This is a genomic window from Microbacterium sp. NPDC087591 (assembly GCF_044743625.1).
GTDB lineage: Bacteria > Actinomycetota > Actinomycetes > Actinomycetales > Microbacteriaceae > Microbacterium.
The window spans coordinates 508,939-739,624 of record NZ_JBIUWU010000001.1; the positions used below are offsets into that span (position 1 = coordinate 508,939).

Here is a 230,686-nt window from a genome sequence, read left to right on the forward strand (position 1 = left end):
CGATCGTGCGCAGCAGCGTCGACTTGCCGCAGGCGTTCGGGCCGATGATCGCGACGAAGGAGCCGCGGGCGATCGTGAGGTCGAGTCCCGTGGACACAGCCCGCCCGTGCGCGTAGCCGGCCGACAGGCCGCGGATGTCGAAGGTCGCGTCGGTCACAGCCCGTACCTCGTCAGCAGCTCATCGGCGAGGTCCCGCTGGGTCTCGTCGTCGTCGCCGTTCTCCCAGATCGCGGCCAGCTGTGCGGGCAGTTCTGCCTGCTGCTCGAACCTCTTCCCCCACCGCTCGGCGTCACGGCGCCAGTAGCCCATCGTCATGTACCGGTTCGTCGGCCAGCGGAGCTCGTGGCGCACGTGACGACGGATCTCCCGCATCGTCGTCGCCTCTCCCGAGAACCAGAGGTAGGTCGCATCCGGCCCGTCGGCGGTGGCGGCCAGAGTCTCGGCCACGATGTCCTCCGCCGCGACCCACGTCGCGCTGTCGCCGTCGCGGAAACGGAGATCCTGCTGATCACGGGGGTCGTCCACGGACAGGATCGCCCGCACGGGCGGATCGGATGCCGCACGCTCCTCGAGGATGCGCCCGATCGCGGGCAGCGCGGTGGCATCGCCGATGAGGAGCACGCGCGCCGTCCCCTCCGGCGCGTGGAAGTGTCCGCGGGGAAGGTCGAACGCCACCGTGTCGCCGAGGCGCGCGTCCCGGGCCCACTGTGTCGCCGAGCCCTCGGCATGCACGACGAAGTCGATGTCGAGCTCGTCGCTCTCGGGGCGCCACGCGCGCACCGAGTAGTACCGCTTGGCCTGCTCTCCATCTGCCGTCGTCAGCCACAGACCGAAGAACTCGTCCGGCCTGCCGCACGAGGCGAAGCGCTCGCCCGCGGCGGTGCGTGCACCGCGCAGCGTGATGCGCAGCATGTGCGGGGTCACGGTGCGACGAGCCGCCACCTCGGCGGTGTACACAGGGATGTCGGTGCGCATCAGCGCCTCCTTCGATTCGCGCCGGACAGCATCCAGGCGAGGTAGAGTCCGCCGATCCCGATCGTGACGAGACCGGTGGGCAGCATGGTCGGCGCGAACAGTCGCGCCGCGAGCAGGTCGCTGAACAGGAGCAGCACCGCGCCGGTCATGGCGGATGCGGCGAAGGGCATCGGACCGCTGCGCCAGACGCGGCGAGCGATCTGCGGGGCTGCGAGCGCGACGAACGCGATCGGCCCGGCCGCGGCGATCGTGACGGCCAGCAGCACCACGCCGATCAGCATGGCCGAGATGCGCAGCCGTACCGGTCGCACCCCGAGCGACGTCGCCCGGTCCTCCCCGAGCTCGTACAGCGTGAGCCCTGGCGCGAGCGCAGTGATCGCGAACCCTCCCAGCGCGAGCGTGACGAGGATGACCGGGATCCAGCGTCCGTCGATGCCGTTGAGGGAGCCGGCGCCCCAGATCGCGGCGGTGTGCGCCACCACATCGTCGGCGGCGAGCTCGATCATGGTGTTCACGGCGCCGAGCATCGCGGTCAGGGCGATGCCCACGATGATGAGCCTGGTTCCGCTGGCCCCGCGCCACGCGACGAGGACGAACACGAGCGCCGCCGCGGCGACGCCTCCGCCGACCGCCCCCGCAGTGAGGGCAGCCGTGCTCACCGAGCCGCCGATGATGACCAGGAGGGCACCGGTGTACGCGCCGGCCGAGAAGCCGAGGATGTCGGGGCTGCCGAGCGGGTTGCGGGTGATGACCTGGAACAGCGCTCCGGACAGCGCGAGCATCGCGCCGATCGCGGCGCCGAGCACCACACGCGGCAGCCTCCAGCCGACCACGACGAGCCGGGTGCCGGAGTCCCCCCGACCGAACAGGGCGGCGAACACATCGGGCACCGGGATGGCGGCATCCCCGAGGCTCAGGGCGGCCATCGCCAACGCCACGAGCACGAGGGCAGACGAGATCCAGATGATCCGGCGACGGCGTCGGGTCTTCGATGGGACGGCGACGACGGAGGGGGCACTCACGAGGGCGCCCCTTCCGCCTGCACCCGCCGCGAGAGCACCAGGGCGACCAGCACGGGCGCTCCGAGGAACGCGGTCATCACCCCGACCGGGATCGAACGCGGGGCGATCAGCACCCCACAGAGAACGTCGGCGAGCAGCAGCAGGATCGGGCCGGCCAGAGCGCTGTAGATCAGCAGCCGCCGGGTGTCGGGGCCGAACACCGCCCGCAGCGCGTGCGGCACCAGAAGTCCCACGAACGCGATCGGTCCTGCCGCCGCCGTCGCCGCGCCGCACAGCACCACGATGGCGAGGAATCCGCCCAGGCGTGCGATGCCGACCCGGCCTCCCAGAGCTCGGGCCGTGTCCTCCCCCAGTGCGAGCAGGCCCAGTCCTGGTGCGATCAGCACCACGAGGACGAGGCCGACGGCGACGACCACCAGCGTGAGCACGGCAGCGTCGAGCGAACGGCCGCCGAGAGCACCGGCGCCCCAGAGCCGCATGGACTGATAGGCGTACGGGTCGATCAGGCTGAGAGCAGCGGTCGCCGCCGACAGCACCGCGCCGATGGCCACGCCGGTGAGGGTCAGCCGCCCGATGGACGCACCGCGTCCCACCCCGCCGATCACGGCGACGAGGGCGCTCGCGACCGCGGCACCGAGGAATGCGAACCACATCGTCGCGCCGAAGTCCCCGATACGGAGCACGACGATCGCGATCGCCACGGCGAAAGAGGCACCGGCGTTGACCCCCAGCAGGCCAGGCTCCGCGAGCGGATTGCGGGTGAGGGTCTGCATGATCACACCGGCGACCGCGAGGGCGCTCCCCGCGGCGATGCCGATGAACGTGCGCGGCAGCCGCACATCCCGCACGATCAGATCCGTCTCCGTGCCGGTGGGTGCGGTCAGCGCGGCGAGCAGATCATCGAGGGTCAGGGTCCTCGGGCCGACGGCGATGCTCATCGCCACGGTCGCGACCAGGAGGAGCACCACGATCGGCAGGACGACCGCGTCGGGTGGGCGACGGAGCGTCCGGCGCCCACCCGCGGTGAGAGTCGTCACTGCGAGAGCGGCTCGAGCACCTTCGTGGCGAGCTCGTCGATCCACTCCTCGGCGGTGCGGTAGTCGGTGACGTTCGAGACGAGTCCGTACACCCGGTCCGTCTTCGCGATCTCCAGCTGCTGGAACAGGCTGCTGTCGATCACATCCTGGATCGCCGGCATCTTCGTGCCGTCGGGGTTCTCGTAGGTGAGACCGACCGTGACACCGTCGAGGACCGTGCCGATCTGCTCGAGGGGCAGCGACACGTAGCCGGCGCCGTCATCCGTGTCCTGCGGGATGCCGTCGCCGTAGGCGAGGCCCATCTCGTTCACGATCAGGTTGCCCGTCGACCCGCTGGGAAGCTGGATCGAGAACTGTCCCGCCTCGTTGCCCAGCGAGAAGTTCGCCCAGGTGTTCGCGGCGATGACCTCGGCGTACTGCTTCTTGACCTCGTCGCGACGCGCCTCGTACGAGGCCTTCGCCTCTTCCCAGGTATCGTGCGCCCCGAGCGCGGTGGCCAGATCCTCGGTGATGGACTGCCAGTCGCCGCGTTCGTCCCCGCCGATGATGACGGTCGGGGCGATCTCGCTGAGACGCGTGAACGTCGCCTCGTCGACCTCGTACGCGTCGCCGACGATGACGTCGGGAGCGGCGCCGGCGAGTGCCTCGAAGTTGACCTCGCCGTAGCTGCCGACCTTCGCCGCGTCGGCGATGTACGCCTGCTGGTCCTCGGTGTAGCCGTCGATCCACTGGGTGTAGTCGATCGCGGCCACGATGGGCAGGTCGAGCGACATGACCTGCCACGGGGTGTCGTACGAGATCGCCGCGACCCGCTCCGGGGCGGCGGGGACGGTCACCTCGCCGTACACGGAGTCGACGACGATCGTGTCGGCATCCGCCGCGCCGTCGTCGGAGGATGAGTCGGCATCGGGCGCACACGCGGTGGCCGTGAGGACGAGAGGGACGATGACGGCTGCGGCGAGCGCGGCTCGCAGGCGCGGGGAAGGGCGCAAGAGAATCTCCAATTAGGCAAGGGTTACCTAATTATGTCGCGCCTCTTCTGCCGGTTCGATGGTCTGAGTTGTGTTGATCGGTCGACTATGCGCGCGAATCGGTCACCGAACCGTGGTTGCGGGCGAAAGTGCGCGGCGACACCCCGGTGCGCCGCCGGAACGCCGCAGAGAACGCGGCGAGCGATTCGAAGCCCACGGCGCGGGCGGTTCGGCCGACCTCGGTCCCGTTCGCGAGCATCGACATCGCCATGCGCAGGCGCAGCTCCGCCCGCCAGCGTGAGAACGCCATACCCGTCTCCGTGGCGAACTGCCGGGTGAACGTGCGCACGCTCACCGCCGACTGCGCGGCCCACACCTCCACCGTGCGTCGATCGGCCGGAGCGGCGACCAGCGCATCGGTGACCGCGCGCAGCCACGGCGTCGACGGTGTCGGCAGTCCGACCTCGGAGTCGCCGGAGTCGCCGAGCAGATCCAGGGCGAAGGCTTCGGCCCGCGCGCGGCGCTCGGGTTCGGTGTAGCGCGAGAGCTGCGCGAGCACATCGTCCAGCAACGGCGGCACGGTGGTCACGACGACGCGGGAGCTCAGCTCCGCACCGGCATCCGGCTCGAACCAGGTGCATCGCATGCTGTTGCCCGGCGCTGCGGTGACCTCGTGGACGACACCGGCCGGGATCCAGATGCTCGTTCCGCGCGGCGCGATGTAGACGGCATCCGGGGTGACCACGGTCACGGTACGGGTGATCGCCGACAGCAGCTCGTGGTCGTCGTGGACATGGGCGGGCCAGTGCGCCCCTTCCGAGGTGGTGAGGATGTCGACGGAATCCAGGAGCGGATCGGGATCGATCGTCATGAGAGTGCTCCCGGGGCGGAGGCGGATCGTCGGAGGCCGAACACATACGGATGCGGATGCGGCGCCCCCAGTGTATGACCGGGCCGTGGGCGCAGGCTCCATCGACGACGACTCCCCGCCGTCGCGATGCTGCCGACCACCGGAAGGGTGTGGGATTCTGGTCGCATGAAGAACGGAATCATCCGGTTCGCCGCCCTGTACGTGTTCAACGTGGGCGTCCTGCTGCTCATCGGCCTGCTGTTCCCCGGAGTCTCCGTCGGCCTGCACGCGCTGTGGGCCGCAGTGATCCTGACGCTGGTGGCGCTGTTCGTGAAGCCGACCCTTGCCGCGGCGTTCCGCAAGTCCGCCGCGAAGTCGGCCGCCGAGCGCACCAAGGCCGGCGAGAAGGTCGTGCAGTACGTGCTGGTGTACCTGGTCGAACTCATCGTGTGGGTGCTCACGGTCTGGCTCAGCGGCGTGCGTGCATCCGGATTCTGGGGCTTCGCGCTGCCTCCCCTGTTCCTGCTCTTCGGCTGGGTGATCTACGACCAGGTCGATGACAAGCTGCGCGCGAAGGCCGCTCAGGTCTACGACGCCGTGCAGGGCAAGGTGCAGGCACGACGTGGGTCCGACGCCGCATCGCCGTCCGCCTCCGCTGCTCCTGCGGCGGAGGCCCCTGCGGCGGAGGCCCCGGAGACGGCCGCGGCCCGCGCAGAGCTGAAGGATGGCCTGACGCCCGAGCAGCGCCGAATGCTCGACGAGCTGGGCTGACGCCGCCGCATCCGCTCGTTCGCAGAAAGGCACCCCTCCGCGATGGAAGGGGTGCCTTTCTGCGACCGAAGTGGTCAGGCGGCGCGCTCGGCGGCCTCCACGACGTTGGTCATGAGCAGGGCGACGGTCATCGGCCCCACGCCGCCGGGGTTCGGGGACAGGAAGCCGGCGACCTCGGCCACGTCCGGGTGCACGTCGCCGAACACGAGGCTCTTGCCGGTCTCGGGGTCGGTCTCGCGCGTCACGCCGACGTCGAGCACGGCCGCGCCGGGCTTCACGTCTTCGGCGCGGATCAGGTGCTTCACGCCCGCCGCCGCGACGATGACGTCGGCCTCGCGCAGGTAGCGGGGCATGTCGACCGTGCCGGTGTGCGTGAGGGTGACCGTGGCGTTCAGGTCGCGGCGCGTGAGCAGCAGGCCGATCGAGCGGCCGATCGTGACCCCGCGGCCCACCACGACCACGTGCTTGCCCTTCAGGTCGTAGTCATTGCGCAGCAACAGCTCGATCACTCCGCGCGGCGTGCACGGCAGCGGGGTGTGGATCGGGCTGTTGACGTTGAGTACGAGCCGACCGAGGTTGGTCGGGTGCAGGCCGTCTGCGTCCTTCGCCGGGTCGATGCGCTCGAGGATCGCGTCGGTGTCGATGTGCTTCGGCAGCGGCAGCTGCACGATGTAGCCGTGGCAGGCCGGGTCGGCGTTGAGCTCGTCGATCAGCGCCTCGACATCGGCCTGGGTGGCATCGGCCGGGAGCTCCCGCTGGATCGAGTTCATCCCGATCGCCTCGGACTGCCGGTGCTTCATCCCGACGTAGAGCTGCGAGGCCGGGTCGGCGCCCACGAGCACCGTCGCGATGCCGGGGGTGATCCCCTTCGCCTTCAGCGCCGCGACGCGCTCGGTCAGCTCGGCGCGGATCGCGGCGGACGCCGCCTTCCCGTCAAGGATCTTCGCGGTCATGTGTGTTCATCCTTAGATCTTCGCCGAGTGCACGGCCTCCGCGCGAGTGCACGGCTTCGTCGCGTCGACGAGCCGTGCACTCGGCAGAAACCCGTGCACTCGTGTGAGGAGGGTGGGAGTGCTTACTGCTGCAGGTCCGGGTAGAGCGGGAAGGTGGCGGCCAGGGCGTCGACCCGGGCGCGCAGAGCCTCGACGTCGGCACCGGGGAGCAGCGCGAGGGCGATGATGTCGGCGACCTCGGTGAACTCGGCATCGCCGAATCCGCGCGTGGCGAGTGCGGGCGTGCCGATGCGCAGACCCGACGTGACCATCGGCGGGCGCGGGTCGTTCGGCACCGCGTTGCGGTTCACCGTGATGTGGATGTCGTGCAGCAGGTCTTCGGCCTGCTTGCCGTCGACCTCGGCGTCGCGCAGGTCGACCAGCACCAGGTGCACGTCGGTGCCGCCGGAGCGCACGGCGATGCCGGCATCCTTCACGTCCTGCTGCGAGAGACGCTCGGCGAGCAGAGCAGCGCCACGGAGCACGCGCTCCTGACGCTCCTTGAACTCCGGCGTGCCGGCGAGCTTGAACGCGGTCGCCTTCGCGGCGATCACGTGCATGAGCGGTCCGCCCTGCTGCCCGGGGAACACGGCCGTGTTTATCTTCTTGGCGATGTCGGCGTCGTTCGTGAGGATGAAGCCGGAGCGGGGGCCGCCGATGGTCTTGTGCACGGTCGAGGAGACCACGTCGGCGAAGGGCACCGGGTTCGGGTGCAGGCCGGCGGCGACCAGACCGGCGAAGTGCGCCATGTCGACCCAGAGCAGCGCGCCGACCTCGTCGGCGATCTCACGGAAGGCGGCGAAGTCGAGCGTGCGGGGGTAGGCCGACCAGCCGGCGATGATGACCTTGGGCTTGTGCTCGATCGCGAGGCGACGCACCTCGTCCATGTCGATCGTCGAGGTCTCGGGGTTCACGCCGTACGCGACGATGTTGTAGAGACGGCCGGAGAAGTTGATCTTCATGCCATGCGTGAGGTGGCCGCCCTGGTCGAGCGACAGGCCGAGCAGCGTGTCGCCGGGGCGGGCGATGGCGTGCAGCACGGCCGCGTTCGCCGATGCACCGGAGTGGGGCTGCACGTTCGCGAACTCGGCACCGAACAGGCTCTTGGCGCGCGAGATCGCGAGCTCCTCGGCGACGTCGACCTCTTCGCAGCCGCCGTAGTAGCGGCGACCGGGGTAGCCCTCGGCGTACTTGTTGGTGAGCACGGATCCCTGCGACTGCAGCACGGAGACCGGCACGAAGTTCTCGGAGGCGATCATCTCGAGGAAGGTCTGCTGACGCTTCAACTCGCGATCCAGGACCTCGGCGATCTCCGGGTCGACCTCGGAGAGGGGGGCGTTGAAATAACGGTCGGTCATGATGACTTGCTCCTCTGACAACGGATTCGAAGGGTGTTCTCATCGGCCCAGGCGCGCGGTCGAATTCCGTGGTCAGTCGCTCCCCGGTGGTAGTCCACCCAGACGCCAGTCGCGACGGTTACGAGCATAGCCGATGAGGGAGGCCACGCAGACTGACGCAGACCGGGAATCCGTCGCAGAATCGATTCGACCTCCGCCGTTCCGCTCGGCGACGCCGACGGGTAGGTTTTGTTCATGGTCCTTACTCACCCTCTTCCGCTCGTCCCCGCGCCCGTGTCCGCCGTCGCACGGGAGGGACGGATGCCGATCACCGCGACGACGCGCGTGCTCGGCTCCTCCTCCGTCGCCGCCCCACTGCTCGATGCGATCGAGCGCCGCACCGGCATCCGCCTCCGCACCGTCGACGCTGCTTCCGCCGAGGCTCCCGCCGAGATCGAGCTCCTCGTCGACGCCCGTTCCTCAGGACCGGAGGGATACACGCTCGAGGTCGGCGACCGCGCGATCGTCGTCGGCACTGACGAGGCCGGGCTCTTCTACGGCGTGCAGACGCTGCTGCAGCTGCTGCGACAGGACGACTCCGGCTGGGCGCTGCTCGGCGCAGACATCGCGGACGCGCCGCGCTTCCCGCACCGCGGCGTCATGCTCGACGTGGCGCGGCACTTCTTCGGCGTCGACGAGGTGAAGAGGTTCATCGACAGCACCAGCGCCCTCAAGCTCAACCACCTGCATCTGCATCTGAGCGACGATCAGGGGTGGCGTGTGCACATCGACTCCTGGCCGCTGCTGACCGAACGGGCGTCCGGCACCTCCGCGAACGGCGACCCCGGCGGCTTCTACACGAAGGACGACTATCGCGAGATCGTGGCCCACGCCGCGTCCCGCCACATGACCGTGATCCCCGAGATCGACCTGCCCGGCCACACCCACGCGATCGGGGTCGCCTACCCCGAGCTCGTCGAGGCGCCGGTGCTCAACGACGACCTCATCGCGGAGTCGGCGCGGCTCGGCCAGCCGTTGCCCGTCGCCGGCGAGACGTATCTCGGCTGGGGCGTCGGGCACTCGAGTGTCCGCATCCACGAGGAGCACACCTACGACTTCGTGCGCGACGTCGTGCGCGAACTGGCCGAGATGACCCCCGGTCCCTACATCCACATCGGCGGCGACGAGTCGCTCGGCACCGCGCAGGCCGACTTCGACCTGTTCGCCGAGCGCGCGACCGCGATCGTCGCAGACGCCGGTAAGATCCCCGTGGCCTGGCACGAGATGGGCTCAGCGGCCCACATCGCTGAGGGAACCGTCGGGCAGTACTGGGGCAAGACGACCCCCGAGGGCACGCACGGCGAGGAAGCAGGGCACTTCGTCGAGCGCGGCGGCGCCCTCATCATGTCGGCCGCCGACGTGACGTACCTCGACATGAAGTACTCCCCCGATTTCCCCCTCGGGCTGACGTGGGCCGGAATCATCGACGTCCGCACGGCGTACGAGTGGGAGCCGACGGCCGTGCTCGACGTGCCCGACTCCGCGATCCTCGGCGTCGAGGCGCCACTGTGGTCCGAGACGACCCGCACCTACCGCGACGTGGAGCAGCTGGTGTTCCCCCGCGCCGCAGCACAGGCCGAGATCGCCTGGTCGCCCGCGACCGGTCCGGAGCGCGTGTGGGAGTCGTTCCGCACGCGACTGGGGACGCTCGCGCCGCTGTGGAAGGCTGAGGGAGTCGAATTCCACGCCGCAGACGAGATCCCCTGGAGCGAACGATGAGTGTGCAGTCCTCGGCGAGCGGTTCGCTGCTCATCCACTCCGCGCGTCTCGTCGACCGCGGTGAGATCGTGGAGGACGCCTGGGTCCGGATCGAGCAGGGGCGCGTCTCCGCTCACGGCACCGGTGCGGACTGGGCTCCGGCCGACGAGATCGTGGATGCCGTGGCGACAGCGGGAGAGGGCGCGCTGCTCACCCCCGGCCTGATCGACATCCACGGGCACGGAGGTGCCGGCGCCTCGTTCGATGACGGCGTCGACGCGATCCGCACCGCGCGGGCGCTGCACCGCGCGCACGGCACCACACGCGCGGTGGTCTCCCTCGTCACCGCATCGCTCGACGACCTGGCCCGCAACGTGGCGCTGGTCGCCGACCTCATGCGCTCGGACGCCGACATCCTCGGCTCGCACCTCGAAGGCCCGTTCCTGGATCCGGCGCACCACGGCGCCCATGAGCCGACGCTGCTGCGCGCCCCGGCGGCGCACGACGTCGCCCGACTGCTGGAGGCCGGGCGCGGGACGGTGCGTCAGGTCACGATCGCGCCGGAGCTCCCGGGCGGACTCGACGCGATCCGCCAGATCGTCCAGGCGGGAGCGGCGGCGGCGGTCGGGCACACCAGCGCGGACGCGGGGGTCGCGGTGTCCGCCTTCGAGGCGGGGGCATCGATCCTCACGCACGCGTTCAACGCCATGCCGGGTATCCACCACCGCGCGCCGGGGCCGGTGCTCGCCGCCGCCGCTGATCACCGGGTGGTGCTCGAGGCCATCGCCGATGACGTGCATCTGGACCCGCACGTGATCAAGCTGCTGTTCGACACGGCACCGGGTCGGATCGCGCTGATCACGGATGCCATGGCCGCCGCGGGCAGCGCCGACGGGCACTACGACCTGGGCGCCGTGAGCGTCACGGTGTCCGACGGCATCGCGCGCGCCGATGACACGGGCTCGATCGCCGGCTCGACGCTCACGCAGGATGTCGCGCTGCAGCGGGCGGTAAGCGCCGGTGCTGCGCTGCCCGAGGCCGTCCGGGCTCTGACCGAGACACCGGCACGCGCGATCGGTCGCGACGCCGAGATCGGCGATCTGCGCCCCGGCCGCATCGGTGATGCGGTGCTGTGGGATGCAGAGCTGCGCGTCGTCCGCGTGTGGGTGGGAGACCACCTCAACGGGTAAGAGGTCCGCACGACGCGCGACGACGCGCAACTCTGCGTGCTCCGGTTCATCTTCGCGGGAGGGAGGCCACCGGTCCCCAGATCGGTGGCCTCGTTCCCGCTTCATAGAGAGGGGGGCCGGGAACTCCTCCCCCGAGGCTCCCGACCCGCCCTGCTGGTGCAGTTGCCCCTCGCACCAGCGCCCGAACCCCGCCCCCCGGAGGAGTTCGTATGGCTGTCTCTATGGGATGAGACGAAGGCAGGGCCGATTCATTACGCGGCTTCGCGATCTTTTTTCGAGATTCTTCGTCAGCGCGCACCGAACAGCCCTCCGAACTGGGGTTCTCTGCGTCAGAAGATTTGCAGGGAATTCCGTGAAGGGGTGGCCTTGCTGGGAAATTCGGGTGAGAATGAAGAAGACGCGTGATGAGGGCCGCCCTCCCGCGTCTCTCTTGTGAGGGCACACGAGTGCTCCGAGACAGATGGATGAAAGTGCACGAAGAAGAGAACGTTCCGCACGACGAACCGATCGCTGACGCCGATCTGATCCTCCGCACCCGTTCGGGTGACACGGAGGCGTTCGGAGAACTCTGGCGACGCCACTACCCGTCCGGCATCGCGGTCGCCCGCTCCGTCACCTCATCCATCGACCCCGACGACCTGGTGCAGGAGTCCTACACCCGCATCTACCAGGCGATCGTCAAGGGCGGCGGGCCCAACGGCTCCTTCCGCGCCTATCTCTTCACGAGCATCCGCAACACGGCAGCCGCCTGGGGTCGCTCCCGCCGCGAGTCGGCGATCGACGAGCTCGACTCCGTCGCCGACCCGGACAGCACCGATCAGGCCGCGAACGAGGCGCTCGACCGCAGCCTCACCGCGCAGGCATTCCGGAGTCTGCCCTCGCGCTGGCAGGAAGTGCTCTGGTACACCGAGATCGAGCAGATGAAGCCGCAGGATGTCGCGCCGCTGCTCGGCATGAAGTCCGGCGCCGTCTCGCAGCTCGCGTTCCGCGCCCGGGAAGGTCTGCGCGAGGCGTGGATCCAGGCTCACCTGCGCAGCGCGGCGCCCGGCTCCGACTGCCAGTGGACGATCGAGCACCTGGGGGCGTACTCGCGCGGCAACCTCAGCGCCCGCGACTACAAGCGCCTCGAGCTGCACCTCGACGAGTGCGCGCGCTGCATGATCGTCGCCGCCGAGGCGAAGGATGTCTCGAAGCGACTCGCTCTGGTCCTTCTCCCGCTCGTCCTCGGCATCACCGGCTCGGCCGGGTACCTGGCGACGCTGCAGGGCGGTGGCGCTCCGATCGTCGCCCTCGCCGCAGCCCCCTCGGGCATCCCCGGTGTCGTCGTGGCCGGCGATCCCGGCTCGGCGGTATCCGCCGGCACAGCCGCGAGTGGTGCAGGTTCGGGGAGCGGATCGGGCGGCGCGGCCGGTGGCAACACCGCAGCCGGCAGCAGCGCCGGATCAGCGGGCGGCGCGGCGAGCGGAGGCATGCTCACCGGCATGGGCGCTCTCGTGGGCGCGGGCTCCGCGGCGCTCGTCGTCGCCGGTGTCGTCGCGGCCGCGACGATCATCCCGGGTCTCACCGGGGCCCAGCCGGCAGCATCGCAGCCCAACGCGGGCGACAGCGACCCCTCGTCGATCGCAGCAGACGTCGGCCCCGACGCCTCGATGACGCTCGACGAGCCCGTCATCATCGAAGAGCCGGCACCCGAGCCGAAGGAGGACGCCGCTCCTCCCGCCCATGAGGCGCAGCCCGACGTGGTCGAGCCCTCCGGTCCGGTGACCGCTCCCCCCGTTCCCGTCGTTCCTGAGAAGCCGGTCACCCCCGTCGACCCGGTGGACCCGGTCGACCCGGTCGACCCGGTCGACCCGGTCGATCCCGTCGACCCGGTGGATCCGGTCGACCCCGCCGTCCCGGAGGGATCGCCCACGGTCGGACAGGCCGAAGCCTGGTTCGAGTGGATCGGCGAAGGGGAGGAGTTCTTCGTCACGCACTACGTCGTGCAGGTGTCCGGCGCCGCCTCAGCCACCGTCCGCGCACAGCTCGAGGGCAGCGGAGCCACGACGACACCTCTGGCTCCCGCCGTGGAAGGCGATGCGGTCGGTCATGGAACGGTCGCACTCACTGCGAGCCTGTCGCAGCTGTGCGGCAATGCCGCCGTCGACTTCGCCTACGTGAACGGCGACACGGTCGGCACGACGACCACGACGACGCTCTGGAGCCTCGCGCCCATCCCCGAGTGGTGGCTGCTGGTGTGTGCCATCACGCATGACGGCGCAGACCCGTCACTGGCCGATGTCGCGACGGTCGACGCCCTGGTCGCGGACGAGCCCGTGCCCGGCACCGAGGAGGCCACCGTGCCTCAGGAGTCGACGACTCCGGCCGGAGAGACGCCGGTCGAGGAGACGCCGGCCGCGCCCGCCGCTCCCGGAGAAGAGACCCCGGCCGCAGAGGCCCCGGCAACACCCGTCGCTCCCGTCGAAGAGTCGGCGCCCGCCGAAGAGCCGGCGCCCGTCGAGGAGTCGGCTCCTGTCGACGAGGCGGCAGCAGCCTCCGCGACCGCCGAGGACACCGCCAAGGTCGAGGCACCGGCAGACAGCGCGCCGACAGCGGCGGAGGAGCCGGCGAGCGCCGAATAGACTGGGACCATGCCCCAGGATTCCGTCCCCGTACCTGGCGTCGAGCGTCCGGTCATCACCGTCCTCGACGTCGTCCGCGCCATCGTCCTGGTCCTGGCCATCGCCTCGCTCGCGCTGTGGGGCTTCGCGACCTGGTCTCTCCCCTGGAACATCATCCTCGGCATCGGCACCCCGGTCGTGGTCCTGCTCGTGTGGGCGCTGTTCCTCTCTCCTCGTCCGGTGCTGCGCGTGCATCCGTTCCTCCGCGCCGCCGTCGAGCTGCTCATCTACGTCGGCGTCACGATCGCGTGGTGGTCGATGGACCAGGCGCTGATCGGAACGGCCTTCGGTCTGGTCGCGATCGCCGCCGGCGTGATCAGCGGACGCCGCGCACTGTCATGAGCGCCAGCGCATGAGCACCCTGCGCGTCCGACCCGTCTGGAGCGCTGCGGCATGAACGTCGTCGCGCAGCTGCAGAACGCGCTCGGCGATCTCGTGGAACTCGACGAGACCGCGCTCGAGGAGGCACGCGCAGACCGCTCTGGCCACGCCGCCACGGGTCGCCCGCTCGCGATCGTGCACGCCGAGACCGTCGCACATGTACAGGAGACCCTGCGCATCGCCACCGCGACGCGCACCCCCGTCGTCGTCCGCGGAGCCGGAACAGGCCTCGCCGGAGCGGCCAACGCCGGAACGGGCGAGATCGTGCTGTCGACTCGGCGCATGGACGCCGTCGTCGAGATCCGCCCAGATGACCTCCTCGCCGTGGTCGAACCCGGCATCCTGAACGCCGACCTCAACCGTCTGCTCTCCGCGCACGGGGTCTGGTGGGCGCCCGATCCCGCCAGCCGCGAGATCTCCACGGTCGGCGGCAACATCGCGACCGGCGCGGGCGGGCTGCTGTGCGCCAAATACGGCGTCGTGCGCGATGCGGTGCTCGGCGTCGATCTCGTCCTCGCCGACGGGCGCCTGCTGCACCTCGGACACCGCAGCGTCAAGGGCGTCACCGGGCTCGACCTGACCTCGCTCGTGATCGGCTCGGAGGGCACTCTCGGCGTCATCGTCGGGGCCACCCTCAAGCTGCGGCGCCTGGTCGAGGGTTCCACCTGCACGGTCACCGCGACCTTCCCCGATGTGCGGAGCGCGGCAGCGGCATCCGCGGCCGTGACGGCCACGGGCGTGCAGCCGGCGATCATGGAGCTGATGGACGCCGCGAGCCTCGCCGCCGTCCATGCCCTGCTCGGGCTCGCCACCCCTCCCCCGGGCGCAGCCCAGCTCACGATCCAGACCGACGGCCCTGCCGCGACCTCCGAAGCCGACACGATCGCCACGGTCCTGCGCGCCCATGACGGCGAGACCGTGGTGTCGCACGACCCCGACGAGGGCGAGCGGCTCCTGTCCATCCGGCGCTCCATGCACGCGGCGATGACCACGCTCGGGACCACGCTGATCGAAGACGTGTCCGTGCCGCGGAGCGCCATGCCCGAGATGTTCGACGAGATCGCCCGCATCGAACGCGATTTCGGCCTGACGATCCCCACCGTGGCGCACGCCGGCGACGGCAACCTGCATCCCAACTTCATCTTCGACGGGCCCGAGACCCCGCCCCACATCTGGGCCGCCGCGGACGAGCTGTTCCGTGCCGCCATCCGTCTGGGCGGCACGCTGACCGGAGAGCACGGCATCGGCGTGCTCAAGCGACGCTGGCTGGTCGATGAGCTCGGCTCCGATCAGTGGGAGCTGCAGCGACAGATCGTGCAGGTTTTCGACCCGCACGGCATCCTCAACCCCGGGAAGGTGTTCTCCGCCGATGCCTGACATCCATGTGAGCGCAGCCGTGATCGTCGACGAGGCCGATCGGGTGCTCGTCGTCCGCAAGCACGGCACGACCCGGTTCATGCAGCCGGGCGGCAAGCCCGAGGCCGGCGAGTCGGCCGCGGCGACCCTGATCCGCGAACTGCACGAGGAGCTGGGAGTGCTGCTCGTCGAGAGCGACCTGCGCCCCTTGGGCAGATTCATCTCGGCGGCTGCCAACGAGCCGGGTCACCGTGTGGTCGCCGATGCCTTCGCCGCCGCGATCGACCCCGGTGCCGTCTCGGTGCAGGCCGAACTCGCCGAGCTGCGTTGGATCACGCCCGATGACATGTCCACGCTCCCGCTCGCGCCTCTCAGCGTGGAGCACCTGCTGCCGCTGGCGTGGCCGGCGCTCGCCCGCTGAGCGGGCTCAGATGCCCTGCCAGGCCGGCTTGTTGGCGAAGGTGTAGCGGTAGTAGTCGGCGAGCTTCAGGCGCGAGGCTGCTGCTTCGTCCACGACGACGGTCGCGTGCGGGTGCAGCTGGATCGCCGAACCGGGCAGGAAGGCCGTGAGCGGCCCCTCGACGGCATCCGCCACCGCCTGAGCCTTGCCCTCGCCGAAGGCGAGCAGCACGAGGTGACGGGCCTTCAGGATGGTGCCGAGGCCCTGCGTGATGCAGTGCTTGGGCACGTCGTCGATCGAGTCGAAGAAGCGGGCGTTGTCCTCGCGGGTCTGCTCGGTGAGCGTCTTGACACGGGTGCGCGAGGCGAACGACGATCCGGGCTCGTTGAACCCGATGTGTCCGTCGGTGCCGATTCCGAGGATCTGCAGGTCGACTCCCCCTGCGGCCTCGATCGCGCTCTCGTAGTCGTCACCCGCGTGCTGGATGGTCGCGTGGGCACCGTTGGGCACATGGATGCGCTGCGGGTCGAGTCCCAGCGGCTCGATGACCTCGCGCGTGATCACGGATCGGTAGCTCTCCGGATGCGCGGGGTCGAGCCCGACGTACTCGTCCAACGCGAAGCCGCGCACCTGCGACAGGTCGCGCCCGGCGAGCTGCGTGCGCAACGCCTGGTACACCGGCAGCGGCGTCGACCCGGTGGCGAGTCCCAGCACGGCATCGGCGCGCTGCGCGATGAGCTCGACGATCTCGGTCGCGACCAGCGTTCCCGCGGCCTCCGCGTTCTCGACGATGACGACCTCAGCCATGGGACACGATCTCCTTCTCAGATGTGGATGCGCCGACGAGTGCGGCGCCGAACGCTGCGGCGGGAGAGCCGGCAGCCAGCAACTCGATTCTTTCATCGAGGTGCAGTGAACGCATGAAGGGCGAGGCCTCGGCTCCGGCCAGCAGGGCGCGCCGGATGCCGTTCTCCAGCCGCTCGCCGAGCGAGGTCAGACCCCCGCCGATGATGACGGTATCGACGTCGGCCGAGAGCACCAGCACGCGCACGGCGGCCGCTGCACCGCGGTACAGGTCGTCGCGCAGGGCGACGGCGTGCTCATCGCCCGCGTCGGCGGCATCGAGGATGTCCCGCACCGGCAGAACGCCAGGACGCCCCCAGGCTCTGGCGAGCGCCCCTCCCCCGCAGAACGTCTCGATGCAGCCGCGCTGACCGCAGCCGCAGAGTCGTCCGTTCGGGTCGACCGAGATGTGTCCGACCTCGCCGGCCGTGCCGCGCGCACCGCGCCAGATGCGGCCGTCCATCACGATGCCGGCCGCGACGCCCGTGCCGAGGTTCAGGTACGCCATCGACCCGCTGACCCCGCGCAGAGCGGCGGCGCCGAGGGCGGCGGCCTTCACGTCGTTCTCGACGCGGAACGGCACGCCGAGCGCACGCTCCGCCCGTACGGCGAGGTCGAGGGAGTCGACACCGAGGTTGACGGCGTGCAGCACGAGGCCCGAGTCCGCGTCGACCAGTCCGGGGATTCCGACGCCGACCGAACGGATGTCGGAGACGGAGATCCCGACCTGCTCGGCGAGGGTGCCGACGGCGAGCGCGATGTTCTCGAGGACCGCGTCCTCGCCCCAGCCGGTCGGACGACGGAGACGGCCGAGGATCTCACCGTCCGGGCCGACCGCGACCGCGTCGATCTTGGTACCGCCGACGTCCAGGCCCACACGAATCTGCCGACCGGAGCGGTCGGCGAGGTCGACACCCGTCATCGGATGTCGCTCCCGTGAGCCTGCGCGGCGGAGATCATGAGACACCCAGCTGTCCGGAGAGGACCATGACGGCCGCGCCCCGCAGGACGATGTCGTCCTGGTGGGTGAGGCGGATGAGTGCGTCCTCGAAGACGCCTTCCAGGGTCCGGGCGTGCAGCGTCTCGATCGCGGCATCGATCAGGATGCCGTCGAGCAGATCGGCGGGGCCGGAGAGCACGACTTCGGAGAGGTCGAGGGCGGCGACGATCGGCGCGATCGCGATCGCCATGCGCGTTCCGGCGTCACGCAGGATCTCATCGCGGGCCGCCGGATCGGCCGCGAGCGCCTCCCGCAGGCGCGTGACGCTGAGCCACGCCTCCAGGCAGCCGTCCTTGCCGCACGCGCAGCGCGGGCCGCCGTCGGTCCCGACGACCACGTGACCGATCTCCCCCGCGGCGAAGCGGCTGCCGAGCAGCGGCTGGCTGCCGGTGATGAGGCCGGCACCGACCCCTCGCCCGATCTTGATCAGCATGAAGTCTGCCTTGGCGTCACCGAAGGTGTACTCGGCGAGCACGGCGGCGTTCGCGTCGTTGCGCGCGAGCACGGGGAGGTCGAGATCGGCCCCGAGCTTCGCCTCGAGCCGGAAGTTCGTCCAGCCGAGGTTCGGGGAGCTCAGCACGACTCCGTCGGGGCGCACGACACCGGGGGTGCCGATACCGACGCCCAGGAGCGGCTGCGTGGAAGCAGCCACCAGCAGCCGGGCGAGCTCGAGGAGAGCACTGTAGGCGGCGTCGCCGTCGGCGGACTCGGGCCGTTCGACCTCGCGCCGCTCCAGCACATCGCCGTCGAGGCTGAGCACGGCGCCGACGAACGCGTTCGGACCGGAGAGATCCAGTCCGATGATCTGATGCCCCACCCGATCGATGTCGATCAGGATCGGGGGCTTGCCCGGCCCCACCGTCTCGCGGACACCCATCTCGATCACGATGCCATCGGCGATGAACTCGGCGACGAGGTCGGAGATGGTGACCCGCGTCAGCCCGGTCTCGCGGGAGAGGTCGGCACGCGACATCGCGCCCGCGTGATACAGCGTCTGCAGCACCAGAGCGCGGTTGTGTCCGCGCGCGTGCTCGGGGAGCACCTTCGAACGGGAGCGCAGGTGCCGCCCTGGCCCGAAGGCATGCGTGTTCCCACCGGCGTACTCTGACGACGGTGGCACACGCGGTTCATCCGACACGGACATGTTTGTTAGTAGACCTTACGAACAAAAATTACGCAACCTCTGCCCCGCGGTGCGCGGCGAGGGTTACCGAAACGTTACATTGGCGCGGGCGCCTCAGCGGCATCCGCGTTCGCCCTCTCCACGAGGCGCTCGACCAGACCGGCGACGATTTCCTCGCGTGCCTGAATCGTCAACGGCTTGCCGGGTACTCCAGGACGGCGTTGCTCAGGCGTCGGGCCGTCGAGTGGACGATACCGCACCCCCGCCGCCCTGAGGCGGAGCAGATGCGTGGGAAGTCGCCGTGCGAAGTCGGAGTACTCCCCCGGCTCACCTCCGTCCCACAGCCGCTCGGCGACCGCCGCCAGCCGAGGGAACATCGCGAAGTCGACTCGATCACGGGTCGGCAGGTGCTCGCTCCAGACGTTCGCCTGGCCGCCGGCGGCCCCCTCCTCGACCCGCAGCGTGTAGACGCGCTCGATCGGCAACGGCGGCCCCACGCGGATCGGTTCCTCGGCGGAATCCGACTGGGGGTAGTCGAGGTACACCTCGAGATCGGGGCAGGCGATGACCGGGATGCCGCGCCGCAGCGCCTCGCGCATGGCGACGGGGCCACGCCAGGCGAGGATGCTCACGCCCTCGGGCACGTCTGCCTCGAGCACCTCGTCCCAGGCGAGTGCGGTGCGTCCGCGACGGCGCACGTGCGCGGCGAAATGCGCGGTGAACCACGGCTGCACGTCGTGCGGGGTCGCCAGCCCGAGTTCTCGCATCCGCTCGTACGCTGCGACGCTCTGCGCCCATTCGGTGACCGGAACCTCGTCGCCGCCGATCCCGATCCACTCGGAGTCGAAGACGTCGCACAGCGCGTCGATCGCGGCCCGGCCGAACGCCAACGACTCCTCGGTGGGCGCGAGCGTGCGGGCGTTCACGCCGAAGCGCTCCCACGGCCCCGTCGCCGGCTCGCCGACGTCGAGGTTGCCGAGCTCGGGGTATGCGGCGAGCGCCGCCTGGATGTGACCGGGCAGCTCGACCTCCGGCACGAGCGTGACGAACCGCTCAGCCGCATAGGCCACCAGTGCACGCAGCTCGTCCGCCGTGTAGTACCCCTCGTGGATTCCCGGTTCGACGGTGGCGAGCGGGCCATGCCCGCGCTGCGTCGCCGTGCGGCGGGACCCGACCTCGGTCAGACGCGGATACCCCGGCACCTCGAAGCGCCACCCCTGGTCGTCCGAGAGATGCAGGTGCAGGATGTTCAGCTGGTGATCGGCGAGCAGGTCGACGAGACGGCGGAGGTCTTCCACGGGGCGGAAGTGCCGCGCGACATCGAGCATCACGCCCCGCCAGCCGTAGGCCGGGGATCCCCTCCACTCGCCCGAGGGCAGCACAGTGACTTCGTCGCCAGCACGTCGAAGCTGTCGCAGCGCCGTCGCGCCGCGGAAGACGCCGGCGGTCGTCGCACCCCTGATCTCGACGCGGTCGGCGGTGACGGAGATCCGGAAGGCCTCCGCACCGATCCGGCCGGCGGCGGAGGGGGCGACGCCGACCTCGGAGTCCTGCACCAGATGGATGGCGGGCGAAGCCTGCGCTTCTCCTCCGCCGCCGAGCCGGGCGACGGACGCGGCGAGTTCGGACGAAGCGACGACGGGGGTGTCCGCGCGCCACGTGAACGTCGGCGCTGCGGGGTCGATCAGGGACTCCACCCGCGGCACCGTCGCGCGGTGAGCGGGCGGCGGCATGCGCAGTGCCCGACCGGGCGTCGCTCCCGTGACCTCTCCCTCCGCGAGCACCGGCACCCCGGAGATCACCACCTCGATGAGGCCGGACGGTGGAACCAGCGGCGAGTCGAAGGTCGACCCGGCCGCGATCGTCTGCGGGTCGAACAACACCAGATCCGCCGCCGCGCCCACGCGGATCACCCCGCGAGGCAGGTCGGAGCGATCCAGCCCGAGGCGGATCGCCGGGGTGCCGGAGAGGTGCCGGACGGCCTCCTCGAGCGTGAGGACGCCGAGCTCTCGCACATAGTGCCCGAGATACCGCGGGAACGTGCCGCGTCCACGCGGATGCGGCCGGGCGCCGATCAGGATGCCGTCACTGCCGCCCGTGTGCCGAGGATGCCGCATGATCGCGCGGACGTTCTCCTCGTCGCCGATGTGCATGAGGATGCCGGTCGCGCCCGCGTCGGCGACGACGGTGTCGAGCACCACGTCGACCGGGCGGCGACCGGAGGCCGTGGCGATCTCGGCGACGGTCCGGCCGATGAGGCCGGCGAGAGCGGGGTTCGCGGTGCCGGAGATCTGGATCTGCGTCCAGTCGGCTCGTTCGCCGTGGAACCCGTCGCATCCCTCATCCTCGAGCTCGACGCGCACCCGCTCGCGTGCGGCGTCATCGAGTCCGGCGACCGTCCGCACCAGGTCCCCGCTCTCGGCTAGTCGGCTCGGCAGCAGCGCCGCGAGCGTCGTGGCGCCGGGGAGATAGGGATAGGTGTCGAGGGTGACGTCGACCCCGTCGGCGATGGCCTGATCGATCAGGGCGAGCAGTTCACCCGCTCGCCCACGGTTCGGGGCGAAGTTCATGGTCGCGTGCGTCAGATGGATGGCGCATCCGGTGCGGCGGCCGATGTCGAGCACCTCCCGGTACGCGTCCAGCGCCCCGCCGCCGTAACTGCGGGTGTGCGGAGCCCAGTAGCCGCCGCGTTCGGCGACGACGCGGCACAGCGCCTCCAGCTCCGCAGTGTCCGCATACATCCCCGGGGTGTAGGTGAGGCCACTCGACATCCCGAACGCGCCGGCGTCGAGGGCGACGCCCAGCAGCTCGGACATCTCCCGGACCTCTGCGGGCGTGGCCGCACGGTTCTCGTGCCCCACGACCATCATCCGCAGATTCCCCTGGGGCACCAGCACGGCGGCGTTGCCGACGGATGCCGCATCGATGTCGCGCAGCAGGTCATCCAGGTCCCGCCACGGAACGGCGGCGGGAAGACCGTTCCACCCGGCGATCTGCGCGGGGATCACGACGGCCGAGGCATCGTCGAGCGGGGCGTATCCCAGACCGTCCTGCCCGAGGACCTCGGTCGTGACCCCCTGTCGGATCTTCGCATCGTGCGCGCTGCCGGTCAGCACCGCGAGGTCGCTGTGCGCGTGCATGTCGATGAACCCCGGCGCCAGGACCAGATCGCGGGCGTCGACCTCGACCGCGCCCTCCGGCAGCTCGACCGGCACCTGCGCGCCCCCGGCCTCATCGGCGGGGGTGATCGCGACGACGCGCACGCCCTCCACAGCGACGTCGGCGACGTAGCGCGGGGCACCGGTGCCGTCGACGACCGTCGCGGATCGGTACACCCTCACCTGACCGGCGGCGGCCTTCTCGGCGCTCAGAAGCACGTCGCCACCGCCCCGATCACGCGGGGGTCGTCGGCATCCGGGTCATCGATCACGGCGACGACACGCCACTTGTCGAAGGCCGTGCACGGATGCGAGAGTCCGAGCCGGACGACGTCGCCGACTCTCGCGGTCTCACCGTCGGCGAGGCGCAGGAAGGCGTGCTGGTCGTTCAGGGCGGTGATCTCGCCCGCGACCGACTGCGGCACCGGCAGGTCCAGGTCGAACGGCACATCGCGTCGTCCGGCGTCGAGCAGGGCGAGCCCCTCCTGCGGCTGCGAGACGACGCGGGACCAGGCGTGCATCGCGGATCGCAGCCGCGCGGTGCCCGTGAGCGGTCCGAACGGCGACATGCGCGCGTAGAAGCCGTCGTCGTGTATCTGGAATGCACCGGAGCGCAGCACCACATCGGCGCTGTCGCGCTGCGGGGCCAGCACGGCAGCCGCCCGATCCGGGAAGGAGCTGCCGCCCGCGCTGAGCACCGGACGGATGCCGGAGGGATAGTCGAGACGCCCGTGCAGCTCGACGAGGGTCTGCAGGTAGACGTCCACCGCGGCGACCGACGCGGCGCTGCGGTCCGGACCGAACGGCCCTTCGTACCCGGCGACTCCCGCGAGTCGGAGCCCGGGGGCTGCGGCGACGGCCGCGGCGATCCGTTCCCCCTCCGCGACGGTCCGTGCGCCTGTGCGCCCGTCCGCTCCTCCGAGCTCGACCAGCACGTCCAGCGGCCGACGGGCGTCGAACGTGGCCGCGGCGAGGATGTCGACCGTGGCGACGGAATCCGCCCAGCACAGGATCCGCAGTGCGGGATCCGCGGCCAGCAGCTCGGCGAATCTCCGCGCTGCGGCGGGGTCCGTCACCGCATTGGCGATCAGCACGGTGCGCACGCCGGCATCGACGGCGACCTCGGCCTGCCAGGGCGTCGCCACCGAGATCGCCCAGGCGCCGGCATCCAGCAGCCGCTGCCACAGCGCAGGCGCCATGGTGGTCTTGCCGTGCGGAGCGAGCAGGACCCCCTGCTCCCGCGCCCACGCGAACGCGGTCGACTCGTTGTGGGAGAGAGCAGCCTCGTGCACCGTGAGCACCGGAGTGCTCAGGTCCGAGAGGCGCAGACCCGCTGCCGCGACCTCCGACAGACGCAGGCCGGCGGCACGTGCCGGGAATCCCTTCGCCCAGGCACCGAGTACGGGATCCGGAATTTGTAGAGGCATCTAACAAGGCTACTAGGCTGGCCTCATGACTGCGAAGACCCGCGTTTCCACCGATGCCGCCCCCGCTCCCGCCCACACCTTCTCCCAGGGCATCCGCAAGGGCCCGATCGTGCAGGTGTCCGGCCAGGGTCCCGTCGATCCGGTGACCAACGAGTACCTGTTCCCCGGCGACGTCGCGGCCCAGACCACCCGCACGCTCGAGAACGTGAAGGCGATCGTCGAGGCCGCCGGTGCGACGTTCGACGATGTCGTGATGCTGCGCGTGTATCTCACGAAGCGCGAGGACTTCCCGATCATGAACGAGGCGTACGGCGCCTTCGTCACCGCTCACACCACGAACGGCGTGCTGCCCGCGCGCACGACCGTCTTCACCGGCCTCCCGCGCGAGGAGATGCTGGTCGAGATCGACGGTCTCGCCGTCGTCGACTGAGTCGCTGCCGTGTCCGACGTCGCGAAGGTCGTCAGGCACCGTCCGCTGGGGCCGCAGCTCCGCGCCACGTCTCGATGGCCACTCGCGTCGAGGGTTCGACGTTCGATTCGCTGAACCAGAGATCGAGGTCCAAGTTCGCGTACATGTCACGGAACGCCGACTCTGCGGTATGCCCGAAGCGATCGAGGATCTGCTGTCGTTCTTCGACCTCGAAGGACCGTTCATGCAGCAGTGCCATGGCGCCGGCATTCGCGAAGGAGCCGAGGTAGTCGGCTACCGCGGCGTCTTCGGTGACATCGAGCGCGCGCAACAGGACCGCGGACACGAGGCCGGTGCGGTCCCATCCCGCCGAGCAGTGGAAGAGGATCGTCCCTTCGTCGGCCGCGGCGATCGCGTTCAGCACCAGCGCGAGCCGATGTGGCAGGGTCTGGAGGTGGGCGAGATAGTAGAGCGGCGTTCCCCACCGTCCATCTGCTTCATACTCCGCCCAGAAATCCGTCTCGTCAGCGCCGTCGAGGTCCACCTGAACGTGTGTGATCGATGGGGGGATCTGACCCGTGCGCTCATCGGGCCTCCGAAGATCGATCACTGTGCGCACCCCGTACGCGCGGAGGGCCCGCCACCCATCGGAATCGACCCGTTCCAGCCGTTCCGAGCGAACGAACACGCCCTCGGGTGAGAGGGTTCCGTCCCTGCGGTCGAGACCACCGAGATCGCGGGCGTTCGCGAGACCATCGATGCGGATCGTGCGTTTCATGGTGACCAGTCTTGCCGAAGACGTCCGGCCGTAGCGGGCGAGAATCCGCCGACTCGTGAGTTCCGACAGATCGTGTGAGTCCGGCGATCCCGAGGGGCGACGGCTGATCGGGCGACCGTTGCCTCCCCGTTACCTCCTATCCCGTACCATTGTCAAACAGGAAACGTGTGATTACCGGGGGGTGTGTGCGTGACCGATTTGATCTCAGCGCCGGGCGCTGTAACCGACGGGGTCGGCGACGACAAGACGCCGACGTCCGTTCTGGCGCCCGCTGACGCGCCCACCGACACGGTTCCGCCGATCACGGGCGAGACCCCTGTGGAGTGGGCGCCGATCGAACCGCGCCCCAAGAAGCGTCGCCTCGGCCTGTGGATCGGCCTCGGCCTCGGTGTCGTGGCGCTCGGAGCGGGCGCCGCCTCGATGATCCTGATCGCGCCGGGCACCACGGTCGCCGGCATCCCCGTGGGATTCATGACGCCCGGTGCGGCCGCAGAGGCGATCTCCTCGCACCTCGCTCAGACCGAGGTCACCCTGACCGGCGCCGGTGATGGCGCGGTCGTCAGCGGCGCCGATCTGGGCATCAGCATCGCGGCCACCGATCTCGCCGATCAGGCGTTCGCCGAGCATCCGCTCTGGAACCTCGGCGCCTGGATGGGCGACCCCATCCCCGCAGACATCACCCTCGACCCCGCGACAGCCACGAGCGCGCTGCGCGCCGCGGTGCCGTCGAGCTTCGACGATGCCGTCGACGCCGGAGTGGTGTTCGACGAGAAGACCGGCACGTACCTCACGACACCGGCTGCAGACGGCACCGGGATCGACGTGGCCGACCTCACCGCGGCGATCAGCACCGCGGTCGCCGCCGGAGGCACCTCTCTCGACTACCCCGGGGGCCCGGCCACCGCACCCCCTGCCGTCTCGGATGCCGATGCGGAGGCCACGGCGGCGTCACTCAACACGATGCTCGGCACCATCGGCTTCTACGTCGGCGAGGAGCGGACCGTTCCGGTCGCGCCTGCCGTCGCCGCCACGTGGTTGACCGTGGTCGACGATGACGGAGCGCTGCGCGTCGAGGCCGACCCGAAGGCGATCCAGGCGACCGTCGACGCTCTCCCGGCAGCGGTCGACCGTGCACCGGTGAACGCGACGAACATCGTCGATTCCGCCGGCACCGTGCTCCGCGAGGAGCAGGCGGGGGCGAACGGGCGCGCACTCGATGACACCTCCGGCGTCGCCGACGCGTTCGCTCAGCAGCTCGAAGCCGGCGACGGCGTCTTCGCCCTCTCCGTCAGCGAGACCCCTTTCGAGACGGTGAGCCTGTTCCGTCGCATCGAGATCAACCTCAGCACCCAGCACGCGTACCTGTTCGAGAACGGCAACGTCGTGCGGTCCTGGGCCGTCTCGACCGGTCTGCCGGGCACGCCGACGCCGACCGGCAACTTCAAGGTCTTCGCACACACCGCGATGCAGGACATGGGCTGCTACGAAGGCGCCCCCTACTGCACCGAGAACGTGCCGTGGATCACCTGGTTCACCACCAACATCGGCTTCCACGGGACGTACTGGCACAACAACTACGGCAACCGGATGAGCCACGGCTGCGTGAACCTTCCGATCGACCTCGCCAAGTTCGTCTACGACTGGTCGCCCGTCGGCCTTGAGGTCTCGGTCTACAACTGACGCGGCGCACCCGTCGACGGGTCTGCGTGCGCTGTGCGAGCGTAGGCGATTGCGCGAGCGTAGACGGATTCGGGCGATACCGTCCTACGCCGGTGCCATCGCCTCCCTTCGGGCGACCTCAGGATGCCGGGCGACAGCACAGAGGGGGCGGATGCCGCGGCATCCGCCCCCTCTGTGCTCCTGCTCTGCGGGTCAGCGCAGCGCGTCGACGATGCCGTTCAGCGTCGCGGACGGGCGCATGACCGCCTCGACCAGTGCATCGTCCGGACGGTAGTACCCGCCGATGTCCGCCGGCTTGCCCTGCACGGCGTTGAGCTCGGAGACGATCTTCTCCTCGTTCTCGGCGAGCGTGGCGGCGATCGGAGCGAAGGCCGCGGCGAGTTCCGCATCCTTCGACTGCGCTGCCAGCTCCTGCGCCCAGTAGAGCCCCAGGTAGAAGTGGCTGCCGCGGTTGTCGATCGTGCCGAGGGCACGGCCGGGCGAACGGTCGTTCTCCAGGAACGTGCCCGTCGCCGCATCCAGCGTCTGCGCGAGGACACGGGCCTTCTCGTTGCCCGTGCGGTCGGCGAAGTGCTCGAGCGAGGCTGCCAGCGCGAAGAACTCGCCCAGCGAGTCCCAGCGCAGGTAGTTCTCCTCGACCAGCTGCTGCACGTGCTTCGGGGCCGAACCACCCGCGCCGGTCTCGAACAGTCCTCCACCCGCGAGGAGCGGCACGATGGAGAGCATCTTGGCGCTCGTGCCGACCTCGAGGATCGGGAACAGGTCCGTCAGGTAGTCACGGAGCACGTTGCCGGTGACCGAGATCGTGTCGAGGCCGTGGCGCATGCGCGCGAGCGTGTAGCGGGTGGCCTCCTCGGGCGCGAGGATCGTGAGGGTGAGGCCGTGCGTGTCGAGCAGAGCCAGGCCCTGGTGCACCTTCGCGATGATCTGCGCGTCGTGCGAGCGGTTCGCGTCGAGCCAGAACACCGCGGGGTCACCGGTGGCACGAGCACGCGTGACCGCGAGCTTCACCCAGTCCATGACCGCGATGTGCTTGGTCTGCGTCGCGCGCCAGATGTCGCCGGCGCCGACCTCGTGCTCGATGAGCGCATTGCCGTCGCTGTCGAGCACCTGAACGACACCCGCCGAGGCGATCTCGAACGTCTTGTCGTGGCTGCCGTACTCCTCGGCCGCCTGCGCCATGAGGCCGACGTTGGGGACGGTGCCGATGGTCGCGGGGTCCAGCGGACCGTTCGCGATCACATCGTCCAGCACCGCCTGGTAGACACCTGCGTACGACGAGTCCGGGATGACGGCGATCGTGTCGTCCTCACCACCGTCCTTGCCCCAGAGCTTGCCGCCGTTGCGGATGAGCGCGGGCATGGACGCATCCACGATCACGTCGCTCGGCACGTGCAGGTTCGTGATGCCCTTGTCGGAGTTCACGTACGACAGGCGCGGACCCTCGGCGAGCGCCTTGTCGAACGCCGCGGCGATCTCAGGACCGGCGGCCAGGTCGCCGAGGCCGGCCAGGATCGAACCGAGGCCGTCGTTCGGCTTGAGTCCTGCCGCGGCGAGCTGGTCGCCGTACTTCGCGAAGACATCGGCGAAGAACGCCTTCACCACGTGACCGAAGATGATCGGGTCGCTGACCTTCATCATCGTGGCCTTGAGGTGCACCGAGTACAGCACGTCCTCGGACTTCGCCTGCTCCAGGGTCTCGGCGAGGAACGCGTCGAGAGCGGATGCCGACAGGAAGGTCGCGTCGATGATCTCGCGCGGCAGGACCTTGAGGCCCTCCTTGAGCACGGTCACGGTGCCGTCGGTGGCCGTGTGGCGGATCGTCAGCACGTCGTCGTGGGCGGCGACCCACGACTTCTCGTTCGACTTGAAGTCGTCGTGACCGAGCGTCGCGACGCGGGTCTTCGAGCCCTCGGCGAACGGCTTGTTGCGGTGCGGGTGCTTCTTCGCGTAGTTCTTCACGGCGAGCGGTGCCCGGCGGTCGCTGTTCCCCTCGCGCAGCACCGGGTTCACGGCGGAGCCCTTGATGCGGTCGTAGCGCGCGCGGATGTCCTTCTCCTCCAGCGACGAGGGGTCGTCGGGGAACGAGGGGATGTCGTAGCCCTGCTGCTGGAGCTCGGCGATGGCGCCCTTCAGCTGCGGGATGGATGCCGAGATGTTCGGCAGCTTGATGATGTTCGCCTCGGGGAGCGTGGCGAGGCCGCCCAGTTCGGCGAGCGCGTCGCCGACCTGCTGCTCCGGCGTGAGCTTCTGCGGGAAGGCTGCGAGGATGCGGCCGGCCAGCGAGATGTCACGGGTCTCGAACTCGATGCCCGCCTGGCCGCTGTAGGCCTGGATGATCGGCAGGAACGAGGCGGTGGCGAGGGCTGGCGCCTCGTCTGTGTAGGTATAGATGATGGCGTCGTCGGTCACCGGGAGGTTCTCCGCTCTTGAGGTCGATTTGTCTCGATACCAAGATACCTGAGCGGCTCTCGCGCTGCGTTCCGAGCGCTGTTCCTCGCGTCCTGGAGCGGGTCGACGGCGAGTCGCAACAGGAATGTTCGCCACGAAGCGTGTGCGGTCGCGCGCGAGGGGTTAGCCTGGGGGCATGTCCGAACTGCGTATGGTCGAACTCTCCGCTGCGACGATCGTCGCTGTGAACAACCTGTCGCTCAAGCCCGGACAGGAGCAGTTCCTCGCTCCGGTGTCCTACGGGATCGCGGCCACCGTCATCAACCCCCAGACCTCCTGGCAGCGCGTCGTGCTCGACGGCGACCAGGTCGTGGGCTTCGTCAGTGCGAACTTCGACGACGACGCACCGGAGGAGCACTTCCGCTCCGTGCTGTGGCGCATCAACGTCGACGCCGAGGGCCAGGGCCGCGGCGTCGGCCGCTTCGCCGTCGAGAGCCTCGTGGAGGAGGCGCGCAGACGCGGCATGGATCACGTCAACGTCATCTACGAGGCAGGCGACGACGGCCCTGAGGCCTTCTTCCTGCGCGTCGGCTTTACCCCGGTCGGCGAGACCGAGTACTCCGAAGTCATCGCGCAGATCAGAGTCGCCTCCTAGACCGGCGGCGGGGTCTCGAATCCCCTCCCCCATCGAGGCTCCGTCGCCCTCTCTGCGCTTGTGCCGCGGGAGCGCTCTCATCGCGCGACGGATCCATTTGTTGCCAGACACCACAAAAGTCTTGCGGTAAGACGTCGCGGGTGCCTATCATCTCTGAAGAGGCGCTAGCGAAGCGCTTCGATGATTCAGTGAAGCGACGATGGAGTCACGATGACGACGATCCACGAGGTGGCTGCGGCCGCCGGCGTATCGATCAGCACCGTGTCCTACGCACTGAGCGGCAAGCGCCCGGTATCCGAGAAGACCCGACGCCGCATCGAGGATGCCGCGCTCGCGCTCGGGTACCAGCCCGACGCCGGCGCGCGGATGCTCGCCGGACGACGCACCAACATCTTCGCCCTCACCGAGCCGCTGCGGGCCGACACCCACGCGCCGACCCACATGGCCTTCGTGCTCGCCACCGCCGTGGCCGCACGGCGCCGGGGCTACGACATCCTGCTCCTGACCGATGAGCAGACCTCGGAGGGCATGAACCGGGTCGCCGCGAGCAACCTGGTCGATGCGATCCTGGTGCTCGACGTCGCCCCCGACGATGAGCGCGTCGCCATCGCCCGCGCCGTGCGCACCCCCACGATCTTCATCGGCCTTCCCGACGACCAGCGCGATCTCACGTGCGTCGACCTCGACTTCGAGGCCGCAGGACACCTGGCCGTCGACCGCCTGGCCGACGCCGGCTACGACCGCGTGCTGCTGCTCGGACAGACCGAGGTCTCGTACCGCAAGTCGAACTTCCCCCGCCGCCTGCTCCGCGGCGTGCAGGAGCGCAGCGCCTCCCGCGGCGTCGACCTCTCCTGGACGGCGACCGGATCCGTCATCACTGACATGGCGGCCGTGCGCGCGTCCGCGGAGGCAGCGCTCGACGACGGCATCCGCGCCTTCATCGTGCATGCCGTGAACGATGTGCACGAAGCCCTCCTCGCCGTCCTCGCCGACCGCGACCTCCGGGTCGGCGTCGACGTCGCGATCGTCTCGGCCGCCGCCTCCTTCGACACCGGGTCGCTTCCCGTCGCCGTCGACACGATTCCTCTCGTCCCGCAGGACTCCTGCGAGCTCGCCGTCGAGATCGCCGTACAGAGACTCGAGGATCCGCGGCTCCCCCCGCGCATCCACCTCATCCCGCCCACCTACCGCGCCGCCGGCTCCGTCCCGCCTCGCCGCGAGTGACCACCGGCGCGCACCGCGCCTTCTTCCATCGCCGCAGTCGAAACGCTTCGATGATTGCGATCACCACAACTGAACATCCCGACCCAGTGAAGTGTCCGGCCCATGGGGCCACCGAGAAAGGAGTGCCGACGATGGCACGGAACATCCGCAGGACGAAGACCTTGGCCATGCTGGCCGCCCTCACCGCGACAGGCGTGGTGCTGAGCGGCTGCACCGCAGGTGGCGACGGCGACAGCGGCGGCGGCGACACCCTCAAGCTCTGGCACTACGAGGGTGCGGACAGCGCGATGGGCAAGGCCTGGGCAGAAGCCATCACGATCTTCGAAGAGGAGACCGGCGCCACGGTCGAGTTCGAGGAGAAGTCCTTCGAGCAGATCCAGAAGACCGCCAGCCAGGTGCTCGACACCGACGCGGCCCCCGACCTGATGGAGTTCAACAAGGGCAACGCCACGGCCGGCTTCCTGGCCTCCACCGGGCTCATCAGCGACATCTCCGACGCCGTCGACGAGTACGGCTGGGACGAGAAGCTCGCGCCGTCGCTGCAGACGACCGCGAAGTACACCGAAGACGGCGTCATGGGAGGCGACACCTGGTTCGGCATCCCGAACTACGGCGAGTTCGTCGGCGTGTACTACAACAAGGACGCGTTCGCGGCCGCAGGGCTCGAGATCCCGACGACCTATGACGAGTTCGTCGACGTCCTCGACGCCTTCGTCGCGCAGGGCGTCACCCCGCTCGCCGAGGCCGGCGCCGAGTACCCGCTCGGACAGCTCTGGTACCAGCTCGCGCTGCTCGAGGGCGATCGCGGCTTCGTCGACGACTACCAGCTCTACAAGAACCCGGTCGACTGGCAGGGTCCGGAGATCACCTCCGCGACCGAGACGCTGAAGGAGTACGTCGACAAGGGCTACATCGCCTCCGACGTGTCGTCGGTCAAGGCCGAGGACGCCGGAGTCTCGTTCATCAACGGGACCTCACCGATCTTCGTGTCCGGCTCGTGGTGGTTCGGACGCTTCGTCTCCGAGGCGACCGGCTTCGACTGGACCATGACCGCGTTCCCCGGCGCCGACCTCTCGCTCGGCTCCTCGGGCAACCTGTGGGTCGTTCCCGAGAACGCCGCGAACAAGGACCTCGCCTACCAGTTCATCGACATCACGATGCGTCCGGAGATCCAGGCGATCATCGGCAACAACGGCGGTCTCCCGGTCGCCGCCGACTCGGCCGACATCACCGACGAGAAGAGCGCGGAGCTCATCGCGACGTTCAACGGCGTCCTCGACGCCGACGGCCTCTCGTTCTACCCGGACTGGCCCGCCCCCGGCTTCTACGACGTGATCGTGCAGGAGCTGCAGGGCCTGGTCACCGGTGTGCAGGACGTGAAGACCACCAACGCCAACCTCGGCGAACAGTACGACGAAGGCACCGCGGAATTCCGCTGATCCACATCCGTGGGGGCGGCGCTGACGGCGCCGCCCCCGCATCCTCCTGGAGTTGAACATGTCTCTCGCCACCCGTGAGCGCCGCACGGCGCTCCCCCCGGAAGAACCGTCGATCCCACAGCGCAGCGGTGGAACCGGCGGGTACTGGCTCTACCTGCTCCCCGGCTTCGTGCTGCTGCTGGTCATCGTCATCGTGCCGCTCATCTGGAACGTGTACCTGACCTTCACGAAGTGGAAGGGCGTGCGCGCCCCCGAGTTCATCGGTCTCGGGAACTGGCAGAAGATCCTGACCGACAGCGACTTCTGGACATCGTTCACGAACTCCGTGTGGATGATCCTCGCGATGGTGGTCGTGCCGACGATCGTCGGACTGATCGTCGCCGCGCTCCTGTTCGACGTCGTGGGGCGCAAGTTCGGCGGCAAGGTCGGCGCCTTCCTGCGGGCGACCTACTACCTCCCGCAGATCCTGCCGATCGCCGTCGCCGGCATCGTGATCGGCTGGATCGTACGCCCGGGCGGTGACGGCGCGCTCAACCAGATCCTCGGCGCGTTCGGCGTCCCCGCCTACGACTGGCTGGGGCAGATGCCGTCGGCGCTGATCGTACTGATGCTCGTGATGGTCTGGGTGCAGCTGGGGTATCCAGTCGTCGTGTTCATGGCAGCCCTCCAGCGCGTGGACCCCGAGCTCTACGAGGCAGCCGAGCTCGACGGCGCCAACTGGCTGCAGCGTTTCACCGCCATCACCATGAGCATCATCCGTCCGGAGATCTTCGTGGTCACCCTGACCTGCACGATCGCGGCGCTCAAGGTCTTCGGCCCGGTCTACATCATCACCCGCGGCGGACCCGCCGGCGCCACCCTGGTGCCCGCGTACTACGCCTACCAGGAGTTCTTCACCAAGCGGAACGTCGGCTACGGCGCCACCATCGCCACCGTGCTCACGATCGTCGTGGTCATCGTGTCGATCATCTTCATCCGCGTGCAGAACTCCCTCGAACGCAAGGAAAGGGCGGGCCTGTGATGCACGCCACGACTGCCATCGTGACCGGAAAACCGGGCAAGAGCCGCCCCCGCGGGGGCATGACCAAGAAGCGCCCGGTGGACTGGCTGCTCCTGGCGCTCGTCATCGTCGGCGCTCTCCTGGTGATCGCGCCGTTCTACCTCGTGCTGGTGAACTCGTTCAAGTCACCCGTCGATTACGCGACGTCCGGGCCGCTCGCCTTCCCCGAGACGCTCGACTTCGGCGGCATCACCAAGTTCTGGGAGCGCGTCAACTTCCCCGAGAAGGTGTGGAACTCGATCTTCATCTCCGGGATCGTCGCGGTGCTCGCCGTCGTGATCTCGATGCTCAACGCCTTCGCGATCGGCATCGGACGCGTCCGCGGCCGCTCGTGGATCGTGCTGCTCTTCCTGCTCGCGAACCTGCTCCCGCAGGAGGCGCTGCTCTACCCGCTGTACTACATGTTCAAATCCGTCGGACTCTACGACAACGTGTGGGCGGTGATCATCGTGTTCACGGTGATCCAGGCGGCCTTCGGCACCTACCTGCTCTCGTCGGTCTACGGCACCTTCCCCAAGGAGATCCTCGAGGCGGCATCGCTCGACGGGGCGACCCGCTGGCAGATCCTCTGGCGCGTGGTCTTCCCGATCAGCCGCCCGACGCTGTCGGTGCTGCTCATCTTCTTCTTCATCTGGACGTGGAACGAGTTCCTGATCCCGCTGACCTTCCTGGCCTCGAACGCCAACCAGACCGTCCCGGTGGCGATCAGTGTGCTGCAGGGTGATCGGCTCATGGACGTCACCACGACCAGCGCCTCGGCGCTGCTGGGCATCATCCCCACGCTCATCTTCTTCCTCATCTTCCAGCGCACGCTGACGCGTGGCATCACGGCAGGAGCAGTCAAGTAATGAAGTTCACCGACGGGTTCTGGCAGCTGCGCCCCGGCGTCACGGCGCTCTACGCGCAGGAGGCCTACGACATCGCCGAGACCGCAGACACCCCCGACGGCCCCGGCCTCGTCGTCACCGCCCCCACCATGGTGATCGGCAAGCGCGGAGACGTGCTCAACCGGCCGGTGCTGACGACCACGCTGTCGTCGCCCGCCGAGGGCGTCATCCGCGTGCGCATCGCGCATCACACCGGTGGGCGCTGGCACGGCGGGTTCCCCCTTCCCGGCGCCGGTGCCTCGACAGCGACGACGTCGCTCACCGAAAGCGGCGGAGTCCTCGACGCCGGCGGTCTCGTGGCGAAGGTCTCCCCCGGCGCTCCCTGGGACCTCTCCTTCGAGGTCGACGGACGACGGGTCACCGGTAGCGGCAGCAAGGCCCAGGGCTACGTGCAGCTGACCGCGGACGCGCAGGTCGACCCCGGCATCGTCAGCAACGCACGACAGGGCGGGGGAACCCCCGCGGCCACCACCTTCGTGCACGAGCAGCTCGATCTCGGCGTCGGAGAGCTGATCTACGGGCTCGGCGAGCGCTTCGGCCCCCTGGTCAAGAACGGTCAGTCGGTGGAGGTGTGGAACGCCGACGGCGGCACCTCCTCGGAGCAGGCGTACAAGAACGTGCCGTTCCATCTGTCCAACCGCGGCTACGGCGTGCTGGTCAACGATGCGGGCCACGTCTCCTACGAGATCGGTTCCGAGGCCGTCGAGCGCGTGCAGTTCTCGGTGTCGGGCGAACAGCTCGAGTACTTCGTGATCGCGGGCCCCACGCCCAAGGATGTGCTCGGGCGCTACACCGCGCTCACCGGTCGTCCGCCGGTCGTGCCCGCCTGGTCGTACGGCCTGTGGCTGTCGACGAGCTTCACCACCGACTACGACGAGCAGACCGTGAACTCCTTCATCGACGAGATGGCGGCACGTGAACTGCCGGTGTCGGTGTTCCACTTCGACTGTTTCTGGATGCGCGAGTTCAACTGGTGCGACTTCGAGTGGGATCCGCGGGTCTTCCCCGACCCCGACGGGATGCTCTCGCGCCTGCACGAGAAGGATCTGCGCGTCTGTGTCTGGATCAACCCGTACATCGCACAGCGCTCCCCGCTGTTCCGGGAGGCCGCGGATCAGGGCTTCCTGGTGCAGCGCGCCGACGGCTCGGTGTGGCAGTGGGACCTGTGGCAGGCCGGCATGGGCCTGGTCGACTTCACGAACCCCGACGCGGCCGCCTGGTACCAGGGGCATCTGCGGCGCCTGGTCGCTCAGGGCGTCGACTGCTTCAAGACCGACTTCGGCGAGCGCATCCCCACCGACGTCGTCTGGGCGGATGGCGCGGACCCGGAGCGCATGCACAACCGCTACACCGACCTCTACAACCGTGCGGTGTTCGACGTGCTCACGGATGCGCGTGGTGAGGGCGACGCCGTGCTGTTCGCGCGGTCGGCGACGGCCGGAGGACAGAGCATGCCGGTGCACTGGGGCGGCGACTCCACCTCGACCTACACGTCGATGGCGGAGACCCTGCGCGGCGGTCTCTCGCTCGCGCTGAGCGGCTTCGCGTTCTGGAGCCACGACATCGGCGGCTTCGAGGGCACACCGGATGCGGGTGTCTTCAAGCGCTGGACCGCATTCGGACTGCTGGGCTCGCACTCCCGGTTCCACGGCTCGAGCTCCTACCGCGTGCCGTGGGCCTTCGACGACGAGGCCGTGGAGGTCACCCGCCGCTTCACGCACCTGAAGATGCGGCTGATGCCATACCTCTACCAGCACGGGCTCGACGCCGCGCGCACGGGTGTGCCGTTGATGCGGCCGATGGCGCTCGAGTTCCCCGACGATCCCGCAGCCGGCTACCTGGATCGGCAGTACATGCTCGGATCGAGCCTGCTCGTCGCTCCGGTGTTTTCTGCCGACGGCGAGGTGGAGTTCTACCTGCCCGCCGGGGAGTGGACCTCGCTGTTGACGGGAGAGCGGCTGACCGGTGGCACGTGGCGACGGGAGACGCACGGCTACGACTCCCTGCCGCTGTACGTGCGCCCCGGCACCGTTCTGCCCTGGGGCGCCCGTGTGGACGGCCCGGAGTACGACTACCATGACGGACTGCAGCTGCGTGTCTTCGCGGGCGGCACGGGAACCGCCTCGGTGACCGTGACCGATCCCTCAGGTCGCGCCGAGACCTACACCGTCGACCTCGAGGAGATCACCGAATGACCACGCCGCTCATCCCGCGAGACGACTACCGCGGCTCCGGCCTCGTGTTCCCCGAGGGCTTCACGTTCGGCTCCGCGACCGCGTCATACCAGATCGAAGGCGCCGCGGCCGAGGACGGTCGCACTCCCTCGATCTGGGACACGTTCAGCCGGACGCCGGGGAAGGTCTGGAACGGCGACACGGGCGACGTGGCGTGCGACCACTACCACCGCGTCGACGAAGACCTCGACCTGATGGCGGACCTCGGTCTGCAGGCGTACCGCTTCTCGATCGCGTGGCCGCGCATCGTCCCCACCGCCGCAGGCGACGTCAACCAGGCGGGGATCGACTTCTACTCGCGCCTGGTCGACGGACTGCTCGCACGCGGCATCCGCCCGGTCGCGACGCTGTATCACTGGGACCTCCCCCAGTACCTGGAGGATGCCGGCGGCTGGACGTCGCGCGCCACGACCGACGCCTTCGAGCGCTACGCCGAGATCATGGGCACGGCCCTGGGTGATCGCGTGCACACCTGGACCACGCTCAACGAGCCCTGGTGCTCCGCCTACCTCGGCTACGGCCAGGGCGGCCACGCGCCGGGGCGTCACGAACCGGCATCCGCGCTCTCCGCCGTGCACCATCTGAACCTCGCGCACGGACGCGCGGTTCAGGCGCTGCGCGCGACCTCGACCGGCGATCCCGACTACTCCGTGACCCTGAACTTCCACGTGCTCCGAGGGCAGGGCGAGGGATCGGCCGAGGCCGTCCGTCGCATCGACGCCCTCGCGAACCGCGCGTTCACCGGCCCGATGCTGCGCGGCGAGTACCCGGCAGACCTGCTCGCCGACACCGCGGAGGTCACGGACTGGAGCTTCGTCGCGGACGACGATCTCGCGACGATCAACCAGCCGATCGACGTGCTGGGCGTGAACTACTACTCCACCGCGACCGTGCGGCTGTGGGACGGCGTCTCTGAGCAGCAGCAGAACGACGGCCACAAGGGCACCACCGGCGGCACCGCCTGGCCGGGCAGCGACCGGATCGTGGAGTTCGTCGAGCAGCCGGGGCCGTACACGGCGATGGGCTGGAACATCGCGCCGGAGGGACTGGAAGAGCTGCTGGTGTCGCTGTCGGAGCAGTTCCCCGCGCAGCCGCTCATGGTCACCGAGAACGGTGCCGCGTTCGATGACGAGGTCGCCGACGACGGCTCCGTGCCCGACCCCGAGCGCACGGACTACCTGCGGCGCCACTTCACGGCGGCGCACCGGGCTCTCGATCGCGGCGTGGATCTGCGCGGCTACTTCGTGTGGTCGCTGCTGGACAACTTCGAGTGGGGCTACGGCTACGCCAAGCGCTTCGGCATCGTGCGCGTCGACTTCGACTCGCTCGAACGCACGGTCAAGGACTCGGGCCACTGGTACCGGAAGCTGGTGCGCACCCGGACGGTCGGGGCGTAGCGCGGGATCAGGCGTCGTCGCGCGGGGGGCGCGGAGGCTTGCGTCCCCGCGCGGTCCACGCGGTGAAGGCCGTCGCCGCGGCTTCGGCGGCCCGGTCGATGGCCTCGGCGGAGCGGCTGATGGCATCCTGCGCCGCGTCCTGCCACGCGGGCGCTGCGGAGCGCTCGCCTGCCGCGACACGAGCGGCGTGCTCGGCGATCTCGAACGCCCGCGCGAGCTGCGCCACACCGTCGCGGTAGGCCGCGAACTCCGTGGGTGTCGGCCGATCGCCGGCCTCGCGGCGAAGATCGGTCGCGCGACCGGCCGCCCGGAGGTACGCGGCCGTCGCCGGCTGCTTCACGTCGGTCATGGCGGGATACGCGATCTGACGCGCCGGATCGGTCTCGTACTGCATCCACTGCACCACGATCGCGTCGTGGTCGGACCGCAGCCGATCAAGGGGCCGGGGTGCGGACGCGGCGGGGATGGCCGCACGGGCCGCCTGCAGCCGCGCCTGCCTGGCTTTGATGTCGGCTGCTGCGGCTTTCACGTCGCGCTCGGCGTCGCGCAGCATCCGCTTGGCACTGGCGACCTGCTCCGGCGTCGCGCGGCGCGCAGCGCGTTCGGCGGACACGTGTGCCACGTCGGCCCTGGCGACCTTCACCGCAGCCTTCTTCTCGACGATCGCCGTCTGTGCGATCTTCAGATCATGACGGGCCGCGTCGACCGCGAGACGTCGGCCGCTCGAGCGGGAACGACGGCGCATGCCGATCGCCCCCGCAGTGACCCCGCCGGCCGCGACGGGCGCGATCCACCACCACTCGGCGACGAGCATCAACGGGTCCATTCTTCGATGCTACCCAGTGCCCCTCCGGTCGCAGACTGCCTCGGCGCTGTTGAGGGGCGAGTCTCAGCCCAGGTTCTACGGCCTCGCGCAGGTTCTGCGGCCGCATGCCCCACCTCCGGCCGCAGAACCTGCATCCCTCCGTCATTCCGGTCGCCGCGAGCTCGGCCCCACCGGCACCCACTGACTCTGCACATCGGCATCCCGTGCATACCTGTGCGCAGACACCGCGCAGACCGTCATCGGGGCGAGCCTCCGGACATGATGCTGTCGGGATGGACCTGAGGACCTGGGTGACGACTCGAGGCGGCATCGTGCACCGTGAGGATGCGCGGGAGCACGGGTATCCACCGTCTCGGATCAGAGCGGCGATCCGCCGTGGTGAGGTGGAGCGCATCCGTGCGAAGTGGATCGCCACCACGGCTGCACCGCAGGATCTCCGCGCGGCCGCCGCCGCATCCGCCAGGCTCACGTGCCTCTCGCTCGCCCGGCGAAGGGATTGGTGGATTCCCGAGGATGCGCCGGCCGGAACCCACCTGCACGTCGGGGCGAACGCGCATCGCCACACCGGTGACGCGGTGCTGCACTGGTCCGAGCCTCTGGTCGATGTCGGCCCCAGAGCTCTGGTGGCGTCCATCGAGGATGCTCTGGCCCACGTCGCGCGATGCTTCGACTACGAGGACGCGATGACGATCTGGGAATCGGCGATGAAGCGGGAGTCCCTCGACGTCGCATCCCTGCGGGCGGTGCGCTGGCGCGATCGCGCGTCACGCGAACTCGCGCACGCCGTCCGCGGAAGGTCGGATTCGGGCCTGGAGACCGTCTTCGTCGTCCGTCTGAGCGGCTGGGGCATCCCGATCCGCCAGCAGGTGCGCCTCGCCGGACATGATGTGGATGTCGTGCTCGGGAGCCACCTGGTGATCCAGCTCGACGGCTTCGCTCATCATTCGCGCTCTGCCGACCGCGGCCGGGATGTCGCGCACGACGCCGAACTCCGCTTGCGCGGGTACACCGTGATCCGATTCACCTACGCGCAGATCCTGCACGACTGGGCAGGCGTCGAACGCACGGTCGCTGCGGCCATCGCGCGCGGCCTGCATCTCCCTCCGGCGACGCGCAGACGGTGACCGGCGCCGACACTTCTGCGGCCGGATGCACGTTCGGCGGCCACATCCGCACGATGTGGCCGCCGAACTTCACAAAGGCCGCGGAACCTGCGCGCTAGGCCTAGACCAGGGTCTCCTGCCACGCCGCGTGCAGCTGCGCGAACTTGCCGGTGCCGCCGATCAGGGCTGCGGGGGTGTCATCCTCGATGATCTCGCCGTGCTCCATCACCAGCACCCGGTCGGCGATCGCGACCGTCGAGAGACGGTGCGCGATGATGATCGCGGTGCGATCCTTGAGCAGCGTCTGCAGGGCATCCTGGATCAGCCGCTCGGACGGGATGTCGAGAGATGCCGTGGCCTCGTCGAGGATCAGCACCGCCGGGTCGGCGAGGAACGCCCTGGCGAACGAGATCAGCTGGCGCTGACCCGCCGACACCCGGCCACCACGCTTGTTCACGTCGGTGCCGTAGCCGTCTGGCAGAGACGAGATGAACTCGTCGGCGCCGACCGCGCGGGCTGCCGCCCTGATCTCGTCCAGCGTCGCGTCGGGCTTGCCGAGCGCGATGTTGTCCGCCACGGTGCCGCTGAACAGGTAGGCCTCCTGCGTCACCATCACGATGGCGCGACGCAGATCCTTCGGGTGCAGCGAACGCAGGTCGATGCCGTCGAGCGTCACGCGCCCCAGCGAGGGGTCGTAGAAGCGCGAGATCAGCTTCGCCAGCGTGGACTTGCCCGCACCGGTCGTGCCCACCAGCGCGATCGTCTGGCCCGCTGGGATGTCGAGCGAGAAGTTCGGGAGGATCGTCTTCTCGCCGTTGTAGCCGAAGGTCACCTCGTCGAACTCGATGTGTCCGCGGGACTCCCACAGGTCGACCGGCTTCTCGGGGTCCGGAACGGTCGGCACCTCCTCGAGCACTCCGGACACCTTCTCCAGCGCCGCGGTGGCGGACTGGTAGGAGTTCAGGAACATCGCGATCTCCTGCATGGGCGCGAAGAAGTTGCGCACGTACAGCACGGCGGACAGCAGCACACCGACCGTGAGCACCCCCTCGGAGACGCGGATGCCGCCCCACAGCACGACGATGCCGAGCACGAGCGCGGCCACTCCCATGAGCCCCGGCTCGAACGTGCCGAACAGCAGCATCGAGCGGCGGTTGACATCGCGGTAGTCCCCCGCGACCTCCTGGAACGCCACGTCATTGCGCGGCTCCTTGCGGAACGCCTTCACGGCGCGGATACCGGTCATGGTCTCCACGAACTGCACGATCACCTTCGCGCTGATGACGCGCGACTCCCGGTAGACGAGCTGCGAGCGCGAGTAGAACCAGCGCATCAGGAAGAACAGCGGCACGCCGCCGATCGCGAGGATCAGTCCGGACTGCCAGTCCCAGAAGCACAGGGCGATGAACGTGAAGAGTCCGAAGAGCACGCCGGAGACGAGCTCGTTCAGGCCGCCGTCGAGGAGCTCCTTGATCGAGTCGAGGTCGCTGGTCTGCCGCGAGATGATGCGGCCGGACGTGTACGACTCGTGGAACTCCAGGCTGAGGCGCTGGGTGTGCAGGAAGATCCGCTTGCGCAGATCCAGCAGCACCGCCTGGGTCAGCTTGGCGGCGATGATGACGTACCAGGCGATCAGGACAGCGGCGAGGGCACCCGCCAGCAGATAGATGCCGCCGATCATGAACGTCGGCATCCAGTCGGCCTGTTCGATCGCCGCGGGCAGCGCGCGGTCGAGGCCGATGCTGATGAGGATCGGACCGGCGACCTGCAGCGCGGTCGAGATCACGAGCACGACGGCGGCGAGGACGATCCGCAGCTTCAACGGGCTGACCAGGGATCCGAGCAGCCGGAGCGACCGACGACGGATCGCCGCGCTCTCCTCGCGCGTGTACCGCGAGCGGTCCTCGTCCTGGGTTCCGGTGATGGCGGAGCTCATCGCTGCACCTCCTTGTCGGTGATCGACGCATCGTCGGCGGACGCCGCTCCCAGGCCCTCGCGGACCTCATCGGCGATCTCGGTCTGTTCATCGCGGACCACCGGGATCGCCCCGGTGCGTGCCGCTTCCTCGGCCTCCAGGCTGGAGATGACGTGCCGGTAGTGGCGGCTCGTCTTCAGCAGCTCGGAGTGGGTGCCCACCGCCGTGACGCGTCCTGCCTCGAGCAGCGCGACGCGGTCGGCGAGTGCGACGGTCGACGGCCGGTGGGCCACGATCATGGCCGTGGTCTCGGCGAGCACGTGGCGCAGAGCCTCCTCCACGAGCGCCTCGGTGTCGACGTCGAGCGCCGACAGCGGGTCGTCCAGCACGAGGACTTTCGGGTTCGCCGCCACCGCCCTGGCGAGGGCGAGTCGCTGACGCTGACCTCCCGAGAGGCTGAGCCCCTCCTCGCCGATCACGGTCTCCACACCGTCGGGCAGCGAGTCCACGAAGCCGGCCTGAGCCACCTGCAGCGCTTCACGCATCACGCGCTCGCCCTCTTCGCTGTGCACGTCGAGCTCGGCGCGCCCGAGCAGCACGTTCTCTCGAACGGTCGCCGAGAACAACGTGGCGTCTTCGAAGGCCATGGCGATGTGCTGTCGGAGCTCCGACAGCGGGAGGTCGCGCACGTCGACACCGTCGAGCGTGACCCTGCCGCCGGTCACGTCGTACAGACGCGTGGGGAGGGTCGTGAGCGTGGTCTTGCCACTGCCGGTGAGTCCCACCAGCGCCATCGTCTCGCCGGGACGCAGCACCAGGTCGATGCCGTCGAGCAGATCGCGCTCGTGCGCACCGGCGTCCTGATAGCGGAAGTGCGCGTTCTCGAAGGCGAGCTCTCCGCGCGGGCTCGCGATGTGCACGGGGTTCTCCGGGTCGGTGATGGTGTTGGTCTCGGAGAAGATGTCGAACACGCGGTCGGTGGCCGTGCGGGCGTCGAGCATGAACGAGAACAGGAAGCCGATCGACTCGATGGGCCAGCGCAGCACCACGGCCATCGCGAAGAACGCGAACAGCTGGGCCTCGCCGATCTGCCCCTGCGAGATCAGCCAGATACCCGACATCAGGCTGAGGCCGAAGGCGATCTGCGGCATGAGGTCGAGCCAGAACCAGATCGACGCGATCGCGCGAGCCTTGCTCATCTCCGTCTCGCGCAGGGTCTCGGCCTGGCGGCTGAAGCGGCTGAGCGCGTGCTTCCCGCGACCGAACGCCTTCAGCACGCGGATGCCGTGCACGCTCTCCTCGACGCTGGTGGCGAGGTCACCGGCCTGGTCCTGGCTGCGCCGGGTGAGCGCGCCGTAGCGCTTCTCGAACAGGTAGCCGCGGATCCACAGCGGGATCGCCGTGACGAGGAAGATCGTGCCGAGCAGCCAGTGCCAGCGGAACAGCAGCACCGAGCCGATGATGATCGTGAGGATGTTGACCACGAGCAGCACGAGTCCGAACGCGAGCCAGCGGCGGATGAGACCGATGTCCTGCATCATGCGGCTGAGCAGCTGGCCGGAGCCCCACCGGTCGTGGAACGACACCGGCAGGGTCTGCAGACGCGAGTAGAGCTCGGTGCGCATCTTGTACTCGACCTCGGTGGCCGGGTTCAGCACGAACTGGCGTCGCAGCCAGACCATGAGGGCCTCGCCGAGAGCGAGCGCGAAGACCGCGAGAGCTCCCCAGATGATCGCGCTGATCTCACCGTCGCGGACGGGTCCGCTGATGATCTGCTCGAGCACGATGGGGATCATGAGGGCGATGACGGCCGCGATGAGGGCGCTGGCAGCACCCCCGGCGAGCCGCCAGATGACGGGCTTCACGAAGGGTTTCAGCCGCCACAGCGCGGCGGGAGTGGACAGGGAAGACGCGGTGGTCTGCGAAGAAGGCGAGGAAGACATGTCTCTCAGAGAGTTTCGAGCGAAGAGCGGGTGAGGAAGGAGAGGCGGATGCGAGAGCAGGCCCTGGAGGCCCGGCATCCGATGCGGCTGGCCCTGATCGGGCGCGCGATGCGGCTCTAACCGAGCGGACGCACCGGGGTCGAGCCGAGAGCTGCGATCTGCGTGACGAAGATCGTGGTCATGGTGTCCTCCTCAGGGGCTCGGCGATGTCGTCCGGTCGGCGCGACAGCCCACCAGCCTATTCCTGTGAACCAGCTGAGCGCAAGAGTCATTCCCGCGGCGAGGCGAACTCCTCGGCTCAGCGCCCGATCGACTCACGCGCCAGCAGGCTCTCCTTGACGTCGATCCCCCAGGCGAAGCCGCCGAGCGTGCCGTCCGTGCGCAGCACCCGGTGGCACGGGACGAACAGCGCCGGTGCATTGCGAGCGCAGATGGATGCCGCCGCGCGCACCGCCCGCGGGTTGTCCAACCGTGCGGCGAAGCCCGTGTAGGTCAGCGGCTCCCCCGGCGCGATGGCGCGGAGCTGCGACCAGCCGGTGAGCTGCAGAACCGTGCCGGACTGCTTCACCGCCACGGCGTCGATCGCGGAGAGGTCGCCGGCGTAGTAGGCCAGCGCGGCGTCAGCGGCATCCGTCTCGCCTTCGCGGACCTGCGCGGGCCTGGCAGCGGCGGACAGGCGCCCGAGGATGGCCTCGACGTCGGTGGTCCACCCGGACGAGAGCACACGCTGGCGGTCGTCGGCGAGGATCGTGAAGGCACCGTCGGGGGTGTCGATGGTCTGGATGATCGCGGTCATGATGTCTCCTTGGAGGTCGTGTCTTCGACGCGGATCGACGGGCGCGCGGATGCGGTCCGCCGGGCCGCCGGTTGCCGTACGGGGGCCGCGCGCCAGAGGTGCGCGCTGAGGTAGCTGCGCCAGGGAGCCGTGCGCTCGGCCCACGCCGTGAGCGGGCGCGGGTCGCCGGGAAGGCCGGAGGCCGCGGCCCCGGCCCGCAGCGCCACGTCGCCGGGGAGCAGCACGTCGGGGTCGCCGAGCACGCGCATGCGCACGTAGTCGGCCGTCCACGGTCCGATGCCCGGCATCGCCAGCAGTGCCGCGCGCTGCGTGGGACCGTCGTCTCCCACGGTGAGTGCGAGCGACCCGTCGGCGAGCGCGGCGGCGGCGCCGGTGATGGCGCGGATGCGGGCGGCAGGGCCGCGCAGCACCTCGGCGCCGTGCTCGGCGATCGCCGACATGGTGGGGAACAGCAGCCCGTTCTCGGTGCGCTCTCCCAGCGCCTCGGTGAGCGCCGTGAGCGCGGTGCGTGCGGCCACCACCGTGATCTGCTGCCCGATCATCGCGCGGATGAGCATCTCGTGCGGGTCGGCCGATCCGGGCACCCGGATGCCGGGGGTGCGGGCCACCAGCGGCGCCAACTCGGCGTGCGCGGAGAGCGCCTCGTCGATCGCGAGCGGATCGGCGTCGAGGTCGAAGATCCGCCGCACGGTCGATACGAGGGGCGCGAGATCACCCAGACGAGCGACACGAGCGCGCAGATGCAGACGCGCCGACTCATCCTGACGCACCTCGAACCACGCCGGACCTCCGTCCATGCGCAGGTGGCGGGAGAACGAGTTCTCTCCCGCCTCCTCGACCCCCGCGACCGCGCGCGCCGACATCCAGGCGAAGATCCCGCTCGCGTCGAGCGGGCCGCGGTAGGGCAGCACGAGGTCGATGGCTCCGGGGACGGCGGACGCCGGCAGGCGCCGTCGCGCCCGCAGCTCCCCCGGGGTGAGGCCGAACACCTCGCGGATCGTGTCGTTGCACTGCCGGATGCTGGCGAAGCCCGCCGAGAAGGCGACGTCGGAGACGGCCATGTCGGTGCCGACCAGCAGCATCCGTGCGGTGTGCGCCCGATGCGCGCGCGCGAGCGCCAGCGGCCCGGCGCCGAGCTCGGTCGTGAGGAGCCGGGTGAGGTGCCTGCTCGAGTATCCGAGACGCGCGGCCAGGCCGGGCACCCCCTCGCGCTCCACGACGCCGGAGGCGATCAGGCGCATGGCGCGCGCCGCCGTGTCGCCGCGGACATCCCATGCCGGAGACCCGGGCGCCGCCTCGGGAAGGCAGCGCTTGCACGCGCGGTAGCCCGCTTCGTGGGCGGCCGCGCTGGTCGGATAGAACGTCACGTTCTGCGGCTTCGGGGTGCGGGCGGGGCAGCTCGGACGGCAGTAGATGCCGGTCGAACTCACGGCCGTCACGAACTGCCCGTCGAAGCGGGTGTCGCGTGCGCTGATGGCACGATACCGCTCGTCGAAGTCGGTCAGGGGAAGGCTCATGCCCCCACTCTGTCACGCGCCCCCGACACGCACTGGCGGAAATCGGACACGACGGTGGGGGTGCTCCGACCCGATGTCTCAGCCGCGCAGGTAGACCGTCGCCGTCTCCGTGAAGAACTCCCTGGCCGCCGCCCCCTGCTCCTTCGGGCCGAGCGCGCTCGCCCCGCTGCCGCCGAACGGCACGTGCAGATCGGCCCCGGCCGAGGCGGAGTTGATGTGCACGACACCGACCCTGATGTCCTCGATCGCGCTGAGCGCCTCGGCCAGGCCCGTGGTGAACACCGCGGTGGAGAGCCCGTACTCGCTGTCGTTCACCAGTGCGATGCCGGCCTCCGTGCTGGGGACCCTGCGCACACCGACGACGGGGCCGAAGAGCTCCTCGGTCCACAGCTCGCCGGGCGCGTCCTCGTGCAGCTCGAACACGGACGGCGGGATGAAGTAGCCCTCGGCCAGGGCACCGGACGAGTACGGCGCCGGGGCGACGACCGGTGTCGCCGTGGTCCTGGCCCGCACCAGGGCAGCGGCGACGCGGTCGCGAGCCGCGACGTCGACGACGGGTCCGACCTCGACGCCCTCGTCCTGCGCATCGCCCACGACCATCCGCTCGGTGCGGATCGCGAGGCGGCGGAGGAACTCGTCGGCCACGGCCTCGTGCACGATCACGCGCGACGTCGCCGTGCACTTCTGCCCTGCCGCGCGGAACGCGCCGATCGCCACCTGCTCCACCGCGACGTCGAGGTCGGCATCCGCGAGCACCAGCGCGGCGTTCTTGCCGCCCATCTCGCCCTGGAACGGGATGCCGCGGGCGGCCAGCTGCGCGGCGATGAGCCGTCCGACCTTCGTGGAGCCGGTGAAGGTCACGGCGTCCACATCCGGATGCGACACGATCGCCTCGCCGACGGCTGCCGTGCCGTTGACCAGGTTCAGCACACCGTGGGGCAGTCCCGCCTGCTCCAGCGCCTCGGCGAAGCGCATCGCGAGCACGGGGACGAACGTGGCCGGCTTCCAGACCACCGTGTTGCCCCACACCAGTGCCGGCGCGAGCTTCCACGCCGGGATCGAGATCGGGAAGTTGAAGGGGGTGATCGCCCCGATCACGCCGACGGCGCGGCGGATCACGAGGATCCGCTCCCCCGGGCTCGGCGACTCGAAGACGCCGCCGCTCTGCCGCTCGACCTCCTGCGCATGGAAGCGCAGGATGTTCGCGGAGTGACCGGTCTCGGCGATCGCCTCGGCGACCGTCTTGCCCTCTTCGCGGGCCAGCTCGCGCCCCCATTCGTCGCGGTGCGCGTCGATGATGTCGGCCGCACGCAGCAGGATCGCCGCCCGCGCCCGAGCAGGCGTCCGCCGCCAGCCGTCGAACGCCGCCCTGGCGGCGCTGTAGGCCCGGTCGACGTCGGTCTCGGAGGCCCCCGGCCCTTCCGCGACGATGTCACTCGGACGGCTCGGGTTCACATCGACGAGAGCTTCGCCGGCCCCCTCGATCCAGGCACCGTCGATGAAGTGGCGCAGGGCGATGACGGTCATGATGCTCCCTCGATGGTGGTGTTGCGGAACGCCGGGATGCCCGTGATGTGCGCGCCGAGCACGAGCGTGTGGATCTCGTCCGTCCCCTCGTAGGTGCGCACGGATTCCAGGTTCGCGGCATGGCGCAGCGGCGAATACTCGCCCGAGACGCCGTTGCCGCCGAGGATCGTCCTCGCCTCTCGGGCGATCGCGATCGCGGCCCGCGTGTTGCTGAGCTTCGCGACCGAGATCTGGTGCGGGGCGAGAGAGCCGGCATCCTTGAGACGACCGAGTCGCAGCGCGAGCAGCTGCGCCTTCTCGATCTCGACGGCCATGTCGACGAGCTTCTGCTGGGTGAGCTGGAACGAGGCGATGGGCTGGTTGAACTGCATGCGCGTGAGCGAGTACGATAACGCCGTGGCATAGCTGTCGCGCGCGGCGCCGATGACGCCCCACCCGATGCCGTAGCGGGCTTCGTTCAGACAAGAGAACGGGGCACGCAGGCCCCGCGCCTCGGGGAGCTGCGCCTCGGCGGGCAGCCGCACATCGGTGAGCGTGATGTCGCACTGGATCGATGCGCGCATCGACAGCTTCGGGGCGATGGGCGTCGCGACGAAGCCCTCGGAGTCCGTGGGGACGATGAACCCCCGGATGCCGTCGTCGGTCTGCGCCCAGATGATGGCGACCTGGGCGATCGAGGCGAGACCGATCCAGCGCTTGGCTCCGTTGATCACCCATCCGTCGCCGTCGCGGCGCGCGAAGGTCGTCATGCTGGACGGGTCCGATCCGGAGTTCGGCTCGGTGAGCCCGAAGCAGCCGATGACCTCGCCCCGCGCCATCCGCGGGAGCCACTCCTGCTTCTGCTCCTCGCTGCCGTGCTTGTGGATCGCGCTCATCGCCAGCGACCCCTGCACCGACACGAAGGTGCGCAGCCCGGAGTCGCCCGCCTCGAGCTCCATCGCCGCCAGCCCGTACTCCACGGCGCTGCGACCGGCGCAGCCGTAGCCGCTCAGATGCATGCCGAGCACTCCGAGGTCGGCCAGCTCCGGCACGAGCTCGGTGGGGAAGATCGCCTCGTCGTACCAGCCGGCGATGTGCGGGCGCACGCGCGCATCGACGAACGCCCGCACGCGGTCGCGCGTCGCGCGCTCCTCGGCGGAGAGCATCTCGTCGAAGTCGAGAAGGTCGGGAACGGTGGTCATGCGGCTGCCTCCTCGGCGGCGATGGAGCGGATGGATGCGACGAGGATCTCGAGCCCCGCCTCGAGCACGGCGTCGTCGATGACCAGCGGGGGAAGCAGGCGGATGACGTTGCCGAAGGTGCCGCAGGTCAGCGTGATGACGCCGGCCGCGTGGCACGCCGCCGAGATGCGCTGGGCGAGGTCGGGCCGCGGATCGAGCGTTCCGGGGTCGGCGAACTCGATCGCCATCATCGCCCCGCGCCCCCGCACCTGTGCGACCTGGTCGAGCTCGATCAGGAGCGGTTCGAGGTGGCGGCGGATGCGCTGTTCGATGCCGGCCACGCGTGGGAGCAGGTCCGGCTCCGCGAGCGCCTCGAACACGGCGAGCGCGGCGGCGCAGGCCAGCGGGTTGCCCGCGTAGGTGCCACCCAGGCCGCCCGTGTGCGCGGCGTCCATGATGTCGGCACGGCCGGTGACGGCGCTCAGGGGCAGCCCGCCGCCGAGTGCCTTCGCGGTCAGCGTGATGTCGCCGGCGATCGCCTCGTGCTCGCTCGCGAACAGACGGCCCGTGCGGCCGAGGCCGGTCTGGATCTCATCGATGACCAGGATGATGCCGTAGGCGTCTGCGATGCGACGAAGACCGGCGAGGAACCCCTCAGCGGGAACGATGAACCCACCCTCGCCCTGGATCGGTTCGACGACGAGGGCCGCGAAGTACTCGGCGCCGTGCGCGAGGATGAGGCGCTCGATCTCGGCGAGGGCCTCGTCCGGTCCGGCGCCGCGGAGGGGATTCGCGTTGGGCCCGCGCACGACGTCGCCGGGGAACGGGCCGAACGAGGTCTTGTACGGGTGCTCCTTGGCCGTCATGGCCATGGTCAGCAGCGACCGGCCGTGGTACGCCTCGTCGATCACCAGGATCCCCGGTCGACCGGAGTGGGCGCGGGCGATCTTCACCGCGTTCTCGACCGCCTCCGCGCCGGTGCTGAACAGGCCGGTCTTCTTCTCGAAGTCGCCGGGCGCATGATTGTTGAGCCATTCGGCGACACGGACGAAGCCCTCGTACTCGGTCACCATGAAGCAGGTGTGGGTGAAGCGGTCGAGCTGCGCCGCGACGTTCTGCCGCACGCGGGGGTTGGCGGCGCCGACGCTGGTGACGGCGATGCCGGATGCGAGGTCGATGAGCGTGTTGCCGTCGACGTCCTCGAGGGTCGAGTCGCCAGCGCTGGCGATGAACACGGGCAGCGTGACGCCGAATCCGGAGGCGACGGCGGCATCGCGCTGCGCGTGGAGCGCACGCGATCGCGGCCCGGGGATCTCGGTGAGCAGGTGGGGAACGGAGGTCATGAGGTCGACGCTAGGGCGAAGCGCATCCGTCCATGCGCACACTTCGCCCAGTCTTTACGAGAACGCTGTGCATCACGCACAATGAGGGCATGGTGTCCCTCGGAGAGCTCGTCAGCCTGGCCGGCAGTTCCCTGCGTCCACTGGCCCCCTTCGACGCCGCACGCACCATCACCGGGGTCCACGTCTCGGAGCTCGAGGATCCAGGACGCTATCTCGACGGCGGCGAACTCCTGCTCACGACCGGCATCCCGCTACGCGCCGCGACGGCGGACGCGTACGTCGACCGCCTCGCCGCGCAGGGGATCGGCGCGATCGGGATCGGACTCGGCGAGGGCTGGGAGCACGCACCACCCGCTCTGGTCGAACGCTGCAGATCCGCGGGGATCCCGGTCTTCGAGGTCCCGGACGGGGCGCCCTTCCTCGACGTCTCGCGGGCGTTCTGGTCGGTCGCCGGACGCGGTGGCCAGGAGGAGGCGGTCCGCACGGCTCACGCCCACACCCGACTGGTGCAGGCCGCAGCCGGACCCGACCCGGTCGCGGCCGTGGTCCGGGTGATGGCGCAGGCGATCGGCGGATGGGTGGCCTGGCTGCCGCTCGGTCGCACCACCGCTCCGGCGTTGCTGCACCCGCGCTCGCTGGAGGGCATGCTGCCCTCCGTGCGCGCCGATGTCGAGCGGTCGCTGCTGCGCTCGGGAGTCGAAGCGGCATCCTTCGTGTCGCACGGCTCGACCGTCGTCGCGCATGCGGTCACCGACGGCGAGCGCACCCGCGGCGCCCTTGCCCTGGGGGCGGGGAGGCCGTTCGGCGGCTCCGACCGTCAGCTCGCGCTCACCGCCACCGCGCTCCTGCGCCTGCTGACCGCCGGAGAGAAGGCCGGAGCGACGCCTCCCGAGGACTGGATCACCGCGCTCGCCCTCCGCGGGGAGGCCGCGGCCGCCCGCGCGCTGGCCGCCGCATCGGGCATGGAGCTGCCGATGCTGTTCCGCGTGCTGGCGAGCGCAGAGCCCGCCCTGGGCTCTCTCGGACGTGCCGTCGACGTCGAGGGAGCGCACGTCACGCTGTGGCCCGCCGACTCCGCGCCGACCGCGGGCTCCGGCATCCTCAGCGGCGAGGTCGCCCTGGAGGACGTCGCCGCGACCGCCGCGCGCATCGTCGCGCAGCACCGCTCGTCCGGCGATGACGACCTCCGGATCGACCCGGACGCGCGGGCCCGCCGCTGGGCGGCCGCACTCGCGGAGACGGATCCGGACCTGCGCCTGACCGTGGTGGCCTATCTGCGCAACCGCCAGCAGGCCGAACGCACCGCCCGCGCACTGGGCGTGCATCGGAACACCATCCGTCCGCGCGTCCTGGCCGCGGAGAAGCTGCTGGGCGTCTCGCTCGAGGATCCGGATGTGGCCGCCGAGCTCTGGATCGCGCTCCGCGACCTCCCGCTCTAGCCGTCCGCGTCCAGCCAGGCGCGGACCTGAGCGTCGTGCTCACCGAGCAGGGGCGGCGCCGCTGCGGACACCGGGATCTCCGGGGTCCAGGTCAACGGCGACCGGATCTGCCGCGAACGGCGCCCGTCGCCCCCGACGGCCTCCCACACGGGATCGAGCCCGAGCCGATCGGCGAGAGCGATCCCGTCGCCGATCGAGTTGACGACACCCGCGGCGACTCCGATCCGGTTCAGCCGGTCCGCCCAGGTCGCTGCGGTGTCGTGCGCGAGCGCGGACTCGAGCTCGGCGGCGAGGGCATCCCGATGCGCGACGCGATCGGGGTTGCGCAGGAAGCGGGGGTCGTCGGCGAGTTCCGGTCGCCCGAGTTCGCGGGTCATCCGGGCGAACTGGGCATCATTGCCGCACGCTACCGCGATGGGCGCATCAGCGCAGCGCAGCGACTCGTAGGGCGCGATGGAGGGGTGTCGGTTGCCGAGCCGGCCAGGCTCCGAGCCTGCTCCCAGATGCGCCGACACCTGGTTCACCAGAGCCGCCTGAAGACTCGACAGCAGGTTGACCTCGATCCGGGAACCACGCCCGGTGCGCTCGCGTCGCCGCAGGGCGGCGAGGATGCCGATCACCGCGTCCTTGCCGGTGAGCACGTCGACCAGCGCGACACCCGCCTTCATCGCATCGCCGTCGGCGTCGCCGGTGATGTGCATCAGACCACCCACCGCCTGCGCGACGAAGTCGTATCCCGGCAGTTCCGCACCGGGTCCGAGACCGAAGCCGCTGACCGACACCGAGACGAGCCCCGGATGGGCGGCCGACAGCGCTTCCCAGTCGAACCCGAGCTTCGCGAACAGGCCGGGGCGGAAGTTCTCGATCACCACATCGCTGCGCGCGATGAGCTCGTGCGCTCGTGCGACGTCGGCCGGGTCGGTGAGATCCAGCGTCACCGACTCCTTGCCGCGGTTGGCGGACTCGAAGTACGTCGTGATGCCGGACGCGGCGTACGGCGGACCCCAGGCGCGGGTGTCGTCACCGGTTCCCGGCCGTTCGACCTTGATCACCCTGGCGCCGAGGTCGGCGAGCGTCATCGTGGCGAGGGGTCCGGCGAGCACACGCGAGAAGTCCGCGACCACGATGCCGTCGAGCGGCGCGCTCACCGGCGCACCCGCAGCGCCTGGGCGGTGGATTCCCGCGCCACCACGGCGATCGGGAACTCCACGTCGGTGCCCGATGCCGCCCGCCCGTCGAGCAGGTCGATGAGAAGTTCGGCACAGGCGACTCCCGAGTCGCGCGGACGCAGATCGATCGAGGTGATCGACGGGGTCAGGAACGGGAGCGACGGATGGTCGACGCAGGAGACCACGGTGATGTCATCGCCGATCGTGCGGCCCATCCGCCCGAGCACGGCCACGGCCTCGATCGCGCTCGAGTCAGGACCGCAGATGATCACGTCCGTCTCCGGATGTGTCTGCAGCAGCTTCTCGGTCGTCTCGCGGACGGCGTGCCACGGCGCCTCGAACGAGATCGGGGCGATCACCGGGTCGAGGTCGCGCGCCGCGCAGCCCTTGCGGTACCCGGAGACGAGCTGACGGGACCAGTCGGTCGCGTCCGGCGCCACCAGGAGGGCGGGATGGCGAGCCTTCGTCACATCGATCTCCTCGAACAGCCGCAGCATCCCCGCCTCGTGCGACGACCAGAGCACGCCGTCCGGCGTACCGGCGATGTCATCCGGCAGATGCTCCTGAGTCACGATCGGGATCCCCGACGACATCAGGGCGGGCAGCGCCGCATCGCCGGAGAGCGGGTCGCCGATGATGAGTCCGTCGGCGCGGATCGGTCGCGAGCGGCCGGACGAGACCGAGGGGCTGACGATCGTGACGTCGATGTCGTGCGCGGCGGCACTGGTGACGATGCCGAACGTGAACGCCATGTAGTACGACGAGCGCGACACGACCTCCGGGAGGACGATCCCGATGGTGCCGATGGCGCCGCCGCGCAGGTGCCGCGCCGCTGTGTTCACCGAATAGCCGAGTTCTGCAGCGGCCGCCAGCACCGCCTCGCGTGTGGCCGACGAGACGCGTCCGCCACCGCTGAGCGCATCGGACGCCGTGGTCTTGCCGACACCTGCGCGCCGAGCGACATCGATCAATCGGGCGCGCCGTGGCTCTTGCATGCGGCCGAGTCTAACCACACCGGAGCAGTCGTAATCCACTCGAAACACATCGGGTCTTGCGCCGTAACACGCTTTTCGCATACTTTTGCCGGAACGTTCCGGCACGCAGACGTTCCGGTACCGACTTCCGACGGAGACTCCATGAACTGCAGCTGTTCCACGTCCGACCACGTCCAGCACTCTCGCCGTCTCGGCGACGGATCCGGTGCGCCGTACGCCACGCTCTCCGCGGACGAGTTGCAGCGCGCCGCCGAGATCCTCCGGGCCAACGGCGCGCTCGACGACTCCCACCGCATCGCCTACATCGGACTCGACGAACCCGACCGCGCCGAGGTCATCGCCGGCCGCAGCGTCCCCCGCCGGGCGCGCGTGCAGCTCCTCGACGTCGACAGCGGACGCGCACGGGCGCTCTCGGTCGACCTCGGCAGTGGGACGCTCGCGAAGGACGTCGACATCGATCCCGATCGCGACGGACAGGTGCCGCTGCTGCAGGAGGAGCACGGGATCATCCGCGAGCTGATCGGTGCCGACGAGCGGTGGGCGACCGCCCTGTCCGCGCGAGGCATCGACGACCCGAGCACCGTCGCCCTGGCCGGTCTCTCCGCGGGCCGCTACCCGATCGAGGGCGAACGCGGTCGCCGACTGGCCCGCGTGCTCGGCCACCACCAGCCGACGCCGCAGACCATGCCGTGGGCGCATCCGATCGACGGCCTCGTCGCCTATGTCGACCTGGCGAGCCGCACCGTCGTCGACGTGATCGACACCGGCGTGATGCCGATCCCGCAGGAGACCGGCGACTACCACGTCCCCGGCACGTTCGGCCCCGAGCGCACGACGCAGAAGCCGATCGTGATCCAGCAGCCCGATGGCCCCAGCTTCTCGTTCGACGGCGATGTCATCTCGTGGGAGAAGTGGTCGCTGCGCATCGGCTACGACATGCGCGAGGGGCTCGTGCTGCACGGCATCGGCTTCGAGGACGACGGGCGCGTGCGCCCGATCGTGCACCGCGCCTCGATCGCCGAGATGCTGGTCCCCTACGGCGACCCCGGGCCTGTGCGCTTCTGGCAGAACTACTTCGACACCGGCGAGTACCTGCTCGGCCGCCTCGTGAACTCCCTCGAACTCGGCTGCGACTGCGTCGGCGACATCACGTATCTCGACGTGCCGATCGCCGATGCGCGGGGCGACGTGAAGGTGCTTCCGAACGCGATCTGCATCCACGAGGAGGATGCAGGGGTGCTGTGGAAGCACACCGAGCAGTTCACCGGCACGAGCGACGTCCGCCGCCAGCGACGGCTCGTCATCTCGTTCTTCGTCACGGTCGGCAACTACGACTACGGGTTCTACTGGTACCTCTACCTCGACGGCAAGATCGAGTTCGAGGCCAAGGCGACAGGGCTCGTGTTCACCGCAGCCTACGACGAACGCACCAGCCGGTTCGCCAGCGAGCTCGCACCGGGGCTGGCCGCTCCGTATCACCAGCACCTGTTCTGCGCACGGCTGGACATGGCGGTCGACGACGGGCCCGCCGTGATCGACGAGGTGGATGTCGGAGCTCTCCCGATCGACGACGACAACCTGCACGGCAGCGCGATCGGCTTCACGAAGACCCGTCTGCGCAGCGAGCAGGAGGGGCGGCGCCGGGCCAACGCGACCGTCGATCGGACGTGGCGCATCAGCAGCGCGACCGCGAAGAACCGCCTCGGCCGTCCGACCTCCTACGTGCTGACGCCGGAGGGCAAGCCGGTGCTCCTCGCGCAGCCCGAATCGGTGATCGCGTCCCGAGCCCGCTTCGCGACCTCCGACCTCTGGGTCACCGCATACGACCCCGAAGAGCGCTACCCCGCGGGCGACGTGGTCAACCAGAGCGCCCCGGAGCAGGGGCTGCCCGCCTTCGTGGCCGACGACGCCTCACTCGACGGCGCCGACCTGGTCCTCTGGCACACGTTCGGCCTCACGCACTTCCCCCGCACGGAGGACTGGCCGATCATGCCCGTCGACACCTGCGGCTTCACTCTGAAACCCCACGACTTCTTCGACCGGAACCCGACCCTCGACGTCCCGGCCTCCCCCACCGCATGCGCCTGTGCTCACGAGGACACCGGCGCTGCACGCACCGAGCACCACCTGCATCACCTCTCTGTCCGCCCGTCGTCGCACCACGGCTGATCCGCCGTCGTCCGACATCCCGAAGGGAAACACCGACATGCACTCTGCAGCTCGCGCGGGGGTGGCGTTCACCGCCGTCGCCGTCCTCGCCCTCACCGGATGCGCCGCCGGCGCCTCACCCGATACCGAACCCACCCAGGACGAGGTCGCCCCCGGCTTCCTCGCCGTGTCCGACGACGCCTTCGACGGCGGCGGCGACCTCGTCGTCCAGGTGGACTACGACACCGCCGAGGCCAGCGGCCTGGATCCGCAGGGAGCGGCGACTGCGCGCTCCTGGATGCTGGAGGGGCTCTCGTACGAGACGCTCACCACCATCGACGAGAACCTCGACGTCGCCCCTTCGCTCGCCACCTCGTGGGAGACGCCGAGCGACACCGAGTACGTCTTCACGCTCGCCGACGACGCCGTGTTCTCGAACGGACGCGCGATGACGGCGGACGACGTGGTCGGCAGCCTCCAGCGTCTCCTCGACACCCCGACGACCTGGACCGGCCAGCTCGGCCCCATCGCGTCGATCGAGGCGACCGGTGACCTCGAGGTCACCGTCACGCTCTCCGAGCCGTACGCCCCCTTCCTCGCTGCACTCGCCAACACACCGGCCGCCGTGCTGCCGATGGCCGAGATCGAATCGGGTGAGGTCGACATCACGACCGAGATGGTCGGCACGGGCCCGCTTGTGGCGACCGCGCACCGGCAGGACGAGGAGTGGACCTTCGAGCCGAACGAACACCACCCCGACGCCGCATCCCTCGGATTCTCGACGTTGACGATCGACATCGTCGGCGACGAAGCCACCAGGGCGGCAGCGCTCAGAGACGGCTCCGCGGACTTCGCGGTGCTCAACTCGATCGACTCCGCCGAACTCCTCGCGAATGCGAAGGACGTGACGGTCGTCGGCCAGCGCAATACCGACTTCCACTATCTGATGATCAACTCGCTCACCGGCGATGAGGCTCTGCAGGATCAGGACGTGCGGTTCGCGATCAACAGCGCGATCGACCGTAACGCGATCAACGAGCTGGCGTTCGGCGGCTCGACGGCCGCGACCGGCGTCACTCCGGCCGGACTCCCCGACGCCTGCGTCGCCACGGACCTTCCCTCCGCCGCACGCGACGTGGCGGCGGCGAAGGCCGTGATCGATGAGATCGGCGGTCTCGAACTGGACCTGGTCGTGTACACCGACGAGCCGGTGCTCGCCCAGATCGCGCAGGTCATGCAGCAGAACCTCGCCGAGATCGGCGTGACCGTCGAGATCCAGCAGGTCGACTACGCCACCTACTCCGCCGCCGTCTACGGCAGCCCTGCCGACTTCGACCTGGCGCTGAGCTGGTTCGCCGGCTATGCGGACCCGGCCATGGTCACGACGTGGTGGAACCCCGAGGTCGCCGGCTTCTCGGCCGTCTTCATGAAGGGCTCCGACGAGCTCGACGGACTCATCGCCGACGGATACTCGACCGCACCGGGCGCCGACCGCGCCGCGGTGTTCGAGAACCTGTGCGCCCTCGCCGACGAGCAGAGCGAGATGGTGCCGCTGGTGCTGCGCCCCTCCACCCTCGGATGGAACACCGCCTCGCTGTCCCCGACGCTGAGCAGCGACGAGGGCTACGGCAACTTCCTCCGGTACATCACGCAGTTCCGCGCCAGCTGACATGGCCGTCGCTCTGTGGTCGCTCCGGCGCATCGGCGCCGCACTGCTGACGCTGGTCGTCGTCTCGGTGTTGATCTTCACGTCCGTGCGCCTCATGCCGGGCGACTACATCGACCTCGTCCTGGGTCCGCTCGCCACCGAGGCGCAGCGGGCCCAGGCGGTGGCCGACTCCGGACTCGACGACCCGGTGGTCACCCAGTACTTCCACTGGCTGTTCGGCGTCCTCACCGGTGACCTCGGCTACTCGTTCGTCTCGAACGTGTCAGTGTCGGAGGAGTTCGCCGCCCGTCTCCCGGTCACGGCGACGATCGCTCTGCTCACCATCGTGGTGACCCTCCTGGTCGGAATCCCGCTCGGCTTCGTCGCCGCGCTCCGCTCAGAGGGGTCGGCCGGGGCGGTCGGACGTATCGTCAGCGCCCTCGGCATCAGCATCCCCGAGTTCCTGCTCGCCGGGGTGGTGGTCTTCACGGTCTCGACGCTCGGGCTCGGGGTCTCGGTCGGGCGGTTCGCGTCGTTCGCCGTCGACCCGGCCCGGTTCTTCGGCGCCCTCGTGCTCCCGGTGACGGTGCTCGCGGTCGGCTGCGTCGCCGTCGTCGCCCGCAACACGAGGGATGCGGTGATGAACGTGCTCGTGGAACCGCACGTGCAGGCGGCGGTGGCGCGTGGCGAGACGCCCTGGTTCATCGTGCGGCATCACGTGCTGCGCAACGCCGCCGCACCGATCCTCACGATCGTCGGCGCGCTGGTCGCCGTGCTGCTGGGCGGCACCGTGATCGTGGAGTTCGTGTTCGACATCCCCGGCATGGGGTCGTACCTGCAGACGGCGCTCGGCCGCCGCGACTACGCGATCGTGCAGAGCGCCGTGCTGCTCGCCGCGATCGTCTTCATCGTCGCGAGCCTGCTGGTCGACCTCATCGCCAACGCGCTGGATCCGCGCCTGCGCCTGACCGGAGGGAGCCGCCGATGAGCGTCGCACCCACAGCCACCTACCGCGTCCGCGCGGCGAGCCAGGCCACGCGCGGTGCCTGGCGTCGTAGCGACGCCGTGCTGCGCACCGCGATCATCGTGCTCGGCGTGATCGTGATCGTGACGGTGATCGCGGTGCTCACCGGCATCACCGGATCGACGAGCGCCACCGTCGGCGGGCGCCTCGAGGGCCCGTCCGCGCTCGCACCGATCGGCACCGACAACCTCGGCCGCTCGCTGCTGCCCCGACTGTTCCAGGGCACGGCGACGACCCTGGTGGTCTCGATCGTCGCCGTCGTGTGCTCCGCCGTCGTCAGCACCCTGCTCGGCATGTTGGCCGGCTACTACGGCGGCGCGGCGAACGAGGTGATCATGCGCGTCGCCGACGTGCTCTACGCGTTCCCCGCTCTGGTGCTGGCGATCCTCGTCTCCGCGCTGCTGGGACCGGGACGCCCCGCGGCGATCATCAGCATCGTCGTGATCACGATCCCCCTCATGACCAGGGTCGTGCGCATCGCCACCCGCGGGGTGGCCGAGCGCGACTTCATCATCTCCGCCCGCATCAGCGGCGTGCGCACCCCGGTGATCTTCGCCCGCCGCCTGCTACCGAACATCTCGGGCACCATCGCCGTGCAGGCGAGCTACGCGCTCTCCGTCGCGATCCTGGTCGAGGGCGGGCTGAGCTTCCTCGGCTTCGGGGTGCAGGTGCCGGAAGCCTCTCTCGGGCTCCTCATCCAGCAGGGGATGCTCTACATGACCCAGGCCCCGCAGCTCGTCATCATCCCCGGCGTCGTGCTGGTGATCTCGATCCTGTGCATCAACATCATCGGCGACGGCCTCCGCGACCGATTCGAACCGCGAGAGACGAGGTCCCTCCGATGACCGCCGTGCACATCAGCGACCTGGCCCTGGACTTCTCCGGCGCCACCACGGTCCGCGCCCTCGACGGGGTGGATCTCGACGTCGCCGACGGCAGCTCCGTCGCGATCGTCGGGGAGTCCGGTTCCGGGAAGTCCACGCTCGCCGCGGTCATCGGACGACTGCAGCCGCGTTCGGCGCGCATCGTCCGCGGCGCGCTCGACGTCGACGGCATCGACGTGCTCGGCCTCGATGACGATGCGCTCCGTGCGTACCGCCGCGATACCCTCGCCTACATCGCGCAGGACCCGATCGGCTCGCTCGACCCGACGATGCGCATCGGCGCCCAGCTGAAGCTCGTGCTCCGCGCCGTCGGCGACGACGGGTCTCCCCGCCGCCAGGTGGAGCTGCTCGAGTCGATGCTGATCACCGATCCCGCCCGTGTCGTGCGCCTGTTCCCGCATCAGATCTCCGGAGGCATGGCGCAGCGCGTCGCGATCGCCATGGCGATGTGCCGGCGCCCGAAGCTCCTCATCGCCGACGAGCCCACGGCGGCGCTCGACAGCCAGGTGCGCGAGGAGGTCATGCGGCTGCTGTTCGCGCAGGCCCGCGAACAGGGCACCACGATCCTCTGGCTCAGCCACGACCTCCCCGCCGTCGCGCGCTGGTGCGACGAGGTCGCTGTCATGTATGCCGGGCGCGTCGTGGAGCGCGGCCCTGCGTCCGCCGTGCTCGGCAGCCCCGTGCACCCGTACGCACGAGCACTCGCGGCGACCGATCCGTCGCGGGCGAAGCGTGGCGAGCGGCTGTCGAGCATTCCGGGATCGCCGCCGGTGCTGCACGGCGAATCGGAGGGATGCGCCTTCGCCGCGCGCTGCGCCCACCGCATCGACGCGTGCGAGGTCGTGCGGCCCGAACCCCTCGGCCCGCGCCACAGCCTCTGCATCCGTGCGGCGGAGTTCGTCGACGCCGATCAGCGCGCGGGGCTGCGCCCCGGAGAGGAGGTGTCCGCATGAGCACCGCGCCCTCCGCGTCGACCGCGGCACCCACCATCGAGCTCGACGACGTCAGCGTCGCCTTCACGTCCGGCATCGGCGCGCACCGACGCGAGGTCAGGGCCATGTCGCACGTGTCGTTCGCGGTCGCCCCCGGCGAGACCCTCGGCCTGGTCGGCGAGTCCGGATCGGGCAAGACCACGACCGGCTCCGTCGTGCTCGGGCTGCAGCGCCCCGACTCCGGCGCGGTGCGGTTCCAGGGCGCTCCGCTCGCGCGCAGCCTGCGGTCCCGCGCCGGCCGGATGCAGGCGGTGCTGCAGCATCCCCGATGGGCGCTCGACCCCCGCTCGACCGTGCTGTCGTCGGTGTTGGAGCCGCTGCTCGTGCACGAGCGACGCAGCTCGGCCGCAGACGAGCGCGCCGTGTCGATGCTCGAGCGGGTCGGACTGCCGGCGTCGTTCGCCGCTCGTCGCCCGCACCAGCTCTCCGGAGGGCAGCTCCAGCGCGTGAGCGTGGCCCGCGCCCTCGTCACGCATCCGGCGTTCATCGTGTTCGACGAGGCCGTCAGCGCGCTCGACGTCTCGGTGCAGGCGCAGATCCTCAACCTCATCCAGGATCTGCAGGCCGAACACGGCTTCGCGGCCCTGTTCATCTCCCACGATCTCGCCGCCGTGCGCTACATCTCCCATCACCTGGCGGTGATGCGCGCCGGCGAGATCGTCGAGCACGCCCCCGCCGAGGTGTTCTACGACCTGCCCAGCCATCCCTATTCGCGTCAACTGTTCCAGGAGCTCTCATCGTGACCGACATCCACCGTCTCGCCCCCGTCCTCCCCGCCGGTCCCCGTCGCTCCAACGGCGACTACGCCCTCACCCCCGTGCACGGCACGGACCGCGGACAGGTCGAGTACGACTTCCCCGGTGTGCTCCTGGGCACCGCCGAGTACGCCGAGGGTCCGACCGGGGCGACGGTGCTGTCGATCCCCGCCGGGGCCAGGACCTTCACCGACCGCCGCGGTGGCGCGGTGGGGGCGAGCGGGCTCTACGGCTACAACCACGCGATCTGCCTCGCCGGCGGATCCGTGTACGGGCTCTCCGCCGTCGCCGGTGTCTCCGAGGCGCTGTTCGAACGAGCGGAGCACCGCTCCGGGTTCGATCAGCTCCAGCTCGTCTCCGGCGCGATCATCTACGACTACTCGGTGCGCGACAACTCGGTCTTTCCCGACACCGCGCTCGGCAAGGCCGCACTGCAGGCCGCGCGCGAGGGCGTCATCGAGGTCGGACGCGTGGGCGGCGGGGCTTCGGCGTCGTCCGGAAAGGTGGACCCGGCGCGCGTCGAGTTCACGGGGCAGGGCGCCGCGTTCCGCCAGGTGGGCGATGTCAAGGTGCTCGTGGTCACGGTGCTCAACCCCTACGGCGTGATCCTCGACCGCGCGGGCAGGATCATCCGCGGCAACTTCGACGCGACCACCGGCGAGCGCCGCCATCCCGCGCTCGACTACGAAGAGGCGATCGGGGAGTCGCGGCTGGTCGACTCGATGTCGGGCAACACCACGATCACCGCCGTGATCACCAATGTGCAGCTGTCCGACGTCGAGCTGAAGCAGTTCGGTCTGCAGGTGCACAGCTCCATGCACCGCGGCATCCAGCCGTTCCACACCCCGCTCGACGGCGACACCCTGTTCGCCCTCACGACCGATGAGGTCGCGCTGCCCGAGGATCCTGGTACCTCGCGCGGCAGGCTGTCACTGAACTCCACCGCGGTGGCCACCCTCGCCGGTGAGACCGCGTGGGACGCCATCCTCTGCGCGGCGGGCTGATCATGTACGAATTCGAGAAGTACCTCGCCCCCTCGCAGCACGAGGTGAACGAACTCGTGCGGCGCCATCCGTTCGCCCTCATCGTCTCGAGCGGCGGCGGAGCGGAGGGCGCGCCCACTGTCACGCACACGCCCGTCATCATCGAACGGATGGCGCCGGACGGCGGCTTCGTCGGCGGCGAGCTGCTCGGTCACATCGCGCGCAAGAACCCGCAGTGGCAGCAGATCGCGGACGGCGACTCCGTGCTCCTGGTGTTCTCGGGGCCTCATGACTACGTCTCCCCCACCACATACGCCGACGACCCGAACGTGCCCACCTGGGACTACGCGGCTGTGCATCTCACGGCCAGGGTCACGGTGCTCGAGGATGCCGCCGACGGGATGCACGTCGTGACGCGCACGGTCGAGGAGCTCGAATCGCTCGAACCGACGGCCTGGGATATGACGAGCTCGCTGCCCACGTTCGAGCGGATCGTCGGAGGCATCGTGTCGTTCCGGTTCGAGATCATCGAGCAGCGCGCGGTGTTCAAGGTCAGCCAGGACAAGCCGCGCGAGGTGCGGCAGCGGGTGGCCGCCGCCTCGCGCGCCAGAGGATGCCCCTACGGAGACGTCGCCGAGCTGGTCGAACGCGTCGGAGGCGACGAATGATCGTGCACGAGTGGTTCTCGGATGCGGATGCTCCGCACGACGAGGGCGTCCGGTTCGGCACACAGTGGTCGCCCCAGCTGCGCGGCGCACGGGACTCGTACCTGCGGCTGTTCGCGCAGTCCGGCGTGAGCGCCGACAGCGCCAGGGCGGTCGCGGACGACTGCCGCGCGGCCACCGAGTCCGCTGCGCCCGAGATCGCCGCGGAGTTCGCCGGTATCGCCGAAGGGAGCGGGTTGCCGCTCACCGATGTGCATCTGCTCACGGCGCGCACCGAGATCCTCGCGCGGATGACTCCGTCGATGGAGTGCTCGACCGTCGTGCACGTGCCCGACGATGCGACGCCGCCCCGCACGCTGCAGACCTGGGACTGGCACGAGACGCTCTCGAACGAGACCGTGGTGCGACGACTGCGGTCGGCGTCCGGGGCGCGTGTCGTGACGTTCTGCGAGTTCGGCCAACCCGCCAAGATCGGTGTGAACGACCGCGGCATCGGTGTGCACTTCAACATCCTGCATCACCGGTCGGACGGGTCGCAGCCCGGGGTGCCGGTACACGTGCTCGCCCGGATGATCCTCGACCGCGCCGGCACGCTCGCTGAGGCCGTCGAACTGGCCCGCTCCGTCCCCCTCGCCGCGTCGAGCGTGCTCACGGTCGCGGCGTTCGACGGCCGGACGCCCTCGGCTGCTGCCGTGGAGGTCTCCCCGGCCGGAGTCGCGGTGCTCCCCGCCCCGCGCGGACAGACCCTGGCGCACACGAACCACTTCCTCGATGCCGAGCTCGCCGCGGGCGAGTACTCGCCGTACGAGACCACGAGCGTGCCCCGCTACCAGTGTCTGACCGACGCGGCCGACCTCGCCGCCATCGTCGACGATCGGGAGCGGGCACTCGCGTTCGGGGCGATCCCCGATGCGCCGATCTCGGTGCGCGCGCGGGCCGACCAGCCGGAGCACCTGCGCTGGGAGACGAAGCTCACGGTCGCGCTGGACGTCGAAGCGGGAGCGATCGCGTTCGCGGCTGCCGCGCCGGCCGATGTGTCCGCCGCCGCCTGGCGCCGGGTGTCGGTGCGTGACGACGCGCCGACCGCGTCGTCACGATGAGCGACCTCCTGCACGTCTTCGCCCTGGCGGCGGCGCTGGTCGGTGCGGGATCGCTCGCGCTCATGCGACGAGGTGTCGGTCATCCCGAGATCGCCGCCGCTGCGCTCATGGTCATCGGCATGGCCGATGCGATGACGCTCGCACTGCTGCCGCCGATCGTGTGGTTCGCCGTGATGCTCCCCGCCGCCCTCGCTCTCGCCGCACGCTGCCGGTCCCCGCGCGCGAGCGGGGCGAGGGCGGGGTCGGCCGCGCTGACCGGTCATCTCGCCCTCGGGCTCGTCTCCACGGCCGCGCTGATCCTCCTCATGACGACGATGGCGCCGGACGCCGTGCCTGCGCCGGACGCCGTTCCCCCGCCGGACGCACACGGGCACGGCGGGGGCGCGATGATGCCGCAGCTGATGGCCGGCGCATTCGGCCTGGGCGCCGTCCTCCTGGGTGCGATCGCGCTGCGCAGGGAACGCTCCTGGGCGCACCGGCTGCACCACGCCACCATGGCGGCATCCACGGTGGCGATGTCGGCGATCGTGATCCTCTGAGCCGTCGGTCTCGGCACCGGAGAACGCCGAAACCCCCTCGTGCAGACGTCTGCACGAGGGGGTTTCGATGATGGTGATGGGTCTCGATGGGGCGAGGAAGCCGCCGCCCCCGAGACACCGGCTCAGTGGAAGAAGTGGCGCTCTCCGGTGAAGAACATCGTGACGCCGGCCTTGCGGGCGGCATCGACGACCTCCTCGTCGCGCACCGATCCACCGGGCTGCACGATCGCCGTGACACCGGCGTCGATCAGCACCTGGGCGCCGTCGGCGAACGGGAAGAACGCATCGGACGCCGCGACCGAACCGGCCGCCCGCTCCCCTGCGCGCTCGACCGCGAGGCGGCACGAGTCGACGCGGTTGACCTGGCCCATGCCGACACCGACCGTGGCGTTGTCCTTGGCGAGCACGATCGCGTTCGACTTCACCGCGCGGCACGCCTTCCACGCGAAGATGAGGTTCTCCATCTCCTCGTCGCTCGGGCGCTCACCGGACACGAGCTCCCAGTTCTTCGCAACCGAGACGATGTCGTCGGGGAAGCGGTCGGCGTCCTGCAACAGCAGTCCGCCGGAGACGAGGCGCACGTCCATGCGCTCCTGCTGCCAGTCTTCCGGCAGCTGCAGCAGACGCAGGTTCTTCTTCGCCTTGAACACCTCGAGCGCTGCCGGCTCGAACGACGGGGCGACGATGACCTCGGTGAAGATGTCCTTGAGGTTCTCCGCCATCTTGAGCGTGACGGTGCCGTTCGCAGCGATCACTCCGCCGTACGCCGAGACCGGGTCGCACTCGTGTGCGCGCAGGTGCGCGCTGGCGATCGGGTCGAGAGCGTTCGGAGCCGTGGTCGCGATGCCGCAGGGGTTGGCGTGCTTGATGATCGCCACAGCGGGCTTGATCATGTCGTAGGCGGCGCGCAGGGCGGCGTCGGCATCGACGTAGTTGTTGTACGACATCTCCTTGCCCTGCAGCTGCGTGGCCTGAGCGATGCCGTGACCGCCGGAGCGGGTGTAGATCGCGCCGCGCTGGTGCGAGTTCTCGCCGTAGCGGAGGGTGGCGAGGCGCTCGGCCTGGATCGTGAGGTGCGCGGGCAGGTCGCCCTCGGCGTTCAGCGTGCCCTCGGCGAACCAGGAGGCGACGGCCGTGTCGTACGCCGCGGTGTGCGCGAAGGCGCGGGCGGCGAGCTCGCGGCGCTGCGACAGCGACGTGCCGCCTTCCGCGATCGCGGCGACGACGGCGGGATACGACTGCGGCGACACGACGATCGCGACGTTCGCATGGTTCTTCGCGGCGGCGCGCACCATGGCGGGACCGCCGATGTCGATCTGCTCGACCACGTCGTCGCCGGCCGCACCGGAGGCGACGGTCTCGACGAACGGGTACAGGTTGACCACGACGAGGTCGAAGGGCGTGATCTCGAGCTCGTCGAGCTGGCGCTCGTGGTCCTCCAGGCGCAGGTCGGCCAGCAGACCGCCGTGGATCTTCGGGTGCAGCGTCTTCACCCGCCCGTCGAGCATCTCGGCGACGCCGGTGACCGCGGCGACGTCGGTGACCTCGAATCCTGCCTCGCGGATCGTGGCGGCCGTGGAGCCGGTCGAGACGATCTCGGCTCCGACCTCGGCGAGTGCGGCGGCGAGCGTCAGCAGACCGCTCTTGTCGCTGACCGAGATGAGCGCGCGCCGGATCGGCACCGTATCGCGATCGCGGTAGAGCGAGGGGTCGTGGCGGGGGCCGGCCATGATGGGCTCCTTCGTGCGTGAGGGACGTGCGTCGGTGGGAGGAGGGAGGTCAGGAAGCGGAGGTCAGCGCGATCTCGCCGGTGGCGATGCCGCGGACCACGTCGATCAGGAGCCGTCGTTCGACCGGCTTGATGCGCTCGTGCAGAGTGTGCTCGGTGTCACCGGAGAGGATCGGCACCCGCTCCTGCGCCAGGATCGGGCCGGTGTCGACGCCGTCGTCGACGACGATCACGCTCGCCCCCGTCTGGGTGACCCCGGCCGCGAGCGCATCGCGCACGCCGTGCGCACCGGGGAACTCCGGGAGGAACGCCGGATGCGTGTTGATCAGGGCCGGCGAGAACTCCGCCACCAGTGCCGACGGCAGCAGCCGCATGAGGCCGGAGAGCACGACCAGATCGGGAGTCCAGACGCGCAGCTGTCGGGCGAGCTCCTCGCCCCAGGCCTCACGGCTGTCGTGCTCGTGCCACGGCACAGTGAAGCTGGGGATGCCGAACTCTTCGGCATGGGCCAGGCCGTCGGCTTCGCGGTCGGCGCCGACGACGACCACCCGAGCAGGGAAGTCGGGATGACGAGCGGCCTCGAGGAGGGCGCGAAGATTCGAGCCGGTGCCCGAGATGAGAACGGCGACCGTGAGCACGCGCCCAGTCTACCGGGGCGCGCGGCCCGCTCCTGCCGGGCGTCCGCTCTGCGGCGGCCGTCAGTCGCGCTGGTCGCTCGGATCCTGGACCGTGAACCTGCCGAGGTCGTCGAGCGGCGCCGTGTCGTCGGTCGAGCCCGCGGCATCCGTCTGCGCGATCTCGGGCGCCCGGTCGATCGTGGCCCAGTCCACCGTCGGGACACCCGCCATCTCGGCGTTCCAGCGATCGGTGCGCTCCTCGGCCAGCTCGTCGCGATGGCGCGGCGAGAGCAGCAGGATCGCCGCGCCGAGCAGCACCTCTCCCCCGAGCGCAAGGGCGAACGGCACGGGGGCCGGCCCGATCTCCACCAGCCGCCCCGGCCCCATCGACCCGTGGACCAGCACGGCGGCGACCGCAGCGACACCCGCGACGACCACACCGATGCCCACGGCGATGACCGCGCGCGGCAGCGTGGTCAGCGGTGTTCCTTCCCAGACCAGTCGCGAGCGGACGGCCCATCCGGCGACGGCACCGGCGGCGATCGGGATCAGCACGACGATGAGCATCCAGATCGAGCTGTTCTCGGGGAGCAGCCCGAGGATCGGGATGCCGGGCACGACGCCGAGCTGAGTGCCGGCGGGAGAGACGGCCGTGCCGACGCCGACCGCGAATCCGGGCCCCGCGATCCATGACGCGGCCCACACGATGAGCGTCGGGAGATACGCGAACTGTCCGAGGGTCATCACTGTCGCGCCGAGAGCATCCACCCGCGACGCCTGGAACAGCGCCACCACCTCACCGCCGCGGAACAGCGTCATGAGCGCGACGGCAGCGGCGGCAGCGGCGGTCACCCCCATCACCGCGAAGGCCGTGCCGCGCACGATCGCGGCGGGCACAGGGGTCCAGTCGCCCCAGGTATCGACGATGTCGTGCACCCGATCGAGCAGGCCGCCGTCTCCGTCCTCCCAGGCGATCCTGACCGCACCGCACACGGCGCCGGTCAGGTACACGGCGCTGGGCAGGATGATCGCCAGCGGCAGCGACGTCTGCACCGCTTCCAACCGCGAGGAGAGCGCGACGCCCGCAGCGATGATCGCGAACACCGCAGAGCCGGAGAGCGAGCCGAGCAGCCAGGCGCCGGCCTTCGCGGCACGTGCGCCGGAGCGTGCCGCGAACAGCACCGTGAACAACAGGAACGCCAGCGGTGTCACCGACACGATGAAGTTCGCGGCCGCCGAGGGGATCGCGAGAGCGACCAGCAGTTCCGACGGGATGGTCACGTCGAGCGGCACGCCGTGCCCGAACCCCCAGAGCGTTCCGGTGAGCGGCCAGAGCGCGCCCCAGTCCGCCGTCGCCCCGAATGCGAGGGTCCACAGCAGGGTCAGCGGCGCGAGCAGCACGGCGAGGCCGACCGCGGCGGCGATGACGGCGTCGAAGGCGGCGAGGAGCGCGACGAGGAGGCGTTGCATAGCGATTCGAGACTACGACGAGAACCCCGCAGGCTCCTGGGGGCGCGCGCGGGCGCGGGCGACACGATATCGTCTCCTGCGGAGGTTCCCCCGATGACAACTGCCCCGTCCCCTGCCCCCGCGACTGCCGAACCGAAGAACGCGCTCGACCGCTTCTTCGAGATCAGCAAGCGCGGCTCCACCGTCGGCACCGAGATCCGAGGTGGCCTGGTGACGTTCGTCACGATGGCGTACATCGTGATCCTCAACCCGATCATCCTCACCGGCGCCGCCGATGTCGACGGCACCACGCTGAACTTCAGCGCCGTCGGTGCCGCCACCGCGCTCACCGCCGGCATCATGACGATCCTGTTCGGCCTCGTCACCCGCCTGCCGTTCGGCTTCGCCGCCGGCCTCGGCATCAACGCGTTCGTCGCATTCTCGGTCGTCGGCCAGGTCACCTGGGCCGAGGCCATGGCGCTCGTGATGATCAACGGCACCGTGATCGTGCTGCTGGCCGCGACCGGTCTGCGCAAGCTGATCTTCGACGCCGTGCCCTTCCAGCTCAAGATCGCCATCACGGTCGGTATCGGCTTCTTCATCGCGTTCATCGGCTTCGTCAACTCGGGCTTCGTCACCGCGACCGGCGCGGCATCCCCGCCGGTCGGCCTCGGCATCGGCGGCTCGATCGCGACCGTGCCGACCGTGCTGTTCGTGGCGACCCTGATCCTCACCGGCATCCTCGTCGCCCGCAAGGTCAAGGGCGGCCTGCTGATCGGACTCGTCTCCGGCACCGTGCTGGCCGTGATCGTCGAGGCGATCTGGCACCTCGGCCCGCAGATCGGTGCGGACGGCGCCGTCAACCCCGGCGGCTGGAGCCTCACGGTCCCCGCGCTCACCGGCTCGCCCGTCAGCCTCCCCGACCTGAGCCTGATCGGGGCCGTGGACTTCGGGTTCGACTTCAACAAGGTCAGCCTCGTCGCCCTCGTCATGATCGTGTTCACCCTGGTGTTCTCGAACTTCTTCGACGCCATGGGCACCATGACCGGCCTCGCGAAGGAAGCCGGCCTGGCCGACGAGAAGGGCGACTTCCCCCGCATCAAGTCGGCGCTGATCGTCGAGGGCGTCGGCGCCATCGCCGGTGGAGCCACCTCCTCGTCGTCGAGCACCGTGTTCATCGAGTCCGGCGCCGGCATCGGCGAGGGCGCACGCACGGGCCTGGCGAACGTGGTGACGGGTGGGATCTTCCTCCTGGCGATGTTCCTGACCCCGCTCACCTCGATCGTCCCGACCGAGATCGCCGCGGCCGCGCTGATCATCGTCGGTGCCATGATGATGGCGCAGATCAAGTACATCGATCTGAGCGACTTCAGCGTGCTGCTGCCGGTGTTCCTCACCGTGACCGTGATGCCGCTGACCTACTCGATCGCCAACGGCATCGGCGCCGGCTTCGTGAGCTGGGTGCTCGTGCAGTCGCTGTCGGGCAAGGCCAAGAGGATCAGCCCGCTGCTCTGGGCGGTCGCCGCCGGGTTCGTGCTGTTCTTCGCGCGCGGTCCCATCGAGGCGCTGTTCGGCGTCGGGATCTGACCGCACACCACGAAAGGGCGGATGCTGCGGCATCCGCCCTTTTTCGCGCCCTCGACACGCGTCTGCTGCCCGACGCCGTCAACTTCGGCGGCCAATCCCAACTTCGGCGGCCACTCACGCCCGTTCAGGCCGCAGAAGTTCAGACGGGCCGTAATACCGGGCCACTCCCAACTTCGGCGGCCACCCCCAACTTCGGCGGCCACTCACGCCCGTTCAGGCCGCAGAAGTTCAGACGGGCCGTAATACCGGGCCACTCCCAACTTCGGCGGCCAATCCCAACTTCGGCGGCCACTCCCAACTTCGGCGGCCTCTCCCAACTTCGGCGGCCTCTCACGCACGCTCAGGCCGCAGAAGTTCAGACCGACCGCAATACCGGGGCTGCTCCCGGGCATGAAAGAAGGCCCCAGAGTGGAGTCCGGGGCCTTCTTTTCAAGCGTAGCTCAGATCAGAGCGCTTCGATACTTCGACTCGTCGCTTCGCTCCTCGCTCAGCAACCAGTCGGAGTCGCTCAGCGACTAGAGCGCTTCGACGATCGCGCGCATCAGGTCAGCCGTCTCGGACGGCGTCTTGCCGACCTTGACCCCGGCGGCCTCGAGGGCCTCCTTCTTGGCCTGAGCGGTACCCGCCGAGCCCGAGACGATAGCGCCGGCGTGGCCCATCGTCTTGCCCTCGGGGGCGGTGAAGCCCGCAACGTAGCCGACGACCGGCTTCGTGACGTGCGCCTTGATGTAGTCAGCCGCGCGCTCTTCAGCGTCGCCGCCGATCTCGCCGATCATGACGATCGCCTTGGTCTCGGGGTCCGCCTCGAATGCGGCCAGCGCGTCGATGTGCGTGGTGCCGATGACCGGGTCGCCGCCGATGCCGATGGCGGTCGAGAAGCCCAGGTCGCGCAGCTCGAACATCATCTGGTAGGTCAGGGTGCCCGACTTCGACACGAGGCCGATCGGTCCCTTGCCGGTGATGTTCGCCGGCGTGATGCCGACGAGCGCCTCGCCCGGCGTGATGATGCCGGGGCAGTTCGGGCCGATGATGCGGGTCTTGTTGCCCTTGCTCTGCGCGTAGGCCCAGGCCTCGGCGGAGTCGCCGACGGGAACGCCCTCGGTGATCACGACGAGCAGCGGGATCTCGGCATCGATGGCCTCGACCATCGCGTCTTTCGTGAAGGCGCCGGGGACGAAGGCGATCGACACGTCGGCGCCGGTCTCCTTCATGGCCTCGGCGACCGAGGCGAAGACGGGGAGCTCGACGGCGTTGCCGTCCTTGTCGGTGTGCGCGACCGTGGTGCCGGCCTTGCGGGCGTTGACGCCGCCGACGACCTGGGTGCCGGCCTTGAGCATGAGCGCCGTATGCTTGGTGCCCTCGCCGCCGGTGATGCCCTGGACGATGACCTTGGAGTCCTTGTTGAGGTAGATCGACATTCTTCTAGTCCTTCAGTCTCAGGCGTTGGCGAGCTCGGCGGCCTTGTCGGCGCCCTCGTCCATCGTGGCGGCCAGGGTGACGAGCGGGTGCGCGTACTCGGCGAGGATCGCGCGACCCTCGTCGACGCGGTTGCCGTCGAGACGGACGACCAGCGGCTTGGATGCCGTGGCGCCGAGCGTCTCGAGTGCGCCCTTGATGCCGTTGGCGACCGCGTCGCACGCCGTGATGCCGCCGAAGACGTTCACGAACACGCTCTTGACCTGCGGGTCGCCGAGGATGACGTCGAGGCCGGCGGCCATGACCTCGGCCGAGGCTCCGCCGCCGATGTCGAGGAAGTTGGCCGGCTTGACGCCGTTGTGGTTCTCGCCCGCGTAGGCGACCACGTCGAGCGTCGACATGACGAGCCCTGCGCCGTTGCCGATGATGCCGACCTCGCCGTCGAGCTTCACGTAGTTCAGGCCGCTCTTCTTGGCCTTGGCCTCGAGCGGATCTGCGGCGTCCTTGTCCTCGAGCGCCTCGTGCTCGGGGTGACGGATCTCGGAGGCGTTGTCATCGAGCGTGACCTTGCCGTCGAGTGCGATGATGTCGCCCTCTTCGGTGCGGACCAGCGGGTTGACCTCGACGAGCGTCGCGTCCTCGCCCTTGTAGACGTCGAAGAGCTTGACGAAGACGTCGGAGACCTTCTCGACGAGGTCCTCGGGGAAGTTCGCCGCGCGGGCGATCTCGACGGCCTTCGCCTTGTCGATGCCCGTCAGCGGGTTGACCTCGACGCGAGCGAGCGCCTCCGGGCGCTCGACGGCGAGCTCCTCGATCTCCATGCCGCCCTCGACCGAGCAGAGGCTCAGGTAGGAGCGGTTGGCGCGGTCGAGCAGCACGGAGAAGTAGAACTCCTCTGCGATGCGGGCGCCCTGGGCGACCATGACGCGCTTGACGACGTGGCCCTTGATGTCGAGTCCGAGAATGGCCTTGGCCGCCTCGTACGCCTCGTCGGGGGTCTTGGCGACCTTGACGCCGCCCGCCTTTCCACGGCCGCCGGTCTTGACCTGAGCCTTGACGACGACCACTCCACCGATCTTCTCGGCAGCCGCCCTCACCTCTTCAGGGGTGTCCGCGACGATGCCGGCGAGAACCGGCACTCCGTACTTTTCGAAAACGTCTCGTGCCTGGTACTCGTACAGATCCACTGTGGTTCCTTCACTGGGCTGCTGTCTGGTAATTCTCTCGATGTCGAGACATCGACCAGTCCCCCAGCCTACTACCTCGGTCTGAGCGCCCCCTGCCCGCACCGACGCTTCCGCACGCATCGGAGGGCGGTGACCTAGCATCAGAGGATGAGCGAAACCTCTTCCGCCGCCGCGAACGCGACGCGCGTCGTCGCCGCCGCACTCGACCTGTTCGCCGAACACGGTTTCGAGCAGACCTCGGTCGAGCAGATCGCCAAGGCCGCAGGAGTATCGCGCTCGACCTTCTTCCGGCAGTTCGGCGGCAAGGATGACGTCGTCTTCGCCGATCACGAGCTGCTGCTCGACGTGCTGCGCGAGCACTTCTCCGTCTCCGAGGGCGACCCCTGGTCGACCGTCGCCGACGGCGCGATGCTCGTCTTCCGGCACTTCGCCGCCGAGCCCGATGTCGCCAGACGACGCTACGAGCTCGTGCGACAGATCCCCGCGCTGCGCGAACGGGAGATCGTGGCGGTGTTCCGCTACGAGCGCCTGTTCGACGAGTACCTGCGCGAGTCGCTTCCCGACCTCGATCCGCTCGACGCCGTCAGCTACGCCGCCGTCATCACGGCCGTGCACAACCACGTGCTGCGCCAGATGCTGCGCGGCAAGCGCGTGCCGGCGTCGACGCTGCGCCAGGCGCTCGATGTCGCGATGCGGCGCTTCGGCGTGCAGCAGGATGCCGCGGCCGACGCCTCGGCGGACGACCTGGTCGTGGCCGTCTTCCCCCGGTCGATGCCGATCGCGGAGGTCACCCGGCGCGTGCGCGCCGAGCTGGGCTGACGCCGGCAGCGCGCTCCCCACGACGTCCTGTCGTGAAACCGAGTTTCGGCGAGTACGATACTTGGTGCCACGAAGGAGTCATCATGAGCACCGAAGCTTCCGCGTTCCCCGGCGAGCGCGTCTCGTCGTACGACGTCACCGCACGCCAGGACAGCGACTACTACGCCGTGTTCTCCGACATCCCCGCCGCGGACCGTGCCGCATGGGACCGCGCCAAGGCGTACGTCGACGAGATCGCCCCGCAGATGGCCGACGCCTGGGACCGCGCGGAGTACCCGCTCGACGCCGCCCGGCGGATGGGCGAGATGGACCTCGTGGTCGACGGCATCGAGCATCCTGCCCTCACCCAGCTCTCGCCGCTGGCGGCCGGGCTCGTGAACATGGAGATCTCGCGCGGCGACGGCTCTCTCGGCACGATCCTCGCGGTGCAGGGCGGACTCGCCCTGCGCACCCTGGCGCTGTTCGGCTCCGAGGCTCAGCAGGACCGGTGGCTCACGGCTCTCGCAGACGGCTCCGTGCTCGGCTCCTTCGCACTGACCGAACCCGACCACGGCTCCGACTCCGTCTCGCTCGAGACGGTGGCGCGACGCGACGGCGACAGCTGGGTGCTCCGCGGCACGAAGAAGTGGATCGGCAACGGCGCCTCCGGCGGCATCACCTTCGTGTGGGCTCGCGTCGATGACGACACAGCAGCGGAGCACGGCGCCGTGCGCTGCTTCCTGGTCGAGCAGGACACCCCCGGCTACACCGGATCCGTCATCCGTGGCAAAGCATCATTGCGCGCCATCCACCAGGCGCATATCGAGCTCGACGACGTGCGCCTACCGCTCGACGCCGTGCTGCCCGGCACGACGAGCTTCAAGGACGCCTCCGTGGTTCTCTACGCGACGCGCTCCGGCGTCGCCTGGTCGGCGCTCGGTCACGCCACTGCCTGCTACGAGGCTGCGCTCGCATACGCCACGCAGCGGGTGCAGTTCGGCAAGCCGCTGGCGAAGTTCCAGATGGTGCAGGAGCGGCTGACCCACATGCTCGAGGACGTCACGGCGATGCAGCTGTACTGCCGTCGCCTCGCCGATCTCGAGACCGCGGGCGAGCTGCGCCCGACCCAGGCCTCGCTCGCGAAGTTCCACAACACCCGGGCCGCCCGCCGCGTCGCCGCTGTCGCCCGCGATCTGCTCGGCGGCAACGGCATCCTGCTCGAGAACGGCGTGATGCAGCACATGGCCGACATCGAGGCGATCCACACCTACGAGGGAACCGAGAGCGTGCAGGCGCTGCTGCTCGGTCGCGACATCACCGGGATGAGCGCGTTCGTCTGAGCAGCAGCCCGCGTCGACGGCTCGACCGCTCAGGAGCGCACGTGGCGCTCTCGGCTCGCCGCAGCGCCCATCACGGCCTGGACCCCGAGCAGCACGACGAGCGCCGCCACAGGAGCGGTCCATCCGCCGACGACGGCGTGCAGCAGGCCGAGTCCGATCGGCCCGAGTCCGGCCAGCAGATATCCGATCCCCTGCGCCATGGTCGACAGGTGCGCGGTGCGCCTCGCGTCGGGCGCGCGGAGCACGATGTACGTCAACGACAGCGCGATGGCGGCGCCCTGACCGAAGCCGAGCAGCGTCATCCACACCCACGCCGCGGCGCCGGCCGGCGCCACGAGCAGACCGGTGAGTCCTGCCGCGCACAGCAACGCTGAGGCCACGACCGGGAACCACGTCGGCCGGATATGACGCAGCATCGTCGGCACCAGCAGCGCCGCCGCGATCCCCGGCAGACTCGAATACGACAGCAGCAGTCCGGCCTCGGACGCCGGAACCCCGGCGTCGTGCAGCAGGGTGGGGACCCAGGTCAGGGCCGCGTAATAGCTCAAGCTCTGCAAACCCATGAATCCGGTGACCGCCCACGCGACCGGATCGCGCAGCAGCATCGCGAGGCGCGGCTCGTCTGGAGACTCCGTGATCGCATCGCCGGGCGCTCCCGCCACCATCGGCGAGTCGGCGACGCTGCGGATCGCCCGCGGAGTCCAGATCAGCAGGGCGAGCACCGCCGGGATCGCCCAGAGCCCCAGGGCACCCCGCCAGGATCCGTCGAGCGCGACCATGAACGGCACGGTGAGGGCGGCAGCCGCGGCTGCGCCGAGGAACAGCGCCGTGGAGTACAGACCCATCATCAGCCCGAGGCGGTGCGCGAAGTCCTGCTTGATCACTGCAGGCATGCACACGTTCGCCACCGCGATCCCCGCGCCCACCAGCACCGTGCCGCCGAAGAGCGCCAGCGGAGACGGAAGGAGGCGGATGCCGATGCCGACCGCCACGACGACCATCGTGAGCGCGAGCAGCCGGTGCAGCCCGATCCAGCGCGTCAACGCCGGAGTGAGGAACGCGAAGGCCCCGAAGGCGAACACCGGGATCGTGGTCAGCAGTCCGGCCGCTGCTGCGGGGATGCCGAGCTCCTGCTCGATCGCAGGGAGCACCGGCCCGACCGACGCGACACCCATGCGGAGGTTCAGGGCGATCATGAGGAGCCCCACCCCCACGTAGATCCCGGTGAGCACCGCGCCGCGTCGGACGGATGGCGCGGTCGCCGGGATCGGAGCGGTGTCGAACGGTTCCTGCATCGTGGTCATGCCTCGAGTCCAGCACTCGCTCCCCCTGTCAGGAAACACGTAAACTGCATCGTGATGTCGAATACCCGCCAATCTCCTCGACTCGTCGATCTGCACCTCGTCGACTTCGATTCCCCCGCGGCGCTGCCGATGGAGGGCGCCTACCGGTTCGCGCACGCCGAGACGTCACCCCGTCACGCCCATCCTCTGGGGCACCTCGTGCATGCCGCATCCGGCGTGCTGTCGCTGCTCACCGACGACGGCGCCTGGATCGCGCCATCGACCCGGATGGCGTGGGTGCCCGCCGGCGCCGAGCACCGTCATCGCGCGCACGGGCGCACGGACATGCGCATCGTCCACCTCGGCGATGAGCTCGCGGCCCTGCTTCCGGCCGCGCCAGCGGTTCTCGTCGCGACACCGCTCGCCCGCGAGGCGGTGCTGGCGATGACATCCGACCGCTCCCGCAGCGCCGACGCGCTAGACCACCTGCGTCGCGTCATCGTGGATGAGGCGGTCACCGCGCCCGAGCAGCCGCTGCATCTGCCGGAACCGCATGATCCGCGCCTGCGCGAGGCGGCGCGCATCGTCGAGGAGGACCTCGCGGTGCCGGTGTCGCTCGGCGGGATCAGCGCACGCACGGGCACAGCCGAGCGCACGTTGAGCCGCCTGTTCCAGCAGGAGACGGGCATGGGGTACCGGCAGTGGCGACTTCAGCTGCGTGTGCATCGCGCACTCGTCCTGCTCGCCGACGGCACCTCGGTGACCGACACGGCCGCGGCGTGCGGATGGGCGACGACCAGTCAGTGCATCGAGCAGTTCACGCCGCTCGTCGGGATGACCCCCGGTCGGTATCGCCTGTCGCAGCTCGCGGGCTGAGCCGACGGCCGTGCGGAGCACGTCCGTCGGCTCGAGCGATCAGTTGCAGCCGCAGCCGCCAGCCGGGGTCTTCACCATGAAGCAGACATCGCACACGCCGTAGTCGCGCTCCTCGACCGGCTTCGACGCACGCTCCCGGGGAGCGGCGGCGACGCGCGGGGTCGTCGTGCGCTTGGCCGCGCGAGGCGGCGTCAGCGGGATGAACTCGCTCGGGTGGCTCACGTAGAACAGCGGCGCGCGGCCCTCGCTCGGCTGCAGCCGCAGAGCGGTCGAGCCGACGACGATGCGCTCGTCCTCCGTGAAGCCGTTCGTGTAGGTCTTGCCGATGTGAAGGGAAGCGCCCTCTCCGCGGCGGATGGCCTCGATGTAGCGGCCGCGGTCGATGTACGAGCTGATGCCGACGGCATCCATGATGCCGGTGATGAACTCGTGGTTCGACGGGTCGATGCGGTGCGCACGCAATGCTTCGGGCAGCGAGCGATATGGACGGGAGGTGCCTGCGGGGGTCGGCCCCTGAACTTCTTTCATCACTCTCCAGGATCGCACGTCTGAGCGCGTCCGCCGACCGATTCTCGAACCGATGTCCCCGCACCGGGGACGCACTGCGCGCGCACCCGCATGCGAGACTGGCGTGATGTCACGGGCAACGATCGTCGGGTCAGGGCCGAACGGTCTCGCCGCCGCGGTCGCGCTCGCCCGCGCCGGGTACCGGGTGCGGGTGCTCGAAGCCGCGGAGACGATCGGCGGCGGCGTGCGCACGCTCGAATCCACGCTCCCCGGGTTCCGGCACGACGTCTGCTCCGCCGTGCACCCCGCCGCCCTCGCCTCGCCGTTCTTCCGCGCGTTCGGGCTGGCCGAGCGGATCGACTGGATCCGCCCCGAGATCTCCTACGCGCACCCCCTCGACGGCGCACGAGCGGGAATCGCCTGGCGCGACATCGACCGCACGGCACGCGGGCTGGGCGTCGACGGCGCCGCCTGGACCAGAAGACTGAGACCGCTCGCCCGCCACATCGACGGCCTCGGAGACTTCACCGGGAACGCCCTGCTGCGCATCCCCCACGACCCGGTCACGGCAGCACGGTACGTCGCGCGGATGATCGACCAGAGCGCCCTGTTCTCACGGCGCGCGTTCCGCACGGAGGAGGCCGCGGCGCTCATGGCGGGCGTGGTCGCCCATGCGAACACGCGGTTGCCGTCGCTCGCCGGCGCCGCGGCGGGCCTGCTGCTGGCCGCTCACGGACACGCCGGCGGGTGGATGTACCCGCGCGGCGGGGCACAGCGCATCGCCGATGCCCTGGTGTCCGACCTCGTCGCGCACGGCGGCACCGTCGAGACGGGGGCGCACATCACCGACCTGCGCACTCTCGACTGGGGCGACCCGGCGCGCGGAGATCTGCTGCTGCTGAACAGCTCGCCGCGCCTGGCACTGACCCACCCCGCCATCCCCTCGCGCTACGCGAGAGCGCTCACCGCGTACCGCTACGGACCAGGGGCCGCGAAGGTCGACTTCGCGCTGGACGGTCCGGTCCCGTGGGCCCACGGCGAGGTCGCGCAGGCGCCGACCGTGCACATCGGTGGCACGCGCGACGAGATCTGGGCGAGCGAGAACGCCGTGGCGCAGGGACGCGTGAGCGACCGGCCCTACGTGCTCGCCGTGCAGCCCTCGGTCTTCGATCCGTCGCGGGCACCCGCCGGTCGCTCGGTGTTCTGGGCGTACATCCACGTACCCGCCGGGTCCGACCTCGATCCGACCGCGCTCATCACGGCCCAGGTCGAGCGGTTCGCCCCGGGGTTCCGCGATCGCATCCTCGCCCACCACGCCGTGCCGGCCTCCTCCCGCGAGGCCATCGATCCGGCCGAGATCGGCGGCGACATCTCCGGCGGCGTCTTCAGCCTCGTGCAGGCAGTACGGCGGCCCACGTTGTCTCCGACTCCCTGGCGCACTCCGATGCGCGGCGTCTACCTCGCCTCGTCCGCGACCCCTCCGGGTCCGGGGGTGAACGGCATGGCCGGCTGGCATGCCGCCCGCACGGCCCTCGCCGATGCCGGACTCCCCCACGGGCTGGCCGACCTCTTCGGCTGACGCGTCCCCGACTCAGGACGCTCCGCACCCAGCCCCTGGGCGAGCCGCCGGATTCTGCGACTCGTCCCCACCCCTGCGACGTTCATCCTGAGTTGCGAAGACGCCTCGCGTGCTCTTCCGCCACGGCGACCGCGGGGCCAGGATGGAGCCATGCGCTACGAGATCCCCGCGCCGATGCTCGCCAAGGCCGCAGCGGCCATCCCCGACCCGGCCAAGACCCCCGGCGGGCTGCTGTACGAGCCCAAGTGGGACGGCTTCCGCGGGCTCATCTCGTGGGATGGCGAGACCGTCGAGATCGGCTCGCGCGGTGCGAAGCCACTGACGCGGTACTTCCCCGAACTGGTCGAAGCCATCCCGACGCTCCTGCCCGGCCCGTGCCTGCTCGACGGCGAGATCGTGGTCGCCACCGGCACCGAGGGCGCCCAGCGCCTCGACTGGGAGGCCCTCAGTCAGCGCATCCATCCCGCGGCATCCCGCGTGGCCCGGTTGGCCGCCGAGACCCCGGCGATGTTCGTCGCCTTCGACCTGCTCGCCGAGGGTGACGACGACCTGCTCGCGATACCGTTCGCGGAACGGCGGCAGCGCCTCGAACGGCTCCTGGCCGATGTGCCGCACCCGCTCCACCTCACGCGCACCACCCGTGACCGGGACGCCGCGGTCCGGTGGCTGGCGGAGTTCGAAGGGGCAGGACTCGACGGCGTCGTCGCCAAACCTCTCGACCAGCCCTACGCCCCCGGCAAGCGCACGCTGATCAAGATCAAACACGCGCGCACCGCCGATGTGGTGGCGCTCGGCTATCGCATCCACAAGTCGGGGTCGGGGGTCGGCTCTTTGCTGGTCGGGCTCTACGGCGACGACGGCACCCTGCGCCAGGTCGGCGGGGTGGCGGCGTGGAGCGACATACGCCGCCAGGAGCTGGTGACGGAGCTGGCGCCGCTGGTGGAACGCGACGAGGCCGGCGACGCGGTCACCGGAGAGGGCGAGCGCTCGCGCTTCAGCGGATCGAAGGACGTGTCGTTCGTGCGGCTGCGCCCCGAGCGGGTGCTCGAGGTGCGCTACGACCAGCTCGAAGGAGCGCGGTTCCGGCACACGGTGCAGTTCGAGCGCTGGCGCCCCGACCGGGACGCTCGATCGTGCACCTACGACCAGCTCGACACGGTCGCCGGCTACGACCTCGCCGACGTGCTGGCCTGAGCGCCGTCAGCTCTTCTCGGCCGGTGTGCCGTCGTCGTCCCAGTTCGCCGCGACCTTCTTGCTGGGCTGCACGCGCGGCGGCTCTCCCGGCATCTTGGGGAACTCCGGCGGGAACGACAACTCCCCCAGTCCGTTCTCGACGTCACGCGCCCACCACTCCAGCAGGGTGTCGATGCGTCCGGGTGCGTCCTGCATCGCCGCCCACGGGTCCCCCACCTCCTCGAGCCGCTGCGGGATGCTGCGCACCGTGAAGCGCGTGGGGTCGAGGCCGTCCAGCTCCTCCCAGTGCACGGGAGTCGACACCGTCGCCGAGGGAAGGGCGCGAGGGCTGTAGGCGCCCGCCATGGTGCGGTCGCGGTTGGCCTGGTTGAAGTCGACGAAGATCCGCTCGCCGCGCTCCTCCTTCCACCAGTTCATCGTCACCTGCTCGGGCATCCGCCGCTCCAGCTCACGCCCCGCGGCGATCACCGCGTGACGCACGTCGAGGAACTCGTGAGTCGGTTCGATGGGCGCGAAGACGTGCAGCCCACGGTTGCCGCTGGTCTTCCCGAACGCCTCCAGTCCCGCCTCCTGCAGCACCTCTCGCAGCACATGCGCGGCGCGCACGGCGTCGCCGAAGTCCGTACCGGGCTGGGGGTCCAGGTCGATCCGCAGCTCGATCGGGTTGTCGGCGTCGGCCGCGAGCGATGCCCACGGATGGAACACGATCGTGTTCATCTGCACGGCCCACACGACGGCGCTCGCGCGGTTCAGCACGATCTGCGGATGCTGGCGCCCGCTGTTGTACGTCACCGTGACGGCGTCGACGTAGTCGGGTGTGCCCTTGGGCGGGTTCTTGGAGAAGAAGCCGTCACTGCCGATCCCGTCGCGGAACCGTTCGAGGGAGACCGGTCGCCCGCCGTTCGCCGAGAGGAACGGCCCGGAGACCCGCTGCACGTACTCCGCGAGCTCCGCCTTGGTGATGCCGACGTCCGGCCACACGACCCGGTTCGGGCTGGAGAGCACGACATCGCGCTCTCCGTCGGTGTCGGCGACGGTCACGGTCACACGTTCGGAGGCCATGCTCCGACACTAGGACGCAGGCGTTCCCGGCGGAACCCCCGGAGAGGACGGTCGTCCCGCGGCGTCAGTCGCCGAGGTCGGCCGCGAGCACGAGCACCGGTGCGAGCGCGTCCCGTTCGACGATCATCGACGGCCCTGCCGAATCGATGATGACGCCGGCCATCTCGGTGTGACTGGAGAGCACCTTCGCGAGCTGATCCGGAGTGAAGGGCAGCGGGCGGTCACCGCGACCGAGCGCGATCACCTCGAGCGGATGCGTGAACAGCTGCAGGAACCGCTTGCCATCCGTGGTCTGCGCCTCGGCGATGCCGACCTGTCCCGTGCCGGTGCCGTCGTTCACGGCCACCCACATGCGCGTGGTGGCGAGGGCTTCCCCGACCTTGGTGGCCGAATCCTGGGCCCGCGGCGTCGCGAGGATCGTCTTGACCTTCATGTCGACGTCGGCCTGCTCGAGGGTCTTCTGCAGCAGCTCTGTGGGGAACACGACCCGGTGCGGGGCCGACGCGTTGTCGACGATCAGGCCGGCGAAGTCGCCGGCGACGACCTGCTGCAGCACCGAGGTGACCGGCTGTGCGACCGCGGAGGTCGCTGCGGGATCCTGCTCGAGCTGCACGGAGTCGCGCACGGCGGCGGCCGAGCTGAACGCGAGCATGAACTGGCGCTCCTCATCGCGCACGACGGCCACGGCCAGCGGCTTGCCCTCGGCGATCTGCGCACGGGCATCGCCGTTCACGCGGATGTAGAGGTGTCCCTGCAGCGCCTGGCGCATGACGCCGAGCAGTTGCTCGTTGGTGGCGCCGGCTTCGATCTCCTTCAGCGCCTCGCGCAGCAGGACGTTGTCCTTCATCCCCGCGACCGTCTCGGTCTGCTCCGGCGGCATCGCCGGGGCGAGGGGCAGACGGCGCTCCACAGGCTCGGCGGGGCGGGGCGGGTCCGCCGTCGCGGTGGTCTGGGCAGCGCGGGGCGTGGAGTCACCGGAGCCGCCCGGCTGCTCCTGCTGGTCGGGCAGCGCCACCGCGGGGCCGGCCGCTTCTCCGACACCGCGGAACGCCTGCACCGAGATGCCGATGCTGGGGGCGGCGACCTCCGGCTCTGCGGCCTGGTCTGCGAGCTGCGCGTCGACCGGGGCAGACACCTCGGGCTCGGAGACGTCGGATGCGGGGGCGACGACATCGTCACCGGACTTCTTGCGGCGAGAGAACAGGGCCATATCAGTCAGCCTAACCCGCCACGAGCGACGCGCGACGCGGACTAGATCTTCTCGATCGGGGCGACCTTGATGAGCAGCTTCTTCTGGCCGGACGTGTCGAACCGCACATGCGCGATGCGCTTCGCGCCCTCTCCGGTGACCGCATCCACCCGGCCCTCGCCGAAGTCAGTGTGCCGGATGCGGTCGCCCGGCGTGAGTTCCAGGTCGCCGTTGTCGCGCACCTTGGCGGTGACCCGGTTCGGGAACCGATCCATCGCGGTCGACAGCGGCTTGAGCGAGTCCCTGCCGGGGAGGGCCTTCACGCCGAAGCGATCGCCGGATCCCGAGCTCGACGAGCCGAAACCGCCGGAGCGGCGGGCGTTGAGGGCACGCGACTGCATGCCGCCGCGCGAGTTCACGTCACCGGGCGACTGGCGCCAGTCGATCAACGCCGCGGGGATCTCCTGCAGGAAGCGGCTCGGCATCGCGACCGTGACCTCGCCGAACTGCGCGCGGGTCATGGCGAGCGAGAGGTGCAGACGCTTGCGCGCACGCGTGATGCCGACGTAGAACAGCCGGCGCTCCTCCTGGGGGCCGCCCGGCTCACCCGCCGAGATGCGGTGCGGGATGAGGTCCTCCTCGACACCCGTGACGAAGACCGCGTCGTACTCGAGCCCCTTGGCGGTGTGCATCGTCATGAGCGACACCGTGCCCGACTCGTCTTCCAGGTCGTCAGCGTCGGAGACCAGCGCCACCTCCGTCAGGAAGTCGACGATCGTGCCCTCGGGGTTGTTGCGGGCGAAGTCGCGCGTGACGGCGACGAACTCGTCGAGGTTCTCGACCCGCGCCTCGTCCTGCGGGTCGCGGCTGGCACGGAGCGCGTCGAGGTAGCCGCTCTTCGAGAGCAGCAGGCTGAGTCCCTCGGCCACGGTGGTGGGCGGCGGGAGCTCCCCCGACGCGGGGAGCATGATCGCGGTCGCCTCCGCGAGCACGGCATCGAGCTGGGCGATCGCCGCCTGGATCTTGGGCCCAAAGCCGAGCTGCGTCGGGTGCGCCAGGGCATCGCGGAAGCTCATGTCGTGCTCTTCGGCGAATCGAGCGATCGCCGTCTCCGTGACGTCGCCGATGCCGCGGCGGGGCTTGTTCAGGATGCGGCGGACCGACATGTCGTCGGCCGGGTTCGCGACCGCGATCAGGTAGGCCAGCGCATCCTTGATCTCGGCGCGATCGTAGAACTTCGTGCCGCCCATGACCTTGTAGGGCACGGCCGACCGGATGAAGATCTCCTCCAGCGCACGCGACTGCGAGTTCGTGCGGTAGAAGACCGCCATCTCGGAGTACGGCATGCCGGCACGATGCAGCGCCTCGACCTCGTCGGCGACGAACTGGGCCTCGTCGTGCTGCGAGTACCCGGTGAAGCCGATGATCGCGTCGCCGTCGCCCTTGTCGCTCCAGAGCTTCTTGTCCTTTCGGTCGAAGTTGTTGCCGATCACCGCGTTCGCCGCCGAGAGGATGTTCTGCGTCGACCGGTAGTTCTGCTCGAGCAGCACCACCTGTGCGCCGGGGAAATCGCGCTCGAACTCGCTGATGTTGCGGATGTCTGCACCTCGGAAGGCGTAGATCGACTGGTCGGAGTCACCGACCACCGTGAGCGATGCTCCGCCTTCGGGGACGTCGGGGTTCGCCGCCGGCTCGGGCTCGAAGATCATCATGCCGTTCGAGGCATACGGATCAGGGGCGGCCGCGGCGGAGGCCGGGCGGGTGAGCTCGTGGATCAGCGCGTACTGCGCGTGGTTGGTGTCCTGGTACTCGTCGACCAGGATGTGCCGGAAGCGTCGACGATAGGTGTCGGCGACCTGGGGGAAGGCGCGGAACAGATACACCGTCTGGCCGATGAGATCGTCGAAGTCGAAGGCGTTCGCCTTGCGCAGCTGGCGCTGATAGTCCGCGAACAGCTCGACGAAGATGCGCTCCGCCGGGTCCGACATGTTCGCGTCGCGGGCGTAGGACTCGGCATCAGACAGCTCGTTCTTGAGCTTGGAGATGCGCGACTGCACGGCCGCAGGCGTCAGCCCGTAGGCGTCGGCCTCGTGCTCCTTGACCAGGCGTTTGAGGAGCGCACGGGAATCACCCGAGTCGTAGATCGTGAAGGTCTTGGTGAAGCCGAACTGCTCGGCCTCGCGTCGCAGGATGCGCACGCAGGCCGAGTGGAAGGTGGAGATCCACATGCCGCGGGCCACGTCGCCGACCAGCCCGGCGACGCGCTCGCGCATCTCTCCTGCGGCCTTGTTGGTGAAGGTGATCGCGAGGATCTGGCTCGGCCACGCCTCGCGGCTGCGCAGCAGCGACGCGATGCGCCGGGTGAGCACGCTGGTCTTTCCCGAACCGGCTCCGGCGACGATGAGCAGGGCCGGGCCGCGATAGGTCACCGCTTCGAGCTGCTGCGGGTTGAGGCCGGCGAGGAGGTCGTCCTGACCCTGCGGGCCGGCGGTTCCGGGAACGATGAGAGGAGCTTCGGTCATGGCCTTATGAGTCTAGGCCGCGGCACCGACACGGCGGCACGGGATCGGAGCGGTCGAAGGGGTGACGGAAGCGTTCCGTCACCCCTCCGCCCCTCAGGCCGTGCGGCGGCGTCGCGCCAGCATGACGCCGCCCGCCGACAGCAGCAGCAGCGCGAGTACCGTTGCCGCCACCGGGAGCGCGCCGCCGGTGTTCGCGAGGCCGCCGTCGCCTGCGCCCGCGCCGCCGTCGGTTGCCCCACCCGACGCCGCGGTGACCTGCAGGTCGCCCCAGCCGATCAGGTCGCCCTCCACGTCGTACACCGCGATCCGATGCGCACCGGCCGCCGCGTCCGCAGGGATGGTCACGGTGATGCGACCGGAGGCGTCCAGCACCCCCGAGGCCAGCCGCTGCGGGTCGGAGTACATCCAGACGGCGATTTCGGTTCCCGCCTGCGCGTCGCCGACCGTCACGACGACCTGCTGTCCCGCCGCGGCGGCGGAGGGGTTGATCGTGACGCCGTTGCGGTTGTCGTCGTTCAGCGCGGAGCCGGGCAGCGGCGGCTTCGTGCCCGGCGTCTCGTCGTCGCCACCCGGCAGGGTGCCGGTGCGCAGCGACTGCGAGGCGAAGCCGTCGGCGAACCACCAGACCGGTCGCTGACCGTCGACCGACAGCGAGGCCGGAGCCGTCGCGAACCCCTCGTTGTTGATATCGGGCATCCCGGCAGGACGCGCATGGTGCGCGAGGCCCGGCTTCGCGGTGCCGTTCAGCGTGATCTCGGCCGAGCGCCCCTGGCATCCGTCGTCGCACACGGCCCAGAGCACGTCGCGGACGCTGTCGTAGTCCAGCGCCATGACGCCGGTCAGGCCGGGCGCGATCTCCGAGACGAGGGTCGCGCCCCCGTCCGCGGCGAGCGCGAAGGCGTACACGTGCCCGTTGTCCTCGACCGCGACGAAGAAGAGCCCCGAGCCGTGTCCCGCGTAGTCCGCGGGGTCATAGGCCGCACCTGTGTTGTCGTCGAACAGCTTCCCGGCGAGCGCGGCATCCGGCACCCACTGCACCGCCTCCATGCCGAGGTTCGCACCGACGGCGGGGAGCAGAGCCGTGAGGTCCCACTGCTGCTGGGCCACCAGGTCACCCGCCGCCGCATCGGGATCGACCTTCAGCACGATGTTCTGGTTGACGCCCTTCGCGCCGTTGTCGCGCTCCGAGGCCACGTACACGAAGCCGTCGCCGTCGACCGTGATGCCCTCGGTGTCGGGGCCGGCGGCAGCGGGGTCCGCGGCATCCTTCTGGAACCGCACGCGCTTGCCGTCCGTCCAGCCGTCGACCTTCTCCACCGAGCCGTCGGCGTGCGCCTCGAGCTTCCAGATGCGGCCCTCGCCGTTGTCCACCGCCCAGAGGAACGCGCCGTCTGCGGTCTCCTGCACATCCAGACCAGAGGAGTCCTCGAGGAAGGTCGGCACGTCATCGAGCACCCGCACCTCGGCGGAACCGGGCCACGGGGTCACCGCGATCTCGCCCGCACACACGTTGGCGGTGCCCTTGGTCGACTTCTCCGTGACACCGAACGCGCCGGTGGTGTCGGGGCAGCGTCCCCACGTGGTGGCGGCGTGTCCCTCACCCCAGGTCGTGCTGTCGATGAGCAGGTCGCCGTCGAACAGGCGCACGGCGTCACCACCGCCGAGTCCGAAGCCCAGCGCCTCGCGCTCGATCACCAGGTAGTCGCCCGCGGCGATCGTGGTGCCGGCGGGCACCGTGAAGGCGTGCGCGTCGTCGTCGTCCTTCACGACCACGCCCGACACGTCGAGCGCGCTGTCGGTCGGGTTGACCAGCTCGATCCAGTCGTCCGGAGATCCTCCGTCGGACTCGACCTCGTTGATTCGCACGGGGTTGCCGCACGCGTTGCGCATCCCCTTGGTCGACACCGCGATGTCGACGAACTCCCCGGTTCCATCGGCGCAGCGGGCCAGCACACCCGCGGCGTGGGCGGTGTAGACGTGCTCGTCAACCGTGTTGCCGGTGGTGTCGCGGAGGGTGACAGTGTCGCCGTTGCCGAGGCCGAAGACGAAGTTCGCCGGCTGGTCGAAGACGAAGTACGCACCGGGCGCGAGCAGCGTGCCCGCCGGGAGCGGGGTCGTCTGGTCGGCGTGACCGTTCGGGTCGTTGTCCATGACGGTCCACCCGGACACGTCGACGGCGGTGCTGCCGGTGTTGAGCACCTCGACCCAGTCGGTGGCATCGCCGTTGGACTCGATCTCGTTGATGACGACGTCCGGCACGACGCACGAGTTCGCGGCGCCCGGGGTCGGGTGGGCGAGCAGGAAGGCCCCTGCACCGTCGGGGCAGCGGGCGAGCGTGGCCGCCGCGGCGTCGCCGTCGATAGCGGCGTGACCGCTCCAGGGCAGCGTGTCATCGATCAGCGCACCGGTGGCGTCGAAGAGGCGGATGCGGTCGGCGCTGCCGATGCCGATCGGATCGCGGAATGCGGTCTCGACACCGGACACCATCCCGATCGTGCCCTCCTCGACCACCAGGTATGCACCGGCGCCGATCGTGGTGCCCGGCCGGAACTGCCAGCGGTGGTCATCGGAGTTGTCGCGGATCTCGTAGCCCGAGATGTCGAGGGCCGCCGTGCCGGGGTTGTAGAACTCCACCCAGTCCGCCGGCTGCGAGTCGACCTCGTTGATCACGATCGAACCGTCCACCGGGGCGACGGAGCAGTCGTTCGCGCTGCCCGGCGTCGCCGCGGTCGCGTGCGCCCACTCCCCTGAGCCGTCAGGGCAGCGGGCCCAGACCACGATCGGCGCGGTGTTGGCGTAGGCGTAGGCGTCGACCTCGGCGCCGCTCGGATCGTAGAGCACGACCTCATCGCCCTTGCCGAGGCCGAAGGGGAAGTCGATGTCCTTCACGAGCACCAGGAACTCCCCCGGTGCCAGGGTGGTGCCCTCGGGCGCCTGACCGAACGCGTCGCGCTTCTCGTCCGAGATCTTCCAGCCGTCGAGGGAGACTGTCGTCTCTCCGGCGTTGTAGATCTCGACCTGATCGGCGAGCCCCGTCTGGGCCGCGTCGTAGACGATCTCGTTCAGCACCAGGCCGGGTGCCGCCTCCGCCTCCTGGATCGCGATGGGTGTGGTGTCGGACGTGGCGCCGATGGCGGCGGCGGCGGGGGCGGCGAGCAGGGCGGCAGCGCTGAGAGCGCCGACCACCGAGACTGCGACCCCGCGAAGCAGGCGGGACATGGGACTCCTGTGTCGGGTGCGCGAACGGGTACCCGACCACCCCACCGATGTCGCGTGGCCACCGCACGACCCGCGGATGTACGCCGCGTGAACGCAGGGTTGCAGTTCCGCGCCGACCGCGGCCGAACGTCAGGCGATACGCGTTCCCGGCGGCAGACGGCGCGCGGGGGTGCGTGTGCGCGCCCAGGCTCCGGCGAACAGGGAACCGGCGAGCACGACCTGCACCCCCAGCCCCACGAACCAGCTCGGCACGGTCGAGTCGATCGTCTCCCGTGGCGTCGGGTAGTTCCCCTCGATGTCGCAGTCGTCCCAGCGCTGCTCGAGCGGCGACAACTGCGCCGTCCGCACGCCCAGCTTGATCTGGCCGAACAGATCGACCGGATAGCCGTCCTTCGAGAACTCGGTCGGCGTCGCATCGGCGAGCACCACGAACGGGTTCGCGGCGAGCGCCCACCAGACGAGGTCGAACCGCGGCACCTCGTAGGTGTAGGTCTCCCAGTTCTCGCAGTCGACATTGCCCGCGGAATCGTAGGGCCGGGAGTACGTCGTCGACTCGCTGCGCACCGCGAGACCGCCGAGCGCGAAGGTGATGAGGGTGCCGATCACGAGCCCGGCCACGACCAGATAGGTCGTGGCGACCGAGAACAGCGGGCGCGCGATGAGTCCGCTCAGACCCACGCCGATCGCCGCGACGACGACGATCTCGACGATCAGCACGAGCAGCGACACCAGCAGCACGCTCAGATCGGCGCCACCGCCGATCAGCGAGACCGCCAGGAAGGGCACGGCCACCACGAGGAACGCGCCGCCGGTCGCGACGGCCGCGAGGAGCTTGCCGATCATGATGTCGCCGGTGGACGCCGCCGTCACCTGGACCGCCGCGAGCGTGGCGGCATCGCGGTCGCCGTTGATCGTGTTGCCGCTGAGAGTCGGCGAGACCAGCACGACCAGCAGCAGCACCATGTTCACGACGATCGAGAAGACGCCGGCCCCGCCGAAATCGTTCCAGGAGTACACCGCGTAGGCCAGGATCGTGACGCCGAGCAGCACGACGGCGAACACGCCGAGCAGGATGTACCACCCGACGCTGCGCAGTCTCTGCGTCAGCTCGAGCCGGGCGATCGTGATGATGTGCGAGATGCTCATGCGCCGGCCTCCGTCGAGGTGGGGTGGGTGGGAGGGGCCGGGGCAGGAGGAGGTGGCGGTGACGCCGGCGCCTGATGCGCCTCCTGCTCCCTGAGCGCCAGGAAGGTGTGCTCGAGCGCGCTCTGGGCCGGCGCGAATTCCGATACCGGCAGTCCCGCTTCGACCAGGCGCCGCAGGGCGTCGGCGGCGGCTTCCTCGCTCGGCAGACCGAGAAGCACCGCGCCCCGATCGGCGCCGAGCGACTCGGGCGCCACGCCCAGTGTCGAGGCGACCTGCCATGAGTCCGCATTCAGCCGTTCGGCCGAGGCTCCGGCGAGTCGGATCCGCCACGCACGAGCGCTCGCCTGGGCCGGGGCGGCATCGACGACCGCACCGGCGACCAGGAACACGGCGTCGTCCACGACCTCTTCGAGCTCGGAGAGGACGTGGCTGGAGATGAGCACCGTGCGGCCTTCGGCGGCGAGACGCCGCAGCAGCACCCGCAGCTGCACGCGAGCCTCGGGGTCCAGGCCCGACGCCGGTTCGTCGAGCAGCAGCACCTGCGGATCGTGCACGAGGGCCCTCGCCAGTCCGAGCTTCTGCTTCTGTCCGCGGGAGAGCACCTTGGCAGGAGAGTCGGCGAGTTCGGCGAGTCCGACGAGGTCGAGCAGCTCGGTGGCGCGAGGAGCCGCGTCGGACCGGGAGATGCCGTACAGCCGCGCTGTGGTGACGATCGTCTCGCGCGCGGTGAGCGAGGGCCACGCCCCCAGTGCGTCGGGCATCCACCCCAGCAGACGCCGGGCGGCCAGCGGGTCCGATGCCGGATCCACACCCCCGATCCTGATGCTGCCGGAGTCGGGGGCGAGCAACGATGCGAGCATCAGCAGCAGCGTGGTCTTGCCGGCGCCGTTGGGCCCGACGAGTCCGGTCACCCGCCCTTCCTCGGCGCGGAGGGTCGCGCCGCGCACGGCCCTGACCGATCCGAATGATCTGCTGACGGCGTCGACGACGATTCCACTCATCCGGTCAGTCTGGCATCCGGATGCCCTGCGGTCGGGGAGCTCGGGGCGGATGCTCAGGAGGAGACGATCACAGGTGACATGATCGGAGGATGCGCACGATCCTCAACATCATCTGGGTCATCCTGGCCGGGTGGGCCCTGTTCCTCGGGTACGTGCTCGCCGGCGTGCTGCTGTGCATCCCGATCATCACGATCCCGTGGGCGATCGCCTCGTTCCGCATCGCCCGCTACGCGATCTGGCCCTTCGGCCGCGAGGTCGTGAACAGGCCCACCGCGGGTGTCGGATCGCTCCTCGGCAACGTGCTCTGGGTCATCCTGGCCGGCTGGTGGCTGGCGATCGGCCACATCATCTCGGGCCTCGCGCTGTGCATCACGATCATCGGCATCCCGATGGGCATCGCCGACTTCAAGATGGTCCCGATCTCGCTCATGCCGCTCGGCAAGGAGATCGTCTCCACCCGCAAGGGCGCGTTCGACCGCACCCTGTGACGCCGACACCTCCGCGCCTAGACTCGTGCGGATGGATGCCGACCGCCTGCACGCCTGGGATCAGGAGCTGCGCGCCGCTCACGCCCGACTGCGCGCGGCGCTCACGGCGACGCGGGAGGCGCTCGACAGCGGCACGGCCGCACCGGACGCCGCCTCGGAGCTGACCCTGTTCTGCATCGGGTTCTGCGCGGCACTCGACGGGCATCACACGAGCGAGGACCGCACGCTGTTCCCCGCACTTCGGGCGGAGCATCCGGAACTCGACGGCGTGATCGACAAGCTCATGCAGGATCACGCGATGCTCTCGCACCTGCTGAGTGCGCTGCGCACGGCCGCCGAGCGCGACGAGGACGCGGCGTCGATCGCGCGTCACCTCGACGGCATCGGCGCGATCATGGAGTCGCACTTCCGCTTCGAGGAGCGCGAGATCCTCGCGCCCCTGCGCGCACTGTCGCTCGATCGCGACGTGACGGACGTGCTCGGACCGTTCTGACGGCGGCGGTGACGGCGCCTCAGCTGCGGAAGAACCCCACGCCAAGATCAGGGTGGTCGACGAAGACGCCGTCGACGCCGGTACGCGCGATCACTCCCCACTCCGCCTCGTAGTCGCCGTACGCCGCGCGGCCCCCGGAACCGCGGAACTCCGGAGAGAGGAATCCGTTCTCGGGCCGACAGGTCCAGGTGAAGACCGTGAGGCCTCTGGCGTGGGCATCCGGGACGATCGTGTTGCCGCGGGCGAGCAGCATCTTCTTGTCGACGCTGATGCCGTCGACGCGGCCGACGAGGTCGTCCAGGCCCTGAGGCGTCACGGCGGCCTTGTAGGTGGACGCCTGCTTGCCGTGAGCGGCCACAAGGTCGTAGGGACGGCCCGAGGCCTCGATCAGGTAGATGTAGGAGGCGGGGATGCCGCGCTCCCGCAACTGCCCGAGCACCGTCGACTCGAAGCTCTCGACGATCAGCGGCAGCTCGCCGTCGGCCCATCCGGCCGCGCGCAGGTCGCGTTCGATGAGAGGTGCAAGCTCCATGCCGATGCTCGCGAAGTACGTCGCGTGCTTGACCTCCAGGACCACGCCGATCTCCCGGCCATGCTCGACGGAACCTTCGCGCACGATGTCGAGCACGTCCACCAGCCGCAGGATCGCCTGCGAGCCGTCGAAGCTCGCGCTCGAGAGCCGCACCTCGGGCAGTCGTTCGCGCACCCGCAGGGTCGACAGCTCCGCCCACGTGAAGTCCTCCGTGAACCAGCCGGTCAGCGCCTGCCCGTCGACGCGCTTCGTCGTCTTCCGATCCGCGAACTCCGGATGGTCGGCGACGTCGGTGGTGCCGGATATCTCGTTCTCGTGCCGCACCACCAGCACGCCGTCCTTGGTGGCGACGACATCCGGTTCCACGGCATCGACGCCCAGCGCGAGCGCGAGCTCGTACGACGAGCGGCTATGTTCCGGACGGTAGCCGGGCGCACCGCGGTGCCCGATGACGAGGGGAGATTTCCTGGGCACGCTCTCAGCGTAGAACACCCCACCCGTGGCACCTCCCGGGTATCTTAGAAGGAAGCGACCTACGACACCCTTTTGGAGTGAGGCCCACCAATGAGCAACTTCGCATTCAACAACCCTGCGTTCAAGCAGCAGGATCCGCGCAACGTCGCGACCTACCCGGGCGGACCGCAGGCTGCTCAAGGTGCGCAGAACGCCTCCTTCCAGCACGCCGGAATCGACGCGGCGACCAACGCCCAGCTCGAGGGCATGTACGCCGCTCCTCCGGCGGGCGCCATCGAGACCGACCGCATGTCGGTCGAGGACACGGTGTGGAAGACCGCGGGCCTGTTCGCGATCCTGCTGGTCACCGCTGCGATCGGCTGGGTGTGGACGCTCGGTGGCGTCGCCGCCCCCGCATACAACCCGAACAGCGGCTTCCAGCCGAACATGCTGCCGTGGATCGTCGGCGCGCTCGCCGGCTTCGTCCTCGCGATGGTCATCACGTTCACCTCGCGCAAGAAGGTGCGTCCGGCACTGATCTTCGCCTATGCAGCCTTCGAGGGGCTCTTCATCGGTGGCATCTCAGCGTTCTTCGAGGTCCTGTACCCGGGAATCGTCTTCCAGGCCACCCTCGCGACCGTCTCCGTCGTCGGTGTGACCCTGGCCCTCTTCGCCAGCGGCAAGATCCGCGCATCGAAGAAGGCGACCAAGATCTTCATGATCGCGATGATCGGCTACCTCGTCTTCTCGCTGCTGAACGTGGTCCTGATGTGGACCGGCGTGCTGCCCCAGGACCAGGCGTTCGGCATGCTCAGCGCCAGCATCATGGGCATCCCGCTCGGACTCATCATCGGCGTCCTCGTCGTGATCATGGCCGCATACTCGCTGGTGCTGGACTTCGACCAGATCCAGCAGGGCGTGCGCAACGGCGCTCCGCGCCAGTACGGCTGGCTGGGAGCCTTCGGCATCATGGTCACCGTCGTCTGGCTCTACGTCGAGATCCTGCGCATCATCGCGATCGTGCGCGGCAGCAACTGACGCTGACACACGCAAGAGGCCCGTCTCCGCGAGGAGGCGGGCCTCTTCGCATACCCGGGTGGTGCGGCGCAAGGGGATGGCTCCGCGCTCGATGTGCGGCCAGAGTGAGCGGCACGAGCCCTGGTACCCCGGGACTCACGAAACATAGGAGCTGACCATGAGCTTTCTCGGATTCCTTCTTCTCGGCCTCATCGCCGGAGCCATCGCGAAGCTGATCCTGCCCGGCAAGCAGGGCGGCGGATGGTTCATCACCCTGCTGCTCGGCGTCGTCGGCGCCATCCTGGGCGGATGGCTCGGCAGCCTGATCCTGAACCGCCCGCTCACCGAGTTCTGGGACCTGGGCACCTGGCTCCTCGCCATCGGCGGCTCGATCATCGTGCTGCTGATCTACGGTCTGATCGCCGGACGCGGCCAGAAGGTGCGCGACTGACCGCATCGCGGTGACCAGAACCGCCCCGATCGTCGGCCTTGCTGACGATCGGGGCGGTTCTTCGTGTGCGCGCCGTCAGCGCCCCGCGGCCTTGGCCTCGAGGAGCGCCCGCTCCCGGTCGTTGCCGGCGAGCGCGGCGGCGACGGCGAACTCGCCGCGGGCCTCCTGCTCGCGCCCGAGGCGCAGCAAGAGCTCGGCTCTGGTCGCAGGGAGCAGGTGATATCCGGCCAGGACGCCGGAGGCGGCGAGGTGGTCGATGATCCGCAGAGCGGATGCCGGTCCCGTCGCCATGGCCACGGCGGCCGCGCGGTTGAGCTCGACCACGGGGGACGGTGCGATGCGGCCGAGCGCCTCGTACAGCAGGACGACGCGGTCCCAGTCGGTCTCCTCCACGGACGGGGCGACCGCGTGGCACTCGGCGATCGCCGCCTGCAGGCCGTACGAGCCACGGCCTGAACCGAGCGCATCCGCCATGGCCAGCGCGGCACGACCGCGGGCGATCCTCCCCCGGTCCCAGCGTGCACGATCCTGGTCCGCCAGCAGCACCGGGTCACCGTGCGCGTCAAGACGTGCGGGGAATCGCGCAGCGGTCAGCTCCATGAGGGCGACGAGGCTGTGCACGTCGCGCTCGCGCGGCATCAGCGCCGCCAGCACACGCGCGAGCCGGATGGCCTCGTCGCTCAACTCCGGGCGCATCCAGTCGGAGCCGCTGCTCGCGGAATGACCCTCGTTGAAGATCAGGTACAGCACCCCGAGGATCGCTCCGAGCCGTGCCGGGTGCTCCTCGCGGGGCGGCATCTCGAAGGGCACGTGCGCCGCAGCGAGGGTCTTCTTCGCCCGCACGATCCGCTGCTGCACGGTCGCCGTGGGCACCAGGAACGCCCGTGCGATCTGCTCGCTCGACAGACCGGCCACGACACGCAGGGTGAGCGCCACCTGCGCCTCGCGCGACAGCACGGGGTGGCACGAGATGAAGATCAGCCGCAGCACGTCGTCATCGACCGCATCCGGATCCCACGGCGCATCCGGCGCCTCGGCCTGCTCCCGATACAGATCGTGGGCGATCACGGCGATGCGGTCGTCGAGCCGCTCCTGGCGACGCCAGCCGTCGATCGCCTTGCGCTTCGCGACCGCGGTGAGCCAGGCGGCAGGATTGCGGGGCACTCCCTCGAGCGGCCACTGCCGGAGGGCGTCGAGCAGCGCCTCCTGTGCCAGGTCCTCGGCGAGCCCGAAGTCGCCGACGAGTCTCGTGAGCGTTCCGACGATGCGGGCGGATTCGATGCGCCACACCGCGGCGACGGCGCGCTCCGTCGACCCGGAGCCGGGGGCGGAGCGCGCCGTCGCGCTGTCAGGAGGGGTGTCGCTCATCTCACTGCTGAGCGCGACGCGCTTCCTCTTCTTCGCGCCAGCCCGCTTCCTTCTGGATCCACTCGTTGTCCGCCGGGAAGTCCGACATGTCGGTCACGCGACGCACCTCGAGGAACGATCCGGGTCCGAGCGGGGCACGACTCGCCCACTCCGCCGCCTCCTCGCGGCTGGACACCTCGAGGATCCAGAAACCGTTGAACAGCTCCTTGGTCTCGCCGTAGGGGCCGTCCGTGATCAGGGGCGTCTCGGCACTGAAGTCGACGACGAATCCCTCGGCGGCGTCGGTCAGACCTTCACCGGCGGCCAGGACACCGGCCTTGATCATGGACTCGTTGTACTTGCCCATGGCCTCGATGACCTGCTCGAACGGGAGCTCCTTGTAGGCGGCGACGGCTTCATCGGTCGAGCGCATGATCAGCATGTACTTCATGAGGTTTCTCCTTGGTCTCTGGGCCGTCTGTCGACCCTCTCACTAAAGACGTCGAACGGAAACGACCGGGATCGACATCCCTCAGAAGTTTTTCCGAAGATTCTCTTCCGAGCCGGCCTCCGGTCGCAAAGAGTGCGCTCCGCGGGTCCAGGAGCGCACGGAGCCAGGGAGACCGATCAGGCGCGACGCGAGGGGCGCTGAACGACGTCGGCGATCACGGCGGTGAGGGCGGCGAGCGAGCGCTCGGGACTCCACGCCGCAGCGACGGCGGGACCCTCCGCGCTCAACCGGGCGCGGAGCTCGTCGTCCGTGAGCACACGTCGCAGGGCTTCCCCGAGCGCTTCCACGTCGCCACCGGGCACCAGCACGCCGCCACCCTGCTGCAGCACGTCGCGGATGCCGTAACGCGCGTCGTACGAGACGACCGGCGCCCCGTGCAGCAGCGCCTCGACGATCGACAGCGGTTGTCCTTCGAAGGCCGTCGCCGTCACCACCAGCGCGGCACGATCGAGCACGCGACCGGGGTCATCGGTGTACCCCGAGAGCACGACGCGGTCGGAGACGCCGAGCTCGTCGATCAGGCCGGCGAGGCGGTCCTGCTCCGGACCCCCGCCCCAGATCTCCATGCGCGTCCCCGCCACATCCGCCGCCAGGAACGCGCGGATCGCCTGGTCCACCCTCTTGCCCGGTGCCAGCCGACCGAGCACGACGACGAGGCCGTCCTCACGCAGGTCATCGCGCCGCGTGACGGCGGGGATCGGATTCGGGACGACCGCGTGGTGGGCGCTCGCGCCGAAGCGGGCCACGACGTCGTCGCGCTGGGTGGCCGTCGGCCAGACGACCGCGTCGAAGCGATCGGCAAGACCCAGCCAGCGGGTCCAGAGCGTGTTCATCGGGGCGTCTGCCGTGTACGGCGCCTCGAGGTGGATCGTGTGGATCGTGTGGACGATGCGCACGCGCGGGTCCGCCCACGAGGCGATGAGCTCGCCGAGCTGACGCGACTCGCAGATCACCACGATCGGTCGCTCGCCCAGCCCGGCCGCGATGTGCTGCAGCCACGCCAGGTACAGCCCGCCGAAGCCGGCCACTCCCCCGATCACAGCACCGTCGGCGTCGTGGATCTGCACGGCCTCGCGGCTCAGGTGCCAGTCGGGGTCGCCCGAGATGACAGGAAGTGCGACGAACGGCCGCCCCGCCTCATCGGCGATGGTGCGGTACTCGACGCCGTCGCGCGCGGTGCGAGCGGGGTCCGCCGCCGCGCGCAGCCATGCGGCCGCGCCGCCGTGGTCGTCCCGTGCCTCGTCGAACAGGTTGCGCATCCGCGAGGTGTCGGTGAGCGCGCCGCTCTGGTGGAACGTCGCACGGTGCTCGGCATGAGCCTCGAGCGTTCCCGGGTCGAACGTCAGCAGCTGCGGACCGGCACCCTCGGCGACACCGGCGCCGGCGAGCTGCCGGGCGCGCGCGAGCGTCGCGATCGTGTACCCGCCGTCGAGCCCCGGGATCAGGCGGCTCGACAGCACGAGGTACTCGGCGTCGGGGAGAACCGGCGCCGCATCGAGGAGCATCGCGCTCCCTATTCCCACTCGATCGTTCCCGGCGGCTTCGACGTGACGTCGAGCACGACGCGGTTGACGTCGCGCACCCCGTTGGTGATGCGGTTGGAGATCTTCGACAGCACGTCGTACGGCAGACGCGTCCAGTCGGCGGTCATGGCGTCTTCGCTCGACACCGGGCGCAGCACGATCGGGTGGCCGTAGGTGCGGCCGTCGCCCTGCACGCCCACCGAGCGCACGTCGGCGAGGAGCACGACGGGACACTGCCAGATCTCCTGGTCGAGGCCGGCCTTGGTGAGCTCCTCGCGCGCGATCGCGTCGGCCTCGCGCAGGATCTCGAGACGGTCCTGCGTGACCTCGCCGATGATGCGGATGCCGAGGCCGGGGCCGGGGAACGGCTGGCGTCCGACGATGGCCTCGGGGATGCCGAGCTCGCGGCCGATCGCGCGCACCTCGTCCTTGAACAGCGCACGCAGCGGCTCGATCAGCTCGAAGTCGAGGTCGTCCGGCAGCCCGCCCACGTTGTGGTGCGACTTGATGTTCGCCGTGCCCGCACCGCCGCCGGACTCGACGACATCGGGGTACAGCGTGCCCTGCACGAGGAACTTGACCGGGGCGCCACCCGAAGCCTTCGCCTCGGCGACGAGGTCGAGCTGCACTTTCTCGAACGCGCGGATGAACTCGCGGCCGATGATCTTGCGCTTCTCTTCCGGGTCGGTCACGCCTTTCAGGTGTCCGAGGAAGGTGTCGGCCGCGTCGACCGTGATCAGCCGCACACCGGTGGACTCGACGTAGTCCTTCTCGACCTGCTCACGCTCGCCCTTGCGGAGGAGGCCGTGGTCGACGAAGACCGCGGTGAGCTGGTCGCCGATCGCCTTGTGCACGAGCGCCGTGGAGACCGCGGAGTCGACTCCGCCGGAGAGGGCCGAGATCACGCGCGCGTCGCCGACCTGCTCGCGGATGCGCTCGATCTGCTCGGCGATCACGTTGCCGCTGTTCCAGTCGGAGGCGAGACCCGCCCCCTTGTGCAGGAAGTTCTCGATCACGCGCTGACCGTGGTCGGAGTGCTTGACCTCGGGGTGCCACTGCACACCGTAGAAACCGCGCTCCTCGTTCGCGAAGGCCGCGACCTTGGTCGCATCCGTCGTCGCGAGCACGTCGAAGCCCTCGGGGGCCGTGGCGACCTGGTCGCCGTGGCTCATCCACACGTTCTGCTCGACGGGCTGTCCGCCCAGCAGGGTTCCGCCGTCACCCGTGATGACGGCATCCGTCGCGCCGTACTCGCGCAGACCGGTGTTCGCGACCTCGCCGCCGAGGGTCTGAGCCATGTACTGGAATCCGTAGCAGATGCCGAGCGTGGGCACGCCGAGGTCGAAGACCGCAGGGTCCAGGCGCGGGGCGCCCTCCTCGTACACCGACGAGGGCCCACCGGAGAGGATGATGGCCACCGGGTTCTTCGCCGCGATCTCCTCCGCCGTGGCGGTGTGCGGGACGATCTCGCTGTAGACGCCCGCTTCGCGGACACGGCGGGCGATCAGCTGCGCGTACTGCGCGCCGAAGTCGACGACGAGCGCGGGGCGCTGCTGGGTCTCGGACTGCTCGGTCAACGGACACCTTCCGGGGCGGTTCTCGGGTCGGTCGCCGCGCCTGTCGATGCGGCGGCGGCCTCCCTGGTGGCGAGGTAGGACTTGACGTCGCGAGCGACGATCGCCTCCATGATGAAGGACAGCAGCGGGATGACGCCACCGAGCGCGAGCAGGATGAAGCGCAGGAACGGCCAGCGCATGAGGCTCCACATCCGGAAGCACGCGAAGAGGTACACGACGTAGAACCAGCCGTGGGCCACGAGGATGAACAGCGACAGGTTGAGACCGTCGCCCGTCGACTCGAGTCCCTCGGGGCCTTCCACGACCGGAGCGAACCAGAGCGGCCCGCCCGATCCTCCGGCGAAGAGCTCGAGGTGGATCGGCGTGTACTTCAGCACCATCTCGGCGACCAGCAGGAGCAGCATGACTCCGGTGATGATCGACGCGATCTGGTAGAACTTCAGCGCACCGCGGATCGCCGGAAAGCTGGCGACTTTCGGTTCGGGCATGGGTCCAGTCTAGCCGCCGCCGATCGACGCTCGATCCGTCGTCCGGCGGCGCTCGGGCCCCGGCCGCCGCTCAGGGCGCGGGAGGGCGGGCGATCAGCAGTTCGGCATCGCCGCTCACCTGCATGCGCCCCGCGGCGGCGGGGACGAGCACTGTCGACCCCGCGGCGAGCGCGACACCGTCGAGGTCGGCGACGCCCCTGACAACGACCACGACCGAGAAGCCGGGTTCGATCACGGCGGCACCGTGAACGGGCAGCCGCTCGAGGCGGAAGTACTCCTCCGCTGCCCGGGGCAGCACCGACCCGGAGGGGGGTGCGGCGTGCACGAGCACCCCCATGTCCGCAGCGCTGCGCGCGGTGGTCGTCACGGCGGTGAGCGCGAGGTCGAAGCCCAATCCGAGGTGCCCCTCCCCCGGTCCGTCGATCGCGAAGCCTTCCCATTCGAGCAGGATCGACAGGTCCTCCGGCTGCTGCAGCTCGAGCAGCACCACGCCGGCGCCGATGGCGTGCAGCTCGCCGGCGGGCACCCACACCACATCGCCGGGCTGCACGGGGATCTCGTGCAGGAGCCCGAGGAGAGCGTCGACGTCCTGGCGGGAGACGAGGTCGGCGAGGACATCCTGCGAGACCTCCTCGCGCAGACCGATGTGCACGGGGCCGCCCTCGAGGATGTACCAGGCCTCGGCCTTGCCGTGCGCGCGTCCGAGATGGGACGCGGCGAAGTCGTCATGCGGGTGCGCGTGCACCGGCAGCCGCTGACCCGCGTCCAGGAGCTTCACGAGCAGCCGGACGTCCGCGCCCCAGCGCCGGGCATGGGCGTCGCCCAGCCAGCCGGTCGGGTCCTCCTGGATCGCATCGCGCAGCACGCGCCCGTCGGGGAGCGTGCTCAGGCCGAGCGATTCCTCACCGCGGACGGTCGTGGTCGATGCGACCCAGTCCTCGGGCTCGCGCGCCGGGCTGGCGGACTCGCCGCGGAAGGCCGAGAGCGCCGCTCCCCCGCGGTAGAAGCGGTCCGCAGGGCGGTTCGATGAGAGGACGATCGGATTCACGGCTGTTCTCCCTCCCGAGCGTGCGCGGCGAGGAATCCGCCGACGAAGGTGTCTCCGAGGCCGATGGTCGTGGGCGTCTCGACGTCGAGCGAGAACGCCGGTACGCCGACGGCGTCCGGTACGTCACGCTCGACGGCAGCGACGAGCGCCGCTCCTCCGCGATGCCGAGCCATGCCCTCGGTCTCCACGGCGTCCGCGGCGGTGAACCCGTCTCCGAGACGGTAGCGCGTCGCGGACACGCGCACCGCGCTCTCCAGCGCCGCCCGGTGTTCGGCGGCGTCCGGACCCACCGCGAGCGCCCAGTACCGGGTGTGCACGACGAGAGCGGGGACGGGGATGATCGCGCGGATCTCGGCGAGCGCGCTGGTCACATCGACGGGATCGAGCAGGTCGACCGCGCGGCCGAGGTACTCCTGCAGCTCGTCCTCGTTCATGCCGTACACGTCGATGCGCGCCAGCAGCTGCGCCCGGACGGTCTCCGAGAAGGCGCGGGTGTAGAAGCCGGCATCCTCGTAGTAGACGAGCGCGTCGGCGGGCAGCGCACGCATGGCCTGCTGCAGCTCATCCAGCCGCTGCGCGAGCAGTGCGTGGTCCTGCATCGTGTTGAAGCCCGACACCAGGAACACCCCGGCCGTCCCGAGCACCTCGCCCAGCGCGGGGGCCAGACGCATCTCGCGATTCGGGGGGTCGTTCGCGAAGATCAGCCGGTTCGCGCTGGGCGAGATGATGTCACCGTCCAGCAGCCGCACCCGGGCGCCGACGGGATACTGCACGATCAGGTGCGGGTCGAGGGTGTCCTCCGTGGCGGATGAGACGAAGGACACCCCCGGCGGCAGCAGCCGGCGCACGTTGTCGTCGATGCTCACCAGATGCTGCACGCTGGGGATGCCGAGGCTGTCGAGCACGAGACCGGCCCGCACTCCGGTCCCGCCCAGGGTCACCGCGTACTCGAAGTGGGAGGAGAACGCCTCGACCACCTCCGACGACGCGACGAACCTCTCCGCCCCCGTCCCCGCCGCGACGAGGGCGAGGACGGCGACCAGGAGCGAACGCTCATCGACGATCGGCGCCGACGCGGTCAGCTCGTGCCGCCGTACACGGTGCTCGAACGCCAGCCGATCGAACACCGCGGAGTCCCACCGCAGTTCGTAGTCGACTGTTCCGCCGAGCCCGAGCACGAGCTGCCTGTCCACGACTTCGATCATCCGTCGATCGCCCTCACCCTCGAAACGCGCGTACCGGTCAGTACAGGTCGGCCTTGCCGTCTGCGCCGAACAGTCTGATCTTCTCAGCCGCAGTGACCTTCATGGCGGCGATCGGCTCGGGCTGGATCGCGTTCGGCTCACGCAGACGCTCATCGGTGCCGAGGATCTCGCGCATGCGGTTGTGGTACGAGACCTTGATGTCGCTCGAGATGTTGATCTTGTTCACGCCGAGCTCGACCGCGCGACGCAGTTCCGCGTCGGGGTTCGAGGATCCGCCGTGCAGCACGAGCGGGATGCCGACCGCTGCCTTGATCTGCTCGAGCAGGTCGTGACGCAGCTCCGGGTTCTTCTCCGCGGGGTACAGTCCGTGCGAGGTGCCGATCGCGATGGCGAGGCTGTCGACGCCGGTCTCCTGCACGAAGCGCACCGCGTCATCCGGGTTCGTGTAGATGATCTCGGCGGCGCCGGACTCCCCGTAGCTGTCGTTCGCGCCGATGGTTCCGAGCTCGCCCTCGACCTGGATGCCGACGGCGTGCGCGGCTTCGACGACCTTGCGCGTGAGGGCGACGTTCTCATCGAAGGGGAGCAGCGAGGCGTCGATCATGACGGAGGTGAATCCGGCCTTGATCGCCGTGATCATCTGCTCGTACGTGCCGCCGTGATCCCAGTGGATCGCGACGGGGACGCTGGCGCGGTGGGCGCGGGAGTGCATGGCGGCGATCAGATCGGTCGTGATGTGCGAGACCTCGTCCGGGTGGATCGCGATGATGACCGGTGCGGACAGCTCCTCGCTGATGTCGATGATGCCGTTGAACATCGCCCAGTCGCTGATGTTGAACGCCGGGATGGCGAAGTTGTTCTCATTCGCGACGTCGAGGATGGATTTGCCGGTGTAGAGCACTTGATTTCTCCTGTTTCGTGGTGGTCGGAGCCCGGGACGGGACGTTGTCAGCTCTTCACGGATCCGGCGGTGAGGCCGCTGATGAAGTACCGCTGGAAGAAGAGGAAGAGGATGAGCACGGGGATGGAGCCGAGCACGCTCATGGCCATGATCTGGTTCCACTCGTAGGAGTGCTGCCCCATGAGGAGCTGGATGCCGATCGGCACCGTGCGCATGTCGATCGTGCGCGTCAGCGTCAGCGCGAACAGGTACTCGTTCCACGCGATCATGAACGTGTAGATGCCGACCGAGACGATGCCGGGCACCGAGATCGGCACGAGGATCCGCCAGAGCGCTGTCATGGATCCGGCGCCGTCCACCCGGACGGCCTCGTCGAGCTCCTTCGGAAGGGTGTTGAAGTAGCCGGTCATCATGATGATCGCGTAGGGCAGCGTGAACACCATGTAGGTGAGGATCAGCCCGGCGTAGGAGTTGTACAGCCCCAGCGCGACCATGAGCCCGAAGTACGGGATCAGCAGGGTGATGGGCGGGACGGCCTGCACGCTGACGATCACCACGTTCAGGATGCGCTTGCCCCGGAACTCGAAGCGGCTGAAGGCGTACGCCGCCTGGATCGCCACGATCAGGGTGAGGATGGTGACCGAGCCGGCGACGATGTAGCTGTTCAGGAAGAACCGCATCGTCTCGGGGTTGGTGAAGATCGCCACGTACGCGTCGAACGAGAAGGTGTCGGTCACCAGCCTCGGCGGGAGCTCGAAGATCTGCGTGTTCGACTTGAAGGAGCTCGAGAGCATCCACAGCACGGGACCGGCCGCGAAGACCGCGCCGATGATGAGGCCGATCGTGAGAGCGGCCTTGGACGCCCTCAGCTGGTTCTTGACGGTGAGAGCCATGGTCAGTCCCTCGCTTTCTGGTGACGGACGTAGAACACGGCGAGCACCATCGACATCAGCAGCACGAGGACGGCCGAGGTCGCGGCGAGCGAGAAGTCGTACTTGGCGAAGGCCAGCTTGTAGGTGAACGTGCTGAGCACCTCGGTGACGTCGATCGGGCCACCGCCCGTCGTCATCCAGATGAGGGCGAACTGCTGGGAGGTCCAGATCAGGTCGAGCAGCACCAGGCTCACGATGATCGGACGCAGCTGCGGGATGGTGACGTTCCAGAACCGCTGCACGCTGCTGGCTCCGTCGACCGTCGCCGCCTCATGCAGCTCTGCGGGCACACCCTGCAGGCCGGCGAGCAGGCTCACCATGAAGAACGGGTATCCCGCCCAGATGTTGATGAAGATGATGGTCCCCAGCGCGAGCTGCGGGGAGGCCAGCCATTCGATGTCGGTGTTGAGCAGGAAGTTGACGACGCCGTTCGGTGCGAGCAACATGCGCCAGAGGACCGCGATGACCGCGACCGTGAACAGCCACGGAAGGATGTAGAGGGCCCGGAAGATCGACCGCGAGAAGCGCCCGAGCAGCGGGCTGTTGAGCATCATCGCGAAGCCGAGCCCGAGGATCAGGTGCGCCACCACGCTCGCCACCGTGAAGAGGATCGTGTTGCCGGTCGCCTTCCAGAAGCGCGGGTCGGAGAGGATCTCGACGTAGTTGGTGATCCCGACGAACTCGGGCGACTTGTTCAGGATGACGTTGTCCTGGAACGAGTACCCGATCACCATGACGATCGGCACGATCATCAGCACGAAGAGCAGGATCATCGTGGGAGAGAGGAAGGCGTAGGACTCTGCGGTCTTGCGCAGCTGCCGGCGTCGGCGCGACGGTGCCACTCCGGTGACGATCACCTCGGTGTCGTCGGTCGTTCTCATGGTCATGGGAACTCGGGCTCCTTGGTTGGTGGGTGCCGCACCGCACTGGCGATGCGGCACCCGGTTCATGCGGGCGGAGGAGAGCTAGCTCAGAACTCCGCTTCCCAGGACGCTTGCGCCTTCTTGAGAGCGTCGGGGATGGTCTGCTGTCCGTCGAATGCGGACTGCAGCTGCTCTCCGAGCTGGCGCATGAGCTCCTCGGCGACGGGGAGACCGGTGAACTCGTTCGCCGGGTATCCCGCCTGGTAGATGTCGAACGCCGTCTTGAACAGCTCGTCGTCGTTCACGAAGTCCGGCACGGACTTCGAGTTCCCCGGGAAGGCCTTCGCCATCGTCGAGAGCTCGGAGTTCGTCTGCTCGCTCATCAGGAACGACACCAGCTTGAAGGCGGCTTCCTTGTGCTCGGAGTTCTCGGCGACGCCGATGCCCCACGAGGCGTAGGGGATGCCGCGTTCGCCGTCATAGCCGTCCTCGGCGGGGATCGCCGAGATCGAGAACTTCAGGTCGGGGTTGGTCTCGCGGATCAGGTTGATGTGCGCGAGCGAGTCGATCATCATGCCGGCGCGGCCGTTGGTGAACTCCTCGACCTTGTCCTGCTCCTTCATCGTGAAGGAGCCGGAGGCGATGACGCCGTCGTCCCACAGACCGCCGATGTACTCCACCGCGGAGGTGACGTCGTCGTTGGTGAGGTCGGGCTGGCCGTCCTTGAGCATCGATCCCCCGGAGGCCCACACCCACGACATGACGTCGTTCTGCACGCCGTTCGGCGCCTCGAGCGACAGCGGGAGCACCCAGCCGGAGACGTCGCCGCCGAGGGCGGTGACCTTCGCCGCGGCATCCGCGAACTCGCTGCGCGTGGCCGGAGGGGCATCGACGCCTGCCTGCGCCAGCAGATCGTCGTTGGTGAACATCGGGTAGACGAAGTTCACGACCGGGATCATGTAGGTGCTGCCGTCGACCTGGATCTGGCTGGCCAGCTCGCTGTCGTCGTAGTCGTACTCCTTCATGAGCGCGCTGAGGTCGGCGATCGTCCCCTGCGACGCGAAGTCGTTGACCCAGGCGCCGTCGAGGCCGACGACATCGGGCATGGTGCCGGACGCTGCGCCGGCGAAGAGCTGTTCCTTGGTCGATGCGTATGGACCACTGACCAGCTTGACGGTGATGCCCGGGTTGGCATCCTCGAACTCGTCGATGAGCGCACGGAACTCGCCGTCAGGCAGCTCGGGCTCCCACCACTGTGCGAACTCGATGGTGACGTCTCCGCCATCGGATCCATCGGTTCCGCTGCCGCCGGCCGAGCACCCCGCCACTGCCAGGACTGTCACGGCTGCTGTCGCTGCGCCGGCGAGCTTCAGAATGCGTCGCCCTCGCCCCACTGTGATCATCACTTCTCCTCTTCGAGATCGTGCCGCATCACGCGCTTCAATGCTTGTTCATGCGGTTTTGAGCCATGTTATGCCGACATCTGCGGAAACGTCAAGTGCGTCTTGGGTCGTTGTTCGTGGCGACAGGCCCGAAAAGACGGGGATTTCGTGCAGTCGTGGCCGAACTGTGACCAAGATGCGGTTTTCTGCGCATGTATGCCGCGTTTGTCGCGATGATGTGCTAAATATGACTGCATGGATGCTCCAGGACCGGCACAACGACGTCGCCTCCCTGCGGGAAGGAAGGCAGATCTCGCCACCTACGTCGAACAGACGGGACAGGTGACGGTGAGCGACCTCGCCGAGCACTTCGGGGTCTCGATCGACACGATCCGCAGGGACCTCGACCAGCTCGATCGCGAAGGCGTGCTCGTGCGCACGCACGGCGGCGCGGTCAGCGCGGCGAGCGGTCCCCTCAAAGACCGCGGCCTCGACGTGCGCATGCGCGTGCAGACCGAGGAGAAGGAGAGGATCGCCCGCATCGCGGCCGGTCTCGTGGAGGACGGCTCCGTCATCATGATGAACGCGGGCACCACGACTCTCGCTGTGACCCGCGCTCTGCGCAATCACCAAGACCTGACGATCGCGACCAACAACCTCCGCATCCCGGCGGAGATCGCCCCCTCGGCGTTCCGCGACCTGTATGTCTTCGGCGGTGCCGTGCGCTCCATCACCCAGGCCACGACGGGACCCGTGACGTTCACCATGACGCCCGGCGGCCCCGAGGTCGACATCCGCTGCGACCTCGCGCTGATCGCAGTCGGGGCGGTCGACGAGGCCGGGTACTCGGCGTCGAACCTCGGCGATGCCGCGATGATGTCGGAGATGATGCAGCGCGCCGAGCGTACCGCGATCCTCGCCGACTCCTCGAAGCTCGGTCGGCGCTTCTTCGCCCAGATCGCGCACCTCGACCGCGCGGACTACCTCATCACCGATGCTCCCCCGCCCCCGCGCATCGCCGCCGCGCTCACGCAGGCCGACGTGCAGGTGCTCACGCCGTAGCGGGGCCACTGGATTCTCGGAGATCTGCAGCATCCAGGACCGGATGCGCAGATCCGGTCCGAGAACTCGCAGATCTCCGTCCCCTCGCACACGGCAGAGGCCGCCGGGGGCATTCCCCCGGCGGCCTCTGGCTGACTCAGCTGGTCAGAACCATCGGGTCAGCAGATCCCAGAGCCAGTCGAGGATCGCACCGAGGATGCCGCCGGCGCGGTTCACGGTGACCGTGGCGGTCGCCGCGTCCCCATCGGCCTGAGCCGCCGAGACGGTGTACTTGCCGGAGGGAGCGCTCTTCGGCACGGTCACCGAGGTCGAGAACTTCCCATCCGCACCCACCTGAACCGTGCCGATCTCGACCGGCTTGCCCTTCTTGGGCTGCAGCTCGAGCGTCACGGTCTCTCCCGGCACGTAGCCCTCGCCGGTGATCTGCAGCTTCTTGCCCGCGGTCACCTTCGTGGAGCCGAGCTCGATCGTGCCCGCGAAGGCCTCTTCGCCGGCGATCGTGAAGGGCACCTGCACCGTGGTCCCGGTACCGGCGACCGCGACGGTGAGCTGCTGCTCGCCGAAGACGCCCGAAGGCACCGTGAACGTCAGGCTCGCGCGCCCGCCTTCATCCGTGGTGTCGACCACGGCAGGGTCGACCGTTCCGGTGGCGAGCTGCGTGTCGCCCAGCGAGAGCGTCACGGCTCCCGGAGCCGGCTCCCCCGCGCTGAACGCCAGCGAGGAGAGGGCGACCGTCACCTGGTCGCCGGCGCTGTAGCCGTCGGCATCCGCCGGGCTGACCGTCACACCGACCGCGCGCTGGGCGTAGTCGGGAGCAGCGGTCTTGTTCGCGTCGAACCAGTCGACCATCGACTGCAGATCGATCTTCCCGGTGTCGCGCTTGCCCGTGCCCTCCTTGAAGGTGAAGAAGTTGTCTCCACCGGCGGCGAGGAACGAGTTGGCTGCGACCGTGTAGTTCGCCGCCGGCTCTATCGCCGTGCCGTCCAGAGTGATCGAGGTGATGCGCGAGCCCTGCGCCGCCGTGGGGTCGTACGTGTACACCAGGCCCTTCGAGACGCCGAGCTTGAGGAACGGACGTGCGGAGCCCGCCGGCTGCCACTGCTCCTCCAGCACACCCTTCAGCTGCGCACCCGTGAGTGTCAGCGTCACCAGCGTGTTGGCGAAGGGCTGCACCGTGGCGGCCTCGCGGTAGGTCACGTTGCCGTCGGGGTCGGATGCTCCGGCCGAGGCGTACGTGAGATTGGCGCGGATGCCGCCGGGGTTCATCAGGGCGATGTCCGCCCCGGTGGACCACTGCTGCACGTCCGCCACGAAGTTGCCGATCGTGGACTCGCCACCGCGGTTCTCCGTCTTGCCGTCGCTCTGACGAGCGCGGTTGAAGTCAGCCGAGATGTCGCCGACCTTGATCGCGCCGAGCACGTCGGCCTCGGCCTTCGCCTTCGCGACGATGTCCGCGACCTCCGGCAGTGCGGGATACAGCGGCTTGCCTGCGGCCGTGAGGGGCTTGATCTCGTTGGTGATCGAGATCAGGTCCTTCGTCTTCGGGTCGACCTGGAGGTTCATCAGACCCAGGTTCTCGCCGTACTGGCCCGCCGAGACGACCGGGCGGCCGTCGATGACGTGGTTGTACGCGAGGTGGGTGTGCGCCGACACGATCGCGTCGACGTCCTGGTCCACGCCGTAGACGATCTCGCCCAGCGGGGAGTCCTCCGTGATGCTCGACAGCTCGACGCTCGACGCGCCCTCGTGCACGAGCAGGATGATGACATCCGCCTCGCCGTTGGACTCGTCGCCGTCGCGCAGGTCATCGGCCACCGCGTTCACGGAATCGGCGATGCTGCGCACCTCGAGATCGGCGATGCCCTCCGGGGACACCAGCGAGTCGAGGTCCTCCGTCACGGCCCCGATGAAGCCGACCTTCACGCCGTCGAGCTCCTTGACCCAGGCCGGCGCGAGCGCAGGCTCTCCGGTCTCGGTGAGGAACACGTTCGAGGAGATGTACTCCCAGTCCGCGCGATCCTGGACGCGGTCGCGCAGGTCCTCCCAGCCCTGGTCGAACTCGTGGTTGCCCGCCGCGCTCACATCAAGCCCGGCCGCGTTCAGCGCGTCGATCGTGGGGTTGTCGTCGTTGATGAACGAGGTGAACGTGGAGGCGCCGATCAGGTCGCCGGCCCCGGCGAAGATCGTGTTCGGGTTCTCCTCACGGAACTGCTTGACCGCTCCGGCCACGACAGCCGCTCCGGCAGCGGCGCCATCCGCCTCGATCCGACCGTGGAAGTCGTTGATCGTGACGACGTCGATGCTCACCGGCGGGATCTCCGAGGAGACGCCGACGATGATCGGGTCGTGGTCGCTGGAGCGGAACGGCGTCCCGGCCTCCGTGGCGCCGAACGCGTAGCCGCGGTCGCTCCACTCGGGCGAGTTGATGGTCCACACACCCGCTCCGGTGATCGACGACGCCAGCGAGGGCGAGGCGATCACGTGGTCGAGCGAGCCGAGCTCACCGTCGAACGAGTAGGTGTACTGGCCGTCGGTCTTGTCGGCGACGAGGTCGCTCCAGCCGTTCGAGGTGAAGACGTCGATCGGGTCTTCCTCGCTGTACGCGTTGAAGTCGCCGATGAGCAGGGTGTCGCTGGAACCCGAGGTCTCTTCCAGTTCCTCGGTGAACGCGAGGATGGCCTCGGCCTGCGCGACGCGGTCGGCGTTGAAGAAGCCCTGCCCGTCGGCCGGCTCGGCGCCGGCACCGGTGGGCGGCGACTTGGACTTCAGGTGATTCGCGACCACGTTCACGACGCGGCCGTCGATGTCGAACGCCTGGGCGATCGGCTCGCGGGCGTTGCCCCAGACCGTCTCATCCGTGACCGTCGCGCTCTCGCCGACCGGTGAGACCGCGTCCTTCTTGTAGATGATCGCGTTGGTGATGTAGTCGGTGGTCGCCGCATCGTTCAGCGCAGCTGGAGTGGGCACATAGGCCCAGACCTCGCTGCCTGCCGCATCGTTCAAGCCGTCGACCAGATCCGCGAGCGCGGTGTCGATCGGCTTGCCGAGCTTGACGGAGTTCTCGATCTCCATGAGCGAGACGATCTCGGCGTCGAGTCCGTTGATCGCCGCGACGATCTTCGACTTCTGGATCGCGAACTGCGCCGCATCGGCCGCGCCACGGGCATTCGAGTTCTCGGACTTCAGGGTCGTGAAGTAGTTGTAGACGTTGAACGACGCGACCTGCGCGTCGCCGCCGACCTCCGGTGCGGACTCGGTGCGCGGGTTGGTCGCCTCGAATCCGGCCTTCAGGTCCGCGGAGGAGGAGTCGTCGATCGGCACGATCGGCTGCAGCCGCCAGTCGTCGAAGCCCCACTGCAGGATGTAGCCGCTGTCGCTGAAGTCGACGACGTCGCCGTTACGGACCACCGCGTCCTTCGTGAAGTACGGCTGCTCGCCGGTGTGGGCGTTGTTGTTGATCTGCACGGACCAGCCGTCGTCGAGGAAGATGCGGTTCGCGCGGTTGGCCGCAGCGATCGCCGCCGCATCGTCGCCGGGGCGCGTGGTCTCGGTGCTCTTGACGTTGAGGTCATCTCCGGCGTTCAGCCAGAGCGTGCCGAAGTTGTAGAGCTGGTGACTCGACGCGAGCCGGTAGGTGCCGGCGGGGGCGACGAGCATGTTCTCGTACTGCTCGCGGTCGGTGCCGACCACGGTGTCGGGCAGAGGCGTCACCTCGGGAACGCCCGCACCTGCGGTCACCACCGAGATGCCGCTGAGCGCGGAGGGGGTGATCTGCGTCTGCCCGAAGTACTCGCTCACGGTGCCGGTGACCGAGACGAGGTCGCCGATCTCGAGCGTCGGAGCGAGGGTGTTCAGGAACACGAAGATGCCGTCGGAGGCACCGGGGGTCGCGTCGGTGGCGCCACCGGAGCCCTGAGTCTGGATCGAGATGCCTTTGTAGCCGCCGGTGCGGTAGTCGCCGGTGACGACGCCCTGCACGGTGACGGTCTTGCCGTCGAACGGCGACACGTCAGTCGTCCCCTGCACCTCGGCGATCGTCGCGGTCGTCGGCTCGGTGCCGGGGTCCGTGCCGGGGTCGGTGCCGCCGGAGTTCTGCGGGGTGATCGTGGCCGACAGGGAGAAGTCCGCCCTGTTGTCATCGGTGTCCGCGCCGTTCGTGCGGTTCAGCGACTTGACATCGGTGTTCCCGGTCGGAGCGGTGGCCGCTGCCCCCTCGAAGGTGTTCGAGGTGCCGTAGCCGAGCAGGTCGACAACGCCGTCTGCGCCGGCCACCGACCCCGGCGTGAGAGCGACCGCCGTGGTGCCCTCGACCAGGGCGAGAGTGCCGTTCGTGCCACTCGGCGTGAGGGTGGTGACCGCATCCGGCGTGGGCAGAGCAGCCCCGTTGGTGCCGTTGCTGTTGCCCTGCACCAGGTAATAGCCCCCGGCGGGGACGACGCCCGTGAGAGCGGCGACGCCGTTGAAGTTGCCGGTTCCGGTGGCCGATCGGTACTGCAACGACATGCCGTCGAGCGTGATCGGGGCTGCCGTCGGGTTGTACAGTTCGACGAACTTGTTCGTGAACGCGGCGCCGGCGCTTCCGCCGGACAGGTAGGCCTCGTTGATCACGAGGCCGGAGCCCGAAGGATCGGCGAAGGCGGGGACGGCGGTCAGCGAGCCGAAGCTCAGCGCGGCGACGCACGTCACGGCGAGAGCGCCGATGCGCCCCCTGTGCGTGCGGTGCAGGACGGGAACCGTGCGGTTCTCATCGAGTGGGGCGGACATCATCGGTGCTGTCTCCTCGATCGGTTGTGTGACTTCTCTGGGGAATCCGTCACGACTCTGGGGAATCTGTCACGCCACGCAGGGAAGTCTCCCAGCGCGCGCACATGTTGCGAGCATACGGAGGGGATCCGACATCCTCAATGGTGTTTGCCGATTGGTCACCGAGTGCTCACCGGGACGGCGCATGCGCAGAGCGCGAGAAATCCACCGCAGATCAGCGAGGAAATCCGTCAGGCGGATGCGGCCTGGGCGTCCTCGAACTCCTCGACCTCACGCTCCCAGGCGTCCTTGGCCAGGCGATACCAGAGGTAGAACGCGAAGCCGGCGAAGATGGCCCACTCGACCGCGTAGAAGACGTTCAGCCAGTTGACCGGCGACAGCTCTTCGGGGGCGGGCGAGTCGATGTCGTCGAGACCCGCGAGAGCGGTCGAGGAGGCCAGGTACGGCCGGTAGACGTCGAGCTGATCGATGTCGTGCCAGCGGCTGAGCAGCGCCGCCGTCGACATCCGGTCCATGCGCTCCGGCTCCGCGTGCGGGGGCACCCCCGGCCCCTCATCGGAGATGATCCGGCCGCTGATGTTCACCTCTGCGCCGTCCGCCTGCTCGTTCAGCGTCGCGGCCGCCTCATCAGCGGCTGCGCGGTCGGCCGTCCAGCCGATGGCCACGGCGATCGACGTGCGCTCCGCGACGCGCAGCTGACCGGTGACCCAGTAGCCCTCGACGCCGTCGTTGAACCGGTGCGAGACCACGAGGAAGTCATCCGCGACCCAGGATCCCGCGGTCTCCACCCGCTGACCGACCAACGGCTCCGGCAGGTACTCCCCCGGCTCGAGCACATCGGTGAGCGGTTGCACCTGCTCCGTCACTCCGGCGGGCGGCGGATCGGTCTCGATCGCCCGTTCGAGCTGCCACTGTCCGAGCCACGCGAACACACCGGCCACCACGAGGCACAGCAGCAGCATCCCGATCCAGCGGCTGCGCAGCATCACCTCACGCAGGGTGGGCGGGAACATCGAAGGGGATGTCACGGTGTCTGATGCAGCCTTCAGGCCTCGTACGGAGCCAGCACGACCTCGACCCGCTGGAACTCCTTGAGGTCCGAGTAGCCGGTGGTCGCCATGGACTTGCGCAGCGCGCCGATCAGGTTCGCCGTGCCGTCCGCGACGGGCGCGGGACCGTACAGGATCTCTTCGAGCGTGCCGATGCCGCCGACATGCACGCGGTGTCCGCGGGGCAGCTTGGGGTGGTGCGCCTCGGGGCCCCAGTGGAATCCGCGACCAGGAGCATCGGTGGCGCGGGCGAGCGCGACGCCGAGCATGACGGCGTCCGCACCCATCGCGAGCGCCTTGACGATGTCGCCGGACGTGCCGACGCCGCCGTCGGCGATCACGTGCACGTAGCGTCCACCGGACTCGTCGAGGTAGTCGCGACGGGCGGCCGCGACGTCGGAGACCGCGGTGGCCATCGGGGCGTGGATGCCGAGGGTCGCGCGCGTCGTCGACGCCGCTCCCCCGCCGAAGCCGACGAGCACTCCGGCCGCTCCCGTGCGCATCAGGTGCAGAGCGGCGGTGTAGGTCGCAGCACCGCCCACGATGACGGGAACGTCGAGGTCGTAGATGAACTTCTTCAGGTTGAGGGGCTCGGCCACGCTGGACACGTGCTCGGCCGACACCGTGGTGCCGCGGATGACGAACAGGTCGACCCCGGCGGCGGCGACGGTGTCGTAGTACTCCTGGGTGCGCTGCGGCGTGAGGGAGCCGGCGACCGTGACACCGGCCTCACGGATCTCGGCGAGACGGCGCGTGATGAGCTCGGGCTTGATCGGCTCCGAGTACAGCTCCTGCATCCGCACGGTCGCAAGCGCATCGTCGAGCCCGGCGATCTCCGCGAGAAGCGGCTCCGGGTTCTCGTAGCGCGTCCACAGCCCTTCGAGGTCGAGCACACCGAGACCGCCGAGCTGTCCCAGCATGATCGCGGTCTGCGGGCTCACGACAGAGTCCATCGGCGCTCCCAGCACGGGGATCTCGAAGCCGAAGGCGTCGATCGTCCATGCGGTCGACACGTCCTCCGGGTTGCGCGTGCGCCGCGATGGCACCACCGCGATGTCGTCGAACGTGTACGCGCGACGCGCGCGCTTTCCTCGGCCGAGCTCGATCTCCATGGTCACCCGTCCAGCCTACCCGGGAGCCGAGCCGTGCGATGGCTGGGAGACTGGATCCGACATCGGGAGGCAGGCATGAGGACGGATGCGGTGGACGTCGCCGTGGTCGGCAGCGGCGTGATGGGGCTCGCGACGGCCTGGGAGCTGACCAGGCGCGGGCGTCGCCCCGTCGTGCTGGAGCGCTTCGCCCGCAGCCACCGGGAGGGGGCGTCGCACGGCGCGACCCGCAACTTCAACAACGCCTACGATCAGGACCACTACCTCGACCTGCTGGTGCGCGCCAGGGCCGGATGGGACGCACTGGGCGACGTCGACGGCGCACCGCTGCTGCGGCTGCACGGCCTCGTGACGCACGGGGATGTCGACGTCGCAGCCGTGCGTGACGGTCTCGCCGCCCGCGGCATCCCGTCCGAGCTGATCTCCGCCGCCGAAGCGACCGGTCGCTGGCCAGGGATGCGGTTCGAGGGCGACGTGCTCTGGTCATCCGACGCCGGGGTGGTGCGGGCAGCGGATGCCCTGCGCGAGCTGGAGCGGCGGATCCTGGCCGCCGGCGGCGAGGTGCGCTGGAGCACTCCGGTCGCCCACATCGGCGAGACGCCGGACGGCGCCGTGGTGGAGCTCGCCGACGGCAGCCGCCTGCACGCCGACACGGTGGTCGTCACCGCCGGCGCCTGGACGCAGAAGCTCCTGTCGCGGATCGGCCTGCCCGCGCTGACGGTGACCGAGGAGACGCCGGCGCACTTCGCGCCGCGCACCGATGCGGCGTGGCCGTCGTTCAACCACTACACCGATCCGTCCGCTTACCCGGCGACCGTGTACGGCATGCCGACGCCCGGCGAGGGCGTCAAAGTGGGCTTCCACCTGGCCGGCGACGAGGTCGACCCCGATGCCCGTCCGCACATCCCGACGCACCAGGCGGCACTCGCGGCGTACGTGCGGGAGTGGATGCCGGGGCTGGACCCCGACAGCGCTGTGCCGATCAGCTGCACCTACACCTCGACAGCGGACGGGACGTTCGTGCTCGATCGCCGGGGCCATGTCGTGGTCGGCGCCGGATTCTCGGGGCACGGGTTCAAGTTCGCCACCGGCATCGGCGCCGTGCTGGCCGACCTCGCACTCGACCCCTCCGCCCGCGCCGCCGAACCGTTCCGCCTCGCTCCCTGAGGTGAGGGCATCAGCGAGCACGCACCACGCGGCGCTCGTCCCACACCGGCTCGCCGGACTCGTAGACCGCACCGTCGGAGCCGAACACCAGGAACCGATCGAAGGAGCGCGCGAACCAGCGGTCGTGCGTGACCGCGAGCACTGTGCCCTCGAAGCGCTCGAGCGCCTGCTCCAACGCCTCGGCCGACTCGATGTCGAGGTTGTCGGTCGGCTCGTCGAGCAGCAGCAGCGTCGCGCCGGACAGCTCGAGCAGCAGCACCTGGAACCGCGCCTGCTGTCCACCCGACAACGACTCGAAGGTCTGCTGCGCCTGGCGCACTAGTCCGTACCGGTCGAGGGCCGAGCTGGCGGCGTCACGCGGCATCCCCGCACGACGGTCGTCGCCGCGATGCAGGATCTCCAGCAGCGTGCGACCGACGAACTCCGGATGCGCGTGCGTCTGGGCGAACAGCCCCGGCACCACACGCGCACCCAGCACCGCCCGCCCGGTGTGCGCGACCTCGCTCAGCTGCTCCCCCGTCGATGTCACGTGACCGAGCGACGGATCGGGATCGGTGCCGCCACGGGCGAGCAGCCGGAGGAAGTGCGACTTGCCGGAACCGTTCGAGCCGAGCACGGCCACGCGGTCGCCGTACCAGACCTCCGCGTCGAACGGCCTCATGAGGCCGCTCAACTCCAGCTGATGCGCCACGACCGCGCGCTTGCCCGTGCGCGCTCCGCGCAGGCGCATATCGAAGTCCTGCGCCGGCGGACGCTCCTCGGGCGGACCCGCCTCCTCGAACTTGCGGAGTCTGGTCTGAGCGGCCTGATACCGCGAGGCGAAGCCGTCGTTCGCCGAGGCCTTGACCTTGAGGTTCGCCACCAGGACCCGCAGCTTCTCATGCTGCTCGTCCCACCGCCGACGCATCTCGTCGAGCCGGTCCATCCGGTCGCTGCGCGCCTGGTGGTACGTGCCGAAGCCGCCGCCGTGCACCCACGCGGTGGCCCCCGCTCCGCCGGGTTCGAGCGTGATGAGTCGATCCGCGGCACGGGCAAGGAGCTCGCGATCGTGCGAGACCAGGAGCACGGTCTTGGCGGTCTGCCGCAGTTGTTCCTCGAGCCAACGCTTCGCCGGCACATCGAGATAGTTGTCCGGCTCGTCGAGCAGCAGCACCTGATCCGGTCCGCGCAACAGCGCCTCGAGCGCCAGCCGCTTCTGCTCGCCGCCCGAGAGCGTGGTCAGCTCGCGGTAGCGGGCGCGCTCGAACGGCACGCCCAGGGCGGCCACCGTGCACTGATCCCACACGGTCTCGTGCTCGTAGCCGCCGGCATCCGCATACTCCGCGATGGCCGAGGCGTAGGCCATCTGGGTGTCGTGCTCATCGCGCTCGATCAGGGCGTTCTCCGCCGCCTCGAGAGCCTGAGCCGCCGCGCGGATGCGCCGAGGCGCGACGCGGACGAGCAGCTCGTGCACGGTCTGACCCGGCTCCCCGTGGCCGACGAACTGATCCATGACGCCGAGTCCGCCGTCGATCGTCACGACGCCGTCATCGGCGACCTGATCCCCGCGGATGATCCGCAGCAGCGTGGTCTTGCCCGCGCCGTTCGGTCCGATCAGCGCACTGGTCGATCCCTGCCCGACCCGGAAGGTCGCGTCGTCGAGAAGAGGTCTGCCGTCCGGCAGTGTGAGTGAAATACCTGAGACATCGATGTAGCCCACCGTGCGAGGCCGTCCTTCCGCCCGCAACTGTCGAGCCGACCAGGCTATCAGCTGACCGGCGAGACCGCCGTCACCGGCGAGGTCGTCACTCCGCGATGCTGAGCGTCGTCAGCACCTCGGTGCGCGGCGCGGCCGGGAGCGTGAACCGGAACTCGGTTCCGACGCCCTCCTCGCTCTCGACGTCCATCACTCCTCCGTGGGCGATCACGATCGCCCGGGTGATGGTGAGCCCCAGACCGACCCCTGGCACGGCGTTCTGCGTGGCGGTCGATGCGCGGAAGAAGCGGGTGAACAGCATCCCCTGCTCGTCCTCGGGGATGCCGACGCCGGTGTCGCGCACCGAGATCTGCACGCCGCCATCCACCAGGATCAGGCGCGCCGTCACACTGCCGCCTGCCGATGTGAACTTGATCGCATTCGAGAGCAGGTTGTCGATCGCCTGACCGATCCGGCCCGGATCGACCAGTGCGCGCACCGGCGCATCCGGTACATCGGCCGTGAGGGTGATGCCCTCGCGCTGGGCGTGCGGACCCGCCGAGACCACGGCCGAACGCACGAGCTCTGCAAGGTCGGCATCGGTGCGGTCGAGCGGGAACCGGCCCGATTCGACCTGGGCGCTGAACAGCAGATCTCCGACGAGGTTGAGCAGGCGCTGCGCGTTGCGCTCGATGATGCCGACGAACTCCTGCTGATCGTCGGTGAGCGGCTGCCCTGGGTCGTTCTGCAACAGGTCGAGGAAGCCGATGATGGCGCTCAACGGCGTGCGCAGCTCGTGGGAGATCATCCCGACGAACTCGTCCTTCATGCGCGCGACCTCGACCGCCCTGCTCTCGTCCGTCACGACGAACAGGTAGCCCTGCTGGGCCCCGTCCCCGTCCCTGTGCGGCGTGATGGTCACACGGGCGGGAACCGTCGTCCCTCCGGCCGTGGTCACCGCCAGGTCGCCGTCGACGATCTGCTCGTCGTCGACGCGGGCGAACAGCGCCTGCACGCCGTGGGCGAGCTCGGGGGTCTCTCGCGGCTCCGTCCCTGCGGGGCAGTCCTGAGCCAGCATCGTGAGGACGGCATCCGGGAAGAAGCGGTCGACGCGCACATCCTGCATCGCCTCGGCGTAGGTGATGCCGAGGAGCCGCTCCGCACCGGGGTTCCAGGCTGTGATGCGTCCCGCGTCATCGGTTCCGATGACGGCCTGCACGGTGATCGAGGACCACAGCCCCTCGTAGGAGTCGACAAGGACCTGGTTCTGCAGCTCCTTCTCGCGCAGCTGCACGAGCATCGCGACGTTGTCGGTCAGTGCCGCCGTGCGCTCGGCCACCAGCCGCTCCGCCTGCTCGGCGCGCACCCGTTGCTGGCGCGACAGCTCGTTCACGACCGCGGCCATCGCCGAGAAGACCAGCGGTCCGATGACACCGCGCAGCCACTCGATGGAGGTGTCCGGCGGGCTGGCGAAGTACGGCATGAGCAGGGCGAGGGAGGTGAGGCCTCCGACGACGAACACGTAGCGGATGCCGGGCGCCGCCGCGATCCACACCACGGGCAGCAGCACGAGCGATCCGAAGATCGACGAGGCGCCGCCCGTGCCGGCCCGGAAGAGTCCGAGTCCGAGGATGTCGATCATCGGGATGATCAGCACCACCCAGCCCTCGTACACGCGCAGTGCGCTGAGGATGGCGGCGTGCACGGTGGCGAGCAGCACGATGGCGATGCCGGCGAGAGCGGCGAACCCCTGCTCGAACGCGAGATCGGGGTTGAGCCAGGCCACCAGGGCGGCGACGATGATCGCGATCGTCGTCGGCGACTGCTTCAGCAACGGGCTCGGGTTGTCGAACAGCCGGTACCAGCTGTGCTCGGCGCGGTCCCGAGGCGTCGCAGCGTTCACCGCTGCACCCGCCTCAGGATCTCGTGCATGTCGGCTCCGACGATCGGCTTGGGCAGTGCGGCATCCGCGGGCGGATAGTCCGCGGCGTCGAGGACCGAGCTGATCACGAGGAAGCACGCGGGGAAGCGTTCGCGCACCAGCGCCGCGCATTCCTGCCCGGAGATCCCCGGCAGCAGCAGATCGAGCACCGCGACGACGGGGTCGATGTCGGAGAACGCGGCGATCGCGGCCTCCGCATCTGCCGCGGCGAAGACGTCGAAGCCCTCGCGGTCGAGGTAGCGGCGCAGCAGCGCGGTCTGATCAGCGCTGTCCTCCACGACGAGCGCGAGCGGCCGACCGGTCACCGGAGGAACATCTCTCGCACGATCACGACGACGACCACGATCGCCAGGGCGAGCAGGGCCTGCGGAACGAGGCGGAACTCGCGGCGACGGTCCTCCTCGATCTCCTCGGCTTCCGAGTTCTGCGGGGGTGTCTGGGTCATGAGTCGACCCTTCCGATCTTCTCGGTCTTGATCCATGAGGCGTCGGCACGACGCCACTCCTTGATGTACGAGTCCACGGTGATGGCGCACAGCAGTGAGCCGTACCCGCAGATGTAGAGCAGCAGTCCGGCGAAGAAGCGGCCGCCGGGGAGACGCTCGACGGCACGCGCGAGCCAGATCCCCAGCATGGAGATCGGCCCCCACAGGTAGAAGATCACGGCCCAGGTGAAGCGGGTCCGATCGGTGAGCGCCATACCGAGGTCGGCCAGCCCCCGCTCGAACAGCCAGGGGAACAGCGCGATCGCCATCAGGAGGAGTGCGCCGAGTCCGGGGAACATCAGCGCCTCCCGCCACGACTGCCGCCCGATCCGAGGATCGAGTTGCACCGAGTACAGCATCGAGAACAGGTAGATGCAGGCCGCGGAGATCCACATGAAGCGGAAGACGAAGTCGGCTATCTCGCTGTGCAGGATGAGCAGCGTGAGCATGGCGGCCGCTGCCAGGATCATGAACGCCGGCAGCAGCAGGATCGTGAACCATGCGAGCCCGAACGGGATGCTCCCGAGATTGTGCGCGCGGCTGGGACGGAACCACAGCTTGCGGTAGATCGAGGTGAGCTGCACGTTGCCGCGCGCCCAGCGCAGACGCTGCTTCCACAGGCTGTCGACCGTACGCGGCTCCTCCGCGTAGACGACGGCGTGCGGCTCGAAGACCATCCGGCGGCCCTTGAGCTGGCTCTCGAAGGTCGTCATGGTGTCTTCAGCGAGCGTCCCGGTGGGGATCCGCCCCCCGATCGCCTCCAGGTTGGCACGCGAATGCAGCTGCGCTCCTCCGGCGAGGCACGCGATCGCGCCTCCGACGTTCTGGGTACGCCGGGCGGAGAGCTGCCCGATGACGTACTCGATGGCGATGAAGCGGGTGAGGTAGTTGCGGTCCCTGCTGCCCTCGGCGATGTAGGCGGTGACGGCGCCGACCTTCTCGTCGGCGAGGTGCCTGGTGAGCTTGCGGAGGGAGTCCCTGGCGAAGATGACGTCGGCGTCCATGATGAGCACGGCTTCGGTCCACTCGTCCGCGAGCACGATGTCGAGCCCGTGGTTCAGCGTGTGCGCCTTGCCCTCGCCGCCGACCTCGCGGCGCAGATGCACGACGCGGCCGGGGTAGGCGGCCGCCTTGGCGTTGACGATGTCCGGGGTGTCATCCGTCGAAGCATCGTCGACGACGAAGACGCGCAGACGGTCGGCGGGGTACTCGAGCTGGAGCAGCCGCTCGATCGCGGGGCCGATGACCAGACCCTCGTTCCACGCCGGGATCAGCACCGCCACGTTGGGATGGTACGGCGCGGCCTTCGCGTAGTGATTGCGGAACGCGTGCAGCGGCAGCGACAGGAACTGCAGTCCGGTGTTGATCACGGGCAGGGTGCCCACCAACACGCAGATCAGCAGGAAGATGACGAAGACCGTCTCGAGCCAGGTGAGATCCGCCATCAGGAATCCGAGAACTCTGCCAGCAGGGCGCTGACGCGACTGTAGCGTCCGACATCCGAGGCGACGTGACTGTCTGTGGAGGCCACGATCTCGACCCCGGCGGCGCGCAGAGCCGCGAGTGTCGGGGCTTCGGGGCATCCCCACTTCTCGTTGACCTCGACCAGCGTTCCGGTCTGGGCCGCGGCGCGCGCCCATGCCTCCACCCGCTCCGCGCCCAGGTCGCTCTCGGCGAGCCCGATCTTGGGCAGGAGCGAGAAGCAGTGCGCGAGCTGGTTGCCCGGATACCGCTGCATCGCCGAGATGAACGCCGAGACGAACTGGTCGAGCACGTCGGCCTCCGCCCACCCGTCCGCGATGAGTTCGCGCACGGCGGTGGGCCCGAGGGGGCCATCGACGCCGGGGAACTGATGATCGGCGATCAGGATGCGGTCGATCCCGGCGGGGAGGGCGGGGATGTCGAGGTCACCGGCGGCGTTGAGGATCTTCGCCTCCACGCCGGTGAGGACCGTCAGCCCTTCCGGGACCTCGAGCGCGTGCACGGCCGTGAGGTACTCGGGCACCCACGTCGTGCTCTGGCGCACGTGGTCCACCAGCCGCAGCGTGGTGAGCCCGATGGCCGCGGCCGCGGCGACGTTCTCGGCGAGGGTGGAGACCGCGTCGTCCGAGAACGTGGAGTGCACGTGGTGGTCACCGCGCAGCGCCGCGTGGCTCACGATTCCTCCTGATGCCCGGCATGCGCCGAGACCAGCACGTCCTCCACCTCGACGATGATGTCCTCCAGGAAGCGCACCGAGGCGACCTCGCGGAACGGCACCAGCGCCGGCAGCTCGCGCCCGAGGAACAGATCGACGACGAGCGACGGGATGTCGACGCCCGCCGCGATGGTCAGCGGCAGCGCGCCGGGGAAGCGCGGGTTGATCTCCAGCAGCACCGCGCGGCCCGACCGATCGCGTCGCAGCTGCACGTTGGCGACGCCGACGAGGCCGATCGCCCGCGCGAGGGCGGCGGCCGTCTCCTCGAGCTCCGGGTCGCGCACCGTGCGGCCGGCGATCGCGACGCCCGAGTCCACCCGCGCACGCGTCCGCGGCACCGCGGCGACGATGTTGCCGTCGGCGTCGGCGATCACGTCGACCGAGTACTCCTCGCCCGGCAGGAAGTCCTGCACGATGAGGCCCTCGTCCAGAGGCAGCGCGTCGAGCGCGGCGCGATCCGGGACCAGGCGCACACCGCGACTGCCCGCCCCCTGGCGGGGCTTGGCGAAGACCGGGAACTCCCAGTCCACGCTCTGCGCGTCGGGGCCGGCGAGAACCGTGCGGGGTGCGAACCCCGTCGGTGCGCACCGCTCGGCGAGCGAGAGCTTGTCGAGCGCGATGTCCAACGTCTCCGCTGAGGGAGCTGCCAGCACGGCCGGGGCCAGCTCCTCGCGGCGAGCGGCGACCGCCACGAGCTCCACGTCGACGGTGGAGATCACGAGGTCGAGCGCGTCCTCCGCCACGAACCGCGCGAGTGCGGGCACGAAGTCCTCGTCACGCCCCGGGGGCAGCAGTCGACGCTGCTCGGCCGGCACCAGGTACAGGCCGCTCGCCCAGCCGTCCATGTCTGCGGCGAACACGGTCAGGTCGGAGCGGCGCAGCAGAGACCTGATCACGGCGACTCCGGCGGGTCCCCCGGCTCCGGTCACCAGTACTCGCGTGGTCATCAGCTCTCCCGTCGTGAGAGTTCGTGCGCTCCGACGAACTCGGCTGTCTCGCGGACGACCTCGAGCGGTTCGACCGCGATCCCCCCGCCGAAGCGGGACCAGTAGCGTGCTGTGGCGCTGACGAAGTCGGGGTCGAGGTAGTCACGGCTCGCGGTCTGCGACTGGAAGCACTCCAGCAGTCGCAGCTTCTGCGGCAGGTACTTGTCGATCCGCACGAACCGCGTCGGCCGGAAGTCGATCGTCGACGACGGGCTCTGGTAGCACGCGACGGTGCCCACGCGACGGGTCGCGACGATCGTGGCCTCGCTCACCGCCCGGTGGTCCTGGTGGCGATCGTTCTGCGAGTGCGTGTAGACGATGGTCGGTTGGATCTCGCGAACGACCTCCTCGATCAGGCGCACGGTCGCACCGCCGCCGGAGATCTCGGTGTCGATCAGGTCCTTGAGGAAGAGCCGGGCGCCGAGGATCTCTGCGGCGGCGAGGGACTCGTTCTGCCTGCTGTCCGCATCGCCCCCGCGCGCACCGCGCGAGAGGGTGAGGATCGTGAGATCGTCTCCGGCCTGCGCATGCGCTGCCAGGAGGCCGCCGACGCCGATCTCGACGTCGTCGGGGTGCGCGCCGATCGCGAGCACCACGTCCTTCGGCCGGCTCGCTTCCTTGCGGCGCCGCCCCTCTTCGATCAGGCGTCCGACGGTCTCCACGAGGCGCACGTTGTCGAGCGGCTTGGTGAGGAACTCGTCGGCCTGGGCGCGCAGAGCCGAGACCGCGTAATCGACGGAGACGTGCGCGGTCATCACCACGACGGGGACGGTCGGGATCAGGCGACGCAGCTCGGCGAGCAGCTCGAGCCCGTTCAGCCCTGGCATCTCGATGTCGGTGATGACGAGGTCAGGACGCACGGCGCCGACGCGTTCGATCGCGGCTCGACCGTCCGCGGCGAGGTCGACGACACAGCCGGCGCGCCTCTCCAGCACGGTCTTCACGAGCAGGGCGACGTCCGGGTCGTCATCGACGACGAGAACGCGGGGTGCATCCTCAGGCATATATACAGCTCTCCTTGGGGAGATTCCCTGTCGGTGATCAAGCCGACGGCGAATTCTCGGTGCCCTTCAACACCGGAAACTCAGCGGGAAAGTCGAGCGGGGTTTTGAGTCGATTCTGGCATAGGCGTGATCGCGCGGCGCGCGGCGCTCCGTCACGACTTTCCCCGCGCGACCAGGCGTCTCGTGCGCAGCGCGACGCGAGGCAGGGCATCGGAGAGCGCACTTCAACTCAGGATGCCGTCGCGCGCGCGGCGCGCTTCTCCTGCTGATAGACACGGATGGCTTCGTACCGCTCGGCCGACCGGGCCCGACGCTTCGCAGCCTCGTCCTCGCGCTTCTTCGGCGGGGCCGCGGTCACGAGGCTGTCCACGAGCTGGCGTGTGGCGCGCGCGATCTGCTCGACCGCTTCGTCGAACGCGGCCTGGTTGGCTCTGGACGGCTTGGTGGTTCCCGAGATCTTGCGCACGAACTGCAGTGCGGCGTCGTGACATTCGTCGTCGGTCGCGGCGGGCTCGAAGTTGTTCAGGGGAACGATGTTGCGGCACATGCCTGCCAGGGTAGGCCGATCACGGCTCGAGCCCAAGAGCTGTCCTGGCGCGAGCCGTGATCCGGCGACGTGCTCCTACTTCTTGTAGTTGGGAGCCTCGACGACGATCTGCACGTCGTGCGGGTGGGACTCCTTGAGCCCGGCCGAGGTGATACGCACGAATTTGCCGCGCTGCTTGAGCTCCTCGATCGTGCGGGCGCCGACGTAGAACATCGACTGACGCAACCCGCCGACGAGCTGGTAGGCGACGGCTCCGAGCGGGCCGCGGTAGGGCACCTGCCCCTCGATGCCCTCGGGGATGAGCTTGTCGTCACTGGGCACGTCGGCCTGGAAGTAGCGGTCCTTCGAGTACGAGGTCTGCTTGCCGCGAGTCTGCATCGCGCCGAGCGAGCCCATGCCCCGGTACTGCTTGAACTGCTTGCCGGACTGGAAGACGATCTCACCCGGCGACTCGTCGGTTCCGGCGAGGAGCGAACCGAGCATGACCGCATCGGCGCCTGCGACCAGCGCCTTGGCGATGTCGCCGGAGTACTGCAGGCCGCCGTCCGCGATCACCGGGACCCCGGCGGGGCGTGCGGCGAGCGAGGCCTCGTAGACCGCCGTGACCTGGGGGACTCCGACGCCGGCGACCACGCGGGTGGTGCAGATGGATCCGGGTCCGACGCCGACCTTCACGGCGTCGACTCCCGCGTCGATGAGCGCCTGGGCACCCTCGCGCGTGGCGACGTTGCCGCCGATGACGTCGATGTGGGCGAACGACTCGTCCGCCTTCAGACGGCGGACGAGGTCGATGACGCCCTGGGACTGACCGTTGGCGGTGTCGACCACGAGCACGTCGACTCCGGCATCGCGCAGCGCCTCCGCGCGCTCCCACGCGTCACCGAAGAATCCGATGGCCGCGCCGACGCGCAGGCGTCCCTGGTCGTCCTTGGTGGCGAGCGGGTACTTCTCGCTCTTGTCGAAGTCCTTGATGGTGATGAGGCCGGCGAGCTTGCCGTCGTCGTCGATCAGGGGCAGCTTCTCGACGCGGTGCTTCGCGAACAGCGCGATGACCTCGCCGGCGGCGACGCCGACGGGAGCGGTGACGAGTCCCTCGGACGTCATGACGTCCTTGACGAAGGTGGTCTGGCGCTCGAAGCCCGACACGAAGCGCATGTCGCGGTTCGTGATGATGCCCACCAGGGTGCCGTCGGCGTTGACCACGGGAAGACCGGAGATGCGGTACTTGGCGCACAGCGCGTCGACCTCTTCGACGGTCGCGTCCTCTGTCGTGGTGATCGGGTCGGTGATCATGCCGGACTCGCTGCGCTTGACGCGGTCGACGTGCGCGGCCTGGTCGGCGATGGAGAGGTTGCGGTGCAGGATGCCGATGCCGCCCTCGCGTGCCATCGCGATCGCCATGCGCGACTCGGTGACCGTGTCCATCGCACTCGAGAGCAGCGGCGTCGCGACCGAGATGCGGCGTGTGATCCGCGAGGAGGTGTCCGCCTCGCTGGGGATCACGTCGGTGTGCCCTGGCAGCAGCAGCACGTCGTCGTACGTCAGTCCGACGAAACCGAAGGGATCGTGCTGTTCCATGGGGGCTCCTCCTGCGCTGATCGCGCGAATCCGAGTGAGTGTGGGGGCGGTCGACGTCGTCCGACACGGGTGCGAACCCGTATGAAGATTCTAAGCGAGACGCGCCCGAGAACATTCCCGATGTCAGGGCTGCTGACCCTCGTCAGGGGGATATCTGTACTCGGTCCAGAGGGATGTGTAGGTGAATCGGGGATCGCGCACTACGCTCAAATGCACCGTCCAGGTCTGCGGTGCACACCCGATGCCGCAGACAGAGCACTCACAGTGGAGGTTGCGTGGGACCCACAACATTCGCCGTGCAGAGAAGGCGCCCCTGGGTCGTCGCTTTCCTCGGCATCCTGATCGCTCTGTCCGCATTCCTGTTGCAACCTCCCGCCTCCGCATCGGCCGAGACGACGGATGACGGCCAGGAGGTCACGGAGTTCTACTTCGCCGGCGTCATCACCTTCGACGACGCCCCCGTCGAGGGCGTCGTCATGTCGATCGAGGGCAAAGGATTCAAGGGCGAGACCGAGACGGACGCCGAGGGCAAGTGGCGTCTGTACGTCCCCGAGAAGGAGAAGTACACCCTGACCGTCGACGAGTCGACGCTCCCCGACGGGGTCATCGTCGATGCGAGCCTGCTGCCCCCTGGGACGCAGCCGATCGCCGGGACGACGGCATCGTTCGAGGTCGAGTTCGGTCTCACCGGCACGAAGATCATGAACCTGTTCCTCGGCGAGGGCGAACGGATCACGGTCTCCTTCATCGACCAGCTGCTCTCCCGCCTGGTGGGCGGCCTGAACTTCGGTCTCCTGCTGGCACTGGCATCGATGGGTGCCGCGCTGATCTACGGCACGACCCGGCTGTCGAACTTCGCGCACGCCGAGATGGTGACCTGGGGCGGCCTGGTCGCCCTGGTCACGACCACCTTCTGGCACCTCCCGCTCTGGCTCGGCATCGCCGCAGCCGTGATCGGCGGCGGTCTGTTCGGCTGGGCGCTCGACGCCGGGCTCTGGCGTCCTCTGCGACGGCGCGGACTCGGCGTCGTCCAGCTGATGATCGTCAGCATCGGTCTCTCGCTCGCACTGCGCTATGCGTTCCAGTATCTGATCGGCGGCGGCACCCGGCAGCTTCCCGGCGCCAGCCCCACGCCGATCCAGTTCGGGCCCATCTCGCTCTCCTACATCGATCTGATCGCGATGGGCGTGAGCATCATCGTGATCCTCGGGGTGGCGTTCTTCCTGACCCGCACCCGCATCGGCAAGGCCACACGCGCCATCTCCGACAATCCACAGCTCGCCGCCGCATCCGGTATCGACGTCGACAAGGTCGTCCGGTACGTCTGGATCCTCTCCGGCACGCTGGCCGCGATCTCCGGCATCCTGTGGGCGTACTTCCGCCCCGGCGTGAAGTGGGACATGGGCATGCAAATGCTGCTCCTCATCTTCGCCGCGATCACCCTGGGCGGTCTCGGCACGGCGTTCGGCGCGCTCGTCGGTTCGCTCATCGTCGGCATCGCGGTCGAGGTCTCGACGCTGTGGATCCCGTCCGACCTGAAGTACGCGAGTGCGCTGGTCGTGCTGATCGTGATCCTGCTCGTCAGACCACAAGGGCTTTTGGGACGCAGGGAAAGGTTGGGCTGATCACCATGGACTTCGGAAGCATCTTCTCCAACACCGCCGTCTACCTCTTCAGCCCGGTCACGCTGGCCTATGCCCTGGCGGCTACCGGACTCGCCGTGCACTTCGGCTACGCCGGACTGCTCAACTTCGGCATGGCGGCCTTCATGGCCATCGGCGGCTACGGCTACGCCATCTCCGTGCTGAGCTTCGGTCTGCCCTGGTGGATCGGCATGCTGATCGGCCTGATCGGCGGCGCCCTGTTCGCCGTGCTGCTCGGCATCCCGACGCTGCGACTGCGCGCCGACTATCTGGCCATCGCGACCATCGCCGCCGGGGAGATCGTCCGTCTGCTGTTCACGACGCAGGTCTTCGACGAGTTCACCAACTCGGCGGACGGACTCGCGCAGTACAACGGCGGCTTCCGCGACGCGAACCCGTTCCCCCCTGGCACCTACGGCTTCGGCCCGTGGACCTACAGCGCGAACGACCTGTGGAACCGCGTGTTCGGACTCATCGTGCTGCTCGTCGCGATCCTGCTGGTGTGGTCGCTCATGCGCAGCCCCTGGGGCCGCGTGCTCAAGGGCATCCGCGAGGATGAGGACGCCGTGCGCTCGCTCGGCAAGAACGTCTTCGCCTACAAGATGCAGGCGCTCGTCGTCGGTGGCGTGATCGGAGCGGCCGGCGGGATCGTGTTCGTCCTCCCCTCCGCCGTCGTCCCCGGCAGCTACTCGACCTCGCTGACCTTCTTCCTGTGGACGGTCCTGCTCCTCGGCGGCGCCGCCACCGTGTTCGGTCCGACGCTGGGCGCGATCCTCTTCTGGGTCGTGTTCGCGTTCATGGCGAACCTGCTCCCGTCGATGGCCAAGGCAGGGCTACTTCCGATGTCCGACAGCCAGGCATCGACGCTGGTGTTCATCTTCGTCGGCGTCGCGCTCATGCTGCTCGTGATCTTCCGCCCCCAGGGCATCCTCGGAGACAAGAGGGAGATGACCTTTGTCAAATGAACTGAATCCCGAATCGGTCCCCGCCTCCGCAGAGGGGGCGCCGGACGGCGCACCCACGACAGGAAGCATCCGTCGTCCGAAGACCACCGGACTGACCAAGGGCGAGGTCAAGCCGGGCGTCGCCAAGGTCGATCCGATCCTGATCGTCGATTCCGTGCAGCGGCGCTTCGGAGGTCTGACCGCCGTCGACGTCGATCACCTCGAGATCCCGCGCGGAGCGATCACGGCGCTGATCGGCCCGAACGGTGCCGGCAAGACCACCCTGTTCAACCTGCTCTGCGGATTCGACAAGCCCAACAGCGGCACGTGGTCGTTCGACGGCACGAACCTCTCGGGCGTCCCGTCGTTCAAGGTCGCCCGCATGGGCCAGGTGCGCACGTTCCAGCTCACCAAGTCGTTGTCGCTGCTCACCGTGCTCGAGAACATGAAGCTCGGAGCTCCCCACCAGCGCGGTGAGAAGTTCTGGTCGAGCCTGTTCCCCTTCCTGTGGCGCACGCAGGACACCGACATCGAGGGGAAGGCGCGCGAGCTGCTCGCCCGCTTCAAGCTCGACGCCAAGGAGAAGGACTTCGCCGCCTCGCTGTCCGGCGGTCAGCGCAAGCTGCTCGAGATGGCGAGGGCGCTCATGAGCGATCCGACCCTGGTGATGCTCGACGAGCCGATGGCCGGCGTCAACCCGGCGCTCACCCAGTCGCTGCTCGACCACATCCTGGACCTCAAGGGCCTGGGAATGACGGTGCTGTTCGTCGAGCACGACATGCACATGGTCCGCCACATCGCGGACTGGGTCGTGGTGATGGCGGAGGGCCGCGTCGTCGCGGAGGGACCGCCCGACGAGGTCATGGAGGACCCCGCGGTCATCGACGCCTATCTCGGCGCCCACCAGGACGTCGACCTCGGCGCCGTGACCGGTCGCATCCCCGTGATCGAGAACGACGACGCCCGCCGACTCCGCGAGAAGATCGAAGCAGAGGCCGAGGCGGAGCTCGAAGCGACGAGCGCCGTCGGCCCCGACGAGAAGGGCAACGCATGAGTGCGGACACACCGGCCCCCGCAGCCGACGACATCGTCGTCGAGCTGAAAGACGTCCACGCCGGGTACCTCCCCGGCGTCAACATCCTCAACGGCGCGAACCTGGTCGCCCGCCAGGGCGAGCTGATCGGCATCATCGGACCGAACGGCGCGGGCAAGTCGACGCTGCTCAAGTCGATCTTCGGGCTCGTGAACGTGCGCAGCGGCGATATCACCGTGAACGGCGAGAGCATCGTCGGGCTGAAGGCCGACAAGCTCGTGAAGCGCGGTGTCGCCTTCGTCCCTCAGACGAACAACGTCTTCCCGTCGCTCTCCATCGAGGAGAACCTGCAGATGGGGCTCTACCAGAACCCCAAGATCTACACGGAGCGCCTGGAGTTCGTGACGGGGATCTTCGCCGAACTCGGTAAGCGTCTGAAGCAGCGCGCGGGCTCGTTGTCCGGTGGCGAGCGGCAGATGGTGGCCATGTCTCGCGCGCTCATGATGGATCCGTCCGTGCTGCTCCTGGACGAGCCATCGGCCGGCCTCTCCCCCGTGCGGCAGGATGACGCCTTCATCCGCGTCTCCGACATCAACAAGGCCGGGGTGACGACCATCATGGTCGAACAGAACGCGCGACGTTGCCTTCAGATCTGCGACCGCGGTTATGTGCTCGATCAGGGCAAGGACGCCTACGAGGGCACCGGACGCGATCTGCTGAACGATCCCAAGGTCATCGGTCTGTACCTCGGCACGTTGGGCACGGACGCCGCCTGAGCGATTCTCGCAGAGGGGCGGATGCTGCGGCGTCCGCCCCTCTGCCGTGTCCGGGCGCTTCGACAGGCTCAGCGCCCCATCAGGGTGGAGCACCCACGGCTCTCAGCCCCGACCCGCCCTGGGGCCCCTGGCCCGTCGAAGGGCCCGCACACGACGAAGGCCCCGGATGTTGCATCCGGGGCCTTCGCTTGTGATCGGATCAGACGATCGGATCGTGTGATCAGTTGGTGCGGGAGATCATGTTGTCCGCGCCGTACTTGTAGATGCCGATCGTGGCACCCTGCGGGTCGCCGTTCTCGTCGAAGGTGACCTCGCCGGAGTAGCCGTCGTAATCGGCCGTGCCGCCATCGTTGATGATCTTGGCGCAGTCGGCGAAGCTGGTGCACTTCTCACCGTCTCCGGAACCACCCGAGATCTCCTGCATCTTGGCCGCGATGTCGGCGCCCTCGGTCGAGCCGGCAGCGAGAGATGCCAGGGCGACCAGCACGACGGCGTCGTATGCCTCAGCCGCGTACGTGAAGTCCTTGACCTCGGCGTTGCCCTCACCCGTCCAGTACGCCTGGAGGCGGTCGGTGAAGTCGTCCTCGAGCACGGGGCCCGCCTTGGTGCCCTGTGCGCCCTCGAGCGAGACCGGGATCTCGTCGCCGTAGTCGGACAGGTTTCCGTCGACCATGTAGAACTTGTCGGCCGAGATGCCGGCGTTCACCAGCAGCGGCGCGATGGTCTTGAACTGGTCGAACGAGACGATCGCGACCGCGTCGGGGTTCTGCGCCTTGATGGTCTCGACCTGTGCGTCGAACTGCGCGTCTCCGACGTTGAACGATGCATCCGCGACGACCTCGCCGCCGGTGCCTTCGAACGTCGTCTTGATGGCGTCGAACAGGCCGGTGCCGTAGGCGTCGTTCTGGTAGATGATGCCGAGCGTCTTGGCGCCGTCCTCGGCGATCAGGTTGCCGAGCACCTCACCCTGCAGCAGGTCGCTGGGGGCGGTGCGGAAGTACAGTCCGTCATCGTCCCACGTGGTGAAGTCCGGCGACGTGTTCGAGGCCGAGATCTGGAGGATCCCCGCGCTCACGTTGCCGTCGAGGATCAGCTTGGAGACACCGGATGCGGCAGCGCCGACGATCGCGGAGACACCGGCGCCCTGCAGCTTGGTGATCGACGTCTCGTAGGCCTTGGTGTCGGTGTCGCCTTCGTCTTCGGCGGTCAGTTCGATCGTGACGCCGGCCTTCGCCTCGTTGACCTCCTGCACGGCCAGGCCGACGCCGGACTCCATGGGCGGTCCGAGGAATGCCAGCGACCCCGTCTGGGGCAGCAGCGAGCCGAGCTTGAGAGTGAGGTCGGCGGCCGGCTTCCCGCTATCCGTGCCTCCGTCGGATGGTGTGCTGCTACAGCCAGCGACGACAACGGCGGACGCGCTGAGCAGCGCGATTCCTGCGAAGACCTTCGCGGTACGCGAACCCTTCAATGCGTTCATTGGTGCTCCCTTGCGTAACTGAACGTGGATCGAGACCACGGTCGGGTGCTCTAACCCTAGGCTGTGGGACGCGCGCACAGGGGTCGCAAGTATCTCGGTGCGTTAACGATCCGGCACCGCGTTCCCCTCCCGCTGCGACCCGGGATCAGACGGGTGCTGCCTGCGCGATCCGGCGACCGCGACGGGCGGCGAGCAGCAGGTCGACGACGAAGACCGTGATGGCGATCCACACGATGATGAACCCCGCCCAGCGCTCCGCCGGCATCGGCTCGTGCAGCACGGCGACCCCGATGATGAACTGCATCACCGGGGTGATGAACTGGATCATCCCGATCACGGTGAGGTTCACGCGCCGTGTGCCAGCGGCGAAGAGCAGCAGCGGCACCGCCGTGGCCACACCCGCCAGCGCGAGCAGGATCGCATGCCATCCGCCCTGCGTGCCCATCGTCAGGCCTTCGGGAGTCTGGGCCACGATGATCAGCTGCACGATCGCGATCGGGATCAGCCAGAACGACTCGAGGGTGAGCCCGCTGACCGCATCGACCGCGGGGCCGATCTTCTTCTTGATGAGACCGTAGATGCCGAACGATGCCGTGAGCGAGAGGGCGATCCACGGGAAGGATCCGTGGGCGATCATGATCACCGCGACGGCGACGGCGGCGATCCCGATGGCGGCCCACTGGAGGCGGCGGATGCGCTCCTTCAGCACGAACACTCCGAGCAGCACCGTGGTGATCGGGTTGATGAAGTAGCCCAGGCTGGTCTCGACGACGTTGCCGGTCAGCGTGCCGATGAGGAACACCTGCCAGTTGACGTAGATCAGGAGTCCTGCCAGCGCGGTCCAGCCCAGGAGCTTCGGCTGGCGGATGATGGCACGGAACGCACCCCACCCGCGCATCACAGTGAGCAGCAGGAGGCAGAACACGAACGAGAGGAGTACCCGCCATGCCACGACCTCCCACGGCCCTGTGGGCTTGAGGAGGACGAAGTAGAGCGGAAGCACGCCCCAGAGGAGGTAGGCGGCTCCGGCGAATCCGACCCCGGCCGTCTGCGTCGCACGGTTGGTCGTATCGGGAGTCACCGCACAACCCTATGCCCGCCAGGATCCCCTCAGCGGCGCAGGGCGACGGGCGCCGAGAGTTTGGCAGGAAACGGATGGCGCCTGACCGAGCGCGCGCTGTCCGGCACCGTCCGGACACGCAGAAGGGGCCCGGGTGCCGTAGCACCCGAGCCCCTTCGAGGAACGCTGGTTCAGCGGACGACGACGGCGAGGACGTCGCGAGCCGACAGGACGAGGAACTCGTCTGCGCCGAACTTCACCTCGGTGCCGCCGTACTTGCTGTAGAGCACGCGGTCGCCCACGGCGACGTCGAGCGGAACACGGTTGCCGTTGTCATCGATGCGACCGGGGCCGACCGCCACGACCTCGCCCTCCTGGGGCTTCTCCTTGGCGGTGTCGGGGATGACCAGGCCACTCGCGGTGGTCTGCTCGGCCTCGACCTGCTTGATGACGATGCGGTCCTCGAGCGGCTTGATGGAAACCGACACGGTCTACCTCTTCTTTCTTGACGCTGACACGAAAGACTTGTTCGCACTCTCAACCCGAGAGTGCTAATCCAGTCTATGCGCTCCGCTGGCACTCATGCAATGCGAGTGCCAATCGGTGTCATGCGGAGCACCTGCGCCGTGCTGCCTGCACCCTAGGCTGGGCAGGTGGAGATGTCCGAACTGCAGGCCCTGCTGACCCCCGATGGTCTGGAGCTGCTCGATGCGCTCGGCCCCATCGACTCCACCGCCGAGGTCGCCCGCGCCGTGTCTCGGCTGCGCGCCGCCGGCCACTCCCCCGACCTGGTGTCGGCTGTCGTCGGTCAGGCACATCTGCGTGCGAAGGCGACCACGAAGTTCGGCGCGTTCGCGGCGCGGATGCTGTTCACCCGCGCAGGGCTCGAGCAGGCCACCCGCCTGCCCGTCGCGGTGCGTCACGCGCAGCGCATCCGCCGCGCAGGGATCACGAGCGTCGCCGACCTCGGCTGCGGCATCGGCGGCGACGCGCTCGCGTTCACGGGCGCGGGCCTCGACGTGCTCGCCGTCGACGCGGACGAGGTCACCGCCGCGATCGCCGCCTACAACCTCGCCCCCTTCGGTCCTCACGACGGCGAGGACTCCGGAGCCGTCGTGAGGCACAGCACCGCCGAAGACGCCGACCTGTCGCGCAGCGGCGCGGTATGGATGGACCCGGCACGCCGCACCTCGGGGCACAGCGAGACGCGCCGTGTCTCGGCCGACGACTACTCCCCCTCGCTGGACTGGGCGTTCGACCTGGCCAGCCGCCTGCCGACAGGGATCAAGCTGGGCCCCGCGCACGACCGCGATGCTCTCCCCGACGACGCAGAAGCACAATGGGTGAGCGCCGACGGCAGCGTCGTGGAGCTCGTGGTCTGGACCGGAGCACTGGCACGCCCCGGCGTCCGACGTGCGGCGTTGGTCATGCGCGGTGACCAGTCCCATGAGCTCACCGCCGACGCGGACGCGGAGGACGCTCCGGCGCGCGCACTCGGCGCCTTCCTCCATGAGCCGGACGGCGCCGTGATCCGCGCCCGGCTGATCGGCGACGTGGCGCGGAGCCTGGACGCCGGAATGCTCGACCCGCGGATCGCCTATCTCACGTCGGACACCGCGGTCACCAGTCCGTTCGTGCAGACCTTCCGGGTGCGCGAGACCATGGCGGCGAACCCGAAGGCGATCAGTGCAGTGCTGAAAGCCGAGCGCATCGGCACTCTGGAGATCAAGAAGCGCGGCGTGGACATCGACCCCGCCGCGTTCCGCAGGAAGCTCACTCTGCGCGGGGATCGCAGCGCCACGCTGATCCTCACCAGGATCGGCGACCAGCGCCGCGCCATCCTCGCCGACCGGGTGCCACCGGCCGCATAGGGCGGCTGCTCAACCTTTCGCGTCGGTGGACGGCGGGACGACGTCGATCGAGTCGCCGTCGTCGCCGCCACCGAGCTGCGAGCCGTCGAACCACATCTCACCGTCCGTGGACACCGAGATCGATTCCGGATCGCGGATGATCGTGAGGTACGGCGTCTGGTTCGGCGTGTAGTCGACCTCCAGACTCCAGATCGTGGAGGCGTCGATCTCCTGACCGGGCACGACCTCGTCATCCGACACGTACACGGCGATGCCGTCGGAGAGGGCATCCTCGCTCGGGCGGCAGGTCGATTGACCCGCCGCGCCGTCGACGATGAGGCAGGTCTCCGAGCCGCCGCCACTCCAGCGGTCGATGAGCCAGACCGGCGCGTCGCGGAAGTACCCGACGATGGCGAGGTTCATAGCCTGCTCTCCGTCGACCAGCTCCTCTGCGCGCTCCCGCTCCTCGCCCGCGAACTGCGCGAGGAAGAGACCGGAGTCGTCCCAGCGCTGGATGCTCACGAGCGGGACGCCCGAGGTGGAGTACATCAGGTACGCCATGACGGTGGTCGACGACGACTCTCCCTCGCCTGGGATCGTCGCCACGGCCGATAGCCCGAAGACACCCGTGCTCAGGTCGTCACTGCGCTGACAGGACTGGCCGGTCTCCGCGCCGACGTCGAGCACGAGGCACACGTTCTCGCCGTCGTTGCGGGTGCCATACCAGACCAGTGCGTCATCGTCCTGACCGATGGCACGCACCGAGCCTTCGTCGTACCCACCCTTCTCGTAGAGCTCCCCCTTGCGCTGCTGCTGCTCGCCGGTCAGGGGGATGTCGTCGCTCCGGGTTCCGAACAGCGCCCACCCCGCACCGACGCCGATCGCGAGCAGCACGACAGCGGCGACGGTGACGACGTGCCACTGTGCCCGCAGGAGCGCGCGGATGCCGGAAGCGCCGCCGTGGGGCCCGGCAGTGCTGTGATCGGCTGCCGCCGGAATGCCGTCCACCGCCGCAGCCGCAGACTCCGCGAGGATCCCCTGGTCGGAGGCGCCGACCAGGAACGCCACTGCCTCGTCGTCCGCGAGCATTTGTTCGGAGGCAGGAGCCCCGTCGGCGTCCATCGCCGTGGCCTGAGGCGCCGGGGGCGCAGCAGCCGCCCGCTCCAGTTCCCGCAGCCGACGCGCCTCCGCATCCGTCAGCCCGCCGTCGCGACCATAGGCTTTCCGCTGCAGTTCGCGCAGCTCCGTCCGCTCACTCTCCGGCGGCGCCACGATCGAGCCCGCTCTCCCGTGTGATCACGAGGTTGGCACCGTAATTCGAGGTGAGCTGCCACTCGACGCGCGTCGTCTGCGCCGTCGCCGGATCGACATGCTCGACCCAGAGCCCATCGCCCGAGGCTGGGTCCGCGCAATGCACGTCCCCGAACACCTCGGACGCACCGTAGATCAGGCACTGTGCCGATTCCTCGGGGCGCGCGGCCGTCCAGATCGGGGTCTCACCGTCGTAGCCGACGACGCTGATGCTGCGCGCATCGTATCCGGCGGTGACGAGCGTCTCGGCGAAGCGCTCCTCCTCTTCGGTGGCGTATGTGCTCATCATCGCCTCGGGGTCGTATTCGTAGCTGCTCGAGGCCACCGCCGGCTCACCCCCGGCGGTCAGCAGCATCTGGGCCGAGACCTCCGTCTGCCCCTCGCCCCGCTCGACCATGAGGGTTCCGTAGAGTCCGCTCTCGCGCACGGCCTTGGTGGTGTCACATTCCGAGGTCGTGCGAGAGCCGTCCCCCAGCAGGAGGCAGGTGAAGTCGCCGTCCTTCTTCGTCGCGACCCAGAGCACGACGCCCGCCTCGACCGCCACGGCACGGAGGGATCCCTGGTCGTAGGTCGCCTCGCCGATGATCTCACGCTGCCACTCCTGCTGAGCGGCCGTGAGAGCCACCGCGTCGGCACCGCCTCGACCGAACAGGAACCAGCCGACACCGACGCCGACGACGAGTGCCGCGGCGATCCCGATCAGCAGCGGACGCCACCGGTCGAGCGGCGGAGCGCTATGCGAAGACCGGAGGGCGTCGCCCCCGGATGCCGGGGGTGCCGGAAGTGCAGGGGGCTCGGATGCCGGGAGCGGGGACGCTGCCGGCTCCCGGTCAGGACGGCCGACGTCGTCCGGCACGCCGGAGATCATCTGCGGCGGAGCTGCCGCGCCCGAGGGCGCACCCTCCACGGCCTGCGCGGCCGGGCGTCGCGTCAGCCGATCCAGCCGCTCGGCCTCCGCCGCGGTCAGCCCACCGCCGCGCCCGTACGCGCGTTCCTGCAGGGCCCGCAGTTCGATGACCTCATCGTCATCCGGCATCCGCCTATCCCAGTCTCTCGAACTGCATGCCCGCCCACACCAGCCATCCCAGGCTGTAGACGGTGGCGCACAGACTCAGGACGAGCGCCCATCGCGCGATCGCGCGGCTCTCGACTGGACGACGCAGAGACATGACCGACGCGATCACGGCCACGATCGCGAGCGGCACCCCCCAGCCGACGAAGAACGATGCCACGAGGGCCACGATCGCCGCGAGCAGCGCCCACGGCGCCAACCTCGCATCGTCGACGCCGAGCGCGCCGGTAGACGGCTCCCACGAGGTGTCCGGATCGGCGTCGATCACCGGCCCCGTGGCCACGACGGGCTCGATCCCGACCGGCCCCGTCGGGAGCCTGGTGTAGCCGTCACGCCGTGCGCCCGGCAGCCGGGCGGCGCCGGCTGGGCGCTCGACCTCGTCACTCGGACGATCGATGCTCGTGGGAGTGGAGGCGGCATCCGCCACGGGATCCCGCTGGGGGTCTGCGTGCGGATCGGTCATGCGCGCACCGCCTCGCCGACCTGGATCTCGGTCACCGGGAGCGTCGAGTCCGCGCCGAACGCGAGCGTGGACGGCCGCCGTCCCGCCGAGATCAGCTCTGCGGCGAGCGCTGCGATCATCGCGCCGTTGTCGGTGCAGAGCGAGAGCGGCGGGATGCGCACCGTCACACCCGCGGCTGCGGCGCGCTCCAGGGCGACATCGCGCAGGCGTCGGTTGGCGATCACGCCGCCGCCGAGGAGCAGGCGCGGAACTCCGAGGTCGGCGCAGGCCGCGAGCGCCTTGGTCACGAGAACGTCGACCACCGCTTCGCGGAAGCTGGCGGCGACATCGGCGACAGGCACCTCGACGCCGTCTGCCTCGCACCGTTCCACCCATCGCGCGACAGCGGTCTTGAGGCCGGAGAACGAGAAGTCGTAGCGGTGCTTAGCCAGATCTGACGCCCGCGAGAGTCCGCGCGGGAACCGGATGGCGTCCGGGTCTCCGTCGAGCGCCGCGCGGTCGATCTCCGGGCCGCCGGGGTACGGAAGAGAGAGCAGACGCGCGACCTTGTCGAACGCCTCGCCGGCGGCGTCGTCCATGGTCTCGCCGAGCAGTTCGACATCGGTGGTCAGGTCGCGCACGTGCAGCAACGACGTGTGACCGCCCGATACCAGAAGCGCGATCGTCGGGTACTCGAGGGGCTCGGAGTCGGCGGTGAGGATGTCGGCCGCGATGTGGCCGACCAGGTGGTTCACGGCGTACAGCGGCTTGCCGAGCGAGACGGCGAGGCCCTTCGCGGCGCCGACCCCGACCATGAGCGCTCCCGCGAGGCCGGGACCGCTGGTCACGGCCACGGCGTCGAGATCGTCGAGACCCACACCCGCCTCGGCGAGCGCGGCGTCGATCGACGGCTGCAGCGCTTCCAGATGCGCGCGAGCCGCGACCTCCGGCACGACGCCGCCGTAGCGGGCATGCTCGTCCATGCTCGAGGCGATCGTGTTGGACAGCAGCGTCCGGCCGCGGACGATGCCGATCCCGGTCTCGTCGCAGCTCGTCTCGATCCCGAGCACCAGCGGCTCACTCATGCGTTCGCCTCCTCGATCGGCGCGGTCGACGCCGCCGGGCGACGTCGGAGGTCGACGCGCATGATGATCGCGTCGACGTCATCCGGCTGATAGTAGTGCGGGCGCCGTCCGATCTCCTGGAATCCCTCCGAGAGGTAGAGCCCTTCCGCCGTCGGGTTGTCGGCGCGGACCTCGAGGAACACCTCGCGTGCGCCGCGCTCCGCCGCCTCATCCAGGAGCGCACGCAGCAGGGCGCGACCCCGGCCAGCGCCGCGGTGGTCCGCATCGAGCGCGATGGTCTGGATGTCGGCGTCAGCGCTCCCCCGCAGTGCGCGCACTCCGCCGTATCCGATGACGACCCCGTCATGCTCGTCCACGAGGTAGCGGCCGTGCGGACTGGCGAGCTCGGCCGCCATGCTGTCGGCGCTCCACGCGTCGGTCGGGAAGGAGCGGTTCTCGATGACCATGATCGCGTCGAGGTCGGCCGGCGTCGCCGTCCGCAGAGTCATGACCCCACCCGCTTCGGCACGCCGGGAACGCGCACGTCCGGCTGACGCAGATACAGCGGCTCCGAATCGCCGAGGCCGCGCCCCGCGGCCACGGCCCTGGCGCCGACCCTCGCGAGGTCGAGTGCCGACAGCGTGGAGACATCGACCCGGCGGATGCCGCCGAGATGCGCATCGGCCTCCGCCTGCGGCACGAGCGTCGTCGCGGTGATGAGGTTCGGGATGCCGTCGGCATCCGTCCCGTCGAAGACCGTGATCGCGACCTCACGCCGTCGCGCGTCGGTCACGATCGCGAAGGAGCCTTCGACCCCGTCGGACTCGATCGCGGTGAGGGCGGCCGCGTAGTGGCTGGGCACGGGGACCACCGGGATGCCCCGTCCGAGCGCGAAGGCGCGGGCGGCGGCGATGCCGATGCGCAGGCCGGTGAACGGGCCGGGTCCCATGCCGGCGACGACGTGACTGATGTGCGCGGACCCCGCGTCGTCCAGCGCGCGCACGAGCAGGTCGCCGATGACCTCGGCGTGGCCGAGCGGATCGACCGCGGCGGCTTCGGAGCGTGAAGAGCCGTCGGGATCGACGACAGCGACGGCTGTTCCCAGGGAGGTGTCGACGGCGAGGATCACCTCTCCAGGGTAGTCGGCGTTCACAACCCGGGACGTCGGTCTCGTGCGGCCGCGCGGCTCTCCGGAACCCGAGCCGGGGCGTCGCTCGTCACGTCGGGGGCGTTCCGGTCGGTCTACGGTGGATGCGATGGTCGAGTTCGAGCGAGGAGGGCGGCACCGATGAGTTTCGTTCCGATGAAGTCCCGGTCCCGTGACCTTCACGTGTGGTTCCGAGCCCATCCGGATCTGTTCGTTGCTGAGCGCTCCGGCCGTCAGCTGCTGTTCTGGTCGATCGTCGCGAGCGCGATGGTCGCGAGCGCCCTCCTGGTGTACCTGAACCCGGAGGAGACCGTGGAGCTGCTGGGCGGCCGGGTGAGATCGGGACTCGCGATCGCCGCGGTGTTCGCGCTGCCCCCGGTGATCTTCGTGGTCAGCGTCGTGATGATCCTGCGCCGCGCGCAGCGGTGGCGGATCCGCGGCGGGGACGTGCTGACGAACCCTCTCGTGGTCGGCATCGACAAGGAGTTCCCTGTCGACACACTGGTGTCCGCGATCCGCGACGGCGGCGAAGAGACGATCGTCTCGGCGCTGACGGCCGCGCACAGGCGCCCGGCGGACGACAGGATCGTCACCGTCTTCGCGTCGGCTGCGGACCGGGTGCTCTACATCGCGGTGCTGCGGGTCGACGGTGAGATCGTGTGGATCGACGAGGAACCCCTGCGGGCCGGCGATCGCTTCGTGGACCTGAAGAAGCTCGACAGCGCTGCGCGGCTCAACGCACGCCGCGTGTGATGGTGACGATCCGCGGGGCGTCGGCATCCAGCTCCGAGGGGTCGATGTCGTCGCCGGCCGCGCCGACCGGACGCTCCAGCTCGACGTCCCACCACGACTCCGCGAGATCCTCGGCCATGCCACGACCCCACTCGATCACGACGACGGACCGCGCGAGGTCGAGGTCGAGGTCGTCGAGCTCCGCCCCGGTCCCCAGCCGATAGGCGTCGACATGCACCAGCGGTGCTCGTCCGACCAGCGACGGATGTGTGCGCGCGATCACGAAGGTCGGGCTCTGCACCGGTCCCCGCACGCCGAGGCCCTCCGCCAGACCGCGGGTGAAGGTCGTCTTGCCTGCCCCGAGCGGCCCGGTAAGGATCAACAGGTCACCGGCCTCCAGCTGCGCGCCGATACGCCGACCGAGCTGCTCCATGGCGTCGGAGGTCGCGACCTCCGAGCGGCCGAGGAACGTCTCGTCCAGGCTCACGAGGACTTCCGGGGCACTCGTGCGCCGATGCGCGTGACGATCTCGTAGTTGATGGTGCTCGCCGCCTGTGCCCAGTCCGCCGCCGAGGGCACACCCAGCGTGGGGTCGCCGAACAGCACGACCTCATCGCCGATCGAGACCGGGGTGTCGCCGACGTCGACGACGAACTGGTCCATCGCGATGCGTCCCACGTTCGTGAAGCGGCGTCCGGCGACGCTCACCGGCAGTCGCCCCGACGCGTGGCGGGGAATGCCGTCGGCGTATCCCAGAGGCACGAGCACGAGCGTGGTGTCGCGGTCGGTGCGGTGGTCGTAGCCGTAGGAGACCCCGGTACCGGCAGGCACTCGGCGCACGGCCGCGACCGCGCCGCGCAGCGTCATCGCCGGACGCAGTCCGAGTTCGGCGGAGGTGCGGTCGTCGAAGGGCGAGAGGCCGTAGATCCCGACGCCGACACGGACGGCGTCGAGCCGCATCTCTGGTCGGTCGATCGCAGCGGCGGTGGCTGCGATGTGGCGGATCTCCGGCCGGATGCCGAACGACGCGGCCGCGGCCACGCCCTCCTCGAACTTCGCCAGCGCCGCGCGGTCGTCGTCGAGCGAGGTGTTGGAGAGGTGGCTGAAGAGACCGACGACGCGGAGTCGTCCGATCCGCTCCAGGCGCGCGGCCTCCGCGAGCACTCGGCCCCAGTCCGCCGGTGCGATGCCGTTGCGCGAGAGACCGGTCTCGAACTTGAGGTGCACGCCGACGGGACGGTCGACGCTCGCGACCCGAGCGGCGGCTTCGAGCTGGTCGAACGAGGAGATGCCGAGTTCGATGTTCTCTGCGGTTGCGTGTTCGAACCTCTCGCCCGGTGCGTGCAGCCACGCCACGATCGGGGCGGTGATCCCCTGACGGCGCAGATCGAGCGCTTCGGGGATCTCGGCCACGCCGAGACGTGCGGCTCCCCCGGAGAGGGCCGCGACGGCCGCCGCCGCCGCACCGTGCCCGTACGCGTTGGCCTTGACGACGGCGATCACGTCGACGCCGGTGAGGCGCCGGAAGTGGCGCACGTTGTCGGCGATCGCATCCAGGTCGATCGTGGCCTCGCGGAACGGGACGGTCACAGCGGTGCTCCTTCGGCGACGACGAACGCGGTGGCGAGCCCCGCATCGTGGGACATGGTCAGGTGCAGCCGGGTGATGCCGCGTTCCTCGATCACCGCTGCGGTCGACCCGGAGAGCACGAAGTGCGGGCGGCCCGACGGTTCCGAGGCGATCTCGATCTCGGTCCAGTGCACGCCGTCCGAGCCGCCGAGCGTCTTGATCAGCGCTTCCTTCGCGGCGTACCGGGCAGCGAGTGAGGGGAGTCGAAGGCCACGTTCGGAGGGGGCGAAGAGCCGCTCCAGAAGGCGCGGAGTCCGCTCGAGCGTCCGCTCGAACCGCGGGATGTCCACGAGGTCGATGCCGGTCCCGATGATCACCCGTTCAGCCTACCCGCGCCCCGCTCCGCGGCTGCCGCGCCGGGTGGCCGCGCCGAGAGACGGCGTCGAGTGCACGGGATGCTGTCGAGTGCACGGCATCTTCGCGGGAGGATGCCGTGCACTCGGCACGTCGTCGTGCACTCGACGATCGCGAGCGGGAGCCTTACTCGACTGTGACGGACTTCGCGAGGTTGCGCGGCTGGTCGACGTCGAGCCCCTTGGCGGTGGCGAGAGCCATCGCGAAGATCTGCAGCGGGACGACCGCCAGGAGCGGCTCGAACATCGCACCGGCGAGCGGGATACGGATGACCTCGTCGGCGAACGGCAGCACCGCGGCGTCACCTTCTTCGGCGATCACGATCACCCGGGCGCCGCGGGCGCGGATCTCCTGGATGTTCGAGACGACCTTGGAGTGCACCAGTGCGGAGTGACGCGGCGAGGGCACGAGCACGAAGACCGGCTGCCCCGGCTCGATGAGCGCGATCGGACCGTGCTTGAGCTCGCCAGCGGCGAAGCCTTCGGCGTGGATGTACGAGATCTCCTTGAGCTTGAGCGCGCCCTCGAGTGCGATCGGATAGCCGACGTGACGACCGAGGAAGAGCACGGAGCGGGTGTCGGCCATCCAGCCGGCGAGCTGCGTGACGTGCTCCTGCTCGCTCTCGAGCACCTTGGCGATCTTCTCCGGCAGTGCGGCGAGCTCGGCGATGTCGACCGAGGCGTCGGCGACGGCACCGCGCACCCGGCCCATGTGCAGACCCAGCAGCAGCAGCGCGGTGATCTGCGCCGAGAACGCCTTGGTCGATGCGACGGCGACCTCCGGACCGGCGTGCGTGTAGACGACGGCATCCGACTCACGAGGGATGGTGGCGCCCTGCGTGTTGCAGACCGAGAGCGTGCGGGCGCCCCGTTCACGGGCGTACTTGACCGCCATGAGCGTGTCCATGGTCTCGCCGGACTGGCTGATCGAGACGACGAGCGTGTCGGCGCCGATCACCGGGTCGCGATAGCGGAACTCGTGCGCCAGCTCGACGTCGACCGCCACGCGTGCCCACTGCTCGATCGCGTACTTGCCGACCAGCGCGGCGTAGGAGGCCGTGCCGCAGGCGGTGATGATGACGCGGTTGATGCCCACGAAGAGCTCGTCGAGGCCGTCGAGCTCGGGGATGACGACCTGGCCGTCGTGGATGCGGCCGCGGATGGTGTTCGCGACGGCCTCGGGCTGCTCGGCGACCTCCTTGGCCATGAAGCTCGACCATCCGCCCTTCTCGGCGGCGGCGGCATCCCAGGAGACCTCGAACGGCTCGGGCTGGACCGAGGTACCGGCGAAGTCGGTGACGGTGACGGCATCGGGCGTGATCGAGACGATCTGGTCCTGGCCGATCGCGAGCGCCTTGCGCGTGTGCTCGACGAAGGCCGCGACGTCGGAGCCGAGGAAGTTCTCGCCCTCGCCCAACCCGATCACCAGCGGAGAGTTACGGCGAGCGCCCACCACGAGGCCCGGGTGGTCCTGGTGCATCGCGAGCAGCGTGAATGCGCCCTCGAGCTGGTTCACGATGCTGCGGAAGGCGAGCTGGAGGTCTCCGCCGTTCTCGGCGTACGCGCGACCCAGCAGCGCCGCAGCGACCTCGGTGTCCGTCTCGCTGCGGAACTCGACGCCGTCGGCGAGGAGATCTGCGCGCAGGGCCGAGAAGTTCTCGATGATGCCGTTGTGGATCACGGCGAGCTTGTCGCCGTCGGCGAGATGCGGGTGCGCGTTGACATCGGTGGGACCGCCGTGCGTCGCCCAGCGGGTGTGGCCGATGCCGGTGCTGCCGTCGGCGAGCGGTGCATCCGCGAGCGACTCGCGCAGCACGGCGAGCTTGCCGGCCTTCTTCCGCATGCCGAGCGTGCCATCACCATCGATCACGGCGACACCGGCGGAGTCGTAGCCGCGGTATTCGAGGCGGGCGAGCCCGGCGAGAAGGATGTCCTGGCTGGGGCGCGGGCCCACGTATCCGACGATTCCACACATGCGGACAAGGGTACGGCGATTTTTTTGCGAGTCGCCCGAACAATATCCTCCGGATCGGCGGAGTATCAGAGCTTGCGCAGCAGCACGCTCTCCACGTCGTGATCGATCCCCTTGCGGAGCACCAGACGCGCGCGGTGCTTGGTCGGCATCACGTTCTCGACGAGATTGGGCATGTTGATCTCGTTCCAGTACCCGAGCGCCGTCGTGATCGCCTCCTCGTCCGTGAGGTGCGCGAAGACGTTGAAGTAGGAGGAAGGATTGCTGAACGCCCCCTGACGCAGCGCGAGGAAGCGGTCCACGTACCACTTCTCGATGTGCGCGGTGTCGGCGTCGACGAAGATCGAGAAGTCGAACAGATCGCTCACGGCCACGTCGTTCGGCGCGGGTGGCGGCTGCAGCACGTTCAGACCCTCGACGATCACGACGTCGGGACGACGCACCACGACGTGGGCGTCGGGAACGATGTCGTACCGCATGTGGGAGTAGAAGGGGGCGCGCACCTCTGCGGCACCGCTCTTCACCTCCGTCAGGAACTCGAGCAGCGCACGGCGGTCGTAGGACTCCGGGAAGCCCTTGCGCTCCATGAGCCCTCGGCGCTCGAGCTCGGCGTTGGAGTACAGGAAGCCGTCGGTGGTGACGAGCTCGACCCGAGGCGTTCCGGGCCAGCGGCTCATCAGCTCACGCAGCAGACGGGCGATCGTGGACTTGCCCACCGCGACCGATCCGGCGACCCCGACGACGAACGGGGTCGTCGTGTCGTCTTCCTGGAGGAAAGCGCTCGTCGCCGCCCCCAGCCGCTTGGTCGACGTGGCATACAGGCTCAGCAGCCGACTCAGCGGGAGGTAGACCTCGCGGACCTCGGTCAAGCTCAACCGATCGCCGATGCCGCGGACCTCGACGACCTCGGTCTCGCTCAGGGGCTGATCCAGGTCGGCCGCCAGACGCGCCCACTCCGCTCGACCGATCTCCCGGTACGGAGACAGCGGCAGCGTGGGGTCGGCGGTGGTCACCGGTACATCGTATCGGGGACGAGTAGTGTCATTCCGTGCGCTTGGGAGTCCTCGACATCGGATCGAACACCGTCCATATGCTCGCCGCCGATGTCCGCCCCGGCGGCCGGCCGCTGGCGACGACGAGCGATCGGACGGTGCTGCGCCTGATGCGCTACCTGACACCCGACGGCGCGATCTCGGAAGAGGGCGTCCAGGCGCTAGAGGCCGCCGTCGCACAGGCTCGTCGGGTGGCAGAAGAGGAGCGCGTGGATGCGCTCCTCGCCACCGCCACGAGTGCTGTGCGCGACGCCCGCAACGGCGCCGAGGTGATCGCCCGCATCGAGGCCGCACTCGGGCAGCCGCTACAGGTGCTCGACGGCGAGACCGAGGCGGAGCTGACCTTCCTCGCCGTACGGCGCTGGTTCGGCTGGTCGGCCGGCCGCCTGCTGCTGCTGGACATCGGCGGCGGCTCGCTGGAGATCGCCGCCGGCGGCGAGGAGTTGCCGGATGCCGCCGCGTCGGTGCCGCTGGGCGCGGGCCGGATGACCGTGCAGTTCCTCCCCCACGACCCGCCGGGAGAGGACGACGTCGAGCGGCTGCGCGCGCACGCCGCCGCGACCCTCGCCGAGGTGCTGCCGCAGTTCACCGTTCTTCCCCGCCCCGATCACGTCGTGGGTTCGTCGAAGGCGATCCGTTCCCTCGCCCGACTCGTCGGCTACCCGGCCCCCGGCTGGTCGGGCACAGAGCGGATGCTCCTCCCCCGCGCATCGCTCGGCTCGTGGATCCCCCGGCTGGCGAGGCTGCCCGCCTCCGCCCGCCAGGAACTCCCCGGCATCACCCCCGACCGCACGTTCCAGATCGTCGCCGCGGCGGTGTCGTTGCACGCGGCGATGACCGCGTTGCGCGTGGACGAGCTCGAGGTGTCGCCCTGGGCTCTGCGTGAGGGCGTGCTGCTGCGCTACATCGAGCAGTTGAACTGGAGCGGCGCTCAGGCCTGACCGGACCCCGGAGGCGGCATCTGGCCTGATCGAATGCTCAGAATCGCCCCCCTAGGCTCGGACCATGCCCGCGCCTCGCACCTCCACGCTCGAGATGCTCGCTCGCACGCTGCTCGTGCCGTACGCGCTCGGGGTCGCCCTGATCGTGTGGCTGCCGGCCTCCATCGCCGGGCGCGTGACCGGGCTCGCCTTCCGCCTTGCACGGTTCGTGTCGGACAACTTCGGGATCGCTCTGTCGACCAGTTACACGGTGTTCGAGTTCCTCGCCAACATCGCCCTCTTCGTCCCTTTCGGGTTGCTGCTTGCGGCCGCATGGCCCCGCACGAGCCCGTGGCTGATCATCCTCATCGGCTACGCCTCGAGCGCCACGATCGAGCTGGTGCAGACGCTGCTTCCGAGCCGTTACCCCACGATCTCGGACGTCATCGCGAACACGCTGGGAACCGTGATCGGGTGCCTCGCTGTGCATGCCGTGCTCACGATGAGCGTCGCCGGCCGACGGTTGCGAACCTCTACGGTGGAGGCATGAGCTTCCCCACCGACGACGGACCTCCCCCCGGCGTGAGTCGCCGCGAATGGCGAGACCGGAACAGCACCTCGTCGTCTCCGGTGCCGTCTCCCGCCGCGCCGGAGTCACTCGCCGACCTTCTCGGCGGCACGGCATCCGCCCCCGTCACGAGCGCGCCGCCCACGATCCTCACGGTGTGCACGGGCAACATCTGCCGCTCCCCGCTGGCCGAGGTTCTGCTGCGCGCGCGGCTCGAGCCGCTGGGCGTGCGCGTGCACAGTGCAGGCACGCATGCGATGGTGGGCCATGGCATGACCGAGCAGGCGCAGGAGATCGCGGTGCGGTCGGGGGCTGACCCCGCGACTGCGGCGGAGCACACGGCACGGTACCTGGTCGAGCCCATGCTCGCCGAGTCGGATCTGGTGCTCACGATGGCACGCGAGCATCGTTCGCACGCCGTGCAGATGATGCCGAGTCGGCTGCGACAGACCTTCACCGCGCGCGAGTTCGCACGTCTGGCGGCGACTCTGACCGACGATATGGTGCGCGCCGTGGCCGATGCCGCCGGTTCCGACCCGCGAGCCCGACTCGCCGCCGCACTGCGGGTACTCGGAGACCAGCGCGGCCTCACACTCGCTGCCGCCGAGGACGACGACGTGATCGACCCCTACCGCCGCTCGCAGGCGACGTACGAGGCCTCGGCAGCGCAGTTGCTCCCCGGCATCGACGAAGTGGAGCGCATCGTCAGGGCCGCTCTCGTCTGACGACGCGGGGCGTATCGCGCACTCGGGCGCGACCCCGGCCCCGTATGCTCTTTCTCAATGCCTTCCCGTGCGTGAGTCCTCGGGAGATGTGAGGGGAATCACAGGTGGAACTGAGCGACTACTTCCGGATACTTCGCGCGCACTGGGTCGTGATCCTGGTGGCGACCGTGCTGGGCGCGGGCGCCGCGTTCGGCTGGAGCGCGCTCCAGCCGCGCGTCTACGCGGCTGACACGACCGGCATCGTCACGGCGGTGGGCGGGGACGGAACCTCCGGTAGCGCGCTCGTCGGCAACCAGCTCGCGCAGAGCCGGGTGAAGTCCTATCTGAACCTCGGATCCTGGCGCGCGGTGGCCGAGCATGCGATCGACGACCTCGGCCTCGATGCCACCCCGGAATCTCTCGTGGCTCGGGTCACCGTGACCAACCCGACCGACACGACGGCGCTGAAGGTCACCGCGACCGGCGCGACACCGCAGTCCGCCCAAGATCTCGCAGAGGCGTGGATGCGCGGCATGGCCGTCGAGATCGAGAAGCTCGAGGGCGGCACCGACTCGACACCCGCGGCGGTGAGCCTGATCGTGGGCGATTCCGCACGGCTCCCCACGAGCCCGTCCTCGCCCAACACGCGGCTGAACCTGATCATCGGCGCTCTCGCCGGTCTGGCGCTGGGACTCATCTACGCGTTCGTCCGTCACACGGTGGACCGTCGCATCCGCCATCCGCGCGACATCGAGCGCGAGACCGGAGTCTCGGTCATCGGCACGCTCCCGCTGGAGAAGACGATGGACGGCGAGCGTCAGGTGATCGACTTCTCGCTCGACGCGCAGCACGGCGTCTCGCACCACACGATCGAGTCGATGCGCGAGCTGCGCACGAACCTGCAGTTTATCGACGTCGACAACCCCCCGCGCGTCATCGTGGTCACCAGCTCGGTCCCCGGAGACGGCAAGTCGACCGTGGCCGTCAACCTCGCCTCCAGCCTCGCCGCCGCCGGCCAGTGGGCGATCCTGATCGACTGCGACCTCCGACGTCCCGTGATCGCCGACATCTTCGGCATCTCCCGCGACGTGGGCCTGACCGACATCCTCGCCGGGCGAGCCGAGCTGCAGGACGTCGCGCATCGCCCCAACGGCGACGTGCCGCTGGCCGTGCTCGGTGCAGGACGCATCCCGCCGAACCCGAGCGAGCTGCTCGGTTCGCACCGTATGCGCGACTTCCTCGCCGACATCAGCAAATCGGCGATCGTGATCCTCGACTCTCCTCCGGTGCTTCCGGTGACGGATGCCGCCGTGCTCGCCGCCGGCGCGGACGGCGTGCTCGTGGTCGTGTCGTCGGGCAAGACCACGTTCGACATGCTCCAGCGCGCGATCGACAGCATCACCCGCACCACCGGCCGCGTCCTGGGCGTCGTGCTCAACAAGGTCCCTCGCAAGGGTGCCGAATCGGCCTACTACGGCCGGGAGTACTACGGAGCGTACGAACGCTACGGCCAGGAGCCCGACAAGGAGACCCCCGCGACCGCCGACACCCAGCCCGGGGTGCGCCGCCGGGGAACTCAGGCCTGAGCCTGGATCCGCTCCAGCAGTCCGTCGTCGACCAACTGCTGCGCCGCGGAGGCGACCGCCTGCGTCGCGTCGATACCGTCCGGCGCGCCGTGTACGTCGAGAACGGCGCGCACGATGTCATCGAGCTCGCTCGGATTCGCCGCAGCCCAGATGGCCGGACCGATGCCGTCGAGGATGCTGACGCGCCCTCCTCCGCGCGCGTGTTGGAGCACCGCCAAGCGACCGTCGCCCAGCTCCAGCGCATCGACCGCCTCCGCGCGCGCGAAAGCCCGCGCGCGCGCATCAATCGCGGGCGCGGTGCTGACCGCGGCCGCTGTCGGGATCGGGGAGACCGCGGCGGGCTCGGTCGCGACCAGCGCGCCGATGACGGCATCCAGGGTCGTGACCTCCCGATAGCGCAGGCGTACCGCGCCACCGGTCGCCGCGAGAATCGCGTCGATCAGCTGCAGCGGTGCGGGCACGTGGCCCAGGTAGCTGGTCTGCGGTGCCAGCAGCGCGAGCGCGGTCGCGACGTCGAGGTCCTCCAGCTCCGGCTCGAGCGGACCGTCGGGGCTCCGGTCCAGCACCACGATCTTCGCGACCCTGAGGTCACCGGCCAGCGGGTGGCCGCCATCGATGCTCGACAGCGCCGTCTGGACCTTGTGCACGGCGTCAGGCTCGATGATCGACAGCGGCTTGCGGTACGGCAGCACGACGCCGGAACCGTCGATCGCTATCGTCTCGTCGCTCACATACGCGTAGGTCCGCGAGAGGTGGCGCGCCGCCGTGGTCTTCCCCGTGCCTGACGCCGCGCTCAGCACGACGACCCGGCCTGACTGGTCGGCGAGGCCGGCCGCGTGAAGCATCCAGAGCTGATCGCCCTGCCGGTGCGCGAGCGCGGCCAGTGTGATGTCGGTCGACAGCAGCGACAATGCCTCCTCGTCGCTGACGGTGCCGCGCACGACGACCGTCGCGTCCGCAACGCCCTCTCCGTCGACCAGCGCATCGCTCCATGCCGCTCTCGCGCGCCGTTGGAAGGAGCCGTCGCGTGAGGCGGTGTCGACGGCGATCACCGCGCCGACCGCGCTGACGAGGAAGCGATCAGACATGCCCCTCAGCCTAGCCAGCAACCATCGCGCTCTCCGTCGACGCGCTCCGTCGCACCCAGGAGTCAGGGCACAATGCGCGCAGATTTCACGCACAGAGCGCGCTGTTTCTCCGTTCGATTCACATCGCCACGACGACCGCCCTAACGTGAGCCGCAGGTGGAGCTCCTGGGGGATGCAGACGGATTCGTGTCGTTTCACCACGACAGATCGACCCTGCAGAACAGAGCGACCGGGAGAATGCGGAATGACGGAAACGCCCCCGATACACCCGCGCATCGCGCGTCTCGGAAGGCCCGGACCCCGCTTTTCCGGCGTCATCAGGCGCGATGATCGGCACCCCTCAGCGCCCCACTCGAAGGCCGCCCCCGTCGGGGAATTCACTGACTACGCACCCATGCGACGCCCGGCGGCATCGGCGTTGACAGCCTCCCCCATCCGCCTCAGAATCAGAACTGAATCGGCATTCAATCCAGCACGCGAGCCGTGGGAGCGCTCACGTGCGACGGGCGATGAGACTGCTCGGTTCCACCATCGGCGCCTCGCGCCGATGCCGCGCGTCGACACCTTGAGGGAGAGGGCTACGTGGATCACTCAGATGCTCGGCTGATCGACGACAGCGAGCTGTCCCGACATGGCATCCGTCGGATCGGCGACCGACCGGGGCTCCGCTCGCGAGAACGGACGTCCGGAGGGGTGCTCCTGCTCGGCATCAACGGCTCCACGGCCGAGCTGCACGTCGACACCGCCGCCGCGTACCCCGAGCACTCGGTGTTCGCGTTCGTGGAAGCGCAGGCGCTCTGGTCGAAACTCGGCGACGAGCCCTGGGTCGAGACCGAAGGCGGTCTGGTCATCGCCCCACAGGGGCTGACCCGCCGGCTGCGCTGGTCCGGCCCGTGGCGGTTCATCGCCGCACTCGTCCCCCGCAGTGCGATCGCGTCGTTCGTCCCCGCGCTGCCGCCCGAGGTGTCCACGTACCCCGACCGACGACTTCTCGATTCGTCCATGCAGAGATTCATCGGCAGCCTGCTGGACGTGGAGAACCGGGCATCCGCCATCGAGCAGTACGCCATCGAACAGCTCGTGATGGAGATGAGTGGCGCCGTTCTGCTCGACCGCATCGGCGCCACAAAGGGACAGGGCTCCCCGCACACGGTGTTGCGGGAGCGTGCCATCGCCGTGATCGCGCAGCAGTGCGGCGATCCCAGCCTCACCCCGTCGCGCGTCGCACACGAGGTGCAATCCTCACTGCGGCAGCTGCAACTGGTGTTCTCCGAGTCGGGGAACAGCGTCGCCGGGGAGATCCGCCGCCAGCGGGCGCGCCTGGCGCATTCGCTCCTCGTGGACAGCCGCTTCGACGTGCTCAGCATCGAGCAGATCGCGCAGCGCGCCGGATTCAACTCTCCGATGAGTCTGCGCAGGGCGCTCGACGAGGCGTACGAGACGACCCCGCGCGCCCTTCGGGCCGCGCGTCGCGCGTAAGCGAGCACCGCCAAAACGCACAGTGCGCGCAGGTTGAGCGCACACTGCGCTGAGTTCCTCAAAACGATGTTCTCGTCCCTTTTCTCCGCCCTAGCTTGAGGTCACGGAGAGGCTCCTGGGGGATGCAGACGAACGTGTCGCCTCTTCATGACACAGCGGGACACCGCATCTGCATCTAGAGGGAGAGCACTCGAATGACCGAAGAAATCCAGAAGGAAAAGGGCTTCTCGCGCCGCACCGTCGTGAAGGGCGCGGCCTGGTCTGTCCCCGTCATCGCCGCCGCCGTCGCGACGCCGCTCGCGGCTGCGTCCACGGCCGATGTCGGAGCCTTCACCACCGCCGGTACGTGTGGCATCCTCGGTGTCCTCGGGCCCGGCTTCACGCTCACCGCGAGCGCCACCGCGCCGCTGCCCGTCGGCACCACGATCACCATCACCGGTAGCGGCGTCGCCAACATCGGCGTGTTCAGCGTCACCGGCGGCACCGCCAGCGTCTCGGTTCTCTCGGGCACCAGCCGTCTGATCACGCTGACGTCTGAGCTGCCTGCCGGAGCCACGATCGCCTTCCGCACCACGCTGTCGATCTCCGTGGCGTTCACGCTCAACGAGGTCGTCACCCTTCCGACGGGCTACGTCGGCACCGGCGCGAAGACCACGGGTTCCGTCAGCTCGACGCTGGTCCTCTGCTCCGCGTCCTGATCCACCCGCACGACCTGCGCCCACGGGCCAGCAGAGCGGCCGCGCCCCTCGGGGCTCGGCCGCTCTCGCCATCCAGGATGATGATGACATGAGCGCGTTCCTCCTCCCTGCGGCGGTGTTCCTCGCCGTGGTCTTCGCCATGAGCGCGATCGGCAAGCTCCGCGCTCCCGACCGCGGCCGTGCCGCCTTCGACGCGCTGCGGATCCCCGTGGCCCGCCCGGAGGCCGCGTCGACCGCGCTCATCCTTCTCGAAGCCCTCGTGGCGGTCTCGCTGGTGGTGACGACCGGCTGGCTCTTCGTCGCCGCCGCGGGCGCGGCCCTGCTCCTCACAACCGGCCTCCTGATCGTCGTGATCCGCGCGTACCGCCTGGGCGCCACGGACGACTGCGGATGCTTCGGCGAGTGGCTTCCCGCGGCGATCGGGCCACGTCTGATCTTCCGCAACGCCGTTCTGGCGGCGTTGGCATTCCTCCTCTTCACACCGGCGCTCCTCTTCCTCGCCATCACCGGCCGCTCCACGGGAGTCCCTCTTCTGCTGGGCTCCGGGTCGGCGGCGAACGGCTCGTTCGGGGCTCTCGCCGCTGCCATCCTGATCGCGCTGGGCGTGTGGTCGATCGCCCGAGCGACGTCGGCCGCTCCCGTGCCGTCCGCGTCGATCGCCCGCGGCACGGGAGCCGTCCTCGTCCCGGCCACCTCCGAGATCGTCGACATCCTCGCCCCAGGCGCCCGCGCGCGCCTGGTCCTGTTCGTCTCCGCGGGGTGTCACGCCTGCGCGACGGCACTGGACACGCTCATCCACGCCCAGGACGCCGTCGGGTCCCTGGTCGAGATCTACGTCGTCCAGCGCGCCTCCAGCGGCCCCACGACGACAGCTCCGACGCACGCTCTGCCATCGGCGGCTCACTTCGCGCTCGACATCGGAGGCTCGCTGGGAGGCGCACTGGAGCTCGGTGCCGCGCGCCCGGTGGCCGCGCTCATCGGCACGGACGGCGCGCAGGCGGGACCGCTCGCGCGCGGATCCGACGAGATCGCTCAGCTGATCGACAGCATCGTCGCGGTGACGGACGAGGCGACGGCCTGATCGACCCCGGCTATGCGGTGCGACGCACCGGCTTCGGGCGACCCGTGATCCACCCCATGACCCATTCGACCGGCCCGGTGCCGACGAAGCGCCACCACAGCCATCCCACCAGGATCATCCCGGGGACGATCACGAGCCACCCTGGGTAGATGTTCTCCGTCGGGCGCCCATAGGCGTTGCCCCACAGCGCGATCAGGCCGACGTGGAGCACGTAGAGCGACAGCGCCACCTGCCCGCAGGCGCGCAGCGGCACGAAGACGGCGTCCCAGAAGCGCGCGGCACGGCCGGGCTTGGCGGTCGCGGCGAGCACGACGAGGACGTATGTCGCGAAGACCAGACCGATGTCGCGCGCGGTATCCGTGTAGTTGCCCGACTGCGTGGGCGCCAGATTCGTGTACGCCGCGATGCCCCACGCGAGATAGGCGACAGGCGCGATCCCTGCCATCGTCCACAGCAGCGCGTCCCTGCGGAAGCCGTGCCGCACCAGGAGAGCCCCGAGCAGGAAGAACGGCAGCAGGTTCACCACCCGGTATTGCGGGCCGAGGAAGATCCAGGTCATCAGCTCGCGGATCGGCTCAGGGGCCGTGTAGATCCAGATCCAGGTGCGTGCCGCCGCCACCAGCGGCTGACTGACGAGGAGCACCACGGCCGCGATCGCGATCACCACCGGCGTCCGCGCGAGCAGCAGCGGCGCGCCGATGATGATCAGCACGCCGAGGTACGCGAGGATGACCGCCACCCAGGATCCCCAGGTGGCCATCCACACGCCGAGCGCGATCAGGAACAGTCCGCGCAGTGTCTGCTGGAGGAGAGTCGCTCCCACGCGGGGACGCCGGTTCCAGACCAGCTGAGCCGACAACCCCATCACCAGGGCGAACAGCGGGGACGCCATCTCGCTGAACATCGACGTGACGAAAGAGAGTGCCCCCGGACGCGAGGGCACGAACGGGGCGGCGTGGGCGATCACCATCGCCACGATCGCGATCCCGCGGAGCACGTCGGGGACCAGCAGTCTGGCTCCGGACGACGAGGCGACAGCGGCCGAGTCGGAACGCTGCATCTCGACATCGGCTTCTCGACCCATTCTTTGACACTATTGGGTGTACCCCCGACTGCGCGACCGGAGAACGTCATGATGACCACCCCCGCGGAACCTCGACGGCGCCGCACCCCGTTCCGGAGCGTGTGGCTCCATGTCGGGCTCGCGCTCGCGCTCACGCTGCTGGTGGTCGCGTTCATCGGTCAGCCGTCGTCCGGTTCCATGGCGCCGACGCTGCAGCAGGGCGACCGGCTGATCGTGAACCGGCTGGCCTACGTCGCCGCCGACCCCGCCCCCGGCGACATCGTGGTCTTCCGTCCGGACGCGAGCTGGGGCGAGAAGCCCGCCGCGAGCGGCAATCCCGTCTCCGCAGTCCTGCGCTGGCTCGGCGAGACCACGGGGATCCGTCCCTACGTGCTCGTCAAGCGCGTGATCGCAGGGCCGGGGCAGACCGTCTCGTGCTGCGATGCGAACGGCTCGCTCCTGGTCGACGGCGAGCCGCTCGACGAGACCTACGTGGTCCAGGATCTGCCGTTCGTGCCCGGCGAGCTGGATTGCGACACCACGCCGATCTCGGCCCGCTGCTTCCCCGCCGTCACCGTGCCGGAGCACTCGTATCTCGTGCTCGGCGACAACCGGGCGAACTCCGCGGATTCCGTCTTCCCCTGCCGAGGGAACCCGACGGCGGAAGACAGCTGCTTCCGCTGGATGACCCGCGACGACGTGTTCGGCAAGGCAGGGGCTATCCTCTGGCCGATCAGCCGCTGGGGCGGGCCGTAGCCCCGGCTCACCCCAGCCTCCCTTCGTCCGCCGTGACAGAACCAGCGACCGCGGCGCACCACCCGCTCGATCGCATGAGCCATGCGGTCGAGCGGCATCCCCCGAATCCCGGAGTGTGGCGTCGACGCGGCGATCTCGCCCACCGCTTCCGTCGGAACCGTCGGCACGGTGAGCGGAACGGGAATCCACTCACCAGGCCCGTGTACGTTCATTCACGCACCACTGCGCATCCGGAACCGCGCACGTCCGTATCCTAGGATTCAGGGGTGACGAAACGCGAATGGCTCGGCCCGGCTTCTCTCGCGCTTCTGACGTGCGTCGGCCAGCTCAAGGAGAATCCACTGCTCCAGTGGGTGCCCGTCGACCTCACCCTCCTGGTGTTCGGGCTGGTGCTCATCATGGTCATCCGCGCCCGTCTCATCCACGGCCCCACAACAGGGAGAGTCCTGATTCCGTGGGCACTGTGGGGCGCCTTCATCCCGGCCGTCGCTCTCTCGGACTTCGACAGCTACTCGACGACGAAGATCACGACGCTGTTCACCGTCACGCTGATACTCGCCATCGCTCCCTTCTATCTGCTGCGCGAACCCTCACAACGCGTGGCATTCCTTCGTGCGCTGGCGGTCGTCGCGGTCATCATCGCAGTTCTGGCGCTCCTGAATCCCTCGACTTCCGCCTCCTACACCAACCGTCTGACGCTCGAGGGGGCTGACACGATCGGCACGGCACGCGTGAGCATGGCGGGCGCCGTGATCCTCACCCTCACGGCATTCCAAAGAGGGATCAAGCCGATCTGGAGGATCGGGATGGTGCTCCTGGCAGGCATGACCGCGATGCTCGGCGTCCTCTCCGGTTCGCGAGGTCCCGTGATCGCCGGCGTCGCGGCGATCGTGGTGGTCATCGCCATCGCACCTGCCATGAAGCGGTACCGCGGTCGTGCCCTGATCAGCGCCGGTCTCCTCGGGATCGTCGTGGTTTGGATAGCGATCCAGAACGAGTCCGATGGATTGAACAGAATCGCGTCGATCCTCACCGGAGAGCCGAGCACCTCGTCCAACATTCGATCCAGTCTCTGGGAGACCGGACTCGATCGGCTCATCGTCACACCGTTGGGGGCCGGTTGGGGAGGCTACGAGAGCGCTGGGTCCATCTACAGGTACCCGCACAACCTTCTGATCGAGGTCGGGATCGAGGGGGGCTGGTTGCTCCTCCTTGTGGTGACCGTGCTCATCATCGCGACACTGATCCGCGGAGTCATGGTGGCCAAGAACACGTCCGGGGTGATCTTCCTCGGCCTCTTCATCTTCTCGATCATCAATGTGATGGTCTCCGGGGACATCAACGGGACTCGCTTGTTCTGGCCGGTCCTGTTCGTGATGTGGGTCATCCCGGCAAGCGACTCGGAACCGTGGTTCTACTCCTCGTCGGCCCGACGTGCGCGGGAAGCGTACGCCGTGCGCGTCCCGATCACGAACGGCGGCGCGGCGTAGAGGTACCGCAGAACGGGCACGCCCCTGACCGCCTGAGCAAGGAGCAGGGTCAACGGGACGACGAGGAAAACCGTCAGCACAGGCAGGGCGAAGCCCAAGATCTCGTTCTCCGAGTCCGAGGACAGCCTCGTCACGAGCCTGTAGAGCACGGCGATCAAGACGACGTGCGTCACGTAGATCGGCAGCGTGCTGCGCCCGACATAGGCGAGTGGTCGGCGCAACGGCGTGTTCGCGATCAGAACAGCGGCCATGCACCCGAAGACGACGCCGAGGGCGCCCAACCACGTCGCGATCCCCGGAACCCGGAGAAAGCCGGAGTGTGCGCTGAGGAGCATCAGTCCTGCGTACCCGGCCCCGACGGCGAACGTCAGGAACGGACGTGGTCGTGCGTTCCCGATCAGGACTCGCTCGCGGAGATAGAGGCCCGCGAGGAAGAAGACGAAGTAGCGTGCCATCCCGTTGTAGCTGAGACTCCCCGTCGTGAGCGTCGAGAAGAAGAGAGCCGAGAGCAGCGTCGCACCGGCGAGCTGAATCCACGCAGGCACGCGCCGCATGAGCTTTGCGAGCACCAGGAAGACGATCAGAGCGTGGAGGAACCAGAGCCCGGTGGTCGGCCGCACCGGCGAGAGGATCAGAGCGAAGACATCGGTCTCGGCCGGACGAGTCTCCATGGGAGCGAGGGAGAAGTAGGCGAACCTGAGCACGGTCCACAGCAGGAACACCCATACGAGAACGCCCACTCGCCCCGACCACACGGCAGCCCACGGACGACGGATCACCGGCTCAGCGAAGAGGCCGGCGGCGAAGAAGAAGAGAGGCATCCGGACCCACGAGACGGCGGCGTTGACATCTGCCCAGATCGGCGCGCCCAGCCCCTCGGGAACCCCGATCACGACGGCGTGGTAGAACACCACCAGGAAGATCGCGATCCCCTTCGCGACGTCGACCCAATCTACGCGTCCTGCGTGTGACATGCGCAAGAACCTAGCCGGATGCAGAGGATGCCTACGCGGACCGACGGCAGGGACCGAGCGGAGGGAATCGCGGCGCTCGGCATCGAGCGCCGCGCCTCAGCTGCCGCGCAGAAGCCTCACCAGCCCCTCCCCGAGGCGCTTCAGCCGCACGATGGCGAGGTGCTGCGACGGCGCACCGGCCGCCGCCCGTACCCGCTTCGATGCATCGCTCTCCGGCCAGACGAGCCGGAACAGCACACGCGCGCGCTGCCGCAGGGGCAGCAGCCGCAACGCCGCCAATTGCCTCCGAGGCACGGACACGATCGATCGCCAGCCCCAGTCGGACGGGACTTGCGTCTCCAACTGCGAGAGATCGGCACCGGGGAAGCACCCCGCCAGCGCGTCCTGCAGAACGAACCCGGCCCCGAGACTTGTTGTCGCGTCGACCACCGTGATCCCGGCGCTCGCGAGTGCGTGAACCGCGCGTTGCATCTGTTCTTCGGTGTGACGGGCCCCCGACACGGGGCGGAGCTCGTGGAGCGCGTAGATCACCGCATGAACGGCTCGTGACGGAACGCGCACATCGGTCCCGGCGAAAGTCTGGTTCACGGAGGATGCGAGCACCAGATCGAACGCTGCTGTCGCATCCACGGTCATCCCGGGGAAACGTGTGTGCACATCTATCTCGCACCCCCATGCCCCCGGTCTCAAGGCCTGGGAATGTGCGATCACGGTACCGTCGAATGCGGTGCGCGCGGCTCGCCACCCCCACTGCTGCATAGCCTCGATGAGGATCTTCTCGTCGCCGGGCCTGACCCAGCAGTCGACGTCGCCGGAGTGCACCTTCAGTCGCAGGCCTTGCGCGTGGAGCACCGGCCCCTTGATGAAGATGATGTCGATCCCGGCCTGCTTCGCTGCGTTGCTCAGCAACGCATAGACGAGCTCATGCTGGAATGAGACGAGCCACGGGCTGCTGACTGCTGCTCGTGGCTGAACCGCTGAGTCCGCTCTCCTCAGGACGCCGAGGCCCTCCAACTGGCGCAACGTCTCGCTGGTCGGCTCATCCAGCACCGAGTCATCGATGACGGATTCGAGCGCGTCGCACCAGAGCGCTGCCCCGTCACCCCAGAGGAACTGAGGTGGTGCGGGATGGATCGGAGTGATGACGTACTCGTAGCCGTCCGCGGAGAGTTCGTGATCGCGCACGTCCAACGCCCCGAAGCTCGCGGCCACCCAATACGACATCTACCCCTCCGTGCGGAATGCTACCGCGAGATGAACGGCGGCTCAGGCGCACCGCTCCTGCCGTGTCATCGGCAACCAGGGGAATCGATGTCGACTGCCGTCTCTCGCACCATCGGTGTGTGCTTCACCGCCACCGGGCCGTAAGGCGACGCCTTGGAGGCCGCTGGACCCTTCATGACGACGTGGAGCGTGGCGGCCTTGCCGGGCTGCAGCACGATATTGACGCGGATGGCGTCGCGTCCGAGATGGCTCGTATGCGCAAGCTCACCATACGGCTCGCCGTTCACGGTCCAACTCTCGATCGTCGCACCGATCGGCGCATAGACGATGTAGTCGGTGCCGATGTCCCCCGGCGCGAAGTACGGTCCGGTCACGTAGCGCGGCAGAGTGTTCGCCTCGTCCCGGGTGATGCCGTTCTGAAGCGTCACATCCGTGGTCCAGGTCGTTGTTCCCAGCGCCGTGCACTGGTCGGTCTTCACGGCCACCGACGCGTCGACGTAGTAGTCCATCTTCGATCCGGTCGTGTCGTTGAAGTACACACCGATCGCCGTCTGGTCCACGTTGTCTGTCGGCAGTGTTCCCGCGACGGGAGAACCGGCGATGATGTCCATCGCGTCGGCATCCGGGACCCAGACCTGAAGGCGTCCTTCCGCAGCCGACCTGCCGCCGGCATCGATGAGCCTCACCGGTGAGGCGCCGCCCGAGAGCAGACCGTTGAAGACCGACACCGCGGCGGCGGAGAAGAACGCGTTCGAATCCCTGCCATCGGGATACATGAAATACGCCTGGTTCATGAGAAGGTCGACCGCATTCTCGCTGCTGAGCACGGCGCCGGTCTCGAGCGTGAGTGGCCCGGTGGCTTCGAGGAAGTAGCTCAGGGCGACGGGGTCGACCGAGATGACACCGTCGATCTGATCGTCGAATTTCGTGGCCCACCAGCCCTGCAGAAGCGCGGCGGTCGTCGGAAAGTCCGGCGTCGATGTCATGTTGGCTGTCCAGCGGCCGACGATGTCCGAGTACAGCGCCGTCGTCTGCTCATCCAGCGGGATCACGGATTCGGCGAGCGCGAACGGGAACTCGGTCGACGCGACATCGCGCTCGAAGGTGATCACTCCCTGATCAGCGCGTAGCAAGACGAAAGAGCCGGGGCTGCCGCCGCTGGCTCGCGCCTCGGCGTTCCCCTGGAACATCAGGAGATAGTTCTTCGCCCCGTCGCCACCGAGAAGCCCGGGCAGGAAGCCGAGGATGTCCTCCGCGGGCCCGACGACTCCCTTCACCTGAGCTACCGCGTCGCTGACCTGCGTCACCCCCGTACCGACCTGTTCGATCAACGCCGCACGATCGATCGTGGCAAGCTGCGCTTCGACGCCGTCGACCGCCTCCCCTATCCTCGCGACGGTGCTCCGGACCGCCTCGAGCCCGGCCACGTCCACACGTCCGCCGGTGGGGGTGATCGGGGCGAGGTCGATCGATGACGCCGGAACGAGGATCCCTGTTCCGACCTCCTCCGCGACGTCGGCGACAGTGTGCACAGCTCGAAGATTCTCGAAGACCGGAAGCGGGATCTGCTCGAGCAGGCCCCACACAGGGCCGTCGAGCGCTGTCCCCGCCGCTGTGGCTTCCGCCACGTATGCGCGCGCGGCGCGGTCTGCGGCTTCGCTGTCGTTCGCGAGCATCGCTGACTTGACCTGATCGACGTACGGCATCGCTGCGGTGAGATGCTCCCGCGCCGTCATCGCCTGCTCGTACACGCGCACACCCGCGTACACGCCACCGACCCCGAGAGCCACGATCACTGCGGCGACGATGGCCCAGATCCAAGCCCGCCTGCGACGCCTGCCCCGTCGCCGACCATGCCCCCGCCGGGAGGACGTGGACGAGGAGGAGCCCGTTCGCGCCCCCGACCGCGCACGGTCCGGGCTCATGCCGAGATCGTCGCTCATGCTGAGGTCGTCTCCGCTGCGGGATGCCGACGTCTCGTCGTCGTCACGGGGCGTCGAGAAGAGCGCCTCCATGCTCTCGTCCGGCTCTCGACGAGAGCGGTCCCGCCGAAGGGCAGGCGGCTGATCCCCGAAGTCGCTCATTGTTAGATTCAAGCACAGCGCGGCTGGACGACTGGCGAGGTGCAGGCCTCCCAGACGTGGCATTCCGCACGGCTCGGGTGACGAACCGTGACGTCCGACCGGCGCGCGATACGTGGTTCGATAGACTTCAGACGCTCGCTCAGAGCATGCTTCCGCGCGCCACTCGCTGCAGATCACGGCGTGTTGCCCCCACTCCGTTCGAAAGGTCTCATGTCCACGCCGCAGAAGGTCGTAGTCATCGGTCAGGGATACGTCGGGCTTCCCGTCGCCATGCGAGCCGTCGAAGCCGGATTCTCGGTGGTGGGGCTCGACATCGATGAACGCAGAGTGCGCGCGCTCTCACAGGGAGAGTCTTTCGTCGAGGACATCAGCGGGGCGGAGTTGACCGGCGCTCTCGAATCAGGGCGGTACCTGCCGACCACGCGATACGAGGATTCCGACGGCTTCGACATCGCCGTCATCAGCGTTCCGACGCCCCTTCGCGAGTCGCTGCCGGACTTGACGTTCATCGAGGAGGCCGGCCGCTCGCTCGGCGCCCACCTGACGGCCGGCGCGACGGTCATCCTCGAATCGACCACCTATCCCGGCACGACGGAGGAGCTCCTCGTTCCGATCCTGGAAGCAGCAAGCGGCTTGCGCGCGGGGGATGACTTCTACGTCGGCTACTCACCAGAGCGGATCGATCCGGGAAACCGGGCGTGGAATCTGCAGACCACTCCGAAGGTCGTCTCGGGGATCGACCCCACCTCGCTTCAGCGCGTGCAGGCGTTCTTCGACACGATCGTCGATCGGACCGTCGCGGTTTCTGGAACCCGCGAGGCCGAGCTCACCAAGCTTCTGGAGAACACTTTCCGTCACGTCAACATCGCGCTCGTCAATGAACTCGCGGTCTTCGCGAACCAGTTGGGCGTGGACGTGTGGGAGTCCATCGATGCCGCCGCCACGAAACCATTCGGCTTCATGAAGTTCACACCGGGCCCAGGCGTCGGCGGACATTGCCTGCCTGTGGACCCCAGCTATCTGTCGTGGCAGGTGCGCCGCGAACTGGGCAAGTCGTTCCGGTTCGTCGAACTCGCCAACGACGTCAACGAGCACATGCCCAGCTACGTCGTCGAACGCACCATCGACCTCCTGAACACGCACAAGAAGGCTGTCAACGGCTCGAAGATCGTGATCGTCGGACTTTCATACAAGAAGAACACCGGCGATGTCCGAGAAGCACCGTCGAGACGGATCATCGAGCTGCTCACTCAGCTCGGCGCAGAGGTCTCGGCTGCCGACCCGCATGTGTCGGAGCACCACTGGCCGGACGCTGTCGCTCGCATCGACCTCAACCGGGACGGCATCGACTCCTTTGATCTCGCGATCGTCGTCACTGATCATGACGCGTTCGATGCGCAGATTCTCGTCAACTCGGCGACACCGGTGCTCGACACGCGAAACGCTCTCCGGGGCGACAACATCACCAGGCTCTGAGCCATCGCGATATGCGAATCGCCTATCTTCACCAGTACTTCAACACGCCGGAGCAGTCGGGGAGCACCCGCTCGTACGAGTTCGCCCGTCGGCTCGCGGCACGAGGACATGAGGTGCATGTCGTCACATCGGACCGCGATCCGGACTCGCGCGGTTCGGGATGGACACACGCATCGGTTGCTGGCTTCCAGGTGCACCGGAAAGCCGTGTCCTACAGCAATGCCATGAACCCGATCCAGCGGATCCGTGCTTTCGCGGCCTTCGCTCTTTCGTCCGCGCGGTTCACGCGCCAGCTGCGCGCCGACGTCATCTTCGCCACCAGCACGCCGCTGACGATCTTCCTTCCGGCCTGGTTCGCCTCGGCGTGGCGGAAGACTCCGATCGTGTTCGAAGTCCGCGACTCCTGGCCGACCGTTCCGATCGCATTGGGGTACCTTCCCAACCCGACAGCCCAGCGGCTGGCACGCGCCCTCGAGCGCAAGGCCTATCGCCGATCCGCGCACATCGTGGCGCTCTCCCCCGGGATGGCGGAGGATGCTGTCGCGCACGGCGCGGATCCGCACAGCATCACCGTCATCCCGAACGCCGCCGATGTCGAGCTGTTCGACGTAGATCCGTCCCGTGGGCGGGAATGGCGACGGTCGAACGGCATCGCCGAAGACGCACCCCTGATCGTCTACACCGGCACATTCGGCGCCGCGAACGACGTCGAGTATCTCGTCGACGTGGCCGAAGCCGCCGTGAAGATCGATCCCCGGGTGACCTTCGCGCTGATCGGCGAGGGAGCGCGCCTCTCTGCTGTCCGAGAGCGCGCGCGAGACCTCGGTCTCCTGGGTGGCACGGTCCGCATCCTGTCCCCGGTCCCGAAATCAGACGTCCCGGCGGTTCTCTCGGCAGCTGACATCTCGACGTCGGTCGTCACCGACAACCCGGCGATGAACGCGAACAGCGCGAACAAGTTCTTCGATTCGCTCGCCGCGGGACGCGCGATCGCCATCAACCACGAGGGCTGGCAGGCCGATCTCATCCGAGATCGTGAGATCGGACTCGTGCTCGACCGCACCGATGTATCGGCTGCCGCCGCACAGCTCCTCCGACTGGCAACGGACCGCACATGGCGAGAGTCGGCTCACCGCAACGCGCGTCTCCTCGCCCTCGAGCAGTTCTCGCGAGATGACCTTGCCGCGCTACTGGTGGAGACGCTCGAGAGGGCCGCCCAGACGGACTGATCCGATGCCGAGCGTCTGATGACGCTACGGAGCCGGGCGCGCACGGCGTCGGCGTCGGCGTCGGACCACCCTTCTCGTCAGCAACAGCAAGATCAGCAGCAGCCCTGCAGACAGGATCGCCCCGTACAAGGGAACCACCCAGGACGCGGCGAGCAGCAGCCCACAGGCGAATATGCTCAGCGCGATCAGCGCGCAGAGAGCGAGCGGAGCCAGCCTGCGCAGGGCGACCAGCGTGCGGGTCACACCGACAAGCGCTTTCCACGCAGTGATCCCGAGACAGACGATCAGGAGATCCCCGCTCTGGGCGGTCACCAGCACGATGGCAGCGGAACCGACGGCGTCCACCAGGCTGAACCCGGTGGCGTGCCACCATTCCCGAGCGGATTGCTGCCTCGCCTCCAGCACGGGAGACAGAATCCTCAGCGGCAGACCCGCGAGCAGGATGAGCGCGAACGGAACGGCGTGCTGCCAAAGCGGCGGGACGTAGGCGGTGAGCATCACGAGCCCCAGCCCGATAGCGGCAGAGAGCCACGTGACCGTGCCGACGACGCGGATGCCGAGTCCGAGCGCGAGCGTCTCCCGCTCCTCATCCGTCGCCCTGGAGAACGCGGAGAGCGCAACCCTGTTGAGCGGGACGCTGATGAGGCTGCTCAGGGCGAGCGTCACCTGCATGGCGATGTAGAGGACTCCGAGGTCGGTGGGAGTGAGGAACAGCTGCCCTGCGATGAACACCGCCTGGATCGGCAGACTCATGGCATACGAGTTCACGGCCCAGGAGAAACGGGCCATTGATCTGGGCTGCTCCGTGCCGATCGGTTCGTTCGCGGTCGATGTCCGCGCTCTCCGAGAGATCAGGAGACTTAGCACGATGTAGTAGCCAACGGTCGAGATCGCGATCGCGACGGCCGAATGGGTGATCACCGCGATCAGCAGACCGAGACCGAACTTCGCGACAGCGGCGGCAGCTTGCGAAGTGACGATGGAAGCGTAGCCGTCGTGGCGAGTCACCGCAGCGATCTTCACGTCGGCATCGCCGCTCAGGGGTATCGCCAATGCGAGAACGAGGCAGTACAGCGCGATCTCGGGTTTTCCCCACAGCAGGTACAACCCGGCGATGAGGAGCCCCCCGAGCACCAACAGGAGGTTCGAGCGGAATGCGCGCCGACGGGTCGCTCGATATCCCACGCCCTGCCCGGAGAGGTACCCGGAGATCTCGCCGAAATTCGTCAACGCGGTCACCAGCGTCATCGCGGAGACAGCCGAAGCCCAGAGTCCGAACTCTGAGGGAGCGAGCCATGCGGCCAGAACCAGCTGCGATCCGGCGGAGACCGCTTGCACGATGAACGTGCCCATCGAGAGACCGAGGACCCCTCGCGTGGCCCGGGATACGCTATTCGTCATCGACGGCGTTGACGAGCGTGATGTTGGGGAGAGCGCTCAACGACCGCTGATACACGCCCGTGAGCTTGTGGTAGCCGGCTTCGACCAGGAAGACCCGCTTGCCGAGTATCGCGGCAGGAAGAGCCACATGAAGCCGATCCGTCACCACCAGGGAGGCCCCCCGCACGAGGCGCTTGTACTGGCGGTAGGAGACGAGGTGCTTCGCACTGGCGTCGAGTGCCCGCACCCGCCCGGAGGCCGACTGCAGCTCCGATCGCAAAGCCGCCGGAAGCCGGGCGACGAGCGCAGAGCTGGCTGCCGCCGATCGATTCCTGTTGTACGCACGGAACCCGAATCGGCGCAACGGTCCCGGATCGGTCCTGGTGAGAAGTCGCGCGACGGAACGCTTGAGGCGCGACGGCGCCCCGACCGCGCCTCGCGCCGACTTGACCATGGGTCTGCCGGTGGGCGCCTCGGCATCGATACGGGCCGCGATGAGAACGTGGCTCTCGCTGACCGGGGAGCCCATCAACTCGTGGACGTACCGATTGCCACCGGCGACGACATCGTGGTCGAGCACGAGCTGCACGTGCACATCATCGAGCTGATCTTCCCATCGCTCGCGGATGTGATCGAACGAGTAGCGTTCGCGGAACACCCAGACGGTAGGCGCCGTACGTCCCGCGAAAATACGAGACGGATCCTCAGAAGGGAACAATGCAGAGGAGGGGAAGATCACGAGCGGCAGATCAGGGAGCTGTCGCAGCTGCTCAGCCAGCAGGTCAGGGAACGCGTAGATCTCGAGGAGCGCTCCGTTGGGACGCACGACCAGCACTTCCGCTTCCTCCGGGCGGCTGACCCACGTGATCCCGGCCTCTTGGGCGATCTTCAGGAACACATCGAACATGAGGGCGTCGCCGTGGTTGCCGATCTGCTTCCCGCTGCCGTGCACGGCGTCTATGAGATAGCCGCGACGACCTCGGAACTCTGACAAATGGTCGAGCAATGTCGACGTGCTCGGCAACCCGACGGCAGGCACACTGTTCCCCTCTTGAACGAATGGACTGGCATGGGGAGCCGCCGCAGCCGTTCTGCGTATCTCAACGCTTCCAGACTATCGCGGCCCATGCGGGCAGCGCGGTCACCATCGGGGCCGATGGATCGGCAGATAGGCTGAGAAGCAGTGCCCACGAGCCACGACGAGAGAGACGCATGCTCGATCCGCGATCACGCAGGGAGTGCAGATGACATCCGAGACGGTCCCCACCATCGGATTTTTCGTGCCCTCGGGCGTCGGTATCGGCTACACGGGTCCTGGTGTCTTCCTCAAGAGGCTGATCGGGCCGCTCGGCGATGTCGTCGAAGCGCGCGTCTACGCAGGCGAGCGCCCGGGGCACCAGACGGACCCGCAGCTGGTTCCGACACGTTCCATGAGGGTGGGCGAGAGCGGTCCCCTCCGTCAGCTCGCCTGGGCTCTCACCGCGACCGCGTGGATCGTGCGCGACCGCAAGCGGCTCGACGCCGTGCATTTTCACGGCACCTACCTCTACAAGATCATCCCTGCAGTCGCCTGCGCCTTCTTCCGGATCCCCTACGTGCTCGTCCCCTTGGCAGCGCACGCGGACTTCTCGTTGCGGGGGCGCGCCACCAGAATCCCCGGCGTACGTCCCCTGCTCCGCTTCATCGGTCGCAACGCGGCGGGTGGATTCGCGCTGGGTGCCGAGATCGCGGCCGAGTTGCTCGAAGGCGGGGTCCCCGAACAGCACATCCACACGATCATGAACCCTGTCTCGACGGGGTTCTTCGGCGAGCCCGCAGCCAACCGGCGCGACATGCTCACTGTGCTCTTCGTCGGTGTCATCGGGAAGCGGAAGCGGCCGACGCTCGTCCTCGACGCGTTGGGCATTCTTCGCGACAAGCACGGTATCGACAGTCGAGCCATCTTCCTCGGCCCCTTCGCGACCAGCACAGATCGAGTTGCCTTCGCGTCGAGAGTCTCCGAGCTCCACCTCGAGCACGTGGTGGAGCATGTCGAATTCAGCGACGATGTCTCCGGCTACATGTTGAACAGCAGCTCCATCTTCGTCCTGCTCTCTGAGACCGAGGGCATCCCCGGCGCATTGGTCGAGGCGATGGCCGCAGGCCTCCCCAGCGTCGTCACCGACGCCGGGGCGATGCGGGACATCATCACCGAATCTGATGCAGGAGTCGTCGTGGCAGCCGATTCCGAGGACGCCGCACACGCGATGAGTCGCCTCGCCACCGACGGTCACCTGTGGCACGCATACTCATCGCGAGCCCGAGCCTATGCCGAGAAGCACTTCCGAGCGGAGTCCATCGCCGACACCTATCTCGCGCAGCTTCGCTCCGCGGTGAGCACCGGCTCCCGAGTCAGCTCGTGAGGATGTGCTTCACGACGCGGGCGACGGCCACCGCATGAGCCTCCGCCGTGTACCGCTCTTCCACAAGCGCCTTCGCCGCCGCCGAGTATGAGGCGTAGGTCTCATCGGGGAGCGAGGCCAGCGCCACGATCTTCTCGGTCAGCGCTTCGCCAGCCCCCTTCGCAGGGTAGAGGACGCCGGTGACCCCGTCGAGGACGGCTTCGATCTCCGGCCCGCTCTGCGGGTCTCCTGAAGCGGCGATGACCGGCACGGCGAATCCCAGTGCCTGAATGACGTTGAGTCCGGTCGCGCCAGGGGAGACAGCGAAGTCCGCGTCCTCGTAGAGCTCGCGGAGCCGGTCCAGATCGTACACGGCGCCGAGCATCACGATCGCGTCAGAACCACGCGACAGCTCTTCCGCACGCTCACGCTCAGGCCCATCTCCGACGATCGTCAACCGCACGTCGTGGCCCCGCTCATTCGCCGCGATCACGGAGACGATCGCCTGATCGACCTGATGACGCGCCGTCAACCGACCCGAGTAGAGCAAGGACAGCGCCCCCTGCGTCCTGGTCGGACGGCGTGTGCGCGGAGGCTCCGAGGCGAGCTCCCGCCGAGAATAGATGCTGTTGTAGACCGGCACGAAGGTGCGTGCATCCAGTCCGACGGAGGCAGCGAAGGCGGGGGCCCAGTCGCCATAGGTCAGGTGACCGTCGGCGAGCCGGTAGAACGCCTTTCGCAGTCGCAGTTTCGCGCCCGACTCAGGCCGTTTCCAGGCGTGTCCCCAGAAGATGACCTTCCGCCTCCGTATTCGGGCGACGGCGATCGCGATCCAGTTCGACACTCCGTACACGTTGCCCTCGAGGACGATCGCCCCGGCAGTTGTCCGGAGCACCTTCGTCACGAGTCCGCGGTCCCAGTACAGGGCCTTCAACAGCCCGATCCGTCGCAGCTCTCCGACCCGGGCGAGGATCTCTTCCGACGCCGCAGCAGGGTCACCGGTAGAACCCATCGCGCGATTGACCCGACCGACGAGCTCGAACTCGATGTCGTCCTGCGCGATGAGTGCTCTGAGGAAAGGAGCGCGGTAGTGGCTTACCGAGGGCTGAACGACGACGAGCACCCGTATCGGCATCGACCTCCCCATCCTCACTCCCCCACCGCGTCCGTCGATGCGGTGCGCCGCGCCGGCACACCCACGACCGTCGTCCCCGCCGCGACGTCCTTCGTCACGCAGGCCGCGGCGCCCACGGTGGCTCCCGCGCCCACCGTGAGCCCCTGCAGCACGACGGACCCGGCGCCCAGCAGCGTTCCGCTCTCGACGGTGACGTTGCCTGACACGATCGCTCCGGGGTTCACCGAGACGAAGTCCGCGAGGGTCGCGTCATGGCCGATGATGCTCGCCGGGTTCAGGTGCACGTGGTCGCCGATCGAGACGTTCGTCGACACCTGCACGCCCGAGGTGATCACGACGCCCGCGCCGATGCGCGGTTGCGAACCGATCACGGCGCCGGGGTGGATCACGGTCGCCGCGCGCAGGCCGGCGGCGGCGAACCGCTCAGCGACCTTCGAGCGGACGCGCGGGGATCCGACCGCCGCGACGAAGCGCTCATCCCCGGTCGAGGTCGGCAGCCACTCCTCCTCGGTGCCGAGGTACGCGATGCCGCGGGCTCCCAAGCGTTCGAGATCCTCCTGGCGCGGTCCCGCATCGACGACTCCGACGACCTGCAACGGCTCGCCCGCGGCGATCAGCGCGTCGATGACATCGAGCGTCTCGCGCCCGAATCCGCCGGCGCCGATCACGACGATCTGCTCAGTCATCCGATTCTCCGAACTTCCGCATCGTGGCGTGCCCTTCGGCGCTGATCCCCTCACGGACGACGACGGAGCGGACCGTGCCGACCAGGATGCGCGCATCGAGGGCGAGACTACGGGAGTCGACGTATCGGACGTCGAGCGCGAAGCGCTGATCCCAGTCCACCGTATTACGCCCGTTGACCTGCGCGAGTCCCGTGATCCCCGGACGCACCTCGTGTCGACGCGCCTGCTCCGGCGTATAGCGCGGCAGGTACTCCACGAGCAGAGGGCGCGGACCGACGACGCTCATGTCGCCGCGGAGCACGTTCCACAGCGACGGCAGCTCGTCGAGGCTCGTCGACCGCAGCACCCGCCCGAAGCGCGTCAGGCGCTGCTCGTCGGTGATCCAGCCCCGCGCTGCATCGACGGCGCGCATCGAACGGAACTTGTACAGCCGGAAGACGCGCCCGCCACGGCCGGGGCGCGGCTGGCTGAAGAGCACAGGACTCCCCAGGTTCGCGCGCACGGCGATCGCCGTGACCAGCATGACCGGGCTGAGCACGACGAGACCGACCGCGGCCGTCACGACGTCGAGCGCACGCTTGACGACGTCGTACGGCCGGGCCGTGCGCTGCGCCATGTCAACGCTCATCGAGGAAGGCGACGAGCGCGGAGTGGACCCGCTCCCGCTGCTCCGTCGACAGCGCCGAGCCGCTGGGCAGCGTCAGACCGCGCTCGAACAGCGATTCGGAGACGCCGTTGATGATGCCGCGGCTGCCCGCGAAGACCGGTTGCAGGTGCATCGGCTTCCACAGGGGACGGCTCTCGATGTCACTCTTCGCCAGTTCTGCGGCGAGCTCCTGCGGCTGCCACCCGGTCACCGACGCGTCGACCAGGATGGAGGTGAGCCAGACGTTGTCGTCGTGGTCGCCGGCCGCACCGAAGACCTCGACCCCGGCCACCGGGGCGAACAGCTCCTTGTAGCTCTCCCGCATCTCGCGCCGCCGCGCGATCATGCTGTCGAGACGCGTGAGCTGCGCGCGGCCGAGCGCCGCCAGCAGATTGCTCATGCGGTAGTTGTAGCCGATGTCGGTGTGCTCGTAGTGCACGACGGGCTGCCGCGCCTGCGTGGCGAGGTAGCGCACGCGCTGGGCGATCTCCGGTTCGTCGGTGAGCAGCATCCCGCCGCCGGACGTGGTCATGATCTTGTTGCCGTTGAACGACACGATCGAGGCGCGTCCGAAGCTGCCCGCAGCGCGTCCGCGGTGTGTCGCGCCCAGCGACTCGGCGGCGTCGCACAGCACGGGAACGTCGTAGTCGGCCGCCGCTTCGAGGATCGCGGTGTAGTCGACCGTCTTGCCGAGCAGATCGACGGGGACGATCGCCGCCACCGTCTCCCCCGCGGCGTGAAGGGTCTGCAACGCTTCGCGCAGCAGAGCGGGATCCATGTTGCCGGTCACGGGATCGGCATCGATGAAGTACGGCTCTGCCCCGGTGTAGACGATGGCGTTCGTCGTCGCCGCGAACGTCATGGTCGATGTGAGCACGATGTCGCCGGGCTGGATCCCCAGCGTGAGGAGACCGAGATGCAGGGCCGCGGTGCCGGAGCTGAGCGCCACCGCATGCGCGACACCCACCCGGTCGGCGAGGTCGCGTTCGAAGCCGTCGACGTCGGGGCCGAGCGGAGCGATCCATCCCGACCGCATCGCCGCGACGACCGCGTCCTCTTCGAGCTGCCCGACATCGGGCGAGGACATGTAGATGCGTTCGGTCACTTCAGGTTCTCCGGGATGTCGAGTCGGATCGGCTCGATGATGGCGGTGTCGTTGTTGCGGGGGACGGACAGCATCCGCGCTTCCCACCCTGCCTTGTCGAGGCGGTCGGGTGAGATCGAATCGGCACGAGTGTGCGAGACCTTCGGGTGGAACGGGCGCTCCAGGTTCTCCTGCGTGCCCACCAGGACCTCGTGGAGCTTCTCGCCGTGACGGAGACCGGTGAAGACGATCTCGATCTTCTTGCCCGACATCGCGATCATGCGCTTGGCGACCTCGAGGATCGACACGGGCTCCCCCATGTCGAGGATCAGGACCTCTCCTGCGCGTCCGATCCCGCCGGCCTGGATCACGAGCTGGCACGCCTCGGGGATGGTCATGAAGTACCGGGTCACGTCGGGATGCGTAACGGTGATCGGTCCGCCGGCCTCGATCAGTGTCTGGAACGTGGGCAGCATCGAACCGCGGCTGCCGATCACGTTGCCGAAGCGCACCGAGAGGTAGCGCATGCCGGTCTCCTCACCGGCCCAGGCGGTGAGCTTCTCCGCCACGCGCTTGGAGTGCCCGAGCACGCTGGTGGGATTGGCCGCCTTGTCGGTCGAGATGTTGACGAAGGTGTCCACGCCCACGGACCGCGCGGCGTTGAGCACGTTCAAGGTGCCGAGGACGTTCGTCTTCCATGCCTCATCCGGATACTGCTCCAGCATCGGCAGGTGCTTGAGCGCTGCCGCGTGGAACACGACCTCGGGACGCCGTTCGACGAAGATGTCGCGCAGCGTGTCATCCTCTCGGATGTCGGCGAGGACGACGTCCTTCGAGTCGAGCAGACCGTGACCGGAGGTTCCGAGCTGTGCCATCTGCAGCCCGGTCTCGTCGCGATCGAGCATGATGAGCTCGCTGGGGCCGTACTTGGCGAGTTGTCGGCAGAGCTCGGATCCGATCGACCCGCCGGCGCCGGTCACGAGGACGCGACGTCCGGTCACGTACCCGGCGATGAGATCGACGTTGGTGTCGACCGGATGGCGACCGATCAGGTCTTCGATGCTGATGTCGCGCAGATCGGCCGGAGACTGCTCGCCCGACATCATGTTGGTCAGCGTCGGAGTGATCGTGACGCGCAGACCCGCCTTCGCGGCGTCGTCCGTGAGGCGACGAAGGAGGCGGCTGTCGGCTCCGCCGATCGCGATGACGAGAGTGGTCGCCCCGGTGTCCTCCGCGGCGGCGACGATCTCGGAGGTGCGTCCGATCACCGGAACGCCGCGCAGGCGCAGGTTCTTCTTCGCGGGATCATCGTCGAGGATGCCGACCGGACGCAGCGGCGACGTGGGGTCGGTCATCATCTGGTGCAGCAGGAGATCACCGACGTAGCCCGCACCGACGACGAGCGTCGGCTCTGCCTCGTCTCCTGGCTTGCGACGGCGTTCGATCACGAGCCGGGCGCTGTAGCGCACCCCGAACATCAACAGGAGCACGAACGGGAAGGCGAGGATGACGGTGCCGCGGGGCAATCCGATCACCGGGCCGAGGATCATGACGATCGCGGAGAGCACAGAGGCCTGCACGATCACGGCGAGTCCGAGCGCGCGCACCTCGTCGAAGGAGCCGTAGGTGAAGCGTCCCCGGTAGAGGGCGAGGTAGTACCCGACCGCGATCTGGCTCACGGCGGCGAGGAGGGCGAGCACCACCATCGAGATCCACCCGCCGACGGTCGGCTCGAACTCGAATCGGAGCACGACGGCGATCACGATGCCGACGATCCACGCGGCGCTGTCGACGATCGCGGCGGCGAGCCTTCGCCGCTTCTGTTCGGCGGAGACCGCCTCATTCAGTTCGGAACCCGATGGCACTGCGTATCCCCCCGAGCGCATGAAGGCGCTGATCCTCTCGCCCTGGTCTGGGGCCTGACGAGAGGCGTCATTCGTGCACTGTTGACCGATGTATTGGTTCCATCGTGACACAGGACCGACCCGACGAAATGCGTCAGGACCAAGATCGCACGAGATCAGTTTGAACAAGAGATCAATCTACGACAGAAACCGACACAATCCGCGCCGGCCGGCGAGGATCAAGCGGCCGGATCGGTCTCCGGATCGGTCGGTTCCGGGTCCGTGGGGCCGGGATCGGTCGGACCAGGATCGGTGGGGGCGGGGTTTCCGGTGCCGGGGTCGCTCTCGCCGGGGGTCGTCGGCGCGGTGGGGTCCGTCGGAGTCGGCGACGGGTTCTGGCTGCCGGAGTTCCACGTCCTGTTCCGGGAGGACCGCTCCTCGAACTCGATCGCGATGCGCAGCTGCTCGGCCCGCAACGCCCGCACGCTGTCACGGTACGCGCTCAACGCGGCGGCGCCTTCCGGCGACGTGAGATCGGTCGCGATGACCCGCGCGCTCGCGGCCTGCACGGCATCACGCCATGCCTGTTGCGGATCAGGCGAGGCGTCGAGTTCGGCCGGGAGTCCGCTTCCGAACGCGGCGGCGAACGTGTCGAGTGCGCCGGCAAAGCTCTCGTCCGCGTCCTCGACGGCAGCACGCACCGGGCGCACCTCCGCCATCGCCGCGTCGACCAGATCGGAGCGCTCCTGCACGGCGTCGAGGGCGGCCGCCACGCTCGCCAGGGAGTTCTCGTCGGTCTCCACGGGCTTCCGCACCGGCAGCGCGTCCGGGAGCACAGCCGCGTCGAGAGCGGCCTGATACGACGCGACCGCCGCCGACAGCGCAGCGAGAGCGTCCGCGCCGACGAACGGCGTCTCCTCGGCGTCCGGCGTCAAGGCCGCCAGATTCGCCTGGAGCGTCGCGGCGCGCTGCTGCCCGGACTCGATCTGCTGCTCGACGCGGGCACGAGAGAACGAGAGCGACTGCTCCGCCGAGGCGAGCTCCTCCTCATCCGACTCGAGCAGCACCAGGGCATCTCCGACCGGGCTCGCCGTCGCGATCTGCACGGCCGTGAGCGTCGACGCGACCGCGACAGCGACCACCGCCAGGCCGCCGGCCACCACGGTCATCCAATCGATGCGCCGAGGGGCGCGCCGCGCGACCACCGGTTCAGGCGAGACGGCCGTCGGCACCCGGTCGGCCGCCGCGGCATGCACCATCGCCACGAGGCGGGGCACATCCTGACCGGCACCCGCGCTGATCCGAGCGCGCCGTCGACGTCCGACCACCGCGTCGAGTTCCCCGGCCAGCGTCGTCGCATCGGGCTCGCGCAGCAGCGAACGGTCGCGCGTCTTGTCGAGGTCGAAGATCTCATCGAACGCCATGGTGTCCCCCCGCACCCGCCGCTGCATGAGACGTTTCGCGACTGAAGGTCGAACGTGCGACAGGTATTGTCTAAAGAGGATACGGCGAACGCCGGAGTATCCGAACCCGTGGGGGGCCATGAACGTCCAGTCGTCGTTGCGCGCGCTGCGACGCCACGCCGTGCTCCTCATCTCCCTCACCCTCATCGGCCTCTCGGCCGGCGTGCTCTACGGACTCACGGCTCCGACGCGCTATTCGACGACGGCGGAGCTGATGGTGATCGGCCAGGCGCAGAGCGTCGACGGCACCGCCACGACCACCGAGCTGAACCTCGCGCGCAGCTACGCCCTCCAGGCCGTCGGCAGCTACGTCACGATCATCCCGAGCTCGATCGTGCTGCAGCCCGTGATCGACGAGCTCGGCCTGCCGGAGACCACGGCCGAGCTCGCCGGCCTCGTCTCGGTCTCGGCGACGCCCGCGTCCACCACGATCTCCATCACCGTCACCGACGGCAAGCCCGGCCGCGCAGCGCGCATCGCCAACGCCGTGTCCGAGAGTTTCGCCACCGTCGTCTCGGAACAGCTCGAGAGACCATCGGACACCCGCAGGAGCATCGTGCGGATCGACGTCATCCAGCCGGCCGTCGTGCCGACCGCTCCGGCCGCCCCGAATCGCGCCGTCGCCCTGATCGGCGGCGGCCTGCTGGGCCTCGCAGCCGGAATCGTCATCGTCGTGCTCCGCACCGTTCTCGATGCGCGTGTGCGCACGATCGACGACGCGGCCGAAGCCACAGGCGCGCCGGTCCTCGGCACGACCCCGTTCGACGTGTCCACCAGCGAGCAGCCGTTGGTCGTGACCGGCACGACGACGGGTCCGCGCCCCGAGTCCTACCGGTCGCTCCGCACAAGCGTGCAGTTCCTCTCGCCTGCCGGTGAGACGCCCTCTTATGTGGTCACGAGTGCGGGCCCAGGAGAAGGCAAGTCGACCACCATCGCGAACCTCGCGCTGGCCTTCGCCGAGGCGGGCGCCACGGTCGCCCTCATCGACGCCGATCTTCGTCTGCCCCGCATCGCCGAGTACTTCGGCATCGAGGGAGGGGTCGGACTGACCGAGGTGCTGGCCGGGCGTCTCTCCGTCGTCGATGCACTGCAGCGGTGGGGACGCGGCACACTCTTCGTGCTCCCCTCCGGAACGGTGCCGCCGAATCCCGCCGAGCTCCTCGGGTCGACGGAGATGGCCCGCCTCCTCGACGACCTGCGCGAGGCGTTCGACATCATCCTGATCGATGCCCCGCCCGTCGTGCTCGTGACGGACGCCGCAGTGATCGCTCGACGCACGTCCGGCGCGATCCTGGTCACGGCCGTAGGCAAGTCCGTGATCCCCCGGATCCGCGACGCCGTGACCAACATCGAGAACGTCGGCGCCAAGGTGCTCGGGACCGTGGTCACCATGATGCCCACCCGCGGACCCGACAGGACTCTCGTCGGCGCCTACGGATACGGCGACGGCGCGGTGATCCGCGGCAGCACACCGTCGCACCGAACCCGCTGAAGACCGCCACAAGCGACACTCATAAGACCGAAGGAACGACCACGTGGAACTCCGCGACTACATCCGCATCCTGCAGAAGAACTGGATCGCGATACTCGTCCTGCTCCTCGTCGGCCTCGCCGGCGGCGGCGCGTACGCGTATCTGCAGGCGCCGAAGTACGTCACGTCCACCCAGCTCTACGTCTCGGTGCGCACGGAAGGGGCCGCGACCGGCGACCTCGTACAGGGGACCACCTTCGCGCGCCAGATGGTCACCAGCTACGTGGACACGATCGGCACGGCGCTCGTGCTCGACCCGGTGATCGAGGAGCTCGGGCTCGACATGACGGCGCGTCAACTCGCGGGGAGGATCTCGGCGAGCACCCCGCTGAACACCGTCATGATCAACATCTCCGTCACCGACACCGATCCGAAGCGGGCTGCTGCCATCGCGGACCAGACGGCGATCAGCTTCACCGACGCCGTGCAGAACACGCTCGAGCGTCCGGCCGTCGAGGGCGGCGTGAGCCCCGTGCACGTGACGGTGACCAATCCGGCGGCGGTCCCGACCACACCCTCCAGCCCGAACATCCCGCTGCTGATCGTGATCGGCGGCCTCCTCGGCCTCGCCGTCGGTGTCGGCTTCGCGGTTCTGCGGACCGTGCTCGATACCCGCATCCACACCCTCCACGACCTCGAGTCCCTCACCGACCGTCCTCTGCTCGGCGGCATCGCCTTCGACCCCGATGCCCCGAAGCGTCCGCTGATCGTGCACGCCGATCCGCGGAGCCCGCGCGCCGAGTCGTTCCGCACGCTCCGCACCAACCTGCAGTTCCTCGACGTCGACGCGGACTCCCGCACGTTCGTCGTGTCGAGCTCGGGCCCTGGCGAGGGCAAGTCGACCACGACGGCGAATCTCGCCATCGCGCTGGCCGAGACCGGTGCCCGTGTCGCCCTGATCGACGGCGACCTTCGTCTCCCGCGCATCGCCGACTACATGGCCATGGAGGGCGGCGTCGGCCTCACCAACGTGCTGATCGGCCAGGTGCCGCTGTCGGAGGCGCTGCGCAAGTGGGGAACGCATGAGCTCTACGTGCTGCCGAGCGGACCGGTCCCGCCGAACCCGAGCGAGCTCCTCGGCTCCGCGGCGATGGACACCGTGCTCTCGACGCTCGACGAGTACTTCGACTACATCCTGATCGATGCGCCCCCGCTCCTGCTCGTCACCGACGCCGCTGTGATCGGCAAGAAGACCCGCGGCATCATCCTCGCCGCCGCGTCGGGCAAGACCCGCAAGCCGGAGCTGCAGGGAGCCATCCGCACCCTGGAGACCGCGGGCGTCGACCTGCTCGGCGTCGTGATCACGATGCTGCCGACGAAGGGCCCGGACAGCTACGGCTACGGCGCCTACACGTATGGCTCGACGCACGAGCTCGGCAGCGCCGCCGGCACCAGAGCCGCGCGCAAGGCCGCGAGACGACGCGCGTCCGACGCGTGAGGGCGTGGTGGTGTCAGCGCTGCGCGGGAGAGCGGAAGACGATCGAGTGGTAGAGCGCGAAGCGCAGCACCACGACGATCACGATGCTCACGAGATTGACCGCGTTGACGGCGATGGCTCCGGGCGTCCGACCGAGGATGCCGGCCGCCATCTCGACGCCCAACCAGACCAGCCCGGCGCCGATCGCGGTGCACAGCGCGTTCGTGAGGAGGAAGAGCAGCAGCTCGTTCATGCGTCCGCGCCGGTCGCGGTGGCGGAAGGTCCATTCGCGATTGCCGAAGTAGGCGTTGACCAGCGCGACCAGCGACGCGACGACCTTCGCGGCGACGACATCCCAACCCCACACGAAGACGAGCAGGTTGAAGACGCCGATCTCGATCAGGGTGCTCAGTCCCCCGACGATGAGGAAGCGGCTGCCCAGGCTGGCGAGTCGCCGCAATCGGGAGGTGGGTTTCATGGCTCGACTAGGCTACTTGGTGCGCGCGCCCTCTCCGAACGCGGCCGCTCGGAGGATCCCGTGACCATCGCCCATCTCGCCATCGTCATGCCCGCCTACAACGAGGCGGAAGGCATCGGCGGATTCGTCGACGAGATCAGGGACGCGGTCGCGCCAATGGTGGGACGCGTCACCTTCCACGTCGCGGATGACCGGTCGACGGACGGCACGGCCGCGGCCTTCGACGGTGTTCAGGACGTTCGGGTCGAAGTGCAGCCGATGAACCGCGGTCATGGTCCCACCGCCCTCGCCGCGTATCGCTCCGGACTGGCAGCCGAGCCGGACGCGATCGTGCATGTCGACGGCGACGGCCAGTTCCTCGGCGAGGACTTCCCGCGTCTCCTCTCCGCATTGGTGACCCAGCAGGCAGACGTCGTGCACGGGATCCGCGACGGGAGAACCGACCCGTGGTACCGCCGCGTGCTCACCGCCGCGGTCGGTGTGCTGGTGGCCGGCGCTGCCGGACGTCGGATCCCGGACGTCAACACCCCGCTGCGCGCCTACCGCCCCGAGGCTCTGCGCATTCTGCTCGACGCGGTCCCCGCCGACGCCTCGGTCCCCCACGTGCACTTCTCGCTCGCCGAAGCCCGCGCCGGCTTCACGGTCCGCTACCTCCGAGTGGCGAGCATCCCGCGGCGCGGAGAATCGACCACCGGAACCATGTGGGGTCGCGGAGCGGGCATCGCCCTTCCCCCCAAACGGCTCCGCCAGTTCGCGCGCTCGGCGCTCGGCGAGGTCTGGACACTGTCGCTGCGCCCCTCTGCCCCGTTACGCGAGCTGCGCCGTGTGGAGCCCGTCGGCCGATGAACCGGGCACGCACCGTCCTCTTCTGGGTGCTGGCGGCCGCCCTGTTGATCGGCCATGTCATCGTGGCCTGGCACAGTCTGGTCGTGTGGCGCTTCTGGGAGGACGAGGCGTTCAACCTCACCGTGCCCAGAAACCTCCTGGCAGGGCTCGGCTACTCCAGCGACGGTGCGCTCTCCGGTTCCACGATCACTCCGTTCGACCCGCGTATCTCCACCGGGCCCGTCGTGCTGCTGCCCGTCGCCGCAATGCTCGCCACGGGCATCGACATGGTGATCGGTGCGCGGCTCATCCCGCTCGCCTACTGGATCCTGCTGCTGGCCGGGCTGGCCGTCATCGGTCGGCGTATCGGAGGCCGCTGGGCCGCGCTCCTCGCCGTCGCCGTCCCCCTGGCGTTCACGACCTCGGCGGGAGTCTCGCCGATCCAGGGGCCGGCCGACCTGCTCGGGGAGATCCCGGCGGCCGCGCTGCTGGTCTGGGCTCTGATCGTGCTGCCCCGTCGCGCGTGGCTGTCCGGGCTCCTCGTGGGCCTCGCCGTGCAGGCCAAGCTCATCGCACTGCTGGCGCTTCCGGCCTTCGCGCTCGCCCTGTGGATGCTCGCCGACGGCCACGGCGTCGCGCGGCTGCGTGACCTTCTGCGCCGGTCCTGGCGTCCGCTCCTGCTCGTCGCCGTGCCCACGCTGCTCGTCGAGCTGTCCGCGCTCGTCTCGCTCGGACCTGCCGGGTTCCTGCAGCACCTGCGCGCGCTGGCCGGGTTCGTGCGCAGCGGCGGCCAGGGCGCCGCCACGACGATCTCCGAGAAGCTGGTCACCCTGAGCGGCTCCTGGTCGCTTCCCGGCTTCATCGTGGCCTCGGCGGCTGTCATCCTCGTCGTTCTGATCGCATGCGGGTGGCGTGCCGCGCATCGCTCCCTCGCGGCCGGCGACCGACTGGTGCGCGCTTACACTGCTGCCGCGCTGCTGGGCGCCGTCACCTTCCTCGCCTGGTGGATCACGGCGTCGCATCTGCCCCTGTGGGTGCGCCACCCCGCCCCGGGCATCTTCGCCTTCGTACCGATCCTCGCGGCGGTCGCGGTGTGGTCGGCGCAACGCCTCTCCGCGCCGTCCGCGCGCCGCACCGCGCTCGCGTTCGCCACGCTGCTCGGAGCCGTCGTCGCGACGGGAGCGGCGCTCCACGTGATCGACAGCTTCACTCCGCGGCCGCTGACTCTGGCCGACCAGCGGTCCGCCGTGGCACCGATCGCCGCGTGGGTCGACGACACCGGCACGGAGTGGCTGGCCGCTGAACCCTGGGGAGTGGCCATCGCGCCGATCGTCCTGAGCGGTGCGCACGTGGGCCTCTTCGATGCTCCGGCGATGACCGACGTGCCACGACTGACGAGTTTCGACTGCACGACCGAGGTTCTGCTCGACGCGGGTCCCTACCGCATCTGCGCCGCACCCTGAACGCGGGGTACACGACGGAGGGAGCCGGCCACCTGCCCCGGAGGGCGGGTGGCCGGCTCTCGTCGTTCACGGCGGGTCAGAGCGCGAGTCGCTCCCGCACGACCGTGGCGAGGCTCTCGGCGTAACTCTGCACCGACTCCGCATCCGCGGCTTCTACCATGACCCGGACGAGGGGTTCTGTTCCCGACTTGCGCAGGAGCACACGGCCGGTATCGCCGAGCTCCTCCTCGACCTTGCGGACGGCGGCCTGCACGACCTCGTCGGCGGTGACCCGTTCCTTGTCGACGTCGCGCACGTTGATGAGCACCTGCGGGTACACGGTCATGACCGCGGCCAGCTCGGCGATCGTCTTCTTCTGACGGGCCATCTCCGCGACCAGGTGGAGTCCGGTGAGAAGGCCGTCGCCGGTCGTCGCGAATTCGCTCATGATGACGTGGCCGGACTGCTCACCTCCCAGGGCATAGCCGCCGCGGTTCATGTCCTCGAGCACGTAGCGGTCGCCCACAGCGGTCTGGCGGACGGTGATGCCGTGCTCGCGCATCGCGACGTGCAGACCGAGGTTGCTCATGACGGTCGCCACGAGCGTGTCATCGGTGAGGTGTCCGCGCTGCTTCATCGCGACGGCGAGGATCGCCATGATCTGATCGCCATCGATGTGGGAGCCCTGCGCGTCGACCGCGAGGCAGCGGTCGGCGTCGCCGTCGTGAGCGATGCCGATGTCGGCACCGAGACGCACGACGGCCTCCGCGAGGTTGTCGAGGTGGGTCGAACCGACGCCGTCGTTGATGTTGAGGCCGTCCGGGTCGGCGCCGATCACCGTCACCTCGGCACCGGCGTCGCGGAACGTCTCAGGAGAGACCCCGGAGGCGGCGCCGTGCGCGCAGTCCAGCACGACGTGGATGCCCTCGAGACGGTTCGGGAGCGAGCCGAGCAGGTGCACGACGTAGCGGTCCTCCGCGTCGGCGAAGCGGTCGATGCGTCCGACGCCGGCCCCGGTGGGGCGCAGCATCTCTCCGGACATCGCTTCTTCGATGCGCAGTTCGACCTCGTCGGGGAGCTTCACGCCTCCCCGGGCGAAGATCTTGATTCCGTTGTCGGGTGCGGCGTTGTGCGACGCCGAGATCATGACACCGAAGTCGGCATCGCGATCAGCGACGAGGAAGGCCAGCGCGGGCGTGGGGATGACCCCGGCCTCGAGCACATCGACGCCCGATGAGGCGAGTCCCGCCGAGACAGCGGCGGTCAAGAAGTGTCCGGAGACCCGCGGGTCCCGGGCGACCACTGCGGTGAGTCGCTTGCCTTCGGCTTTGCGAGCCTCCGCAGTACGGCCCTGGCCCAGGACGACAGCAGTCGCCTGGGCCAGGGTGAGCGCCAAGTCGGCGGTGAGGATGCCATTGGCAAGTCCCCGCACGCCGTCCGTGCCAAAGATCGGCATCGGAACAGTGGGCCTTAACGCTTCGAGTACTGAGGCGCCTTGCGGGCCTTCTTGAGTCCGGCCTTCTTGCGCTCCTTGACGCGAGCGTCGCGCGAGAGGAAGCCGGCCTTCTTCAGGGTCGGACGGTTGTTCTCCTCGTCGATGCCGTTCAGCGAACGGGCGATGCCGAGGCGAAGCGCACCGGCCTGGCCCGAGGGGCCACCACCGGAGATGCGCGCGATGACGTCGTATGCACCGGCGAGGTTCAGCACGGTGAACGGGTCGTTGATCAGCTGCTGGTGCAGCTTGTTCGGGAAGTAGTCCTCGATCGTACGGCCGTTGACCGTGATCGTGCCGGAGCCGGGGACGATGCGCACGCGGGCGATGGCCTGCTTGCGACGGCCGACTGCGGCGCCCGGGACGCTGAGCACGGGGCGGGGAGCCGCCTCGACCGCGTCGGTCTCGGGAGTCGAGGTCGAGTAGTTCTGAGCTTCGGTGGTGTCCTGGATGTCAGCCACGAGTATGTCCTTAAGTCTTTACGGCGCTTACTGGGCGACCTGGTCGAGGGTGTACGGCGTCGGCTGCTGCGCGGCGTGCGGGTGCTCGGCACCGACGTACACCTTGAGCTTCGACAGCTGCTGGCGGCCGATGCTGTTCTTGGGGAGCATGCCACGGATGGCCTTCTCCACAGCGCGGACCGGGTTCTTCTCGAGGAGCTCGGCGTAGGTGACCGACTTCAGGCCGCCCGGGTAACCGGAGTGGCGGTAGGCCAGCTTCTTCTGGAGCTTCTGACCCGTGAGCGCCACCTTCTCGGCGTTCACGATGATGACGAAGTCACCCGAGTCGATGTGGTTGGCGAAGGTGGGCTTGTGCTTGCCACGCAGGAGCGTAGCGGCGTGCGAAGCCAGTCGGCCGAGAACGACGTCGGTGGCGTCGATGACGACCCAGTCACGCTGGACCTCGCCGGCCTTCGGGGTGTAAGTGCGCGTCACGATAGTGCTGCTTTCTTGTGTCGAACGGAGAAGTTCGTGAATCCCACTCCGGGGTGGTTCTTCCTCGCGATCTCATCGGGAGGGGAACACGCCAGTGGAGGGCTCACGTTCGGATGGCCGCCGTTCTCCGAGCACGGGGAACGGCACCAAAGAGACAGCATACGCCACCCGGGCGTGTTACCTCAAACCGGGCGCTGCGCTCAGTCGGCCCGACGCTGAAGCCAGACGTCGCACATGGTCGCTTCGTCCCACATTCTCCGGCACTTCGCGACCTCTCCCTTCCCACAGCGGGCGCGAAGTGCCGCCATCCGGACGCGGAGGCGACCGGATGCGACCTGTGCGGCCGAAGCATCGTCGCACCGCCCCTCAGGACTCGCCCTCCACGATCGCCACCGTGGATGACCTGCACCCACCCTGCGCGCATGGGACGTGATCTGCGGGCTCGAGCGACACAAGCTGCGGGATGCTGGCCGGATGCCCCGCACGCCGCACCCACTTCCCCCGGGACTCGGCATGCACTTCTCGGTCGCGCAGGCCACCGAAGCCGGGGCCACTCCGCGCCGGTTGAGGGCGAAGGACCTTTCTTCTCCGTTCCACGGCGCTCGTCGGGTGACCCAGGTCGATGCGCACCAGGAAGAGGATGACAGCACGCCGTTCGCGCGGGACCGCAGAGTCCGAACCGCTGTGCACGAGGCCGCGCGCGCCTATGCGACAGTGATGCCGCCCGGCAGTTTCTTCTGCGGACGTACGGCCGCGGTGCTCGTCGGTGCGCCACTCCCGCATGGCGAGGTTCTCGAGGTCGCGGTACTCGCTCCGCGCCGAGCGCCGCGCGGGAAAGGCATCCGGGGGCGCACGGTCGCTCCGCACCTCGTCGAGGTGAGGCGCGAAGGCGGACTGCTCGTCTCCACCCCCGCCACGACCTGGGCGATGTTGGGCCGGGATCTCGACGAGCGGCAACTGATCGTCCTCGGGGATGCTCTCGTGAGAGTCCCTCGGGATCGGGCCGGCGACTCGCACCGCGAGCTGGCGCTCACCTCTCCGGCAGAGCTCCAGTCCGCGCTCGATCTCGGCCCGCGCCCCCGGGCCGGTCGCCGACTCGTTGCCGCGCTCGATCGGATTCGGGTGGGAAGCGCATCGCCCCTGGAGACCGAGTACCGGTTGGACGCCGAGAGCCAGGGCCTCCCCGACCCCGTGCTCGACATGCCGATCCTCGACGGTCGCGGTCGGCGCCTCGGCATCTCGGAGGTCGTGTATCCGCGGTTTCGCACCGTCGCCGAGATCGAGGGCGACCACCATCGCGTCTCGCAACAGCAGTGGGACCGCGACATCGCGAAGTACCGCTCCTACGCGGAAGCAGGATGGCATGTCGTCCGTCTCACAGCTCGGAACATTCGCGGAAGCAGGCCGGATGCCGTGGCGCTCGTGCGCCGCGCGCTCCTCATGCGTGGCTGGGACGGCGCACCCCCACGAGATCTCCGAGCCTTCTGACGAACACGCGCCGCATCGCCGACTTCGCGCCGCACCGCGCTCCTCGGCGTGCCGCTTCAGTACGAGAGCCCCGTACTGACACCCGCCGCGCCGCCGTCATGGGGGCGACGCCACACCGAGATCGCACTGACACCTCAGGCTCGCGACCCCGCGCCTGCGCGACCCCCGCGGTGTCGCCGGCGCGGAGACGTCGCAACTGGTCGTATCCCGCCCCTGGAAGCAGCACGATGCGACCACCCTGCATCAGCACAGGTCGCGAATGGTCGCGTCAAGCCCTCTGATGCGACCATTCGCGACCACACGCTGCGCCTCGCGACCCCATGCCCCGCCAAGACAGCCACCTGGGCGACTAGTCCGGGTGCACCGTCACCAGGATCGGACGGTGATCGCTCGACCCCTGCGGCAGCGTGGTGATCGCGTCGACCTCGAATCCGACGGATGTCGCGAAGTCGTAGTGGCCGCGGAACACCCGGTAGCGCGTGTAGGTGTGGTCGTCGCTGAGCGTGAGGGCGTAGCCCTGGTTGCGCACGGCCTGGCCGAGATTCTCCTTGAAGACCGGGTAGTTGTAGTCCCCGACCATCAACTGCGGCAGTCCCTCGCCCAGCTCGGCGAGTGCAGACAGCGCCGCGCGGATCTGGTGACGCCGCAGCGAGTTGAGGGCCGTGAGCGGGGCGGCGTGGAAGGAAGCGACGATCAGCTCGCGCCCGTCGTCGATGTCGAGGAGCCGGGCACCGAGAACGCGCTCGTGGGCCGGCTTGAGCATGCGGTCGTGCAGCGACTTCTTCAGCTCGATCGCGCGGATCTTCTGCAGGTGGAACGTGCTGGTCCGGTAGTAGAGCGCGAGGCCGAGGCGGTTCCCCTGGGTCGCGTCCGCGAGCACCAGGTCGCCGATCCGGTTGGGCAGACCCTGCACATCGCACTCCTGCAGGCAGAGGATGTCGGGGTCGTGCTGGCCGACCAGCGCCACGAGCTCCGTGGCGGCTCGGTGCTTGCGCAGGTTGTAGGAGATGACCTTCATCGCCTCTCACGCTAGCCCGTCCGGCTTGGAGTCGGGTGGCAAACACGTATCCGGTCGATGAATGCTCCTCCCCCGCGCCGCCGCTATCGCCGCAGGACCCGCTGCGCGAGCCAGTTGCCGAAGATCTGACCGACCTGCACGATCACGATGATGATCGCCACGGTGACCCACGTGGCCTCCTGGTTGAACTGCTGGTAGCCGTAGATGATCGCGAAGTTGCCGAGGCCGCCGCCGCCGATGTACCCCGCCATCGCCGACATGTCGACCACCGCGATGAACATGAACGTGTAGCCGAGGATCAGCGGGGCGAGCGCTTCGGGGATGACCAGCCCGAACAGGATCGCGAAACGCTTGGCCCCGATCGCCAGCGCGGCCTCGACGATGCCCGGATCGACCGCGACGAGGTTCTGTTCGACCACCCGGCCGATCACGACCGCGGCCATGATCGTCATCGGGACGATCGCTGCCTGCGTGCCGAGCGTCGTGCCGGCGATGGCCTTGGTGACCGGCCCCACCGCGGTGAGGAAGATGATGAACGGGATCGGCCGGATCACGTTGATCGCCAGGTTCATGACGGTGAAGACGACCCGGTTCGCGAACAGGTTCCCCGGTCGTGTGGCGTACAGGACGGCGCCGATGAGCAGCCCGGCGACGCCGCCGATCAGCAGCGTCACGACCACCATGTAGATGGTCTCCTGGATCGACTGCAGCAGCACGGGGGTCAGGCTTCCCCAGTCGGTCGCGGTGTGGATGATGGTCATGACGCCACCTCCGATCGCTGCTCGGAAGCTGCCGGGCCCGGTCGCAGGATCTGCGCTCTGGTGTGCTCCTGAAGCTCCGTGACGACGGCGGTGAGCACTCCCGCCTCCGCATGCACCCGGTAGGTGAGCGTGCCGAGCTGACGTCCACGGATGTCGGTGACACCGCCGAAGACGACGGTGTGCCGCACGCCGTGACGGTCGAAGACCTGGGCGACGTGCTCGCTCGTGAACTCGTTGACGTCGGCGCTGATGAGGTCTCCCCCGCCGACGAGCAGCGCGTCGAGGGTGTCACCGGCCGGCACGCCCTGTGTCACAGCCGCGACGAAGCGCTCGGTCAGCGCCGCACGCGGATGCGCGAACACGCGGTACGTGTCACCGCTGTCGACCACCTTGCCGCCGTCCATCACGATCACCTGGTTGCACAGCTCGTGCACCACGGAGATCTGGTGCGTGATGACCACGATGGTGATGCCGAGCGTGCGGTTGATCTCCTTCAGCAGCGCGAGCACCTCGCCGGTGGTCTGCGGATCGAGCGCGCTGGTGGCCTCATCCGCGAGCAACAGCTCGGGGTTCGCGGCGATCGCCCTGGCGATGCCGACCCGCTGCTTCTGCCCACCCGACAGCGCGCGCGGATAGCTGTGCGCCTTGTCGCCGATGCCGACGAAGTCGAGCAGCTCTGCGACCCGCGGGCCGATGTCCTGCTTCTTCCATCCGGCGACCTTGAGCGGATACGCGACGTTCCCGCGCACGGTGCGCGAGGTGAAGAGGTTGAACTGCTGGAAGATCATGCCGATCCGTCCGCGCAGACTCCGGAGGTCGTTGGCGGATGCCTTTCCGACGTCGACGCCCAGCACTTCCACGGTGCCGTCCGTCGGCTTCTCCAGCCCGTTCACCAGTCGGACCAGAGTGGACTTGCCCGCCCCCGAGTAGCCGATCACGCCGACGATGGAGCCGCGCTCCACCTGCAGATCGACCTCCTCGAGGGCGGAGACGGCGGACCCCCGCCGGGTGGCCGGAAACCCTTTGGAAACCCGGTTGAACGTGATGATCGTCATAGGTCCGCCGCCGTGCGAGGTCACTGCGTCGCGCGCAGCTGCTCTTCGAGGTCTGCCAGCTCGGCCTGCAGGTCCTCTGCGGTCCAGTCGGCCTTGAACTGCAGGTTCCCCTGGTTCAGCTCGGTCACCGACGCCTCGACCTCCGGGCTGTGGTACGCCTCGAGCAGCTTCGTCCAGCGGGGGTCGTCCTTCCGATCCTCCCGCACGACGAAGGCGTTGATGTACGGGGCGAGCTCCGGATCGTCCAGGTCTTCCTTGAAGATGATCAGGTCGTCGCCGAGGCCGCCCTTCTGCGCCTGCGTGTTGTTGACGATCGCTGCCTGGGCGCTGCCGTCCTTGTGCGCGGTGACGGTCTGGTTGGCGTCGACGGGAAGCACCTCGACCGTGCTCGACACGATGTCGTCCGGCGTCGAGAGGCTGTTGCCGCCGTCCTTCAGCTCCACGAGCCCCGCGCGCTGCAGGTTGAGCAGGGCGCGGGCGAGGTTGGTCGGATTGTTCGGAACCGCGACGGTCGCGCCCTCCGGGAGGTCTTCCACCGCGGAGTACTTCTCCGAGTAGATCGCGAGGGGGTAGACCGCGGTGGCGCCGATCGGCACCAGAGTTCCGCCGTTGTTCACGTTGAACTGCGACAGGAAGATCAGGTGCTGGAACAGGTTCACGTCGAGTTCGCCGTCCTGCACACCCTGGTTCAGCTGCACGCCGTCGCTGATGGTGCGCACCTCGAGCTCGATGCCCTCTTCAGCCAGCTTGTCCTTGAGGATCGTCCAGTGCGCCTCGGTGCCGTCATCCGCACCGAGCACGATCTTGCTGCTCTCGGTGGCGCCGCCGTCGCTTCCGGAGGCGGATTCGTCACCCCCCGAGCACGCCGCCATCGACAGGGTCAGCGCGCCCGCTGCCAGCAGGCCGATCACGGACAGGATCTTCTTCTTCACACGGGAATCAGTCACAACACGAGAGTGAAGCACGCCTGCTGGCGAGCGTCCGGCGCCGCGGTAACCCCGCGTAACGAGTGTCATGCTGCGTAACGCGACGGCGTCATCACGGCCGACCTGACTGCGGTGGCGGGGTGACGAACACCGTGGCACGAGTCGAGCGATCGGGGCAGGGCGTCCTCCGACGAGGCGTGCGACGCCGCGAACGTGTCCTCCCTCTCGCGCCGCCCCACTCGATGGGGAGTTGTCCCCATCGACGGTCTCGCCGGGTTGTCCGTAGGCTGGTCTCAGCCGGGCCGGAGGGGTCCGTTCCAAACGATTTTCGGAGGTGTGGACGATGGCCGATTTCGGTGCGTCTTATGCAGAGATGGAGCAGGTGGCGTCGTCGCTGTCGCAGGCTCGTGATGACATTCAGGGTCAGCTGGACACGCTGAAGGGTCAGGTCGACACCCTTCTGGGTGAGGACTTCAAGACGCAGCACGCGTCGGGCAAGTTCGGTGAGGGCTACACCGAGCTGACCACGGGTCTGAAGACCGCGGTCGACGGCATCAACGACATGTCCGAGTCGCTGCTCGGCATGATGCGCGCAATCCAGGACCTGGACCAGCAGCTCGCCGGCAGCTGACAACGCGGCAGCGTTTCGAGCGGGCGGGTCGGTGACATGCACCGCCCCGCCCGCTCTGCTCTGCCCGGGCTCCGGCCCATCATTCTGACCCTCACAGCGGAAGAACTCTGACCGTGAACGCCTCCGCGATGCTCGCGACACGCTGAAGACTGCGAAGGCCGACTAACGGCACCCCGGTCTACTGCTCTTTCGGCCGACCGTAGACTGACACCGTGCCGTTCTCGACACAGCCCATCTTCGGACTCAATCGCGGCTGGCTGCCCCTGCGACTCGGCGTCCTACGATTGATCGCCATCCTCGCTACGATCGCGACATTGGCGCAGTGGATCGTGCCTGTCGGCGCCCGCCTCATCCTCAACTGCGGTCGGGTCTATTACTCCAACGAGTGCTTGAGCTTCGGAGATTCTCTGCTGCCGTGGCCGGTGCTGAGCGTGCCCGCGTGGCTCACGATCACGACCGGGCTGATCGCGATCGGCTGCGCCTCCGCCTACCTGCTGCTCGGCGGGCTCGAGATCGCCGACGACATCGCCTACATGACGTTCGTGCCTCTGCTGGCCGGGTATATGACGATCTTCGTGGCCGCGTTCGAGAAGGACCCGACGGGGGCGCTCTGGACACCGGGCGCTGATGGCTACCCGATCGGCTGGCATTGGCTCGTCGCCCCGTTCAGTCTCGTGCTCATCGCCTCGGGGATCATCGCTGCCGTGCGCATGAGGCGTCTGCACGCGGAGCGTCGGAGACGGAGAGCACGGCGTGTCACTGAAGGATGAAATCCTCGGTCGCGTCGAGCCGACTCCGCGGGGCGACACGCTGCTCGTCCCGCCGGATTGAGGGCGGTTCGTCGCGGATGATACGGGCCGTGACGAACCCGCCGGCCCGCTGCGTCTCCATGATGCTGCGCGCCCAGCGCCGGGACGGCGAACGCACGCCGGTCGCCGACGGGATCGACGCGGCTCCGGTGCTCGGGCTCATCCTCGATGACATGATCTCGCTCGTCGGCGGCACGCCTCCCGCCGACGATCGCTCTTCTGTCCCGAGCTGAGGCCGGGCAACGGATCGACCCGCTACTCGCTGTCGCGGCGAGCGCGCGTCTGCTCTGCGCGCGCTGCGAGCAGGTCGTCGGCCGGGTAGCCGACTTCCATCAGGGTCAGACCGCGCGCGGCCAGCACCTTGAATGCGCTCGTCCGGGTCACCGCGTCTCGCAGCACCACGAGATCGGCGACATCGAGACGCCCCTCCCCGACAGCCACACAGCCGCCGACGAGCGCACGCACCATGCTGTGGCAGAAGGCATCCGCCTTGACCTCGGCGATCAGCACGCCGTCGGTGTCACGGTTCCAGCGGTAGTCGAGCAGGGTACGGATGGTGGTCGCCTCGTCACGCGGCTTGCAGTACGACGCGAAGTCGTGGAGTCCGATCAGGCTCTGCGCTGCGGCATCCATCGCCTGCTCGTCCAACCGCCCGCGCACCACGGTGGTGTCGTGGCGACGCAGCGGATCGAAGCCGGCGGACTGGTCAGCCAGGCGGTACCGGTACCGCCGCCACACGGCGGAGAAACGGGCATCGAACCCCTCGGGCGCCAGTGAGGACCGCGTCACCGTGACATCGGAGTACGCGCCCAGCACACCGCGCATGCGCCCGGCGATCGACCCGGCGGGGTCTTGGGGAGCACGCCCCTGACGAGCCTCGATGCGCGCCCACTGCCTGTCGTCCAGGTCGACATGCGCGACCTGGCCCAACGCGTGAACGCCGGCATCCGTGCGCCCGGCGACGACGAATCGGACGTCCGAGCCGACGATACGCGCCAGCGCTGCCTCGAGCGTGCCCTGCACGGTGCGGAGCGTCGGCTGTCGCGCCCACCCGCGGAAGTGGGTGCCGTCGTAAGCGATGTCGAGCCGGATGCGCACGACAGCAAGCTTAGGTCGACGGCACCCCGATCAGATTCCGCCGTCGATCGAGCGGATGAAGTCGCCGGGCTCGTCGGGCACCATCACCTCGGTGTCGCGGTTGAGGCTCTCGCCGCGGAAGAACCGCTTCGACCGCGGGAAGAGGTACCAGACGAACATCAGCACGAGGCCGAACGCGAGGGAGCCGATGCCGATCACGAAGGTGCCGCCGATGCCGAACAGCACCGTGTAGCCGTAGTCCACGTCCCACATGTCGATCGCGGACTGCACGAATGCCGCGGTGAGCATGAGTCCGCCCAGCAGCGGGAACAGCCCCTTGAAGAAGAATTCGCGCGGAGAGCGGAAGACATCGGCACGGAAGTACCAGACGCACGCGAAGCCCGTGATGGCGTAATAGAAGGCGATCGCGAGGCCGAGCGAGAGGATCGAGTCCTGCAGGATGTTGTCGCTGATCAGCGTCATCCCGACGTAGTAGACCGAGGCCACGACGCCCATCACGATGGTCGAGAACGACGGTGTCTTGTAGGTCGGGTGCACGTCCTTGAACTTCGCGGGAAGCGCGCGGTACACGCCCATCGCGAGCGTGCCGCGGGCGGTCGGCAGGATCGTGGTCTGCGTCGACGAGATCGCCGAGATGATCACCGCGACCACGAGCACCCAGCCGAACGGACCGAGCAGGCCGTCCTTGATCGCGAGGAAGAAGTCGTCGGCGTTGGCCTCGTTGCCCAGGCCCGTGCCGGTCTCGCCGAGACCCGCGTACATCATCGCCGCGATCGTGACCGTGACGTAGGTGAAGAGCAGGATGACGGTGGTCAGCAGCGCCGCGCGGCCGGGGATGCGCTTGGGGTCCTTGGTCTCCTCGTTCAGCGCCAGGCAGGTATCCCAGCCCCAGTAGATGAAGAGCGCGAGCAGGATGGCCTCGGTGAACCCCGACCAATCGGTGAAGGCGAACGGGTTCATCCAGTTCCAGTCGAACGCGGTCGCGCCGGGAGCGCTGCCGGAGAAGAACTGCCACAGTGCGGTCACCACGAAGATCGTGAGGGCGAGGTACTGGATCCCGAGCAGAATGTTCTGGATCCGTTCACCGATCTCCACGCCGCGCCAGCTGACCCAGGTCATCGCTGCGATGAAGGCGACGGCGAGCACGACGACACGCCAGTCGTTGTTCTCCAGATCCTGACCGATCAATGACCAGAAGTAGACGGAAGCGATCTGCGCCAGGTTCGCGAGCACGACCATTCCCGCGACGGCGACGCCCCATCCGCCCATCCAGCCCACCCACGGCCCGAAGGCCTTGGTGCCCCACGTGAAGGTGGTGCCGCAGTCGGGAACGGCGTTGTTGAGCTCTCGGTAGGCGAAGGCGATGAGCAGCATCGGCACGAAGGCGATGACGAAGGCGATCGGCGCCTGTGCACCGACGGCGATGACCACGAACCCGAGCGAGGCGACCAGCGAGTACACGGGAGCCGTGGAAGCCAGTCCGATGACGGTGGATCCCCAGAGCCCCAGTGTGCCGGCCGCCAGTCCTTTGCCGTCGGGTCGTTCCAGGTGGATTGGCGTTGTCGACATGGTGTGAACATAGGGCCGCGGGAGAGGCCCGGTCAAGGGTCAGCGCGTGCGTTCGCCGTGGTTCCCGGACCTACTCGCATGAGATGGTCGGATTCGACAGAGCGATGTCGTCGTTGGCTCCGAGCGCATCGCCGCGTGGCCGAGGCGGTATGAGGAAACGGTAGGTCAAAGTGATGGTCGTCGTCCCCGCGGGTACCAGGTAGTTGAAACCGATCGTCTGCGGTCCGAGGCTCGGAAGCAGATTGGTACGGGTATCGCCCTGCCACTGCACGACACCGTCGATGTTGATCTGCACCTGCTGGAACCGCGTGTTCGCGTTGTTCGCCCCGTTCCCCCACCGCCCTACCCCCTGCACAGCGAAGGTATAAGTTTCACCTGGCGTGACGGGGATGACGACATCGGTGATGACGTAGGCGAGGGGCGTGTTCGACGCGGGCGCGACAGCGACGCTGTCCTGCGTGGACACGAAGCCAGACACCCCGGACATCGCACGGAACCACCCGTTCGTTCCGTTCGCACCGCCGGGGTCGACCAGTCCCTGGCCTTGATTCACCCAACCACCCCAGTCCCCTTCCGTGATGACCGGGCACACGGGGATCACGCTTGCGGCCTGAAGGGGTGATGCGATCACGGTTGCGATGAGAGGAAGCGCCCACGCCGCTCCCACGACCACCTGTCGACGATCAGGCGATCTCGGCTCGTCGGATGAACGGTCCATCAGGCTCCTTGCCAGTGGTGGAGCGGCCGCCCGCGAGGAGAAGCGTTCACCGGTCGCCGGCCGCAGAAGCCTTTAGCCAAACACTTCGCCCGCACGGGTACCACCCCTACAACTGGTGGTTTCTTCGCCCGATCACTCCGAGCGGCGGAGCATCCCGTCGGCGTTGTCGGCCACCCACTCGACGAGCGGGAGCATCCGTTCCATCAGATCCCGCCCGAGCGGGGTGAGGCTGTACTCCACATGCGGGGGCACCGTGGGGAACGACTCCCGGTGCACGAGGCCGTCATCGGTGAGCGTGCGCAGCGTGGATGCGAGCATCTTCTCGCTGATGCCGTCGACCTCGCGTCGAAGCTCACCCCAGCGCCTGGTCCCTTCGGAGAGGGAGGACAGCACCAGCACTCCCCACTTGCTCATGATGTGGTCGAGGATGACGCGTGTGCCGCAGCCCTGCTCGAAGAGCATGGGAGCCGTTTCCTTTATCTGCGCAAAACTCACCGTCATGTAGGTACCTTACTTCAAAGTGGGTACCCGCAGATCGGAAGGTTTACCTCGAGACAACGGTTGTCGGAGGTGTCACTTACGAAAGGACCCTCATGACCATTCTCGTCACCGGCGCCACCGGCAACCTCGGCCGCCTCATCATCGAAAGCCTCCTGGAGCGCGGCGCCTCGCCGCAGTCGATCGTCGCCGGCGTACGCGATGTCGCCAAGGCCGCAGATCTGAGCGCCCTCGGAGTCGCCGTAGCCGTCCTCGACTACGACCAGCCCGCAACCGTCGCCGCCGCTCTCGAGGGCGTCGATGCCGTCGCGCTCGTCTCCGGCTCCGAGGTGGGGCGTCGCGTGCCCCAGCACAAGGCGGTCATCGATGCGGCGAAGGCCGCAGGCGTGACGAAGTTCGTCTACACGAGCGCCCCGAAGGCTCCCACCAGCGACCTGGTGCTCGCCCCCGAGCACAAGGCGACCGAGGAGCTCATCGCGGCCGCGGGCCTCCCCGCGGTGATCCTGCGCAACAACTGGTACACCGAGAACTACGCCGCCGACCTCGCGCGCGCCGCCGAGACGGGAGTGCTCGCGGCGGGCGCCGGCGAGGGACGAGTCGCCTCGGCCAGCCGCAAGGACTTCGCGGAGGCCGTCGCGGTCGTGCTGCTCGAAGACGGCCACATCGGCCAGGCCTATGAGCTCGGCGGCGACGTCGCCTGGAACTACGCCGAGCTCGCCGCTGCGATCGCCGAGGTCACCGGCCGCCCGGTCGAGTACCACGCGCTCACGCCGGAGGAGCAGTCCGCTGCTCTCGAGGCCGCGGGGCTCGACGCCGGTACCGTCGGCTTCGTCGTCGCCCTCGACGGCGGCATCCGCGACGGTGCCCTCGGTGACACCGACGGCACGCTGGCCCGCCTGATCGGCCGTCCGACCACGCCCCTCGTCGACGGGCTGCGCGCGATCGCCTGATCCATCGCCCGTGGATGTCGAGAAGCGCCGCTCGCGGAGGGGGGAGCGGCGCTTCTCCTACGGCCGGGGCCGGCCGTAGCTCAGGACGCCTCGCGCGAATGCACGTAGACGACCGTGAGTGTGATGGCTGTGGCATGCAGCCCGCGTTCATCGAGCAGAGCGGTGATGGCGTTCCGGACGGCCGCCAGCGTCGCCGGAGCACCGACGGCGGAGTCGACGCCGACAGACGCCTCCATCCGCACGCCGTCGTCATCCGCGACCACCGAGACGAGCGGTTCGTCTGCGCCACGCACGCCGAGCGCGGCTGCGCCCGCGCCCACCAGATTCGAGATCAGGGAGCCGGAGCGGTAGATGTTGTCCACTCCCGGGGTCGCCCGCACCACCGCATCGATCGCGGATGCCAGCTCCAGCTGCTCCGTCATCATCGGCTCCTCTCGGCCCAGGCAGACACATCGTAGACGTCGCGGATCCTCACATCGATCGAGACGATGTTGAGTTCGGTGTGCGCACGCAGCCGCTGCTCGGCCTCCGCCCGCAGTCGTTCGGCCATGCGGGGGATCGACTCCCCGAATCGGGCACTGGCCTCGATGTCGATGCGGATCGGCGAACCGGGCACCGTCACATCGCCGTCCAGCCGGCACCGTCCGACGAGCACGCCCGGTACCGCGTTCTCCGCCGAGCGGATGAGTCCGCGCACGGCTCCCTCGGTGATCCCGAGGTCGACAGAGGGATCCGGCGCTTCGAAGGGGATCCGACGCCCCGCACGCGCGTCCAGGGCGATGCCGCTGAGAATGCGGTCGACCCAGCTCGCGTCGACATCCGGCGACGCGGCGGCATCGGCGTCGATGAGCTGCCCGCCGAGGCCCTGCAGCCGCTCGAGCGCGTCCAGCGCCAGCTGGCATCCCGGAGAGCCGTCGATCGTCGGATCGGACGGCTGCCGGCCCGCATCGAGGTAGTCGGAGAGTTCTTCGAGCGTATGGCCGTCGAGGTCGTCCGGCTCCAGGCCGAGGTGACGCAGCTCGGGGATCTCGTGGTCGTCAGTCATCGCCACTCCTCCATCCGTACGATCATGTATTTCCTGGCACGAGCCAGCAGGCCGCGTGCGGTGCTCGTGGAGATGCCGAGCTCATCGGAGATCTCGTCATACGAGTACCCGCCGATCTCCCGCAGCACCCAGCACTCGCGTTGCGCATCGGGGAGCTCGCGGAGCGCAGCGCCGAGGGCCGCGACCCCCGCCCGCGCCTCGGCCACCCGCGGCGGCGACGCGTGCGACGGCGCCTCCTGCTCGACGTCGTCGACATCGACCAGGGGACGCAGACTGCGGATGCGGTCCACGGCCTTCCGGCTCACGATCCGCATCAGCCAGGTCTTGACCTTCGCGGGATCCTCGAGTTCGGAGAACCGCTGCCAGGCGGTGACGAAGGCCTCCTGCACGATGTCGTCCACGTCCGAGGAGGCATTCAGCATCCGTTGCGTGTAGGCCCTCATCAGAGGCGTGTATCGGCGGACGAGTACCGCGAAGGCTGCGACGTCACCGTCGATGGCACGGCCGGCGACGATTGCGTCGTCCGCCTCCTCCAGTGCGCTGTGAAAGCGTTCCCCAACCATCTACTCACTCCCTCGTTCGGATCCCTGAGGAGATTCGGAGCGGCCGTGACATCGGATCGGGTTCTCGACCCGACGTCACCTGCATGCCGCTTCATTGCGTACGCTTTCTCACGCCCGAGAGCGACGGCCGGTGATCGCACCGTAGATGAGCAGTACCACGAGCGAGCCGCCGATGGCCAGCGCCCAGGTCGACAGGGAGAAGAACGAGTCCAGGCCGACGTTGAAAAGCAGGCCGCCGAGCCAGCCGCCGAGCATCGCTCCGACGACGCCGAGCAGCAGGGTGACGAACCAGCCGCCGCTCTGCTTGCCCGGGAGGATCAGTTTCGCGATCGCGCCGGCAAGAAGTCCGAGAATCAGGAAGGCGAAGAAGCCCATTGCTGTGTCCTTTCGAGGAGGGATGGGGAGGGGCGCACAGGCCCCTCCCCGACGGTCCGCTTACTTCTTGAACGCGTCCTTCACGTTCTCGGCAGCATCACGGACGTTGCCCTTGGTCTGCTCGGCCTTGCCCTCGGCGACGAGCTTGTCGTCGTTGGTGACGTTGCCGACGACCTCCTTGGCCTTGCCGGAGATCTTCTCTGCAGCGGCCTTGATCTTGTCTTCAGCGCTCATGTCTCTTCCTTCCTCCGTTCGGCCCCGGATCTCGGTTCCGAATACTCTCCCGCGGACGATGCCGCGGGAAGTCCGTTGTCGTGAATGCGTGTCGCGGGTGCGTCAGACGCGCGACGACGCCGCATCGTCGTCGTCATCCGCGGGGATGTGCACGTCGTTGATGGTCACGTTGATCTCGACGACATCCATGCCGACCAGTTCGACCATCACGCCGTGGATGGCCGCCCGCACATCATCAGCCACCTTCTGCAGCGCCACGGGGTACTCGGCGACGATCGTCACATCGACCGCGACCTGGGTCTCGCCGACCTCGACGGTGATGCCCTGCGAGAGATCGGTGGTGTTCAGGGCGTCTCGGATGGCGCCGACCACACGCGCTGCTCCCCCGCCGAGGGCGTAGACGCCGGGCACGTCACGCGCAGCGATGCCGGCGATCTTGGCGACGACGCCGTCTTCGATCGTGGTCTTCCCGGTCGCAGGACCCTGCGTCGCCTGGACCTGAATACCGCCTGCCGCGTTCGCCATGCTGATCTCCTTCGTCTGTGCGCCACCACCGGTGTGGAGTGCGGGTCGTTGTGGATCGACACCCCTAAGACGTGTCGGACGCGGAATTCGTCACAGATCCGTTCGAAGTTTTTCCGCACACCCGATCTCGACCACTCACAGTGCACTCTTAGAATCAGAGTGCACAATTGCACTCTATGAACGACAGTGCAGAATCATTGCGCGAGCAGCGCAAACGCGAGACCTCACGCGCCCTCACGACGACCGCACGCGCGCTCACCTCGGAACACGGTTTCGCCGGCTTCACGATCGAGGAGCTGTGCGCCTCGGTCGGAGTCTCCCGCCGCACCTTCTTCAACTACTTCGAGAGCAAGGAGAACGCGGTCTTCGGCTTCGCCGTGATCGACTCCCGCCAGGAGGAGCTCGAAGCCGCGTTCTGCGCACAGAGCGGTGATCTGCTCGACGACTTCATCGAGCTCACGATCCATCGCTTCGAGCTCTTCAATCCGCTGGACGACGCCCCCGCGCTCTTCGCCGTGATCGAGCAGGAACCGCGCCTGCTCAAGGCGGCCTTCGAGCAGCTCGCCAAGAACGAGCGACGCGATATGGGCCTGATCGTCCAGCGGCCGGACAGTGGACCCGACGCGGATCTCCGCGCCGAGGTCATCGTCCACACCGTCGGCGCCCTCGTGCGCCTCTGCATGGATCAGCTCCTTCACCATCAATCCACCGAGCCCTTCGCCGACCTGCTGGCTCGACGCCTCGCCATCGCCCGCTCCGCCTACGCACTGTCACAGAAAGACCGCTGAATGTCCGCCACCGCCACCAAGGATGCGCCCTTCCTGCTCACCAAGCGCCGCATCTGGATCATCTTCAGCGCCCTCATCGCGGGCATGCTGCTCTCCAGCCTCGACCAGACCATCGTCTCGACGGCCATGCCCACGATCGTCGGCCAGCTCGGCGGCGTCGATCACCAGGTGTGGATCACCACCGCCTATCTGCTCGCCACCACGATCGTGATGCCCATCTACGGCAAGTTCGGCGACGTGCTGGGACGGCGCAACCTCTTCCTGATCGCGATCGCGCTGTTCACGCTTGCCTCCGTCGGCTGCGCGTTCGCGACCGACTTCTGGATGTTCGTGGTGTTCCGCGCCCTGCAGGGCCTGGGCGGTGGTGGACTCATGATCCTCTCCCAGGCGATCATCGCCGACATCGTGCCGGCCAACGAGCGCGGCAAGTACATGGGCCCGCTCGGCGCCGTCTTCGGTCTCTCGGCCGTCGCCGGTCCACTGCTGGGCGGTTTCTTCGTCGCCCATCTGACGTGGCAGTGGGCCTTCTACATCAACATCCCGGTCGGCATCGCGGCGTTCATCATCGCGCTGGTCGCCCTGAGGCTGCCGAGCAAGAAGGCCCAGAAGCCGATCGACATCTTCGGCGTGATCTTCCTCTCCATCGCGACGACCTGCCTCATCTTCTTCACCGACTTCGGCGGCGACAAGGAGTTCGGCTGGGGTTCGCTCGCCACCTGGGCCTGGGGCGCCGGTCTCGTCGTCGCAGCCACGGCGTTCGTGATCACGGAATCGCGGGTGCAGGATCCGATCATCCCGCTCAGCCTGTTCCGCAACCCGATCTTCATCAACGCCACGGCGATCGGCCTCGTGCTCGGCATCGGCATGTTCGCCGCGATCGGCTTCGTGCCGACGTTCCTGCAGATGTCATCGGGCACCTCGGCCGCGGCATCCGGCTTGCTGATGATCCCGATGATGGTCGGTCTGATCGGCACGTCGATCTTCTCGGGCATCGCGATCTCGAAGACCGGGAAGTACAAGATCTACCCGATCGTCGGCACGATCCTCACGGGTATCGCGATGGTCTCGATGACCACCCTGTCGGCGGCGACACCGATCTGGCTGATCTGCGTGTTCCTGTTCGTGTTCGGCGCCGGTCTCGGCCTGATCATGCAGGTCGTGGTCCTGGTCGTGCAGAACGCGGTCCCCTCGAACGAGATCGGTACCGCGACCAGCACGAACAACTACTTCCGCGAGGTGGGAGCTTCTCTGGGGACCGCCGTGTTCGGCACGATCTTCACCACGCGCCTGACCGAGAACCTGCTCGGCGTGTTCGCGGATGCCGGGGCTTCTCCGGATGCCGCATCGCAGGCCGCATCCACGATCGATCCGTCGACGCTCAGCTCGCTGCCCGACGAGGTGCGCGAGGGCATCGTCACCGCCTATGCCGACGCGCTGGCACCCGTGTTCTGGTACCTCGTGCCGTTCATCGTGCTCGCACTCGTGCTGTCGCTGTTCCTCAAGCAGATCCCGCTGTCGGATCAGGCGGGACTCGTGGCCCGCGGTGAGGCCATCAGCGGCGAGGAGGCGGAGCGCATGGAAGCCGAGATGCGCGGCCAGGGAGCGAGCGCGCAGGCCGGCACTGCCGCCCCGGACGGTGACAAGCGCGACACCGGGAGCATCCCGACGTCACGCTGAACGCACGAAGCCCCGGCCGATGCGGCCGGGGCTTTCTGCGTCCGTCGAAGGGGAGCTCGCGCTCAGGACAGGCGGCGCTGATCGTGCGCGAGCCGCGCCCGCAGACCCGTGTGGATCGAGATGTAGGTCTCGGTCTCGCGACCGGTCAGGGTGGCGAGGTTGGCGAGCAGGAGATCCACGTGATCGGCGAGCATCCGCGGGTCCGTGTTCTGGCGCGGGGTGACCGCGACGTGCAGCACCGGCTCCCGGCGGATGTCGTTCGCCGTCACGTGTGTCGAGAGGATCTCGTCTCGCGTGTCGAGCGAGTTCTTCACGGCATCCGACACGAACGACTCGGTGACGGTGACACGGCCGAGGGGGTTTTGCGCGCCAGAGGAGCGGAAGATCGTCTTCGACCGATGCCCTGCCACGCTGGTGAGCGCGAGGATCAGCAGGATGATGACCACGACGATCGCCGCGACGCCGCCCACGGCGATCCAGGTGATCTGGCTGCCGGCGATCTGCGTCGACGCGAACGCCTGGTCGAGCCAGGATTGCGCACCTTTGCCGCCGGCCTTCCACACGTCTGCGGCGGTGGGCCACGTCATGATCGCGATTCCGATCGCGCCCAGACCGAGGAACAGCAGTCCGATGATCAGCAACAGGGTGCGGTTCAGCGCACGGTTCGTGTTGTTCACAGCTCGTCTTCCTTCTCGGTGGGGCGCTCGATGCGCACGCGGGTGCGAACAGGGCGTGTCAGTCGATAGGTGCCGAGTTCGGCCTCTGCCGCCGCCTGCACGTCGCTCTTGTCGAGCGGGATGCCCGCGCCGGGCCTCACCGTGACATCGACGCTGCGATGGCCGACGCCGACGGTGATGTTCTCGCGCGCGATGCCGATCTCCTCGGAGAGGTGCTGGGCGAGCGCACTCGCGATCACACCGTTGTCGACGACGACAGCGCGACCTCCGGCCTCGAGGGTGTGCTTCGACAGCCTTCCCGGCATGACCGCCAGCCAGACGAAGATCAGACCGATCACGGCCAGAACGACACTGCCGGCGATGACAAGACCCGCGGGCTGCGCTGTCGGCAGGCCGACCAGCCATCCCCATCCGGCGACGGGATCAGCCAGGAGTGCCGGCTGTGCGGCGAGGTACAGCACGATCTCCAGCCCGATGTACGCGAGGGCCAGGATGAGGACGATGACGGCGACGAACACCGCGACGGTCCGGGGCGAATGCGTCTCGCGTCGCACGACGCGGCGCAGCACGGGCGTACTCATAGCACTCGTCTCCTTACCGGCGTCGTGGCGCCGGTGATGGTGAGGTTGATCCGATGGACGTCTCTGCCGAGCAGAGACGTCAGGCGCTGCTGCAACTGCTCCTGCAGCTCGCGGGCCTGATCGAGCACCGGCACGGTCTGCGCGATCGCGGCGGTGTCGTCCAGGTCGGGGATGGGAAGAGGGGTGGCGATGCGGACGGCGATGCCGCCCGGATGCTCGGTGACATCGACCTTCACGTCACCACGAGGCACACCGATCAACGTCGCTGACGCCTGTTCGGTGACCGTACGGTACACGCGCTCTTTCACGTCGATGCGGCCGGGAACGGTGACCCCGCCGGTGGTGACCCCGGAAGGGCCACCACCGGCGATGATGTGCTGGTCGGCGCGCATCAGGAGGTACGCCGCCCGGTGAAGGCATCAGCGAGACCGCGCACGTCGATCTTGCCCGAGGCGATGCGGCCGACGAGCGCTCCGATGCCTGCGAACAGGGCCATGAGGAGGAATCCCCAGAACCCGAACAGCAGTGCCGCCAGAGCGAGGAGGGCGCCGATCAGGGCGCCGGTGGTGGTGGGGCTCATGAGACTCGCGACTCCTCTTCGGTGTCGCTGTCGTCGCCGGGGACGTGCACGTCGTTGACCTCGACGTTGACCTCGACGACCTCGAGTCCGACCAGACGGCTGATGGCACCGGCGACCGCGGCGCGCACGTTGCCGGCGACTTCCTGCACGGGAGCCGGGTACTCGACCACGATGGTCAGGTCAGCCGCGGCCTGGGTCTCGCCGACCTCGACCTTGACGCCCTGCGCGAGGTCGGTGGCGTTGATGACGTCGCGGATCGCGCCGAAAGCGCGTGCTCCGCCACCACCGAGCGCGTAGACGCCCGGAACCTCACGGGCGGCGATACCGGCGATCTTGGCGACCACTCCGTCGGCGATGACCGTCTTTCCGGCGGCGTTCTCGTCTGCGGGGACCCGCGACGTGGAGAACGTGCTCGAACGGTCGACGCGCGATGCCGCAGCGGACTTCGGCGCGGCCGTCTTCGGCGTGGCCTGAGCGAGCTCCGACTCCGCGGGAGTGGTGGGGGTGTTCTGGTCCTGGGTTGCCATGACGAGTCCTGTCTCGATGAGTGTCCGACCTCGCCGTTGGGGCTTCGGTCAGGAGCGAGGTGGTCGCTCATCATTAAGACGGTCGGAGCGGGTGATTCGTCACAAATCAGTTCTCGCTGTCGCTGAGATGGCTGTGTCTTCCCGGGCTCACACCAACGGTGAGTCGAGCCCCGTCACCCTCGTGCGGCTCGGACGATCGCTTCGAGCCGTCGAAGGTAGGCGTCGAAGGATTCCCTCCCGACGTCGGTGAGCGCGGTGCGACGCGCCCTCTTGTCGGCCGGGCTGTTCGAGACCCCGACGACCCCGGCGTCGGTCAGCGCGGAGACGTGCTCGGACAACGCCGACTTGCTCACCCAGTGCCGCGGCAGAGATGACGAGAGACGTGACCCACGCTCCCCGCCGAGCCGACAGGAGCCGACGAGTCGGGACCGTGAACCTCTTGGCGTTATCGCAAGAGAGAGATCGCCCACACCCCCAGAGGGACGGCGAAGACGAAGAATGTCAAGCCGATGATCGCGTACCGACGCTCTGCCCTGCCTTCGTGCGTCTTCATGGAACAAAGATCCCACCAACTGAACGCGAAGTCGAGGGGAAGGGCGTTCACGTCGTGCGGCAGCCCCCTGAACACCTCCTGTCGCCGCGAAAGGTTCGACACCGTCACGGTCGTTCTCGGCGACAGCACTACCGGCCTGCAACCACGACTGACATCGGGCTAGACCAACGAGAGTCCCCGGATACAGAAAAACCCCGGCGAACCGGGGCTTTCACATCTGTAGCAGGAGCGGGGCTTGAACCCGCGACCTCACGATTATGAGTTACATGCGGTGGGTCAACGCGTGCTTGTTGGTTGCCGTTTGCCGCGTGATTCCGGGGAAGTCGTCATGGTTGGTGACGACTGGTTGAGGATAGTTCCAGCGGAGCTACCGGCACAGAACCGGCACGTCCTCCTTCCATGTGTGATCACGCTAGCTAGCCAACGGCCGTCCGGCATTCGGTGCTGGAACGGTGACAGCAGCACGATCCGGACTCGGTGCCCGCAGCCACGATATGGGGATGCCATCCGGCTGCCGAAAGGAAGCCTGCGAGTGCGGCGAGCGTCACGTACTGCGCGCCGGTCCCGCGATACAGAGTCCGCAGGCTTTGGGCGTTCGCGCTTAGCCACTGTGCGAGTGCCGCCACGACTGAGGGATCTCGCGGCCTTACTCCGATAACGCAGTCGCTTAGGACTACTTTGCCGATGTGCAGCGTCAGCGGTGGCTGGTATGCACCCACGCGGGGTATACAGACCAGGGGGGCGTCATCGGCGAGCCGAACCGGCGCGAACTGTGCAGAAGCGAGGTCGAATCCGCGCAGCCCCGTCGTGTGAAGGAAGGGTGCCGTGGGCTCGCGGTTCGCGTTGTTGACGGAGTGCACCGGCACTCGGCCGCGGACCACTTCGAGGCAACGACAGGCATCGAGGTCGCCAGTGAGTACTGCGTGTTGGCGGGGTGACAGGTTCGAGGACGGGAGGCGAGGCGATTCCGCGCGGACGATTCGGACGATCGACGTCGCCACGCGCGCCCCCGGGAATGATGATGTGCTCGGAGATCGAACCCGCTCGACTTCGTATTGGAGGCCTATCTCCTGCCAGAGCGGCTGGGCGCGATCGGCATCCAGCGCACCATTGGGGAGGATCGCGATGAAGCCGTGGCGCGGCGACAAGGTTCTGAGCGCGTGAAGCAGGAAGTGGAGCGCTGGCGAGACGCGCCCTCTGAAGTTGCCGAACTCTTCAACATGACCGCCGTTGCCGCGGAACGAGAAGGGAGGGTTGAGCAGCACGGCGGCGAGATCCTGTTGGGCGTTACGCCAAGCTCTGGATGCTTGGCGAGATCGGGTATCCAGGAAGTCGGCGTTGCTAACCACCCACTCGGGATATCGGCGTGCAAGGCGGCGCGCTGCGACCGGGTCAACGTCGATCGCCAGCGGCCGTACGTTCGTCCCGAAACGAGAAGCCGCTGCGGCAAGAAGAGAACCCTCGCCAGCAGTAGGGTCGAGCACACTGCCGTGCGTATCTGCGGGGAGCTGATGTACTACCTCCTCCGCGAGCCAAGCCGGCGTGTAATAAGCATCGAGAGACTTACGATTCATCCAGGGGCCACATTCTCTGTTGGAGGAACCCCGAGACGTCGTACACGTAGATACCGCGGGAGCCCTCGGTCCTGCTTTCGCGCCGAACCGGGTGATCGTAGATCAACTCGACTTGATCCTCGTTCAGGATCGCGTACAGAACAGCGCCAAGCGCGTGCGGCTTCGTTCCGATTGGCGCGATCCGGAGGTATCCGTTCCCGGTGCGCCCATGAATCCGGCTAAGCGCGTCGAAAGCTTCGAACGGGCAGCTCGCGGAGGCCAACTCGACGCGATCTTCCATCCTGTCAGTGTCCAGGACGTCTCGATTCGCGATGTAGGAGTGCGTCGAGTACTCAAGGCGGAAGCCCGGAATGCCCACCACAGGGGACGTCTGGCGCGCATCGACATCCTCTTGATCGAAAATATGCTTCAGTCGCGCGCCTTCGAAGCCCAGAAGCGGCGCGAATGCGCCTTGGTCGCCCTTCCGAAGACCGATCCGGGCGAACCCGGGCAGGGGCTCGATACCTTTTGTCGAACTCAGGTCGTACGGCGCGCCAGCCTCATTGTCATCGCGCTGGTAGTCATTCGGCTCCGCGTAGAGGGCGATGAGCGTTCGTCGCTCCAGAAGGATCGTCCGCACCAAGGGGGCCCACACCCGGTGTTCGAGGCTTGTCAGATCGATAGCAATCACTCCCGACAGCTGTCTAACGAGCTGTCGAAGATCGTCTGCCTCGTACAGGTTGTAGCGCGCGGGATCCCCGGCCTCGGAGATGATGGCGTCATCCGACAGCGCGAGGCAACGCTGGTGCAGGTCGAAGGCACCCAGCGCATCCCTAACTGTCTTCGCGCGATCCTCACTTATCGAATCGCCGTAGATAAGAGAGTTGATCTGGAATCGCGACAACTCAGTCGCCGCAATTCGGTGGGTGAACGAAGGCTCGGTCAGCGGGATCACGATTAGGTGCCAAGTTCCGCGAAGAGATCGAGCTGATTCGGCGGTGCGCTCGCACCACTTTCGTTCGGGCCGAGAATGCGCTTGAACGCGGCTGTGGCTGTCTCGCGCTGGGCCAACCCCATGAGGTCGTCAGCGCGAATGGTCATCCTCCTCTTGCTTCGGTGGCTGTAGCCAAACGACGGCGCGAGGATGGGATGTAGTTGGTAGTCAACCTCGGGCGGCGCGCCTCGGTCAGCGGCGTCCTTGTTCCCCAGGAAGTCGACAAGTACGCCCTGGCCGATAGCTTCGGCGAGAAGCGCGTCGACTTCTGACTCCGAAGCAGACGCACCCGCGTAGCGGACGCGGAACTGGACGACTTCAGGCGTTGATAGCGCACTCGACCGAGCCAGCGCTGCGAATACCCCGCCGAGCCCAACTGTTAGGCGCGTGAGGGCCGCGCCGTGCTTTGACCACCCCTGGAGATCCCGCACAGTCACTTCTCCGACTCGCTTGGCAGCCCGCGTTTGGTTGAGCGCGTCGACTGGAACATCCAACTCTTTGCCATCTTCGACGTGGCGGAGCAGCGCCTCCTGCACCAGCCGCAGCAAGTATCGAATGTTGCCATCCGCTAGCTGCCAATACGTCCTCCATCCGGTGTAGTATTTCCGCTCGCCGACGCTGCGATGGCGGATCGTGAATAGAACGGCGTGACCGTAGTTGCCGACTCGGGTCTTCCAGCGAGTTGGTTGCGAAAGCGCAAAGCGTATGGTTTCGGCGGGATTTTCACCATGAGATTCGGCCCACCGGAGGATCAGCGCCGCCTCTTGGAGTGTGCAAGCCTGCGCAAAGGCTTGAACGTCGGCATCGGCGCGAGCCTGGGTGAGATTGTCGATTAGCATGTGCCGAAGCGCGTCGCCTCCGAGAAGGGCGGCTTCCTCGTCCGGTGAAAGTGTCGGCAGAAGCTCTCCGAGATTGAGTCGCGTGATGTCCTCAGAGTCCAACCTTTGATCGATCACTTCGCGAGCGAACTCGTCGAATCCTGTATCTTTCAGGCGAGTGACGATGTCGATCGTTGAGAAATCCGCTGGATCCTGAAGTGGTTGGTGCTCGATCAAAGTCGCTCGCTCGATCGCGACCTTGTTCCTCACACCGATCTTGAATGTGAATGGTGATGAGCCACCCACTTGCTTGACGAGGGTGTTCAGCAGTCGCTGCTGGTCCGCGCTCAAGTTCTCGTATTCATCGACGCAGAAGACGAACGGCTTGGACAGGCTCACCTTCAGCCCGCCGAGGGAGCGAAACAAGTACTCGAGTGGCTTCCCAAGGATCGAAGTGTGCACGGAGTTGAGACCTGACACATTTCCGTTGACCTTTGCTTCAATCTCGGCAATGGCAAGCTCAATGCCACTATGAATCGTCCGGAGATCAGTTCCAATTTCGAGGCCCGCAGACGTCGAAAAAAGTCGCAATGAATGGGGATCGATCGAGACTTGATGGCCGTTCGCCACGAGCCATTCTGCATACTCTAGGACCAGAGAGCAGAGCCTTAGATTCAGATAGTGGGCGAATATCCGGATCCACAGGTCGCCGTCGACCCCCTTGCCCCGAAAGACAGAGACGACAGTGGGTTCCGCCTTCCAATAGCCACCGACGGACTCCCACCTGTCCGGGTCGGTGCTCCCTGACAATCGCTGCTGGCCGCGGAAGGCCAGCGAACGGAGCGTTGTAGTCTTTCCTGTTCCTCTTCCGCCGACCAAGAAGGTCGGCGTGATGCCAGCGAGCTGATGTACGTAGACGGGGAGAGCGTAGCGTCCGTACAGCTCATCATCGTCGGCGTACTCAGCACGTACCTGGCCAAGCGCACGATTCAGCTTCTCGAGAAGATTCGTGTTAGTCATTGGTGATCAAGGGTTTCCAAGTCGTGGTGGCGCCAGCCGGTCGTAGAATCGGCAACGTGTTATTGGGAGCAGCGTCCGCGAATGATACCGCTAGTCCTTGTTGCTTGTAACCCAACGGGCCCTCAGCATCGAGGTTGGTGGCGGCCGAATATCGCGTAGCCACGTCAACTAGATGGGGGCCGAGGGCGTCAGGTACCAGCCGGCTATTCGGTGTCGATGCGAAATAGTCAGGTCCCACGAGATATGCGGGACGGACGTGTACGCCCGTCTCCTGTTCGATGCGTGCTGCAGCGGGTTCTGTAGAGACAATCGGGGTGAAGAAGCACGGGCCCACTCGACCATCAGCCGCGAGCTTCTTCAGCGACGATTTGCCCGCAGGGCTTGTGTAGTTCCTCTTCCAGTTGGCAATGAACTGGCGGCCGGTCCCGGCGATATCATCCATGAAGATGACAGGTCTCGGCACTGTTGACTTCAGCAGATCTTCCACAAGGTAGGCTGAATCGAGGCATCGAGTAAAGCCGAACGCTCTAGCCGTTCTCAGATACAGATATCCCGATGCAGCTCCGTCACCCGGGTGTGACAGCGGGATGGAAGCGATCGCCGACTTCACGAAGTCGCTCCAGGCCGCGGCGCGGTCTGGAGCACCGTAGAAAAGGTCAAGCGTGGAGAGGGACCGAATCGCTGATCTGAGGGCGGCGACGCGATGATCATCGTTGATATGCACGAACGCATCGAGCAGGGCATAGGCAACGTCTCGATCCGTACCTTCACTGAAGTTCAGTAGCCACGCGTCGATGTGTAGCTGTCGTTCTCGTGGCCAGACGCCAATACGCGAGAGGAAACGGCGAGCCTCGACGATCTCACGCTCGTGTGCCAATGGCTGCTCGCTTTCTGGTCATGGCGCGCAGCAGAGGAGCGCCCGGACCGCAGCGGAGCGAGGACCGGACGCACCGCAGGCGGCGCGGCCGGCCGGAGGCCGGCCTTGAACGAGTAAAGAAAGTTCTCACAGACCTGCGCTCATTCGTGCTGTCGAGGACACCTGTGGTGAAGCGGTAGATACATGGCCGCGGACGCCGCTTGCCACTCGCTCGGCCTCGGGCTGTGTGAGCGACGGGAAGGCCGAGCGTAGCGTTTCAGCGTCGGCGCTTCCGGCAATGAGTGCCTCAATCGCCTGCTGTGTGCGTTCGTTGTACCTCCGCGCCAGCCCTTGCGCGTTCGTGTCTTGGGCCTCGGCGATGACAGCGACCTTCGGACGCGGCACGTGGATGCGATGCGCATATGCGCTCAGCGCGCTTCGCAGGTCCTTCGAGGCAGACGCGAGCTTGTGTGCGGCGGAGATGCTGGCCGCCAGTCCGGGCTCGACGTCGCCGTGGCTGGGGATCCGGGCGGCATGCAGGTTCCTCGTCTCCAGGCTGATCTTGAGTTCCAGCACCTCAATGAGGTCTGTGAAGCGATGCGACACCATGCCCCACTCACTCTCGGTGCTCGACATGCCGCCTCCTCGATCAGTACGCGCAATGTTACGGCATTGACAGGGTCGTAGTGAATCTCACATTCATTACCTTCTCTCACATTTGTTTGACAAGAGCGCGAAGTGTGTGCAGACTAGCTCGCAAGAGACAACCAAGGAGGACCAAATGGCACTTCAGACAGCGATCCCGGTGAGCTTCGAGGCGTACTTCCCTCGTGGCGCGTTCATGGTCGGAGAGGTCGAGCCGGTCGTGAAGTGGTCTGACGACGGGGAACGTCAGGGCCAGGATCTGGACAAGAACACGGGGCACCCTCTGTGGCAGGTCCGCGTAATCGACGCCGACCCCGACGCACGTAAGGGGCAGAACGAAGTAACGGTGAAGATCTCGAGCATCACTGAGCCGTCGGCACCGCCAGAGGCCCAGGGGCTTCCGTTCCGGCCGGTGTTCTTCGAGGGGCTCTCCGTCACCCCGTACGTGAAGGAAGGGCAGGGGCGTCCGCGTGTCGCGTTCTCGCTCCGCGCGCGGGAGATGAAGCCTGCGCCGAAGCAGCGGAGCAACGAATGATCACCTGGGCAGACGAGCGCCGGTACTGGGCAAGCGAGAAACGAACGCTCAGGATCGCAGCGGGATGGCTGGTGATCCTCGGCACGCTGTTCATCTTGCTCCATTCACTGCCGGGCGTCGGGGCAGCCATCGTGATCAGCATGGTCGTCGTGGTCGCAGTACTTCTGATTCGACGGCTTCGCGCTGGCAGGGATGTTGACGCGTACTTCTCGAAGCGTTGGAAGGCGAGCGTTTCCGACGGGATCCTCAGTTCTTGGACGGCGCTGGCGAGGAATCTTCGGCTCGAAGTTCGCGGACTAGATGGCGGTGTCATCGTTGCGGGACTTGGCGTGCCTGTCTGGGAAGGGTGGACCTGTCTCGTCCGTGTCCACCTTCCTCCAGGCCTCGTGAAGGAGGACCTGGTCTCGGCATCCGAGCACATTGCCCAGGCGTTCGGTGCTATCCGGGTCTCAGTCGCAGGCGATCGTCTCGACGCGCTTGTGATGCGGATCGACTACACCGATCCCCTCGCAGAATCCTTCTGGTTCCCGCTCGGCGCCCCCTGGGATGGCCACAGCGTGCTCATGGGACTGGCCGAGGACGGATCTGAATGGCGACTTCCTCTCGGTCCACACACGCTCGTCGCAGGGGCATCAGGGAGCGGCAAGGCATCCCTGGTCTGGGGACTGCTTCTCGGTCTCGCGCAGCCGATCCGTGATGGATTCGTCGAGGTCTGGGGCATTGATCGCAAGGGCGGCATGGAGCTTGCGATGGGGCGTGAGATGCTCACTCGATTCGCGGACGATGCTCAGCGATCTGTCGCACTCCTGGAAGAAGCAGTCGAGCAGATGCAAGCACGAGCCCGTTCGCTTGCTGGTCTGACGCGGCAGCATATCGCGACCACGGAGAGCCCGACCATCGTCGTACTGATCGACGAGTTGGCGGCGCTGACGGCCTACGAAACGGACCGGGACATGCTCCGGCGTGCGAACGCCGCGATTGCGACACTCGCCTCTCAGGGGCGCGCAGTCGGCTTCATCGTGTTCGCATGTCTTCAAGATCCACGCAAGGAGACTCTGCCAGCGCGCGGACTCTTCACTCAGACCGTGGGACTCCGCCTGCGTGATCGCGCTGAGACCGCGATGGTGCTCGGAGACGGCGCCGTGGCCGCGGGTGCTCTCAGCCATGAGATCTCGCGTTCCACACCCGGTGTGGCTTTCGTCGTTCCTGAGGACGGTACCGCGCCGATCCGGGTGCGCGCGGCCTACGCGTCAGATGAGCAGATCCGGGAGGCAGCGGTGACATATCCGGCACCGTATCCGCGCCCCGTCAAGCCTGCGGAACGAGCTGAGGAATCACGGGCACGACGGCCTCGCGCCCCACGATCAAGTAAGAGCCAACAGATGGAGGAATCATGAACAAGAAGGTGATGACGCTCGCAATTGTTGCCGAGGCCGTTGTCGGTGCCGCTGGCTTCACAAGTGCAGGTCTGGCAATCGGATACAACATCGCGGAAGATTCGCGTCAGGCGTCGATCGAGAACGCCGCTCAGCCACTCCCGTGTAATCTGCGGCTCGCGTGGGACCGTGTCACGCAGGAGTTCCAGGCAGTGTACGAAGATTCGACGTTCGTTTCGGAGACTCCGAAGTGGGGACGGACCGCGAATCTCTCGTGCTCTGATGCGGAGATCGCCGATTGGCAGGAACAACGGCGCATGGATGGTCTCGACGATGAAGTGTGCAGGCCTATGCTGATCGACGACGATGCGTCTGGCATTGTGCACGTCGACGGGTGCGCAGTCCCGGTGGTGGTGGCGAAATCGTGAACGTCTCTGAGTCTGTCGCCACTCGGCTGCGAAGCGCCGACTTCGACTCGTGGATGGCCGGAGCCGCCCGCGTGGGGTTCTGCTCCAAGCCGGTGCGGCTGCGCGGATCTTCGGTGACGACCGATCCGGCCAGCGGCGAGGTACTCAGTGCATTCTCTTCTGATGATCAGCCAGACGGCGTCACCTACACCCGGTGCGGCAACCGACGCTCACGTCGATGCGAGTCGTGCAGCCACGAGTACAAGGGCGATACCTGGCACATGATCATGTCCGGTGCTGCTGGCGGGATGAAGGGGGTGCCGGAAGCGGTCTCCGAGCATCCGATGGTGTTTCTGACGTTGACGGCGCCATCGTTCGGCGCGGTGCACTCGTTGACGGCTTCGCACCGCAAAGGAACCTGTCCTCACGGCGCTCCGCGGGGTTGCGTGTGCATGCACGAGCAGGATGACTCTCGACTCGGAGATCCGCTCTGCGCGGAGTGCTACAACTACACGGCTCACGTCGTCTGGCAGTTCCACGCACCGGAGCTTTGGCGGCGATTCACGATCCAACTGCGGAGAAGTCTCGCTCGTGAGCTTGGACTCACTCAGCGAGCGGCGGCAGAACTCGTGCGAGTGCAGTTTGCCAAGGTGGCTGAGTTCCAGCGGCGGGGGGCTGTTCACTTCCACGCGATCATTCGTCTGGATGGCGTAAGCGACGTGGACGATTTTCCGCTTCCCCCAGCCGACGTTACTGAAGCGCAGCTTGTCGCAGCCATTCGCGTAGCGGTGCGCCGGGTGTCGTTCGAAGCTCCCCTGGTCCCCGGAGCGGCGACGACTCGAATCCTTCGATGGGGTTCCCAGTTTGACGTGCAGCCGATCGTGCGGCGCGAAGGGCTGGACGGTGCTCTTTCGGATCGGGCAGTCGCGGCCTATATCGCGAAGTACGCGACGAAGGCGACGGAAGACCTGGACGGTGGTTCAGATGGGCGGGAGCATGTGCGTCGTATCAAGGGGACTGCCGAGCTGATCGCTCAGGAAGATGGTGGAGACGGCTCGTATGCCCTCCTCGCTAAGTGGTCACACATGCTTGGCTTCCGTGGACATTTCTCTTCGAAGTCTCGTCGCTACTCAGTGACCCTTGGATCTCTTCGCGGCGCGAGAAAGCAGTGGCGGCTGGACCGCATGACGGAACGAGCACGGGAATCCGGCCTTGATGTCGAAGAGGTCCTCGTCATCGGCTCATGGAGTTATGCGGGGATGGGCTGGCGAAGTGATGGCGACCGCATGCTCGCGATCGAAGCAGCGAGAGCAGCACGTGAATGGCGAGACGCGCGACGTGTGCGTTTCGAGGCGAGAGACGGAGCGACTGATGCATGACCGGATGGATGTTGTAGAGGAACGAGCCGACGCTGAGACGATGGAAGCGGATAAGTATCTGACCCGCAGAGAGGTCGCTGCGCGGTGTCGTGTGCCGCTCTCAACGTTTGATTCTCTGCGGAGGCAGGCACGGGTACCTTTCCCGGATGCTCACATGGGCAAGCACATGCTGTGGCGAGCATCGACGATCGAGACGTTCCTGGAATCAGGTGGTACTGGTGGTCTCGGGTAGCGGAAGGATCGATCCGAAGACTCGGAAGCCGTTGCCGGAGGGCATTCGCTACCGTGCGGACCGGAACAAGTATCAGGTACGCGTCTGGGCTACAGGCCTCAACGGCGAAGACCGCGAACGCAGTTACCTCGTCGCCACGCTGGCGGAAGCGAAGCGTCTCCGTGGCGAAGCCCGGATGCAGGTGCGCCCGGAAGGTGGGATGACCTTGAACGCATGGCATGCGCGGCACTGGGCGCTTCTCGTCGAGGGTGTACGTCCGGCAACGGCAGCAGCGTACGAACGTGGCTGGCGTCTCCGCGTGCAACCGTGGCTCGGGCACCGGAGGATCGAGTCGATCGGTGTTGGCGACATCGACACTGCCGTCGCGGGATGGACCGGTTCGGCGTCCACGAGGAACGATGCTCTGGCGTTGCTCAGCCGCCTTATGGAGGGTGCTGCACGCGCGGGAGTGATCGGAGTGAATCCGGTCCGGCTGGCTCGGCGTCCGCGACAGGAGCGTCGTTCTAGTGTGCGGTCGCGCGCCCTGACGTTGTCGGAGGTCACTGCAATGCTCGAGTTCGTGCAGAGCGGGCCCTATCGGGACTACCTCGCCGGCCTGGTATATACGGGAATGCGGGCCGGTGAGGCGAGTGCTCTGCGTGTTGGTGACGTGGACCTGGCGCACGGAGTCATCCATGTATCGCGAAGCTTCTCCCCCGCCGGCGGCGGAAAGGTGCGCGAGCAGTCGCCGAAGAGCAATAAGGAACGTACAGTCCCCCTCCCGGCAGCGTTGCGTCCGATCATCGCGCGACGTGTCGACGGGCTTCCCAGAAACGCTCTGGTCTTTACGGGGCCGAGCGGAGGACGTCTGAATACCTCTAACGTGCGGCGGGCCGTGGATTGGGAAGCAGTGAAGATGTTGTTGGATCGACCGGATCTGCGCATTCACGACCTCCGGCACACTCTCGCAACGCTGCTTCTCGACGCCGGGGCAGCGGTGAACGACGTCAAGGAGATCCTTGGGCACTCGTCAGTGCAAGTGACTGAGCTCTACACGAGAGCACGAGAGGACTCAGCCTTGCGTGCAAACGCTGCTCTCGATCGTCTGATGGGCGCAAGCTCGGAAGAGGAAGTGAAGTGATGGACAAGTACGACATACCGACCGCCGGGGAAGGTCGCTACCAGGGGCTGACAGACCTTCTTCAGATCGCGGCACCAAACGACGACGTATCGATAGCCTTCGATGACTGGGAGTCCGTCACTGGTGTTCCACTCCCTGATCGTGCTCGGCGCGACCTTGCGTGGTGGGCGTCGTTGCCCCGTCAATGCCAATCACGGGTCTGGCTACGGCAGGACCGTCGTGCCGAAGCGGATCTCCAAGCATCTCGAGTAGTTTTCCGGCACGAGGTCTATGAGCGCGACAACACTCTGGAGCGCATCCAGTCGAATCGCGAACACTGGGTCGGCTATGCCCGAAGCTGCCTCGACATCGCGACTGTCTCAGAAACGAATCCGCACCGCGCCCTGGGCTGGTGGGAACCTCACGAGATCTACCTGCTGCACTTCGTGTCGGACCATCAATACAAAGTTGGTATCGCCCGGATCGGCAGCTCGCGCGTGAACGAGTTGAGACACCGCGGGGATCGGATCGTGGAGCGCGTCGAGGTCGCCAATCAGTGGGCGGCAAAGGTCGTTGAGTTTGAGGTTCTTCAACGCGTTCTGTCCGCATGGGAGCGTCCGCACCGTTTCGCGCACCAGGGTGGAGAGAGTGAACGTTGGTCGGACTGGCTCGAACCTCCGAAGCTGACCGAAGTTGTCGAGGCGCTCATCGAGGATCGAAAGAGGCCGGGGTGGAAAGTCAGCGCGTACCGTTCATCGACAGAAGCGGCTGGGTCATGACCTTTCTGCCGGCTCCGCTCAACATGTCGCAGGTGCGCCACTCGCTTGGCGCGTGCCTTCGAAGCTTCCGGGAGCATGGGGCAGCAGCATCCCCAATAGTCTTCGGTCGCCGCAGTCAACCCGAGGCGGTTGTGCTCTCTGTTGAGCTGTACACGCTCCTCTGCGCGCTCGACACGCACCTCACAGATAGGTCGCGATAGACCGGGTATGTGCCGGGGCATCCTGACGAGCTTCCGGCTCAGCCCCGGAAGGCTTATCCTGCAAGGCTGGACTCTAGGCCGATTGAAGGGGACCCGGCACGATGTGGAGCTATGACGACGACCGAGCGTTCGAGGCGCTCGCGCTGGCCGCAGAACGGAACGAACTCGTGTCGATTCCCGGCACCGATTTCCGCGGCAAGGAACTTCGGGACCTACTCGAACGCGCCCGCGAGGAGCACGTCGAAGACCTTGAGGGATTCCTCGGCGCACTCTTCGACATCGGCACCAAGGGCAGTGCCGTCCAATAGTCCAACGGATCGTTGGACACTCGCCTGTGCAACGACCCGTTGCACAATTGGTCAACGACCCGTTGGCGAATTGTCCAGCAGGCTGCTGGACCAGACCTTGCGTGCTCCTGGCTCGTCATACCGTCCGGAAGACTGCCAGGCTCCAAGGGCTACTGCCCGCCGCCCTTCCACCGTGGGCGAATCGGGGCGCGCAGCTGTGCTCGCCGACGCCTTACCGGCACAAAACCGGCACAGCCTCCGCCACGGCGCTTCCGAGCAGCCACCCGGATACGACAAAACCCCCGACAACTCGGGGGTTTCATTCTGTAGCAGGAGCGGGGCTTGAACCCGCGACCTCACGATTATGAGTCGTGCGCTCTAACCAGCTGAGCTACCCTGCCGCGAGGCATCCGTCCGCGTGAGAAGAATGCTGCGAGCCCCGAGTCAGGATTGAACTGACGACCCCTTCCTTACCATGGAAGTGCTCTGCCACTGAGCTATCGGGGCGTGCTGCCCCTCGCGGGGCAACCGTACGAGAATACCATCACTGTGGCGTCCTCATGAAATCGAGCCGTCAGTACGAGTACCGGCCCGCGTTCTCGCGCAACCACGGCAGCGGATCGATGGTCGTTCCGTTGACGATGAGCTCGAAGTGCATGTGGGCACCGTAGGAGCGTCCGGTGTTTCCGGTCTTGCCGACGACGGTGCCGACCGTGACCTTGTCTCCGGCCTTGACCCGCAGCGAGTCGTACTGCATGTGCGAGTAGTGGCTCGTGATGACCGATCCGTCGATCACGTGATCGATGTAGACCGTCACGCCGTAGGCGCCGCCGTCTTCGGTCGCGATGCGCACTGTGCCGTCGGCGATGGCCTGCACGGGCGCGCCGTCGCCGGGCACGAAGTCGATGCCCTCGTGGAGGCGTCCGCTGCGCATGCCATAGCCGTAGCTCATCCCCACGCCGACCATGAAGGGCCACTGGATCGCGGCGTCGGGGTCGTTGGTGAAGATCTCGTTGGAGTAGTTGATGCCCTGTTCCGCGGCGACATCGACGAGTGAGATCGTGCTGAAGTCGTCGTCGCGGGCGAGCGACTCGCTCTGCACGTCCGAGGAGGCGATGAACGCCTGGATCTCATCGTCGCCTGCTGCGCCCTTCGCTGCGGCGGAGCCGGCGACCAGCGAGGTGGAGGCGACCGAGGTGCCCTGCGCGGCGGCGACAGCCTCCGCGGGGAGCGTCATCGAGACGGCGAGGAGCCCGGCGAGGCTCATGACGCCGACGGTGGCGCCGAGGGCGAGGAACTTACGGGCGTTGCGCGGACGGCGCGGGGCGACGTGCGCGTCGGGAGCGGCGACGCTCTCCGCGCCCTCGTCGTCGGATCCGTTCGGCGCGGAGGTCTGCTGCACGGCGACCGGTCCGGTCACGGCGCGGAAAGCACGGGAGGCCAGCTCGAACGCGTCGGCGTGAGCATCGGTCTCCACTGAGGCTGCGGGCGCGGCCACGAACGGGATCGCGGGCGTCTCGACGCTCTCGGCGAGCAGCTCTGCCGGAGTGGGGATGCTGACGGGCTCGGCAGCCGGCTCAACGGCCGAGGCATCGGCGGTCATCCGCGCGCGAACAGCACGGCGTGACAGCGGTGTCGCGGTCGCGCGGGCGACGGCGGAGTCGATGGAGGCAGAGTCCGTCGTACCCGCCGCGGGGGCCTCGAAGGCCGCTGTGCGGAGTCGACTGGAGCGACGCGTGGGCGCGGCATCAGCCGGGGAATTCTCGAAGGGCAAAAGCGATTCTCTCGGGTCGTGCGGGAAGCTCGGGGGCGCTTGCTCAGCTCTCATCATTCGGGGATGAAAGTAACGATCGCATAAACCCTACCCTGCCGAGGCTGGGAAAGCCATGTGCCGTTCACTGTTCGTTCGCCACGATCGCCGCCAGCTGCCGGTGCACGGCGGCTCCGCCAGCGATCAGCATCGGGCGAGGAGAATCGACGTCTCTGCGTGAGACCACTCCCCCCGCCTCGGTGACCAGCAGGGCGCCGGCCGCGAAGTCCCATGGCTTGAGGCCACGTTCGAAGTACCCGTCCAAGCGACCGGCCGCGACATAGGCGAGGTCGAGCGCGGCTGAACCCATCCGGCGCAGATCGCGAGCCATGGGCATCACGCGCCGCACCAGGGCGAGGTCTCCGTCGTGCGTCGACGGGTCGTATCCGAATCCGGTGGCGAGCAATGCGCCGGCGGGAGTCTCGGAGGTCACCTGGAGACGCCGTCCGTCGAGCCACGCGCCCTCTCCCCGCACCGCGGAGAAGAGCTCATCGAACACCGGCGCGAACACGACACCAGCCAACGCCTCCCACGACTCAGGAAGCGGAGTCCCCCGCACGGCGGCGATGCTCACGTTGTACGCGGGGATGCCGTAGGCGTAGTTCACGGTGCCGTCGATCGGGTCGACCACCCAGGTGATGCCACTCGCGCCGACTTCGGCATCGGACTCCTCACCGAGGAAGCCATCATCCGGGCGCGCCGAGCGTATCCGCTCTCGGATCAGGTTCTCGACCTCGCGATCCGCGTCGGTGACGATGTCGGCGAGCGTCGACTTGGTGGCCGCGAGCTGCACGCCCTCTGCGCGGCGCTGCGCGGCGAGTGCTCCTGCTTCCCGCGCGATCTCCGCGGCGAGCTCCCCGAGCTCGAGCTCGAGACTCACAGCGGAGGGAGCGGAGGTGCGGGCGGTGCGGGCGGGAAGGCCGTCTGTGGAGGCTGCGTAGCCGGAGCCGGAGGGGATTGAGGCGCCGGAGGGATGGGCGGTGCCGGGACACCGGCATGTCCGCCATCGAACGTCGGCGCGGTGGGCTCCGGCGCGACGGGGAATCCGGCGGCCGGCGCGCTCCCGATCGCCTGAGGCGCCTGCTGCGCCTGCGGGATGACCGTGGGATATCCGGTGTAATACGCGTTCCAGTCGGGCGATCCGTCGGGCAGCGCCGGCAGTGGAGTGATGCCGTCGGCATAGGTCGGCCACGATGGTGCTGCAGCGGCGGGTGCCGCGACGCTCGGCTTCTTCGGAGCGAACAGCGCGTTGAGCAGTGGAATCAGCGTCGTGCCGACAGCCGCGAGGATCGTCAGGGCGACCACGATGCGCCAGTACAGCTCGCTGTAGTCGAAGGTCTGCGGGAAGGTGAGGAAGAAGACGAGCAGCGCGACAAGCGCGCCGAGGAACACCACGGTCACGATGAAGATGATCTTCGTGAACGTCGTGACGTGGCGCTGGGCGGCCGGCGTGAACAGTCGCACGTGCAGAAGCGCGAGCTGCAGGATGCCGACGACCAGGAGGAGTTGGAAGAAGCGCTCCGCTCCTCCGAAGTAGTCGCCGTCCTCCGGGAGCCAGATCTTCACGGCGCCGACGAGCAGCGCGACGATCCACGTCACCATGCTGGTCAGCGCCAGCCAATCGGGACGGTTCGGTGCGAGACCGGCTTCGAGGATCGCGATGCCGGCGAATCCCGCCAGCAGCAGGATCGTGAGGAAGGCGCGGCCGATCAGGCCGTCCTGGTCTCCGATCAGGACCCACACGACGCACACGAGGGCGGCAGCGATCAGGGCGCCGATGGCGATCCAGATGGCACCCCTGATGAGCAGGGATGTGTTCGTCTTTCCGGTGTGCGCGATCTCCGGCTTCGACATGGCGATCCTCTCGTAGAGCGGCGGTGCCTTCATCCTGCCACGCTGCCGGACCGATGCCGGGGAGATCGTCTCCGCGGTGCACTTCTTCCGACGCGGGACGATCGGTGGAGGAAGAGTCAGCCGGCCTTGTTGGCCGAGGCCGCCGCGAATGCCGTGATACGGGCCTGCGCGTCGGCGGTCTGCATCGCAGCGCCGATCGAGCGGGCCTCCTCGCTGAGCTGTTCCACGAACGTGCGCTCGGGCTGCGAGCGCACGAGGCGCTTGGCCTGTCCGTACGCGTCGGCTGCGCCGGCGAGCCAGAAGCGGGCGATCTCCTCACCCCTGGCGCGGACCAGAGCCGCTTCAGTCGCCGCATCCTCCCCCGCCACCGCTTCCGCGACCAGACCCCAGTCCTGCGCCTCCTGCGCACTGAGCAGACGGTCCTGCAGCACCAACTGCAGTGCCCGCCGCTGCCCGATCGCGCGCGACAACTGCGCCGAGACCGAGAGGTCGGGTGTCAGACCGATGTTCGCGTACAGGCTGCCGAGGCGGGAACGAGATCCGACGACGGCGTAGTCGCTGGAGAGCAGGATGCCGAGCCCCCCGCCCGCGGTCGTGCCGTGCGCTGCGGCGACGACGGGCACGGACGACTCCGTGAGCGAGCGGATCCCGGTGTTGATCACCTCGGCGAGAGCGGTGATCTCCGCGCCGGACCCCATGGTGGTCGCCATATCGATCACATCACCGCCGGCACAGAACGCCGGACCTGACGCATCGATCAGGATCGCCTTCACCTCAGCCCGCGAGGTCGCCTCTGCGGTCGCGTCCCGCCAGGCGTGAGCCAGGTCGGCGTTGAACGCGTTGAGTCGCGCCGGTCGGTTCAGCGTGAGCCGAGCCAGCCCTTCGTCGACCGACAGCAGAATGGCATCGCTCATGGCATCTCCTTCGAGCACGGACGTTGCCTCCAGCGTAACCGCGATCAGTCCTGCGTCTCCCAGACGCGGGAGACGAAGGCCTCCATACGCCGGCGTGTGCCGTCGAGGCGGAAGTCGATCTGGCCGGGGGCCCTGACCTCGTTGGGGGCGAGCGGATGCGCCAACCGCACGCTCTCGTGGCAGGAGAGGTCGGCGCACACGTAGGTGCCGACCGAGTCGCCGCGTCGCCCCGCCTCGCCCGCTCGTCGCGCGGAGAACAGCGCGACCTGGTTGCCCGGCTGCATCGTGTGGCAGATGTTGCACATGCCCGACCGCGCTCGGCCTGGACCGGACGCATGCAGGACGACGCCCGCGATGCCACCCTCATGCTGGATCAGCACGTAGCCTCGAGCACCTGCGCCGGGATCGCGCCAGGCGAAGAAGTCGAGGTAATCCCAGTCGACGAGGAGGAAGTCGTGCGGCATCTCCATGACACGCAGCTCATCAGGGTCCGCGTTGACGAACGAAGCCCGCACTTCGGTCTCGGTGAGCGCTCGCATTCGACCAGTCTATGAACCTCGGCAGCCACACGCGCCCGCCCCGTCTGCGGACGCGCTCGTGGTCTTGGGGCGACAAGCCGACGACTGGCTGCCTGCTGCCCCTGGCAGATCCTGGTGCAGGCTTTGATAACCGTCGTATTCGAGTGGCAATTCAAGTCGAGCACATTGCTTTTGAATTGTGGCGGAATATGTAACAGATATCGCCATGGATCTATATTCTCGATGAGGGGCGCGGGACCCGAACCCGCGTCTCACATTCCGGAGGAGGAGCGTAATGTCGAAGCGAGTCATCGTCGAGTTGGTTGACGACCTTGATGGACAGCCCATCGACAGCAACGACGGTGGCGGCACCGTACAGTTCGCCCTCCAGGGGCGCCAGTATGAACTGGACCTCAGTGCCGCGAACCTGGCGAAGCTCGAAGCCGCTGTAGCACCGTTCATCGAAGTCGCGCGCACGTCGAAAACCGGCACGTCGTCCTCATCGCCCTCGCCGCGACGCAGAAAGTCGACCACGGAACTCGCAGAGATCCGCGAGTGGGCGCGCAGCCAGGGGATCTCCGTGAGCGGGTACGGCCGCGTGCCGGCGGAAGTGCGGGCCGCCTACCTGGCAAGCAAGGGAAAGCAATCCTGACACGCGCGCTTTTCAGCCGATAGCTGCAGCACACACTTTGCGCACGTCGTGTGAATTGCATTCAGATGACATTCGCGTCACTGTCGGAAAGAGCACATCAGCTCTCGGAATGACCGACGATCATCAGCGCACGCAGCTCATCTGAATCGGCGATTCCGATGATTGCCGCTACAGGAGACCACAGGTTCCTTTGCAGTGGTCCTCGGATCAACGACCCCGCGATGATCGATAGTCGCGAGGCGCTGTTGCCTGCAGGGCGCCTGGTGCCGACGTAGACGCACAACCTCACCGGAGAAGAGCCGCTGAAGGAGAACACGCAGAACGGCCGCCGGGAAACCGGCGGCCGTTCTGCGTGCTGCTGACATCTGAGATAAGAGAACGTCACCCGGTGAGGTCCGAGAACATCTTCCTGGTGGCGAGTGAGGGATTCGAACCCCCGAATGCTGAGCAGTCTGATTTACAGTCAGATCCCTTTGGCCGCTTGGGTAACTCGCCAGAGCGCACCCGTCCGACTTGAACAGCCAACCGGGGGCACGAAAGATAATCATACCTGCCCGAGGCGGGTGCAAGAAATCGAGCCGTCAGCTGCCGTTCACGCCGCGGTCGGCGTCCGCGAGGGACTCCGGAGTACGCAGCAGCCCGCCCTCTGCGCGGCACGTCGCAGCGGCCACATCCATGGCCCGAGCCAGCAGCGCGCGCCACTCCTCCAGCCCTGTCGGCGACTGTGCAACCAGGCCCTCGGACACGGCAGCGAGGGTCGCATCGCCCGCGCCGACCGTGTCGATCACGACTCCGGGGAGCTGTGCGATCGGCGCCGAGGCGACACCGGTATCCGTGTCGATCGTGGCGCCGTCGGCACCCGCCGTGGCCAGCACGGCGGCGGCGCCGAGATCGCGGAGGCGCACCCGCAGGGCATCCAGGTCGCCGTCGTAGAGGATCGCCGCGTCATCCGCTCCGACCTTCACGATCGCCGCCCCAGCAGCGAGACGCTCGAACCCGCGCACGAACTCCGCGCGATCTCTCAGCATGCCCGTCCGCGGGTTGGGGTCCACCGCGACGCGGGCATCGCCCAGAGCGTCGACGAGCGCGCCGACCTCGGCCGGCACATCGAAGGGGAAGCAGCTGATCGCGACGAGACCGGCATCCGCGATCGCCCGGCGCGCTTCATCCGAATAGCGGATGCTGCGCTGCTGCGCCGCGTCGTTGAAGACGTAGTGCGGCTCGCCGTTCGCCGCCCGCTGCACGATCGCCCGTGACGACCCATGCGGCGCCTCGCTCGAGATCAGTCGCACGCCGTGGTCCGACAGATACTCGCGGATGTGCGCACCCGCCTCGTCATCACCGACCATCGCGATCAGAGTCGTCTCGACACCCAGACGCCGCAGGCCGACAGCCACGTTGAGCGCGGCGCCACCGACCAGCTCCCGCACACCGGAATCGTCACGGATCTCATCGATCAGGGCATCGCCGATCACGACCACGGAACCGGCGGGAGAAGTCACATTGCTCACCTGCCGACATTACCGCGCCACAGGGTCGCACGCGGGCACACCGCGATCCTCCCGCGCCGCCGGTATTCCGGGCAGTACGGTGTGGCCATGAACGTCCGACTCTCCGGTGCCGCCGCAGCTCTCGCCCTGATCACCCTGCTTGCCGCGTGCGCACCGCAGACGGGCGGTGAAGGTGCCGAGCCGTCTTCGACCCCGACCTCATCAGAGACAGCAGGGCCGGACGCTCCAGGGTCTCCCTCTCCCAGCCCGACACCGACCCTGGCTCCGATCGCGTTGCCGACCGACTGCCGCGCGATCCTGTCGGCCGACGTACTGGCGCAGCTCGACGGCATCCCTCTCAACGACGAGGCGTTCGGTCCCTCGGGCGTCGGCAGCGACGGGTCCCTCACGTGCAACTGGGCTGACCCCCGCGCCGACACCACGCGACTCACCACCACGATCTCGAAGATGAACCGCGGGCCCGCCCTAGACATGCTGAACGCGCTGGCCGATGACGAGGGCTTCTCGTGCTTCACGCCCGACGGCGGCACCCGCTGCGAGAAGACCTGGCAGAACGAACAGTATCCCGTCACGGACGGCCGCACCCTGTTCTGGCGTCAGGACGTACTGATCGACACCCGCTACTCGAACCTCGCCCCCACGGGATACACCTCCGCGATCGTGGCGAGCCTGTTCGACTGACGTTCGCCTCGGGGCCGCCGAGTGCACGGCTTCACCGCGAGTGCACGGGTTCCTGACGCACGCAGGCCGTGCACTCGGCAGCTTCTCGTGCACTCGGCAGCTTCTCGTGCACTCGGCGGCATCGCGGCGTCCCGGACGCGAAGAAGGCCCCAGGCGAATCGCCTGGGGCCTTCTCAGTCACTCAGTACTCAGTTGTAAGTACCGGGGGTGATGTCGTCCGTCGAGAACGCGTCGAAGTCGACGTAGCCGAAGTCGCCGTCCGCGTACGCGCCGTCGGATGCGAAGATCCGGTTCGGGTAGCGCTCGCTCTTGGCTTCCTCGGTGGCCTCGACCGTGACGTCGCGGTACTTCGAGAGACCGGTTCCGGCGGGGATGAGCTTACCGATGATGACGTTCTCCTTGAGACCGACCAGCGGGTCGCGCTTGCCCTCCATGGCGGCCTGCGTGAGCACGCGGGTCGTCTCCTGGAAGGACGCAGCGGACAGCCACGACTCGGTCGCGAGCGACGCCTTCGTGATACCCATCAGCTCCGGACGGCCGGACGCGGGGCGCTTGCCCTCTGCCACAGCCTCGCGGTTGATCGTCTGGTAGCGCTTGAGGTCGACCATCTCACCCGGCAGCAGGGTCGTGTCGGCGTGATCGACGACGGTGACCTTGCGGAGCATCTGACGGACGATGACCTCGATGTGCTTGTCGTGGATCGGCACACCCTGCGAGCGGTACACGCCCTGGACGCCGCCGACGAGGTAACGCTGCACCTCGCGAGCACCCATGACACGCATGATCTCCTTGGGGTCGAGCGTTCCGACCAGGATCGGCTGACCGACGGTGACGTGCTGGCCATCCTCGACGAGAAGCGTCGCGCGCTTCAGCACCGGGTAGATGACGGGCTCGTCGCCGCTGTCGGGCGTCAGGATGACCTTCTTGCCCTTGTCGGTCTCGTCGATCGTGATGCGACCGTCGGCCTCGGAGATCGGGGACGCACCCTTGGGGGTACGAGCCTCGAAGAGCTCCTGCACACGGGGAAGACCCTGCGTGATGTCATCCGCCGATGCCGAACCACCCGTGTGGAACGTACGCATCGTCAGCTGGGTACCGGGCTCACCGATCGACTGGGCCGCGATGATGCCGACGGCCTCGCCGATGTCGACGGTCTTACCCGTCGCCAGCGAACGGCCGTAGCACTGCGCGCACACACCGACGGCGGAGTCGCAGGTCAGGACCGAGCGCACCTTGATGGTCTCGACACCCGCCGCGACCAGCTTGTCGATCAGCACGTCGCCGACGTCTTCACCGGCATCGGCGAGCACGTCGCCGTTGCTGTCGATGACGGCGGAGGAGAGCGTACGAGCGAACACAGAGTTCTCGACGTTGGCGTCGCGGACCAGCGTGCCGGTCGAGTCCACCGCGGCGATCGGGAGCTCGAGGCCCTTCGACGTGCCGCAGTTGTCCTCGCGGATGATGACGTCCTGCGAGACATCCACCAGACGACGGGTCAGGTAACCCGAGTCGGCGGTACGCAGAGCGGTGTCAGCCAGACCCTTACGGGTACCGTGCGTCGCGATGAAGTACTCCGCCACCGACAGACCCTCGCGGTACGAGGAGATGATCGGACGCGGGATGATCTCACCCTTGGGGTTGTTCACCAGACCACGCATACCGGCGATGTTCCGGATCTGCAGCCAGTTACCACGAGCACCAGACGACACCATGCGGTTGATGGTGTTGTCCTCGGGGAAGTTGGCCTTCATGGCCGCCTGAACCTCGTCGGTCGCCTCGGTCCAGATCTTGATGAGCTCCTGGCGACGCTCCGAGTCGGTCGTCAGACCCTTCTCGTACTGCGACTGGACCTTCGCGGCCTGCTTCTCGTAGCCCGCGACGATCTCCGCCTTGTTCGGCGGGGTCAGGATGTCGCTCAGGGCGACGGTCACACCGGAGCGCGTGGCCCAGTAGAAGCCGGCGTCCTTGATGCGGTCCAGCGATGCAGCGGTCTCGACCTTGGGGTACTCCTCGGCCAGCTTGTTGACGATCTGCGACAGCTTGTTCTTGTCCGCCTGCTCGCGGACGAACGGGTAGCCCTTCGGCAGCGTGTCGTTGAAGATCGCCTGACCCAGCGAGGCGTCCACGAGACCGTGGCGCTCGTAGCCCTCGGGAGCTTCGCCCTCGAGGAACGTCAGACCGGGGATGCGGATGCGGATCTTCGCCTGCAGGTCGAGGGTTCCCTCGTCCTTGGCCAGGATCGCCTCGCCCACCGAACCGAATGCACGGCCCTCACCGGCTGCGCCCGCCTTGACCGTGGTCAGGTGGTGCAGACCGATGATCATGTCCTGCGAAGGCAGGGTGACCGGACGTCCGTCGGACGGCTTCAGGATGTTGTTCGAGGCGAGCATCAGCACGCGGGCCTCGGCCTGAGCCTCGACCGACAGCGGCAGGTGCACAGCCATCTGGTCACCGTCGAAGTCGGCGTTGAACGCCGCGCAGACGAGCGGGTGCAGCTGGATGGCCTTACCCTCGACGAGCTGGGGCTCGAACGCCTGGATGCCGAGGCGGTGCAGCGTGGGTGCACGGTTCAGCAGAACCGGACGCTCACGGATGATCTCCTCGAGCACGTCCCAGACCTCGGGACGGGTGCGCTCGACGGCACGCTTGGCGGCCTTGATGTTCTGCGAGTGACCGAGGTCGATCAGGCGCTTGATGACGAACGGCTTGAAGAGCTCCAGAGCCATCTGCTTGGGCAGACCGCACTGGTGCAGCTTCAGCTGCGGGCCGACGATGATGACCGAACGGCCCGAGTAGTCGACGCGCTTGCCGAGCAGGTTCTGACGGAAACGACCCTGCTTACCCTTGAGCATGTCGCTGAGCGACTTCAGGGCGCGGTTACCGGTACCGGTGACGGGGCGACCACGACGGCCGTTGTCGAACAGTGCGTCGACGGCCTCCTGCAGCATGCGCTTCTCGTTGTTGACGATGATCTCGGGGGCACCGAGGTCGATCAGACGACGAAGACGGTTGTTGCGGTTGATCACACGACGGTAGAGGTCGTTGAGGTCGGAGGTCGCGAAGCGGCCACCGTCGAGCTGCACCATCGGGCGCAGCTCCGGCGGGATCACCGGAACGACGTCGAGGACCATGGCGGCCGGGCTCATGCCGGTCTCCAGGAACGAGCTGACGACCTTCAGGCGCTTGATCGCACGGATCTTGCGCTGGCCCTTGCCCTCGGAGATCTGCAGGCGCAGGTTCTCCGCCTCGGCGACGAGGTCGAAGGCCGCAAGGCGACGCTGGATCGACTCGGCGCCCATGTAGGCCTCGAAGTACTGACCGAAACGGTCCTGCAGCTCGTGGAAGACGTCATCCTCGGGGCGGAGTGCGCCGACCTCGAGCGTGCGGAAGTCCTCCCACACGCGCTCGAGCTTGGCGATCGCCTCGTCGGCACCCTTGCGGATGAGCGACATCTCCTTCTCGGCGGCGTCCTTGACCTTCTTCTTGACGTCGGCCTTGGCACCCTCGGCCTCGAGGGCAGCGAGCTCCTCCTCCAGGCGTGCGAGGCGCTCGGCGATCTTCGAGTCGCGACGGTCACCGAGCGTCTTGAGCTCGAGACGGATGTTGTTCTCCTGCGTGCCGAGGTCGCGGTGACGAGCTTCCTCGTCGACCGAGATCACCATGTACGCGGCGAAGTAGATGACCTTCTCGAGGTCCTTCGGCGCCATGTCGAGCAGGTAGCCCAGACGCGAGGGCACGCCCTTGAAGTACCAGATGTGGGTGACGGGAGCGGCGAGCTCGATGTGACCCATGCGCTCACGACGGACGGAGCTCTTGGTGACCTCCACGCCGCAGCGCTCGCAGACGATGCCCTTGAAGCGGACACGCTTGTACTTGCCGCAGGCGCACTCCCAGTCGCGGGACGGGCCGAAGATCTGCTCTCCGAAGAGACCGTCCTTCTCCGGCTTCAGCGTGCGGTAGTTGATGGTTTCGGGCTTCTTGACCTCACCGTACGACCACGCGCGGATGTGGTCCGCAGTGGCCAGGCCGATGCGAAGCTCGTCGAAAGTGTTTGACTCGAGCACTAATTCTCCTGTGTCGGAATTCTTCTGAAGAAATCGGGGGCTTCGACAGGCTCAGCAACCCACTGGGTCCCTGAGCCCGTCGAAGGGTTAGATCTCGTCGATCGAGGCGGCCTCGAAGCGGCTGGAGATGTTGATTCCGAGCTCTTCCGCTGCACGGAAGGCCTCGTCGTCGGTGTCACGGAGGTTGACCAGCGTGCCGTCGGCCGAGAGCACCTCGACGTTCAGGCAGAGCGACTGCATCTCCTTCATGAGCACCTTGAAGGACTCGGGGATGCCGGGCTCCTGGATGTTCTCGCCCTTGACGATCGCCTCGTACACCTTGACGCGGCCGAGGATGTCGTCGGACTTGATCGTGAGGAGCTCCTGGAGCGCGTATGCGGCGCCGTAGGCCTCGAGGGCCCACACCTCCATCTCACCGAAGCGCTGTCCACCGAACTGCGCCTTACCACCGAGCGGCTGCTGGGTGATCATCGAGTACGGACCCGTGGAACGTGCGTGGATCTTGTCGTCGACCAGGTGGTGCAGCTTCAGGATGTACATGTAGCCCACGGAGATCGGAGCCGGGAACGGCTCACCGGAGCGGCCGTCGAACAGCTGCGTCTTTCCGGTGGAGTCGATCAGGCGCACGCCGTCGCGGGTCGGGGTGGTCACGTTGAGGAGACCGGCGATCTCCTCCTCGCTCGCACCGTCGAACACCGGGGTGGCGACCTTCGTGTTGGGAGCGGCTTCGAACGCCTCTTCCGGCAGACGGGCGGCCCACTCGGGCTTGCCCTCGACCTTCCAGCCCTGCTTGGCGATCCACCCGAGGTGGGTCTCCAGCACCTGGCCGAAGTTCATTCGACCCGGGATGCCGAGCGGGTTCAGCACGATGTCGACCGGAGTTCCGTCCGCGAGGAACGGCATGTCCTCGATCGGGAGGATCTTCGCGATGACACCCTTGTTGCCGTGACGGCCGGCGAGCTTGTCACCCTCGGTGATCTTGCGCTTCTGGGCGATGTAGACCACGACGCGGCGGTTGACGCCGGAGCCGAGCTCGTCGTCGCCATCCTCGGCGTTGAACTCCTTGACGGCGATGATCGTGCCCTGCTCGCCGTGGGGCACCTTCAGCGAGGTGTCACGGACTTCACGGCTCTTCTCGTTGAAGATCGCGCGGAGCAGGCGCTCCTCGGCCGACAGCTCGGTCTCACCCTTCGGCGTGACCTTGCCGACGAGGATGTCGCCGGGGCGGACCTCGGCGCCGATGCGGATGATGCCGCGCTCGTCTAGGTCCTTCAGCAGCTCAGGGCTGACGTTGGGGAGGTCACGGGTGATCTCCTCCTTGCCGAGCTTGGTGTCGCGGGCGTCGACCTCGTACTCCTCGATGTGGATCGAGGAGAGGGTGTCGTCCTTCACCAGGTCCTGGCTCAGGATGATCGCGTCCTCGAAGTTGTAGCCCTCCCACGTCATGAACGCGACGAGGAGGTTCTTCCCGAGTGCCAGCTCGCCGTTCTCGGTGGCGGGGCCATCGGCGATGACCTCTCCGACCTCGACGCGCTCACCGGCGTTGACGACGACCTTCTGGTTGTACGACGTGCCCTGGTTGGAGCGGTCGAACTTGCGGAGGTGGTATTCCTGCGTTCCACCCTCGTCGAGCATGACGACGACGCGGTCCGCGGAGACCTCGGTGACGACACCGGCCTTCTCGGCGGTGATCACGTCACCGGCATCGATGGCCGTGTAGCCCTCCATACCGGTTCCGACGAGCGGCGAGTCGCTGCGCAGCAGCGGCACAGCCTGACGCTGCATGTTGGCACCCATGAGGGCGCGCTGCGCGTCGTCGTGCTCGAGGAACGGCACGAGCGAGGTCGCGACCGACACCATCTGGCGCGGGGAGACGTCGATGTAGCCGATGTCCTCCGGGAGGAACATGTCGACCTCGCCGCTGCCGCCCTTGGGGCGGGCCAGGACGTGGCTTTCGATGAAGCGACCCTGGGCATCGAGCGGGGCGTTCGCCTGCGCGATGTTGAAGTCGACCTCTTCCGACGCCGTGAGGTAGTCGATGTGCTCGGTGACGACGCCGTTCTCGACCTTGCGGTACGGGGTCTCGATGAAGCCGAACGAGTTGATGCGTGCGAACGTCGCGAGCGCACCGATCAGACCGATGTTCGGGCCTTCCGGGGTCTCGATCGGGCACATACGGCCGTAGTGCGACGGGTGCACGTCACGGACCTCGACGCCGGCGCGGTCACGCGAGAGACCACCGGGGCCGAGCGCGGACAGACGACGCTTGTTCGTCAGTCCCGCCAGAGGGTTGTTCTGGTCCATGAACTGCGACAGCTGCGACGTTCCGAAGAACTCCTTGATCGCGGCGACGACGGGGCGCACGTTGATCAGGGTCTGCGGCGTGATCGCCTCGATGTCCTGCGTGGTCATGCGCTCGCGGACGACGCGCTCCATGCGGGACAGACCGGTGCGGACCTGGTTCTGGATCAGCTCGCCCACCGCGCGGATGCGACGGTTGCCGAAGTTGTCGATGTCGTCGGTCGCGAGGCGGATCTCGGCCTTCTTGCCCGAGCGGATGCCCGTGAAGGTCTCCTCGGTACCGGCGTGCAGACGCACGAGGTACTTGATCGTCGCGACGATGTCCTCGACGGTCAGGACCGACGAGGTCAGCGGCTGGTCGAGACCGAGCTTCTGGTTGATCTTGTAGCGACCCACCTTCGCGAGGTCGTAGCGCTTCGGGTTGAAGTAGAAGTTGTCCAGCAGCGCACGGGCGGCCTCGGCGGCGACCTGCTCGCCCGGACGCAGCTTGCGGTAGATGTCGCGGAGCGCATCTTCCTTCGTGACGATGGTGTCCTTCGCGAGCGTCTCCTCGATGGAGGTGTAGCCGGCGAACTCGGCGAGGATCTCCTCGCTGGTCATACCCAGCGCCTTGAGGAAGACGGTGACCGACTGCTTGCGCTTGCGGTCGACGCGCACGCCGACCTGGTCGCGCTTGTCGATCTCGAACTCGAGCCAGGCACCGCGGCTCGGGATGACACGTGCCGACACGATGTCCTTGTCGGACGTCTTGTCGGGGGTCTTGTCGAAGTAGACACCCGGCGAGCGCACGAGCTGCGACACGACGACGCGCTCGGAGCCGTTGATGATGAACGTGCCCTTGCCCGTCTGAAGCGGGAAGTCGCCCATGAAGACCGTCTGGGTCTTGATCTCACCCGTGAGGTGGTTCATGAACTCGGCCTCGACGTACAGCGGAGCGGCGTAGGTCTTGCCACGCTCCTTGCACTCCTCGATCGAGTACTTCTCCGGCTCGAGGTAGGGGTTCGTGAACGAGAGCTGCATCGTCTCGCCGAGGTCCTCGATCGGAGAGATCTCCTCGAAGATCTCGCCGAGACCGCTGATCTCGTTGACGTCGGTGCGCCCGGCCTTCTTGGCCTCGGCGACGCGAGCCTTCCAGTCGTCGTTGCCGACGAGCCAACCGAAGGACTCGGTCTGCAGGGCGAGAAGGTCAGGGACCGTCAGCGTGTCGGAGATCTTGGCGAACGAAAGACGGGAAGCTCCGCGTCCGTTCTTGGTGGTGGTGGATGTGGATGCGTTGCGAGCAGCAGCCAAGGGAATAACCTCCGTGAGCCCCGCAGGGCTTCTCGATTCCTTTGTCGTCAGGTGGAGTGTGCGCTCAAAGACTCAACAGATGCCGACCACCATATGAGGGCAGGGAGAAGCGAGCGCAACTACCAACTATACGCACGATTCGGCGACATGGCAAGCGCAGTCCTTGACCAATCTCGGATGCTGCGGTATTGGCCGGCCGGGCACCCCGAGACCCACTGTCCGCGTCGAGACCCACCCGTCCAGACGTCTGGACGGGTGGGTCTCGCCGGGCGCGATGGGTCTCGACGACCGGGGCCTCAGGACGCGATGTTCAGCTCGTTGCCGGGGATCGAGGCGAGCAGTCGCCGCGTGTACGGGTCGCGCGCATTGGTGAAGATCTCCTCCGACGACGCCGCCTCCACCAGCGCTCCGTCCTTCATGACGCACACGTAGTCGCTGATCAGCCGCACCACCGCGAGGTCGTGCGAGATGAACAGGTAGCTCAGCCCGTACTCGCGCTGCAGATCGCCGAGCAGCGTCAGGATCTGGTCCTGCACCAGCACGTCGAGCGCCGAGACGGGCTCGTCGCACACGATGAGATCCGGCGACAGCGCGAGCGCCCTGGCGATCGCGACGCGCTGACGCTGCCCGCCGGAGAGCTCCGACGGATAGCGCCGCAGCATCGACTGGGGCAGCGCCACGTCGTCGAGCAGCTGTCGCACCCGCGCACGCCGCTCGGCTCCGCTCCCCCGCCGATAGAAGTCGAGCGGTTCGGAGATCAGCCTCTCGATCGTGAACATCGGGTTCAGGCTCGAGTACGGATCCTGGAAGATCGGCTGCACGCGCTGCCGGAAGTCCCGCGTCTCGGCCTTGCCCAGCGAGGAGATGTCCTTGCCCTCGAAGCGGATGAGACCGCTGGTCGGCTCGACGACCTTGAGCAGCATCCGCGCGGTGGTCGTCTTGCCCGACCCCGACTCGCCCACGATCGCGACCGTCTCGCCGCGCGGGATCGCCAACGACACGTCCTTCACGGCGACGAAGTCGTCGCCGCGACCGCGCACCGGGTACACCTTGGTCAGGTTCTCGATCTCGACGATGTTGTCGGCGGAGGCCGCTGCCTGCGGCTCCGACTCCGCGTCGCGCTCCTCGACGTGGAAGGCCTCCGGTCGCAGTCGCGCGGCGGCGACCGACGGCGCGGCCTTCACGAGCGACTGCGTGTACGGATGCTGCGGCGACTCGAGGATCTGACGCGCAGACCCCTGCTCGACCACCTTCCCTCGATGCATCACGATGACCCGCTCCGCGCGCTCGGCTGCGAGACCGAGGTCGTGCGTGATGAGCAGCACCGCGGTGCCGAGCTCCCGTGTCATCGCGCCGATCTGGTCGAGGATCGTCTGCTGCACCGTGACGTCGAGCGCACTGGTCGGCTCATCCGCAATCAGCAGCCGCGGACTGCAGGCGAGGCCGATCGCGATCAGCGCCCGCTGTCGCATGCCACCGGAGAACTCGTGCGGATACTGCTTCGCACGCCGCTCCGGATCGGGCAGGCCCGCCGCGGTGAGCGCCTGAACGACCTTCTCGTGCACGTTCTGCCTCGTGGCGAGTCCGTGTGCGAGCAGGGTCTCGGCGACCTGGGTGCCGATCTTCGCGACCGGATTCAGGTTCGACATCGGGTCCTGCGGCACCAGCCCGATGTCGCGCCCACGGATCGACCGCAGCTCGTGCTCCGAGGCGTGCGTGATCTCGCGGCCGTCGAGTCGGATGCTGCCGGAGGCGATGCGGCCGCCGCCGGCCAGCAGGCCGATGATCGCCATCGCCGTGGTCGACTTGCCGGAGCCGGACTCACCCACGATCGCGACGGTCTCCCCCGCGGTGATGTCGAGGTCCACCCCCTCGACCGCGTGCACGACGCCGTCCATGGTGGCGAAGTCGACGGCGAGTCCCTGCACCGACAGCAGTGGTGCGCCGGACGTCTGATTCTCGTTCTTGGCGTTCATCGTGCCCTCGTTCTCGGGTCCATGGCCTCGCGCAGCGCTTCACCGAACAACGTGAAGCCGAGCGCGGTGACCGCGATGCAGATACCGGGGAGGAACGCCAACCACGGCGCGATCGCCAGTTCCGCCTGCGCATAGGTGAGCATGCGGCCCCACTCCGCCGTCTCCGGGCGTCCTCCGCCGAGACCGAGGAACGACAGCGCGGCCGCGTCGATCACCGCGGT

Annotated in this window: 207 protein-coding genes, 3 tRNA genes and 1 riboswitch (2 of these 211 running past the window's edge); of the genes, 78 read left to right on the forward strand and 132 right to left on the reverse strand. The window is 68.4% G+C overall.

Going from position 1 to position 230,686, the window contains the following annotated elements; translation table 11 throughout:
- The 6 genes from ACIOVG_RS02390 to ACIOVG_RS02415 all read right to left on the reverse strand — a co-directional run.
- Positions 1-157, reverse strand: partial view of an ABC transporter ATP-binding protein gene (locus ACIOVG_RS02390; RefSeq protein ID WP_400868674.1) — the beginning only. It extends 632 nt beyond the left edge of the window; only the first 157 of its 789 coding nucleotides appear in the window; its start codon is at positions 155-157; its stop codon lies beyond the left edge, outside the window.
- Complete coding sequence (locus tag ACIOVG_RS02395; protein WP_400868676.1) at positions 154-975, reverse strand: siderophore-interacting protein; 822 nt, start codon at positions 973-975, stop codon at positions 154-156. Before ACIOVG_RS02395 ends, ACIOVG_RS02390 begins: the two co-directional genes overlap by 4 nt.
- A complete protein-coding gene (locus tag ACIOVG_RS02400; RefSeq protein WP_400868678.1) occupies positions 975-1,997 on the reverse strand; it encodes a FecCD family ABC transporter permease in 1,023 nt (340 codons plus the stop codon). The genes ACIOVG_RS02395 and ACIOVG_RS02400 overlap by 1 nt, the downstream gene beginning before the upstream one ends.
- A complete protein-coding gene (locus ACIOVG_RS02405; RefSeq protein ID WP_400868680.1) occupies positions 1,994-3,034 on the reverse strand; it encodes a FecCD family ABC transporter permease in 1,041 nt (346 codons plus the stop codon). Before ACIOVG_RS02405 ends, ACIOVG_RS02400 begins: the two co-directional genes overlap by 4 nt.
- Positions 3,031-4,026 (reverse strand): ABC transporter substrate-binding protein, encoded by a 996-nt coding sequence (locus tag ACIOVG_RS02410; protein WP_400868682.1) that lies wholly within the window; start codon positions 4,024-4,026, stop codon positions 3,031-3,033. Before ACIOVG_RS02410 ends, ACIOVG_RS02405 begins: the two co-directional genes overlap by 4 nt.
- A gap of 85 nt (positions 4,027-4,111) precedes the next feature.
- A complete protein-coding gene (locus ACIOVG_RS02415) occupies positions 4,112-4,876 on the reverse strand; it encodes a helix-turn-helix domain-containing protein (RefSeq protein ID WP_400868684.1) in 765 nt (254 codons plus the stop codon).
- Between the two features lie 165 nt (positions 4,877-5,041).
- On the opposite strand from ACIOVG_RS02415, the gene ACIOVG_RS02420 reads away from it, so the two are divergent.
- Entirely contained in the window at positions 5,042-5,626 is a 585-nt protein-coding gene (locus ACIOVG_RS02420) for a hypothetical protein (RefSeq protein ID WP_400868686.1), read from the forward strand.
- Between the two features lie 74 nt (positions 5,627-5,700).
- Here ACIOVG_RS02420 and ACIOVG_RS02425 read toward each other — a convergent pair whose 3' ends face one another.
- The gene (locus ACIOVG_RS02425; protein WP_400868688.1) at positions 5,701-6,579 is read right to left on the reverse strand and encodes a bifunctional methylenetetrahydrofolate dehydrogenase/methenyltetrahydrofolate cyclohydrolase; all 879 of its coding nucleotides are present in this window, start codon (positions 6,577-6,579) and stop codon (positions 5,701-5,703) included.
- Between the two features lie 122 nt (positions 6,580-6,701).
- Positions 6,702-7,976: a serine hydroxymethyltransferase gene (gene glyA / locus ACIOVG_RS02430; RefSeq protein ID WP_400868690.1), complete on the reverse strand. Its 1,275-nt coding sequence runs from the start codon at positions 7,974-7,976 to the stop codon at positions 6,702-6,704.
- 38 nt (positions 7,977-8,014) lie between these two features.
- Positions 8,015-8,099, reverse strand: a riboswitch (ZMP/ZTP riboswitch).
- A gap of 111 nt (positions 8,100-8,210) precedes the next feature.
- Between glyA and ACIOVG_RS02435 the strand changes: the two genes are divergently transcribed.
- The 6 genes from ACIOVG_RS02435 to ACIOVG_RS02460 all read left to right on the forward strand — a co-directional run bounded on the left by ACIOVG_RS02435 (position 8,211) and on the right by ACIOVG_RS02460 (position 15,721).
- A complete protein-coding gene (locus tag ACIOVG_RS02435; RefSeq protein ID WP_400868692.1) occupies positions 8,211-9,734 on the forward strand; it encodes a family 20 glycosylhydrolase in 1,524 nt (507 codons plus the stop codon).
- Positions 9,731-10,903, forward strand: coding sequence for an N-acetylglucosamine-6-phosphate deacetylase (locus ACIOVG_RS02440; RefSeq protein WP_400868693.1), 1,173 nt, complete (start codon positions 9,731-9,733; stop codon positions 10,901-10,903). Before ACIOVG_RS02435 ends, ACIOVG_RS02440 begins: the two co-directional genes overlap by 4 nt.
- Positions 10,904-11,373: 470 nt before the next feature.
- Positions 11,374-13,524 carry a sigma-70 family RNA polymerase sigma factor gene (locus tag ACIOVG_RS02445; RefSeq protein ID WP_400868695.1) on the forward strand — a complete coding sequence of 717 codons (2,151 nt, stop codon included), beginning with the start codon at positions 11,374-11,376 and terminating at the stop codon, positions 13,522-13,524.
- 9 nt (positions 13,525-13,533) lie between these two features.
- A complete protein-coding gene (locus tag ACIOVG_RS02450; protein ID WP_400868697.1) occupies positions 13,534-13,905 on the forward strand; it encodes a YrdB family protein in 372 nt (123 codons plus the stop codon).
- A 51-nt stretch (positions 13,906-13,956) separates the two neighbouring features.
- On the forward strand, positions 13,957-15,321 hold the full coding sequence (locus ACIOVG_RS02455) for an FAD-binding oxidoreductase (RefSeq protein WP_400868699.1): 1,365 nt from the start codon (positions 13,957-13,959) through the stop codon (positions 15,319-15,321).
- Positions 15,314-15,721 carry an NUDIX domain-containing protein gene (locus ACIOVG_RS02460; RefSeq protein WP_400868701.1) on the forward strand — a complete coding sequence of 136 codons (408 nt, stop codon included), beginning with the start codon at positions 15,314-15,316 and terminating at the stop codon, positions 15,719-15,721. Before ACIOVG_RS02455 ends, ACIOVG_RS02460 begins: the two co-directional genes overlap by 8 nt.
- Before the next feature lie 6 nt (positions 15,722-15,727).
- Here the strand turns inward: ACIOVG_RS02460 and nagB are convergent, their stop codons facing one another.
- From nagB to ACIOVG_RS02485, 5 genes are all read right to left on the reverse strand, one after another.
- Positions 15,728-16,507: a glucosamine-6-phosphate deaminase gene (gene nagB / locus ACIOVG_RS02465; protein WP_400868703.1), complete on the reverse strand. Its 780-nt coding sequence runs from the start codon at positions 16,505-16,507 to the stop codon at positions 15,728-15,730.
- The gene (locus tag ACIOVG_RS02470) at positions 16,500-17,465 is read right to left on the reverse strand and encodes an ROK family protein (RefSeq protein ID WP_400868705.1); all 966 of its coding nucleotides are present in this window, start codon (positions 17,463-17,465) and stop codon (positions 16,500-16,502) included. The genes nagB and ACIOVG_RS02470 overlap by 8 nt, the downstream gene beginning before the upstream one ends.
- A 34-nt stretch (positions 17,466-17,499) precedes the next feature.
- Entirely contained in the window at positions 17,500-18,687 is a 1,188-nt protein-coding gene (locus ACIOVG_RS02475) for an ROK family protein (protein WP_400868707.1), read from the reverse strand.
- A 74-nt stretch (positions 18,688-18,761) separates the two neighbouring features.
- Entirely contained in the window at positions 18,762-22,043 is a 3,282-nt protein-coding gene (locus tag ACIOVG_RS02480) for a family 20 glycosylhydrolase (RefSeq protein ID WP_400868709.1), read from the reverse strand.
- A complete protein-coding gene (locus tag ACIOVG_RS02485; protein ID WP_400868711.1) occupies positions 22,034-23,251 on the reverse strand; it encodes an amino acid deaminase in 1,218 nt (405 codons plus the stop codon). The genes ACIOVG_RS02480 and ACIOVG_RS02485 overlap by 10 nt, the downstream gene beginning before the upstream one ends.
- 25 nt (positions 23,252-23,276) lie before the next feature.
- Here ACIOVG_RS02485 and ACIOVG_RS02490 point away from each other — a divergent pair, with 25 nt between their 5' ends.
- Entirely contained in the window at positions 23,277-23,681 is a 405-nt protein-coding gene (locus tag ACIOVG_RS02490) for a RidA family protein (protein WP_400868713.1), read from the forward strand.
- Positions 23,682-23,712: 31 nt separating this feature from the next.
- Here the strand turns inward: ACIOVG_RS02490 and ACIOVG_RS02495 are convergent, their stop codons facing one another.
- Entirely contained in the window at positions 23,713-24,438 is a 726-nt protein-coding gene (locus ACIOVG_RS02495) for a tyrosine-protein phosphatase (RefSeq protein WP_400868715.1), read from the reverse strand.
- Between the two features lie 189 nt (positions 24,439-24,627).
- Here ACIOVG_RS02495 and ACIOVG_RS02500 point away from each other — a divergent pair, with 189 nt between their 5' ends.
- Positions 24,628-26,118: a L,D-transpeptidase gene (locus ACIOVG_RS02500; RefSeq protein ID WP_400868716.1), complete on the forward strand. Its 1,491-nt coding sequence runs from the start codon at positions 24,628-24,630 to the stop codon at positions 26,116-26,118.
- A 192-nt stretch (positions 26,119-26,310) separates the two neighbouring features.
- Here the strand turns inward: ACIOVG_RS02500 and ACIOVG_RS02505 are convergent, their stop codons facing one another.
- Entirely contained in the window at positions 26,311-28,530 is a 2,220-nt protein-coding gene (locus ACIOVG_RS02505) for an NADP-dependent isocitrate dehydrogenase (protein ID WP_400868718.1), read from the reverse strand.
- 175 nt (positions 28,531-28,705) lie between these two features.
- On the opposite strand from ACIOVG_RS02505, the gene ACIOVG_RS02510 reads away from it, so the two are divergent.
- The 7 genes from ACIOVG_RS02510 to ACIOVG_RS02540 all read left to right on the forward strand — a co-directional run bounded on the left by ACIOVG_RS02510 (position 28,706) and on the right by ACIOVG_RS02540 (position 37,405).
- Complete coding sequence (locus tag ACIOVG_RS02510) at positions 28,706-29,164, forward strand: GNAT family N-acetyltransferase (protein ID WP_363552151.1); 459 nt, start codon at positions 28,706-28,708, stop codon at positions 29,162-29,164.
- Positions 29,165-29,374: 210 nt separating this feature from the next.
- Positions 29,375-30,388 carry a LacI family DNA-binding transcriptional regulator gene (locus ACIOVG_RS02515; RefSeq protein WP_400868721.1) on the forward strand — a complete coding sequence of 338 codons (1,014 nt, stop codon included), beginning with the start codon at positions 29,375-29,377 and terminating at the stop codon, positions 30,386-30,388.
- Positions 30,389-30,519: 131 nt separating this feature from the next.
- A complete protein-coding gene (locus ACIOVG_RS02520; protein ID WP_400868722.1) occupies positions 30,520-31,827 on the forward strand; it encodes an ABC transporter substrate-binding protein in 1,308 nt (435 codons plus the stop codon).
- Positions 31,828-31,885: 58 nt separating this feature from the next.
- Positions 31,886-32,848, forward strand: coding sequence for a carbohydrate ABC transporter permease (locus ACIOVG_RS02525; protein WP_400868724.1), 963 nt, complete (start codon positions 31,886-31,888; stop codon positions 32,846-32,848).
- Complete coding sequence (locus tag ACIOVG_RS02530; RefSeq protein ID WP_247629414.1) at positions 32,848-33,735, forward strand: carbohydrate ABC transporter permease; 888 nt, start codon at positions 32,848-32,850, stop codon at positions 33,733-33,735. Before ACIOVG_RS02525 ends, ACIOVG_RS02530 begins: the two co-directional genes overlap by 1 nt.
- Positions 33,735-35,969, forward strand: a complete 2,235-nt coding sequence (gene yicI / locus ACIOVG_RS02535) for an alpha-xylosidase (protein ID WP_400868727.1) — start codon at positions 33,735-33,737, stop codon at positions 35,967-35,969. Before ACIOVG_RS02530 ends, yicI begins: the two co-directional genes overlap by 1 nt.
- Positions 35,966-37,405 (forward strand): GH1 family beta-glucosidase, encoded by a 1,440-nt coding sequence (locus ACIOVG_RS02540; protein ID WP_400868729.1) that lies wholly within the window; start codon positions 35,966-35,968, stop codon positions 37,403-37,405. Before yicI ends, ACIOVG_RS02540 begins: the two co-directional genes overlap by 4 nt.
- 7 nt (positions 37,406-37,412) lie before the next feature.
- On the opposite strand, the gene ACIOVG_RS02545 is transcribed toward ACIOVG_RS02540, so the two are convergent.
- Complete coding sequence (locus tag ACIOVG_RS02545) at positions 37,413-38,231, reverse strand: hypothetical protein (RefSeq protein WP_400868731.1); 819 nt, start codon at positions 38,229-38,231, stop codon at positions 37,413-37,415.
- 290 nt (positions 38,232-38,521) lie between these two features.
- Between ACIOVG_RS02545 and ACIOVG_RS02550 the strand changes: the two genes are divergently transcribed.
- The gene (locus tag ACIOVG_RS02550) at positions 38,522-39,355 is read left to right on the forward strand and encodes a DUF559 domain-containing protein (RefSeq protein ID WP_400868733.1); all 834 of its coding nucleotides are present in this window, start codon (positions 38,522-38,524) and stop codon (positions 39,353-39,355) included.
- A gap of 100 nt (positions 39,356-39,455) precedes the next feature.
- Here the strand turns inward: ACIOVG_RS02550 and ACIOVG_RS02555 are convergent, their stop codons facing one another.
- The 7 genes from ACIOVG_RS02555 to gabT all read right to left on the reverse strand — a co-directional run bounded on the left by ACIOVG_RS02555 (position 39,456) and on the right by gabT (position 49,535).
- Positions 39,456-41,270, reverse strand: a complete 1,815-nt coding sequence (locus ACIOVG_RS02555) for an ABC transporter ATP-binding protein (RefSeq protein ID WP_400868735.1) — start codon at positions 41,268-41,270, stop codon at positions 39,456-39,458.
- Positions 41,267-43,192 (reverse strand): ABC transporter ATP-binding protein, encoded by a 1,926-nt coding sequence (locus tag ACIOVG_RS02560; RefSeq protein ID WP_400868737.1) that lies wholly within the window; start codon positions 43,190-43,192, stop codon positions 41,267-41,269. The genes ACIOVG_RS02555 and ACIOVG_RS02560 overlap by 4 nt, the downstream gene beginning before the upstream one ends.
- Positions 43,193-43,490: 298 nt before the next feature.
- A complete protein-coding gene (locus ACIOVG_RS02565; protein WP_400868739.1) occupies positions 43,491-43,988 on the reverse strand; it encodes a methylated-DNA--[protein]-cysteine S-methyltransferase in 498 nt (165 codons plus the stop codon).
- A complete protein-coding gene (locus tag ACIOVG_RS02570) occupies positions 43,985-45,505 on the reverse strand; it encodes a DNA-3-methyladenine glycosylase 2 family protein (protein WP_400868741.1) in 1,521 nt (506 codons plus the stop codon). Before ACIOVG_RS02570 ends, ACIOVG_RS02565 begins: the two co-directional genes overlap by 4 nt.
- A gap of 78 nt (positions 45,506-45,583) precedes the next feature.
- A complete protein-coding gene (locus ACIOVG_RS02575) occupies positions 45,584-47,032 on the reverse strand; it encodes an aldehyde dehydrogenase family protein (RefSeq protein WP_400868743.1) in 1,449 nt (482 codons plus the stop codon).
- A complete protein-coding gene (locus tag ACIOVG_RS02580) occupies positions 47,029-48,213 on the reverse strand; it encodes an acyl-CoA dehydrogenase family protein (protein WP_400868744.1) in 1,185 nt (394 codons plus the stop codon). The genes ACIOVG_RS02575 and ACIOVG_RS02580 overlap by 4 nt, the downstream gene beginning before the upstream one ends.
- The gene (gabT, locus tag ACIOVG_RS02585) at positions 48,210-49,535 is read right to left on the reverse strand and encodes a 4-aminobutyrate--2-oxoglutarate transaminase (protein WP_400868746.1); all 1,326 of its coding nucleotides are present in this window, start codon (positions 49,533-49,535) and stop codon (positions 48,210-48,212) included. Before gabT ends, ACIOVG_RS02580 begins: the two co-directional genes overlap by 4 nt.
- 89 nt (positions 49,536-49,624) lie before the next feature.
- Here gabT and ACIOVG_RS02590 point away from each other — a divergent pair, with 89 nt between their 5' ends.
- On the forward strand, positions 49,625-50,974 hold the full coding sequence (locus ACIOVG_RS02590; protein WP_400868748.1) for a PucR family transcriptional regulator ligand-binding domain-containing protein: 1,350 nt from the start codon (positions 49,625-49,627) through the stop codon (positions 50,972-50,974).
- Here the strand turns inward: ACIOVG_RS02590 and ACIOVG_RS02595 are convergent.
- Together ACIOVG_RS02595 and ACIOVG_RS02600 are read right to left on the reverse strand one after the other, a co-directional pair.
- A complete protein-coding gene (locus ACIOVG_RS02595; RefSeq protein ID WP_400868750.1) occupies positions 50,971-52,122 on the reverse strand; it encodes a CaiB/BaiF CoA transferase family protein in 1,152 nt (383 codons plus the stop codon). The genes ACIOVG_RS02590 and ACIOVG_RS02595 overlap by 4 nt on opposite strands.
- The gene (locus ACIOVG_RS02600; RefSeq protein WP_400868752.1) at positions 52,119-53,138 is read right to left on the reverse strand and encodes a LacI family DNA-binding transcriptional regulator; all 1,020 of its coding nucleotides are present in this window, start codon (positions 53,136-53,138) and stop codon (positions 52,119-52,121) included. Before ACIOVG_RS02600 ends, ACIOVG_RS02595 begins: the two co-directional genes overlap by 4 nt.
- 141 nt (positions 53,139-53,279) lie before the next feature.
- Between ACIOVG_RS02600 and ACIOVG_RS02605 the strand changes: the two genes are divergently transcribed.
- Genes ACIOVG_RS02605 through ACIOVG_RS02650 form a run of 10 tightly spaced genes read left to right on the forward strand, consistent with a single transcriptional unit; the run spans position 53,280 to position 63,876 of the window.
- Complete coding sequence (locus tag ACIOVG_RS02605; protein ID WP_400868754.1) at positions 53,280-55,307, forward strand: primary-amine oxidase; 2,028 nt, start codon at positions 53,280-53,282, stop codon at positions 55,305-55,307.
- A 37-nt stretch (positions 55,308-55,344) separates the two neighbouring features.
- Positions 55,345-56,955, forward strand: coding sequence for an ABC transporter substrate-binding protein (locus tag ACIOVG_RS02610; RefSeq protein WP_400868756.1), 1,611 nt, complete (start codon positions 55,345-55,347; stop codon positions 56,953-56,955).
- A gap of 1 nt (position 56,956) precedes the next feature.
- Positions 56,957-57,922 carry an ABC transporter permease gene (locus tag ACIOVG_RS02615; protein WP_400868758.1) on the forward strand — a complete coding sequence of 322 codons (966 nt, stop codon included), beginning with the start codon at positions 56,957-56,959 and terminating at the stop codon, positions 57,920-57,922.
- Complete coding sequence (locus ACIOVG_RS02620) at positions 57,919-58,803, forward strand: ABC transporter permease (RefSeq protein ID WP_400868760.1); 885 nt, start codon at positions 57,919-57,921, stop codon at positions 58,801-58,803. The genes ACIOVG_RS02615 and ACIOVG_RS02620 overlap by 4 nt, the downstream gene beginning before the upstream one ends.
- Positions 58,800-59,795 carry an ABC transporter ATP-binding protein gene (locus ACIOVG_RS02625; RefSeq protein ID WP_400868762.1) on the forward strand — a complete coding sequence of 332 codons (996 nt, stop codon included), beginning with the start codon at positions 58,800-58,802 and terminating at the stop codon, positions 59,793-59,795. The genes ACIOVG_RS02620 and ACIOVG_RS02625 overlap by 4 nt, the downstream gene beginning before the upstream one ends.
- On the forward strand, positions 59,792-60,577 hold the full coding sequence (locus ACIOVG_RS02630) for an ATP-binding cassette domain-containing protein (protein ID WP_400868764.1): 786 nt from the start codon (positions 59,792-59,794) through the stop codon (positions 60,575-60,577). The genes ACIOVG_RS02625 and ACIOVG_RS02630 overlap by 4 nt, the downstream gene beginning before the upstream one ends.
- Positions 60,574-61,593, forward strand: a complete 1,020-nt coding sequence (locus ACIOVG_RS02635) for a P1 family peptidase (RefSeq protein WP_400868766.1) — start codon at positions 60,574-60,576, stop codon at positions 61,591-61,593. Before ACIOVG_RS02630 ends, ACIOVG_RS02635 begins: the two co-directional genes overlap by 4 nt.
- Positions 61,594-61,595: 2 nt before the next feature.
- A complete protein-coding gene (locus tag ACIOVG_RS02640) occupies positions 61,596-62,240 on the forward strand; it encodes an FMN-binding negative transcriptional regulator (protein WP_400868768.1) in 645 nt (214 codons plus the stop codon).
- A complete protein-coding gene (locus ACIOVG_RS02645; RefSeq protein WP_400868770.1) occupies positions 62,237-63,337 on the forward strand; it encodes a C45 family autoproteolytic acyltransferase/hydolase in 1,101 nt (366 codons plus the stop codon). The genes ACIOVG_RS02640 and ACIOVG_RS02645 overlap by 4 nt, the downstream gene beginning before the upstream one ends.
- The gene (locus ACIOVG_RS02650) at positions 63,334-63,876 is read left to right on the forward strand and encodes a hypothetical protein (protein ID WP_400868772.1); all 543 of its coding nucleotides are present in this window, start codon (positions 63,334-63,336) and stop codon (positions 63,874-63,876) included. Before ACIOVG_RS02645 ends, ACIOVG_RS02650 begins: the two co-directional genes overlap by 4 nt.
- A gap of 122 nt (positions 63,877-63,998) precedes the next feature.
- Here the strand turns inward: ACIOVG_RS02650 and purH are convergent, their stop codons facing one another.
- The 3 genes from purH to ACIOVG_RS02665 are packed head-to-tail and all read right to left on the reverse strand — an operon-like array spanning position 63,999 to position 67,692.
- Entirely contained in the window at positions 63,999-65,606 is a 1,608-nt protein-coding gene (gene purH, locus ACIOVG_RS02655) for a bifunctional phosphoribosylaminoimidazolecarboxamide formyltransferase/IMP cyclohydrolase (RefSeq protein ID WP_400868774.1), read from the reverse strand.
- 49 nt (positions 65,607-65,655) lie between these two features.
- Complete coding sequence (purN, locus tag ACIOVG_RS02660; protein WP_400868776.1) at positions 65,656-66,243, reverse strand: phosphoribosylglycinamide formyltransferase; 588 nt, start codon at positions 66,241-66,243, stop codon at positions 65,656-65,658.
- Positions 66,244-66,303: 60 nt separating this feature from the next.
- On the reverse strand, positions 66,304-67,692 hold the full coding sequence (locus ACIOVG_RS02665; RefSeq protein WP_400868778.1) for a DUF6350 family protein: 1,389 nt from the start codon (positions 67,690-67,692) through the stop codon (positions 66,304-66,306).
- A 93-nt stretch (positions 67,693-67,785) separates the two neighbouring features.
- Here ACIOVG_RS02665 and ACIOVG_RS02670 point away from each other — a divergent pair, with 93 nt between their 5' ends.
- Positions 67,786-69,258, forward strand: a complete 1,473-nt coding sequence (locus ACIOVG_RS02670) for an NCS2 family permease (protein ID WP_400868780.1) — start codon at positions 67,786-67,788, stop codon at positions 69,256-69,258.
- Between the two features lie 515 nt (positions 69,259-69,773).
- Here the strand turns inward: ACIOVG_RS02670 and sucD are convergent.
- Both sucD and sucC read right to left on the reverse strand, forming a co-directional pair.
- On the reverse strand, positions 69,774-70,676 hold the full coding sequence (sucD, locus tag ACIOVG_RS02675) for a succinate--CoA ligase subunit alpha (protein WP_400868782.1): 903 nt from the start codon (positions 70,674-70,676) through the stop codon (positions 69,774-69,776).
- A gap of 18 nt (positions 70,677-70,694) precedes the next feature.
- Positions 70,695-71,861: an ADP-forming succinate--CoA ligase subunit beta gene (gene sucC / locus ACIOVG_RS02680; protein ID WP_141872844.1), complete on the reverse strand. Its 1,167-nt coding sequence runs from the start codon at positions 71,859-71,861 to the stop codon at positions 70,695-70,697.
- A 147-nt stretch (positions 71,862-72,008) separates the two neighbouring features.
- Between sucC and ACIOVG_RS02685 the strand changes: the two genes are divergently transcribed.
- Together ACIOVG_RS02685 and ACIOVG_RS02690 are read left to right on the forward strand one after the other, a co-directional pair.
- Positions 72,009-72,680 (forward strand): TetR/AcrR family transcriptional regulator, encoded by a 672-nt coding sequence (locus tag ACIOVG_RS02685; RefSeq protein WP_400868785.1) that lies wholly within the window; start codon positions 72,009-72,011, stop codon positions 72,678-72,680.
- Between the two features lie 83 nt (positions 72,681-72,763).
- The gene (locus ACIOVG_RS02690; protein WP_400868787.1) at positions 72,764-73,999 is read left to right on the forward strand and encodes an acyl-CoA dehydrogenase family protein; all 1,236 of its coding nucleotides are present in this window, start codon (positions 72,764-72,766) and stop codon (positions 73,997-73,999) included.
- Positions 74,000-74,028: 29 nt separating this feature from the next.
- On the opposite strand, the gene ACIOVG_RS02695 is transcribed toward ACIOVG_RS02690, so the two are convergent.
- Positions 74,029-75,303: a CynX/NimT family MFS transporter gene (locus ACIOVG_RS02695; protein ID WP_400868789.1), complete on the reverse strand. Its 1,275-nt coding sequence runs from the start codon at positions 75,301-75,303 to the stop codon at positions 74,029-74,031.
- Positions 75,304-75,357: 54 nt separating this feature from the next.
- Between ACIOVG_RS02695 and ACIOVG_RS02700 the strand changes: the two genes are divergently transcribed.
- Positions 75,358-76,158, forward strand: a complete 801-nt coding sequence (locus ACIOVG_RS02700) for a helix-turn-helix transcriptional regulator (RefSeq protein WP_247629379.1) — start codon at positions 75,358-75,360, stop codon at positions 76,156-76,158.
- 39 nt (positions 76,159-76,197) lie between these two features.
- On the opposite strand, the gene ACIOVG_RS02705 is transcribed toward ACIOVG_RS02700, so the two are convergent.
- A complete protein-coding gene (locus ACIOVG_RS02705; protein WP_400868791.1) occupies positions 76,198-76,686 on the reverse strand; it encodes a hypothetical protein in 489 nt (162 codons plus the stop codon).
- 106 nt (positions 76,687-76,792) lie between these two features.
- Here ACIOVG_RS02705 and ACIOVG_RS02710 point away from each other — a divergent pair, with 106 nt between their 5' ends.
- Both ACIOVG_RS02710 and ACIOVG_RS02715 read left to right on the forward strand, forming a co-directional pair.
- Positions 76,793-78,244: a phytoene desaturase family protein gene (locus ACIOVG_RS02710; RefSeq protein ID WP_400868793.1), complete on the forward strand. Its 1,452-nt coding sequence runs from the start codon at positions 76,793-76,795 to the stop codon at positions 78,242-78,244.
- 150 nt (positions 78,245-78,394) lie between these two features.
- A complete protein-coding gene (locus ACIOVG_RS02715) occupies positions 78,395-79,438 on the forward strand; it encodes an ATP-dependent DNA ligase (protein WP_400868795.1) in 1,044 nt (347 codons plus the stop codon).
- A 6-nt stretch (positions 79,439-79,444) separates the two neighbouring features.
- Here the strand turns inward: ACIOVG_RS02715 and ligD are convergent, their stop codons facing one another.
- The 6 genes from ligD to ACIOVG_RS02745 all read right to left on the reverse strand — a co-directional run bounded on the left by ligD (position 79,445) and on the right by ACIOVG_RS02745 (position 89,577).
- Positions 79,445-80,500: a non-homologous end-joining DNA ligase gene (gene ligD / locus ACIOVG_RS02720; protein ID WP_400868797.1), complete on the reverse strand. Its 1,056-nt coding sequence runs from the start codon at positions 80,498-80,500 to the stop codon at positions 79,445-79,447.
- 64 nt (positions 80,501-80,564) lie between these two features.
- Entirely contained in the window at positions 80,565-81,710 is a 1,146-nt protein-coding gene (locus tag ACIOVG_RS02725; protein ID WP_400868799.1) for an SseB family protein, read from the reverse strand.
- 41 nt (positions 81,711-81,751) lie between these two features.
- Positions 81,752-84,211 (reverse strand): ATP-dependent helicase, encoded by a 2,460-nt coding sequence (locus ACIOVG_RS02730; protein WP_400868801.1) that lies wholly within the window; start codon positions 84,209-84,211, stop codon positions 81,752-81,754.
- Between the two features lie 93 nt (positions 84,212-84,304).
- Positions 84,305-87,430: a lamin tail domain-containing protein gene (locus ACIOVG_RS02735; protein WP_400868803.1), complete on the reverse strand. Its 3,126-nt coding sequence runs from the start codon at positions 87,428-87,430 to the stop codon at positions 84,305-84,307.
- 129 nt (positions 87,431-87,559) lie between these two features.
- Complete coding sequence (locus ACIOVG_RS02740) at positions 87,560-88,576, reverse strand: ABC transporter permease (protein ID WP_400868805.1); 1,017 nt, start codon at positions 88,574-88,576, stop codon at positions 87,560-87,562.
- On the reverse strand, positions 88,573-89,577 hold the full coding sequence (locus tag ACIOVG_RS02745) for an ATP-binding cassette domain-containing protein (protein WP_400868807.1): 1,005 nt from the start codon (positions 89,575-89,577) through the stop codon (positions 88,573-88,575). The genes ACIOVG_RS02740 and ACIOVG_RS02745 overlap by 4 nt, the downstream gene beginning before the upstream one ends.
- An 89-nt stretch (positions 89,578-89,666) precedes the next feature.
- Here ACIOVG_RS02745 and ACIOVG_RS02750 point away from each other — a divergent pair, with 89 nt between their 5' ends.
- Positions 89,667-90,065, forward strand: a complete 399-nt coding sequence (locus ACIOVG_RS02750) for a YccF domain-containing protein (protein ID WP_400868809.1) — start codon at positions 89,667-89,669, stop codon at positions 90,063-90,065.
- A 31-nt stretch (positions 90,066-90,096) separates the two neighbouring features.
- Positions 90,097-90,558: a hemerythrin domain-containing protein gene (locus tag ACIOVG_RS02755; RefSeq protein ID WP_400868811.1), complete on the forward strand. Its 462-nt coding sequence runs from the start codon at positions 90,097-90,099 to the stop codon at positions 90,556-90,558.
- 19 nt (positions 90,559-90,577) lie between these two features.
- Here ACIOVG_RS02755 and ACIOVG_RS02760 read toward each other — a convergent pair whose 3' ends face one another.
- Positions 90,578-91,564 (reverse strand): glycerophosphodiester phosphodiesterase family protein, encoded by a 987-nt coding sequence (locus tag ACIOVG_RS02760; protein WP_400868813.1) that lies wholly within the window; start codon positions 91,562-91,564, stop codon positions 90,578-90,580.
- 90 nt (positions 91,565-91,654) lie between these two features.
- Between ACIOVG_RS02760 and ACIOVG_RS02765 the strand changes: the two genes are divergently transcribed.
- Both ACIOVG_RS02765 and ACIOVG_RS02770 read left to right on the forward strand, forming a co-directional pair.
- Entirely contained in the window at positions 91,655-92,581 is a 927-nt protein-coding gene (locus tag ACIOVG_RS02765) for a Bax inhibitor-1/YccA family protein (RefSeq protein ID WP_400868815.1), read from the forward strand.
- A gap of 157 nt (positions 92,582-92,738) precedes the next feature.
- Positions 92,739-93,011, forward strand: a complete 273-nt coding sequence (locus tag ACIOVG_RS02770; RefSeq protein WP_247629366.1) for a GlsB/YeaQ/YmgE family stress response membrane protein — start codon at positions 92,739-92,741, stop codon at positions 93,009-93,011.
- Between the two features lie 75 nt (positions 93,012-93,086).
- Here the strand turns inward: ACIOVG_RS02770 and ACIOVG_RS02775 are convergent, their stop codons facing one another.
- The 11 genes from ACIOVG_RS02775 to ACIOVG_RS02825 all read right to left on the reverse strand — a co-directional run bounded on the left by ACIOVG_RS02775 (position 93,087) and on the right by ACIOVG_RS02825 (position 104,809).
- The gene (locus ACIOVG_RS02775; RefSeq protein WP_400868818.1) at positions 93,087-94,379 is read right to left on the reverse strand and encodes an RNA polymerase sigma factor; all 1,293 of its coding nucleotides are present in this window, start codon (positions 94,377-94,379) and stop codon (positions 93,087-93,089) included.
- A gap of 1 nt (position 94,380) precedes the next feature.
- Positions 94,381-94,809 (reverse strand): YciI family protein, encoded by a 429-nt coding sequence (locus ACIOVG_RS02780; RefSeq protein ID WP_400868820.1) that lies wholly within the window; start codon positions 94,807-94,809, stop codon positions 94,381-94,383.
- A 176-nt stretch (positions 94,810-94,985) separates the two neighbouring features.
- A complete protein-coding gene (locus ACIOVG_RS02785) occupies positions 94,986-96,374 on the reverse strand; it encodes a glycosyltransferase (RefSeq protein WP_400868821.1) in 1,389 nt (462 codons plus the stop codon).
- A gap of 8 nt (positions 96,375-96,382) precedes the next feature.
- Positions 96,383-97,969 carry a glutamine-hydrolyzing GMP synthase gene (gene guaA / locus ACIOVG_RS02790; RefSeq protein ID WP_400868823.1) on the reverse strand — a complete coding sequence of 529 codons (1,587 nt, stop codon included), beginning with the start codon at positions 97,967-97,969 and terminating at the stop codon, positions 96,383-96,385.
- The gene (locus ACIOVG_RS02795) at positions 97,966-98,457 is read right to left on the reverse strand and encodes a DUF3817 domain-containing protein (protein ID WP_247629361.1); all 492 of its coding nucleotides are present in this window, start codon (positions 98,455-98,457) and stop codon (positions 97,966-97,968) included. Before ACIOVG_RS02795 ends, guaA begins: the two co-directional genes overlap by 4 nt.
- 70 nt (positions 98,458-98,527) lie before the next feature.
- On the reverse strand, positions 98,528-99,505 hold the full coding sequence (locus tag ACIOVG_RS02800; RefSeq protein WP_400868825.1) for a class I mannose-6-phosphate isomerase: 978 nt from the start codon (positions 99,503-99,505) through the stop codon (positions 98,528-98,530).
- Positions 99,502-100,710, reverse strand: coding sequence for an ADP-dependent glucokinase/phosphofructokinase (locus ACIOVG_RS02805; protein WP_400868827.1), 1,209 nt, complete (start codon positions 100,708-100,710; stop codon positions 99,502-99,504). The genes ACIOVG_RS02800 and ACIOVG_RS02805 overlap by 4 nt, the downstream gene beginning before the upstream one ends.
- 37 nt (positions 100,711-100,747) lie before the next feature.
- The gene (locus tag ACIOVG_RS02810; RefSeq protein WP_400868829.1) at positions 100,748-101,611 is read right to left on the reverse strand and encodes a ketose-bisphosphate aldolase; all 864 of its coding nucleotides are present in this window, start codon (positions 101,609-101,611) and stop codon (positions 100,748-100,750) included.
- Between the two features lie 47 nt (positions 101,612-101,658).
- Positions 101,659-102,504: a carbohydrate ABC transporter permease gene (locus ACIOVG_RS02815; RefSeq protein WP_400868831.1), complete on the reverse strand. Its 846-nt coding sequence runs from the start codon at positions 102,502-102,504 to the stop codon at positions 101,659-101,661.
- 2 nt (positions 102,505-102,506) lie between these two features.
- Positions 102,507-103,430: a carbohydrate ABC transporter permease gene (locus ACIOVG_RS02820; RefSeq protein ID WP_400868833.1), complete on the reverse strand. Its 924-nt coding sequence runs from the start codon at positions 103,428-103,430 to the stop codon at positions 102,507-102,509.
- Between the two features lie 83 nt (positions 103,431-103,513).
- Positions 103,514-104,809: an ABC transporter substrate-binding protein gene (locus tag ACIOVG_RS02825; RefSeq protein ID WP_400872665.1), complete on the reverse strand. Its 1,296-nt coding sequence runs from the start codon at positions 104,807-104,809 to the stop codon at positions 103,514-103,516.
- A 321-nt stretch (positions 104,810-105,130) separates the two neighbouring features.
- On the opposite strand from ACIOVG_RS02825, the gene ACIOVG_RS02830 reads away from it, so the two are divergent.
- A complete protein-coding gene (locus ACIOVG_RS02830) occupies positions 105,131-105,850 on the forward strand; it encodes a DeoR/GlpR family DNA-binding transcription regulator (protein ID WP_400868835.1) in 720 nt (239 codons plus the stop codon).
- Positions 105,851-105,994: 144 nt separating this feature from the next.
- Here ACIOVG_RS02830 and ACIOVG_RS02835 read toward each other — a convergent pair whose 3' ends face one another.
- The 3 genes from ACIOVG_RS02835 to ACIOVG_RS02845 form a co-directional block, all read right to left on the reverse strand.
- Positions 105,995-110,617 carry an ExeM/NucH family extracellular endonuclease gene (locus ACIOVG_RS02835; protein WP_400868837.1) on the reverse strand — a complete coding sequence of 1,541 codons (4,623 nt, stop codon included), beginning with the start codon at positions 110,615-110,617 and terminating at the stop codon, positions 105,995-105,997.
- Between the two features lie 227 nt (positions 110,618-110,844).
- Complete coding sequence (locus ACIOVG_RS02840; protein WP_400868839.1) at positions 110,845-111,627, reverse strand: SURF1 family protein; 783 nt, start codon at positions 111,625-111,627, stop codon at positions 110,845-110,847.
- A 32-nt stretch (positions 111,628-111,659) separates the two neighbouring features.
- Positions 111,660-112,775 (reverse strand): GuaB3 family IMP dehydrogenase-related protein, encoded by a 1,116-nt coding sequence (locus tag ACIOVG_RS02845; RefSeq protein ID WP_400872667.1) that lies wholly within the window; start codon positions 112,773-112,775, stop codon positions 111,660-111,662.
- 75 nt (positions 112,776-112,850) lie between these two features.
- Between ACIOVG_RS02845 and ACIOVG_RS02850 the strand changes: the two genes are divergently transcribed.
- On the forward strand, positions 112,851-113,939 hold the full coding sequence (locus tag ACIOVG_RS02850) for an FAD-dependent oxidoreductase (RefSeq protein ID WP_400868841.1): 1,089 nt from the start codon (positions 112,851-112,853) through the stop codon (positions 113,937-113,939).
- Positions 113,940-113,949: 10 nt separating this feature from the next.
- Here ACIOVG_RS02850 and ACIOVG_RS02855 read toward each other — a convergent pair whose 3' ends face one another.
- From ACIOVG_RS02855 to guaB, 10 genes are all read right to left on the reverse strand, one after another.
- Entirely contained in the window at positions 113,950-115,638 is a 1,689-nt protein-coding gene (locus tag ACIOVG_RS02855; protein WP_400868843.1) for an ABC-F family ATP-binding cassette domain-containing protein, read from the reverse strand.
- 85 nt (positions 115,639-115,723) lie between these two features.
- A complete protein-coding gene (locus ACIOVG_RS02860; RefSeq protein WP_400868845.1) occupies positions 115,724-117,517 on the reverse strand; it encodes an ATP-binding protein in 1,794 nt (597 codons plus the stop codon).
- Positions 117,514-117,861, reverse strand: a complete 348-nt coding sequence (locus ACIOVG_RS02865; RefSeq protein WP_400868846.1) for a response regulator — start codon at positions 117,859-117,861, stop codon at positions 117,514-117,516. The genes ACIOVG_RS02860 and ACIOVG_RS02865 overlap by 4 nt, the downstream gene beginning before the upstream one ends.
- Positions 117,858-118,001: a hypothetical protein gene (locus tag ACIOVG_RS02870; protein WP_400868848.1), complete on the reverse strand. Its 144-nt coding sequence runs from the start codon at positions 117,999-118,001 to the stop codon at positions 117,858-117,860. The genes ACIOVG_RS02865 and ACIOVG_RS02870 overlap by 4 nt, the downstream gene beginning before the upstream one ends.
- Positions 117,998-119,485 carry a glycosyltransferase family 2 protein gene (locus ACIOVG_RS02875; RefSeq protein WP_400868850.1) on the reverse strand — a complete coding sequence of 496 codons (1,488 nt, stop codon included), beginning with the start codon at positions 119,483-119,485 and terminating at the stop codon, positions 117,998-118,000. Before ACIOVG_RS02875 ends, ACIOVG_RS02870 begins: the two co-directional genes overlap by 4 nt.
- Entirely contained in the window at positions 119,485-120,198 is a 714-nt protein-coding gene (locus tag ACIOVG_RS02880; RefSeq protein WP_400868852.1) for a PHP domain-containing protein, read from the reverse strand. The genes ACIOVG_RS02875 and ACIOVG_RS02880 overlap by 1 nt, the downstream gene beginning before the upstream one ends.
- Positions 120,195-121,184: an ATP-grasp domain-containing protein gene (locus ACIOVG_RS02885; protein WP_400868854.1), complete on the reverse strand. Its 990-nt coding sequence runs from the start codon at positions 121,182-121,184 to the stop codon at positions 120,195-120,197. Before ACIOVG_RS02885 ends, ACIOVG_RS02880 begins: the two co-directional genes overlap by 4 nt.
- Positions 121,184-122,227 carry a response regulator gene (locus tag ACIOVG_RS02890; protein WP_400868856.1) on the reverse strand — a complete coding sequence of 348 codons (1,044 nt, stop codon included), beginning with the start codon at positions 122,225-122,227 and terminating at the stop codon, positions 121,184-121,186. Before ACIOVG_RS02890 ends, ACIOVG_RS02885 begins: the two co-directional genes overlap by 1 nt.
- A 229-nt stretch (positions 122,228-122,456) precedes the next feature.
- On the reverse strand, positions 122,457-122,774 hold the full coding sequence (locus ACIOVG_RS02895; RefSeq protein WP_400868858.1) for a DUF2277 domain-containing protein: 318 nt from the start codon (positions 122,772-122,774) through the stop codon (positions 122,457-122,459).
- A gap of 75 nt (positions 122,775-122,849) precedes the next feature.
- Complete coding sequence (guaB, locus tag ACIOVG_RS02900) at positions 122,850-124,352, reverse strand: IMP dehydrogenase (RefSeq protein ID WP_400868860.1); 1,503 nt, start codon at positions 124,350-124,352, stop codon at positions 122,850-122,852.
- 275 nt (positions 124,353-124,627) lie between these two features.
- On the opposite strand from guaB, the gene ACIOVG_RS02905 reads away from it, so the two are divergent.
- The 4 genes from ACIOVG_RS02905 (at position 124,628) to ACIOVG_RS02920 (ending at position 128,748) form a co-directional block, all read left to right on the forward strand.
- Positions 124,628-125,977 carry a branched-chain amino acid ABC transporter permease gene (locus ACIOVG_RS02905; protein WP_400868862.1) on the forward strand — a complete coding sequence of 450 codons (1,350 nt, stop codon included), beginning with the start codon at positions 124,628-124,630 and terminating at the stop codon, positions 125,975-125,977.
- Positions 125,978-125,982: 5 nt separating this feature from the next.
- Entirely contained in the window at positions 125,983-126,960 is a 978-nt protein-coding gene (locus ACIOVG_RS02910) for a branched-chain amino acid ABC transporter permease (RefSeq protein WP_400868864.1), read from the forward strand.
- 67 nt (positions 126,961-127,027) lie between these two features.
- Positions 127,028-127,993 carry an ABC transporter ATP-binding protein gene (locus ACIOVG_RS02915; RefSeq protein ID WP_400872670.1) on the forward strand — a complete coding sequence of 322 codons (966 nt, stop codon included), beginning with the start codon at positions 127,028-127,030 and terminating at the stop codon, positions 127,991-127,993.
- The gene (locus ACIOVG_RS02920; protein ID WP_400868866.1) at positions 127,990-128,748 is read left to right on the forward strand and encodes an ABC transporter ATP-binding protein; all 759 of its coding nucleotides are present in this window, start codon (positions 127,990-127,992) and stop codon (positions 128,746-128,748) included. Before ACIOVG_RS02915 ends, ACIOVG_RS02920 begins: the two co-directional genes overlap by 4 nt.
- A gap of 220 nt (positions 128,749-128,968) precedes the next feature.
- Here the strand turns inward: ACIOVG_RS02920 and ACIOVG_RS02925 are convergent, their stop codons facing one another.
- The 3 genes from ACIOVG_RS02925 to groES form a co-directional block, all read right to left on the reverse strand.
- Positions 128,969-130,225 (reverse strand): ABC transporter substrate-binding protein, encoded by a 1,257-nt coding sequence (locus ACIOVG_RS02925; protein ID WP_400868868.1) that lies wholly within the window; start codon positions 130,223-130,225, stop codon positions 128,969-128,971.
- 145 nt (positions 130,226-130,370) lie between these two features.
- Positions 130,371-131,306, reverse strand: a complete 936-nt coding sequence (gene rarD / locus ACIOVG_RS02930) for an EamA family transporter RarD (protein ID WP_400868870.1) — start codon at positions 131,304-131,306, stop codon at positions 130,371-130,373.
- 170 nt (positions 131,307-131,476) lie between these two features.
- Positions 131,477-131,773: a co-chaperone GroES gene (groES, locus tag ACIOVG_RS02935; protein ID WP_017203655.1), complete on the reverse strand. Its 297-nt coding sequence runs from the start codon at positions 131,771-131,773 to the stop codon at positions 131,477-131,479.
- A gap of 165 nt (positions 131,774-131,938) precedes the next feature.
- On the opposite strand from groES, the gene ACIOVG_RS02940 reads away from it, so the two are divergent.
- Entirely contained in the window at positions 131,939-133,156 is a 1,218-nt protein-coding gene (locus ACIOVG_RS02940; RefSeq protein WP_400868872.1) for an SAM-dependent methyltransferase, read from the forward strand.
- 9 nt (positions 133,157-133,165) lie between these two features.
- Here the strand turns inward: ACIOVG_RS02940 and ACIOVG_RS02945 are convergent, their stop codons facing one another.
- The 6 genes from ACIOVG_RS02945 to tsaB are packed head-to-tail and all read right to left on the reverse strand — an operon-like array spanning position 133,166 to position 138,153.
- The gene (locus ACIOVG_RS02945; protein ID WP_400868874.1) at positions 133,166-134,407 is read right to left on the reverse strand and encodes a hypothetical protein; all 1,242 of its coding nucleotides are present in this window, start codon (positions 134,405-134,407) and stop codon (positions 133,166-133,168) included.
- Complete coding sequence (locus tag ACIOVG_RS02950; protein ID WP_400868876.1) at positions 134,388-135,482, reverse strand: hypothetical protein; 1,095 nt, start codon at positions 135,480-135,482, stop codon at positions 134,388-134,390. The genes ACIOVG_RS02945 and ACIOVG_RS02950 overlap by 20 nt, the downstream gene beginning before the upstream one ends.
- Positions 135,483-135,486: 4 nt before the next feature.
- Complete coding sequence (locus ACIOVG_RS02955; protein WP_400868878.1) at positions 135,487-135,981, reverse strand: hypothetical protein; 495 nt, start codon at positions 135,979-135,981, stop codon at positions 135,487-135,489.
- A complete protein-coding gene (tsaD, locus tag ACIOVG_RS02960; protein WP_400868880.1) occupies positions 135,978-137,045 on the reverse strand; it encodes a tRNA (adenosine(37)-N6)-threonylcarbamoyltransferase complex transferase subunit TsaD in 1,068 nt (355 codons plus the stop codon). The genes ACIOVG_RS02955 and tsaD overlap by 4 nt, the downstream gene beginning before the upstream one ends.
- Complete coding sequence (gene rimI, locus ACIOVG_RS02965; RefSeq protein ID WP_400868882.1) at positions 137,042-137,533, reverse strand: ribosomal protein S18-alanine N-acetyltransferase; 492 nt, start codon at positions 137,531-137,533, stop codon at positions 137,042-137,044. The genes tsaD and rimI overlap by 4 nt, the downstream gene beginning before the upstream one ends.
- Positions 137,530-138,153: a tRNA (adenosine(37)-N6)-threonylcarbamoyltransferase complex dimerization subunit type 1 TsaB gene (tsaB, locus tag ACIOVG_RS02970; RefSeq protein WP_400868884.1), complete on the reverse strand. Its 624-nt coding sequence runs from the start codon at positions 138,151-138,153 to the stop codon at positions 137,530-137,532. Before tsaB ends, rimI begins: the two co-directional genes overlap by 4 nt.
- 159 nt (positions 138,154-138,312) lie before the next feature.
- Here tsaB and ACIOVG_RS02975 point away from each other — a divergent pair, with 159 nt between their 5' ends.
- The gene (locus ACIOVG_RS02975) at positions 138,313-138,924 is read left to right on the forward strand and encodes a hypothetical protein (protein WP_400868886.1); all 612 of its coding nucleotides are present in this window, start codon (positions 138,313-138,315) and stop codon (positions 138,922-138,924) included.
- Here the strand turns inward: ACIOVG_RS02975 and tsaE are convergent.
- From tsaE to coaA, 5 genes are all read right to left on the reverse strand, one after another.
- Positions 138,905-139,390, reverse strand: coding sequence for a tRNA (adenosine(37)-N6)-threonylcarbamoyltransferase complex ATPase subunit type 1 TsaE (gene tsaE / locus ACIOVG_RS02980; RefSeq protein WP_400868888.1), 486 nt, complete (start codon positions 139,388-139,390; stop codon positions 138,905-138,907). The genes ACIOVG_RS02975 and tsaE overlap by 20 nt on opposite strands.
- Positions 139,387-140,493 carry an alanine racemase gene (gene alr, locus ACIOVG_RS02985; RefSeq protein ID WP_400868890.1) on the reverse strand — a complete coding sequence of 369 codons (1,107 nt, stop codon included), beginning with the start codon at positions 140,491-140,493 and terminating at the stop codon, positions 139,387-139,389. Before alr ends, tsaE begins: the two co-directional genes overlap by 4 nt.
- The gene (locus tag ACIOVG_RS02990) at positions 140,490-140,849 is read right to left on the reverse strand and encodes a holo-ACP synthase (RefSeq protein ID WP_400868892.1); all 360 of its coding nucleotides are present in this window, start codon (positions 140,847-140,849) and stop codon (positions 140,490-140,492) included. The genes alr and ACIOVG_RS02990 overlap by 4 nt, the downstream gene beginning before the upstream one ends.
- A gap of 163 nt (positions 140,850-141,012) precedes the next feature.
- Entirely contained in the window at positions 141,013-142,860 is a 1,848-nt protein-coding gene (glmS, locus tag ACIOVG_RS02995) for a glutamine--fructose-6-phosphate transaminase (isomerizing) (protein WP_400868894.1), read from the reverse strand.
- A gap of 65 nt (positions 142,861-142,925) precedes the next feature.
- Positions 142,926-143,870, reverse strand: coding sequence for a type I pantothenate kinase (gene coaA / locus ACIOVG_RS03000; RefSeq protein WP_400868896.1), 945 nt, complete (start codon positions 143,868-143,870; stop codon positions 142,926-142,928).
- Between the two features lie 35 nt (positions 143,871-143,905).
- Between coaA and ACIOVG_RS03005 the strand changes: the two genes are divergently transcribed.
- The 4 genes from ACIOVG_RS03005 to ACIOVG_RS03020 all read left to right on the forward strand — a co-directional run bounded on the left by ACIOVG_RS03005 (position 143,906) and on the right by ACIOVG_RS03020 (position 147,687).
- The gene (locus ACIOVG_RS03005) at positions 143,906-144,850 is read left to right on the forward strand and encodes a Ppx/GppA phosphatase family protein (RefSeq protein WP_400868898.1); all 945 of its coding nucleotides are present in this window, start codon (positions 143,906-143,908) and stop codon (positions 144,848-144,850) included.
- Positions 144,851-144,914: 64 nt separating this feature from the next.
- A complete protein-coding gene (locus ACIOVG_RS03010) occupies positions 144,915-145,379 on the forward strand; it encodes a VanZ family protein (RefSeq protein ID WP_400868900.1) in 465 nt (154 codons plus the stop codon).
- Positions 145,376-146,122: a low molecular weight phosphatase family protein gene (locus tag ACIOVG_RS03015; protein ID WP_400868902.1), complete on the forward strand. Its 747-nt coding sequence runs from the start codon at positions 145,376-145,378 to the stop codon at positions 146,120-146,122. The genes ACIOVG_RS03010 and ACIOVG_RS03015 overlap by 4 nt, the downstream gene beginning before the upstream one ends.
- Before the next feature lie 104 nt (positions 146,123-146,226).
- Entirely contained in the window at positions 146,227-147,687 is a 1,461-nt protein-coding gene (locus ACIOVG_RS03020) for a polysaccharide biosynthesis tyrosine autokinase (RefSeq protein WP_400868904.1), read from the forward strand.
- On the opposite strand, the gene ACIOVG_RS03025 is transcribed toward ACIOVG_RS03020, so the two are convergent.
- Complete coding sequence (locus tag ACIOVG_RS03025) at positions 147,678-148,775, reverse strand: hypothetical protein (RefSeq protein ID WP_400868906.1); 1,098 nt, start codon at positions 148,773-148,775, stop codon at positions 147,678-147,680. The two genes, ACIOVG_RS03020 and ACIOVG_RS03025, sit on opposite strands and share 10 nt — an antisense overlap.
- A 582-nt stretch (positions 148,776-149,357) precedes the next feature.
- Here ACIOVG_RS03025 and ACIOVG_RS03030 point away from each other — a divergent pair.
- From ACIOVG_RS03030 to ACIOVG_RS03040, 3 genes are all read left to right on the forward strand, one after another.
- On the forward strand, positions 149,358-150,254 hold the full coding sequence (locus tag ACIOVG_RS03030; RefSeq protein WP_400868908.1) for a helix-turn-helix domain-containing protein: 897 nt from the start codon (positions 149,358-149,360) through the stop codon (positions 150,252-150,254).
- 194 nt (positions 150,255-150,448) lie between these two features.
- On the forward strand, positions 150,449-150,952 hold the full coding sequence (locus tag ACIOVG_RS03035; protein WP_400868909.1) for a hypothetical protein: 504 nt from the start codon (positions 150,449-150,451) through the stop codon (positions 150,950-150,952).
- Positions 150,953-151,040: 88 nt separating this feature from the next.
- On the forward strand, positions 151,041-152,033 hold the full coding sequence (locus tag ACIOVG_RS03040; RefSeq protein WP_400868911.1) for a MauE/DoxX family redox-associated membrane protein: 993 nt from the start codon (positions 151,041-151,043) through the stop codon (positions 152,031-152,033).
- Positions 152,034-152,043: 10 nt separating this feature from the next.
- On the opposite strand, the gene ACIOVG_RS03045 is transcribed toward ACIOVG_RS03040, so the two are convergent.
- Positions 152,044-153,117, reverse strand: coding sequence for an acyltransferase family protein (locus tag ACIOVG_RS03045; RefSeq protein ID WP_400868913.1), 1,074 nt, complete (start codon positions 153,115-153,117; stop codon positions 152,044-152,046).
- A gap of 48 nt (positions 153,118-153,165) precedes the next feature.
- Between ACIOVG_RS03045 and lepB the strand changes: the two genes are divergently transcribed.
- On the forward strand, positions 153,166-153,852 hold the full coding sequence (gene lepB / locus ACIOVG_RS03050) for a signal peptidase I (RefSeq protein ID WP_400868915.1): 687 nt from the start codon (positions 153,166-153,168) through the stop codon (positions 153,850-153,852).
- A gap of 266 nt (positions 153,853-154,118) precedes the next feature.
- Complete coding sequence (locus tag ACIOVG_RS03055) at positions 154,119-155,342, forward strand: O-antigen ligase family protein (RefSeq protein WP_400868917.1); 1,224 nt, start codon at positions 154,119-154,121, stop codon at positions 155,340-155,342.
- Here the strand turns inward: ACIOVG_RS03055 and ACIOVG_RS03060 are convergent.
- From ACIOVG_RS03060 to ACIOVG_RS03070, 3 genes are all read right to left on the reverse strand, one after another.
- Complete coding sequence (locus ACIOVG_RS03060; protein ID WP_400868919.1) at positions 155,267-156,316, reverse strand: acyltransferase family protein; 1,050 nt, start codon at positions 156,314-156,316, stop codon at positions 155,267-155,269. The two genes, ACIOVG_RS03055 and ACIOVG_RS03060, sit on opposite strands and share 76 nt — an antisense overlap.
- 96 nt (positions 156,317-156,412) lie before the next feature.
- Positions 156,413-157,540 (reverse strand): hypothetical protein, encoded by a 1,128-nt coding sequence (locus ACIOVG_RS03065; RefSeq protein ID WP_400868921.1) that lies wholly within the window; start codon positions 157,538-157,540, stop codon positions 156,413-156,415.
- 65 nt (positions 157,541-157,605) lie between these two features.
- Complete coding sequence (locus ACIOVG_RS03070) at positions 157,606-159,624, reverse strand: DUF4012 domain-containing protein (protein ID WP_400868923.1); 2,019 nt, start codon at positions 159,622-159,624, stop codon at positions 157,606-157,608.
- 210 nt (positions 159,625-159,834) lie between these two features.
- On the opposite strand from ACIOVG_RS03070, the gene ACIOVG_RS03075 reads away from it, so the two are divergent.
- Entirely contained in the window at positions 159,835-161,100 is a 1,266-nt protein-coding gene (locus tag ACIOVG_RS03075; RefSeq protein WP_400868925.1) for a nucleotide sugar dehydrogenase, read from the forward strand.
- An 11-nt stretch (positions 161,101-161,111) separates the two neighbouring features.
- Positions 161,112-162,329, forward strand: a complete 1,218-nt coding sequence (locus ACIOVG_RS03080; RefSeq protein ID WP_400868927.1) for a glycosyltransferase family 4 protein — start codon at positions 161,112-161,114, stop codon at positions 162,327-162,329.
- A gap of 24 nt (positions 162,330-162,353) precedes the next feature.
- On the opposite strand, the gene ACIOVG_RS03085 is transcribed toward ACIOVG_RS03080, so the two are convergent.
- Both ACIOVG_RS03085 and ACIOVG_RS03090 read right to left on the reverse strand, forming a co-directional pair.
- Positions 162,354-163,730 (reverse strand): oligosaccharide flippase family protein, encoded by a 1,377-nt coding sequence (locus ACIOVG_RS03085; RefSeq protein WP_400868929.1) that lies wholly within the window; start codon positions 163,728-163,730, stop codon positions 162,354-162,356.
- The gene (locus ACIOVG_RS03090) at positions 163,720-164,661 is read right to left on the reverse strand and encodes a hypothetical protein (protein WP_400868931.1); all 942 of its coding nucleotides are present in this window, start codon (positions 164,659-164,661) and stop codon (positions 163,720-163,722) included. Before ACIOVG_RS03090 ends, ACIOVG_RS03085 begins: the two co-directional genes overlap by 11 nt.
- A gap of 292 nt (positions 164,662-164,953) precedes the next feature.
- On the opposite strand from ACIOVG_RS03090, the gene ACIOVG_RS03095 reads away from it, so the two are divergent.
- The gene (locus ACIOVG_RS03095) at positions 164,954-166,111 is read left to right on the forward strand and encodes a glycosyltransferase family 4 protein (protein ID WP_400868933.1); all 1,158 of its coding nucleotides are present in this window, start codon (positions 164,954-164,956) and stop codon (positions 166,109-166,111) included.
- Here the strand turns inward: ACIOVG_RS03095 and ACIOVG_RS03100 are convergent.
- The 6 genes from ACIOVG_RS03100 to ACIOVG_RS03125 all read right to left on the reverse strand — a co-directional run bounded on the left by ACIOVG_RS03100 (position 166,101) and on the right by ACIOVG_RS03125 (position 172,909).
- Complete coding sequence (locus ACIOVG_RS03100) at positions 166,101-167,225, reverse strand: glycosyltransferase (RefSeq protein WP_400868935.1); 1,125 nt, start codon at positions 167,223-167,225, stop codon at positions 166,101-166,103. The two genes, ACIOVG_RS03095 and ACIOVG_RS03100, sit on opposite strands and share 11 nt — an antisense overlap.
- Positions 167,226-167,239: 14 nt before the next feature.
- Entirely contained in the window at positions 167,240-167,911 is a 672-nt protein-coding gene (locus tag ACIOVG_RS03105) for a NeuD/PglB/VioB family sugar acetyltransferase (RefSeq protein WP_400868937.1), read from the reverse strand.
- A complete protein-coding gene (locus ACIOVG_RS03110) occupies positions 167,904-168,539 on the reverse strand; it encodes a sugar transferase (protein ID WP_400868939.1) in 636 nt (211 codons plus the stop codon). Before ACIOVG_RS03110 ends, ACIOVG_RS03105 begins: the two co-directional genes overlap by 8 nt.
- Complete coding sequence (locus ACIOVG_RS03115; protein ID WP_400868941.1) at positions 168,529-169,662, reverse strand: DegT/DnrJ/EryC1/StrS family aminotransferase; 1,134 nt, start codon at positions 169,660-169,662, stop codon at positions 168,529-168,531. Before ACIOVG_RS03115 ends, ACIOVG_RS03110 begins: the two co-directional genes overlap by 11 nt.
- Complete coding sequence (locus ACIOVG_RS03120) at positions 169,659-171,506, reverse strand: polysaccharide biosynthesis protein (RefSeq protein ID WP_400868943.1); 1,848 nt, start codon at positions 171,504-171,506, stop codon at positions 169,659-169,661. Before ACIOVG_RS03120 ends, ACIOVG_RS03115 begins: the two co-directional genes overlap by 4 nt.
- Positions 171,507-171,724: 218 nt before the next feature.
- A complete protein-coding gene (locus ACIOVG_RS03125; protein WP_400868945.1) occupies positions 171,725-172,909 on the reverse strand; it encodes a hypothetical protein in 1,185 nt (394 codons plus the stop codon).
- 118 nt (positions 172,910-173,027) lie between these two features.
- On the opposite strand from ACIOVG_RS03125, the gene ACIOVG_RS03130 reads away from it, so the two are divergent.
- Positions 173,028-174,440, forward strand: a complete 1,413-nt coding sequence (locus ACIOVG_RS03130; RefSeq protein WP_400868947.1) for a polysaccharide biosynthesis tyrosine autokinase — start codon at positions 173,028-173,030, stop codon at positions 174,438-174,440.
- Positions 174,441-174,483: 43 nt separating this feature from the next.
- Positions 174,484-175,917 carry a polysaccharide biosynthesis tyrosine autokinase gene (locus ACIOVG_RS03135; RefSeq protein ID WP_400868949.1) on the forward strand — a complete coding sequence of 478 codons (1,434 nt, stop codon included), beginning with the start codon at positions 174,484-174,486 and terminating at the stop codon, positions 175,915-175,917.
- Between the two features lie 13 nt (positions 175,918-175,930).
- Here the strand turns inward: ACIOVG_RS03135 and ACIOVG_RS03140 are convergent, their stop codons facing one another.
- Positions 175,931-176,374 carry a GtrA family protein gene (locus ACIOVG_RS03140; RefSeq protein ID WP_400868951.1) on the reverse strand — a complete coding sequence of 148 codons (444 nt, stop codon included), beginning with the start codon at positions 176,372-176,374 and terminating at the stop codon, positions 175,931-175,933.
- A 60-nt stretch (positions 176,375-176,434) separates the two neighbouring features.
- Between ACIOVG_RS03140 and ACIOVG_RS03145 the strand changes: the two genes are divergently transcribed.
- A complete protein-coding gene (locus ACIOVG_RS03145) occupies positions 176,435-177,220 on the forward strand; it encodes a glycosyltransferase family 2 protein (protein WP_400868953.1) in 786 nt (261 codons plus the stop codon).
- The gene (locus tag ACIOVG_RS03150) at positions 177,217-178,662 is read left to right on the forward strand and encodes a hypothetical protein (protein ID WP_400868955.1); all 1,446 of its coding nucleotides are present in this window, start codon (positions 177,217-177,219) and stop codon (positions 178,660-178,662) included. The genes ACIOVG_RS03145 and ACIOVG_RS03150 overlap by 4 nt, the downstream gene beginning before the upstream one ends.
- Before the next feature lie 76 nt (positions 178,663-178,738).
- Here ACIOVG_RS03150 and glmM read toward each other — a convergent pair whose 3' ends face one another.
- From glmM to rplM, 3 genes are read right to left on the reverse strand one after another with little or no spacing between them, the layout of a single operon-like run.
- Entirely contained in the window at positions 178,739-180,097 is a 1,359-nt protein-coding gene (gene glmM / locus ACIOVG_RS03155; protein ID WP_400868957.1) for a phosphoglucosamine mutase, read from the reverse strand.
- A 14-nt stretch (positions 180,098-180,111) separates the two neighbouring features.
- On the reverse strand, positions 180,112-180,594 hold the full coding sequence (gene rpsI, locus ACIOVG_RS03160; RefSeq protein WP_400868959.1) for a 30S ribosomal protein S9: 483 nt from the start codon (positions 180,592-180,594) through the stop codon (positions 180,112-180,114).
- 27 nt (positions 180,595-180,621) lie between these two features.
- On the reverse strand, positions 180,622-181,068 hold the full coding sequence (gene rplM / locus ACIOVG_RS03165; protein ID WP_047520838.1) for a 50S ribosomal protein L13: 447 nt from the start codon (positions 181,066-181,068) through the stop codon (positions 180,622-180,624).
- A 474-nt stretch (positions 181,069-181,542) separates the two neighbouring features.
- Between rplM and ACIOVG_RS03170 the strand changes: the two genes are divergently transcribed.
- Complete coding sequence (locus ACIOVG_RS03170; protein ID WP_400868962.1) at positions 181,543-182,556, forward strand: hypothetical protein; 1,014 nt, start codon at positions 181,543-181,545, stop codon at positions 182,554-182,556.
- Positions 182,557-182,905: 349 nt separating this feature from the next.
- Here ACIOVG_RS03170 and ACIOVG_RS03175 read toward each other — a convergent pair whose 3' ends face one another.
- The 4 genes from ACIOVG_RS03175 to ACIOVG_RS03190 all read right to left on the reverse strand — a co-directional run bounded on the left by ACIOVG_RS03175 (position 182,906) and on the right by ACIOVG_RS03190 (position 186,337).
- A complete protein-coding gene (locus ACIOVG_RS03175; protein WP_400868964.1) occupies positions 182,906-183,574 on the reverse strand; it encodes an endonuclease/exonuclease/phosphatase family protein in 669 nt (222 codons plus the stop codon).
- Between the two features lie 83 nt (positions 183,575-183,657).
- Positions 183,658-184,335: a methionine ABC transporter permease gene (locus ACIOVG_RS03180; protein ID WP_400868966.1), complete on the reverse strand. Its 678-nt coding sequence runs from the start codon at positions 184,333-184,335 to the stop codon at positions 183,658-183,660.
- The gene (locus tag ACIOVG_RS03185) at positions 184,332-185,390 is read right to left on the reverse strand and encodes a methionine ABC transporter ATP-binding protein (protein ID WP_400868968.1); all 1,059 of its coding nucleotides are present in this window, start codon (positions 185,388-185,390) and stop codon (positions 184,332-184,334) included. Before ACIOVG_RS03185 ends, ACIOVG_RS03180 begins: the two co-directional genes overlap by 4 nt.
- A 20-nt stretch (positions 185,391-185,410) precedes the next feature.
- The gene (locus tag ACIOVG_RS03190) at positions 185,411-186,337 is read right to left on the reverse strand and encodes a MetQ/NlpA family ABC transporter substrate-binding protein (RefSeq protein WP_400868970.1); all 927 of its coding nucleotides are present in this window, start codon (positions 186,335-186,337) and stop codon (positions 185,411-185,413) included.
- Positions 186,338-186,659: 322 nt separating this feature from the next.
- On the opposite strand from ACIOVG_RS03190, the gene ACIOVG_RS03195 reads away from it, so the two are divergent.
- From ACIOVG_RS03195 to ACIOVG_RS03205, 3 genes are all read left to right on the forward strand, one after another.
- The gene (locus ACIOVG_RS03195) at positions 186,660-186,947 is read left to right on the forward strand and encodes a WXG100 family type VII secretion target (RefSeq protein WP_028501988.1); all 288 of its coding nucleotides are present in this window, start codon (positions 186,660-186,662) and stop codon (positions 186,945-186,947) included.
- A gap of 212 nt (positions 186,948-187,159) precedes the next feature.
- Positions 187,160-187,717, forward strand: coding sequence for a hypothetical protein (locus ACIOVG_RS03200; RefSeq protein WP_400868972.1), 558 nt, complete (start codon positions 187,160-187,162; stop codon positions 187,715-187,717).
- Positions 187,718-187,806: 89 nt separating this feature from the next.
- Entirely contained in the window at positions 187,807-187,989 is a 183-nt protein-coding gene (locus ACIOVG_RS03205) for a hypothetical protein (RefSeq protein WP_400868974.1), read from the forward strand.
- 22 nt (positions 187,990-188,011) lie between these two features.
- Here ACIOVG_RS03205 and truA read toward each other — a convergent pair whose 3' ends face one another.
- From truA to ACIOVG_RS03225, 4 genes are all read right to left on the reverse strand, one after another.
- Positions 188,012-188,854, reverse strand: a complete 843-nt coding sequence (gene truA, locus ACIOVG_RS03210; RefSeq protein WP_400868976.1) for a tRNA pseudouridine(38-40) synthase TruA — start codon at positions 188,852-188,854, stop codon at positions 188,012-188,014.
- 30 nt (positions 188,855-188,884) lie between these two features.
- Positions 188,885-190,423, reverse strand: coding sequence for an APC family permease (locus ACIOVG_RS03215; RefSeq protein ID WP_400868978.1), 1,539 nt, complete (start codon positions 190,421-190,423; stop codon positions 188,885-188,887).
- Positions 190,424-190,493: 70 nt separating this feature from the next.
- Positions 190,494-191,141, reverse strand: coding sequence for a hypothetical protein (locus ACIOVG_RS03220; RefSeq protein ID WP_400868980.1), 648 nt, complete (start codon positions 191,139-191,141; stop codon positions 190,494-190,496).
- 132 nt (positions 191,142-191,273) lie between these two features.
- A complete protein-coding gene (locus ACIOVG_RS03225; protein WP_400868982.1) occupies positions 191,274-191,642 on the reverse strand; it encodes a winged helix-turn-helix transcriptional regulator in 369 nt (122 codons plus the stop codon).
- 92 nt (positions 191,643-191,734) lie between these two features.
- Here ACIOVG_RS03225 and ACIOVG_RS03230 point away from each other — a divergent pair, with 92 nt between their 5' ends.
- Positions 191,735-192,589 carry an SDR family oxidoreductase gene (locus ACIOVG_RS03230; RefSeq protein ID WP_400868984.1) on the forward strand — a complete coding sequence of 285 codons (855 nt, stop codon included), beginning with the start codon at positions 191,735-191,737 and terminating at the stop codon, positions 192,587-192,589.
- An 80-nt stretch (positions 192,590-192,669) separates the two neighbouring features.
- On the opposite strand, the gene ACIOVG_RS03235 is transcribed toward ACIOVG_RS03230, so the two are convergent.
- The 6 genes from ACIOVG_RS03235 to ACIOVG_RS03260 form a co-directional block, all read right to left on the reverse strand.
- On the reverse strand, positions 192,670-193,011 hold the full coding sequence (locus tag ACIOVG_RS03235; protein WP_400868986.1) for a hypothetical protein: 342 nt from the start codon (positions 193,009-193,011) through the stop codon (positions 192,670-192,672).
- Positions 193,011-193,634, reverse strand: coding sequence for a hypothetical protein (locus ACIOVG_RS03240; protein ID WP_400868988.1), 624 nt, complete (start codon positions 193,632-193,634; stop codon positions 193,011-193,013). The genes ACIOVG_RS03235 and ACIOVG_RS03240 overlap by 1 nt, the downstream gene beginning before the upstream one ends.
- On the reverse strand, positions 193,631-194,197 hold the full coding sequence (locus ACIOVG_RS03245; protein WP_400868990.1) for an RNA polymerase sigma factor: 567 nt from the start codon (positions 194,195-194,197) through the stop codon (positions 193,631-193,633). Before ACIOVG_RS03245 ends, ACIOVG_RS03240 begins: the two co-directional genes overlap by 4 nt.
- A 108-nt stretch (positions 194,198-194,305) precedes the next feature.
- On the reverse strand, positions 194,306-194,572 hold the full coding sequence (locus ACIOVG_RS03250) for a GlsB/YeaQ/YmgE family stress response membrane protein (RefSeq protein WP_400868992.1): 267 nt from the start codon (positions 194,570-194,572) through the stop codon (positions 194,306-194,308).
- A 60-nt stretch (positions 194,573-194,632) separates the two neighbouring features.
- Positions 194,633-194,806: a CsbD family protein gene (locus ACIOVG_RS03255; protein WP_247629287.1), complete on the reverse strand. Its 174-nt coding sequence runs from the start codon at positions 194,804-194,806 to the stop codon at positions 194,633-194,635.
- Positions 194,807-194,908: 102 nt separating this feature from the next.
- On the reverse strand, positions 194,909-195,331 hold the full coding sequence (locus tag ACIOVG_RS03260; protein ID WP_400868994.1) for an Asp23/Gls24 family envelope stress response protein: 423 nt from the start codon (positions 195,329-195,331) through the stop codon (positions 194,909-194,911).
- Between the two features lie 176 nt (positions 195,332-195,507).
- On the opposite strand from ACIOVG_RS03260, the gene ACIOVG_RS03265 reads away from it, so the two are divergent.
- Positions 195,508-196,119, forward strand: coding sequence for a TetR/AcrR family transcriptional regulator (locus ACIOVG_RS03265; RefSeq protein ID WP_400868996.1), 612 nt, complete (start codon positions 195,508-195,510; stop codon positions 196,117-196,119).
- On the forward strand, positions 196,120-197,796 hold the full coding sequence (locus tag ACIOVG_RS03270; protein ID WP_400868998.1) for an MDR family MFS transporter: 1,677 nt from the start codon (positions 196,120-196,122) through the stop codon (positions 197,794-197,796).
- A 62-nt stretch (positions 197,797-197,858) separates the two neighbouring features.
- On the opposite strand, the gene ACIOVG_RS03275 is transcribed toward ACIOVG_RS03270, so the two are convergent.
- From ACIOVG_RS03275 to ACIOVG_RS03325, 11 genes are all read right to left on the reverse strand, one after another.
- Positions 197,859-198,473: a hypothetical protein gene (locus tag ACIOVG_RS03275; RefSeq protein ID WP_400869000.1), complete on the reverse strand. Its 615-nt coding sequence runs from the start codon at positions 198,471-198,473 to the stop codon at positions 197,859-197,861.
- Positions 198,470-199,054 (reverse strand): DUF6286 domain-containing protein, encoded by a 585-nt coding sequence (locus ACIOVG_RS03280; protein WP_400869002.1) that lies wholly within the window; start codon positions 199,052-199,054, stop codon positions 198,470-198,472. The genes ACIOVG_RS03275 and ACIOVG_RS03280 overlap by 4 nt, the downstream gene beginning before the upstream one ends.
- Entirely contained in the window at positions 199,051-199,446 is a 396-nt protein-coding gene (locus ACIOVG_RS03285; RefSeq protein WP_400869004.1) for a hypothetical protein, read from the reverse strand. The genes ACIOVG_RS03280 and ACIOVG_RS03285 overlap by 4 nt, the downstream gene beginning before the upstream one ends.
- Positions 199,446-199,634: a DUF2273 domain-containing protein gene (locus ACIOVG_RS03290; RefSeq protein WP_141872954.1), complete on the reverse strand. Its 189-nt coding sequence runs from the start codon at positions 199,632-199,634 to the stop codon at positions 199,446-199,448. The genes ACIOVG_RS03285 and ACIOVG_RS03290 overlap by 1 nt, the downstream gene beginning before the upstream one ends.
- The gene (locus ACIOVG_RS03295) at positions 199,631-200,161 is read right to left on the reverse strand and encodes an Asp23/Gls24 family envelope stress response protein (protein WP_400869006.1); all 531 of its coding nucleotides are present in this window, start codon (positions 200,159-200,161) and stop codon (positions 199,631-199,633) included. Before ACIOVG_RS03295 ends, ACIOVG_RS03290 begins: the two co-directional genes overlap by 4 nt.
- A gap of 173 nt (positions 200,162-200,334) precedes the next feature.
- Positions 200,335-200,514, reverse strand: coding sequence for a transcriptional regulator (locus ACIOVG_RS03300; RefSeq protein WP_400869008.1), 180 nt, complete (start codon positions 200,512-200,514; stop codon positions 200,335-200,337).
- 616 nt (positions 200,515-201,130) lie between these two features.
- Entirely contained in the window at positions 201,131-202,288 is a 1,158-nt protein-coding gene (locus ACIOVG_RS03305; protein ID WP_400869010.1) for an N-6 DNA methylase, read from the reverse strand.
- Positions 202,278-203,222 (reverse strand): hypothetical protein, encoded by a 945-nt coding sequence (locus ACIOVG_RS03310; RefSeq protein ID WP_400869012.1) that lies wholly within the window; start codon positions 203,220-203,222, stop codon positions 202,278-202,280. The genes ACIOVG_RS03305 and ACIOVG_RS03310 overlap by 11 nt, the downstream gene beginning before the upstream one ends.
- Before the next feature lie 2 nt (positions 203,223-203,224).
- Complete coding sequence (locus ACIOVG_RS03315; protein ID WP_400869014.1) at positions 203,225-205,099, reverse strand: hypothetical protein; 1,875 nt, start codon at positions 205,097-205,099, stop codon at positions 203,225-203,227.
- A complete protein-coding gene (locus tag ACIOVG_RS03320; RefSeq protein ID WP_400869016.1) occupies positions 205,092-205,976 on the reverse strand; it encodes a hypothetical protein in 885 nt (294 codons plus the stop codon). Before ACIOVG_RS03320 ends, ACIOVG_RS03315 begins: the two co-directional genes overlap by 8 nt.
- A gap of 126 nt (positions 205,977-206,102) precedes the next feature.
- A complete protein-coding gene (locus ACIOVG_RS03325) occupies positions 206,103-206,591 on the reverse strand; it encodes a hypothetical protein (RefSeq protein ID WP_400869018.1) in 489 nt (162 codons plus the stop codon).
- A 145-nt stretch (positions 206,592-206,736) separates the two neighbouring features.
- Here ACIOVG_RS03325 and ACIOVG_RS03330 point away from each other — a divergent pair, with 145 nt between their 5' ends.
- From ACIOVG_RS03330 to ACIOVG_RS03360, 7 genes are all read left to right on the forward strand, one after another.
- A complete protein-coding gene (locus tag ACIOVG_RS03330) occupies positions 206,737-207,135 on the forward strand; it encodes a plasmid replication, integration and excision activator (RefSeq protein WP_400869020.1) in 399 nt (132 codons plus the stop codon).
- Entirely contained in the window at positions 207,132-208,532 is a 1,401-nt protein-coding gene (locus ACIOVG_RS03335) for an FtsK/SpoIIIE domain-containing protein (RefSeq protein ID WP_400869022.1), read from the forward strand. The genes ACIOVG_RS03330 and ACIOVG_RS03335 overlap by 4 nt, the downstream gene beginning before the upstream one ends.
- Positions 208,529-208,939, forward strand: a complete 411-nt coding sequence (locus tag ACIOVG_RS03340) for a hypothetical protein (protein WP_400869024.1) — start codon at positions 208,529-208,531, stop codon at positions 208,937-208,939. The genes ACIOVG_RS03335 and ACIOVG_RS03340 overlap by 4 nt, the downstream gene beginning before the upstream one ends.
- A complete protein-coding gene (locus ACIOVG_RS03345) occupies positions 208,936-210,297 on the forward strand; it encodes a replication initiator (RefSeq protein ID WP_400869025.1) in 1,362 nt (453 codons plus the stop codon). Before ACIOVG_RS03340 ends, ACIOVG_RS03345 begins: the two co-directional genes overlap by 4 nt.
- A 209-nt stretch (positions 210,298-210,506) precedes the next feature.
- The gene (locus ACIOVG_RS03350; protein ID WP_400869027.1) at positions 210,507-211,649 is read left to right on the forward strand and encodes a tyrosine-type recombinase/integrase; all 1,143 of its coding nucleotides are present in this window, start codon (positions 210,507-210,509) and stop codon (positions 211,647-211,649) included.
- Positions 211,649-212,407, forward strand: coding sequence for a hypothetical protein (locus ACIOVG_RS03355; RefSeq protein ID WP_400869029.1), 759 nt, complete (start codon positions 211,649-211,651; stop codon positions 212,405-212,407). The genes ACIOVG_RS03350 and ACIOVG_RS03355 overlap by 1 nt, the downstream gene beginning before the upstream one ends.
- Before the next feature lie 301 nt (positions 212,408-212,708).
- Positions 212,709-212,915, forward strand: a complete 207-nt coding sequence (locus tag ACIOVG_RS03360; protein WP_400869031.1) for a hypothetical protein — start codon at positions 212,709-212,711, stop codon at positions 212,913-212,915.
- 306 nt (positions 212,916-213,221) lie between these two features.
- Here ACIOVG_RS03360 and ACIOVG_RS03365 read toward each other — a convergent pair.
- The 7 genes from ACIOVG_RS03365 to ACIOVG_RS03395 form a co-directional block, all read right to left on the reverse strand.
- Positions 213,222-213,295: transfer RNA gene (locus ACIOVG_RS03365), tRNA-Met, on the reverse strand.
- Positions 213,296-213,329: 34 nt separating this feature from the next.
- Positions 213,330-213,401: transfer RNA gene (locus ACIOVG_RS03370), tRNA-Thr, on the reverse strand.
- A gap of 67 nt (positions 213,402-213,468) precedes the next feature.
- Positions 213,469-214,668: a peptidoglycan DD-metalloendopeptidase family protein gene (locus ACIOVG_RS03375; RefSeq protein ID WP_400869033.1), complete on the reverse strand. Its 1,200-nt coding sequence runs from the start codon at positions 214,666-214,668 to the stop codon at positions 213,469-213,471.
- Between the two features lie 121 nt (positions 214,669-214,789).
- The gene (locus ACIOVG_RS03380) at positions 214,790-215,584 is read right to left on the reverse strand and encodes an inositol monophosphatase family protein (protein ID WP_400869035.1); all 795 of its coding nucleotides are present in this window, start codon (positions 215,582-215,584) and stop codon (positions 214,790-214,792) included.
- Complete coding sequence (locus ACIOVG_RS03385) at positions 215,581-216,591, reverse strand: hypothetical protein (protein ID WP_400869037.1); 1,011 nt, start codon at positions 216,589-216,591, stop codon at positions 215,581-215,583. The genes ACIOVG_RS03380 and ACIOVG_RS03385 overlap by 4 nt, the downstream gene beginning before the upstream one ends.
- Positions 216,592-216,674: 83 nt before the next feature.
- The gene (locus ACIOVG_RS03390; RefSeq protein ID WP_400869039.1) at positions 216,675-217,472 is read right to left on the reverse strand and encodes an enoyl-CoA hydratase/isomerase family protein; all 798 of its coding nucleotides are present in this window, start codon (positions 217,470-217,472) and stop codon (positions 216,675-216,677) included.
- Between the two features lie 44 nt (positions 217,473-217,516).
- Positions 217,517-218,011 carry an FBP domain-containing protein gene (locus ACIOVG_RS03395; protein WP_400869041.1) on the reverse strand — a complete coding sequence of 165 codons (495 nt, stop codon included), beginning with the start codon at positions 218,009-218,011 and terminating at the stop codon, positions 217,517-217,519.
- A gap of 274 nt (positions 218,012-218,285) precedes the next feature.
- On the opposite strand from ACIOVG_RS03395, the gene ACIOVG_RS03400 reads away from it, so the two are divergent.
- Positions 218,286-218,642, forward strand: coding sequence for an Lsr2 family protein (locus ACIOVG_RS03400; RefSeq protein WP_400869043.1), 357 nt, complete (start codon positions 218,286-218,288; stop codon positions 218,640-218,642).
- Between the two features lie 410 nt (positions 218,643-219,052).
- On the opposite strand, the gene ACIOVG_RS03405 is transcribed toward ACIOVG_RS03400, so the two are convergent.
- A tRNA-Tyr gene (locus ACIOVG_RS03405) sits at positions 219,053-219,137 on the reverse strand.
- Between the two features lie 86 nt (positions 219,138-219,223).
- Positions 219,224-220,153, reverse strand: a complete 930-nt coding sequence (locus ACIOVG_RS03410) for a PfkB family carbohydrate kinase (RefSeq protein WP_400869045.1) — start codon at positions 220,151-220,153, stop codon at positions 219,224-219,226.
- Between the two features lie 87 nt (positions 220,154-220,240).
- Between ACIOVG_RS03410 and ACIOVG_RS03415 the strand changes: the two genes are divergently transcribed.
- Positions 220,241-220,834, forward strand: coding sequence for a hypothetical protein (locus tag ACIOVG_RS03415; protein WP_400869047.1), 594 nt, complete (start codon positions 220,241-220,243; stop codon positions 220,832-220,834).
- A 188-nt stretch (positions 220,835-221,022) separates the two neighbouring features.
- On the opposite strand, the gene rpoC is transcribed toward ACIOVG_RS03415, so the two are convergent.
- The 4 genes from rpoC to ACIOVG_RS03435 form a co-directional block, all read right to left on the reverse strand.
- A complete protein-coding gene (rpoC, locus tag ACIOVG_RS03420) occupies positions 221,023-224,898 on the reverse strand; it encodes a DNA-directed RNA polymerase subunit beta' (protein WP_400869048.1) in 3,876 nt (1,291 codons plus the stop codon).
- Positions 224,899-224,985: 87 nt separating this feature from the next.
- Positions 224,986-228,489, reverse strand: a complete 3,504-nt coding sequence (locus tag ACIOVG_RS03425) for a DNA-directed RNA polymerase subunit beta (RefSeq protein WP_400869050.1) — start codon at positions 228,487-228,489, stop codon at positions 224,986-224,988.
- 296 nt (positions 228,490-228,785) lie between these two features.
- Positions 228,786-230,465, reverse strand: a complete 1,680-nt coding sequence (locus ACIOVG_RS03430) for an ABC transporter ATP-binding protein (RefSeq protein WP_400869052.1) — start codon at positions 230,463-230,465, stop codon at positions 228,786-228,788.
- Positions 230,462-230,686, reverse strand: the 3' end of a protein-coding gene (locus tag ACIOVG_RS03435; RefSeq protein ID WP_141873037.1) for an ABC transporter permease. 726 nt of this gene lie beyond the right edge of the window; only the last 225 of its 951 coding nucleotides appear in the window; the start codon falls outside the window, past its right edge — the gene reads right to left on this strand; it ends in the stop codon at positions 230,462-230,464. The genes ACIOVG_RS03430 and ACIOVG_RS03435 overlap by 4 nt, the downstream gene beginning before the upstream one ends.

Coding starts and splice junctions, on each gene's coding strand:
- ACIOVG_RS02395 (WP_400868676.1), bottom strand. CDS start 975: ATGCGCACCGACATCCCTGTGTACACCGCCGAGGTGGCGGCTCGTCGC.
- ACIOVG_RS02415 (WP_400868684.1), bottom strand. CDS start 4,876: ATGACGATCGATCCCGATCCGCTCCTGGATTCCGTCGACATCCTCACC.
- ACIOVG_RS02420 (WP_400868686.1), top strand. CDS start 5,042: ATGAAGAACGGAATCATCCGGTTCGCCGCCCTGTACGTGTTCAACGTG.
- ACIOVG_RS02425 (WP_400868688.1), bottom strand. CDS start 6,579: ATGACCGCGAAGATCCTTGACGGGAAGGCGGCGTCCGCCGCGATCCGC.
- glyA (WP_400868690.1), bottom strand. CDS start 7,976: ATGACCGACCGTTATTTCAACGCCCCCCTCTCCGAGGTCGACCCGGAG.
- ACIOVG_RS02435 (WP_400868692.1), top strand. CDS start 8,211: ATGGTCCTTACTCACCCTCTTCCGCTCGTCCCCGCGCCCGTGTCCGCC.
- ACIOVG_RS02440 (WP_400868693.1), top strand. CDS start 9,731: ATGAGTGTGCAGTCCTCGGCGAGCGGTTCGCTGCTCATCCACTCCGCG.
- ACIOVG_RS02450 (WP_400868697.1), top strand. CDS start 13,534: ATGCCCCAGGATTCCGTCCCCGTACCTGGCGTCGAGCGTCCGGTCATC.
- ACIOVG_RS02455 (WP_400868699.1), top strand. CDS start 13,957: ATGAACGTCGTCGCGCAGCTGCAGAACGCGCTCGGCGATCTCGTGGAA.
- ACIOVG_RS02460 (WP_400868701.1), top strand. CDS start 15,314: ATGCCTGACATCCATGTGAGCGCAGCCGTGATCGTCGACGAGGCCGAT.
- nagB (WP_400868703.1), bottom strand. CDS start 16,507: ATGGCTGAGGTCGTCATCGTCGAGAACGCGGAGGCCGCGGGAACGCTG.
- ACIOVG_RS02470 (WP_400868705.1), bottom strand. CDS start 17,465: ATGACGGGTGTCGACCTCGCCGACCGCTCCGGTCGGCAGATTCGTGTG.
- ACIOVG_RS02475 (WP_400868707.1), bottom strand. CDS start 18,687: ATGTCCGTGTCGGATGAACCGCGTGTGCCACCGTCGTCAGAGTACGCC.
- ACIOVG_RS02485 (WP_400868711.1), bottom strand. CDS start 23,251: ATGCCTCTACAAATTCCGGATCCCGTACTCGGTGCCTGGGCGAAGGGA.
- ACIOVG_RS02490 (WP_400868713.1), top strand. CDS start 23,277: ATGACTGCGAAGACCCGCGTTTCCACCGATGCCGCCCCCGCTCCCGCC.
- ACIOVG_RS02495 (WP_400868715.1), bottom strand. CDS start 24,438: ATGAAACGCACGATCCGCATCGATGGTCTCGCGAACGCCCGCGATCTC.
- ACIOVG_RS02510 (WP_363552151.1), top strand. CDS start 28,706: ATGTCCGAACTGCGTATGGTCGAACTCTCCGCTGCGACGATCGTCGCT.
- ACIOVG_RS02515 (WP_400868721.1), top strand. CDS start 29,375: ATGACGACGATCCACGAGGTGGCTGCGGCCGCCGGCGTATCGATCAGC.
- ACIOVG_RS02520 (WP_400868722.1), top strand. CDS start 30,520: ATGGCACGGAACATCCGCAGGACGAAGACCTTGGCCATGCTGGCCGCC.
- ACIOVG_RS02525 (WP_400868724.1), top strand. CDS start 31,886: ATGTCTCTCGCCACCCGTGAGCGCCGCACGGCGCTCCCCCCGGAAGAA.
- ACIOVG_RS02530 (WP_247629414.1), top strand. CDS start 32,848: ATGCACGCCACGACTGCCATCGTGACCGGAAAACCGGGCAAGAGCCGC.
- yicI (WP_400868727.1), top strand. CDS start 33,735: ATGAAGTTCACCGACGGGTTCTGGCAGCTGCGCCCCGGCGTCACGGCG.
- ACIOVG_RS02540 (WP_400868729.1), top strand. CDS start 35,966: ATGACCACGCCGCTCATCCCGCGAGACGACTACCGCGGCTCCGGCCTC.
- ACIOVG_RS02545 (WP_400868731.1), bottom strand. CDS start 38,231: ATGGACCCGTTGATGCTCGTCGCCGAGTGGTGGTGGATCGCGCCCGTC.
- ACIOVG_RS02555 (WP_400868735.1), bottom strand. CDS start 41,270: ATGAGCTCCGCCATCACCGGAACCCAGGACGAGGACCGCTCGCGGTAC.
- ACIOVG_RS02560 (WP_400868737.1), bottom strand. CDS start 43,192: ATGTCTTCCTCGCCTTCTTCGCAGACCACCGCGTCTTCCCTGTCCACT.
- ACIOVG_RS02565 (WP_400868739.1), bottom strand. CDS start 43,988: ATGACCGCGATCATCCAGACCATCGACACCCCCGACGGTGCCTTCACG.
- ACIOVG_RS02570 (WP_400868741.1), bottom strand. CDS start 45,505: ATGAGCCTTCCCCTGACCGACTTCGACGAGCGGTATCGTGCCATCAGC.
- ACIOVG_RS02575 (WP_400868743.1), bottom strand. CDS start 47,032: ATGACCGTCATCGCCCTGCGCCACTTCATCGACGGTGCCTGGATCGAG.
- ACIOVG_RS02580 (WP_400868744.1), bottom strand. CDS start 48,213: ATGACCACCGTTCCCGACCTTCTCGACTTCGACGAGATGCTCTCCGCC.
- gabT (WP_400868746.1), bottom strand. CDS start 49,535: ATGACCTCCGTTCCCCACCTGCTCACCGAGATCCCCGGGCCGCGATCG.
- ACIOVG_RS02590 (WP_400868748.1), top strand. CDS start 49,625: ATGGTGTCCCTCGGAGAGCTCGTCAGCCTGGCCGGCAGTTCCCTGCGT.
- ACIOVG_RS02600 (WP_400868752.1), bottom strand. CDS start 53,138: ATGCAAGAGCCACGGCGCGCCCGATTGATCGATGTCGCTCGGCGCGCA.
- ACIOVG_RS02605 (WP_400868754.1), top strand. CDS start 53,280: ATGAACTGCAGCTGTTCCACGTCCGACCACGTCCAGCACTCTCGCCGT.
- ACIOVG_RS02610 (WP_400868756.1), top strand. CDS start 55,345: ATGCACTCTGCAGCTCGCGCGGGGGTGGCGTTCACCGCCGTCGCCGTC.
- ACIOVG_RS02615 (WP_400868758.1), top strand. CDS start 56,957: ATGGCCGTCGCTCTGTGGTCGCTCCGGCGCATCGGCGCCGCACTGCTG.
- ACIOVG_RS02620 (WP_400868760.1), top strand. CDS start 57,919: ATGAGCGTCGCACCCACAGCCACCTACCGCGTCCGCGCGGCGAGCCAG.
- ACIOVG_RS02625 (WP_400868762.1), top strand. CDS start 58,800: ATGACCGCCGTGCACATCAGCGACCTGGCCCTGGACTTCTCCGGCGCC.
- ACIOVG_RS02630 (WP_400868764.1), top strand. CDS start 59,792: ATGAGCACCGCGCCCTCCGCGTCGACCGCGGCACCCACCATCGAGCTC.
- ACIOVG_RS02640 (WP_400868768.1), top strand. CDS start 61,596: ATGTACGAATTCGAGAAGTACCTCGCCCCCTCGCAGCACGAGGTGAAC.
- ACIOVG_RS02645 (WP_400868770.1), top strand. CDS start 62,237: ATGATCGTGCACGAGTGGTTCTCGGATGCGGATGCTCCGCACGACGAG.
- ACIOVG_RS02650 (WP_400868772.1), top strand. CDS start 63,334: ATGAGCGACCTCCTGCACGTCTTCGCCCTGGCGGCGGCGCTGGTCGGT.
- purH (WP_400868774.1), bottom strand. CDS start 65,606: ATGGCCGGCCCCCGCCACGACCCCTCGCTCTACCGCGATCGCGATACG.
- ACIOVG_RS02665 (WP_400868778.1), bottom strand. CDS start 67,692: ATGCAACGCCTCCTCGTCGCGCTCCTCGCCGCCTTCGACGCCGTCATC.
- ACIOVG_RS02670 (WP_400868780.1), top strand. CDS start 67,786: ATGACAACTGCCCCGTCCCCTGCCCCCGCGACTGCCGAACCGAAGAAC.
- sucD (WP_400868782.1), bottom strand. CDS start 70,676: ATGTCGATCTACCTCAACAAGGACTCCAAGGTCATCGTCCAGGGCATC.
- ACIOVG_RS02685 (WP_400868785.1), top strand. CDS start 72,009: ATGAGCGAAACCTCTTCCGCCGCCGCGAACGCGACGCGCGTCGTCGCC.
- ACIOVG_RS02690 (WP_400868787.1), top strand. CDS start 72,764: ATGAGCACCGAAGCTTCCGCGTTCCCCGGCGAGCGCGTCTCGTCGTAC.
- ACIOVG_RS02695 (WP_400868789.1), bottom strand. CDS start 75,303: ATGACCACGATGCAGGAACCGTTCGACACCGCTCCGATCCCGGCGACC.
- ACIOVG_RS02700 (WP_247629379.1), top strand. CDS start 75,358: ATGTCGAATACCCGCCAATCTCCTCGACTCGTCGATCTGCACCTCGTC.
- ACIOVG_RS02705 (WP_400868791.1), bottom strand. CDS start 76,686: ATGAAAGAAGTTCAGGGGCCGACCCCCGCAGGCACCTCCCGTCCATAT.
- ACIOVG_RS02710 (WP_400868793.1), top strand. CDS start 76,793: ATGTCACGGGCAACGATCGTCGGGTCAGGGCCGAACGGTCTCGCCGCC.
- ACIOVG_RS02715 (WP_400868795.1), top strand. CDS start 78,395: ATGCGCTACGAGATCCCCGCGCCGATGCTCGCCAAGGCCGCAGCGGCC.
- ligD (WP_400868797.1), bottom strand. CDS start 80,500: ATGGCCTCCGAACGTGTGACCGTGACCGTCGCCGACACCGACGGAGAG.
- ACIOVG_RS02725 (WP_400868799.1), bottom strand. CDS start 81,710: ATGGCCCTGTTCTCTCGCCGCAAGAAGTCCGGTGACGATGTCGTCGCC.
- ACIOVG_RS02730 (WP_400868801.1), bottom strand. CDS start 84,211: ATGACCGAAGCTCCTCTCATCGTTCCCGGAACCGCCGGCCCGCAGGGT.
- ACIOVG_RS02735 (WP_400868803.1), bottom strand. CDS start 87,430: ATGTCCCGCCTGCTTCGCGGGGTCGCAGTCTCGGTGGTCGGCGCTCTC.
- ACIOVG_RS02740 (WP_400868805.1), bottom strand. CDS start 88,576: ATGAGCATCTCGCACATCATCACGATCGCCCGGCTCGAGCTGACGCAG.
- ACIOVG_RS02745 (WP_400868807.1), bottom strand. CDS start 89,577: ATGAGTGGAATCGTCGTCGACGCCGTCAGCAGATCATTCGGATCGGTC.
- ACIOVG_RS02750 (WP_400868809.1), top strand. CDS start 89,667: ATGCGCACGATCCTCAACATCATCTGGGTCATCCTGGCCGGGTGGGCC.
- ACIOVG_RS02755 (WP_400868811.1), top strand. CDS start 90,097: ATGGATGCCGACCGCCTGCACGCCTGGGATCAGGAGCTGCGCGCCGCT.
- ACIOVG_RS02765 (WP_400868815.1), top strand. CDS start 91,655: ATGAGCAACTTCGCATTCAACAACCCTGCGTTCAAGCAGCAGGATCCG.
- ACIOVG_RS02770 (WP_247629366.1), top strand. CDS start 92,739: ATGAGCTTTCTCGGATTCCTTCTTCTCGGCCTCATCGCCGGAGCCATC.
- ACIOVG_RS02775 (WP_400868818.1), bottom strand. CDS start 94,379: ATGAGCGACACCCCTCCTGACAGCGCGACGGCGCGCTCCGCCCCCGGC.
- ACIOVG_RS02780 (WP_400868820.1), bottom strand. CDS start 94,809: ATGAAGTACATGCTGATCATGCGCTCGACCGATGAAGCCGTCGCCGCC.
- ACIOVG_RS02785 (WP_400868821.1), bottom strand. CDS start 96,374: ATGCTCCTCGATGCGGCGCCGGTTCTCCCCGACGCCGAGTACCTCGTG.
- ACIOVG_RS02795 (WP_247629361.1), bottom strand. CDS start 98,457: ATGCCCGAACCGAAAGTCGCCAGCTTTCCGGCGATCCGCGGTGCGCTG.
- ACIOVG_RS02805 (WP_400868827.1), bottom strand. CDS start 100,710: ATGATCGAAGTCGTGGACAGGCAGCTCGTGCTCGGGCTCGGCGGAACA.
- ACIOVG_RS02815 (WP_400868831.1), bottom strand. CDS start 102,504: ATGGCTCTCACCGTCAAGAACCAGCTGAGGGCGTCCAAGGCCGCTCTC.
- ACIOVG_RS02820 (WP_400868833.1), bottom strand. CDS start 103,430: ATGACCATGAGAACGACCGACGACACCGAGGTGATCGTCACCGGAGTG.
- ACIOVG_RS02825 (WP_400872665.1), bottom strand. CDS start 104,809: ATGATCACAGTGGGGCGAGGGCGACGCATTCTGAAGCTCGCCGGCGCA.
- ACIOVG_RS02835 (WP_400868837.1), bottom strand. CDS start 110,617: ATGATGTCCGCCCCACTCGATGAGAACCGCACGGTTCCCGTCCTGCAC.
- ACIOVG_RS02840 (WP_400868839.1), bottom strand. CDS start 111,627: ATGTTCCCGCCCACCCTGCGTGAGGTGATGCTGCGCAGCCGCTGGATC.
- ACIOVG_RS02845 (WP_400872667.1), bottom strand. CDS start 112,775: ATGGAGATCGAGCTCGGCCGAGGAAAGCGCGCGCGTCGCGCGTACACG.
- ACIOVG_RS02850 (WP_400868841.1), top strand. CDS start 112,851: ATGAGGACGGATGCGGTGGACGTCGCCGTGGTCGGCAGCGGCGTGATG.
- ACIOVG_RS02870 (WP_400868848.1), bottom strand. CDS start 118,001: ATGACCCAGACACCCCCGCAGAACTCGGAAGCCGAGGAGATCGAGGAG.
- ACIOVG_RS02875 (WP_400868850.1), bottom strand. CDS start 119,485: ATGGCGGATCTCACCTGGCTCGAGACGGTCTTCGTCATCTTCCTGCTG.
- ACIOVG_RS02885 (WP_400868854.1), bottom strand. CDS start 121,184: ATGACCACGCGAGTACTGGTGACCGGAGCCGGGGGACCCGCCGGAGTC.
- ACIOVG_RS02890 (WP_400868856.1), bottom strand. CDS start 122,227: ATGCCTGAGGATGCACCCCGCGTTCTCGTCGTCGATGACGACCCGGAC.
- ACIOVG_RS02895 (WP_400868858.1), bottom strand. CDS start 122,774: ATGTGCCGCAACATCGTTCCCCTGAACAACTTCGAGCCCGCCGCGACC.
- guaB (WP_400868860.1), bottom strand. CDS start 124,352: ATGGAACAGCACGATCCCTTCGGTTTCGTCGGACTGACGTACGACGAC.
- ACIOVG_RS02910 (WP_400868864.1), top strand. CDS start 125,983: ATGGACTTCGGAAGCATCTTCTCCAACACCGCCGTCTACCTCTTCAGC.
- ACIOVG_RS02920 (WP_400868866.1), top strand. CDS start 127,990: ATGAGTGCGGACACACCGGCCCCCGCAGCCGACGACATCGTCGTCGAG.
- ACIOVG_RS02925 (WP_400868868.1), bottom strand. CDS start 130,225: ATGAACGCATTGAAGGGTTCGCGTACCGCGAAGGTCTTCGCAGGAATC.
- ACIOVG_RS02950 (WP_400868876.1), bottom strand. CDS start 135,482: ATGCCGGATGACGATGAGGTCATCGAACTGCGGGCCCTGCAGGAACGC.
- ACIOVG_RS02955 (WP_400868878.1), bottom strand. CDS start 135,981: ATGACCGATCCGCACGCAGACCCCCAGCGGGATCCCGTGGCGGATGCC.
- tsaD (WP_400868880.1), bottom strand. CDS start 137,045: ATGAGTGAGCCGCTGGTGCTCGGGATCGAGACGAGCTGCGACGAGACC.
- rimI (WP_400868882.1), bottom strand. CDS start 137,533: ATGACTCTGCGGACGGCGACGCCGGCCGACCTCGACGCGATCATGGTC.
- ACIOVG_RS02975 (WP_400868886.1), top strand. CDS start 138,313: ATGAGTTTCGTTCCGATGAAGTCCCGGTCCCGTGACCTTCACGTGTGG.
- glmS (WP_400868894.1), bottom strand. CDS start 142,860: ATGTGTGGAATCGTCGGATACGTGGGCCCGCGCCCCAGCCAGGACATC.
- ACIOVG_RS03010 (WP_400868900.1), top strand. CDS start 144,915: ATGCCCGCGCCTCGCACCTCCACGCTCGAGATGCTCGCTCGCACGCTG.
- ACIOVG_RS03015 (WP_400868902.1), top strand. CDS start 145,376: ATGAGCTTCCCCACCGACGACGGACCTCCCCCCGGCGTGAGTCGCCGC.
- ACIOVG_RS03025 (WP_400868906.1), bottom strand. CDS start 148,775: ATGTCTGATCGCTTCCTCGTCAGCGCGGTCGGCGCGGTGATCGCCGTC.
- ACIOVG_RS03035 (WP_400868909.1), top strand. CDS start 150,449: ATGACCGAAGAAATCCAGAAGGAAAAGGGCTTCTCGCGCCGCACCGTC.
- ACIOVG_RS03040 (WP_400868911.1), top strand. CDS start 151,041: ATGAGCGCGTTCCTCCTCCCTGCGGCGGTGTTCCTCGCCGTGGTCTTC.
- ACIOVG_RS03045 (WP_400868913.1), bottom strand. CDS start 153,117: ATGGGTCGAGAAGCCGATGTCGAGATGCAGCGTTCCGACTCGGCCGCT.
- lepB (WP_400868915.1), top strand. CDS start 153,166: ATGATGACCACCCCCGCGGAACCTCGACGGCGCCGCACCCCGTTCCGG.
- ACIOVG_RS03060 (WP_400868919.1), bottom strand. CDS start 156,316: ATGTCACACGCAGGACGCGTAGATTGGGTCGACGTCGCGAAGGGGATC.
- ACIOVG_RS03065 (WP_400868921.1), bottom strand. CDS start 157,540: ATGTCGTATTGGGTGGCCGCGAGCTTCGGGGCGTTGGACGTGCGCGAT.
- ACIOVG_RS03070 (WP_400868923.1), bottom strand. CDS start 159,624: ATGAGCGACTTCGGGGATCAGCCGCCTGCCCTTCGGCGGGACCGCTCT.
- ACIOVG_RS03075 (WP_400868925.1), top strand. CDS start 159,835: ATGTCCACGCCGCAGAAGGTCGTAGTCATCGGTCAGGGATACGTCGGG.
- ACIOVG_RS03080 (WP_400868927.1), top strand. CDS start 161,112: ATGCGAATCGCCTATCTTCACCAGTACTTCAACACGCCGGAGCAGTCG.
- ACIOVG_RS03085 (WP_400868929.1), bottom strand. CDS start 163,730: ATGACGAATAGCGTATCCCGGGCCACGCGAGGGGTCCTCGGTCTCTCG.
- ACIOVG_RS03095 (WP_400868933.1), top strand. CDS start 164,954: ATGACATCCGAGACGGTCCCCACCATCGGATTTTTCGTGCCCTCGGGC.
- ACIOVG_RS03100 (WP_400868935.1), bottom strand. CDS start 167,225: ATGCCGATACGGGTGCTCGTCGTCGTTCAGCCCTCGGTAAGCCACTAC.
- ACIOVG_RS03105 (WP_400868937.1), bottom strand. CDS start 167,911: ATGACTGAGCAGATCGTCGTGATCGGCGCCGGCGGATTCGGGCGCGAG.
- ACIOVG_RS03110 (WP_400868939.1), bottom strand. CDS start 168,539: ATGAGCGTTGACATGGCGCAGCGCACGGCCCGGCCGTACGACGTCGTC.
- ACIOVG_RS03125 (WP_400868945.1), bottom strand. CDS start 172,909: ATGGCGTTCGATGAGATCTTCGACCTCGACAAGACGCGCGACCGTTCG.
- ACIOVG_RS03130 (WP_400868947.1), top strand. CDS start 173,028: ATGAACGTCCAGTCGTCGTTGCGCGCGCTGCGACGCCACGCCGTGCTC.
- ACIOVG_RS03140 (WP_400868951.1), bottom strand. CDS start 176,374: ATGAAACCCACCTCCCGATTGCGGCGACTCGCCAGCCTGGGCAGCCGC.
- ACIOVG_RS03150 (WP_400868955.1), top strand. CDS start 177,217: ATGAACCGGGCACGCACCGTCCTCTTCTGGGTGCTGGCGGCCGCCCTG.
- glmM (WP_400868957.1), bottom strand. CDS start 180,097: ATGCCGATCTTTGGCACGGACGGCGTGCGGGGACTTGCCAATGGCATC.
- ACIOVG_RS03170 (WP_400868962.1), top strand. CDS start 181,543: ATGCCCCGCACGCCGCACCCACTTCCCCCGGGACTCGGCATGCACTTC.
- ACIOVG_RS03175 (WP_400868964.1), bottom strand. CDS start 183,574: ATGAAGGTCATCTCCTACAACCTGCGCAAGCACCGAGCCGCCACGGAG.
- ACIOVG_RS03180 (WP_400868966.1), bottom strand. CDS start 184,335: ATGACCATCATCCACACCGCGACCGACTGGGGAAGCCTGACCCCCGTG.
- ACIOVG_RS03185 (WP_400868968.1), bottom strand. CDS start 185,390: ATGACGATCATCACGTTCAACCGGGTTTCCAAAGGGTTTCCGGCCACC.
- ACIOVG_RS03195 (WP_028501988.1), top strand. CDS start 186,660: ATGGCCGATTTCGGTGCGTCTTATGCAGAGATGGAGCAGGTGGCGTCG.
- ACIOVG_RS03215 (WP_400868978.1), bottom strand. CDS start 190,423: ATGTCGACAACGCCAATCCACCTGGAACGACCCGACGGCAAAGGACTG.
- ACIOVG_RS03220 (WP_400868980.1), bottom strand. CDS start 191,141: ATGGACCGTTCATCCGACGAGCCGAGATCGCCTGATCGTCGACAGGTG.
- ACIOVG_RS03225 (WP_400868982.1), bottom strand. CDS start 191,642: ATGACGGTGAGTTTTGCGCAGATAAAGGAAACGGCTCCCATGCTCTTC.
- ACIOVG_RS03230 (WP_400868984.1), top strand. CDS start 191,735: ATGACCATTCTCGTCACCGGCGCCACCGGCAACCTCGGCCGCCTCATC.
- ACIOVG_RS03235 (WP_400868986.1), bottom strand. CDS start 193,011: ATGACGGAGCAGCTGGAGCTGGCATCCGCGATCGATGCGGTGGTGCGG.
- ACIOVG_RS03240 (WP_400868988.1), bottom strand. CDS start 193,634: ATGACTGACGACCACGAGATCCCCGAGCTGCGTCACCTCGGCCTGGAG.
- ACIOVG_RS03245 (WP_400868990.1), bottom strand. CDS start 194,197: ATGGTTGGGGAACGCTTTCACAGCGCACTGGAGGAGGCGGACGACGCA.
- ACIOVG_RS03250 (WP_400868992.1), bottom strand. CDS start 194,572: ATGGGCTTCTTCGCCTTCCTGATTCTCGGACTTCTTGCCGGCGCGATC.
- ACIOVG_RS03255 (WP_247629287.1), bottom strand. CDS start 194,806: ATGAGCGCTGAAGACAAGATCAAGGCCGCTGCAGAGAAGATCTCCGGC.
- ACIOVG_RS03260 (WP_400868994.1), bottom strand. CDS start 195,331: ATGGCGAACGCGGCAGGCGGTATTCAGGTCCAGGCGACGCAGGGTCCT.
- ACIOVG_RS03265 (WP_400868996.1), top strand. CDS start 195,508: ATGAACGACAGTGCAGAATCATTGCGCGAGCAGCGCAAACGCGAGACC.
- ACIOVG_RS03270 (WP_400868998.1), top strand. CDS start 196,120: ATGTCCGCCACCGCCACCAAGGATGCGCCCTTCCTGCTCACCAAGCGC.
- ACIOVG_RS03280 (WP_400869002.1), bottom strand. CDS start 199,054: ATGAGTACGCCCGTGCTGCGCCGCGTCGTGCGACGCGAGACGCATTCG.
- ACIOVG_RS03285 (WP_400869004.1), bottom strand. CDS start 199,446: ATGCGCGCCGACCAGCACATCATCGCCGGTGGTGGCCCTTCCGGGGTC.
- ACIOVG_RS03290 (WP_141872954.1), bottom strand. CDS start 199,634: ATGAGCCCCACCACCACCGGCGCCCTGATCGGCGCCCTCCTCGCTCTG.
- ACIOVG_RS03295 (WP_400869006.1), bottom strand. CDS start 200,161: ATGGCAACCCAGGACCAGAACACCCCCACCACTCCCGCGGAGTCGGAG.
- ACIOVG_RS03305 (WP_400869010.1), bottom strand. CDS start 202,288: ATGAATCGTAAGTCTCTCGATGCTTATTACACGCCGGCTTGGCTCGCG.
- ACIOVG_RS03315 (WP_400869014.1), bottom strand. CDS start 205,099: ATGACTAACACGAATCTTCTCGAGAAGCTGAATCGTGCGCTTGGCCAG.
- ACIOVG_RS03325 (WP_400869018.1), bottom strand. CDS start 206,591: ATGTCGAGCACCGAGAGTGAGTGGGGCATGGTGTCGCATCGCTTCACA.
- ACIOVG_RS03330 (WP_400869020.1), top strand. CDS start 206,737: ATGGCACTTCAGACAGCGATCCCGGTGAGCTTCGAGGCGTACTTCCCT.
- ACIOVG_RS03335 (WP_400869022.1), top strand. CDS start 207,132: ATGATCACCTGGGCAGACGAGCGCCGGTACTGGGCAAGCGAGAAACGA.
- ACIOVG_RS03340 (WP_400869024.1), top strand. CDS start 208,529: ATGAACAAGAAGGTGATGACGCTCGCAATTGTTGCCGAGGCCGTTGTC.
- ACIOVG_RS03355 (WP_400869029.1), top strand. CDS start 211,649: ATGGACAAGTACGACATACCGACCGCCGGGGAAGGTCGCTACCAGGGG.
- ACIOVG_RS03360 (WP_400869031.1), top strand. CDS start 212,709: ATGTGGAGCTATGACGACGACCGAGCGTTCGAGGCGCTCGCGCTGGCC.
- ACIOVG_RS03385 (WP_400869037.1), bottom strand. CDS start 216,591: ATGAAGGCACCGCCGCTCTACGAGAGGATCGCCATGTCGAAGCCGGAG.
- ACIOVG_RS03390 (WP_400869039.1), bottom strand. CDS start 217,472: ATGAGCGATGCCATTCTGCTGTCGGTCGACGAAGGGCTGGCTCGGCTC.
- ACIOVG_RS03395 (WP_400869041.1), bottom strand. CDS start 218,011: ATGCGAGCGCTCACCGAGACCGAAGTGCGGGCTTCGTTCGTCAACGCG.
- ACIOVG_RS03400 (WP_400869043.1), top strand. CDS start 218,286: ATGTCGAAGCGAGTCATCGTCGAGTTGGTTGACGACCTTGATGGACAG.
- ACIOVG_RS03415 (WP_400869047.1), top strand. CDS start 220,241: ATGAACGTCCGACTCTCCGGTGCCGCCGCAGCTCTCGCCCTGATCACC.
- ACIOVG_RS03430 (WP_400869052.1), bottom strand. CDS start 230,465: ATGAACGCCAAGAACGAGAATCAGACGTCCGGCGCACCACTGCTGTCG.